Source organism: Rhizobium sp. CC1099 (assembly GCF_029714385.1).
Classification (GTDB): Bacteria; Pseudomonadota; Alphaproteobacteria; order Rhizobiales; family Rhizobiaceae; genus Rhizobium.
The window spans coordinates 1,606,283-1,833,211 of sequence record NZ_CP121642.1; the positions used below are offsets into that span (position 1 = coordinate 1,606,283).

The following is a 226,929-nucleotide window of genomic DNA, read 5'->3' on the forward strand; positions in this document are numbered from 1 at the left end:
GCTCCAGGACGACCAGCAGCCAAACCCTCACGGAACTGGCCTACCAAGTCCGTCCGATGCGGCGATACTGGAAATTGTCGGCGCTGGACGAAGGAGCGGAATTGGCTTGGCTGATCAGCATTGCCATACGGCTATGAAGGGGTGACTTGACGCAAGCGGGATCCGTCGCTGCGGCATCGCCCGCTATTGCCATTGCCTGGCATCTGCATCCGCCCCAATCGATGTCACGTCGCTCGCAGCTCCTGCAAGGTTCCAGCATCCACTCGTCGCCGCGAAATGCATTGAAAGCCGGAGAATTAAGCCAGATATCCGTCAGGCTCGATTCTCCGAACCGTTCGAACTGCAAGGACGAGATGGTTGCAGCCGCGTGGCAGGGAAGTGCCGTGCCATCCGGGGCGACCATGAACGCATCACGCGCCCAGCCGCCCATACAGGGCTTCGGATAGACCGCGAAATAATCGGGAGCGACGAAGTCGATCGCGAGAACTCCCTGCAGCCGCGACTGGGCTTCTTCGACAATCTCCACCTGGCGCTCCACCGCGGCGCGATCGGGCATAAGGGCATTGCGGTTAAGAAGAGCCCAGCCTCCATACTGCACATTGGCGATCTCCAATCTCTCTGCCCCAAGCGAAAGGGCAAGATCGATGAAAGCCGGCACTTCCTCTATGTTGTGGCGATGGATCGGAGCATTGATCGTCAGCGGCAGGCCGAGCTCCACGACCCGCCTTGCAGTCTCAAGCTTCTTCTCGTGCGCGCCACGGTGATTGCCGATTTTCTCGGTCGTCGGCGCGTTTGCACCCTGAATGCTTAACTGCACATGATCGAGACCCGCCCCCTGCAGCGCCTCGAGCCGCCCTTCCGGTATCCCGACCCCAGCCGTGATGAGATTGGTGTAGACCCCGCGTCTGGTCAGACAGCCTACAAGCTGCTCGAGATCCGGCCTAACGGTCGGCTCTCCACCGGACAGATGAACCTGTAGGACCCCAAGATCGGCTGCCTCTTCGAAGAGAGCCAGCCATGCGTCTGTCGAAAGCTCCCTGTCCGCCTTCAACAACTCGAGCGGGTTGGAGCAGTAGACGCATTGCAGGGGACAGCGATGCGTAAGCTCGGCCAGCATGCTGATTGGCGGAAGAAGTCTTTCATTCATAGCGTCACCAGAAATCTGTCGGACCATTCCTGCAGGAATTCTTCGACATCGGGAGCAATGTCGTGGCGAGGCGCATCGTATTGTCCGGCAAGCTCGTCGACGATTTGCGGCACCGTGTGCTGGCCATCACACAGTCTCAGGATATCAAGACTGACCTCATCCGGCCAGAAAACCTTTTCCGGCGACAGGACCGCCCAGGCGCTGCGCACCGGATCAAACTGCAGCCGGACGTGACGCCTCAGATGTGGCCTCGACTGTGCGGACAAAACGGCCCGCTGGCGGCGGGTCTGCATCATCTTGCCTCCGGCACGAAAGCGCCCGGCGGAATGTTGCCGCCGTCTCGATAGGCATAGTCGAGTGCATCCAGCATTGCCCACAAGATATCGCATTTGAAAATGAGGGCATTTATCACGTCCTGCTGCTTTTCCGGCTCCGTCGCATGCGCAAGGACATAGGCGAGCGCAAAGTCAGAATCGCGTGGCGCCTGCTTCAGCCTCGGTGTGAAATAGCCCAGGATATCTTCGCTCACAAAGCTGTATTTTGCCAGCATGGCCGGAACGCGCTCGCCGATGATCACAGGGGCGAACAATTCCGTCAGGGACGAGGCGATGGCTTCCAAAAGGCTGCGATTGGTGCAGAAAGACAGATAAGCTCCTACGGCAAAGCGGGTCGCGGGCAGAGCGCGGCGCTCGCTCTTCACCAGCTCCTCGTTAAGCCCCAGCCCGCTTGCGAGCTTGAGCCAGCGAGCGATGCCGCCGTCCCAACCGGTTACCCCATCATGATCTTCGATCCTTCGGCGCCATTCCGCGCGCAATTCCGGGTCCTCCGCGCGGCTGACGATCATCGCGTCCTTGCGCGGGATCATCGCCTGGTAACAGTACCGGTTGAGCGCCCATGCCTGAAGCTCCGCCTTGGTCAATGCGCCTGCCATCATTCGGTGATGGAAGGGATGCTTGTTGTGGTATCGCTCCTCTCCCACCTGACGCAGGGTTGCTTCGAGTGCGGCGGGCGTCAATCCGTTTCGCGCCGCGTCTGCAAATTCGCTCATATGCCGATCTCCATCCCGTCATAGCCGATCTCCCATCCCCCTGCCCTCACAGCTGCTGCTTCGGCAGAGCGCTCATCGAGGATCGGATTGGTATTATTGATATGAACATAGACGCGGCGCGCTGGCGCGATATCGGCAAGCAGGGCCATGGAGCCGTCAGAGCCGGCGATGTGCATGTGTCCCATGCGCCGGCCGGTCTTGGTCCCGACGCCGGCACTCAGCATCTCGTCATCCGTGTAGACCGTCCCGTCGAATAGCAGACACGACGCCGCGGCAATCTTCTTTTTCAGGTCGGCGTCGATGCTCGCACAACCAGGAATATAAAGCGTCGAGGAATGACAGCCCTCCTGAACAATACGCACCCCTACTGTATCGCCCTCTTCCGTGCCGAACCCCTCCTGCGCCCGGCCCGCATCTTCAAGAAACAGCGCAATCTTGCCCGGAACCGGAAAGGCTTCGACCACGATGGATGTCGGCTTGCCCTGCCAGTCCGCAATGGGGGTCGGCACGTTGAGCAAAAGTTCCCGGCGCTCGACCAGTTGCCTGTCGAGAACATTGAAAATGCTGTTTTCCTCGATCACTCGAAGCACCCGGGCGGTTGCATAAATGATAAAACGATGCCGCTCGCGCAGGCTCAATAGTCCGGCTATATGGTCGACATCGGCATTGGTCAGGACAACAGCCTGGATGGGCGAGGCCCGCAAGGGACCCTCCTCCAACGGCTGCAGCTCCGGAGCGGCGGCAATCTGTTCGCGAATGTCCGGGGATGCGTTGAAGAGAATCCAGTCCTTGCCGTCGGCGGATACGCCAAGACTCGATTGGGTCCGTCGCCGAAAGCCGCTTTCACCGTTGCGGACGGCGCGGCTCAGCCGATAGTTGCAGTTCCATTGTGGGAATCCGCCTCCTGCCGCGGAGCCGAGGATCTTCAGCCGCATGTGATGGTGCTTCCTTCCGACGGCAGCCGCCCCACGCGGACAAGCCGCATGGAGCGGTAGATGCGCTTATTTCTTAGCCTTGAGTTCGGCGGAACGGTAACGTGACATTTCCATTCCGACGCACACGACGCATGTCGTCGGCTTCTTCCAACTTTTCTTCATAAGCTTCTCCTCTTTACTCTGCCCGAGATCAACCATTGATCTCCTCCCGGCATCGTGCGCCTTCGGCGCAAGCTCTGAATCTCAACAACATTCGCATCTGCCATTGTGGAGAAAATCCGAATGCCGTCGCTGCTAGCCCTTGATCTGGTTACCGGCTTCGTCGATGAGCGGGACCTGATATTGCAGCAGAATCCGGTTTATTTCCGATTGGTTCTCCCGGATCACCTTGTTCAGCGTCCGTTTCCACTCCTGATCGGACGGACGCACGCCCATGGTGATGCGATAGGACATACGACCGGCCTTTTCTTTGAGAAGCGGCACCACGACAAGGTCCGGATTAATCTCCTTGACGTAATAGCCGGCCATCGGTCCCCAGAGGATAGCGACGTCGATGACGTCCTTTTCGAGGTCCTTCAACATGACCTCGGCCATGGACGGCGTCGAGCGCGTATCCACCATCAACGGGTAGGGCTTCGCGTTGCGCATCAGCTTGGCCCTCGCCAGGTTGGCGCTCGGCGGCGTTCCCGCGACGATCCCGATCCGCTTGTCGGCGATTTTGGGATCCTCGAGGCTTTCCAAGCCTTCCAGACCGCTACTCTTCTTGAAGATCATGACATAGGTGGATCGGTAATATGCGTTGGTGTTCTGCACCAGTTCGTCGCCTTGGGCATAACCCATGATGACATCGCACCGGTTGGCTCTCAGCGTATTGCGGACAAAGCCGGTCGCCATCGGATACCAGGTATAGGAGACCGATTTGCGTTGGGTTTTGGCAGCCACCAGTTCAGCCAGCTTGTTTTCGAAGCCTTCGCCGCTTTCATCCGTAAACGGCATGTTTGAGGGATCGGCACAAACGCGCAGCACCTCCGGATCGACCAGTTCGCCCGCCGCGCCGATCCCGGCACCTTGCGCAAATACCGCCGTCGGGATCGCGGCAATCACCGCGACCACAAACAGAACATGACGACCACACAATTTGCCTGGCGACATTAGATCAGCTCCCCATACAGGATTTTTCGTGGTCCTTCGCCGCTTGCGGCTTGTCAGCCTTCTTGGGCGGACGACCGCGCGGCGCGTCGCCGACGGCCCGCGCGCGCAGATAGACGTAGATGTCGTCGAGGTAGCAGTAGACGTTCTTGTTTTCGCCGAACGCCGGCATGACGTTTTCCTTGCCGCCGCCGACATTCTTGCGGCCTTCCGCGACGATCGACAGGAAGGTTCCGTAGTCCATGTTTTTCATGGTGTTGGCGAGCGCAGGCGCATAGCTCGAGCCGACGCCGTCCGGTCCATGGCAGACATGACAGTCGGAATGATAGCGCCGGTAGCCGCTGAAGGTATACCAGTCGACCGTCCCGTCATCCTGGATCTTGAATGTTGGATTGCCTTCCGCATCGACATATTTGCCATCCTGTTCGCTGACGGCTGCGGCTTTCTGCTTGTCGTCGGCGGCAAGGATGACGCTGAAACCAATAATAGACATCGCAAGCACTAACACTGTTTTGCGCACTGACATTCGGACCTCTTTCTCATTCGCCATCAATACAGCCTTGCTGTCGCGATGCGGCGTTGACAGGAGAGTTGTGGTTTGCGTGGCGAATTCGAGGGCCCGCCGGGGGAAATCCCGGTCTTCCGGGCCCTCGCTTTTCTACCAGCCGCCTCGACCAAGAGGTCGGCGTGTTATGGGTTCCCGCAGATCAATCCGGGAGACCGAAGACGGTGAGCTGACCGCCCAGCGTCGTGTAGTCGGCAAGAGCGGCATAGCCGCCGACAACGCCGAGACCTGCCGTCGAGATCGACTTTTCTTCGTCGGCCGGAGCCTTCTGACCGGCAACGGCCTGCTGCCAGGCTGCTGCACCTTCCGCACCCAAAAGACCACCGGCAAGTCCGATGCCGGCCCATCCGCCAATACCCGACAGCACGGCAACATACTGCTTGCCCTTGTGCTCGAAGGTGTTGATGTTGCCGATAATGCCGGACGGGGTCTTGAACTTGTAGAGTTCCTTACCGTCCTTATCGACAGCCTTGATGTAGCCTTCCAGCGTGCCGTAGAAGATGACGTCGCCATCGGTCGACAGTGCACCCGACCACACAGAGAACAGCTCGGGCTTCGACCAGACGATCTCACCCTTGGCGGCATCCCAGGCGATGAAGTTGCCCATGCCGCCATGACTGTTGGGAGCCGGGTACATCGATACCGTTGCCCCCACATAGGGCTGACCGGCGGTATAGCTGACCTGGTAAGGCTCGTAGTCCATGCAGACATGGTTGGTCGGCACGTAGAACAACCCGGTCTTCGGCGAGTAAGTGGCCGGCTGCTGGTCTTTTGTTCCAAGTGCGGCCGGGCAGACACCCGTCGTGTTGGTGTCCTCGCCGTTCTGCTGCGTCGAGTATTGGGCAACCACCTGCGGGCGGCCATACTCCTTGCTCTTCGGATCCATGACGACTTCCGTCGCCCAGTTGACGGCCGGATCGTATTTCTTGGCAACGAGCAACTCGCCGTTTCCGCGATCCATCGTATAGGCGAAGCCGTTGCGATCGAAGTGCACCAGCACGTCGCGTTTCTGGCCGCTGATGGCCATGCCGTCGACGAGGATCATCTCGTTGACGCCATCGAAGTCCCATTCGTCATGCGGGGTCATCTGGTAGACCCACTTGGCCATGCCTGTATCCGCATCACGTGCGAATATGGTCATCGACCATTTATTGTCGCCCGGTCGCTGAACCGGGTTCCAGGTCGACGGGTTGCCGGTCCCGTAGTAGACCAGGTTGAGCTTCGGATCGAAGGCATACCAGCCCCAGGTCGTTCCGCCACCCTGCTTCCACTGCTCGCCTTCCCAGCTGCTGACGCCCGAATCCTTGCCGACCGGCTTGCCGAGATGAGTGGTCTTTTCCCCATCCATCAAGGTTTCCGCGTCAGGACCGGTCGAATATGCCTTCCAGGCAACCGAACCGTCTTTCAGATTATAGGCGGTCACATGGCCACGCACACCGAACTCGCCGCCCGATATGCCGATCAGCACCTTGTCCTTGAAGACCATGGGTGCGGCCGTTCCGCTCTCTCCCTTGCCGCCGGCCGTATCCTCGCCGTTCTTCACCGACCACACGACCTTGCCGGTCTTGGCGTCGAGCGCAACGACTGTCGTGTCGGCCTGGTTGAGGATGACCTTGCCATCGCCATAGGCAACGCCACGATTGACCGTGTCGCAGCACATGATCGGGATGACGTTCGGATCCTGCTTGGGCTCATACTTCCAGAGGATCTTGCCGTCATTGTTGAGATCGAGAGCATAAACGGTATTTGGGAACGGCGCATGGACATACATCACGTCGCCGATCACCAGAGGTCCACCTTCATGACCGCGTAGCACGCCGGTCGAGAATGTCCATTTGACCTGGAGGTTCTTCACATTGTCCTTGTTGATCTGGTTCAATTTCGAAAACCGGGTATTGGCATAGTCACCCGTCGGAATCGCCCAGTTTTTGGAATCGGAGATCAATTTTTGGACCTCGTCGTTGGCAGTTACTCCTCCCGCCAATGACAAAGATACCGCAGTCGTCACCAATGCCGATTTTATGAAGTTTGCACGTACACGCATTTAGTCCTCCCTAAGTTCGCAAGGATGACGAGTTAAAACGGTGCCTGTTCAGCGACCCGCGTCATCGGTTCAGCGTGTGGGAAGTATTTCCGGCAGCGTGTCACGACCTAAGCCAGGCGCGCGGAGGGCACCGTTACCGCCCACCCGCTTGGCCTACGAAGACAGTCACCACTCCCTTGACGGTAACGTCCTTGAAGCCGGAAACAAATAAACCATAAGAGATAGATTTGCTTTCTGCAAGCGTGTTTGTTTAGCAATGTTCGCTGCGTTGCAGCATTATATTTGTGCGACGCAATATTAATATCGTCAGGTTACTGTAAAACTACTGCCAATGTATCGACGTCATTGAAATTATGCTATAATAACACTGCACATCATCTTTGTCAGGCAGAAAACTGCGCTGCATGAAAGGAACCGCCATGATTGCGCTTAAGACAGTTGGGATCGCGACCTTCGCAATCGCAGCAATCAGCTTCACGCTTCCGGCGGCTGCGGGAACACGTTATCCGACCAACGTCATTGCAGAATATGTCTATGCCTGCATGAAGGCGAACGGAGAAAATCGGGTGATCCTCGACCGTTGCTCGTGTTCGATCGACGTCATCGAATCCATTCTGCCCTATGAACGCTACGAGACGGCCTCCACCTTTAAGCAAATGGGGCTCCTCACCGGTGAAAACGGCGCGTTGTTCCGCGAAAGTGCCCCCGCAAAGGCTGCGACGGCGGAGCTGAGAAGAGCCCAGGCCGAAGCAGACATACGATGCTTCTGAATCGGGTTTCGGTTCCTGGACCGAGCCGGGAACCTTTCGCGGTCCGAGTGCAAGATATCGCCGCACACGCATATGTTTTTGAACTGCTGTGTGGGCGGTTCTGACGAACCTACGATAGCTGCTCGCTTTATTGATCTATCGGTAGCGTTCAAAGACGCCTAGCCGGAGACCCAAAGACGCTGCCGCTCAAAAACCGCCGGAGCTCTAGCTGCCGCTGGGTGATGGTGTAGCGGCAAGTCAAACCACCTCGAGTTTGCTGAACACTGCCCCGAGCGAAAACTTCAAGGGCGGGCTGCGTTAAGCCGCCTAAGAACCTTCGGGCTTGGAAAAAGTTTCGAGCCCTCTTCTTCTGCACGAACAATGCCGGACGGGTCGGTAGCTCCATCTCGGGCAAGCATGACCATCGAAGGAGAGCAGATTGATGCGGCTCCTGCATCCTGTGGACTTTATCAGCAATTGTTAAAATGCCGTAGTCTCGCCAAAGGGAATCGGACACTGTCGGTCTATGCGCGATATTTCACGGCCGTTCGCTACCGACGACAATCTCGAAAGGCACATACGCTGCCAGGAGGCCTTGCAGTTCGCCTTCCTCGACCTGATAGCGGCGGCCGTTGCCGTCGGCTGGAACGAGCGTGAGGCGATTGTCGCCGTCTTAGATCTTGCCGACAATCATATGCTGGCACTGGCGGCAAACGATGGCATGTCCGCCTTGCTCGATGCCTTGAAGAAGGCGCCTCGACGCTCATCTCCATAAGAACATATGGTCCGCGATGGAGTGGAAAACATCGCGTCCTTCTTTGTTGGGGCCAGAGTTTTAATGCCCAATTGCCCGCATCGCGCCACCCTATCATGACCGCGGATTGATGAGAAACAGAGGGTAGTCAAACCGATAGATCGCGTGAAGGGGGCATCGTTGTTGCACCTCCTGACTTTCTGGAACATCGCCTTTCGTGACCGCTCAGAGACCGTTTGAAAACGGGTGGCGGTTTGAGGCGGTCCATGATTCAAGCTTCTGATGTGGACAGCAGCGAATCAGGCCCGGATGGCCGCCGGTGTTGGGGGCACCTCAAGCGTCCGTTGTTAGACTAGGCGACACCTTGTAGATTGGAAAGACACCTTGGAGATTTGAAACATGGCGCTCAAGCGGATGGACAACGTAGGAATCGTCGTCGAAGACCTCGGAGGGACGATTGATTTCTTTCGCGAACTCGGCCTCGAGCTCGAAGGGCGGGCCACGATCGAAGGAGAATGGGCCGGACGTGTCACTGGACTGGGCGATCAGCATGTCGAGATTGCGATGATGCGCACACCGGACGGCCACAGCCGGCTCGAGCTCTCCCGCTTCCTCACGCCGCCTGTCGTCGCAGATCACCGGAACGCCCCGGTCAACGCCCTGGGCTACCTCCGCGTCATGTTCGCCGTGGACGACATTGACGAGACGCTGGGAAGGCTCCGCACGCGCGGCGCGCAGCTCGTAGGCGAAGTGGTCCAGTATAAAAACGCCTATCGGCTCTGCTACATCCGTGGGCCTGAAGGGCTTCTCATCGGACTCGCCCAAGAACTCAGCTGAGCGCAATACGAAGACAAATGGCGAAGAGTGACCAATGTCAGCGAGCGCGTCCGAGGCCGACCCGCCTGTTCGAGGTCCATCCCTCCACGGTCGGCCGCGTTCTCGCTAAGCACGATTAGGTCGTCAATCCGGGCCGGGTCGCCCGCGAAAGCGGCCGTCAGCAGCCTAAGAGACCGTTTGAACACCCGTTACCCGACGGATCTGACAGACGAGGAATGGTGGCAGGTTGAAGGGCTTCTGCCGAAGCCCCGGAAGACCGGCCGTCGCCGGGGTGTTGATTTGCGCGAGGTGTTGAATGGCATCCGATATCTGGCACCGACGGGGTTGGCTGGCGGATGCTGCCGGTGAACTTTCCCCCGTGGCAGACCGTGTACCGGTGGTTTCGCCGTTTCGTCCGATTGTTCCTGTTCCGCACGATCCACGATCTTGCGGAATTATGGAGCAAATGCCACCAACCGATAGCGATGCGGCGTTGGCAGCTTTGCCCCATGAAGCGGTCATTGTACATGTTGATCGCACTGGTCAAAATGGGGCCGATAGCGGTAACGGATGATGCGAGTTCGAATCTTGCCAGGGGCGCCAATCGGGATGTACATTCCAGAATCGTGTAGCGCGACGTCCGGTTTTGACCCCATTCCAGACCTTCCGGTGCATGCACAGCAAAGGGCCTTGCGGCGATACAATGCCTCCGACTTCTGCTACGGTGCATTCCTCGGGCATAGGTGGTCTTAAAGAGCGCCGTCGTGGATCGCAAGCTTGCTGCCATTCTTGCTGCCGATGTGGTGGGCTACTCCGCGCTGATGGAGCGTGACGGCCAAGCAGGCGGCCGACGCGCGCATGTGGGCCGGCGTCCATTTTCGCTCCGATGTGGTTGCGGGCCAAAAGATCGGTGAGGGTGTGGCCGAGCAGGTCATAGCGTTCGCGGTTCCACCGCCCCAGCGGTGGGCGCGACGCTCGCCTTGGGGGCTCCTTGGGGCTAAGGACTGCGGAACCCCAGGTTCCGTAGTCCTTAGCCCAGAGCTATCGGAAAAAAGTGGCCGAAGCGCACGGGGGAGAGTCGGATTGTCAACCGAGCATGTAGAGCGGCGACTTACGGCCATTCTAGCGGCCGACATCTCCGGCTACAGCCGGCTGATGGGCAACGACGAGGAAGGTACGCTCGCCCAGCTGAAGGCGCATCGGCGTGCTCTGGTCGACCGAAAGATCAACGAACACCGCGGGCGGATTGTCAAGACCACCGGCGATGGGATGCTGGTCGAGTTCGCGAGTGTGGTCGAGGCCGTGCGCTGCGCCGTCGAGATCCAGCGCGGCATGGCGGAACGCAATGTCGCGGTGCCGGCAGGACAACGTATCGAGTTCCGCGTCGGCATCAATGTCGGCGACATCATCATCGAGGATGACGACATTTTCGGGGATGGCGTCAACGTGGCGGCTCGCCTGGAGGGGCTCGCGGAGCCTGGCGGCATCTGCGTATCGGGCCGCGTGCAGGAAGACGCGCAAGGCAAGCTCGACATTGCCTTTGAGGATATCGGCGAACAGAAGCTCAAGAACATCGCTCGGCCGGTGCGCGCCTTTCGCGTGCGGCTCGACGCCACGGCCGCTCCGGCGCCCGCCGGCTGGCGCCGGGGATTGTTCGCCGCTCTGGCTCTGATGATTTTGCTTACTGCAGGCGCGCTGTGGGCCGGTCTTGGCTCTGAGTGGAAATTTCTCAGCATTCTGCGCTCTGGCGATCAATTCACAAAAAGTGCTGAAGTCGGCACAAAACCCGCGATCGCCATTCTCCCGTTCCTGAACCAGAGCGACGATTCGGCTCGTGAATATTTCGCGGATGGATTGACGCAGGATATCATCAACGCACTGGGTCGGTTCTCCGCGCTGACCGTGATGTCGTGGAACGCTGTCTTCCCCTACAAGGGAAATCCCGCAAGCCCGGAGGAGATCGGCCGCGGTCTCGCCGTCAGCTATCTGGTCGAAGGCAGCGTCCGCCAGACCGGCGACCGCGTGCGGGTCATCGCGCAACTCGTCGACACAAGGCAGGGACGGGTGATTTGGTCTGCACGCTTCGAGGAGGCGCTGGCGGACGTGTTCGCGCTGCAGGACAACATTGTCACTCGCATCGTCAGAGCCCTGGCGATTCGCGTGACGCAGATCGAACAAAATCGGGTGTTCGCAAAGCCAACCGAAAATCTCGCAGCCTATGATTACGTGCTGCGCGCCAGGCCGGCATTGCAGAGCCCGACGCATGCAAACAATGTGGAGGCGCGCGCCCTGCTCAGACGCGCCATCGAGCTTGACCCGAACTACGCTGCTGCCTATGCGGCACTTGCCGAAACCTATCACATTGCCAGCTCGATGGGCTGGGCGGAATCGCCAACCGCCTTCCTGAGCCGTGCCGAGGAACTGGCAATCAAGGCGCTGAGCCTTGATGATTCCGACGTGCGCGCGCGCATCACTCTCGGCCACATCCACCTCTTTCGTCAGAGATACAACCAGGCAGAGGTTGAGATCGAGCGCGCCATTGCGATCAATCCGAACGATGCTCACGGCCTCGCCGGGCGCGGCACCATCCTGTTGTGGCTGGGACAGACGGATGAGGCGATCGAGGCCTTGGAGCAGGCGCAGCGTATCGACCCCGATCTCAATGCGATCGATCGCTTTGCGCTGAGCCTGGCCTACTATCTGAAACGGCGTTACGACGCGGCGATCGAACAGGCGGAACTTAGTCTTCGAACAACTGCCGGCGCGAACTTCAGCCGTATCCTGCTGGCGGCCGCCTATGCACAAGACGATCGAGCGGAGGACGCCGCGCGTGTCGTGACTATGATACGCCGCATCGACCCAACCTTCGACCCGCAGGAGTTCGGAACCAAGTTTCTAAGCTCTGGCGATCTCGAACATCTGCGCGACGGACTCCGCAAGGCCCGCCTCTACCCCGTCACAGGCGACCTGCCACCGGCCGAGAGAATGAACCGCTAATGTCCTTGAAGTAGCGCGCGGTTCTGGTTGGCCTTCGCGATGTTCGCATCAAGGTCCTGCTGGAAGAGCGCGGGTCCCATCGGGGCCGGTTTGCCGAAAATATAAAGCTTTCCGTCACTGATCAGCCAGTTCTCCGGGTTGGCCTCGTCGAGCTCGCCCAGGGCCAGCGCCATTGCACAAAAATTTCCGAACTCTGGCGCGTAGCGAACAGGATCGGCCTTGAAAAGCTCGCGATGCTCGGCGTTCGCGAAGAGGTACCGGTGCTCGTCCCATTCGTACTCGATCTCCGGCAGCCCGCGCGTGGGGCTTCCGATGGTGAAATAGGCGACCGGGTCATAACCCTTGATCGCCAGCGGAACCGCTTCCGTGGCAAAAGAGGGCATCGAGGTCGCAAACAGGGCGGCTGCGACCGCCAGAACGAGGCGAATGGCATTTCGCCGAGAGACATTGTGCATGGCGAATTCCCTGATTTGCCCTTCCGGGGCCGCGAACGGCCCCACCTCCGCGGCAAACGAAGCCGTCTGCGTCATTTCGTTCGAGCACTAATTATCGCTCTTGTAGCGCTCGGCCGCAACACGTTTCGGAGATTTTCGGAGTTCGAGTGTGGTGAGGGCCGGCGCCCATTGCAGGGGCGCCGGGCTCCATTCTTCGTCCGCTTAGAGGCGCAAAACGGCTGCCTCGCTCTCAAGGACGAGTGTCCGGTTAGAGCCCCCGAAAGCGGTCGTTGGTGGCATTTGCTACATAATTCCGCGATCTTGGCCTCATGGTCGATCGCGAGCGCGCCGGACGGGAAGCGAGCCCGAGCGGCGGTATTCTCGATAGCCAGTCGGTCAAGGCACCGGCCCCTGGCGCCGAGCGGGCCTTTCGATGGCGCCAAGAAGATTGTCGGCCGAAAGCGCCATATCGCCGTCGACACCGACGGCCGCTTGTTGGCCGTTAACCTGACCACCGGCGATATCTCGGACAGCGCCGGGGCTCAGATGATCCTCACCGCCATTCGTAAGCGCTGGCCTTGGATCAAGCATCTGTACGCCGACACCGCCTACGACCGGGGCAAGCTCATGGACAAGGCCGCCTATCTTGATTTCGTCATCGAAGTCGTCCGACGCATCGAAGGCCAGCCTGGGTTCAATGTTCTGCCGCGACGCTGGGTCGTCGAGCGGACCTTCGGCTGGATGACACGATGGCGGCGCCTTGTCCGCGACTACGAGGCCCGCATCGACGTGTCAGAAGCCATGATCCATGTCGCCATGGGCGGTCTTCTGCTCCGACGTATCAGCCACTGACGTTCCCAAACGGACTCTCAGTGGAAGACTGGCGTCCGGGCGCTCATTCTCCTATCGCGTTCAGCTCTTATGTTTGCCGCCCTGTGGGTTGCTTTTCGTTGCGGCCTTGATCTGATTGGCGAACGTACTCTCCACCTTTATCGGAGACTTCTCCTGTTTCGGTTTCCGCGCTTCGCGGTTGCCTCTTACTTGTCCTTTAGCCATTGGTGCGATCCTTTTTGAAGTTAGAATTGATGTGTGAGGACAGATTCACAACATTCCGATACGACGATTTCGATGTCCTCGTTGAACGATCCCGCGACAAGTATTTGGAGGTCCCGCGTAGGAGCTACATGGCCGGCCAGCTTATTGGAGTGGTGCCCGAAGCATGTTGAGCTCGGACGAAGACATGTATGAAAGATCGAACACGGAAGACATTCTGTCCTCCTTTGAGAAGGCTAGGGTGTGGCGGCCTTCGATCAGCAGCCCCCTAATAAAGACCGCTGAAGAACGGACCATGCGCTCTTCCCTTTCTCAATACAACTGAATTCGGTGAAGGCGCGAAGCGGGGACATGAAACTGGCGGCGAGAAAACGACGATCCGATCGGTCAGCATCACTGCCTCGTGAAAACCTCGCCATCAGCACACGCGTCGGGAGCGACGGGTGAGGAAGTTGCTGTTCGCTCGCCTCAAGGGAGACGAGGCGAACAACTGATCGAGGATCTAGCATGCGAGGTTTTGAGTGAGGCCAGGCTCACATATTCTCAGCCGTCCTCCAGGAAGAGCCGAAAAACCACCGATGCGCAACCCTTCTCCTCCCGCAGCTGCAGGTTTCTATGCATGATCCAGGCCCGAAAGGAGCCCTCCTCTGCGCGGCGTTTGTTGCGCCTTTCCAGCGGATGCCCGCATCGCGGCCGATCGTCGGATTTCCCTCTTAGATCTCTGTACCCTTCGGTGGATATTCGCACCGCCATCGCACGACGCGCAAGTTCGGATGCTCCTCCGACCACCTGGCAATCTGAGGAGGCGCCTGGGCCATGCAGGCCATCAAGCTTCCCCTGTTTTCGAAATGAAGATGTTCATCCCGGCAGCTTGAAGGCCTGTCCGCAATACAAATTGTCAAGACGAGTTCGATAAATAACATGTCGCACCTTTCGACCAACGAGGCCGCGCCGCAGCAATTTTTTCTCTCAGGCGCCGCAGCCGCGACCGCCAACCAGCCGCGCCCCCGCGGTGCTGGAAGAGGTAAGGGTATGAAGAGGCTAAGAGCTTCGCCCCGGCCCGTCAATCGCGACGTTCGTCCCGCGCGATCGATGAGGGTTCAATGGCCAATCAAAGGGTTGACTTACATTCCCTGGCGGGTAACTTTTTTGCCGGATCGCAAGTCTGCCGTCACCGTACGGAAGGCCATACGATCCAAAATGGCTGGCGCCGGTGGAGGAACAGCAGCGCCTGCCTTCGTCAAAGGGCACCCTTGGCGAAATGAGGAAATATCATGAACTATCATATCCTTCTGATCGGTGTATCAGTTGCGATCTTTTCTGCCTGCGGGGTCAATGCTCAAGACGGAGATGCCAACGCAGGCGCAACGGTGTTCAACAAGTGCAAGATCTGTCACAGTGCCGACACTGACCAGAACAAGGTAGGCCCGTCTTTGAACGGAGTGATCGGCAGGGCTGCCGGCTCGCATCCCGGGTTCTCTTATTCCAAGGCAATGACCGATGCGGGCAAGGCCGGCCTGAAGTGGGACGAGGCATCGTTGCGCGACTACCTCCACAATCCGAAGGCGAAGGTGAAGGGCACCAAGATGGCTTTTGCTGGCCTGAAGGACGATGCCGACATCGCCAATCTCCTCGCCTATCTCGTGCAATTCCAGAAGAAGCAATAAAGGAGAAGACCGCCGGCAGTCGCCGGCGGTCTCATCATCCCTTGGCTTGCTCGGCTTACGCTGCCTGCTGCGCTAGCGCCTTGTCTGCCTGTCGGCGGATCGCTTGGATATTGCCCGCATAGGCCGACGCGTCATTGCCTGCGAATATGGCCGAGCCCGAAACCAGGACGTCGGCACCGGCAGCAGCGATCAGCGGCGCGGTTTCGGCCGTAATGCCGCCATCGACTTCGACATGGATCGGACGATAACCGATCAACGCGGCCACGCGGCGCACCTTTTCGGCGACCGCCGGAATGAAGGCCTGACCGCCGAAGCCGGGATTGACGGTCATCAGCAGGACGAGGTCCAGCCGGTCGAGCACGTATTCGATCACGCTTTCGGGCGTCGACGGATTGAGCGCGACGCCTGCCTTCTTGCCGAGATTGCGGATCGCCTGAAGCGTTCGGTCGAGGTGGGGCCCGGCCTCCGCATGGACCGTAATGTAATCGCAGCCGGCATCGGCGAAGGCGGCGAGATAGGGATCGACCGGCACAATCATGAGATGACAGTCGAACACTGCGTCCGTCCGGTTGCGGATCGATTTGACGACCGGCGGCCCGAAGGTGATGTTGGGCACGAAATGACCATCCATGACATCGAGATGGATCCAGTCTGCGCCCGCCTTGACGACCTCCTCCACCTCATCACCCAACCGGGAAAAATCTGCCGAAAGGATGGAGGGGGCAATGATCGATTTGCGGCTCATGACCTGGCCTCCTCTTGTCTTGCTGCGCTGTTGAAGACGCGACTGGCCTGGATGTCTTCGGCAACGATGGTGGACAGCACCTTGGCATCAATCGGGCCGGCGGAAGTCTCGAACAGCCGGTTTGCCTGACGCAGGCGCGCACGATCGAGGGCGTTGCGGATGGAGCGCGCATTGGCAAAATGCGGTTGGCGGCGCCGAAGGGCGATATATTCTTCCATGGCGGCCCGGGCCTTGACGTCGAAACGGTAGTTCTGCTTGGTAAGCGTCGCCTCGGCGATCCGCAGGAGTTCGTCGTCGGTGTAATCCGGAAAGTCTATATGATGAGCGATACGCGAACGAAAGCCTGGATTGCTTTCGAAGAAGCGCTCCATCCGGTCGGCATAACCGGCCAGTATGACGACGAAATCCTCACGCTGGTGCTCCATGACCTGCAGGAGGATCTCGATCGCTTCCTGGCCGTAGTCGCGCTCGTTTTCCTGCCTGTAGAGATAATAGGCCTCGTCGATGAAGAGGACACCACCCATCGCCTTTTTCAGGATCTCCTTCGTCTTCGGCGCCGTGTGGCCGATATATTGCCCCACCAAGTCGTCGCGCGTCACCGATACCAGATGCCCCTTTCGGATATAGCCCAGGCGATGGAGCAGATCGGCCATGCGCAATGCGACAGTCGTTTTCCCAGTCCCGGGATTGCCGCTGAAGCTCATGTGCAACGTTGGCGTTTCATGAGCGAGTCCGAGACGCTTGCGCGCGCGTTCGACCAATAGCAGGGCCGCGGTCTCCTTGATTCGCTGCTTGACCGGTGCAAGGCCGATGAGGGAATTGTCCAGCTCGTCGAGGAGCTCCTTGACGCCGGACTCGACATATTCCGCCCGCAGATCGATGGCTGATGGCTCCTCGCCATCGATCTTAGGCCTCATGGGGACCGCATCAGCCATAACGTTCTCCCGCCGGCCGGTCTGCCGCATAAGAACGTGTGGTGTATTGGAGCCGTCTGCCGGCCGCCTCCTGCCGCTCAAGCCGGAATCCCGGCTCTTCCGGGGGACGATTGACGATGAAGGAGAGGCGAACGGACTCCCATCCGTGGCTACTGTCGAAGGCGACGAGCCGGATATAGCGGTCGCCATAGACCTTCCGGCACTCGTTCAGCTCCATTATCAGCGCGGCTGCGTCCGCATTGTCGAACATCGGATGACCCCACATGTCCCAATAGGTGTTGCGGGGATGGGGATCATCGGTGAACTCGAGGCTCGTCGCCCAGCCCTTGTCGATGCAGTATTGCGCCTGCCGGGCGATCTGCTCGTCCGTCAGCGGCGGCAGGAACGAGAATGCTCCCTGGGTGATATGCATGTGAGGTCTCCTATTCTGCTGCTGTGGCCGTCGGCACGAAATCCGGCGTGTCGGTCGAGGTGTAGTTGAAGGTCACGTCCTTCCAGACGTCGAGGGCCTGCTGCAATGGCTGGCAGTGGCGCGCCGCCTCGCGCAGGATCTCCGGTCCCTCGTGCACGATGTCCCTCCCCTCGTTGCGGGCGAGCACCATGCATTCGAGCGCAACGCGGTTGGCCGTGGCGCCGGCGGCAATGCCCATCGGATGTCCAATGGTGCCGCCGCCGAACTGCAGCACGACATCTTCACCAAGAAGGTCCAGGAGCTGATGCATCTGCCCTGCGTGGATGCCGCCGGAAGCAACGGGCATCATGCGGTTGAGAGAGGCCCAATCCTGGTCGAAGAAGATGCCGTTCTCCAAACGCATCGGATTGAAGCCTTCGCGGCAGACGTCGTAGTAGCCGCGTGTCGTTGCGGGATCGCCTTCCAGCTTGCCGACAACGGTTCCGGCGTGAATGTGGTCGACGCCTGCAAGCCGCATCCACTTGGCGATCACCCGAAAGGACACGCCATGTGTCTTCTGGCGCGTATAGGTCGAGTGCCCGGCGCGATGAAGATGCAAGATCATGTCATTGCGACGCGCCCATTTTGCCATGGATTGGATCGCCGTGTAGCCGATGACGAGGTCGATCATGACGATGACCGATCCAAGCTCCCTGGCAAATTCAGCCCGCTCGTACATGTCCTCCATGGTGGCTGCCGTGACGTTCAAATATGTTCCCTTGATTTCGCCGGTCTCGGCCTGGGCCTTGTTGACCGCCTCCATGCAGTAGAGGAAACGTTCGCGCCAATGCATGAAAGGCTGCGAATTGATGTTCTCGTCATCCTTTGTGAAGTCCAACCCGCCCTTCAGCGCTTCATAGACCACGCGACCGTAGTTGCGCCCCGAAAGGCCAAGCTTCGGTTTCACGGTCGCGCCAAGCAGCGGGCGACCGAACTTGTCCAAGCGCTCGCGCTCGACGACGATGCCGGTCGCGGGCCCCTGGAAAGTCTTCACATAGGCGACCGGAAACCGCATGTCCTCCAATCGCAATGCTTTCAGCGGCTTGAAGCCGAAGACGTTGCCGATGATCGATGCGCTCATGTTGGCAATCGAGCCTGGCTCGAACAGGTCGAGGTCATAGGCGATATAGGCGAAATACTGGCCTTGCGCATTCGGCACCGGATCGAGCCTGTAGGCCTTTGCGCGATATTTCTCGGTTGCCGTCAGCCGGTCGGTCCACACGACCGTCCAGGTGGCGGTGGAGGATTCGCCCGCGACGGCCGCGGCAGCCTCGACTGGATCGACGCCGTCCTGCGGCGTGATGCGGAAGAGCGCGATGATATCGGTATCCTTCGGCTCGTAATCAGGCTCCCAGTAGCCCATTTTCTTGTATTCCATCACGCCAGCTCTGTAGCGTTCCGCACCTGTGACGGTTTGCGATTTATTGGCCATGACTTGGTCCTCTCGTTGTCTTCTGTATCGCCGATCAGGCGGCTTTGGCTGCTGTGGTTTTCGGATCGAGTTCGCCCGCGGCATAGCGTCTCGCCATCTCATCTAAGGCAATGACCTTGATCCTTGAGGCGTTGCCCGCCGTGCCGAAACGTTCGAAGCGGTCACGGCAGAGATTGCGCAAGGCATCCATTGCTGGTTTCAGGAATTTTCGCGGATCGAATTCCTCCGGATGCTCTGCGGCGATCTTACGAAACTGCCCCGCCATCGCCATGCGACAGTCGGTATCGATGTTGACCTTGCGGACCCCATGGCGAATGCCGCGCTCGATCTCCTCGACGGGCACGCCGTAGGTCTGCGGCATTCGTCCTCCGAAGCGGTTGATGACGTCCTGCATTTCCTGCGGGACCGAGGATGAGCCGTGCATGACGAGATGCGTGTTCGGCAGCTTGAGGTGAATTGCCTGGATGACGCTCATCGCCAGAATATCGCCGTCCGGCGCCCGGGTGAACTTGTAGGCGCCATGAGACGTGCCGCAGGCGATCGCCAGCGCATCGACACCGGTGCGCGCGACGAAATCGACGGCCTGGTCAGGGTCCGTCAGAAGCTGCTCATGTGATAGAGCACCTTCAGCGCCATGACCGTCCTCGGCAGCTCCGGTGCCGTTCTCCAGCGAACCGAGAACACCCAGCTCCCCTTCGACCGACACGCCCAGCCAATGGGCAATGCGCGTGACCCGTTCGGTGATTGCGACATTATACTCATAAGACGAAGGTGTTTTGGCATCCGCTTCGAGAGAACCATCCATCATCACCGAGGTGAAGCCGTGGCGTATCGCCGTCATGCAGGTCGCTTCGTCGCTGCCATGGTCCTGATGGACGCAGATGGGAATGGCCGGATAAATCTCCGAAAGCGCCTCGATCATGCGCGCCAGCATGATGTCCTTTGCATAGGCACGGGCACCCTTGGAGGCCTGAAGAATAACGGGAGCGTCACAGGCGGCAGCAGCCTCCATAACCGCAAGGCCCTGCTCCATATTGTTGATATTGAAGGCGGGAACGCCATAACCGTATTCCGCTGCATGATCGAGCAGCTGGCGTAATGCGATGCGGGCCATCAGCCTGCTCCTTTCACGTTGAACTGACCTCAGGCCGCAAGTCTCAGCGCCGCCTCCACGACGGCCCCGGGGGTGATGCCGAAATGGTCATAGAGTGCGGCGGCAGGAGCGCTGGCACCGAAGCCCTCCATGCCGATGAAAATGCCACCGTCTCCAAGGTATCGGTCCCAACCGAGACGCGCCGCCGCTTCGATGCCGATCCGCGGACGAGTTCCCAGCACTGCCTCGCGGTATTCGGACGGTTGTTGTTCGAATAGCTCCCAGCACGGCATGGACACCACCCTCGCCCCGATGCCGTGTGCAGCTGAAAGCATATCGGCAGCAACGCAGGCAATTTCGACCTCGGAACCGGTCGCGAGGAGCGTGACGGGTGATGGTTCCGAGGTCGCGCGCAGGATGTAGGCTCCGCGCGCAGAACGGTTTTCTTCGCTATTGGCCGGGCGACACATCGGCAGGTTCTGCCGCGACAGCACAATCAGGCTCGGACGGCTGCGGTCCTTGAGGGCCTGTTCCCAGCATTCGGCCGTCTCGACGATGTCGCACGGACGATAGACGTTCAGGTTGGGTGTCGCGCGCAGCATTGCCAGATGCTCGATCGGCTGATGGGTCGGCCCGTCTTCTCCAAGGCCGATCGAGTCATGCGTCATGACGTAGATAACCTGCTGCCCCATGAGTGCCGAGAGGCGGATGGCGCCGCGCGCGTAATCGGAGAAGGCGAGAAAGGTGCCGCCATAGGGAATGAACCCGCCATGCAGGGCAAGGCCGTTCATCGCAGCCGCCATTGCGTGTTCGCGGATGCCATAATGGATATAGCGGCCGGCGTAACTTCCCGGCTTGATCGGCTCCATTCCCGCGGTCAGTGTCAGGTTGGAATGGGTCAGGTCCGCCGAGCCGCCGATCGTCAAATCCGTCGCGGCGTTGATGATGCCAAGAACCATTTCGGAGGCCTTGCGCGTGGCGACCTTGGTCGCCTTGGCCTGATGCGTTCGACGAAACTCGGCAAGTTCATCGAAGAGTGATGTGTCGATCTCACGGTCTACGGTTCTCAGGAAGGCGGCGCCTTCGGGAGCTGAAGCAACGCGGTTGAGCCACTTGACCCGCTCGGCTGCCCCGCGTGCGGCAGCATCGCTCCAGCGCTCCAAAATAGCCTCAGGAACCTCAAAGGGCGCCGCTCTCCATTTCAAGGCGTGTCTTGCCGCGGCGACTTCGGCTTCGCCGAGCGGCGCGCCATGCGTCTTCTCCGACCCCTGAAGATTTGGCGCGCCCTTGCCGATGATGGTACGGCAGGAAATGAGCGACGGCTTGTTCGAAACCCTTGCCCGGGAAATCGCCCGGCCGATCGCATCGAAATCGTGCCCGTCGATCTCCTGAACGTCGAAGCCCGCCGCCTGGAAGCGTGCGAGCTGGTTCATCGAGGTCGAGAGGCTGGTGGGACCGTCGATCGAGATGGAATTGTTATCCCAGAACACGATCAGCCGCGACAGCTTCAAATGGCCGGCAAGGTCGATCGCTTCATGGCTGATGCCCTCCTGCAGGCATCCGTCACCGGCAATGACATAGGTATAGTGATCAACGAGCCCGTCGCCATAGCGCGCATTGGTCACGCGCTCGGCAAGCGCCATGCCGACCGCCGTTGCGATACCCTGGCCCAATGGACCCGTGGTCGTCTCGATGCCCAGGGCGTGACCGTACTCGGGATGCCCGGCAGTCCTGGCGCCAAGCCGGCGGAACCGCTGCAGCTCCTCAACCGTCATATCCTCATAGCCGATCAGGTAGTGAAGCGCATATTGCAGCATCGAACCGTGGCCGGCCGAAAGAACGAAGCGATCACGATCGGGCCAATCGGGGTGCGAGGGATCGATCTTGATGAAGCGGTTGAACAGCACCGTTGCGACGTCGGCCATGCCCATCGGCATGCCAGGATGGCCGGAATTGGCCTTTTGAACGCCATCCATGGCAAGCGCCCTGATGGCATCGGCCATGTCTTGTTCCGCTACGATAGCGGGTTCGATAATGCCCTGCGGCTGGAGTTGCGTGTTCATCGCTTTCATCCTCATGAGGCGCGGTTTTTGCGTTCGATCAGTTGCATGATCAGGGGTGTCAGGATCAGCTGCATGGCGAGATCGAGCTTGTTTCCCGGCACCACGATGGAATTGGCGCGCGACATGAACGAGTCGTGGATCATCGACAGCAGATAGGGGAAATCGATGCCGCGCGGTCTCGCGAAGCGGATGACGAGCATCGATTCGTCAGGCGTCGGGATCCAGCGCGCGATGAACGGGTTGGACGTGTCGACGATCGGCACCCGCTGGAAGTTGATATCGGTCAGTGTGAACTGCGGCGTGATGTAGCGTACATAGTCGGGCATGCGCCGCAAGATGACGTCCATGACCGCTTCCGTGGAATAGCCGCGCGCTTCGCGATCACGGTGGATCTTCTGGATCCATTCGAGATTGATGACGGGCACGACGCCGATCTTCAGGTCGGCGTGACGGGCGAGATTGACCTTGTCCGTCACCGCGCAGCCGTGCAGCCCTTCATAAAAGAGCAGGTCGCTTTTCGGAAAATCGCGCCATGGCGTGAAGCTGCCCGGCGGGACGTCAAAGCGCGCGGCCTCCTGTTCATCGTGGATATAGGTCCTTGTGTGGCCCGTGCCGCTGCGACCATATTCGTCGAAAACGGCTTCGAGCGTCTCTAGTTCGTTGGCATCTGCGTTGAAATGGGTGAAGTTTGGATTGCCGTTCCGTTCCTCCTCGGCCACCTTTTCCTTCATGGCCTGCCGGTCGTAGCGGTGAAATGCGTCTCCCTCGATGAAGGCCGCTTCGATTTTCTCGCGCCTGAAGATCTGCTCGAAAATCCGCTTGACCGACGTGGTTCCGGCGCCCGACGATCCGGTAATCGAAATGATGGGATGCCTTGCCGACATGTCTTGTTCTCCGATCAGGCCCTGAAGAGACCGCGATTGCTGAAGAGCGGCGCTCGCTCGGCAATATTGCTCGGCTCGGTGTGGTAGCGCCCAATGCGCATGACCTCCCGCGCCGAGCCGAAGACCAGCGGAACGCGCTGGTGCAGTGACGTGGGCGTGAGGTCCAGAATACGGCTGATCGTGTCGGTGGCGGCTCCGCCGGCCTGCTCAATAAGGAAAGCGATGGGATTGGCCTCGTAGACCAGCCGCAGCCGGCCCTCGCCATAGCCCCTGCGCGTGTCGCCGGGATAGAGATAAACGCCGCCGCGCATAAGGATGCGATAGGCATCGGCGGCAACGGCCGCGATCCACCGCATGTTGAATTCCTTTTCACGCGGCCCTTCCGTCCCCTTCAGGCAATCATCGACATAAAGCCTGACGGCCTCGTCCCAATGACGATAGTTGGAGGCATTGATCGCGAATTCCTGGGTCCGCGGTGGAACGACCACGCTTTCGTGGGCTTGTATGAATACGCCGCCACCCGAGAAAAAGACGAAGACGTGGGTGCCGCTGCCGAGGCTGAGAACCAGCGCAAGCTGCGGGCCGTAGATGAAAAAGCCGGCGGCGAGCTGGGCGTCTCCCCGTTGGAAGAAGGAGGCGTTAGGCTCGCCGACCGGATCACCAGCCGCTGGGAGGATGGAGAAGATCGTCCCGATGCAGACGTTTATGTCGATGTTCGAGGAGCCGTCCAACGGATCGATGGCGACTGCAAGCGGAGCTTTCGGATCGAGGAGCGCTGCGTCTTCGAGTTCCTCGGAGGCGTAGAGGCAGACAGGCGCCTCTCGCATCGCGTCGATGAAGAGGGCATCGGCCAGGACGTCGAGATCCTTTGTTATGTCGCCGCCTGGACCAACATGGCCGCGTTCTCTGGAAAAGGCCTTGCCGGGCGCACCTTGATTGATCGTGCTGTAGAGCGTGACCGCAGCGGCAGCCAGCTGCCGGATCGTGACGGCGGCAGCTTCGCAATGCGGGCGACCACTGCCGATATGGAAATTCAAAAAGGCGTCTAGCGTCGACGAAGTCATAGCCTACCTCCCCGCCCGCTCCTCACTGCCCGGGCATGGCAACATCGAAACAGGAATTTCGAGTTAAGTAAAATTTATTGTATTTACTAGTTAGCTAAAAAAAATTAAGCTAACCTGATGAAGAACCTGACGCTTCGACATTTGCGTGCAGCGCAGGAGATCGCGCGGCACGGAACGATCGTGCGGGCCGCCAATGCGCTCGGCCTCACCCCCTCGGCCGTCACCATCCAGCTCAAGCAGATTGAGGAGGATGCCGGCATCATCCTTTTCGACCGGACAAATGACGGAATTCGCCCAACGGCGGCGGGCCTTGCTTTCATCGATGCCGCCCAGATGATCGAGGAAAGGCTGCGCCAGCTGGACGACGAAGTCGATGCAATCAAGGGCGTGCGCACCGGCACCCTCGCCCTCGGCGTCGTCTCGACCGCAAAATACTTCGCGCCGAACATGATGGCGACCTTCCGCAAGAGCCATCCCGGGATCGCCGTTTCGCTCGCCATCGGCAACCGGGCAGAAATCATTACAAAGCTTAAAAACCATGACGTCGACATCGCCCTGATGGGCCGTCCGCCCAAGGACATGCCGTTGCACTCGGTGGGATTCGGCGACCATCCGCTGGTGATGGTCGCACCGCCCGACCATCCCTTGGCAGGGAAACGGGACATCACCAAAGAGGAGATCGCAAAGGAACATTTTCTCGTCCGAGAACCCGGTTCGGGCACGCGCATATCGCTGGAAATCTTCCTCGGCGAGATTCCTGGCAGGCTCGATGATCTGGGAACCGAGATGTCGTCGAACGAGACGATCAAACAGGCCGTCATGGCGGGCCTTGGCATCGCTTTCATTTCGGCCCATACCATCGCCATGGAACTGGAGTTCGGCAAACTCGTCACCCTCGACGTCATCGGCATGCCGATCCGCAGGCAATGGTTTTCGGTAACACGGACGGACAGAACCGTCTCCCCGGCGATGAGTGCCTTTCAGGTGTTCCTGCGTGAGCGGGGAGCCCAATGCCTGCCCTTCTTCGACAAGCTTTATCCGATGTTGCAGCAATCCGATTGAAGATCTTCGGCCGATCTTAAACCGGACGGCCACGGCTCAACCTCGCGGAAACATGATTTCGCCCTTGCCCAAGACCGCATTGTCGCCGCCGAAACGGAAAGGTTTTGCGCCGAGCAGCGGCCGGTCAAGGATCTTGTCTTCCATCAGATAGCGGTCGAACAGTGCCGGAAAGACGATTTCGACGCGGCCGCAATCGATGAACGTCGGCGAAAGCGCCGCTGGTCGCCGGTCGAACAGAAGCGAGCCGCGCTTCATCAAGTGGCCGGGATAAAGACCCACGCGTCCGATCGCAACGATCGTCCCGGCGGTCATGCCGAGACCGGCATAATCGCCGCATCCTTTCAAAAGCGCGATGATGCCTCGCCGCATCTTCTCGCCGGGGCGATGGCCGGCCTTGCCGCCAACAATCACGAGGCCGCCCGTCATGCCGTGGATCTCTCCCGCCATCGGCCCGCCAAGGCCATCGCCTGCATCACCGGCGATCTCGATGCGCCCGTTCCTCATCCCCGATCCCGCCTGCAAACCGGCCTTTCCTTCGATGTTCAGGAGGCCGCCAGCCATGCGGCGACCGGCGCGGGCGCCGACATCGCCCTCGACGCGGATCTGTCCCGTCGTCATCTCCGCTCCGACGAGGTCGAAGCGCCCGCTGCCGCCTGAAAACACGATGTTCGAGATATCCCTGCCCGCCACCTTGAAAACATCGCCCACCGTGGCGGGACGCCGGCTCGTTCCAATCGGCAATCTGGCGATGTCGGCAGGCTGCATGCCGTTGAGCTTTTGGGGCGTCAAGCCGGATAGATCGAGCCTTTCATCCGGTTCGGAGCGAAGGGTGAAGGTCAGCGGCTTCATGGCAGGAGATCCCTCAGATGATAATGGAACTTGCCGAGTTTGCCGCCATAGTTTCCCGCGCTGATGCGCAAAGCGCCGCGCCTCGGCCCGAAATTGATGACCGCCTTCAGCCCGGCTCGCATCGCCGCACCCACCGCCTCGCTCGTCTCCCCGTCGATGACGATTTCAAGGATTGCATTGATGTCGGGACCGAGCGCACTCTTGGTCACCCCCCGTAGTGTGGGCGCATAGGCATCGTTGGTCGAAGCCATCATGCCCTTGTACTTGCCGCCGATTTTCGAGCCGGAGCGCACGATGCCGCCGGGGAAAGGCATGATTGCGCCGGGAACCTTCTCAATCGCCGCCACGGCGCGCTCGGCGGCCGCCAGCGCCTTTCCGCCGTCTGTGGCGAGCAGGAAGAGGTTTCCGCCGCCAACCGCCTCTTTCGTCAAACCGGCCTTCGCCTCGCACAGAAATTCGCCATCCATGACCGGCACCCGCCAATAATGCTTGCCGCCGAACTTCTTGGAGATCTGCCATCCGTCGCCGAAATAGCGCAGGGATGATCCGAGATCGAGCGAGGCGCTGCCTTCGAGCCCGGAAAAACAGGCGCTGCCGGGCGAGGTCAGAACACATTGACCGAGCCTGGTTTTCAACTGCTTCTGCAGCTCGTCCGTCCCCATCGCAAAGATCATCACGCGGCAGCCCGGACGCCCATCCGGCGTCTCGGACGCCGGAATATCGATGTCGATCGCCGCCTCGCAACCACAGCCGATGACGGAGGTCGCAAAGCCGTCATGGTGGTCGCCGCCTGGCGCGCCCACTTCAGGCTCGGCGCGGTGATGATGATTGCGGTCGCACGCATGCCGAATGCCTCGGCAAACGTGTCGTCGATCTCAATGCCGTTGCGGATCAGCTCTTGCATGCGACCTCCGCAAAAGGGTTTTCGCGACAAATCGCTGAATCCGGAAAGGTGAACCAGTCGAGCGACAGCCCGTAGCGATCTTCGTGATAGGCTTGCATGCGCTTGGTGATGCTCTTGTCGGGCGGCAAATTGAGGTGCACCGTCTTTCCCCAACGATAGTGCGTGACGACGCCGTCCTCGACGACCAGGTCGCCGTTCTTGAACACCAGAGCCGCATCGCGGAACATCCTTTGGACATCCTGCCCTTTCCGGTAGACGGCGATATCCGCGATTGCGCCGGGGCCGAGGTGCCCACGGTCATCGAGGCCAAGCAGCCTCGCCGGCGCTGCTCGCGTCATGACCGCAACTTCCTCAAGCGTATATTCGCGGGAGATCGAGGCGAGTGTGGTAAGCTCCAGCGCGGAGCGGTCGAGCTCGTCCATCTTCGCATTGCGGACATCGCGGCGCATCAGCAACTCGAACAATTCGGGATAGGCCGTGAAGGGGGCGCCGTTCGGATGGTCGGTGGTGAAGAAAACCCGCCATGGGTCGTTGATCAGCAAGAACAGCTCGAGCCCCACCGCCCATTGCAGCGAACCATAGTAGTCCTTGCGATAGCGATAGGGGACAATGCCGCCGCCGTTTCCGTCGCCGTCGAAGAGAATGGACTTTTTCGGACTTGCCGTTCGCATTCCGGAATACTGCCTTATGACGTCGGATGAGATTGTCACCGTCTGGCCGAACATCACCTGGCCGACGTCGATCGTCACGTTTTCCGTGCTGTTGACCAGATCGGCAAGACGGGCAGCCTCGGAGGAAAAGCCGCGTTTGCCTTCGGTGCCGTAACCATAAAACTGCAGGTGCGCGAGATGGATTGGTTGGCCTTGCGCCGCGCGAATTGTCTCAGCAGCCGTTGCGGCGTTTCCGGCGATGCCAAGGTTATTGGCGTGGACATGGAGAGGGTGAGGAATTCCCAGACGGCCGACGGCGGACTGCAGCGTCTCGACGATCTTGCGGGAAGTGACGCCGTAGGATGGCACGACGTCGTCGAAGGCGAAGCTGCGGATGTTTTCCTTGAAGGCGGCTGCTGCGCCTGCATTGATCACCTTCACGCCGAGCGATCTTGCCGTCGACACGGTCCAACCCACGTAATCGTCGATCATCGCCGAGGAGGCGTTGTCCCTGATCATCGACAGAAGGAAATCGTCATTGCCGAGGATTGCAAGCGTTGCCTTGTCGATGATCGGGATGTCGGCAAGCTCCATATGGGTATGAAGCGCGTTCGAAGGCGACATGGCGGGCTCCACCACGGTGGTAAAACCCATCTGAGCGTAAAGGCATCCCGTGTTGAAGGTAGACCACCCGGCGTTTGCAAGCGGCGTGTGCAACGGCCGTTTGAGGTGCGCGGCATGTTGTTCGGGCAACAGAAGTCGGGCCGTATTGACGTTTCCCCCGCCGATATGCGAGTGGATGTCTATTGCACCGGCCATGACGAGGCAGCCGGAAACGTCATAGGTTTTGTCGGCCCTCTTTGAGACCGGCTTTTCGATGATGACGCCATCCTTGATCCAGACGTCGCGATTGCCGGTCGGACCATTGACCGGATCCACCACTTCCCCACCTGCAAGACGGATCATCATGATGGCAAACCCTCTCTCTGCAGGGCATGCTCGAGTTGCCCGACGATTGCATAAACGCTGGGGAGAGCGGAAGGCGCCGTTGCGGCAACGGATCTTAGGGTTCCGATGCGGCTCGAATAGACCACGCCGTCATGGTCAAGACCAGCCTTGCCGATACGAACGGTGACCAACGCGCCGGAGGCGGGCCGTTCACTTCTCACCAGCGCGACCGTGGGCACTTGGCTGCGTTTCGGCGGACGCGCCTCGTCACGCTCCGATACCCACAAATGCAGATCCGCCTCCTTATCTGCAATCATCCGCTCGATGTCGCAAAGCCACGGGTCATGGATGGGTGAGCCGGTCGAAAAGCCTGTACGCGGCGGAAAGCCCGTCATCCAGGTCGATGCCAAGACCATGCCCCAGGCGTCGTCGTCGGACGGCAGGAAAAGAGCCGTCGCCCGCCGGGCTCTGTTGATGTCTGCCAGCATGCCTTGCAGCATCGCCAGACTGGCCGGGTCGTTGAGATGGGAGAAGACGAAGACGGGAAAACGCGCGCTCGCCATTTCGCTTAAGAAAGTATCGATATTGGCGAGAGGGGCGGATGTTTTTCTTCCAGCCAACATCGCCCTGAGGCTTCCGAGCACGGCATCGATGGGAAAATCGGACGAGCCCACTTCGATCGCCTTCAAACGCCGCAGAGGCTCGCCGGCGGCGGCCGGCGCCTTGCCTTTGATCTGAAGCCAACGCCTTCGGCTTGACGACGAAAGATCCGCCGCCGTTGACGCAAGCGATAAAAGCAGATCGTGATGAGCCGCTGCAATGTCGCCCACGATGATGATGAGGTCGGCGCGGCGCCGCACTTCCGTCGCCGTTGCAAAAAAACCGCCGATATCCGTGTGAAGTGCCACTTCCTGAAGAAGGTTTCGGCCATTCACGTGGTCATAGGTCGCCCCGACCCGCTCCGCCAGCGCAATCAGGCTGCGGGAGCCATGGACATCCGATTCAATGGAAAATACCGGGCAGCGGCTCTTTGCCAGAAGCTTTGCCACCTGCTCAATTGCATCTGGCAAAGGAACTGTTTGGCTGCCGATCCATGCAACCATCACACTCCGAAACTTTCTGGTGCCCCCGTGAATTTATCTGTTCTTCGTCAAATGTGAAGTCCATCCGACGAAAAATGCAGCTCAGCTATCATATTTCAGGTAAGCAAATCGCTGATCGGCATTGGGCGTGCCTTCGAGAGCACCGTCCGCCTTGCCCGGCTGCCATTGGACGACGTCCTCAATTTTTTTGGCGAGTTCGAAATCCTTGTCGGTCACGCCTTTGGCGGCATGGTTCATCAACAACACCTCCACCCACGCATAGGATGCCTTGAGATCGGGATGGTGCCAGGCCGCCTCTGCCAGGTGTCCAACCGTGTTGATGACCATCAGGGTGGATTTCCAATTGTGCGTTTTGTATCTGCGGCGAATCCAGCCGTTTTCGTAGCGCCACTGCGGAAGCTCCGCCTGCAGCTTCGAAACGATTTCGTCCTCGGAATAAACGCGCTCCCGTTTCCGTTCCGTCTCCTCGCTCATCGCGGCTGCTCCTTTGGTTCTTTTCTCCCGGCTCCTCACCCAGACTTGCGCTGGTAGTAAAATACGATAACATAACTCAGGGCCCGATTATCAAAAAGTTCAGAAATAGAACCGATGTCGGACTCCGTCTCCATTCAAGTTCCTGGACGCTTGCACCTCGGATTCCTGGACATCCCTGGCAAGGACAGCTCGCGTTTTGGCAGTATCGGTTTGCCGCTGGACGGCATATCGACGCGGCTGGAGGTCTCGCGGGCAGCCGAGACCAGCGTCCATGGACCCGAGAGTGCCCGGCTTTTTGCTCACCTTACGGCCCTGCGGTCTCGTCTCAAGCTCTCAGGCCATCACCGGGTGATGGTTCGAGAGACAATCCCGGCCCATGCCGGGTTGGGGTCTGGAACCCAGCTGGCGCTCGCCGTTTCCGCAGCGCTTCGAAGCTTGCATGATTTGCCGTTCCACATCCGCGAAGATGCGGCCTTCCTGGGGCGCGGCGCACGATCGGGAATCGGCATTGCGGCCTTCGAGAAAGGCGGTCTAATCTTCGATGCGGGCAAGGCCAGGGACGATCTGACCCCGACCGTCATTTCCCGCATTCCGTTTCCGAGCGAGTGGCGCATCATTCTCGTTCTGGACAGCCTTGCCCACGGAATTCACGGAGACGCTGAAATCAAGGCATTCCGCGCGCTGGCGCCGTTTCCTGCAGCCGGCTCGGCTTCGATCTGCCGCCATGCGCTGATGGAGATCATGCCCGCCGCGTTCGAAAAGGACATGGCCACTTTCGGCAATGCGGTGACGGCAATCCAGCAAACGCTGGGCGATTATTTTGCACCGGCGCAAGGCGGCCGTTTTACCAGTCCGGCGGTCGAAAGGACGCTCGCAAGGCTTGCCGAATGCGGAGCCGTCGGCATCGGGCAAAGTTCCTGGGGACCGACCGGATTTGCCTTTGCTCCATCTCAGGCGGCTGCCGAGCGGATTGTCGCTTCTGCCGCGCTAATGGACACACAAACGACAATCCGCATCGTCGCCGGCAGAAATGAGGGGGCGCAGATCGCGCGAACGAGGGCACCGCAGCAATTCGAACTGGGTCGGGAAACATACTAGAGAAGGCGAGCCAAATGAGCCGGAAAACCATTCTCCATATGCTTACGCCATTGAGGCAGATGAGCCCGTTCGACGTCAATATGGCCCTTGATGCTGGCTATGACCATGTCGTTCCTTACACGGACGTGGCGCTCGCCGACATAGCCGGCCTTGTCCAGGATGCGGTCTTCTCACGTCCGCCGGATGCAGGCGTTGCCACCGGCATTTTTATTGCCGGGCGTGATACGATCCTGGCACTCGACATGATCGATGCCGCAAAGCAGGCAATGGTGCCCCCTTTTGAGGTTTCTGTCTTCGCCGATCCTGCCGGCTCGTTTACCACCGCCGCAGCGATGGTCGCCAGAGTCGAGAAAACACTTGGAAAACTGCACAATCGTGAGCTGGCGGGAACGAAAGTGAGCATTTTCGGCGCGACCGGCGTCGTCGGCTACTGCACCGCCGTGATCTCAGCCAAGGAGGGCGCAGACGTCACGCTGGTCGGTCACGACGGAATTGCGCGTGTCGAAGCCATCGCCGAGGCCATCAAGGCCCGCTTCGGCGTCACTGTGACAGCGGCGGACGGTTCGACGGAAGAAAGGAAGACGGAATTGTTGCGCCAGGCCGAAGTGGTGCTGGCCGCGGCCAAGGCTGGCGTCAAGGTGATCTCTGCCGAACAACTGCGCCAGGCGGCAAATCTGCTTGTTGCGGCAGATGTCAACGCCGTGCCGCCGGCAGGCATCGAGGGCCTGGCCGTCCATGCGAAAGTCGATACACTCGGGGAAACCGCCGCAGTCGGCATCGGTCCGCTTTCTATCGGCAATGTCAAGTACAAGACCCAATCGGGGCTGTTCAAACAGATGATCGGCGCTGAAAAACCGGTAATTTATGATTTTCAGGATGCTTTTACCCTTGCCCGCAGCATCGAAAAATAGTCCTGCGATTCTGATCGCGGCCATTTCCGGCCGGTCACTTGCCGCAGCAGCGCGCCGTGCCGGCTATCGGCCGTTGGTGGCCGATCTGTTCTGCGATTGCGATACGGTCGCCCTTTCGGAGAGGACGGCGCGCCTGTCGGGCAGTATAAGCGAGGGAATAGACCGCGAGAAAATCATCGGCATATTGTCAACCCTTATGGGCGACGAGAAACCGGCCGCATTGGTCTACGGCTCCGGCTTCGAACGTCAGCCCGACGTCATCGACGCACTCGGTCGAGTGTTTCCGCTTGCCGGCAACAGCGCCGACACCGTGCGGGCGATCAAGGACCCCGCCAACCTGTCCCAACTTTGTCGAAGCTTGGACATCCCGCATCCGGCGATCCAGTTCTCGTCACCAGAAAAACCGGAGGGCTGGCTCACGAAGCTTGGCGGCGGCGCCGGCGGGTCGCATGTCAGACCGGTCGCAACGATGCCTGCCGAGCCAGGCTACTATTATCAGCAGCGCATGTCCGGCCGCAGCATCTCGGCTCTTTTCCTGGCCCAAAATGGTGTCGCCCGCATCATCGGCGTCAGCCGGCAATGGTCTTCGCCTTCGCCAACGTCACCATTTCGTTATGGCGGGGCCGTCCGTCTCATGCGATTTGACCGGCAAAAGAAAATGCAAATCGGTTGCTGGCTCGACAAGCTGACGCGCCACTGCGGCCTTGTGGGTCTTTGCAGCGCCGATTTCATCGATGGGCCGGAGGGGCTTCATCTCATCGAAATCAACCCACGGCCTGGCGCAACGCTGGATATCTTCGACACCGACAGCGCACCCCTCCTCATTGAGCATTTGCGCGCCGTGCGCGGGGAAAGAATCGACGTGCCAGTCTATCGCGGGGCTGCGGCCGCGGCGATTGCCTACACGTCTCGTTCCATCTCCTGTTTCCCCGATGTCAAATGGCCGAACCTGACGGCCGACCATCAAAGGCCGGGTTCGGCGCTCAGCCCCGGCGATCCGGTTTGCACTGTCTTGGCGCATGCCCGATCCGCCTCCGCAGCAGAGCGCGCTGTCAAGCGCCGTGTCAACCAAGTAGCGCAGCATTGGAAGGAGGAATTCCAATGAAGAACGGAATGGCCCATCTCAACAGGAATGCGCAACGGATCATCGATCAGATCATTGCCGACGACGAAAGATTTGGCGTCGCATATGGCCGCGGCTCTCTTGGAGAACATCTCATCGACGCCGGCGCGGCAAGCCCCGGAGGCCTCGAAGTGGGTCTGCGGATGGCGGAAATCTGCATGGGTGGCCTGGGAACGGTCTCGATGGTGCTCGATCGTCATAACGAAAAGTGGCCGTTGAGCGTTACCGTCCATTCCTCCCAACCGGTTCTTGCCTGCCTCGGCAGCCAGTATGCGGGTTGGCGGCTTTCGCATGAGAAATATTTCGCCATGGGCTCGGGCCCTGCGCGTCTGCTGGCGCGCGTGGAGCCCCTTTTCGAGGAAATTACCTATAGCGAAACCGATGCTTCGACGTCAGTTCTTCTTCTTGAAACGGACAAGGCCCCGCCGCCAGCCGTTGTCGAAAAGGTATCAAAGGCGACAGGACTGGGCCCTGACGCTTTGACCTTCATCTACGCGCCGACGCAAAGTCTTGCAGGCTCCGTTCAGATTATCGGGCGCTCACTGGAGGTCGCTCTTCACAAGGCCCACAGCCTCAATTTTCCGTTGGATGCGATTGTCGACGGAACGGGATGCGCGCCGGTTCCAGCGCCTCATCCGGACTTCCTGCAGGCTATGGGGCGGACGAACGATGCCATCATCTATGGCGGATTGGTGCAGCTGTTCGTTCTAGGCAGCGCGGCAGACGCGCGCGCGCTCGCCGAAGAGCTGCCGAGCTGCAGGTCGCGCGACTACGGGCAGCCTTTTGCGGAAATCTTCGAGAAATTCAACGGCGACTTCTACGCGATTGATCCGCATCTCTTCAGCCCGGCCGAAGTGATCGTTACGGCTGTCGAGACAGGCGACACCTTCCGCGCCGGTGAATGGAACAGAGAGATGCTGGAGCAATCCCTTGGTTGAACAGACGGTGATTTCAGACAAAATTCTCATTCTTTCCGACAAACCAGACCGCCAGGTGAGACAGTTGCGTCGCGCCTTCGGAAAACTCGGCGCGGAGACGATCTTCTGCCCGCTTGCCGATATCGCGTTCGATACCCGGTATCCATCAGGCATTGCCATCCCGACGCTTGATGGAGCCCTTCCGGCCGGTGTGATCGTCCGCTCCATCTCCGGCGGCAGCTTCGAAGCGATCACACGCCGTCTCGGCATCTTGCACGCGCTGACCCAGCTTGGCGTGCCGGTCTGGAACTCCGCCAAAGCAATCGAGCGTTGTGTCGACAAATCGACGACGACGTTTCTTCTTGCGGCTGCCGGAGTGCCAACGCCGGAAACGTTCGCAGTGGAAGGTCCCGCCAATGCCAGGACCGTCGTTAAGCGCGAGGTGCCGCATGGCCTCCTGGTGCTGAAACCGCTCTTTGGATCGCAGGGACGCGGAATAAGGCTCATTCGTTCGATCGACGATCTGCCTGACCCGGACGAGGTCGACAATGTCTATTACCTGCAGCGCCTTGTACTGCGTGCCGGACCGCCCTATCGGGATTACCGGATATTCGTCAGCAATGGTGAAATTCTCGGCATGATGGGTCGTTGCGCCGACGGCTGGATCACCAATATCGCCCGCGGCGCGAAAGCCGAGCCGGTCGTCGGGCCGCTGCGCCCGAAGCTTGCCGAACTTGCGCTTGCCGCCGCCGCCGCTGTTGGAACCGACTTTGCGGGCATCGATATCGTACAGGGATGCGAAGGCAATCTTCTCGTACTGGAAGTCAACAGCATGCCGGCCTGGACCGGCTTGCAATCCGTTGTCCCCGTCCGCGTCGCCGATTGCATCGCTCAGGCAATGGTCGCGCTTCTCAGTCCGGACGTAAAGGAAAGGCCCGCAGCATGACGCTGACGCGGCAAGAGATCATGGCAGCCTACCTCGACGCCTGCCGTGCCGAGATCGATGCCTTGAAGCCGGGCAACGTGCACCGCTTCGCAGACGGCCACCGGATGACGGCGGATCAATTCCTCCAAAGTGCGGCCGTCAGTTCGCTATCGGTCACCGAACCGCTTCAATCGGTCGGTCAGCGTGTTCTTCGTGCGGTAACCGCCACCCGCGAAAGCGTGGGAACGAACACCAATCTCGGCATCCTCCTGCTTTGCGCGCCGCTTGCCAAGGCGGCCGAGAGCACGTCTTGGGATTTCCGCAAGGACCTCACGCAGACATTGGATGAAATGGATGCGGGCGATGCCCGCGACGTCTTCGCCGCAATCCGCCTCACCAACCCGGGAGGGCTCGGCAGCGCCGAAGAACATGACGTCAGAGACGAGCCGACGGTGTCTCTCGCCAACGCCATGGCCATGGCGGCCGACCGCGACATGATCGCGCGACAATATACGAACGGCTTTGAAGACATCTTCAACGGCGGCCTGTCGGCGTGGAGAGAAGCGGCCGCCCGCGGCGAAGAGGACATGTGGCCGACAATCTTCGTCTATCTTTACTTCCTGTCCTCGTTTCCCGACAGTCATATCGGGCGCAAACACGGGACCGATCTCTCTGCCGAAATTGCGAAAGAGGCAGACACAATACGCCGTCGGGTGATGGACGAGACGCGCTTGCCGAGACGGGAAGAGATTCTGCTGGACTTCGACAGGCGGCTGAAGGACAGGGATATCAACCCCGGGACCTCCGCCGATCTCACGGTTGCAACGCTTTTTGTCTGCAACATGAAGTTCGGCTTGCATAATCGCAGCTTAGATGTTTGAATTTGGCCGGCGAATAAATCTTACTCGCTGCTATCTGGCCAACCGACCCAGTCAAGGGTGCTGCGAACAAGGATAGCTGTCCATCGAGCGTCGTGTCTCGTGTGGTACGGCTTCTTTGGACGAAACTTTTTGACCATACGGTACAAGGGAGGAATTGGCCGTGGCAAAGATTAGCAAGGTAATGGTTGGTGAGTCACTCGTTGGCGAGGGAAATGAAGTCGCGCATATCGATCTTCTGATCGGACCGCGTGGAAGCGCAGTGGAAACGGCATTTTGCAATGCGCTCACGAACAACAAGGACGGGTTTACGTCACTTCTGGCGGTCATCGCCCCGAACCTGGCCTGCAAGCCGAATACGATATTGTTTAACAAGGTTACGATTAAGGGTGCCAAGCAAGCCGTGCAGATGTTCGGCCCGGCACAGCATGCGGTGGCAAAGGCAGTCCAAGACAGCGTAGCCGAAGGCATCATTCCCGCCGACGAAGCCGATGACGTCTTCATCTGCGTCGGCGTCTTCATCCACTGGGAAGCAGAAGACGACGCCAAGATCCAAGATTATAACTACAGGGCAACGAAGGAAGCGATTGAGCGCGCAGTCACCGGCAAGCCGACCGCGGCGGAGGCAACTGCTCAGCGGGACACCGTCAAGCATCCTTTCAGCGCCTAGACACGAAACAACCCCGCAAAGGGCGAGCCCGCCGTAGAAACAGGCGGCCTGTTGCGCCGGTTGTCGAAGCTTTTAGGCTTCAGCGGTACGCCATCTTCAAGCGCCAATGGTTGAAATGGCAGTGCTTCGGCTAAAGGATTGAGAGAAGAGGCAAAGCGCCTCTTCTCTTAAATTTCCCTAGCTCCCATAAAAGGCGGAGACGTCGGTTCCGGTAAGTTCGCCGCTATGCAGCGATGTTGCGACCAGTGCACCAGCAATGCCCATGTCGCTCAGCCGTTCCAGGTCATTGACGTTGCGGATCCCGCCTGCGGCGATGATGTCGCGGTTTCCGGCGATGTCCTTGATTGATCGCAAGCGATCGAAGTCGGGTCCGCAGCGCGCACCCACCTTGTCGAGTGTCATCACGATCACCCGTCTCGGCCACAGGTCAGGCGTTGACATGATGGCGGGCGGCCCGAGGAAGGCATCACCGCGAAAGTCGAGGGAAAGGATCAGTCTCTGATGCGCACCGAACGCGCTGAGAACGTCGGTACCGGCCTGGCTTTCGGAACCCAGGACGGCATAGATCTGCGCGTTGGCAAGCGCCTGCCCGACGTCCGTCGCACTTCGAAACCCTGCATCGAGCCAGACGTCCGGCCTCGGCTGCAAAAGAGATAGAGGCCCGGCGGCAGAACAATGGCTCGAACCGCTCTCGATGGCATCGAGGTCGGCCACATAAAAGATCGAAAACGGATGGATTCGGCGCAAGCCGTCGGCGACACTGCTGATCGCCGGTATCGCACTGAGCGGCGTCTCGATGGGTCTATAGGTATCGCGCATGCCCATCTGCGCGCGTACCACCTGGCCGTCTTTGACGTCGAGAACGGGAATGATAAGCAATGGTCAAACCTCGGCAGAAACGATCACTCACATGAAAGCCGGAATGGTAGCAGAAGAAAAGCAAACAGTTATCGGCTGGGACATCGGTGGCGCGCATTTGAAGATGGCGCGGACCGAGAATGGCCAAATTACCCATGCCAGGACCGTCAAGGCGCCGATGTGGCTCGGGCTCGATCAGGTGCGCGATGCGCTGGATCAGTTCCGCCCGCTTTTTCAAGGCAATCCCATCCATGTCTTCACGATGACGGGAGAGCTGTCGGATGGCTTCCCGTCACGAGACGCCGGCGTTCGCCATATCCTGGATTTCATCAAAGCGGAATTCGGCGGCGACGACCTGCAGGTTTATGGTGGCCGGTCCGGCTTCGTCGATCTTTCAGACGCCTACGATCTCGGCCCCGATATCGCCTCGGCCAATTGGCATGCCACGGCTGCGTTGAGCGCCAGGATCAAAGGAGAAGGTCTCTTCGTCGACATGGGTTCGACGACCACCGACATCCTCGCGTTTCAGAACGGACGGCTCTGCAACAATGGCTATTCCGATGCGGAGCGTCTGTTGACCGGCGAACTCGTCTACACGGGCTTTACGCGCTCGGCGCTGATCGGAATTGCCGAAAGAGTTCCGGTGCGCGGCACGATGACGCCGCTGATGAATGAGTATTTTGCCAATACCGCCGATCTCGGGCGCATTCTCGGAACATTGGACGAGGCCGACGACCAATACCCCGCCGCCGACCGAAGAGCCAAGTCGCGCGATGGATCGATCGGCCGTATCGCTCGCATGGTCGGACGTGACGGCACCGATCTTAGCGAAGGCGAATGGATCGATGTCGCGCGCTGGTTCAGCGAGCATCAATTGCGCATGATCCACGACGGTGCGTTCAGGGTTTCCGGCAATGCCGCACTAAGCCCGGTCGCACCGGTGGTGGGCGCGGGGATCGGTCGCCCGCAGATCATGCAGCTCGCCAAACGCCTGGAGCGGCCCTACGTCGACTTCGGCATGCTCATTCCAGCAGCATCGAACGAAATCCGCGATCAGGCAAGCAAGGCCGCGCCGGCCGCTGCCGTCGCGCTACTGTGGTCGAAATCGTAAAACCCCCTACGGACGAAATGCCGGACGGATCCCGTCAGTCTCCGGCCGAATGGGCGTTCACGCGCTCCATCAGCCAATCCCAGGCCTGCCGCTCGTCAGCACCGGCCGTCTTGTCGATGGCAATCGACAGATATGCAATCTCGGAATCGACCTTTTGCTTGGGCAGCATATGCAGTCTGCTCACCAGGATCGCGAGCTCGAGAACGGCTGCCTTGGCCCGGTTCATGCCTGTGAACGGGGCATGCGTGGCCTCAGCTGCGATCCGGCAGAAATAGCGGGGGCGGATCTCGTCCTGCGTGACGGAAAAGACCTGCAAAACGGAATGACTGAGCGCTGCCTCCAGACGCGGGACCGGGCAATCTTGCACCGCAACCAGCGGCCATTCCCGCCGTCCGGTGAGACAGCCCGCGAAAATCCGCATGTCGTCCGTATAATTGGCAATGGCAAACGGCACGGCGGTAAGATTTTCGAGGGTTGTGGAGGGGCGGAACGGCGCAATGACCCACCCGTCATCCTGAGCGATGATACCGAGGGGCGCGATATGCACCCGGCCCTTGGCATTCACCGTCGTTACGATCGTTTCGCGAATGAAGCTCATGGGCCGTCCTTCTTTGCGCGCAGCGTATGCCCGGCCCCGGCAAGCCGTGTGCGGTCCTCGCCTGCGCCCGGGCTCGCCACGCCCCAGGTAAGCGGCTCGTCCTGCGAATAGCGTTTGCCGAGCTTCCAGGCGATTTCCGCCTTCATCAATTCCGCTCCCAGATAAAAGGCATGCGGGCCATCCTGTTCGACATTGAGCACAGGAAAGAGGTCGAAGGCGTTGTCGCTCTTCCAGTGGCCGGCTTTGCTGAAGACATGGATGCCGTCAGGAGCGGTCATGATGCGGAAATTGGCGTCGCGCACGTCTTGCGCAAGCGCCTCGATATCGGCAATGGAGCTCGCAAAGGGCGCACGGTCGTGTATTTGCAGGAGGGCTGCGTCATAGCCGCGGGGCAGCGCATGATCGTGCTTGGCGGCATACATGATACGTCGCGCCCGGTCATGTTCCTCCACCGTGCGCACGGTATGCGGACTGACGTTGACGACCAGCACGTTGGCGATGGAAAGCTCCGAGCAAAGGCCCGCGAGGATGGCTGTTATTCCCGACGTGTCGGCGTCGGTCAGTTCGGTCAGGTTGCCGGTGCCCATCATCATCTCGACGTCCGGCCAGCGGCGGCGAGCCTCGATGAAGCGTCCAAGCGAGGCGGCGAAGCCGAAATGGATTGGGTCGAGGACCGGATCGGCGATGAAGGATATCCCGGCGTTCTGCGCCGCCTCGATGGCACGGCCGAGAGAGAAGAGGTCGCCCGGCACGGCTGGAATGAGAACCGGTTTGACCTTGTGGCGCGCGGCAATTCCGATTGTCTTTTCGTTGAGGCTCAGAAGATAATCGGCGCCGGAGCGGGCGGCGAGTTCCAGTTCATCGGCGTTTGCTGAGTCCACGCTGACGCAGAGCCCCTCGGCCTTGATCCGCCCGATGGCTTCTTCTAGATGGGCAAAGGGCGTATCTGGAAGGCAGCCCAGGTCGATCACATCGGCGCCGCCGTTTGCGAGCGCTCGCGCTCTCTTTAGCAGCGCCTCTAGCGACAGGGTCGATGCGTCGACGATTTCGGCGAAGATGCGCATCTCGTGGCGCGACAGATCCGGCGGCTTTCCCGCCCGGCCAAGGTAGACGGACAGATCCGCCACCTCGTCAGGTCCGCGCACGAAAGGGATGCCGAATTCGTCGCTTAACCGTTCCAGATGGCCTCTGAACCGACCGGGCAAGACAACTCGGTCCGCCTTCAACGGCCGAGGCAAGCGACGGCTGACGATTTCTTCCGTCATCAGGGCGGCAACCTTCACACCGATGTCGATGATCTCGTAGGTGAAGGGGGTTGTTCCCAGTCCGGTGAGAATGTTTTCAAGCCTGGCCTTTGCCAGGTGCCCGGTCAGGAAGACGAGATGCTCAGCCACGACCGTCGATCTCTCCTTTCCGCCGCGCCACCGCCAGCTCCAGATCAGCAAAGGATTCCACGACCTGCGTGCGTTCAAAGGTCTTAAGACGGGCCGTGTTCTCAAGATCGATCGGCCGCGGATAGACCTTCACCATTCCGTGGGGGGCCATTGTCTCCAGCTCGGGCGCGGTGTCGCAAGCAAAGACGATTGATGGAAGCCGGCATTTGCCGGCTTGTGCGTAGACATTCGTGGCGATCGTGTCGGAGATTCCCGCCACGCATTTGGCAACGGTATTGGACGTGGCAGGCGCAATCACGACGCTATGATAGACGCCGTGATAGAATTCGCCGACAGGGACTGCGCTTGCCGTCTTGTCGTGAAGAACGCGTGTCGTGTCCGAAAAATCGAGCTTCAGCCCATACATCCTGAGAACTTCGTCTGCGGCCTTCGTCACGAAGACGTCGCAATGGTCGAGTGAGCGGATTAATTCGAAGCATTCGACGAAGAAATGGCCTGACCCGGTCAGCACCCAGGCCCATCGCGGCGTTCGAAGCCGCGTCATCGGCACGTCTCTGTGCGGGCTTCATCGGGCAATCCCACGCGGCGCCCGGGTATGCGGGTCATGGGCAGCGCGAGCAGCTGCGAACGCAGCGACGATGGTCCGGCAACGTACAAGACTGTCTCCTTCCCGAGCAATTGCGGCAGCATGGCATCGACGACGCCATTGTCAACGAGCGCTTCCAGATCGTTCGGAAGGGATTCCGGATCGACCTGCTTGCACAACAGCAAGTGGCCGCTTCCGATCTGCCTGCACAGCCAGGCCGCAAGAGCATCCGACGTCACATCCCACGACTGTGCGATGTCGGCGTTGCGGGTCATCTGGGACGGCAGCCATACCGGTATCCCGTCTTCGGCAAGAATTGCGTCGAGCTCGCGCAGCGACCGGGCCGGTTGAAAACGCGGATGCCGCTCGGCGATCACGATGCCGAACTGATCCATCGCGAGAATGGCCATCTCATGTGCCGCGGCATTTGAGAAGTGCATGTTATTTTGCGAAACGCGCACCTGGTCGGCAAACGGTCCGCCGCCGGGAACGATCACCAATGGCAAGCGCGCCGATGCCAGCACCGCAATCCATTGGTCCATCTCGATACGGCCGGCCGTGCTTCCTCCAAGCTTGACGACCAGCGGCTTCATACCACTTTCCTTCCTCCATCGGCCTTTGCCGCTACGACGCGAAGCGGCTTTGACAATCGGGCGCTTTCCCTCTTGCGCTCGATCTGCACGCCGACGCCGCCCGGACCCAGTTCCAGTTTTTCTACTCGCACGACGACACGAGCCACACGCGGGTTCTCAAGGATGAACGCTGCAGCCTGCTCGGCAAGCGTTTCAACCAGATCGACATGACCACGGCTGACGATCGCGCGGATGCCGTCCATGATGAGGTCATAAGAAACGATATGATGCATGTCCTTCGGATCGCGGGTGAGACGAAGGACATCCGCCGTCACATCGAACCGGACCTTCTGCTTTTTGCCATGTTCAAAGCTGTAAGCGCCGATGTCGACCGGCAGGACGAAATCCCGCACGAAAATCTGGTCGGTGCCGAGATTGTCCTCAGCCGGATCGGGGAAATATCCCCGTGCCGCCAGGAGTTCGAGGTCAACGCTCGGCGTTTTTTCAGCTGGCCGCTCCCCGGGTATTAGAGCACGGATCTTTGCGGTGGCTTCAGCGTCCAGATCGGCGTTCCTGGACAGGCCCTCGCACAGCGATCCCCGGAAGCCCAAAAAATCCGGCTTGCCCGGCAGCAAGCGTGGGATGTCGGGTGCTTCCAGTGAGCCGGCAAGGCCTGTCATCAATCCGTGCCGTTGTCCCTGCGCCACAAAATCCGAAATGCGATCTGGAGGAATGTGATCCAGCAACCGTCCCTTCGATTTGTCATCCGTATCCAGCATGACGCCGTAAAAGCCTGCTTTTGCAAACGATGTCATGACGTTCTCCTCGTATCGATGGTCGGCAAAAACAACGGCGATCAACCTCTTGCGGCCGGCAATATCGGCCAAGGCTTGCGCATCCGCCCCGATGCGGGACGACGGCAAAAACCCGATCTTGATGAAATCAACGCCTGTCGCGGCCACCTCCTCGACCCTTGCCCTGAGGGCCTGCAGATCGCCGCCAAGTTCGCCGCAGGCGGCACTGACGGGCCGTCTGCCGGACACGAAATCGACAACGTCGATGATTTGCGGGATGTCTGCCGCCCCGAGCGCGCCGCGCAAAGGGTCCTTGAGATCGATAATGTCCGCACCTGCCTGCAGAACGATCTCCGCCTCCTTGCGATTTTGAACACTGGCCAACATCAATGTCATGGCATGTCTCCGCAGGCGCCGCATTTTTCCCAACCGTGGCGGGAAAAGTTGAGTGCAAGTATTGAGTTTATCGGGGATTGGACTACAAACATAGTGGGCACCTTATCGAGACAGCGCGTCCGCCTTCGTTGAAGCCGGCGCGGAGCGTGGCGTGGTATGACCATGAAGAGTATGGTGCCGAATACTCTTATCTTTTTATTCGCTTGTTTTTCGCTGCTCGTCAATGCGCCGCATCTGATGGCGCAGCAAAATCCCGCCGCTGAGCCTGCAACGGAAATCCGCATAGGATATCTGCGCGCCTATGAGCCGCAACTTGCGCTGTCGGTCCTGGATGTTCCCCCGCGCGATGAAGGCGTTGCTGGTGCCAACATCGCCATCAACGACAACAACACGACCGGCAGATTTCTCGGCCAGTCGTACAGCCTGGACGTGGTGGAGACGAAACGGGAGGCGGATGTCGTCCCGGTTTTCAGGCAGATGCTGGCGCGCGGCGAGAAATATGTGCTGACCGACATATCGGCCAAGCAGTTGCTCTCCATTGCCGATCTCGCCAAGGAGAACGGTGTGCTTCTCTTCAATGTCGGCTCGACGGATGACATTTTGCGCGAGCACGAATGCCGCTCCAACGTCTTCCACACCGCTCCGACGCGCACCATGCTTGCCGATGGCCTGGCGCAGTATCTGATCTGGAAGCAGTGGCGCAATTGGGTGCTGCTTTACGGTTCCCACGAACCGGACCAGCTTTTTGCGGATGCGATCCGGCGCTCTGCCAAGCGTTTCGGCGCGACGATCGTCGAGGAGCGGCTCTACAAGGATACAGGCACGGCCCGCAGAACCGACAGCGGCGTCGTTCAGGTGCAGCGACAGATGCCGGTCTTCACCCAGGGACTGCCCGACCATGATGTCGTCATTGTTGCGGACGAGAGCGAGGTCTTTGGAAGCTATGTTCCTTTCCGGACCTGGGACCCGCGGCCCGTCGCCGGCACGGCGGGCCTCATTGCCTCGTCCTGGCATCCGGCCAGCGAACAATGGGGCGGCTCTCAGATCCAGAACCGCTTCGTGAAGGTCACCGGACGGCGCATGCTCGGCAAGGACATGCAGGCATGGACGGCAGCCCGCATCCTCGGCGAGGCCGCAACGCGGACCAACGGCAACGATCCTGCTCAGATCGAAGCCTTCATAAAAGACGAAAATTTCTCACTGGCGGCCTTCAAGGGACAGAAGGTGAGCTTCCGTCGCTGGAACTGGCAGCTCCGCCAGCCAATTCTGCTCGGCGATGGGCGCGGTGTGATCTCCACCTCGCCCCAGGAGGGTTTTCTTCACCAGTTTTCCGAACTCGACACATTGGGGATCGATCAACCGGAGACAGCCTGCAAATTGAACTGAATACGCAATGGGAGGAGAGAATGCGCAGACATGTTTATCTGCTTGCGGGAATGATCGCCGCCGTCTTGTATGCGGGACCGTCTCTGGCCAACACCGTCTATGTTTCGAACGAGAAGGACAACACCGTCACCGTCGTCGACTCCAAGACGATGGAAGTCACCCAGACAATCAATGTTGGACAAAGGCCGCGCGGCATTACGATTTCCCATGACGGAAAGCACCTTTATGTCTGCGCAAGCGACGACGACACCGTCGAGATCATCGATACGGCAACGCATCAGATCATCGGGACACTGCCTTCCGGTCCGGATCCGGAGCTCTTCGTGCTCTCGCCTGACGGCAAGACGCTCTACGTCGCAAATGAGGACGACAATCTGGTCACCGTCATCGACGTCGACAAGAAAACCGTGATCACCGAAATACCGGTCGGCGTGGAGCCAGAAGGCATGGGCGTCAGCCCCGACGGAAAGACGATGGTGAACACCTCCGAAACGACGAACATGGCGCATTTTATCGATACCTCGACCCATGAGATCGTCGCCAACGTGCTCGTTGACTCGCGGCCGCGCTTTGCCGAATTCAAGCCGGACGGTTCACAGGTCTGGGTCTCTTCGGAGATCGGCGGAACCGTCTCCGTCATAGACAATGCCTCCAGACAAATCGTCAAAAAGATCACGTTTGAGATCCAGGGCTTGCGCTCGGAGGCGATTCAGCCAGTTGGCGTGCGGATTTCGGTGGACGGCAAGAAAGCCTATGTCGCCCTCGGCCCGGCCAACCGCGTGGCGGTCGTAGACACGCAAACCTATGAGGTCGAGAAATATATCCTTGTCGGTCAGCGTGTCTGGCAGTTGGCTTTCACGCCCGACGGCCAGCACCTGATCAGCACGAACGGTCTTTCCAACGATATCACCTTCATCGACACGGCGAGCGACGAGCCGGTCAAATCCGTCACCGTCGGAGCCATGCCGTGGGGAGTGACCGTAGCACCCAACTGATAGGCGTTCCGATTTCCAAAAGGAGGACAACATGAAACTCGCAGTCATGGCTTTTGCAAGTCTTATTGGCGCTCTTTCTACGCAACAACCGGCCCTTGCCCAGTCCGGTGATGACGACGACGGCGATCCCGCGCCCAAGGTTACGCGCGCAAGCCAAAACGTGCCGGAATTGATCCTCGGATCGAAGGACAACAGCTACGCAGTGAACCGGAAGGACTTCGAACTCGTTTCAGGACAGGGCTACCGGTGGAAGATCACGTCGGCGGCCGGCCTTGAATACAAGTTCGTGACCGATCTGTTTCGCAACGTGTGGATGAACCAGATCGTCATCAACGATCTCGAGGTTCACATGAATGGAGCCCCGGCATGGCTCGAATTCGATTCAGAAGGAACGATCAACGTGCAGTTTTCGACAGTGCGGCCGGGAGAATACACATGGTCGGTTCCCGACCTTGCCGACAAGGGCATGACAGGCAAGATCATCATCAAGTAGGCATCCCGGGCGTCTTGCTCGCCTGCGGCAACGCCGCTTGTGAAAGGCATATCCAATGAAGCTTGAATCCCGCTTGGACGAGACATCCAATAGGCAAGAGAGTGCGGCGGTCGCCGCACTCGAACTTACCTCGGTCAGCTATAGCTATGGGCAGCGAAAGGCGCTCGACAATGTGTCGTTTTCCATAGAGCCCTCGCGCTTCACCGTTCTTCTGGGGCTTAACGGTGCCGGCAAGACGACGCTCTTTTCACTCGTCAGCCATCTTTTTTCGCCGCCGGCGGGCCGCATTCGCGTTTTCGGCCAGGACATAGATCGCAATCCCGGCGCCGCACTCAGACATCTCGGCATCGTGTTTCAGGCCCGTACCCTCGATCTCGATTTGAGTGTCCGACAAAATCTCCTCTATCACGCCTCCCTGCACGGCATCGGATCGCGTGTGGCACGGCAACGGATCGACGAGCTTCTTCGGTCCATCGACATGAGCGACCGCATCGAGGAAAAGGTCCGCGGTCTGTCCGGCGGACAGATCAGGCGTGTCGAGATCGTTCGGGCCCTACTGCACCGGCCTTCCCTGCTGCTGCTCGACGAGGCGACGGTCGGGCTCGATATCAAGTCGCGTGCGACCATTGTGAAGGATATTCGTGCTCTCGTGGAACACGCCGGCATCAGCGTGCTGTGGGCAACCCACCTGATCGACGAGGTTGGCCAGGCGGATCAGATCCTGGTCCTGGACCAGGGAAAGCTCGTCGCCGATGGCCAGGTTTCGACCATTCTTTCCCACACCGGCACGGAGACCATCAATCAGGCATTCTCGAAGCTTACCGGTATCACAGACATGAATATCCGGGGAGGAAAGCCATGACCGGCGCGACCGGAACGTTGGGCGGTGCGACCGCCGAGAAATGGAAAGGCTTCACGGCGATCCAGTACCTCGTCTGCCTGAGGGGTATTCTGTTGCGCGAATGGCTGCGCTACCTCTCGCAGAAGGAACGCTTCATCTCCTCGTTGGTGCGGCCCCTGCTCTGGCTCTTCATATTCGCAGCCGGTTTCCGGCAGGTGCTGGGCGTTTCGATCATACCGCCGTATGAGACCTATGTTCTCTACGAGGTCTACATCACGCCTGGATTGTGCGGGATGATCCTCCTCTTCAGCGGCATGCAGTCCTCCCTGTCGATGGTCTATGACCGGGAGATGGGCAATATGCGTATCCTGCTCGTCAGTCCATTTCCGCGCTGGTATCTTCTCGTATCCAAGCTTTTGGCCGGCGTTGCCGTTTCGCTTCTCCAGGTCTATGCATTCCTGGCGATTGCCTGGTTTTGGGATGTCAAGGCGCCAATCGCCGGCTATTTCATGATCCTGCCTGCCCTGTTTTTCTCAGGGCTGATGCTGGGAGCGTTAGGGATGCTCTTGTCATCGCTTGTCAAGCAATTGGAGAATTTTGCAGGGATCATGAATTTCGTGATCTTTCCCATGTATTTCGCCTCCTCGGCGCTTTACCCGCTCTGGCGGGTTCAAGAAGCAAGCCCCCTGCTCTACAAGATATGCCTCCTCAACCCGTTCACCTATGCGGTCGAACTCATCCGCTTCGCCTTTTACGCGCGTATCGAATGGACATCGCTTGCCGTCGTTGTGGCCGTCACGCTTGCCCTGTTGGGGGGAGCCATCCTGGCCTATAATCCCGCACGTGGCCTGACCATCCGCAAGCAGGAGATGGGAGCAAGCCAGTGAGCCGACGCTTTTTCGTTTTCGTAATCCTTGCCGCGCTGTCTGCGGCACCGGCGGCACACCCCGCAACAAACACCGATCCCGACTGGCCTTGCGTTCAACGCAAGGTGCCTGAACTTTCGATCGGCCAGGTGTGGAACGCCGGCGAGCTTCCCGAAACGGCCAAGCAATGGGACAAGGACCCTCGATTGTCCGACCTCGCCGCCGAACTCGTCAAGCGCAGCAATCCGATCGATGATGCCCGCAAGCAAATTTCGGATTACATCGCATCGCTGCCCAAGGATCAGGCCCATGAAAAACTGGAGCAGCTTTTCATGGGCGTGTTCGACAAGATCAACATAGAACGCGGCCTGATCATCTCCGGCATTTCGCGCTATGCCGAAAGTCAAAGGCAGCTTGCCGCCGATCTCAGAAAAAAGGCCGCAGAGGTCGACAAGATGCGCACGGCATCTGATGCCGACCAGACCGAGCTTGCCAGGCAGACGGCGCAACTGACATGGGAGACGCGCATCTTCGAAGAGCGTGTCCAGTCGCTTTCTTATGTCTGCGAGGTTCCGACAATGATCGAGCAGCGCCTTTACAGCCTCTCGAAAATCATCAGCGAGATGATGCAAAGGAACTGATCTTGCCGCCGGCAGCGCCAGATTGGCTGCGAATGGGCCAGCTCTCGCGCCGTCGCGATCAAGCCGCCGGCGCGACCTCGACGCGTCGAGGTTCGTTCGCGTATCCGGATGCTCAACGCTGCGGGGCAAGCGGTTTCTAGACTAGCGCGACTGCCGGGGCGCTTCAGCGGCGAGCGCAGATGCCGCCGTGCGCAGGCCACCCAGCGGCGAGGGTTCCTGCGAGGTGAAATCGTAGAGACAGGGCGTCGCCAAGATTGCCCCGCTCAGAATAGAGATGATCAGCAGTCTCATTCGTCCTCCGCAGACATGGGGGACCCATGTATTCTTCCGTTCGCGTTGCGCCTTATGCGGCCGCCGCAGACCCTTGGGCTGCGGCGGCCGCTTGCATTACTCGACGATCTGCAGTTCCACATGGATGTTGTCGCGCGTCGCCTTGGAATACGGGCATGTCTGATGCGCTTCCTCGACGAGGGCCGTTGCCAATGCCGGCTCGATACCCGGCAGGCGAACGTTAAGGCGGGCCTGCAGAAAATAGGCGCCGTCGCTGATTCCAAGATCGACCTCGGCATCAACGGAAAGATCCTGAGGCAGCTTCACCTTTCGCTTGCCCGCGGCAATGCCGATTGCGCCGATGAAGCAGGCCGACCATCCGGCGGCAAAGAGCTGCTCGGGATTGGTGCCGTCCCGATTGCTGCCGGGAGGCGAGAGCTTTATGTCCAACTGACCATCGTCACTGCGAGACGCCCCCTCGCGGCCGCCGGTGGTCCGGGTCTTGCCAGTATAAAGAACCTTATCGATCTTCGTCATCTCCAAACACTCCTTTGCTTCGTCGCTGGCGACGTCGTTTTGGGAAGTGTCATTTGCCCGATTGACGTATCGGTCATGTTTTCAAAACGATCCGAAGTGTAACGAAACGTAGCGACTCCCTGGTCAGACATCTTGTTGTACAGTTAAGGTAGGCTGAGGCTCGGCGCGTTAGAACGTTTGCTTCCGGTTCCACGAACCGGCACGAGCAGAGCCCCATAAAACCGCCGTCAGAGGGATGGCGGAGTTTCAAGAGATAAGTCGGCCCGCGCATCTCGGGAAGGATGGAGACCTAGGCCTTGATCGAATGGCTCGCTGCCAACAGCATTGACGTTAATTCCCCGGCTCCGGTTGCCACGCCAAAGGCGCCCGAAGAGGCAAGCAATGCCTTCCTTGCCGGCCTCGGGTCGGCAGGATCAACGAAGCCTATGGCGATCATGCCGGCGGAGACGGCTGCCGCAACGCCGTGCGGGCTGTCGTCGACCATGACACAGCGTGCCGGTCTTGCCGCGAATTTCTCGGCGCAATGCAATAAAAGGTCCGGCGCAGGCTTTGGCCGCGCCACAGCCTCGGCGCTGAAGACCCCCGGGTGGAAGCACTGCCAGAGATCGAGCCTGCCGAGGCTCGCGCGAAGCCGGTGCATTGTACTGTTCGACGCAACACATTTCGGCCGGGATAGGCTGGCGACGATGTCGCCGATGCCAGCCATTGGCGTCAAGGACCGTGCGAATTCGGCGTAAAGCCGCCGATGCCAGGCTTGGAAGACGTTTGCAATGTCACCCAAGCCGTAGTCGCGGACGCACATGTCGCGGATCACCGTTTCGGAATTGCCCGTGAATTTTTCGTGGGCTTCGGAAGGGGTGATTGCCACACCCGCCTCCTGCAGGGCTTCCGCAAGTGTGCGGCTTGCGATCGGCTCACTGTCGATGAGCACGCCGTCGCAGTCGAAAATGACCAGGTCAATGTTCTGAAGGGGATCGGGGTTGGAGTGATTGGAGGAGCGCGTTTGGTCTGTCGCAGATAAGGACACGGTTCACGAACCCCGTATGCTAAGGGCAAGATCCGGCCTGTCGGTGGTGATCTGCCGGACGGGTTTGGCCAACCAATAGGCAAGGTCGGCACTGTGATTTGGCACCCATGCGCCGAGCCGGTCAAAGGGAATGAAGGACGCAATTTCGTCCCAATGCGTCGCAAGCAGAGACTTTTCGACGGCAATGATGTCGGCGAGCTCCTCCATTTTCTCAAGGCCGGATCTGAGCCCAAGTCGCTCGGCGGCTGCGCGGTCAAATGACGACAGCGTCCGGATATGCGGCGCAACCTCACGGACAGTTTGAAGAACGCTGGCGAGAAAGCTCGTCAGGAAAGAACGGTCGGCAAGCTTGAGGCCATCGACGAGGTTTGCAGCCCTCCTCTCAAGGCCCGGATAAGCATCCCCCTTCGCATCCGCCTTCAGCTCGATATGCAGCTCAAGGGCGCTGTCCTTGAATATCTCGAGAACCTCTTCAAGCGTCGGTATCGCCTCTCCGTCGCTGTCTTTCAGCGTGACGCTTCGGTGCTCGCCTGGAGCAAGGTCGAAGACCGGTCCGGAGTAATCGGTCGTGCGATCAAGCGTCGCGTCGTGAATGACGAGCAGTTCGCCTGAACGGGTCAAATGCACGTCGAATTCGACGCCTTCGACTGGCATTTCAGCCAGTTTGCGGAAGCCAGAAAGGCTATTTTCGGGCCAAAGATTGCGGCCACCGCGATGGCCGATGATGTAAACCATTTCGAAATTGTCCTTATTGTCTGGGCAAAGGCTTACTTGCCGGAATCTACCAGCCCCTTGGTGAACCAGCGTTGCATGAGGAGAATGATGACTGCCGGAGGCAACATGACGAAGAGAGCGGCGCTCATGGCAATGTTCCACGCAGGCACGGAATCCGACACCGGAACCAGCTCCTTAAGACCGAGAATTGCGGTAGCCATCGTCTTGTCGGTGGTAAAGAGCAGCGGCCAGAGATACTGATTCCAGCCATAGAGAAAGAGGATGATTGCAAGTGCCGCGATATTGGCGGTGGAAAGCGGCAGCAGCACATCCTTGAAGAATTTAAGGGGGCCGGCGCCATCGAGTTTCGCCGCCTCGCATAGCTCCTCAGGCACGGTCAGGAAGAACTGGCGGAAGAGAAATGTCGCCGACGCGGAGGCAATCAGCGGCAGGATCAGACCGCCATACGTGTTCACCATGTTCCACTTCAGGGATGTTTCTATGCTGTAGCCCGTCAAGTTTTCCATAAGGCCGGCAAATCCGGTGATGCCGGAAAGCCAGCGGATCGGGCCTGCAGCGTCGGCCACGGCCTCGTAAGTGGGGATAATGCGGACTTCCACGGGCAGCATCAAGGAAACGAAAATCAGCCAGAATGCGGTCATGCGGAACGGGAAGCGAAAATAGGTTACGGCAAAAGCCGCAATGAGCGAAATGGCGAGCTTGCCGATGACGATCCCACCCGTCACGATGATCGAGTTGAGGAAAAGCTGCGCGAAATCGCCTTGCCTCCAGGCGATTGCGACATTCTCGATAAAATGCGAGCCCGGCACGAGCGGGAAAGGAGCCTGCTGCACCTCTTCCAGCGTGAGCGAACCTGCCACGAAGGCAAAGTAAAGCGGCAAGCATACGAAAGCTGCGCCAACCAGCAGAACGGCGTGACAGAAGATCGAAAGGCCGAGATTGCGTTCACCCATGGCTACACCTGATAATTGACCTTGCGCTCAAGCGCACGGAACTGGAGGACGGTGAAAAGGACCGCGACGATCATCAAGATCACCGACTGGGCAGCTGACGACCCCAGATCGAGCTGCACGAAGCCGTCCTGATAGACCTTGTAGACTAGGCTGTTTGTGGCGCCTGCAGGCCCGCCACGTGTGACGGCATCGATGATGCCGAACGTTTCGAAGAGGCCGTAGACGAAGTTCATGACGACGAGGAAGAACACCGTCGGTGAGACGAGCGGCAGGGAAATCGTGAAGAACCGCCGAACGGGGCCTGCCCCATCAAGCTTGGCAGCTTCCAGCAGCGAGGCCGGAACCGCAAGCAATGCGGCAACCAGGAAGATGTAGTCATAGCAGACGTTCTTCCAGATGGAGGCAATCGTCACCAGAAGCTGTGCATCGAATGGCCGTCTGTTCGGATCCCAGGCGATGCCCAGCGAATGCAGGAACTGCGCGATCGGACCGACGGCCGGATTGAACAGAAAGGCCCAAAGCACGCCTGATATGACAGGCGCAATCGCATAGGGCATCAGGATGATGCTCTTGTAGATGCCGCGGCCGCGGATGACGAAATCCGTGGCGAATGCAAAGAGCCCCGCAAGGCCAAGCGTTGCAATGTTCTGGAGCAGCGTGAACCAGAGCGTAAAGAGGGCGCTGCTTCTATATTCAGGGCTTGCCAGCAGCGTCTGAAAATTCTTCAGGCCGACGAAGATCTGCAGGCCACCGAATGGGTCGACCTGTACGAAGGCGAGCGACAGTGCCTTGTAGGAAGGGATGAAGAAAAAAAACAGCAGGATCAGCAACTGAGGCGCAACGAGCAGGGCAGCGAGCCACGGCTTGTTGAAATGCGCAGCCTTGAGACCCGCCTGGGGGGAGCGCGCTGTTGCCAGGCCGGACAATGGCCTTCCCAGGATGCGGAGGCGCCGTGGAGCGCCTCCGATGACCTGCACTGGGCTATTTCCCTGCATGGAGCTGCTCATATTGGCGAAGGATCTGGTTTCCGCGGGCAGCCGCTGAATCAAGCGCCTCTTGGGGGGTCTTCTGACTGGTCCAGACCCCTTGGATCTCTTCGACAAGAAGCGCCATCGACTGATTGTGGTTGCCGAAACGGAAGCCGCGGGAATTATCGTCCGGCGTACCGCGGGAAAGCTGCAGAATGGCGATCTCACGCGTCGGATGCTCCTTGTAGTAGCCTTCCGCCTTGGCCTGCTCGTAGGCTGCGTTGGTGACCGGCACATATCCCGTCTGCTTGCTCCACCAGACCTGTGTCTTCGGCGAAGCGACGAAATTCAAAAAGGCGGCCGCGCCCTTGTATTCGTCCTCGGATTTCCCCTTGAGCACCCAGAGCGCACCGCCGCCGATCGTGCTGTTCTTCGGTTCGATGCCCTCCTCGTGCGGCAGGAAGGTCGCGCTCCATTTAAACTTTGCGCCCGCCTCCACAGCAGCATGGGCAGCCGTCGAGGCGACATAGGTCGAGCAGGTGCCCGAGATGAAGAGCTGATCGGGAGAAAGCCCCTGGCCGGCGATCTGCAAGACGCCGTCATCCATCCACTTTTTCAAGCGCTCCACCTGACCGACGATCAGCGGGCTCTTGTTGAAGACGAACTCGGTATCCAGCCCGCCAAAACCATTGGCTTTGGTGCCATAAGGCTGGTCCTGTATGGCCGCATAATTCTCGATCAGGCTCCAGTAGAAGTCGTTGGCGAGCGCCATCTGGCATTTCGAGATGCCTTTTTCCTTGATCGCATAAAGCTGCTTTTCGACTTCCTGCCAGGTCTCACCAGGCTTTTCGAAGCCGGCCGCCTTGAACTGTTCGGCATTGTACCAGAAGATAGGAGTCGAGCTGTTGAACGGCATCGCGGCGGGCTTGCCGTCGATGAGATAAAAGCCCGCAACGGGTGCAACAAAATCGTTCCAGTTGATTTTGTAGCCTTCCCGCTCCATGAGTTCAGGAACCGGAATGATCGCACCGGACCGGTGCATGGTCAGGAAGCCGCGTTCGGCAGCCTGAATCAAAACAGGCTGTTGGCCAACGCGATAGGCCGCAACCATTGCAGCCATCGTTTCCTCATAATTGCCCTTGCTGATACCGACGATCTCATACTTGTCCTGAAATGCGTTGAAATCGGAAATCAGCTGCTTGGTGATCTCGGCAAGCCGGCCGCTGGCGGCATTCCACCATTCGACCTTGACCCGGTCTGCGGCGAGCGCATTCCCTGCGATGTGTAAGCTTAAGACGAGTGCGGCGGCGCCAGCCGCAACGCTCTTGAAGACCCGCCCGAACGGGCCGTTTTCTGAAGCCTTGTCTATCATCTCGTTTTCCTCTCCATCGCCTGCTGTTTGTGCGTCGGCTTTGCCGGCTGCGGCTGACCCCTCCCAAGGTGGCGATGAAAACAGGTTAGGGGTGACTTGTTACAAATGTCAATAGCGTGTTACAAATGTATGACGGGCGCACGGGAGGAACGAATGGCAGCCATAGAACTAATCGACCTGAAGAAGAATTACGGTCAGGTTCCAGCGGTGAAGGGCGTCAACCTGACCGTCGCCGACGGCGAGATGATCGTGCTTGTCGGGCCTTCGGGCTGTGGCAAGTCGACGCTTCTAAGAATGATTGCCGGCCTTGAGAGCATCAGTTCAGGGCATCTGCATATTGCGGGAGCCGATGTGAGCAACGTCGAGCCCGCAAAGCGCGATATCGCGATGGTGTTCCAGAACTACGCGCTTTACCCACATATGACGGTTCGTCAGAACCTCGAATATGGACTGAAAAATCGCCGCGTCGCGCGCCCCGAAATCGACCGGCGCATTGCCGAAACCGCAGCCATTCTGGAAATCGGCCCATTCCTCGAGCGCCGTCCACGGCAGCTATCGGGCGGGCAGCGCCAGCGCGTCGCAATGGGTCGGGCAATCGTTCGCAATCCCGCCGCTTTCCTCTTTGACGAGCCGCTTTCGAACCTCGACGCCAAACTGCGCGTCCAGATGCGGGTGGAAATCCGGCGCCTACAGCGGCGGCTGAAGACGACAAGCCTTTACGTGACGCATGACCAACTGGAAGCCATGACACTTGCTGATCGTCTTGTTGTCATGAATAGCGGACGGATTGAACAGATCGGCACCCCGCTCGAAGTCTATCAGCGCCCGGAAACGATCTTCGTCGCTGGCTTCATCGGATCGCCGCCCATGAACTTCGTTGATCTTAAAACGAACGGCACTATTGCGGCGGAAGAACTAACTATGTCCGCGGACGCCGATATGATCGGCATTCGTCCAAATGCCATCAGGCTCGGCGAGACCACCTCGCCTGCCCTTCGTTTCAAGGGCAACGTCGAGCTCGTCGAAACCGTGGGCGAGGAAAACCATGTCCATCTGCGCCTTAACGATGCGAGGAACGAACTGATTGTGGCAAGCATTGCGGGCGACCAGAGACTTTCGGACGGTGAGACGGTCTCATGCTTTGCCCCGGCAGACAATCTTCACTTCTTCAACAGCGCGACGGGTCGGCGGGTCAACTAGCAAAAATGCATGCAAAAAACCCACCGGACCACGGCAATTGACAAAGGCGGCCAATCTGGTGCCCATAGCGGCGAAAGCAGAGGTTGCGAGAGCGGTCCAATGACACAGGCAAAGACGGCCGGCGCGCCAGTTGCACTTCCCGACGAGCAGATGCAGGTTCGTGTGGTATGGCTCTACTTCATGGAAGGCCGTACGCAAGGCGAGATTGCCGACGCGCTTTCGACCAACCGGCTTCGTGTCAACAAAATCATCGCCGAAGCCCGCCGATCCGGCCTTGTGACGATTACCTTGAATTCCAGGCTTACGTCCTGTGTCGAGCTGGAGCAGACGCTGGTCGCGGAGTTCTCGCTGAGCCGGGCGATCATCGTGCCAACACCTTCAGATCCCGATCTCATACCTGTTCTGCTCGGCCAAGCGACGGCGGACTACATCGCCCAGCTGCTCAGCAACGGCAAGCTGTCGGGTATTGGCGTCGGCTGGGGAGCCACGCTGCGCGAAATGGTACGTCATATGCCATCCATGCGCCGGCCCGACATTTGCGTGAATTCGGTGATGGGTGGACTGACGCATGGCATCGAGATCAACACATTCGACATCGCAAGCGACCTCGCCCGCCATTTGAATGCGGAGTGCGCCTATCTTGCAGCTCCCATTTATGCCGGCAGCCCGGAATCCAAAACGGCAATCGTAACGCAGGACGTATTCCAGGCGGCTTTCCGGCAGATTGCCTCAAACGATCTTGTCGTGCTCAGTATCGGCGATATGACCGAGCGATCGCTTCTGATGCGCTACGGGCTGCCGCAGGACGTCACGATCGACGAGCTTGTCGCTACCGGCGCTTGCGGCGATGTTCTGGCGCAATTCATTGACAGGAACGGAACCCCCATCGACCACCCGCTCAACCTACGGGCAATCGCGCCGCCGCTGGAAGCGTTGCGCAAGATCCCGAACGTCGTCTTCGCGTCAGGCGGGATCAACAAAGTCGAGGCCATTGCCGCGGTCCTCTTGTCGGGGCTTGGAACTGTCCTCGTCTGCGATGAAGACACGGCGCGCGCAGCTCTGTCGGTGGCAGCCCGCGCGCGATCGCCCGCGGAGTTGTCCTGAAATGCATCGGCCCTAAGGACCGCGGAGCCGAAGAGGCTGTTGCGATCCCAGCGGGCAGTTTGACAGGCCAGGCCTGTCACGCCTGCGTCCGGCATGCCCTCGGCGGCCCATCGCAAGCAAAGCGCCTCCCGGTCTGAAAGGATAAAGTCGGGTTTATGGGTCGGTGCGGTCGTGCTTTGGAGGCGCGCATGGATAAGTGCCGCCGCGGCGGCTGCGCCCACCGCGTCGATGTCGCCACTTCCCGATGCATCGAGAATTCTCGCTGACGCCAGCGTCAGGATGGCGAACTGGCCGAACCCTGTTCGAACGGGAATCGAGAGGCCTGACCGGATCCCGAACTCCGCGGCTGAATCATAGAAATCTTTGACCTCGTCGTCTGCGCGCCCGCGTTCAACGTCGGCCGCCATTTGAATGCCCGCCTGAGCCGCTTGGCAACTGTCACCACCGGATCGATGGTCATGTAAGAACGCGCAGAGATTGCCATTCCTTCTGGTAATTCGAGACAGCAAAGCTCTTTGCGGTATGAAGATTAAGGTAGGCATACCGCTCAAACCCGTGCGCAAGTGCAACGTCGCTCAACGCTGCCTTCAGGGATTGTTCGCTGGCCGCCGCTACCGTCGTGTCGGTCAATCTGTCGAAAAGGGAATTTCCACGCATAGGTTCACTTGCTCTCCCTGAAAGGCTTGGCTGGCGCATCGCGCTGGGAGCTCGAATAAGCTACCGGCGATGGCCGTTCAGCAATTGAAACAGTGCCCGCTGAAGGCTGGGAATTATCAATGTGGCTTTCGCATTGCACACACGGATTGAGATGCCTCGGAAATGTCCTGCAACCTTTTGGTGCCCTGCGCAACAAAACTTAATAAAGTGACCGAACAGGCATGCGTTGTCCGCGGTAACGACATCGAGATGAAAATCACGGCTTTGGGCAGCAAATGAGACATGCGGTAGAACGGAGATTGCTTTCAATTGGTCAACGCGAGAATTTCAAATGGTCGCAACTTGACTTTCAATTGGTCACGCCCTTGTTTTCAAACGGTCACCAGGGAGCGAAGCTGTGGCGATTTATCCAAGGCTCGTTGAGCAGCGCGTCAACGACGCTATGTCAGACACCCGTGTCGTATTGATCATTGGCCCCCGGCAATCCGGGAAAACAACACTTGCCAAGAAGATGGCCGGTGCGGAGATGGCGTACTACACGCTTGATAACGCAACGACCCTGGGAGCAGCTCAGCAGGACCCGGTGGGGTTTGTACGAGGTATGGATCGCGCCATCATCGATGAGGTTCAGCGCGCTCCCGAACTGCTGTTGGCGATCAAGGAAAGTGTTGATACCGACCAACGGCCCGGACGTTTCCTTCTTACGGGATCAGCTAATCTTATGACGCTGCCACGGGTGGCGGACTCGCTCGCCGGACGCATGGAAGTCGTTCGATTGCTTCCGCTTGCCCAAAGCGAAATCAGATCGGCGGAGGGTAACTTCCTTCTCGATGCCTTTCGAAACGAAGTCAAAACCGGCGATTCTGTCATCGGGGACGACTTAGTGATTACGGTTCTTGCAGGGGGATATCCCGAAGCATTGGGACGGAAAACTTGGTCCCGTCGGCAGGATTGGTACATGGACTACATCCAGGCGATCGTGCAACGGGATGTTCGTGATGTCGCGCAAATCGAGCAGATTGCTCAAATGCCGCGGCTACTACGCATTCTGGCGGAGCATTCGGGTCAGCTGGTGAACTATTCCGGGATTGGTGCCGCAATTGGGATGAACCACATCACAACGCAGAAATACGTTCGCATATTCGAGAACCTATTCCTCGCCCGGACTTTGCAACCTTGGTTCTCCAACAAGCTAAAACGTCTTACAAAGACACCCAAAGTACATTTCCTTGATTCTGGCCTCCTCGCGTCCCTTCGTGACCTCTCTCTCGACCGACTAAAGGCCGAACGCGGGCAATTTGGACCATTGCTGGAGACTTTTGTTTTTGCCGAAATCCTTAAACTGGCAAGTGGTATGGAAGAACGCTTCGAGTTTTCGCACTTTCGCGACAAACAGCAAAATGAAGTCGATATCGTCATCGAAGACAGAAGGGGACGAATAGTCGGTATCGAGGTAAAGGCGGCAGCGACCGTCTCGAACTCCGATTTTTCGGGATTGCGAATGTTGGCAGAAGCATCCGGAGATCTGTTTGTTTCAGGGTTTGTCTTGTATGACCATCAAAGCGTAATCCCGTTCGGAGAACGTCTATATGCCGTGCCTTTTTCGGCACTTTGGCGCTAGCTTTGCCAAATCGCTTTTGAAGTTCAGGCTCACGTCAGCGCCGGACAATCCTCAGATCGTGAATTGCACGGTTTCGCGGCGATGACGGAAATCGCTTCGGCATTTCTTCGCGGGAATGGATATCGCGGGCTGATGGCGCTCCGCAATTCGCTCGAACTCCAGCTTCGCGCGCGACGGGAGGCCTCAAGGCGCCTTTCCCAATCCGGATGCTGGAGCGCCTCCACCCTCAGCTCATCGACCGAGGGGTGTCGCAGTGGCTCTATGTAATGGATGGGCTTGCTACGATCGGCGAAGACAAACTCGGCAAAGGTGATGCAGCGGCGGATGCCGAGTTACCCCTACCTAAGATCAGAGCAGCGGGCTTCGCCTGAACTACGCTGATGGGGCAATGGCGATCCTGGCTGTGCGCTGCGCTCACGCCGAAAAGAAGGAGCGCGGTAAGGCGTTCGAACTCTAGGGCCGCGAGCGCTTGGCGGGATGTTTGGCTCGCTACGGTCAGACGGCAAATGAATCGCTTGACTCGCTTCCCCAATAGGAACATTTAAAGAACAAAATGAAAGGCAAAGCCATGTCAATCGCCGAGAAGTTCATCGTCCTGCCCTATAAGAAGAACCGCGGAAATCTTGTGCCGGGGGAGATGCGCCAGGCTTCAAACGGTCCATCGGCTGAGAAGATTGCTGCCTCGATGGCTGCTCGCTTCGTCGGGGTCGCTGCCTATGCCGTGATGGTCGACGATGAGACCGGCGACATGACGTCGCCCCGCTTACTTGCAAGGCATGGCGAAATCGCTGATCTAAACATTGGTTAGAGGCAGTGGATCCAGAATATCTTGCTGGGTTGCGAAAAATGCCCTTCGAAGGCGATTGGTAGCGCCGAGCTCCAAGTTGCCATGCGAGAGATGTGCCGCCTGTGCTCGCCGCGCGCTACCATTCGATGTCACTGGATCTATTTTCTCCAATCGCGGGTTTTCGCATCGAGCTGAGCAGCGTGCCGTTCAAAGCCCTGCCTGATAAGGATGGCGAGTTCTTCGTGAATATCGGCCCGCGATCTTCTTACACCCTGTTCGCAAATGGGATCGGGATCGCCTACCGACTTCAGGAAATTCGCTGCGCCTTGCTTGCAAATGGGCAGAAAACTGAAATGGTCGGAATCGTCGACCTGCGCATAAGCGGCATTCGGGACCTGTTTCGCCAACCGATCAGAAAGCACCGCAACCGGGATTTTGCCGATGCTGCCGAGATTGATGAAGGTCAGCGGGATATCAATGCTTTTCACGCTTTCGATGTTGAAGGCAGTCGCAAGGCCGGGATCGACCAGCACCGCGGAGGCGATGCGCGGATCGCGGTTCGATTGTTCGAAGCGCGCCCGATCGATGCTGCGCATGACCGTGCCCCCAAGTTTTATCCAGTTTTGAGTTCGCTCCTGCGGTTTTGGGTTGCTGTATTTGGGGCGGTAGCGGCGGGTTGCGGTGCGGAGCCATTTCGGGCCACCGTTTCACCGCAAATGGCCGCATTTGGGCCATTGCCTTGTGTGCTATGGACGGCGCAGGCCACGAAGCTTGCGCTCCTCTGGGTTGCAATGATATGAAGCACTCGGGTTTCGCCGAGCCGGGCAAAGACTTGGCGCGCTGTTCAGCTTGGAACTCCGAGAGGCGCTAAGAGGGTTCTCCCGCGACCAGCGCCACGATCAGCTGGCGGGCGAATGGGTACGAATGCAAATGGATACGCGCCATGGGACGGCCGGTACGAATCGTACCTAAGATAACGCGTGGCACTTGTCATTGCGGCGCTGTGCGTTGGGAGTATCGAGGAGACATACCCGATGCCACGATCTGCAATTGCACGGTCTGCCGCCGCTATGGAGTGCTCTGGACCTACGGATACGATGGTCAGGAAATCGCCGTGGAAGACCCAGGGAATGCTATGGCAGCGTATATTTGCGGGTCTCGCAGGATCTCATTCAATTTCTGCAAACTCTGCGGCAACCTTATCAGCTGGCGCAGCTTGAGGCCAAACGACGACGGCCGAACAAGAATAGCTGTCAATCTTCGCCTCGCTGATCCGCAGCAGGTGGCGGAAGTTCCACTACGCCGCTTTGACGGCCTCCACAGCTTTCACGACCTACCGCTTGATGGACGCACGGTCGCTGACGTCTGGTTCTGAAGACGTAATCGACGCTGTAACTTTTCACTGGTGCGGCAGCACCGAACGACCTGCGAATGGGCGAACGTCTTAGCTGCCGGCCGCGGGGTTGTCTCTCAGACAGCGTCGCTTCTTTCAGAGTGCGGAACCAATCAAACCAAATCCCGAAAGACGCCTTGGAAGGCCAGGATTCGCGCCAATCTCCCTGTCGTCACCGGGATCAACGCCACCGACTGCCATCTCTTCGGCGAGCCTGAAATTGCCTTCGAGCGCCCGCATGGAACTAACGGAGGCCGAAATGACCGTGCTCGTCCGGCAGCGGCCTAGTCGCGATAGCGTTCGAGATCGGCGAGATCGCTCAGTAGCCGTTGCTGCACCTCCTGCTCCTGTTGACTAATCGCGGTCAATAGCCGGCGCATGGTTCCGCGCAGCCCGTGAAGCTGGTCTACCAGGCATAACGACATCGACGCCAGCCTCGTTAAGTCCCATCTTCCGGGTAAGATCGAGGATCAATTGCGCGCGGGCGACGTCGCTGTCGCGGAACTGCAGCCGTTCCTCCACGGCATCAGGCACCAGCCAGCCCTCCTCGATCCAAAAATTCAACTCGGTGACGTCGATCCTCAGGAACCGCCGGAATTCAACATCATCCATGCTCAGACCTCCATACTCCTTCTTGGATCCTGCGCGCTCGTTTCGGCCCAATCCTTGACGAATGCGGTCAACCGGTCATCCGGCTTGTCGGGCAGGACGATCTTGAGAGTGACATAGACATCGCCCTGTTTACCGCCGCGCCTTACAACGCCTTTACCCTTGAGGCGCAGCACCTTGCCTGTATTCGAATACGGCGGCAGCGTCAGATTGACGGGACCCGAGGGTGTTGGCACGCGCACCTTGCCGCCGAGCACGGCTTCGCTGAGCGAGACCGGCAGTTCCAGGCGAATATCGTCACCATCACGGGTGAAGAAGCGATGCGGACGAACGCGGATATCGATCAGCGCATCGCCCGCCCGTCCGCCGCCAATTCCCGGCTCGCCCTTGCCGCGCAGTCGCAACATCTGTCCGTCTCGGGTGCCTGCCGGAATCTGCACGTCGAGGGGCGGGCCATCCGGCAATCTGACCTGCTTTTTGGCGCCGTTGACTGCATCGAGGAAGTCGACCTCCATCGAGAACTGACGATCCATGCCCTGGGCGCGAAATTGCGCGCCACCGCTGCGGCGCGAAAAGAAACTGGCAAAAGGATCGTCGGCGTCGCCGAAATCGGCAAAGCCGGAGGTATTCTGGTAGGGACCGCCAGGACTGCTCGCCGAGGCGTAGTCGCGATAATAGTTGCGCGGCGCCTGCTCGGCGCCTGTCATATCGATCTCGCCGCGATCGAAGCGGGCACGCTTTTCCTCATCGCTCAGAAGTTCGTAGGCAGCGGAAATATCCTTGAACCGCGTCTCGGCTCTCTTGTCACCCGGATTGAGATCGGGATGGAACTTCTTGGCGAGCTTGCGGAAAGCGCTTTGAATTTCCTTTTGGGTCGCATCCGGCTTCACGCCCAAAAGCTCATATGGGTTCTGGTTCATACATGTCTCCTGTCGAGGCACGAATACTGCAAAGTGAATTCAGCGCTGATATAGGTTGCCACCGTCTGCTAGAGGAGAGGTGAGCGGAGCATTCAGCCTAAGGAGCGGTTGTTTCACGGGCTGCAACACGACTCCATAAAAAGGCTCGATGCGGACGAGCTGGTCCTTCACTGACCATACGCCGGCAGTGTCCTCATCCGCGACCTTGGCTGCCAGACGCTCGCGTCATCAAAGATGGTGCCCGCAAGCGCCGCGACGCCATGGAGGAGATCGACGTGGATAATGCCATTCTTGCTCCAGCTTTGCTTTCTACGTCCGACCCAGCTTTGCGCAGATCGAGGTTACTCCGGCAGTCCCGCTTTCCGAAGAGCCTCTATATACCGAGTACGATCGTCCAGTCGTCGGAACGGTGGGAGTATATCGGCAAGATTCGAAAGGCGCAGCGCAGGGTCGAAGTCGCATAGGCGAGCGATCATTTCCTGGGCTTCCACAAACCGCCCCGCCATGGCATGACCCGCCGCCACGACACGCATCGCACTCGGGTAGTTCGGCTGGTGGCGCAACGACTTTCCCGCCCAATCGACGGCGTCATCGTAGCGGCCAGCACAAAAATGAGCGAGCCCGGAGTTGAACTGCCAAGCAAACAGGCGCGGATCAAATGGGCTCAGGCGCATGGCAAGCGCGGCGTGTTCGACGGCCTTGTCCGGTTCGCCCAAGCAAGCTTTCACCCAGCTGCTGACGCCCAAAGCAGCGGCCAGATTCGGGTTGAGAGCAAGCGCGCGATCGATGCAAGCCGCACTGTCATCGAGGTCACCACCAACGTAGCCGAGGACGTATCCGCCGTAGGAGAGCGCAATGGCATCGTCCCTTCCAAGTTCGACCGCTCTCCTGGCCAGTCGGGTAGCTTCGGCGATCTCTTGCGCGCGGTCGATCATCCAACCGTTGCTCTTTCGGGTCGCGTAACACCGCGCCGCCCGAGCATGGGCCATAGCAAACTCCGGGTCACGGTCGATCGCCTTCATGAACAGCCCCAAGGCATCGTCGATGGTGGATCTAACGGTGATCGTCCGGTCAAAGACCGCCAGCCCGCGGAGATAGTAGTCGTAAGCGTCGAGGCTCTCTGTCGGCTTGCGTTTGGCACGCTCGATCTCAGCCTCCTCCACTTTCGGTGTTATCGCGCCCACGATGCTTGAGGCGACCTGATCTTGAAGATCGAATACATCCGCCAGAGTTCCGTCAAAACGATCTGCCCAGAGGTGGGCACCCGTCGAAGTGTCGATGAGCTGCCCGGCAATGCGCAGGCGGTCACCCGTCCGCCGCACGCTTCCCTCGACCACATAGCGTACGTCCAATTCGCGTCCGACCTGCTTTATGTCTACGGCCTGACCCTTGTAGGTAAAGCTCGAATTCCGCGCGATGACGTACAGGTGACGGAAGTGAGCCAGGGCGATGATGATGTCCTCCACTATGCCGTCGGCAAAATATTCCTGCTCTGTATCGCCGCTTAGATTCTGAAATGGCAACACCGCCACCGATGCCCGATCGTGATGCTTCGTCGGGACTGAGAGGACCTGCGGCTGCGACACGACGTCAAGGCTCGGTGCGGTCCGCTGATATTCGGTTTCCTCCAGCGATCGCAGCGAAGCCGCCAGGAAGGCCGTCTGTGCCTCGGGCTCCGCGCGCAGATGCTTCTTCAAGAGAGCTCGACAGGACTCGAACTGGCGCAAGACCGCGTTTTCGTGCCCCCTGAGAGCGTGGATCCGCATCAACGCTCGATGGGCCGCCTCCACAGTCGGGTCCGAAGCAAGCAGCCTCTCCGCGAGCCCTTCGCAGGCTGTCTCTTCTGCGGAGCCGGGCCCAGAGAGCGCCAGGCTCAGCCGCTCCACCAGCTGCTGCGCCTTGCGTTGATATTTACTCTGATGAGGTCTGAACCATTCATCCAGTCCGTCCGGAATGGCGTCGCCTGCAAGCACCTCACCGCGATAGAGATCCGCAGCAAACGCGAGATCAGTGGTCCGGCCGCCTTCCAGTTTCAGGTCGAAGATCGAAATGTCCGCGTCATCCGGTCCGGCAACCAGCGCGACGGCCTCCTGGTCCCCATCGATGTAGACGGTGGCATCTTTGCTAGCCGGGAACGACCGCCTGATGTCGACCAGCGCCTGCCGCAAGCTATTGCGGGCCTGCCCATTCCTTCGTCCCGGCCAAAAGGCTTCAGAAAGCTGTTCCCGACGATAGCCGCGGCTGCCTCCGAGAACCAAGGCAGCAAAAAGAAGCGAAGTCTTGCGCGTGGTGAAGCGGACTTGCCGGTGTTCCGGAGAAGTAACTTCGAGGCCACCTAGCAACCTGATGCGCACAGATCGTCTCCAGATTTTGACCGCTGCCGCAGAGTAGCATTTCGGCAGATAGATTTAACATCGATTTAGCGGCGGCTTGTCGAACTTTTGCTTTTTCTTCACGCACAGCCGAACAGCCCGAAAACACCCGCGTGGCACGCTCCCACCTGCAAACCTCAAAATGGGAGACTGAAGATGGCTAATACGGAAACTCGCGCTGGCGGCAGCGCGTCGAAAACACAGTTGTTTGGATCCACGCTGAAGTGCGCCGCAACCATAATCGCTGCCTTGCAGGGGTGGCGGCGGACCGTCGCTAGACGGACGGCGCTGGCAGACTTGACGCCCGATCAGCTGAAGGACATAGGTCATCCGGAGGTCAATCGGCCCGTGCTCGTAATTAAAGCAGGTCTGATCACGAACTTAACGTCGATGCGGTAGTCAGCAAAATTCAGCCGCGCGGAAGCGTCAGTTGCTGGTCAAAAATGAGAGGACCCAAACAACCGGTGCGGCGCTAATGTGCGTTCCTGCTCAAGCGGCTGCTTGTCGAAGGCTTCGCGGCAGCCTCAGGGTCCAGACAAGACAAGGATCGAGTCGATCTTGCCGTCAGGAGCCCAAAGCACGCGCAGGACGCTCTCGAGAGATAGCATTTTCGCGCCTGGCAGCAGCCCCAAGACGATGATCAACAAAGTCGCGGCGACGACGAACCCAATGACTATTGAGGATTTCCGTGCGTCCATCGTCGTCGCGATCATCAGCCCTTTAGTTCTGGGCTTCACCCGGAATGATCTTCGTAGCTTCCGCCCTCACGTCGACGGCAGAAAACGCATCGGGATAGAGATAGTGGGCAGCCTCACGAAGGACGATCTCGCGGGCGATCGGACCGTTCGTCTCACCCACTGGTCGCCGACGTAGAAGACCCGCTTGTTCTTCACGGCGGTGAGCTCCTGCCAAATCGGGTTGTTCTCATGCGGCCGGTCTGGACCTGAGTCGTAGATGAAGAGAACTTCGGGATCCTTCTCGAGCATGGTCTCCGGGCTCAAATCGATGCCGAACTCCCCGCCCGGCGTCATGTTTCCGGCGATGTTGTCGCCGCCGACCGCAGTAACGATGGAGGCAGCCGTATTTTCGGTGTGAAACGCAAAGGGTGTTTCGCCACCCCACATGATCGCGAACCGGGGGCGCACGTCCTTGGGTGCCTTTGCCGCAAAATCGACAAGATGCGCGCGGAACTCCTTGTTGAGCTGGATGCCGCGCTCAGGGTTGCCGAGGATTTTTGAAAGCTCTGCGATCTCGCGGTCGCTCGCGTCCAGGAACTCCATGTTAAAGGCGACGAAGGGAGCAATCTTTTAGAGTTGCGGTGCGTTGCCGACCGTGTAGCGGCGGATCGCGACGATCAGGTCGGGCTTAGCCTCCGACAAAAGCTCGAGATTGGGCTTGGCGCGCTGGCCGACCTGCTTCATACCCGCAGTCGTGCCAAGAAGAAAGTCAGGTTCGCGGCCAGCTGTCATGTAGGGGCTGGCGACGGGCTTGATTCCCAATGCGAGCGCTACGTCATCCGCAAAATACGAGATCGAAGCAATTCGCTTCGGTTGAAATGGAACCTCGACTTTAACCCCGCGGCCATCGGTAACTGAAAGGGTCTTGCCGTCCTGGGCATAGACAGTGCTGCCCGTCATCATAGTCAGCAGACCAAGAAGTGTGACCGATTTTACGTGCGTTGTTCGTCATTGCGATATCCCCCCAGAATGTGCGACATCGCTTTAGCCGCTAAACTGCAATCCACTTTGATGCGATGCGCGCCGTGGCAGTAAAGTGTTTTGCCAGGAGCGGGAGCTCGGCGAGCTCAGCACATAATTCTGGTTCCTCTATGCGGTCGGACCTATTGCGGGCATAAGCGAGTGGCCGCAAGCAATCATCGCCATACGTGGCCTGGGCGTTTCCTGCACTGAAAGGACGATGCATTGACGACGTGCAAATTCCTGTCTAGCTGTATCGTCATGAAGATCGCAATGGTTCTCGTCGTGGTGATAGGGCGCATGGGCAGGATGGTATAGCCATCCGGCGAAAGCACCCATGCGCGGTAAGCAGGCTCCTGACGGGGCCTTTTTTTATGCCCGGAGATTGGGCCGCGCCTCGTCAGACTTCCGCAATCACTCCTGACAAGACGGACAAAACCATGACGAGCGAAAATCCCATTCAGACGTCGTGCGCCCAAGTCACCGGAAAAACGGACATGCCCCTGACGACTGCCCCGCCCCGGCTAGCGACCCTCATCTTGCTTTCGGCGCTTGCGGTGCTGCCGGTGAACATGATCTTGCCGTCGCTTCCGAACATTGCAGCCACGTTCCAAGCTGATTTCGCGCTCGTCAATCTTTCGGTTGCGGGCTATGCAACCGTATCGGCGCTGACAGCGGTCATCGCAGGGGCGATGACGGATCGATATGGGCGCAGGCCGGTCGTATTAATGGCTGTCTCCATCTTCATTGTCGCGTCCCTTGGCTGTGCACTGGCGACCAATATCGGCGTTTTCCTTCTGTTTCGAGCAATGCAGGCGTCCATTGCTGCGTGTTTTTCCGTGGCCCTCGTCCTGATCAAGGAGACATCGGGCGAGCGCGAAACCGCAAGCAAAATCGGTTACGCCGCCGTGGGATGGGCACTTGCGCCGATGCTCGGTCCGATGTTTGGCGGGACGTTGGACGAGTTGTTCGGATGGCGGGCGAGCTTTGTAGTCTTTGCGGTCCTTGGTGCAGCAATGCTCGCTTTGGCCCTTTGTGATTTAAGGGAAACGGCCGCGCGCTCACAGAGACCGCATGGGAACTATCTTGCCGCTTATCGACAGCTCCTGAGTTCGGCGCGGTTCTGGGCCTACACCCTGTGTATGGCCTGGTCCATGGGGACGCTTTACATCTTCTTGGGCGGATCACCATTGGCCGTTGGTCAGACGCTCGGCGGCTCAAGTGCGAAACTGGGCTTCTACATGGGGTTGGTCCCGGCGGGCTTCATCCTGGGTAGCTATTTGGCTGGCCGCTACGCCTCCAAGCACGCGCTGGGCGCTACCCTCATTGTCGGGCGCCTCATAACGTGCATGGGGCTGGTGGTTGGCCTGATCCTATCGATGTTGGCGACAGCCCACGTTCTTGCGTTCTTTGGGCCTTGCATGCTCATCGGCATCGGCAATGGACTGACCATGCCCGCCGCCAACACAGGCGTGCTGTCGGTGCGCGCCGATCTCGCCGGTACCGCGGCGGGGCTGGCCGCTGCAATGACAACCGCTGGCGGAGCGCTCATAGCCTCAATCGCCGGCTTGTTCCTTGTGAAGTCAGGTGCAACCCATGTACTGCTCGGTATGATGCTGATATCGGCATCACTCGCATTGCTGGCAGCACTTTTGGCCGCTTTTGTCGATTGGCGTGCCTCCAAGATGGTTTCCTAGGGAGTGGCTGATTTCTATCAACCCTTGCTCAGTCCACTTTAAGCCTTGGGGTTTCTTCTCGCAAAAACATGCTCGTCTTCTGGCTCGCGCGCACTCTTTCGCGAGCCCTGGTCGGCCATTCGTCTGGCGATCTGGCCCTGCAACTGGTCCTTTTTCCGACACCAGCGCGCGCCAAATGACCGCTAAGATCAGTGACGGCCGAATGCGGTGCCCGCGTGCCGGAGCAACCACCGACGATCAGATAGCGAGCATATTCCACCTGCCGGCGCGCATAGCCAATGCGCCCTCGCTCAACATGCGCTGTCCATCTAGCTCCTGAACCGGCCCAAAACGCATCTCCTCACATCAAAACCTGACCGGGCTTGGCTGTTCCATAAATTTCGCAGTCAAGGTCGCGAACCTCAAGTTTTCAAGATGATCAATCCGTCGGTGTTCAGGCAGGCTTTGTATCCTCGACATCAATGCCCGCCCGTCGAAGTGTTCGTGCCCTCCTGCAAATGCCTCGATGCCTCCCACCTTGATCAAGGTGAACGCCGATCTACCTTCTTCTCTAAGAGGCGAGAGCCCTGCAATCGGTAGATAATATGTGTCCGGAAACCTCCTGCAACCATCGACCAGTCGTCCCTCCATTGAAGGATCGTCCCGCCATCGTTGGTCCTGATTGTGATCCACTCTCTTTCAGATCGCCAAAAGGCAGAGGCAACCAAGGAGCGCCGGCGTGTCCGGCTGGCGGAAAAGCAATCCCGACAACTTTAGGCAAGGCTTAGTTCAGAAAGGTCGATCACTGACAAACCAAATCGAGGTTCCAAACAGCGCGTGTTCCGACACCGGTTCTTTATGGAGCGTCAGGAGGGGCCAATCTCCGGTCATCGCGACGGCAATCCATGACGGTCGGCTTATGCGGCAGGACTTGCTGCCGCTTTGTGCTTTGAGCGAGTCCGAGCGTCTTCGTGAGGAAGACCCCTTCACAGCCTTCCTGATCAGTGGCGTGCCGAACCAGGTCGTCTTTCATCGTTCTCGTTTTGAGATCGATCTCAACCGGAGTCGCGAACAGGCGGTCTATTTCCGTCCTGAGCAGGCTTGGGGGCTAACCGTCTGGAAAAATGGCCTTCCCGCCTCCGAACACTTGGCCTCGCTGATGGTTTACGATGACTACTATGAGATGCTTGGCTCCTTTCTAAGGGGTATCGAGCGAAACCACGGGGAGTTCGTCCTTCTCGACGTCCACAGCTATAACCATCGCCGCGCCGGTCCCGACATCCGGACCGATCCCGAGCAAGCCCCAGATATCAACATCGGTACCTTCTCGATGGACCGCGATCGCTGGGCGCATGTCGTTGATCCGTTGATGGAGCACTTCCGAGCCGTCAAGACCGGAGACAAGCCGCTGGCTGTGAGCGAGAATATCGCCTTCCAGGGCAAGGGAGAGCAAACCCGGTTTATCCATGAGCAGTTCCCCAAGACGGGATGTGCCATCGCCATCGAGTTCAAGAAGATATTCATGGACGAGTGGACCGGGCAGCCGGACAACGCCGTACTCGGCAAACTTCGCGACGCGGTAACGGCGGCGGTTCCGCTTCTGGAACGCATTGTGGGGCAGCCTCGATGATGCGACAGACGTCGGCAGTTCAGGAGAGTTGGCTGGAGGAGGTCACACAGTGTCTGCGTGATGATAAGCCGATCCGCAAGGAGCTGCCGGAAGGCGGGCGACTTCATATTGATCGACTGCTGCCCTTCCTCTTCATTTACGTTGAGACCCGCAAGACCGAAGAGGTTGCCCGGTCGGTAACACAGTCAAACGCTTCGTATCTTCTCGCATCGACTCCAAAGCAGGTCATGCCTGTCATCCAGGCTCTTAGCGCCATCGCGGTCGAACGATTTGGATCATTCCTGGTCATCAGAATCGGAGAGCTCGGGCGCGACAAGTTCCTTACCGATGACGCGCCCTATCTACCGCCCTTCGAGGTTTCGGTCTGGTCAACCGAGAATGCCGTTGTAGCCAAGGAGACATTCTCGCAGGCGGTCATGGCGAGCGAGGCTCGGTTTCGCACGCCAAGGGTCGAGGAACGAGGCGCTCCGCCATCGATAATCGACGAAGAAATTTCTGCTTTATCCGGTTGCGCCGTCCTATCGGCCGAGTTTGCTCCGATTTACCGCGCGCCCGAGTCCGCAGAGATATACCCAGAGCTTCGAGATCAGCTGATTGCAACCCTGTTCGATGCCGGGCTACGGGCATGTGCCGCATTCATTGGCTCTCGTGGCATCTTGAAACTGACATCGCATCGATCCTTGGGTCGACGCGCCTTTGTTGATGCCGTGAGCCGTGTTGACCGGGGCATCGATGAAATTGCGTCGGCCTTTGACGTGCTCCTTGCGGTTACGCCCATCAACGCTCAGCAGGCGTTTCAACAGTTCAAGTCGAACAGTTTCAGAGGCGAACCCGCCTTCCTCTACCGCCCTTTGACCATCCAGGTCGAAAGCGCAAAGCAGCACCTCTTTTCGGTTTCCTTTGATCATATGGAAGACCCGGTTCTCTACGATCTCTATCGGGAAAAGCAACGCGAAGTGGATTTGCAGCTTTCCTTGATCGCGTCGCGCCAGGCAGCCAGCTTCATAGAGTTCGGAAGAGCGCTATACGGGCCTGTCGAACCGTCTCTCCTTGCCGAAGCCGAAAGCATTCTCGGCACGCTTTCGAACGGCGGCCCGGCTGATTTTGACGACCGGGTTTCCGAGGCGCCGAATGCGGACGCCAACTATGTTTCGCGACGGGCACAGGCGATGATCGCTATGTATCGGCGGGCGTGGCCGGACTTCAAAGTCGATATCGAACTTCGCGATGATCTTCCATCAGGGTTGATGGTGACCAATCATCGCCTTCTGATATCAAAGACGACCAATATGGATCGACGGCGCGTGGAGCCACTTCTTTCCCATGAGATCGGCGTCCACCTGCTCACCTACTTCAACGGATCGTCGCAAGGCCTGCGGCTCTTTCGCTCTGGCCTTTCTGGCTATGAAGGGATGCAGGAAGGCCTTGCGGTTTTCGCCGAATACCTCTCGGGCGGTATGACCGTGGAACGGCTGAAGTTGATTGCTGCCCGCGTCGTCGCATGCGCCGACATGCTTGCGGGAGTGCCCTTTGAACATACGTTCTATCGTCTGGTCCAGGATTACAAATTCACCCACTTCGGGGCATTCAATCTTGCGCTGCGGATTTACCGAGGCGGCGGTCTCGCCAAAGATGCGATCTACCTGAGAGGACTGCTTCAGCTCCTGGATCACCTCAAGCGCGGCGGTGCGCTTGAACCCTTCTGGATGGGAAAGATCGCCTCTTCTCATTTTGGCGTCATGGAGGAGCTTGCAGCACGCGGGTTGCTGAAGCAACCGTCTGTCTATCCGCTGTTTCTCGCCACCGGTGAAGGGCGCGAAAGGCTCGACAGGGCCAGACAGGGAATGCGGCCCATCGACATGGTCCAACCAAAGGAAAGCTAGATGCGCATTGCGTTCTTCGTGAACTCCATCGAGGGCGAGGCTCCGTCCTATACGACGACCTCTCTGGCGATTGCGGCGATGGCCCGTGGCCATGATATCTGCTACGTCACGCCCGATGGTTTTGTGCTTCGACCGGATGACAGTCTCTCTATGCGGGCGATCATTCCGGGTGTTGGAAAACCCAAGAACGCCGAAGCATTCATCGCGATCCTTAATGAGAAAACCTCGACCGAAACGATTGACGTGGTGGATGTCGATGTTCTCTTCCTGCGCAACGACCCATCCCTGGACGCCGATGAACGGCCTTGGGCAGCGCATGTCGGGGCAATGTTCGGACGGCTTGCGGTTGAGCGCGGCGTGATCGCCGTCAATGATCCCGACGCCTTGGCGAAGGCGCAGAACAAGCTCTATTTTCAAGACTTCCCCGAGGTCATACGGCCGACTACTCTTATTTCCAAGAGCCTGGACGAGATCAGGGCCTTCATCGACAGCCAGAAGCGTGGCGTCGTCCTCAAGCCGCTTCAAGGATCGGGCGGCCGGCACGTGTTCAAGATCAAATCAAGCAAGGAATCCAATCTTAATCAGATATTCGAAGCAGTCAGCGGCGAGGGATACCTGATCGCCCAGGGCTATCTTCCCGATGCCGTCGAAGGCGATATTCGATTGTTTCTCATGAACGGCAGGCCGCTGGAAAAGGATGGTTCTTATGCGGCATTTCGCAGGGTCCCGGCAAAGGGCGAGGTCCGCTCCAACATCAGCGCGGCTGGAACTGCAGCCGCAGTGAAGATCACGCCAGAAATCCTTGAGGTCGCCGAAATCGTAAGACCGAAGCTCGTCGCCGATGGCATGTTCTTGGTCGGTCTCGATATCATTGGTTCCAAGATATTGGAGATCAACGTATTCACGCCGGGAGGGCTCCAAAACATTGAGCGGCTCTACGGCGTGGATTTCTCCTCCGTGGTGATCGAAGCGCTGGAAAAGAAGGTGAGCACGCGTGCGAATTACGGCAGCCGGTTGTCGAACGCAGTCCTGGCGACATTGTGATCGGCCAATCGTGCGAATGTCAAATGTCACGCCAAGACCGGTCGGCCCCAGAGCGTATAGATGACCTGCACGAGCCAGTCCGGTACAAGTGCTCGCGGCAACGATTGCCGCCGAGGCCGCCATCTAGGCACCGGACGTGATTTCGGCTACCTTTGAACGGTCATTCCAGTCGTTGGGGCCTATGGATCGATTTGATGCGATGCGGGTACTGCTTGCGGTCGTCGACGCCGGCAGCTTGTCGGCTGGCAGCCGCAGGCTGAATGCTCCCCTGCCCAGCGTCAGCCGCAAGGTCGCTGATCTTGAACGGCACCTCGGCGCAAGTCTCATCATCCGAACAAGTCGCAATCTGCAGCTTACCGACGCCGGGCGCGACTATGTCGAAGCCGCACGCAAGATTATGGCAGACCTCGAAGAGGTTGAACGCCGAGCCTCCGGCGAATATCAAACGCCGCGTGGAATGCTCACGATCACAATGCCAGTGGAGTTCGGAAGTCGGTACGTGTTGCCTATTGCGCTGGACTTCATGAAAGAGCACCCGGAAGTGACGTTGAACCTCCTGTCGCTCGACCGTTCAGTTCATCTTGTGAATGAGCAGGTGGATGTTGCCTTTCGGCTTGGCGAACTCGCCGACAGTTCCCTCTATGCGGTCAAGGCCGGCGAATTTCGCCTGCTGACATGTGCCAGCCCAGCCTATCTGGAGCGGCATGGCGTTCCTCAACATCCCACCGATTTGTCGAACCATGAGGGCATCATGTTCAACAACCGGTCATTCTTCTGGGGATTCGAAGTCGAAGGCAAACCAATCGAAGCGGTGCCGCGAAGCCGCATCGAGGTCAACACCGCGGCCAACTGTGTTGCCGCGGCGTTAAGCGGAGTCGGGATCGCCCGCCTCTTCGACTACCAGGTTCCCGACGAATTATCCTCTGGCGCGCTTGTGCCGATCCTGAAAGGCTACGGTAGCGAGCCGAGGCCGATCCATATCGTCTATTCGCGCCAAGGGCTTCTTGCCTTGAAGGTGCGCACATTCATCGACTGGGCTTTGCCACGGTTCCGCGCGACGTGCAGTAACTATGGTGGCATTGCGCACTGACCGCAATGACGCGCGGACGTCGTCGATTGTCCGCTCCGGGTCTTGAAGATGGGGGGAGTGCCCGATGCCGGGAAGGAGCGAGAATTCCGCATTGACCCTTTCGGCAAGCTCGATTCCCATTTCTTTCTTGATATAAGAGTCTTTCTTACCCCAGACCACCTTCACCGCTGTTTGTGAGCCGGCCGAGATTCGCCTCGACGTAATCCTGGTCCTTGTAAAATGCGCGTAGTCACTGGAGAAAGCATCTGCCGTGGTCATGTGGTCATGGCTCCATCCGCGGGGCATGTCTTGTTTGAACTCCCGGGAAACCTCGAATTGAGCTTGCCTGGCCAGTCCTCTCCGTGATGAGTCTTCTCAAAGACCATTGTCATGTCGGTGATCCTTTCCCCTCGACCGGATCATCGGACCAGTCGATCGACGTGCACCTGAAGTCGCGGTCCGATCAGCAGGACGGCGGGAATGACGATTAGATACCCGATGCTCCACGAGCGCAGCCATGTCAGGACAAATCCCTTTGAGAAGCCGAGGTTGAGCGCAAGAAGGACGAAGGAGATAATTCCGGTTGTGATGATGCCCATCGACAGGGCGAAGGCGATCTTCCGTTTCAATTGCGTGTTCATGTTCTTCTCCAATGAAGGTTCAAAGCCTCGATATGACCGCTTTGCACTGATCGAACCGGGCGGTCACGATCTGGTTGATGATCGGCGCCGAGAAATCGAGCATTGCCACCCGGGGCGGTAGAGCAAGAATGCGAGAGGCAGCCTCTTGAATCCGGCAAGTCCCAAACGGTGGGGAACGGACTACATCTGTCGCGAAAGGACCGAAACGTCATGTCGCGAACTCACCCCAAGGCTCTCGTCACCTACGCGTCCTGCGCGATCGGCTTGCTATATGCCAACCGCCTTGCTCGCCGCGGATATGATCTCGTGTTGCTCGCAAATAACCCTGACCGGCCAATTGCCCTTGCGCGCATTTTGCAAGCTGAGACCGATGTGGCGGTCGAGGTGGTCGCTGTCGACCTTTCGACGGACCAAGGCCTCCAAGACGTGGAGGCTAGGTTCGTGGAGGAGAAGGGCTTTGACCTTGTCGTCAACAATCTCGACTTGCCAGCCGGCAAACCGCTTCTGGAAGACCGGGCGCTCAACCTCGACCGCCTGATCGGAATGAACGTTAAGGCATATGCACGCCTCGCAGCAGTGGCCGCACATAGCATGGCTCGGCGACGTCAGGGTGCCATCATAAACGTGGCATCCGCAATTGCCTTTGCGCCAGAAGTTGCGACGGGTGTCTACGGCGCGAGCAAATCCTTCCTTGTCGCCCTGACCCGCACGATGCAGGCCGAACTGACGCATCAAAACGTCTATGTTCAGCTCGTTCTGACCGGCGCGGTGCGCACCGATGTCTGGCCGTTCCCCGCTTGCGTGCCTGAAGCAATACCCGGAATGATGACGGCTGCCGATCTCGTCAATGCCGCGATGGTGGGTTTCGACCGTCGCGAGGCCATAACCATCCCCTCGCTGGTAAAGACCGGCCGTTGGGCGAGTTATGAGCGCGCGCGCAAGGCGCTGCTTGACGACCTCATGAACAGTGAGCCGGCACCTCGGTATCTACGCCAACGCTGATCAAGTCTGTCAAACGAGAGGCTGGCTCTCATTTTTGCTCGCTACCGGGCCAACTTTACCGAGCTCATATTCTTACCCATCGCAGTCGACAAGTCGCAACTGACGCTTGGCTGTGTCCACGACAACCCGAAAGGAAATGCCATGCAGGAAACGTTAGGAATCGCCGTCGTTACCGGCGCATCGGGCGGCATCGGCGCCCTTTATGCAGATCGACTTGCCCGGCAGGGCTATGACTTGATGCTCGTTGCGCGAAACGGCGACCGGCTGCAACGAGTAGCAGCTGCTATCCGCGAACAGACGGGCCGCACCGTCTTGATCGTCACTGCCGACCTCACGACAACGGACGACGTAGCCCGGGTCGCAGCGCTGATCGCTGAGGACCCGCGGATCACGATGCTGGTCAACAATGCCGGTGTCGGGGCGACCGCGCCGCTCGTCCAGTCCGACGTCAACGCCATGAGCGCGATGATTGCGCTCAATGTCGATGCGCTGATGCGGCTCACTTACGCCGCCGTCCCTGCGTTTGTCGAGCGGGACCGGGGTACGATCATCAACATTGCTTCGATCGTGGCGGTCGCGCCGGAAAGATTGAACGGCGTCTACGCCGGCACGAAAGCCTTTGTTCTCGCCTTCAGCCAGAGCCTGCGCCAGGAACTGGCCGACAGCAACGTCCACGTACAGGTCGTTCTCCCAGGTGCCACCGCGACTGACTTCTGGGATGTCGCAGGGCTTCCGGTTCAGCACTTGCCGCAAGAAATGGTCATGCCGGCTCAAGACCTGGTCGACGCTGCCCTACTGGGGCTTTCGCGCAAGGAGTTCGTCACCATCCCGAGCCTTCACGATGCCGGCCAATGGGATGCCTTCGACGGCGCCCGGCAGGCGATGGCGGGAAATTTGTCCACCAACAAGCCAGCAGCCCGCTATCAGGCCGGCTGACATCCGATCAGGAGCAAATGAAATGTCGAAAGTCGTCTACACGGGTAAAACCCACACCACCGGCGGGCGCGACGGCGCCTCGCGCAGCTTAGACGGGCGTCTTGATATCAAGCTGTCGCCACCCGGATCGACGGGCGCTGGCACCAATCCCGAGCAGCTCTTTGCGGCGGGTTGGTCCGCATGTTTCCTCGGCGCGGTCGGAAAGGCCGCCGGCGAGCGCCACCTCCGCCTGCACGCCGATGCTTCAATCAATACCGAGGTCGACCTCGTCTTGGGTGATGATGGCTATTTGCTACGCGCGCGGCTGAGTGTGAGCCTGCCGGGCATCGCGCCTGAACTTGCGACCACCCTCGTCGAACGGGCGCACCAGCTTTGCCCTTACTCGAAGGCCACCCGCGGCAACATCGAAGTCGAGCTCAGCGTGGCTTGATCGGCATCTCGGTTATTTCCTTCAACCAGACATCGCGCCGGCGATCGGAAATCTCCCGGTCTCGACCGGCGCGGCTATCACGGGATGATATTTGTCATGATAACGACCATTAGAGCCCTCGGCTTTGCTGCAACCGCCCTTCTGACTGTAGCGACCGCGACTGCCCAAGCCCAAACGCCAGGCAGTGTCCAGACTCAGTTTTTACCTATCAAGGATGAGCCCGAGCCGAAACTTCTTGTCGATCAGCCCCTTGCAGAACCACTCACCACGCGAGGGGTGGCCATTATTCCATATCGGACGGAGAATTTTCGCATCCTGCCGATTTTCGGTCCCGGTGCAAGCGACGTATCGCCACGGGTGGGCCACCTGCACGTCAACGTCGACGATCTGCCGTGGCGCTGGGCGGACGCAGGCGGCACAGGTGCAATTGTTCTGACCGGACTGCCGGCTGGCAAACATAAAGTGCTGATCGAAATTGTCACGCCTGAACACCGTGTGATTGGCGGTCAGGCCGTTTCGTTCACTGTTCCGGCGATCCATGGCCAGCATCATTAGAAAGGCCATCGCTCCTGAGTTCGGATCAGATGAACGCGCAACGCCTTGTGGAATAGTCTGATCAATGTTGCCGGCCAGATCGCGCCATGGGTCGGTGTCCACACCTCCAACGTCATCCCGCAAGGCTGGGAGGCTCTCCCCCCGTTTGCAGGCAAAACGGTCCAGGGCAACTTGCGCATTTGCACCTTGCATGACCTGTCAGCCTGCATGCTTGAAGAACTCGATGAAGGCGCGCAGTGCTGGGCGCATCTGACGCCGGCTTGGGTAGTAAAGATAGACACCGGGAAACGGCGCGCACCAATCGGCAAGAACCCGGCGCAGCCGCCCTTCATCAATGGCGGCGTTCGCCATGTTTTCTAGCAGGAACGCGATACCGGCGCCGTCTAGCGCGGCCTCGATCACCAACCGGTCGTCGCCTAGAATAAGCGGTCCATCGACATCAAGGACCAGCTCTTCGCCATCTTTTTCGAATTCCCATCTATAGACCTGTCCGCTGGCAAATCGCCGCCGAATGCAAGCGTGATCCATCAGCTGACGCGGATGGACCGGCACGGTCTTTTGCTCGAAATAAGAGGGTGAAGCAACGACGCTTGCCCGTATAGGAGCGCTCATTGCGACGGCGATCATGTCCGGCTCCAGACTCTCTCCGAGGCGCATGCCGCCATCAAGGCCCGCAGCGACGATGTCGTTGAACGGCTCCTCGACCCGGATTTCCAGAACGACGCCCGGGTAAGCCCTGCTGAAAGCCGCAAGGCGTGGCGCCAGAAGCCAATGCGCCGCAAAGGGCGGCACGCTGAGTCGAAGATTGCCGGCTACACGATTGTTGATTTCCTTTACCGCATCAAGCGCCAGGTCGATCTCGCCCAGCGCCGGCCCCAGCCGTTTGAGAAGCAGTGCGCCCTCTTCCGTTACCGCGATGCTTCGGGTCGTACGAGAAAAGAGTCTAACTCCCAGACCAGCCTCCAGGCTCGAGACGGCGTGGCTTACAGCAGAAGGCGCTATGCCCAGCTCCTTGGCCGCCCCCCGAAATCCCCCGCATGCGGCCACGGTAGCGAAGATTGCAAGTTGAGGTAGGCGACTTCTGTCCATTGTTCCATTCTATAGAACAGCGTGTGAATTTCCAGGCGAATTAACGAACAACCTTCCTTGTCCTATCTTCCATTCATCACAGAAGGAGATCAGTGATGAAAAAACGGAAGCTCGGAAACGAACTCAACGTCTCGGCGGTAGGCCTCGGATGCATGGGCATGACGTTCGCCTATGGCGGTCAGGATGAGGCAGACGCCATTCGCACGCTGCACCGCGCTGTCGAGATCGGCGTAACCTTCTTCGATACCGCAGAGGTCTACGGTCCTTTCGATAATGAAATTCTGGTGGGCAAGGCTTTGAAGCCGCACCGGGATCGCGTCGTGATCGCAACCAAGTTCGGCTTCAAGATCACCGATGAGGGCGAAGGTCCGTCGCGCATGGTCGGCGTCAACAGCCGCCCTGAACATGTAAAGGCAGTAGCCGAAGCCTCTCTCGGACGGCTCGGAATCGAGCAGATCGACCTCTTCTACCAGCACCGCGTCGACCCCAACGTGCCGATTGAGGAAACTGTCGGAGCCATGGCGGACCTCGTCAAGGAAGGCAAAGTGAAAGCGCTCGGCCTTTCGGAGGCAAGCGCTGCCACGATAAGGCGCGCTCATAATGTGCACCCAATTGCGGCGGTGCAGAGCGAATACTCGCTGTGGAGCCGGGATCCGGAGCAGGAGGTCTTGGCGGTGTGCCGCGAGCTTGGCATCGGCTTTGTCCCTTACAGTCCGCTCGGTCGTGGTCTCTTGACCGGCACAATCAATAAGCCCGATGAACTTGGTGCCGATGACTGGCGCAAGAACCTGCCACGCTTTCAAGCTGATGCCATGGCCGCGAACGCTGCCCTTGTCGCAACGTTGAAGGACATGGCGCAGGCAAAGGAGGTAACGGCGGCGCAACTTGCACTGGCCTGGGTGCTGCATCAGGGCGACTTCATCGTGCCGATTCCCGGCGCGCGCAAGCTCAAGCATCTGGAAGAAAATGCTGCGGCAGCCGACATCACGTTGTCGGACAATGAGCTTAAACAGATCGGCGAGGCGCTCGCTCCGGCAAAGGTCACCGGCAGCCGTTACCGCGAGCAGGAGCTTGCCCTTGTGAACGGGTAGACTTTTTACGCCTCAGCGTTCGACAAGGCGTTCCTTCCACTACGTCTTGACATCCTCGGCCTCAGGCGACGGACCATCCACCGTCCACCAGCAGGTTCGCGCCGGTGATTAAGCTCGCAGCCGGTGATGCAAGGAAGACTACGGCACCCACCACATCATCGGTCTCACCGATCCGGCCAAGTGGAATGTGAGCGAGCGTCGCTTTGCGATTGTCGGCATCGGATAGAAAAGGTTCTGTACCATCCGTGTGGATGAACGTCGGCGATACGGTATTTACGGTGACATCATAGCGTGCCCATTCGGCTGCAAGGCAGCGCGTGAGGTGATTAATTGCCGCCTTGCTCATGCAATAGATTGCCTCGCCGCGCAGTGCCACGGTACCGGCCTGCGAGCTGATGTTGATGATCCGGCCCCCATTGCGCTTGATCATGTGACGGCCTACTTCCTGCGTCATCAGAAAGGTGCCCTTGATGTTGACATCGAGTATCTCGTCAAGGTCCTTCTCCTCAACGAGTTCCGCGAGATTGCCCGGAGCCACGCCGACGTTGTTGACAAGGACGTCGATCCGACCGAACGTAGTAAGCGCCGCGTCGACGGCTTGTGCGATATGGGCCTTATTGGGAATGTCCAGTTTAACAGGCAGAACTTTTCGTCCCGCGCCCTCGAGTTCGGCAACCAGGCCCGCCGACGCTGCGACATCGCGGACCCCCAAAACAATATCGGAGCCTGCTGCGGCACAGGCAAGTGCGCAAGCTCGCCCGATGCCACGGCTCGCGCCCGTCACCAAAGTCACCTTGCCCTCAAGGCTGAAGTCCGGCGCATTCTTCTGCATCATGATGCCTCCCTCGATGAAGCTCATTTATGGCAGCGTCGGCGTGCGGATGCCAGATGTTCTGTGCATGCCGAGGAGCGTCCCTTTGACCAATGGGCGATCCCGCAGCGTCTCTAGAGCCAGATTGATCGGGCAGCCCGAGCGTTGCGCGTTCACGCGCAGTCCAAAAACCAATTGCGACATAAAATCAGTCCAGCTATTTTAAAACTGATTGCATAACGCAATTAGAACGGCGGTGGCGCAGGCGCTTAGGAGGAGAAAGAGGGCATGGCCAAGCTCGTCTTCGCAATGATGCAATCGTTAGGCGTTTTGCGCCTTGCCCTGGCACTCTTGCGCCACTTCATCGAGGAAGTGCGCGGCCTGACCGGCTGCGTGTACGGTTGCCGCATGTCGGCAAGGCCTGGATGAAATCCGCGGCAGCGGACCTTGCTACCAACGATCGCGATGAATGCGGGCCGGAATCATCGAAACCGCGGGATTGCCTGGCGCATCCTGGCGGAGATGAAGCACCCATCGTCCGAGCACGATCGCGGCGAGTACCGCTACCCCCATGCGAAGCCACGGAAAGGCGCCGACACGGTTCCCCGCCACGGTTTTGAGCTGACCAGGGAACAGGGCCAGCTGCTCACACAGGTCGGCAACGTCCTTCCGGAGCCAGGCAACTTCCCGCAGGGCCGATTGCAGCTCATCCTCGCCGGGTATGTCTTCGGCCAGATCGTCGGCCGGGGCGCCTTCCTCCACGTCCGCAAGGTGTTCACGAAGCTGGGTTGGACTGTCAAAGCCCTTGAAACGGATGTTCGTCATTGCCTTTGCCTCAGTGCGTTTTCGCTGTCGTCGTCCTCTCCCTTGCATTTGCGGCGACTAGCGGCGGAGGGAGCGGAGGTTTTTGTCGCTTGGCACGTAGCGCTTGCCCGTACCGGTACCGGTGAATTCCCGCCTGGCCATGGTGCGTCTGCTTGCTGTGCGTGGGGAACGCTTCAGGCCGCAAAAAGATGCATCGGCGGCGATCGGAGGCGCAGGTCGATTGCGGTACTGACGTGCACTGAACGATAAGCCGCCTTCAACCCGAAACAGGCGCAGTCAGGCATCAGGTGCCGCCATCAACGTCGGTTGGGTGGGAAGCAGTCCTCTGCCTGACAATAACGCGGCGGCACGTCCTGCAGATTGAACCTTGACGAGAGACCGCCACAGGTGTGGCCGTCCTCGACAGTCGCGAGGATTTGTCCAATCCTGAAAAGTCCGATGACGACCCAGGCAAGCTGACGGCGCCCACGATGACCCAATCCGGTAACGGTATCCGTGCCGACGGTCGACATAGAACGCACCGGCCACACGCAAAATCGTGCCGGTTCGATTGTGTCCAGCCAATCTCATAACGCCAAAAGAACACGCGGAAGCCTTAGCCGGCGGCTAGCTTGCGTAGCTGGACCCGCTCCAGTTTTCTTTCACCGTTTCCATGGCGACATTCGTCGATGTGCTCGCCACAAACGGCAAGTTTGAAATCCGTTCGCCAAGTACATGTCTATAGCGGCGTATGTCACGCGTCCTGATCTTGAGCAAATAATCAAAGCGCCCGGCAATCATGTGACATTCCTCGACTTCCTTGATCTTCTTGACTGCCGCATTGAAGGCGCGAAGCGCATCTTCCTGCGTGTTTGTGAGTTTGACCTCCGCAAACGCAATATGCTCCAGATTTAGTTTCGAGGGATTGATGACGGCTTTGAACCCTTCAATGTAGCCGTCAGCAATGAGCCGTTTAAAGCGCAGCTGGCAGGGCGTTTTAGAAAGCCCGACGCGCGCCGCAAGATCGGTGATCGACATTCTTCCGTCGTCGGAGAGCGCTTCGAGAATTTTCCTGTCGAATAGGTCAAGTTCACTAAACTCATGCTCGTCTTTAGTCATTTCATACAGATCCGCTCGCAGCAATAAATCCATACAGACTATAAACCAGGAAAATCAAGTCTGAATGCCTTGATTGCGCGTGCTAGAGTGGGCTGCTTGCTGAGGAGGAACGCCACCCTGACCATCCCCGTTAAGATCCAGGATCCGCAACCACAGAGATTGTCGTTTCCGGAGAGTGTCGAGACTTACATGGACCGCGCGCGCCAGCTTTCCTCTGCCCGAAGGTTTGCCTGAACGCATCCAGGCGTACAATTCGACGTATTGGGCTTGTTTCGGCATCCGACTGGCCGGGCGGATTTTTGATTCGCGATTCCTTTCGTGAATGCAAGTGGCGTTATCTTGTCGTATTTTGAAGAGGTAGAGAACGTGATGCATATACGACTTCCTGACGGCAGCAGCGAGATCGTTCCCCTCCGCTCTCGCACGATTGACGTTATGCGCGGCGCTTACGACCGCATGGCGCCGCTGCACGCCTCTCCGGAGATCAAGGACTTCCGAACGGGCGGGTATCATACCCCTCCAACCGCATCACTGACGCTTAAAACGCAATCGGCATCCAACACAGGGAACTGAAAGGCACCAAAATGTCGAGCCAATCCAACAAAATCCACAAGGACAACACTTTGCCGGACCCGATGCCTTTTTCGCTGTTTGCACCACCAATCAGAGCACAGACGCCTTTGCGGCAGGCAATCACCGCAGCGTATCGTCGTCCCGAGCCCGAATGCCTTCCTCCCCTCGTCGAAGCGGCACGGGCGCCTTCCTCGGCGAAGGCCGATGCGGCTAAGACCGCGCGCAGGCTCATCGAAGCCCTGCGTGCCAAGCACAAGGGTACCGGGGTCGAGGGGCTTGTGCATGAATATTCTCTCTCAAGCCAGGAGGGTGTCGCCCTCATGTGCCTTGCCGAAGCCCTGCTGCGCATCCCCGACGCTGAAACCCGCGACGCGCTGATCCGCGACAAGATCGCCGAGGGAGACTGGAAGTCGCATCTGGGCGGCACGAAGTCGATGTTTGTGAATGCCGCGACCTGGGGCCTGGTGGTCACCGGTAAACTGACGTCCACGGTCAACGACCGCAGCCTGGCTGCAGCGCTTACCCGTCTCATCGCGCGTGCCGGCGAGCCTGTGATCCGGCGTGGCGTCGACATGGCGATGCGCATGATGGGCGAACAGTTCGTCACCGGCGAGACGATCGACGAGGCGCTGAAGCGCGCCCGGCCGCTCGAAGCCCGCGGCTTCCGCTACTCCTATGACATGCTCGGAGAAGCTGCCACAACTGCTGTAGATGCAGAACGCTATTATCGCGACTACGAGGCAGCGATCCATGCGATCGGCAAGGCCTCCAATGGCCGCGGCATATATGAAGGGCCTGGAATATCCATCAAACTCTCGGCGCTGCATCCACGTTACGCCCGCGCGCAGGCGGACCGCGTGATGGGCGAATTGCTGCCGCGGGTAAAGCAGCTCGCGCTCCTGGCAAAGAAGTACGACATCGGTCTCAACATCGACGCCGAGGAGGCCGACAGGCTCGAACTCTCTCTCGACCTGCTCGAAGAATTGAGCCTCGACCAGGATCTCAGCGGCTGGAACGGCCTCGGTTTCGTGGTGCAGGCCTATGGCAAGCGCTGCCCCTTCGTCCTCGACTACATCATTGATCTTGCCCGCCGTTCCGGTCGCCGGATAATGGTGCGGCTGGTCAAGGGCGCCTACTGGGATGCCGAAATCAAACGCGCTCAGCTCGACGGCCTTGAAGACTTTCCCGTCTTCACCCGCAAGGTTCATACCGACGTTTCCTACATTGCCTGTGCGCGCAAGCTGCTCGCTGCCGTCGATTTCGTCTTCCCGCAGTTTGCCACCCACAACGCGCAAACGCTTGCGACGATATATCATCTGGCCGGTCCGGAGTTTCAGGTTGGAAAATACGAGTTCCAATGCCTGCACGGCATGGGCGAGCCGCTCTATGACGAGGTCGTAGGCAAGGCCAAGCTTAATCGTCCGTGCCGCATCTATGCGCCAGTCGGCACGCATGAGACCTTGCTCGCCTATCTCGTCCGCCGCCTTCTCGAAAACGGCGCGAACTCATCGTTCGTAAACCGCATCTCTGATCCAAACGTCTCGGTCGATGAGCTTGTTGCAGACCCTGTGGACGTCGTCGAAGCCATGCCCGTCGTCGGTATGCCGCATGACCAGATCGCACTTCCGGCAGCGCTTTTCGGAAAGGACCGGCTCAATTCGAAGGGGATTGACCTTTCGAATGAAGCAGCCTTGGCGGAGCTTTCCACTAATCTCGCCGCCACCCTTTCCCGAAACTTCCATGCCGTGCCGTTACTCGCCGACGGCTCGCAGGACGGTGAGACACGGCCGATCGCCAATCCGGCCGATCACTCCGATATCGTGGGTCACGTTACGGAGCTCAAGGTTGACGATGCGCCCAGGGTTGCACGTATGGCTGCCGATGGCGTCGCAGAGTGGGCTTCGTTGTCGCCTCGTGAGCGAGCAGCCTGCCTTGATAGAGCAGCCGACATAATGCAGGCCCGCACCGAGATACTGATGGCCATCGCCATGCGAGAAGCAGGCAAGTCAGCCGCCAACGCGGTCGGCGAAGTCCGCGAAGCGATCGACTTCCTGCGCTATTATGCCGACCAGGCACGCAAGACGCTCGGTCCAGCGCATGCACCGCTCGGCGCGATCGTCTGCATCAGCCCCTGGAATTTCCCGCTGGCGATCTTCACGGGCCAGGTGGCGGCCGCCCTCGTTGCCGGCAATTCGGTGATGGCAAAACCCGCCGGCGTCACCCCGATCATCGCCTATGAAAGCGTGAAAATCCTGCATGAAGCCGGCGTGCCGCGCGGCGCGCTGCAGTTCGTGCCCGGCAGCGGCCGCCTCGGAGCTGCACTTGTGGCGGCCCCGGAAACGGCAGGGGTCATGTTCACCGGCTCGACCGAGGTCGCCCGTCAAATCCAGGCCCAGCTCAGTGAGCGCCTCTCGCCGGCCGGAAAACCAATACCGCTGATTGCGGAAACGGGCGGACAGAATGGGATGATCGTGGATTCGTCGGCGCTCGCCGAGCAGGTCGTTGCCGACGTGATTGCCTCCGCCTTCGACAGCGCCGGCCAGCGTTGCTCGGCTTTGCGCGTGCTTTGCCTCCAGGATGATGTCGCCGACAGGACGCTCGCCATGTTGAAGGGGGCGTTGAAGGAGCTCAGGATCGGGCGCACCGACCGGCTCAACATCGACGTCGGACCGGTGATTTCCGAGCAGGCAAAGGCCGAGATCGACCAACACATCGAACGGATGCGCTCGCTCGGCTGCAAGGTGGAGCAATTGCCGCTTCCCGACACTGCCGCTCTTGGCACCTTCGTTCCGCCGACGATCATCGAACTGAAGCAGATGTCGGACCTGACTCGCGAAGTGTTCGGACCTGTACTGCATGTCATCCGCTATCGCCGCGAAGATCTCGATCGCTTGATCGACGATATCAACAATTCCGGTTACGGCCTCACTTTCGGGCTCCATACGCGACTGGACGAGACAATCGAGCACGTTACGGGACGGGTGAAGGCGGGCAATCTCTACGTCAACCGCAACATCATCGGCGCGGTGGTCGGCGTCCAGCCCTTCGGCGGACGGGGCTTGTCCGGGACGGGACCCAAGGCAGGCGGGCCACTCTACATCGGCCGTCTCGTACAGCGTGCGCCCGTCCCGCCGCAACACAGTTCGGTCCATACCGACCCTGCGCTTCGCGATTTTGCATCCTGGCTGGGCCGGAAAGGCCACAACGCCGAAGCGGAAGCAGCGCGCGAGCTTGCCGCGATTTCCGCGCTCGGGCTCGAAAAGGAACTGGCGGGACCTGTGGGCGAACGAAACCTCTATGCCCTTCATCCAAGGGGGAGAATCCTCCTTGCGCCGGCAACGGCAACGGGCCTTTTCCGTCAGCTTGCGGCGGCATTGGCCACCGGAAACCAGATTGTGATCGATCGTGCGTCGAACCTTGAGATCGCCCTCACCGCGCTTCCAGCGTCCGTTTTGGCTAGGGTCTCCTGGAGTTCGAATTGGGAATCCGACGGACCATTCTCGGGCGCCCTGGTCGAAGGGGATACCGAACGCACAGGCTCGATCAACAAAAGGATTGCGGCCTTGAAGGGTCCTCTTGTCCTCGTTCAGTCGGCCACGACCGATGAACTCGCAAAAGATCACGAGGCATATTGCCTCAATTGGCTGCTGGAAGAGGTTTCGATTTCGATCAACACGGCTGCGGCCGGCGGCAATGCAAGCCTTATGACGATCGGCTGACACGGGGAAGTGCCGCGCGTGTCCGGATCAGACCGCGCGGCCGCTTCCGCCACCGCAACTTTGAAAGTTGAGAACGACCATGTCCACTGAACCGAAATCCGAAGAACGTTCTGACGAACTTCTGGAGCATTACCGCCCTATCGCACTGAGGGCGGTATTGGCAGCATGCGCGGTAAAAGGCGAGCACAAGAAGCCGGCGACGGTTCAAGATCTTGAAATATTCGGGGCCTTACCCGAAGGCTTTCACATGCCGCACGATCTCGAGAGCTGAGGGTCTTCCCGCTTTCTCCTGACGGCCAGCCAATGGCTCAAATTGCGCTGACCTGCGCGGTCCGAAAAGCGCCATTTAGCGGTGGCTCGTCTAGGTGCTACCGGTCCGGTTCGCAGTCGCGCGCTTCATGTTTCAGCCACTCGACAAACTGTGCGACGCGAGCATTCTTGGCGCTGCGCGACGGCTCGATGACGAAATAGCCGTTTCGCGTTGTGATCGAATCCTCGGTCAGCCTGACCAGAGCCTTCTGATCCAACAGGTTTTGGACAAGACGCTTCCACCCCAGCGCGATGCCCTGACCGTTCAAGGCTGCGTAGATGGCTTCCGTATAAAAGCTGCATCGCAGTCCCGACGGCCACCTTGGGGCCTGGATTGCAAAGGCGGCGAACCACTCGTCCCATCCGGTCCAGCTTGGATCTTCAGTATCAGAGCTGATGAGAGGATGCCGCGTTAGGTCGTGCAGGTCTGCAAACCCCTCCAGCTTCTCCTGGTAGTCCGGGCTGCAGACTGGGAAAATCTCGTCCTCGAAGAGAAGCTCGGCTCTACCGTCTGACCACATCCCATTTCCGTAGCGGATCGCCAAATCGACATCGCCTCCATCGAGGCTTACAGCATTGTCCTGAGAGATGATCCGTAGCGGGATCTCAGGGTGCTTTCTGGAAAATGAGGCGATCTTCGGCAATAGCCAGAAATGGGAGAAGGCGACGCTAGCCGAGATTGTAAGGCCTTCGTGGCTCTCGTCCTTTTTTATCTCCGCGATTGTGTCGGCCATGAGGTTAAAGGCCGTTGTTGCAGCCGCAGAAAGCGAGCGACCTTTGTCTGTGGCTTCGATCTTTCGATGCAAGCGCCGGAAGAGCGGAAAGCCAAGGCTTTCTTCCAGCAGATGGATCTGACGGCTGACGGCTGCTTGCGTGACGCCCAATTCGCGCGCCGCCTTCGTGAAGCCCCCTAACCGGGCAACAGCCTCAAATGCTGTCAATCCGGTCAAAGGCGGAAGCTTTCTTCGCAAACTCACCAAGACAGCCCGACCTCCGATGATCTTGTCCGCCAGCCTTGCTAGCATTACATTCGATTATGTCAAGTAGCGTTGAAAATGTCTCGGTAGAACCCGTTTTTCGGGGTTCACCACGATCAAAACATCACCCTTAATTATGGCACGGCGTAAGAGCTCAAAGCGCCGCAGCAGCTGTTGGAAAGCCTTTCCCGCACCTTTCGCCTAAGCAGCTCACATAAAAGCGCTGACCCTTGCCGTGCCGGGCGGCGGGTGCAAGCCTTAAACAAGGACGGCGTCGCCCACGCTCAAGGTGCCCCTATGACTGGGCCGGCAATAGACGCCCATGTTCCGGTTGCCATGCCGCATGACATTCCTGAGTATTTCGGGATCATTCTCAAGGCCTTCCTGAGCGATAATTGTAAATCCACATCGTTTTGTCGGGGCAACGACGGTGCTCGGGACGGCTCCCAGGTGGAGCGGCCGGCCGACCCAGTCCAGCTCGGCAAAGCCTTTGATGTCGGCGTCAGATTTCACGAATATATTAGGCCTGAATCGCCTTCGGTCCGGATCGCCGTCGGGATCGATGGACTTAAGGTGTTCCACAGAAGCGCTCGTCAGCAGATGGAGTGGCGCGACGTCATATCGATTGACGGCAAAATCCGTTTCGGCCGTGGCGGTTCCGGAACGTTGATACGGTCTTACAGCCACTGCGAAACCGAAGAATGCAGACAAAAGATGGGCGAGATACGGTGCACCGGTCGCAAGCCAATCTTCGTCCGGCACTTGGATTTCCACTTCGCCGGCAGCCGTCGTTCTGGATTTGACGAATGCGGCTTTATGCCAACGCTGATCGCGTTCGGGATGTGCAACAATTCCCGTCGCTACCTCCACAAGGGCAAAACGTCGATCACCGATCAATCCATCGATGGAAACCTCGGCATGATCCAGCCGCTCTCCTGCGAGAGAACTTACCGGATAGCGCCAAAGTTCATTGATCTTTCCTATTTGGCGCACGTTTAGTGAACTCCCACGGTCGTCGCGCGAAGCTGGGAGGGAGTCTGTCCGAATATGCGCTTGAACGTTCTGGTGAAATGCGACGCGTTTTCGAAACCGACGTCGAGGGCAATCTCGATCATCGGCAGTCTTGAATGGGCCAGCAATGACTTTGCACGCTCCATGCGCACACGGGTATAGGCCTGGGCCGGCGACATTCCCGTCTTCTCAAGAAATACGCGCTCGAGTTGGCGCCGCGATAGTCCCACCGACGCCGCCAGCGCCGGGATCGAGATCCCGTCTTCCAGATGCTGTTCCATCGTGATCATCGCGGCCCTCACGCGTGCATCGTCATAGTTCTCATGGAGCGGCCGGCGGGGCTGCACATCTGCAGGAGACCGAGCCCTTTCGATCTGCAGAACCTCCAAGGCGTTTCGCTCCGCCTCCCGGCTGATATAGCGCCGCACGAGCAAGGCGGCCATGTCGGCGGCGCTACTTCCGCCTACGCAAGATCCGCGCTGGCGATCGAGATTGAAAAGCCGATCCGACCGCACCGGAAGATCGGGAAAACTCTCCCGGAAACTCTTGGCATGCAGCCAGCTTACGCACGTCTCGTGACGTGTCATCAGTCCCGCGTCCGCAAGAATGAACGTACCGGTGCAAAGCCCAATCAGCGGTACCTTCTGGACGGAGGCCCGCTTCAGGAAGGCAACCGTGTCCTGGTCAACAGGCCGTTCCACGCGAAGCAGCCCGCCAACCACGACGATGTAGTCGAAACGGGACGGATCGACGAAGTCCGACGTGGGAGCGACCTGGACACCGCAGCTCGATGTAATCAGATGTCTGGTACTTCCCAGGACTTGCCAGTCGGCAAGGACCCTTCCGGAACGATCAGCTTCGTCACTCGCCAGGCGCAAGGTATCGACGAACAGCGTTCTCCAGGACCGTCCTGTGCGGCAGGAGCGCCACACTCTGAAAAACCATTCCGATATTGCGGGCGCGCATCTGCCTGAGATCAACAGGTGACAAGGCAGCCAAGTCCCGTCCCTTCACCAGGACCTTTCCCGCACTGGGCGTGATCAGCTTGTTGAGGAGACGGATGAGCGTCGACTTTCCGCTCCCCGACAGTCCCATGACGCAGAAGATTTCACCGCGCCGCACCTGGATGCTCGCATCGGATACGCCGACAACGCAGTTGAATTCCTTCAGGACCTGTTTTTTGTTGAGACCGCGCTCGGCGATGGACTTCATCGCGGCAGAGGACTTGTCTCCGAAGACCTTCCAGAGGGATTGGCAGTCAATCAGGACTTCATTGGTATCGACATTTGCGGTTTTCATAGCGATCCCCTTTGAGCCAATTGGCGCTGGCTTTTCTCGTTGGGCGTCGGGGTGGCCGCCCGACAAGATCGGACGGCCACGACGCGGTTAGTATTTCTTGATGTTTTCCCAGCGCTTGATCAGATCGGCATGGGCGCCGATCCAGTCCTGGACAGCCTGGTCCATCGTCTTGCCATCCTTGACCTCGCCATTGATGGTGGTGATGTCGGCGAGTGGAACGTAGACGCTGGCCATCACTTCACGTGCATGCGGGTTCTCTTCCGAAAAGCCCTTTTGACCGATCCAGTAGTAGCTCTGCGGTGGCGGGAAGACGCCCTTGGGGTCCTTCAGGTACTTCACCTCATACTTCTGGACCATCCACGACGGTTCCCAAATCGTCACCGCGACCCATTCCTTGCGGTCGTAGGCGGATTTCAGCGCCGCCGTCATCGCCGCCGTGCTGCCTTCGACAAGCTGCAGCTTGATATCGTAGTCCTTGACCGCGTTCGACGTGTCGCGCATGAGGCCGGAGCCCGGTTCGATCCCGATGATCTTGCCGCCGAACTTATCGGCGTTTTCGTTGAGCTGTTCGAGCGAATCGATCGGGACATATTTAGGAACGGCAACGCCCTGGTAGAGACCGTGCGAGACGGGCGAAATCTTTTCCAGACGGTTCTTGTTCTTGTCCCAGTAGTCCTGGGCGACGTAGTCCGTCTGAGAGGCGAGCACCTGGATGTCGCCCTTGGCAAGAGCGGCATAGGCAATGCCCCATTCGGAGAACTCGGTCACCTTCACGGTGTAGCCGGCGTCCTCAAGAACCTTCTTTGTTATTCCGGTGATGGGCGTCAGGTCTTCCCACGACAGCGTGCCCATGTTGATCGTCTTTTCTTCCGCATGCGCTGGAAGCATGCTCATTGCGATCATCGCAGCGGCGCAGAGCGCCTTCCACAAAGCCTTCATTGTTCTTACTCCTAGTTCTCGTTCCCATTCTCATTGAAGTCCTGCGGGCGGCGCAGTCTTCATATTGCGCGGCGACGGATCATCCCTCGCGGCCTGCACGCAATTCCTGAAAGCGGATGAGCGAGTTGACACCCAGCCACGCGACGGGCTCGGGGGGCAGTCTGCTCGGTTCCGGTTGATTCTTGTATTTGTCGAGTTCGGGGCTAGCAGCGCCGGTCGCCAGATCGGCCGCCATCATGCCCGCAAGCGTGCTCTTGACGGTGCCTAGACCATTCTCGCAGCACGCCGAAAAAAGGCCCTCTTCCACCTCGCCGAATGCCGGCACATGGTTCCGGCTGAGGCACAGCGCACCGGCCCAGCTATATTCCATCGGCAGGCTTTCCAGTGCGGGGAAACGGGCATCGAACGACCGGCGCTGCTCGGCAGCCACGCCGGCAACCCGCCTCTCCGACACCTTGAGACCTGGGTCGTATGTGAACCTCGTCCTGATGACGATCCTCGAACGGCCATCGGTGGTGATCTTGCGAACGGTCGCCCCCATGGGATCTGCCGGCAGCAGCGCCCATCGATCGGCGCCGGTAACGTCGCCTGCGAATTCGTTCTGGGAGAACGCGGCGGTCATCGACGCGTAGGTGAAGATATGCATCAGCCGTCCACGGAAGTGGCCGAAGCTTTCGACGTGGCCGTTCACCCCTAAAATGACCTTCGGCGCAGAGACGGATCCGTGGTTGGAAATCGCCTTCCAAGACTTGCCTTCGCGTGAAAGTTCCAGCACCGGCGAATGTTCGTAGATGGTAACCTTCGATCGAAGCCCGCGCGCCAGCCCGCGGATATAATCGGCGGGCTGGATCATCACGGCACCTGGCGTGTAAAGCCCTCCGCGATAATAGCGCGAGCCCGTCATTTCCCGCATCTGGTCGGCATCGAGAACGCGATGCTCTTCACCGATCTTCTCAAGAGATTTGCGGTAATTGTCGTTGAGGCCGAGCCCTCGGTCCGAGGCCGCGGCATTGACCTTGCCTGACGGATCGAACGTGTCCCTGGACAGGTCGTATTCGGCCGCGACGTCCGCCGCAAAAGCGATCGCCAAACGGTTCTGTCTGATCTCGTTTCTGGTTGCCTGCTCGTCTGCCACCGAGTACTCGCCTGCCGACAGGTTGTGGGGCACGTCGATCATGAAGCCGGAGTTCCTCCCAGCCGGTCCCTTCGCAAGTTCACGAGCCTCCAGGACGATAATCTTGTCTTGGGGGCGCAATCGCGAGAGGCGCCGCGCCGCCGACAGGCCGGCAAATCCAGCGCCGATGATAAGCCAGTCAGCCGTAGCGTCTCGATCAAGCGCCGTTGCGGGAAAGGCGCGTTCGCTGATCGCCTCCCATCCCGAAGTGCCGGTGTCGATCGGCAGACGCTTGATCACATGCCGGGTCATCGGATCGTCTCGTCGACAGATCGGTCCGAGACGTCGATCCAGATCGTCTTGAGTTCGCAATAGTTGTCGTGGGCAAAGACCGACTTGTCGCGGCCGCCGAATCCCGACTCCTTGTAGCCGCCGAACGGCGTGGTCGCGTCCCCTTCGCCAAAGCAGTTGACGGTGACGACCCCGGCACGGATTTCCCGCGAAAGCTTGATGGCGTTTCTCAGGCTTGCGGTATAGACGGACGCCGTAAGGCCGTAGTTGGTGTCATTGGCAAGAGCGATGGCTTCGCTGAGCGTATTGAAGGTCGTGACCGAGAGGACCGGCCCGAAGATCTCTTCCTGAAACAGACGGCTGGAAGGCGTTACACCCTCGACCACCGTCGGCTCGATGAAGATGCCGCCATGCGTGTCGCCGCCGTGGGCGACTGAGAGCTTCTCCTTCTTCGCGTCGTCGAGAAAGGATTTCACCTTCTCAAAGTGGGTTTTGCTGACGAGCGCGCCGATGCGGTTTTCGGGATCGAGCGGATCGCCCGTCTTCCATTCGCGCATGTAGGCTCCGATGCGCTGCAGCAGCTCGTCCTTGACCCTGGCATGGACGATAAGCCGCGATGTGGCCGAGCAGTTCTCACCCATGTTCCAGAAGGCGCCGTTGACCACCTGCTCGGCCACAAGGTCGAGGTCTTCGGCGTCATCGAGAACGACCGCGGGGTTCTTGCCGCCGCATTCGAGCACGACACGCTTGAGGTTGGAGTCGGCGGCATAGCGCAGGAAGCGGCGGCCGGTAGGCGTCGATCCGGTAAATGCCACCATGTCGACGTCCATGTGCATGCCGATCGGTTCGCCGACCTCCTTGCCGCCGCCGGTCACGACGTTGAAGACGCCCGCAGGGATCCCTGCTTCATGGGCAAGTTCGGCGACACGCAGTGTGGTGAGCGTCGTTTCCTGCGCGGGCTTCACGATCACCGAGCAGCCGGCTGCAAGGGCCGGACCGATCTTCCAGGCCAGCATCAGCAGCGGGAAGTTCCACGGAAGCACACATCCGACGACGCCGACAGGTTCGCGGACGATCATTGTCAGCGCACTTGCCCCGACAGGTGCAGTGTTGTCGTATAGCTTGTCGATCAGTTCGGCATGCCAGCGAATGGTATGGATGGTATCGGGAACGTCGACCGTCTGACATTCGCGGATCGGCTTGCCACTGTCCAGGCTTTCCATAACAGCGAGTTCATGACGATTGCGCTCGAGCAACTTGGCGAGCTTGAGGAGCACGGCCTTGCGCTTGCCGGGCGAACACAACCGCCAGCGGCCGTCGTCGAAGGCTTGCTTGGCCTTGATCGCGGCATAATCGACATCGGTGGCGTCGCACGCGGCGATTTCGGCAAGAACGTCGCCCGTGGCAGGGTTCGTAGACGTGAACGTCCGGCCGGAATGCGCCGGACGGAAGGCGCCGTCAATGAACGCATTCGTCGGGAACTGAAGGCCTGCGGCGATCGCCTTGTATTCGGCAGCGGTCAAGGGTTCATGCATGATTTGCTCCCGACGTGATCTGGGCAACCGTGCGCTTCAACGTGGCGACGACGGTCTGAAGGGTTCGCTTTTCTTCGGAATTCAGCGGACGCAGCGGTGCGCGGACCGGCCCGGCGCTCAGGCCGATCAACTCGCATCCATGCTTGATCGACTGGACGAACTTCCCGCATTCCAGGAAATCCATAAGCGGCAGCATCGCGGTCATGATCGCGCGGCCCTTGTCGAAGTTCTTTTCCAGCACACAGGCTTCGTAAAGCGCGACGTGCTCGCGCGGAAGGAAGTTGGAGCCGGCGCATACCCAGCTCTTTGCGCCCCATGCGAAAAATTCGAGAGCCTGGTCGTCCCAGCCGCAAGAGAGCGAGATATGCGGATACTTGCGCGCGAGACGATGAAGATTGCCCATGTCGCCGGAACTTTCCTTGATGGCGACCACATTTTTGGATTTACCGACCCGGGAAAAATACTCCTCGCCCATCATCACGCCCATGCGGGCCGGATAGTTGTAGAGCATGATCGGCAGGTTGGCCGCACGGTCCACCGTGAGCGCGTGGACCGCATTCTCCCGTTCCGTCGGCAATGCGTAGGGCGGCGAGGACACGAGGATCGCGTCCGCGCCGATTTCTTTTGCCGCCTTCGCGTACTCGACCGAGTCTTCGGTTCTCGTTGCGCCCGTTCCAATGACGAGCGGCAGCCGGGTGCCGATGACGTCCTTGGCATAGGCCGCAAGTTCGAAGCGCTCCTGGCTGCTGTGGGCATAGTACTCGCCCGTCGAGCCGCCGACGATGATGCCATGCACGCCCGCCTCGATGAGCTGTTCGATGACGGCGCAAAACGCCACGCGGTCTATCTGCCCATTCCGGTCGAGCGGCGTCACCGCCGGCGTATAGATCCCCTCAAACTTCACGGTGATTTCTCCAATGATTGCGTGGTTGGAGCGCCGATCAGGGCGTCCGCCTTAAGTCCGTGCGGCGCGATGAACATTTCCATGTTTTCGCGGGACAACTCCCAGTGCTCGAAGACAAGATCGACCACAGCGTCCTCGTCATGAATGCTGAGCGCCTCGATGAAGCTGTCGTGGTGCTCGACAGCCAACTGCAGCCGCCGCTTCATGTCCGCGTTCCTGGGTCGGAAGAAGGTGTGACCGATGCGTGCGTGGTCGATGAGGAGCCGGCCCAGGCTGGGTTGCAGGTAGACGTTGGCCGACATCTCCCCGAAGATCTCGTGGAAACGGTTATTCTCGAGCACCATCGCAAGCGCGTCCATGTTCTCGCTGGCGGCGCGGAAGCGCTCCTGGGTCTGCTTCAGGTCCGAGAGTTGCGAAGGCTTGAAGTTCTGCACTGCAAGGCGGCCAATCGCCGCGTAGATCATCGGCGCAACAAGAAAGAAGTTCCGCAGAGTCGCGTGGTTCATCGGGATGACCCGCGCCCCCCTGTTCTCGCGAATATCGACGTAGCCCTCACCCGCCAGGCGGCGGAAAATATCGCGTACCGGCGTTCGCGACAGGCCGTACCGCTCGCTGAGACTGGCCTCGTCCAGGTCGGCGTCGGGGTCCAGCTCCATCGTCAGGATCTGACGTTTCAGGTCATCGTAGAGATTGCTCTTGACGCTCTTCGCCATCGTATCTCAGCCCTCTTTTTCATCTGACAGCCCCATGATCGCATGGCTTGGCGCACGAGTCAAATTTTGTGTACTTTGTGTACACAATAGATATTGACAGAAAATACAATTCAGCCGCCGGCACGCTGTCCCGGCTGACCGGGCAGCTTCTATGTCGACGTTTCCGCATTGCATTACATCTGGTTATGTGATGACGGCCGATTTGTGCCGTTGAACCATGTGAAGATGAAGCGGATGATTGCCCATCCAATCATGAGGTAGAATTATGCTTCAGACCGTCGCTTCGTCGATTTCATCGCTTCTCGGTTCAAGGGCGGACGGCCATTCGCTTCCCGCCGGGCTCTACAGCCGCGCGGATGTTTTCGAGGCCGACGTCGACGTATTCTTTCGCAAACACTGGATCTGCATCGGTCTGGAATGCGATGTTCCAGAACCGGGAGACGCCAACGTTATCGATATTGGCAACAGCAGCCTCATCATTCTTCGCGACGACGACAATCAGATCCGCGTCGTGCACAACGTATGCCGTCATCGCGGCTCGCGGATCCTTGACGCGGGATCGAGCGTGGTCTCCAAGCTCGTCTGTCCATACCACCAGTGGACCTACGAGCTTGACGGCGAACTCGCCTACGCGCCTCACATGGGCGCCGATTTCGACAAGAGCTGCAAGAGCCTCAGGCCGGTCAATTTCAAATCGATCGGTGGTCTCATTTACGCCTGCCTCTCCGACAATCCACCGGCCGACATCGACCGCCTTGAAGAGGTCATGACGGAACGGCTCGCGCCCTACGATATCCGCAACACAAAGGTGGCTTTTCAGGCTGACGTGGTCGAACACGGCAACTGGAAGCTGACGATGGAAAACAATCGCGAATGCTACCACTGCTCTGCGAACCATCCGGAGCTCTGCGTATCGTTCGTCGATCTGGATTTCGGATTCGATCCGGGAAGCCTGAGCCCGGAAGACCGCGAGCAGGCAAAACAGCATGAAGCTCTCTACGCAGAGAAAACCAAGAGCTGGGAGGCCTTCGGCTATCCTTCCGCCGCCGTCGAACAGCTCGTCGATTGCGAGACAAACTTCAGAACACAGCGGCTGATCATTTCGGGTGCCGGTGAATCGCAGACGCCTGACGCGACCGCGGCTTCGTCGAAGCTTCTCGGCACCATGACCAGGAAAGACCTGGGTGACACGCATCTGTGGGGACACAATAGCTGGAACCACTTCATGGGCGACCATGCGGTCGTTGCAATCGTCATCCCGCTTTCGGCTGACAAGACCCTCGTGCGCACGAAGTGGCTTGTTCACAAGTATGCCGTGGAAGGCGTCGACTACGATCTCGAAAAGTTGACGAACGTTTGGGTTGCGACGACCGACCAGGACGCGGAGCTTGTCGCGCGATCTCACGCAGGCGTCCTCGACCCCGCCTATGTCCCGGGTCCCTACTCGCGCTTCTCCGAAACGAATCTCGACAAGTTCGCGACCTGGTACATCGACCGGATGCGAGCTCATGGATATTAAGACCTTGACGAGCGCTTCGAACGCGCCGACGGACGTCTGGGATCCAGAACTGGACGATACCCTTGTCTGTATCGACGTGCATCAAGAGACGCACGACGTGAAAAGCTTCACGTTCGCGTCTCCCCAGGGCAAACGGTTCGCCTTCCAGGCCGGTCAGTATTTTCTCTTCGACTTCCCGCTTGGCGCAGATGCCGAACCCCGTTGCTACAGCATATCCTCCTCACCGCAGAGACCGAATGCTTTCACGGTCACCGTGAAGCGGGTGCCGGACGGACGGGTCTCCAACTGGCTGCACGACAATCTGAAGTCCGGCGCGGCCGTGAAGGCGCAAGGTCCGCTTGGACATTTCATCCGTCCCTCCGGACGCGGCAAGAAGCTGCTGCTGTCAGGCGGATCTGGCATCACGCCTGTGATGTCGATTGTCCGTGATCTGGCCGACACCTGCGACCCGACAGACGTCGTGTTCATCCATGCTGCAAGGACGCCGCTCGACCTCATCTTCCGGGACGAGCTGTCCACGCTTACAACGAAGATGAAGGGGCTGAGGCTCCATTTTCTTCCGGAACATCTCACGGGTGAACGCTGGTGGCCTGGCATCACGGGACGAATAACGCCCGAGTACATAAAGATGGCGGTACCGGATATAGCCGAGAGGATCGTCATGTGCTGCGGCCCGGCGCCGTTCATGGCCGCGGCCAGGAAGATATCTGCCGACCTGGGGGTACCGACGTCGAACTACATTGAGGAAAGTTTCGACGCGGCCATGCTTGATGAAGCCGAACTGCCTATCGGCGAGGCGCCGGTCGTCGCGAAGACCTTCCAAGTGCAATTCCTGAAGCAGGCTCGTACCATCGAGGTTGCATCGGAACAGACGGTTCTCGGCTGTGCCAAGAAGGCTGGTCTGAGGCTTCCGTCATCGTGTGCCAATGGCGTCTGCGGAACGTGCAAGTCCAAGCTCGTCTCGGGATCAGTCGAGATGAAGCATAACGGCGGCATTCGCCAGAGGGAGGTCGATGCCGGTCTGTTCTTGCCTTGCTGTTCAAAGCCGCTGAGCGATCTGGTCATCGACCGCTGATCATCCCTGAATGACCGACACGCTCCTCGGGCTGACACGCGGCCGTTTTTGTACGAACTGTGTTCGAGAGGATCCCGACCCAATGAATGAGAACGTCATCGCCCCAGGAGGCCCAGCGGGGTCGACCGTTTTCAAAGACGAAAGGAAGAAGGCCTATCTCAATCCGGAGGGAGCGGATCGGCCGCTCAAAAGTCCCCTTCCCTCCGCCACTCTGGATAGGGCTCGCCGATATCGACTCGGCAGACTGCGGGCCACGATGCAGGAATGGGACTGCGGCGCACTCCTTCTCTATGATCCCGTTAACATTCGATATGCGTTCGACTCATCGAACATGAGCATCTGGACCATGCACAATGCGTCCCGCTATGCGCTCATCCTTGCCGATGGCCCGGCAATCCTGTTCGAGTTTGAAGGCGCAGAACATTTAACATCTTCCCCCGCTTGAAAGCGGGGGATTTCCGAGGGGGCGCGAAGCTCCGCCGATCGTTATCGCTTCAACGGAGAGCGGCTGCCCTTCCTCCACGATCATAGACGCCGTGTTCCGACGCAGGATGTTGATTGCAGCATTGTGGTCGGCATGGGCGCGCAAGCCGCATTAAAGACGCTTGGCTTTCGCGGCTTTCCCTGTCCACGGCTGCGCAGGCCGAACAGGTCTGCGAGGTGTGGCGGGGATCGACCTTGCACAGGTATCCGCCCCGTTCTTCGAGCTTGTCGGCCAACACGGTTTCAAAGCCGTGCCAGCCTTGTTCGAGGATCGCCCGGTTCAGGCCCGCCTTCTGGCAGACGTTGGTTCCGGGCGCGTCCACGGTTCCCCTGGCGCTGCGCGTCATGTTGCGCGTGGCGAGGTCTTCCAGCACGACCGTTGCGAAGCGACGGGCGATATCAAGACTGGCCTTGTGCCGCCAATCCTGCCGGATGCGGGCAGCACGGGCCTGCAAGGCTGCAACGCGGCGGCGGGCCTTCGCGTGGCGGCGCGACCCGCGCTTGCGCCGCGCCAGAACGCGCTGGGCCCGGCGCTTCCTGGGCTCGATCTCCGCAAGGCCGGCAGGCATCCACCAATGCTCCCCGGTCGAAAGCGTCAGCGTGTTCGCCACGCCCCGGTCGATCCCCACGGCGGGCAAATCGTTTTGCGGGACGGCATGGTCGATTTCGCAGGCGAAGGCGATGTGCCAGCCGTTCGCCGCCAGGCTCACCGTCACATTCATGGTCTTGCCACGCAGCAGCCGCGTGTCGCGGAACTTCACCCAGCCGATCTTGGGAAGGCGCGCGGCGGACCACTTGCCGTTCAGGCGCTTGACCTCGGATCTCCCGCCCCTGAAAGCGGAAGGCGCCGTTCACGCCCTTCTTGCGGGGTGAGGGATATCCTGCGCGCCCGGCGAAGAAGTTGGCATACGCCTTATCCAGATCGCGCAGGGCCTGCTGCTGGGGCGTCACATGCACGGCGGCAATCCAGTCGAACGCGGCCCGCAGTGCGGTCAATTCCCGCGCCTGGGCGAGTCGTTCAAGCGGTTCCCGGTCTGCCGCCGGTAATGCCGCCACCAGTCCCTGCGCTGCTCCAGCGCCAGATTCTAGACCAGCCGCACAACCCCCGCGAACTGCCGCAACAGGACTTCCTGTTCGCCGGTCGGAGCGAGCTTGTAGCGGAAAGCGCGGTGGATCATGTTACGATTCTATCAATTGCTCCAAGGAGCGCAACCGTGGATCGCACCGGCAGGCATGTCGTCTACATGCTCCATGGTCATTTGGTCTTTGTCACGAAATACCGCCATGACGTTCTGTCAGAACCGGCAATCCGAACCTGCGGCGCATCTTCGCCAAGCTGTGTCGCGACTTCGAGGCCGGATTGATCGAATGCGACGGCGAGGACGATCATGTTCACCTGCTGGTGCATTACCCTCCGAAGATCGCCCTGTCGAAGCTGGTCAACAGCCGCAACGGCGTATCCAGCCGACGTCTGCGCGAGAGCCGCCCGGAAATCACTCCGCAAACGCAATTCCCGGTCTTAGAACTGCGAGGTTGTGGTCGATCTGATCTCTGGCTGCGGCATAAAGCTCCCGCTGTTTTTCGTTCATGGCACGATGACCGCAGGTCCAAGAGCGGGAGCGATCGGCACAGTAGCCATAAGGGCCGATCATGTCCGTATCGAAGGAAATCATCTCCCCAGCCTTGATCTCGTAGTCGGAACACTCCTGGTACCTGAGGGAAGATGCAGGTCGCGACGTCGGAACGCCTCGATCAAGAACCCGCTTGCGTTTTGCGACCCGCGATATTCTGCGGAACGAACCGATAGTGGATCAAATCCATGACAACAGTCTCACTTTGCGTCCGATTGCGGTAGCCATGGCGGCGGTCGGCAGGAAACCTCAGCGACTGCCCGTGCTCGACCCGTCTCCACTCTTCCTCCACGAGCAATTCGATCTCCCCGCGCAGGACGGTCACATGCTCCACAACCCCGATGTCATGCGGCTCTGAGATACTCTCGAAGTCGGGCGCGAAGGTCAGTTCATAGAGTTCGAAGCCGAACCGGGTCTCATAAGGGAACAACAATGCGCGTTGCATGCCTTCCTCCGACGGGCGCACCCGGAGACGACTGGCGTCACGCAAAAGCAACACATCGCCTACTTCGCGATCTGGCTCAAGCAGGGTGGTCATCGGAACCCGCAAGCCCGTCGCGATCTTCCAAAGCGTCGCAACCGTCGGCGTGGATTCGCCACGCTCGATCTGGCCCAGCATCGCCTTGCTCACTCCAGTACGCTCTGCAGTCTTGTCGAGGCTCCATCCAAGGTCGTGCCTGATCGATTTCAGTAGATTCCCCGTGTCAACGGGACTGATGGACTTCATTTCTGACTGACCTCGCATTTGTGCGTTATAGCGCACACTTCGAACGTGCGCTATAACGCACAAATGCGCAACTGCAACAACCGCGTCGGAGGATGTCACATGCAGCCTGTCAGTGAAAGACCCGCAGCATCCCGGGAAACCCGGCAACCAGACACCAGGCTCGACCTCGGGCGCATCTTTGAGGCGAGGGAACATATCTCACGGATGTTTCGCGACACGCCCCAATTCGGCTGTCCATCTCTTGGCGATCGTCTGGGCTGCGAACTCGTCATCAAACTTGAGACCGCAAACCCGATCCGATGCTTCAAGGGACGTGGGACCGAGGTCGTAATGTCCCGCCTCGCAAGAAGCGCTGATCGGAAGGCCGCGGTCTGCGCCAGCGCCGGCAATCTCGGGCAGGCGCTCGCATATAGTGGGCGGGAACGCGGTATTGGCGTGACAGTGGTCGCCGCCACAAGCGCCAATGCCGCGAAGATCGATCACATTCGCCGGCTCGGAGCCGCCGTCGAACTTGTCGAGGGCGACATCGAGGACGCGCGAAAGCGCGCTCGCGAAATCGCGGCCAGCTGCAACGCTTTACTCGTGGAGGACAGCGAAAACCTCGACACCTGCGAAGGCGCGGGCACGATCGGGCTGGAGCTTGTCGAAGGGTTCGACCGCATCGACACGATGCTGCTTGCGCTCGGCGGCGGTGCGCTCGCCACCGGCGTTGGCCACGTTTTCAAGTGCCTGTCGCCCGCAACGGAGGTGGTGTGCATCCAGCCGAGCGGCGCGCCCGCCATGGCCCTGTCCTGGCGGGCGCGATCGGTCGTCACCACCGATCGCACCGATACCATCGCCGACGGTGTCGCCGGCCGGTTCCCAATCGCGGCGGTCCTTCAGGACCTGCTCGCCGTCGCCAATCACGTGCCGCTGGTTGAGGAGGCAAGCATCAAGGCGGGCATGCGCCTGCTCCATCGGCACTCCGGCCTCGTGGTCGAGCCATCGGCCGCCCTTGGCGTTGCCGCGATCCTGGAAGATCCCTCGCGATACCGCGGCAAGCGTGTGGTCACGGTGATCTGCGGGTCGAACGTACTGCCCGAGGCGTTTTCGGCGTGGACACAGGACTAGGGTAAAGCGCAACCGCTTCCAGTGGAGGATCGCGATGACGATCGGGTTGAGCGCCGATGTCCGGACCGACAGGTGTCCGTTACGCGCAATCACCACATCTTGCATTCATCGGCGGCTGCCATCGTCCGATCGGCCAAATCGCTCGAACGCAAGCCTCTCCTTTTCGCTGAAGCTCTTGTCGTCAGGTGTATTCGTCCTTGAGGAACGTCAGACCCTCGCCTACCTGGGCAGGTGTGAGCGACGAGGTGCTGTCTGAGGTCGACGGGTCGCGAAGAACGCGGACGTCATCAGGAAGCAGAGGAGGCGATGAGATTTCTCCCGGCTTACATCTGAATCGCCTTCATATCGCACCTGGTCAGCGACGGCGCTCAATGCTGAGAGTGAGTTTCTTATGCTGGCGCGACATCGAGATCACGAGGTTGCTTTATCGCTCGGGCCTGCCTCTATACTCATGACAAGCTTGCGCAGCAGGGCGGCCAGAGCCGCGCGCTCTTCGACATCCAAACCTTCCAGGAACAAGAGTTCACTGGCCATATCCGCGCGAAACGCCTTTTCGGCTAGCGCGATGCCCGTTGCGGTCAGGCAAACGACAACACTTCGCCCGTCGTGGGCCGATTTCTCGCGCACAATCAGACCAGCCTTTTCCAGCCGATCAAGGCGGTGCGTCAGTCCGCCGGAAGACAGCATAAGCGTCGTATACATTGCCGTCGGCGTCAGCTGGTAGGGTGGTCCAGATCTGCGCAGGGTCGCGATGACGTCGAACTCGCCGCGATCGAGACCGAACTTGGCAAAGGTCTCCTCGATGGAGGGCGCCACCAGATTTGTTAGCCGTTTCGCGCGTCCCAAAATCGCCATCGGCTCGGTGTCGAGGTCCGGCAATTCGCAGGCCCATTGCGCGCGGAGCCGGTCGGCATGGTCTTCGACAGCGCCCTCCTTTGAGCCGCGGTTGTTGTCTGGCGCCACCCGCATGATCCTCGTTTGCTTCGTCGTGCCCCACATTTGCGTGGTGCTGTTCCATACACCATGGCGCCTCAGTCGCAAAGATATCTTTGTGAGAAGATATTTATCTTGACGAGAAGATAGTTTCCAAATATGTCTTCTTGTGAAGATAACTGCGAACGGTTGGAGGAGATCAGGATGTTTTCGGTTTATCGCTATCAGCATCCCGAGCCCGGCACGAGCCGTACTGTCCGCTTCGAAGGTCGTCACTTCGGCAGCGAGGTATCGGTTTTTATCGTGGACGCGGATCCGGGCCGCGGCCCGGCGCTGCATGTTCATCCCTATGCCGAGACCTGGGTGGTTCGAAAGGGGGAGGCCGAGTTCACGGTTGGCAATGATAAGACGCGCGGCTCTGCCGGCGACATCATTGTTGGCCCGGCCAACGTTCCTCATCGTTTCGAAAATGTCGGCACCGGCCGGCTGGAGATCGTCTGCATCCATCCGAGCCAGACGTTCGAGCAGACCTTTGTTTAAGCCATCTCTGAGAGGAGCAAGATAATGACTAAAATGATCTTTCTGAACCTGCCGGTGAAGGATCTGGCAACCGCGACGGCTTTCTACGAGGCCATCGGCTGCGTCAAGAACGAGCAGTTCTCCAATGAAAATGCGAGCTCGATGGTGTGGTCAGAAACGATCACGTTCCAGCTTCTGCAACATGGTTATTATCAGACGTTCACAGCAAAGCCGATCGCTGACGCGCACGCGACGAGCGGTATGCTGATCGCTCTGTCTCGCGACAGCCGCGAGGAGGTCGATGCCATGGTGGAGGCCGCCGCCAGATCAGGCGGCCAGGCGGATGTCCGCGAGCCGCAGGATTTGGGATTCATGTACCTGCGCAGCTTTGCTGATCCGGACGGACACGTTTTCGAACCGGCTTACATGGATATGGGCAGCGCCAGTTGAAATCGGAGGGTTACCTGAGCTTCAACAGCCATCGGCAGACCTAGATTTTCTTATGCCTAAGGCGAGATTTTGTCGTTTGCTCAAGGCGCGGACGACGGCCTATACAGTGTCGCGCCTGCGGGCGGCCGCGTGTGCCTTGGCAGTACTGCGTGTGACCGCAGCTGCAGGCCCGTCACACCGCGCAGGCCCGCTTCCGGGAGTGCGGGCGGCCCCATTGAAGCGAGGATACCAGGAGCTATGAGGACAATATCCAGCAGGACATATGCGGTTTGCGCCGGTGCCTGTTTTTCCCTTTTCGGCGCCTTTCTTGCCTGCCGTGCAGAGGCAGACGTTATTGAAGGCAGGATCAGGCCCGTGGTCGACCGGACCGTCAAGGCGTTGATGACCGAAAACGGCGTAGCCGGCATGGCGGTGGGCATCTCTGTTGATGGCCGCCGGTTTATTTTCAACTATGGTCTCGCCGACAAGGAAAAGGCAACCCCCGTCACCGCTGACACGCTGTTCGAGATCGGCTCCGTCAGCAAAACCTTTACCGCCACGCTCGGCGCCTATGCTGAGGCCAAAGGAGCGCTCGCCTTCTCCGATGCTGCGAGCGAGCATATGCGGGAGCTGGCAGGCAGCGCCTTCGATCATATCACCGTGCTCGAACTGGGTACCTATACGGCGGGAGGTCTGCCGCTGCAGTTTCCCGACGAGGTCGTCAACAATAGCACGCTCACGCGTTATTTCCGCGGATGGCGCCCTGGCTATGAACCCGGCACGTATCGCGTTTACTCCAATCCCAGCATTGGTCTGTTCGGAACCCTCGCAGCTGCGAGCCTCAGAAAGCCCTTCCCTGAGCTCATGGAGGGCACCCTCTTTCCTGCACTTGGTCTCACCAACAGCTATATCCGCGTCCCAGAGGCGGAAATGGGAGATTACGCCTTCGGCTACAACAAGCAAAACAATCCCGTGCGAGTGAGCCCGGGAGCGCTCGATGCACAGGCCTACGGGGTCAAGACGACTGCGGCCGACCTGTTGCGCTTCGTCGAGGCGAATATAGATCCCTCTGGGCTTGAACCTTCGCTGCAGAAAGCGATTGGCGCAACCCAGACCGGCTACTATCGGATAGGCGATACGTTCCAGTCCCTGGGGTGGGAGCTCTATGCCTGGCCGGCAGCACTGGATATACTCCTCGCTGGCAACTCATCCGACATGGCGATGAAGCCTCACGCGGTGGCCCCGCTCGTGCCGCCACAAAAGCCAGCCCAGGACGTGTTTTTCAATAAGACGGGTTCCACCGGTGGCTTTGGAGCCTATGCCGCGTTCGTGCCAACGCGCCGGATCGGCGTAGTACTGCTTGCCAACCGTAACTATCCCATCCCTGAGCGGGTTAAGGCCGCCTACTCGATCCTCGGGATGCTCGAAGCCGTATCGCAGGACGAGAGGCATCGGTGAGTTGACCGATGCCTCGCGAAGAGAAAGGAGTGGCGGGCGGCCGGCTGCCTCGAACCGAGTGCCGGTGTTCAGGCGCCGCCCCGTCGGCAGGATCAGTAGACAACCACGCCGCGGATGCTTTGACCGGAATGCATGAGTTCGAAGCCCTTGTTGATGTCTTCGAGCGGCATCGTATGGGTGATCATCGGATCGATCTCAATTTTGCCTTCCATGTACCAGTCGACGATCTTCGGCACGTCGGTGCGGCCACGCGCGCCGCCAAAGGCGGTGCCCATCCAGCTGCGGCCGGTGACCAGCTGGAACGGGCGGGTGGAGATTTCCTGGCCGGCACCGGCAACCCCGATGACGACCGACTTGCCCCAGCCGCGATGGCTGGCTTCCAGCGCCTGGCGCATCACCTTGGTGTTGCCGGTGCAGTCGAAGGTGTAGTCGGCACCGCCGATCTGGTCGGCGCCGCGCTTCGTCATGTTGACGAGATAGGGCACGATGTCGTCGCCGACCTCCTTCGGATTGACGAAATGCGTCATGCCAAACTTTTCGCCCCACACCTTGCGGTCATTGTTGATGTCGACACCGATGATCATGTCGGCGCCGGCAAGCTTCAGGCCCTGGATGACGTTGAGGCCGATGCCGCCGAGGCCGAAGACGATCGCCGTTGCGCCGATCTCCACCTTGGCGGTGTTGATGACGGCGCCGATGCCGGTGGTGACGCCGCAGCCGATGTAGCAGATCTTGTCGAAGGGGGCGTCCGCATTGACCTTGGCAACGGCGATCTCGGGCAGCACCGTGTAATTGGCAAAGGTCGAGCAGCCCATGTAGTGATGGATCTTGTCCTTGCCGATCGAAAAGCGCGACGTGCCGTCCGGCATCAGGCCCTGGCCCTGGGTGGCGCGGATCGCCGTGCAGAGATTGGTCTTGCGCGACAGGCAGGACGGACATTCACGGCATTCCGGCGTATAGAGCGGAATGACGTGGTCGCCCTTCTTGACCGAAGTGACGCCCGGTCCGACATCGACGACGATGCCGGCACCCTCATGGCCGAGGATTGCCGGAAACAGGCCCTCCGGATCGGCGCCAGACAGCGTGAAATCGTCCGTGTGGCAGATGCCGGTCGCCTTGACCTCGACCAGAACCTCGCCGGCCCGCGGGCCTTCCAGCTGCACGGTCATGACTTCCAGCGGTTTTCCAGCCTGAACGGCAACGGCGGCGCGAACATCCATGGGTTTGCTTCCTTCCTGATTTCGTTTCGCAATTCACATATTCGGTAAATCATCGCGTCGATCAAAGAGACGTGTCTTCGACGTGGCACCAGACTGCCAATAAGGGCTCAGCAGTGCATCGCATCGCGAACTTCTTGCCAGCTTCATTGAAGAAGACGGTCCCTGCAGTGGCACGGAACCAATTGCTGTCGTCGAGGCAAACTTCGCCACCGGACAGAAGCAAGAATACACGTGAATGGAATTGCACGTGATCTGGAAAACGGCTGTAAGGGGCCATCAAGGTCAGTCCGAGGCGCACGTCACTGCGTTCCTCAAGGCCGTGAGGTCCGACGACGATCGCATGAGCGTGAGATTGCTCGAACCTGAGGCTTGCAAATGGGCCGGTCCGGCCGCTTCGCCAGGACAGTTGCTCGTTCAATTCCGCCAAGCCTGTTGCGCCGCCAGCAAACCGGGGCAGAGAGGCATGCAGATTAGAGAGAGCGCGGTCAAAATGCTCAGGTTTCAACGGTGTGGCGGTATCGATGCGTCTGGCCACACCCCGTTTTTCGAGCCTCTGGTATATTTTGCCCGCAATGTAACTTGCCATGACAGGAGCCTGGGACGACAAGAGGGCGTCGCCAATTGCGTTGAGAACCTCCTGCAAAGCTCGGGGACGAAAACCTCCGCCAAGCACGGAGACCTGTCGTCGTATTGGCGCGCTGTCGTCATTGAGTAGCAGGTCCGCGCTCCGCTTGAGTGGTGTCGAGACTTGCGACATGTTTTTCTCCGCCGTGGATGAAACCGGACTGCGACTGAGGCAGCACGTTCATGGATTAGATCGGCGCGCCTGTTAACACGGAAATAACAGCGATCAAATTGAACTCTGCAGTTCCGGCAGGGCCTCGAAGAGATCGGCGACGAGGCCGTAGTCTGCGACCTGGAAGATCGGGGCCTCCTCGTCCTTGTTGATGGCGACGATGACCTTCGAGTCCTTCATGCCGGCAAGGTGCTGGATGGCACCGGAAATGCCGCAGGCGATGTAGAGTTCCGGGGCGACGACCTTGCCGGTCTGGCCGACCTGCCAGTCGTTCGGCGCATAGCCGGCATCGACGGCCGCACGGCTTGCACCGACGGCGGCTCCCAGCTTGTCGGCGAGCGGCAGGATGACTTGCCTGAACTTCTCGGCCGAGCCGAGTGCGCGGCCGCCGGAGATGATAATCTTTGCCGACGTCAGCTCCGGGCGGTCGGAAGCCGACAGCGCGTCCTTGACGAAGGTCGAAAGACCCGGATCGGAAACGGCCGGGATTGCCTCGACCGGAGCCGAACCGCTGGTCTCGGCAACAGCGAAGGAGGCGGTGCGCACGGTGATGACTTGTCTGGCGTCGGTTGCCTGCACCGTCTGGATGGCGTTGCCGGCATAGATCGGCCGCTGAAGGTGTCGGGCGCGACGACTTCGATGATTTCCGACACCTGCGCGACGTCGAGAAGGGCTGCAACGCGCGGAGCGACGTTCTTGCCGGTCGAGGTCGCAGCCGCAATGATCGTGTCGTAGCTGCCGGCGAGCGAAACGATCAGGTCGGCCAGCGGCTCGGCCAGATTGTTGGCAAGCGTGTCGCTTTCGGCCAGCAGCACCTTGGAAACGCCGGAAAGCTTGGCAGCGGCATCGGCGGCAGCCTTGGCACCCTTGCCGGCAACCAGCACGGTGACATCGCCGCCGATCTGGCGAGCAGCGGTCAGCGCCTTGGCGGTCTGGTCGGAAAGGCTTGCATTGTCGTGGTCAGCCAGAAGCAGAATGGCCATGGTCGTATTTCCTTTCTCGCCTTAGAGGACGCCGGCTTCGTTCTTGAGTTTCTCGACGAGCTCGGCGACCGACTTGACCTTGACGCCCGCCTTGCGGCCACTTGGCTCTTCGGTCTTCAGCACCTTCAGGCGCGGAGCGGTGGAAACGCCGAAGTCGGAAGGCGCTTGTCTGTCGAGCGGCTTCTTCTTCGCCTTCATGATGTTCGGCAGCGAGGCATAGCGTGGTTCGTTCAAGCGCAGGTCGGTGGTGACGACGGCCGGCAGCTTGATGTCGATCGTCTGCAGGCCACCATCGACTTCGCGGGTGACGGTCGCTTTACCTTCGGCAATCTCGATCTTCGAGGCGAAGGTTGCCTGGGCAGAGCCCAAGAGCGCGGCGAGCATCTGGCCGGTCTGATTGCTGTCGTCGTCGATCGCCTGCTTGCCGACGATGATCAGGCCCGGCTGTTCGGCGTCTGCCACGCCCTTGAGGATCTTGGCAACGGCAAGCGGCTCGAGCGTCTCGTCGGTCTCGACCAGGATGGCGCGATCGGCACCCATGGCAAGCGCCGTCCTCAGCGTCTCTTCGGCTTTGGCCGGACCGATCGACACGACGACCACTTCCGCAGCCTTGCCGGCTTCCTTCAGCCGCAGCGCCTCTTCCACCGAGATCTCGTCGAACGGGTTCATCGACATCTTGACGTTGGCAAGCTCGACGCCCGTGCCATCCGGCTTGACGCGGATCTTCACATTGTAATCAACCACCCGCTTCACGGGGACGAGAATTTTCATGGGGTCCTTCCTTTTTCACGTCATCTCCGGCCGCTTGAGCGCGGAGAATATTTGAAGAATTGAGCCGTGCGAGCATGGCGCATGGGTGACTGATCAGATGCTGCAAACGCCGTATCCACAAACCATCCAGGCTTCGACTGCCCCTGCCCGACGTCACTGCGTGAAGGTTGGCTGTCCGACATGTCGGACCGCCTTTTCGTCAGATATCCTTGGCGATCCGCAACCCATCGTAGATGGCAGCATGGGTGTTGCGAGCGGCCACAGCATCACCGATCCGGAAGAGCTGGAATTTCCCTTCAGGATTGCGCACGACAGTCTGGGGTTCGCCGGCGACCAATTGCTGCTGCGAAATTTCGCCGAGATTGGTGGAAAAGGGTTTCAGCTCGAAATAGAGTTCATCGAGCGGGATTGTCCCATGGTTGATGATGACCTGGTCGACCGTGCGCTGCTTCGCAACACCGCCGTAATCGCTGCCGACATGGGCAATGAGCTGATTGCCGTTCTTTTCGACCGCTTCAAGCCTGAAGGTCACGGTGAAGGTGACGTCGAGGTTCTGCAGCGAACGCATATAGGGCACGAGGTTCATCGCCATGACTTCCGGGGCGAAGGAACGGTCAGGTGTCATGATTTCCACCTTGGCGCCCGCCGTGGCAATGAACTCGGCAGCCTGCAGCCCTGCGTGGTCGCCCGCGTCATCGAAGATAAGAACGTTCGTTCCTGGTTTCACGTCACCTGAAATGATGTCCCAGGCCGAGACGACCAGTTCATTACCCGTGGAGAGGACGTCTGTATGCGGTATGCCACCGGTGGCAATGATCACCACGTCGGGCCTTTCCGCCTCCACCGTGTCGGCTTCCGCCCAGGTGTTGAAACGGAAGACCACACCGTACTTCTCGCACTGGTTCATCCGCCAGTCGATGATGCTGATCATTTCCCTGCGGCGCTCGCTTTGGGCCGTCAAGCGGATTTGGCCGCCGGGATCGTTGGCCGCCTCGAATACGACGACGTCATGGCCGCGCTCGGCTGCAACCCTTGCGGCTTCAAGCCCCCCGGGGCCTGCGCCGACAACGACAACTTTCTTACGAACGTCCGCCTTTTTGACCACATGCGGCATCGTCAGCTCGCGGCCGGTCGCGGCATTGTGGATGCAATAGGCCGCCCCACCCTGGTAAATGCGGTCCAAACAGTAGTTAGCGCCGACGCAGGGACGGATGTCCTCTTCGCGCTTCTCCATGATTTTGCGAACGATGTGCGGGTCCGTCATATGAGCGCGGGTCATACCGATCATATCGACCTTGCCCGACGCAATCGCATGGCGGGCAGTTGCAACATCCGGGATTTTGGCCGCGTGGAAGGTGGGGAAATCCGTCGCGGCGCGAATCTCACCCGCAAAATCGAGATGCGGGGAGTTCGCCATACCCTGGATCGGGATGACATCTGTAAGGCCGGCGTCGGTGTCGATATGACCGCGGATCACATTCAAGTAGTCAACAAGGCCGCTTTCTTTGAGGCGCTTGGAAATTTCGAGGCCGTCAGCCTTGCCGGTGCCGCCGGGAAGACATTCATCAGCGGTGTAGCGTATTCCCAGAATGAAGTCCTCTCCGACCCGTTTCCGGATCGCCTTCAGAACATCCAGACAGAAACGCATGCGATTGTCGAGCGAACCACCGTAAGGACCTTCGAGTTCGTTTGTCAGCGGGGACGCGAACTGGTCAAGCAGGTGTCCATAGGCCTCCAGTTCGACGCCATCCATGCCCCCGGCCTTCATGCGTTCTGCAGCGTCGGCAAAGTCCTTTATGATGCGCTCGATGTCCCAATCTTCGATCTTCTTGGGGAAAGCCCGGTGTGAGGCCTCGCGCTGATGCGACGGTGCGACAACGGGAAGCCAGTCGCCCTTGTCCCAGCGCGTGCGACGGCCGAGGTGCGTGAGCTGGATCATGATCGCCGCCCCTTCCTCATGGACCGCATCGGTCATTGCCTTCAGCCACGGCACGATCTCGTCCTTGTAGGCGAGCAGGTTGTTGAAGACGGGCGGGCTGTCTTTCGAAACAGCCGCAGAGCCGGCCGTCATCGTCATGGCGACACCGCCCTTTGCCCTTTCAACGGTGTAGGCGAGATACCGCTCCTTGGGCATACCATCGTCAGGGTATGCCGGCTCGTGCGACGTTACGATGATGCGGTTGCGAAGCTTCAGGTGCTTGAGCTGATAAGGCTGAAGGAGAGGATCGTTCGACATCTGTCGGGCTCCGGACTAGGACAGTTGTGCTAGACGCTATGCGGAAATGTACATACGTGTCAACAGACAAAACACTAAAGTCGCTTTTGTCGACATAGGTGTACATTTTTCTTGTGTCGGGTTTCGTTTTTTGTTAGGAGGTCAATCATGGAGCAGGCTTTGAACGATACCGGTTGGCGCGGATCGCAGGAGGGATGGCTGGAAGCGGCCTACGAATCTCTGCTGGAGTCGGGCGTTGATTCAGTGAAAATTCTCCCCTTGGCCAAGAAACTCAACCTTTCTCGGACGAGCTTCTATTGGTTCTTCAAGGATCGCGAAGAATTCGCTTGCCGGCCTGATTGCGCGCTGGCGAGAGAAAAACACAGGAAACATAATAAAGCAGAGCGAAGCCTACGCGGAATCACTTGCCGAGGCCATGCTTAACGTTTTTGATTGCTGGCTCGATCAGAACTTGTTTGACTCCAAGTTCGAATTTGCAGTGCGCAGTTGGGCGCTGCAATCGGAAGAGATTCTTTTCGAGGTCCAAAAGGCAGATCAAGTTCGGCTTGAGGCTCTCAAGCGAATGTTCGTGCGCTTTGGATACGAGGAAACACCAGCCGACGTCCGAGCCCGGACGACCTATCTCGTTCAGATCGGCTACATCTCGATGCAGTCCCGCGAAGAGATCGCGGTGCGAATGAAGCGTATTCCCGAATATATCGCGATCTACACCGGCCAAATACCCCAGCAAAGAGAGCTTGACCGCTTCTTTGCCAGGCATGGCCATAAACCGAAATGAGAAGAAGCGGATGCAGGACTCAATAAGGATCGGCGTGATCGGTGGCGGAGGGTGGCTTGGGAAAGCCCTTGCCAGCGCGATACTCAACAAGGGCGTTGTTGAGCACGAAGGACTGACACTCTCCTATCGGCATGAGAGGCCCGCGTCTTTTCCGAACGTTCACTGCACGCAAGACAACCAGGAGCTTGCGGATCGATCGGACGTGATCATCGTTTCTGTCCGTCCGGCCGATTGGCCGTCTCTGTCGGTCGACGCCCACGGCAAACTCGTCATCTCTGTCATGGCGGGCATCCGCCTGGACCAGCTTGCGGCACATCATAAAACGGGCCGCGTTGTCCGCGCCCTACCCAACGCCGCGGCTGAAGTTGGCAGATCCTATACGCCCTGGATTGCATCAGGCGACATGGACGAGGCCGATCGAAGCATCGCACGTCGTATCTTTCGTGCTTTTGGCGTCGAAGACGAAGTGAATGGCGAAAGCGATATTGACTATTTGACCGGCTTGTCCGGGTCGGGGCCCGCGTTTCCGGCGCTGTTCGCCGCCGCGATGATGAAAGATGCCGTCGACCACGGCCTTCCTACAGATATCGCACGGCGCGCCGTGAACACCGTGCTGATAGGGGCCGGGGCCCTGCTTGAGCATCAAGATGACTGTCCGAACAACGTCGTCAATTCGTTTCTCGATTATCGGGGTACGACCGCAGCGGCGATCGAGGCGATGCGCGCTTTTGGCCTGGAAGCCACCGTTTCGGAAGGACTTTCGGCAGCATTCAAAAAATCGGTGAGTATGGGAGACGCCTCCTGACGACCGCATGAGCGGGCTAACGCAGCGCCCCGCTTCAAAAAGCGCCGCTCAACAAAGGGAACGATAATGAACAAACTCCTTGCATCAACATGCCTGATGTTCGGCCTTCTCGGCGGAACATCGCTTGTCAGCGCCGCAGAATGTGGAAGCGTGACGATCGCCAGCATGAACTGGCAAAGCGCAGAGGTTCTTTCAAACCTCGACAAGATTATTCTGAATGAAGGCTATGGATGTAGTGCCGACATCACCGTTGGTGACACGGTTCCGACCATCACTTCGATGGCGGAGAAGGGCCAGCCGGATATCGCGCCCGAAGCTTGGATCGACCTTCTGCCGGATGTCGTGAAGAAAGGAACGGAAGAAGGTCAGATCATTCAAGTGGGCTCCCCTCTTCCCGATGGCGGCGTTCAAGGCTGGTGGATTCCCAAGTATCTTGCCGAGGCTCATCCCGACCTCAAGACGATCCCCGACATGCTGAAACACCCCGAACTTGTCCCCGATGCGGAGGATAAGAAGAAGGGCGCGATTTTCAACGGCCCCCAGGGTTGGGGAGGAACGATCGTCACTTCGCAGCTCTACAAGGCTTTCGACGCTGACAAGGCGGGCTTCACCCTTGTTGACACTGGTTCGGCTGCCGGCCTCGATGGGGCGATTGCAAAAGCCTATGAGCGCCAGCAGGGCTTTGCGACATATTACTGGGCTCCCACTGCGCTTCTGGGCAAGTATGAGATGGTAAAGCTGGATGCCGGTGTGCCCCATGATGCGGCCGAGTGGAAGCGCTGCAACACCGTGGCCGATTGCCCTGATCCGAAGCCGAACGCCTGGCCTGTCGACAAGGTCGTAACCCTGGTGGCGAAACCATTCTCGGAAAAGGTCGGTCCTGAGGTCATGAGCTATCTCGAAAAGCGCTCCTGGAGCAACGACACGGTCGGCAAGCTGATGGCCTGGATGACTGAAAATCAAGCGTCCGGCGAAGATGGTGCGAAACACTTCCTGAAAGAAAACAAGGGCCTCTGGACCAAGTGGGTCTCGCCTGAAGCAGCAGAGAAAATCGAAGCTTCTCTGTAAATCCTTTGTGCGGTGCGTATCCATGCGCACCGCACACGTAAACGCCGAAAATAAGAAGAATTTGGCCGGCTCTTTTTAAGAAAAGGGGAACCGCATGGAATGGTTTTACAAATTCCCGCACATGGATGATGACGCTCTTCGCAATCTCAAGAAGGCGATAGACGACGGATTTAGATCGTTCACCCGCGCTTACGGTGAAGGTATCGAAACCATGTTCTCGCCGCTGCAGCACTTCCTGATGGCCGCAGAGCGTTTCATGACGCAGACGCCATGGCCGATTATTACGCTGATGATTTTAGCCATCGCGTGGGCCGGCAGCCGAAGCGTCAAGGTGGTCTTGGGCTGTCTTCTGACATTGCTGGCAATCGGCTACCTCGACATGTGGGACGACACCATGCGGACCATCTCGATGATCCTCGTCTGCACCATCTTGTCCATCGCGATCGGAATTCCGATTGGAATCCTCATGTCGCGGTCGGACCGGGTCCAGAGAGTGATCAATCCACTCCTTGACGTGATGCAGACGATGCCCAGCTTCGTATACCTGATACCTGTGGTCATGCTGCTTGGCATCGGACGCGTGCCAGGACTTATCGCAGTCGTTATCTATGCGATACCTCCGATGATCCGATTGACCAACCTTGGCATCCGCCTCGTTGACAAGGATGTCCTGGAGGCGGCCGATGCTTTTGGCTCCTCAAGCTGGCAAAAGCTGAGAAATGTTCAACTCCCTCTGGCGCTCCCGACGATCATGGCCGGAATCAACCAGACGATCATGATGGCGCTTGCCATGGTGGTTATCGCCTCGATGATCGGGGTGCAGGGCCTAGGTCAGCCTGTTCTCAAGGCCATCGCCAATCAGTATTTTACATTGGGGATCTTCAATGGACTCGCCATCGTGGGCATCGCAATCATCTTCGACCGGGTCAGCCAGGCATACGGACACCGCCTGCAGAAGCACCGGGAGGTGGTCCATGGTTGATAAAAAACGCTTCGAAGGGATAAAAATACGCAACCTTTACAAGATCTTCGGGCCTAACGGCGCTGCCTATGTCGACGCCGTCCGGAACGGTCTGAGCAAAGCCGAACTGAACGAAAAGCACGGGCACGTGCTTGGTCTGAAAGATATCAACATCGAGATGCCGGCTGGTTGCATTCAGGTGATCATGGGCCTGTCGGGCTCCGGGAAATCCACGCTGATCAGGCATATCAACCGTTTGATCGATCCGACCGCAGGCGAGGTCCTGGTGAAGGGTGTCGACGTAGTCAAGATGAACCCCGCAGAACTGCAGGAGTTTCGTCGCCACCAGACGGCAATGGTGTTTCAGAAATTTGCGCTGCTTCCGCATCGCAACGTGCTTGAAAACGCGATCTACGGATTGGAAGTCCAAGGTGTCCCTCGCGCCAAAGGCGTCGAGACCGCCATGCAATGGATCGAGCGCGTCGGACTGAAGGGATTCGAACAGAAATATCCCAATCAGCTTTCAGGTGGCATGCAGCAACGCGTTGGCCTTGCCCGCGCGCTCGCCAACGACGCGCCGGTCCTGCTGATGGACGAAGCTTACTCGGCACTCGATCCGCTGATCAGGATGGACATGCAGACCGTCCTGCTGGACCTGCAAAAGGAGATCAAAAAGACGATCGTATTCATCACTCACGATCTCGATGAGGCCCTCCGCCTGGGTGACCAGATAGCCATTCTGCGGGACGGCGAGGTCATTCAGCAAGGCACCAGCCAGGACATCGTCCTTAGACCGGCCGACGAATACATCGCCAACTTCGTGAAGGAGGTCAATCGGGGACGGGTCATCCACGTGGATGCGGTTATGACGCCGGCCGAACCCGGACACCGGCTGAACGGCACGAACATAGCATCGGGAACGACAATCGAAGATGCAATGAGGATATTGACCGATCGACGCGCGGATGAGGACGCCGCCGTGACGGATTCGACGGGAGCGGCCATCGGCACCCTTAACCTTCGACAACTGGCCTTGGCGATCGTCACTCCTCATTGAACTGGCCGCGCCGGACGGCGCGGCCCCAAATAGCGCAGATTGAAGGCCTTGAACAAAGACGCCTACCTCGGAACGGACCATCATCTTCGTCGCGAATTGCACGACGAGTTGCATGCTCGACCTTCGCTCTACTTCGATAGCGATACCAACGTTTGGTACGTCGCGATCGCTGGCGGAAAGCCGCCTTCTCCGACGGCCATCGAATCCATGAACGATCTGACGCGAAGTCCTGACGGCAGGCGTGGCATCAGAAAAACAGCACCGGTCGTCTGAAATGTGAAATCACGCTGAATTCGTAACCTTGACCTACGCAGAGAGCGTGTACCGCCTCTGGACGATATGGATCAGGTGACGCCACGGATGTGGACGCGGGAGAATTCGTCGCCGGCTTCATTCACGATCTCAGCCATCAGCATCGTAATATTGATTTATAGAACTGGCGGCCACAGCGGCATGGCTACTGCGCCGCCTGCATCTCCCACTGCGGCCATCGCTTCAGTGCTTCCCGTCCGTCATCCGTCAAGCCGTAGACGCCTCTGTCGAGCCGCTCAAACCACCCGTAGACATTGGAAAGCAGGATCTTCCCGGCCTCCGGTACACCACGCCTGATATCCCGCACACGCAGGGGGCCGGATGCCAATGCGGCTGCGCAGCCGAGCGCCTGCTGGCGATATGCCGTCATGACCGGCGTGCGCGTGCTGCCGCCGAGGGCTGGATCGCCGCGCCGTTCCTGATGCTCGCGCATCAGTCTTGAACGTCGCTTCGGATTGGTCCGCGGCATCGATGATACTGAGCCGACGATGATGCTGACGTCGCCGGCATCTGAAATGCCGAGCATGCCGATGCCGAGCCTGCGGCAGAGATCGCGAAAGCGCTTATCTGCCTCGCGGCCTTTGCCCTTGCGCGAAACTCGGGCCGCGATCCAGACCTCGTCCGAAACGGCGGCCCGGTCGACGGCCTGCAGGATGAGCTCGAGATTGAAGCTCATCTTTAGTTCGCAGACCACGACAACAGGCGGATCGTCATCGCTCACGCCCACGAGATCGCAGCCGCCGACTTCACCCTTGACGACGTATCCTGCCTTTTCCAGAAAGCCTTTGACCGGCTGATAAAGCGAAGTTTCCATTGGCCTGCGGATCAAAACGGAGAATCGTTCGATAAGCTACATCGATTTGCCAGCGCGGACACCACATCTAATGCCAGCGCTCCGATTGGTTAGGCAAAGGACTATGCACCTCGACGAGCTCCGCTGATCGCATCGATAAAAGCAGCGGCGAGCAGTTCAGCAGCACAGAATCGCCGAATTCATGCGCGCGGTAGCCGCACGCGGTGAGCGCTGCGGAGGCCTTGGCGAGCAAGTTATCATCGGCGAAGGCGCGCAGGAGCTCGAAGTGGCTTTCGCCGGGCTGGTGGACGCCCGTGAGAATCGCATCGACCACGCGAAGCGCAGTGTCCCGCGCTATGCGCCCTGTCGCAATGCCATTTCCGGCACGCACGCTGCCATCGGGATTAACGGTTGCCTCGAGCGCGCGCACGACGCTCGTGCCGATCGCGATGATGCGGCTGCCGCGGAGCTTTGCCCGCGCGACCTGCGCTGCGGTGCGCTCAGAGATGCAATATGGCTCATCGAAGGGAAGGCGCGAGTCGAGCGCCGGATCGCCGGTGGAAGAAACGCCCGCGGCATGCGTGAGTGTTGCGAAGCCAACGTCGCGCCGGCGCCAGGCGTTGAGCGTGCGCCAGTCGAGCGCGAAGCCTGCCGACGGCGCCTCGAACGCGAACGGCCGGGCGGCAATCTTCGTCCAAACATCCCACAATGCCAACGGCTCAGGAACATTCGCGTATTGGATTGGCCGGCCGTGCTGCGCCATTCCTGCAAGCACCGCTGCGCGGTTGCCTGAAAAGCACAGCTCGAGTAGTCGAGGATGGTCGAGAAGACGCTCGACGACCCCTTCAAGTGGGCCGAGCCGGAGGCGGTGGCCTGCTGCCAGCGTCGGCGGAGGCAACCGGTCTTCCGTGCGCGTGCGGTGATCGCCCGAGCCGAAGGCAATCGCCACGAAGCGGGTGGGACCGGGAAGTGATAGCCAGCCTGCCAGGCGGATCTCGATCGCCTCGCCCGTTGGGACATGCGTGCCGTGCAAGCTAGCAGGCAAGGTTGCGGCGTCATTGGCGACGACCAGATCGCCGGGATTGAAAAGCGTCGCGAGCCCGACGCGCGGCAAATCCCGCATCGTGCCGTCCGCCTCGACGACGAGCAGCCTGGCGGAGTGCCGATCGGGGCGGTCGGCGGCGATCATGCATGTTCTCCGGCGTGAAGCCCAGCCCAGACCGGCAACGCGTCGAGCATCTTTTCAATGATCTCGGCAGCGGCCAGTTCGGGACGCTTCAATGCCGATGGATCGGCGTCAGGAACCGCCAGCGCGTGTAGCGTGGTGTCCATATCGCCGGGGTCGAGCGCGAGGATCCTTATACCATCGTCTTTCGCCTCCTCGTCCCAGATCGCCGTCAAATGGGCAAGAGCGGCCTTGCTCGCACCATACGCGCCCCAGCCGGGATAGGCAGTCACCGCCGCGTCGCTGGAGATGTTGACCACCACCGCGCCGCGGCCCTCGCGAGCGGACGCGGCAAGCGCGCCGAACAGGGCTTTCGTCAGCCGGAACGCGCCGAGGAGGTTGACTGCAAGCGCTGCTTCCAGCTCCTCACACTCTGTATCGGCCAGAAGCGCCAGAGGGACAGGACCGAGGTTCGACGCATTGTTGATCAGGACGTCGACTCCGCCAAGGATGGCGTTGACCTGCATGGCCATCGGGTAAATGTCGTCCTTCTTGCCGATATCGGCGACAATGCCGTGCGCGCCAGTCTCGTCTGCTATGCGTTCGACATTCGCTGCGGTGCGGGCGACGAAGGCGACGCGCGCACCCCTTTCGGCAAGCTGCCGCACAAGCGCCAGTCCGAGGCCAGACGTGCCGCCGGTGACGGCCACACGCAGTCCCTGAAGATCGATATTCGTCTGCATAGCCGGTGCTCCTTCAATCCGCAAAGGTATTTGCTACAAGTTCAAGTTAGCTTGAAGTCAAGCGAGAATCGTGCTCTCGTTTATGCATGGATTCGATGCTGACCATCACAGAAGTGTCGCGTCGTAGCGGCGTCGCCTCGTCAGCCCTGCGTTTTTACGAGGAGCGTGGGCTGATAGCGTCCGAGCGGGCCGGGTCGGGGCATAGGCGCTATCACCGGTCCGTGTTGCGCCGGATCGCCTTCGTCATTTTCGCGCAGCGCATTGGGTTGACGCTTGAGGAGATCGGCGCCGAGCTCGCCAAGTTGCCAGCCGAACGCGTGCCCTCGCGTCGGGATTGGTCGCGATTGTCGGGGGAGTGGGCAAAGCGCATCGACCAGCGCATAGCCGAGTTGCAGCGCCTGCGGACCGGGCTTACCGAGTGCATCGGCTGTGGCTGCCTGTCGATCGACCGCTGTAGCCTGGCCAACCCTGCTGATGTAGCAGGACGCAAGGGGCCGGGGCCGAGGTATTGGACAGGATGAACTGCTCTCCGGCAGGAGGATGACGATCTCAGCGCCTTCGACCGCTCTTATATTGCGCGTCGCCCTGACCAAGCATGGTGGCAGGCATTGTTTCGGCTCCCCTCCGCGATTCAGCACAAAAAGGTTGACCCCGCCGATATCCGGCGACGGTCTGGAAGTACTGCAGAAACAGAAAAAACAGCGGGGTCGCGATCGGCGCACCGGTCGCGGCCCCGCTTTAGGTCGAGGGTTTAGGGAGATTGCACGTCGCATCCAGGTATCGACTCGGTCCTGATTCACAGCGAGGCATCCAACGGCTTCAGCGGTCGTGGGCATCATTCCGTCACGAGCCCAATGCGCTGTTTACGTGCAACGAGTCGAACCTCCGGGCGTTCGTCGGGGAAATTCATGACGTCGAGGAGCAGCGCAGTGTCGATAGGCTTTAGCCAAACCTTGTAGATTGCGGCCGGCGCAGGCAACTCCTCATCATCATTCCCCACCTAGCAAACGGTATGGCTAGGAACGTCACCAGCTTTCTTTCAAATAGCTCAAATATTCCAGAGCAGCAGTCGAAAGGCGATCGATACTTCCACACCGCAGGGCATGTTTTCCTTGCAAGTGCTCGGCGCTGTCGCCCAGCTCGAGCGCGCCCTTATTGCGGAGCGCACGAAGGCCGATATGAAGGCCGCCAAGGCAGGCTGGCCGACTTGCCGGCAACCCCGGCCCTCGCGAACGTCGCCCGGAGGCAATCCGTGCCGTTTCAGCGGCTCGCGAACGAGCCTACCTGAACGAACTGATCTCGTCGGCGCAGACATGACTGCCCACCGTACGGCCGCAGCACAGTTGGGACAATGTCATGCGAATCCTCAATAGCCGAGGTCACGACTGGACGGCCGAACGACTTCACCGGGCGATCCATCGGATGGTACGCGAAAAGCTTGTGGAACCAGAACTGCTTGCCCGGTCGCCGCGGCGGCCCCCTGAGGCTCATCTGATGAAACTGGTCGCCGGGATCGCAATTGCCGATCCTGATCTTTCGTTGCGCGACATTGCAGCTCAGTTGGACCAGATGCGTGGGCCGCCGGCGCGTGGGGGCCGTAAATGGCAACCGTCCTCCGTCAGGGCCCTCCTGGACGAGGCCCGTCTGCCTGAAGCTTGTCAGCCCGTGGCTTCAACGAAGGAGCCCTTCGATAGTGAAATTCGATTGGACCCACCACCCTAAGAGCATCCCGTCGCCTCAGCGCCAGGACAGCTGGTCTTTCGGCATCCGACCGCTTGGATCGACCACCGTTACCTTGTGCGGAAGCGCCGCGCCCCAGTCCCAGAGCACGAGATTCTTGTCATCGCCCTCGGCCCCGGGTGCGAAGCTCGGAACAAGAATACCTGAAACGCCTTGAGGTCGCAGGCGATCGTAAATCGCCCACGACGCCGGCCGATCTCCAATACTAAGAGCCGTAGCCCATGCGCAGGCCATATCCACCAATGCGACGGAAAATCCTCCCCTTCCCTCTTCTACCGTCAGATCCACGATATGGTCGCAATCGACCTCGTAGGAGCAGAGCACACACGGATCGATCCGATGAGCAAAGCCTTGATTGGCCTCCTTCACTGCCGTCATGATGCTCAGGCCCAGATAGAGCGCTGGCACACCCTTGGGATTGAAACGCGCACCCCTGATCGCCGCTCCATCACCGGAGACCGGCTTGAAGGCCCAACGAGGATCATGCGCCCGATAGCAGGTTCCGACGAACCTCAAGCAAAACCGCCGAGGGCCATATGATCGAGGTATTCGCGAACGGCAGCTGCCTTGCCGTCTTTCACGAGCGATTCGGCGGTGCGCCCGCCGAATGCCGGAAGCGGCTGGGCCCGATACCAGGCCATGGCCTGCTCTTTACCGCCCGCCCAATCTGTAACGCGGCTGATGATCTCGAGCATTTCACGCAGGCGACCTTGCGTTTTGGCCGTGCCGCTGCGCTCCACCCGATACAGCGTCTCTCGTGCAAGCCCTGCGGTTTCTGCGAGCTGGGTCTTGGACATGCCGAACCCGTCCACGAGCCGATCGACTACGATCCTGCCAGACCTATCCATATACGATAGAACCAGCGGCCCATTCTGCCTTGCAATCTTCATGGCCTCAGCCATCGCTATCACCTCGCCACATCTGATGCCTTATATTTCGTACAGAATATATGACCTCTCCGTGCGCAATGCAATCTCCAAAACCATTGCCGGCAGAGCATCTGCTTCTGAAAGCATGCTTGAAGGATTATCTCCATCTGAGTGCAAAGATGAATTCGATCACTAGCGCCAAATCCGACACTAGGACGCCCGACCCATGCCAGGCGAAATGGCCGACGAACCTGCGCTCATATCCTTTTCAGGTTACGCTGGGATTCCAGAACGCACAGAAATGCCGGTGGCGCCAGCTTGCTACCTTCGACCTGCGCTCACCTTGTCGTCATGCTGGCGACCAGATCGCTGAACCTCTCGCCTTGTATTCCGACATGTACCCGCAACAGGCGGCGAGCCTCCTCGCCGTTTCCGGCGAAAATTGCATCGACAATGGTGCAATGTTCGGAAAAGGACGTCGACAGGCGGTTACGCACACGCAGCTGAAGTCGCCGATAAGGGCGCAAGCGCCGATGCAGTTGCAGGCACTGCTCCTCAAGGAACTCGCTGCGGCTTGCTGCGTAGATGGCCTTATGGAATTCCTCGTTGTCGTAATAATAGGCATCGCTGTCGCCGGCCCCGGCTGACAGCTCACAGCGCCTGTGGGCAGCCGTGATTGCCGCGCGAGATTCGTCGTCCAGCCGGCGGGCGGCGAGCGATCCGGCCAGGCCTTCGAGCTCCGCCATGACCTCAAACATCTCGAAAATTCTGTGCGGCGCCGGATCGATGACGATAGCCCCCCGGCGCGGGCGAATTTCGATAAGCCCAATCGCATTGAGTTGCATCAGCGCCTCGCGGACGGGTGTCCGCGATACACCGAACCGGGTGGCGAGCACCATCTCGTCCAACCGTTCGCCGGGCGCGAACTCATTGGAAAGAATAGCATTTTCAATCTCGTCTCGAAGCCACCTGCCAACATTTTCAGACATGCGTTCCACCTTCATAATACTCAAATCAGTTTCTTGTATACACAATCATTGACATTGTACGCGATATGCGCCAATTTAAATACTATACCGCGAAGCCTTAGAAATGAGAACGGTGGCGACGGGGACGCCTTTATCGCCGCGAAGCAGGGAGGAGAATGGCATGCCTGGAACCTCATTTTTCAGCGACATGCTGCAAAACATCACGGATCGCGGACGCAAGCTTTTGTTTGCGGATTCGCGTACGCCGGCGGATGCGACAAAAGTCGATTTCGAAACCCTCTGTGAAATGCTGATGTCGAGCCGCGGCGAGGCGTCCGGGATGGCCATCGCTGCCGAGATCCTCGATCGGTGGAGCAAACTCGAAGCAGACGGCGTGCAACAGTTTCTGAAAATGCTCTATGACAGGTTCGGGCCAGACACGGCCAAACTCGATCAGGCGATCGAAACGTATCGTGCTCAAAAGAACTCCGCGACGATCACGGCGCTCCATCAGGCAGCTGAACCACGGCGCCAGGAACTCCTGCGCCGATTGAACCAAGCGCCCAATGGTACGGCCAAGCTGGTCCAGATGCGTCAGCAACTTCTCGCTTTAGCCGCGCAAGCGGACGAATATCGCGCCATCGACACTGACTTTGCCCACCTCTTCGGCTCCTGGTTCAATCGCGGCTTTCTCACACTTCGGCCAATCGACTGGTCGACGCCGGCTCACATTCTCGAAAAGATCATCAAATACGAAGCCGTGCACGAGATCGCCAGTTGGGAGGAGTTGCGCCGCCGCCTGGCGCCAGCCGACCGTCGCTGCTTTGCCTTTTTCCATCCTCGCCTCGCAGACGAACCGCTTGTCTTCGTCGAGGTGGCACTCACGCGGTCGGTACCAAACACCATCGCGGACGTGCTCGACGAAGGCAGAGAGCAGATCAACGCCGACGAGGCGACGACGGCTGTCTTCTATTCGATCTCCAATTGCCAGGACGGCCTCCGCGGAATCTCCTTCGGCAACTTTCTGATCAAGCAGGTCGTCGAGGACCTGCGGCGAGACCTGCCCGGATTGAAGAATTTTGTGACGCTCTCACCCGTTCCAGGCTTTGCCCGCTGGCTTGCCAAAGCGCGTGCCTCGGCAGCCAGCCCGGTGCCGTCGGATGCCGATCGCAAAACCCTGGCGCTACTTGACGACCCGAGATGGGCAGACGACAGGGCCAAGGCGGTTGAGGTGGAGCGCGTGTTGCTGCCGCTTGCGGCGCGGTATTTTTTGATCGAACGCACGCCGCAGGGTCGCCCGCTTGATCCTGTCGCCCGTTTCCATCTGGGCAACGGGGCGCGACTGGAAAGATTGAATTTTCTGGCCGACCACTCGGCCAGGGCGATGACGCAGGCGCACGGCCTGATGGTCAACTATCTCTACAAGCTCGACGACATTGTAGCCAACCACGAGGCCCTTGCGCAGCGTGGCGAAGTTGCAGCCTCACCGGCTGTCAAAAATCTCCTCGGCCGCAACGGGGACGCCACAAAAGTCGTCAGGCTTCGCGGACTTTCGCGCGAGTCGTAAAACAGCAATTGGAGGAGGGCGACATGAGCAACCATCTTTTCGACGCCATACGGGCTGCCGCACCCGGCAATGCGCCATTCATCCGCATCAATGGCGGACGGATCTGGACCTACGACGAGGCGCTGGACCTTTCAGGCCGTATCGCCAGTGCGATCGACGCCCTCGGTATTCGTCCCGGCGATCGGGTTGCCGTGCAGGTGGAAAAGAGCGCCGAAGCCCTGATCCTCTACCTGGCCTGCCTTCGCTGTGGCGCTGTCTATCTGCCACTGAATACAGCCTACACGCTCGCCGAACTCGACTACTTCATTGGCGATGCCGAGCCGCGCCTGGTTGTGGTCTCGCCAGTTCAGCGTGAGGCGGTCGCAACAATTGCGAAGGCTCATGGCGCAATCGTCGAAACGCTCGACGCAGACGGTACGGGCTCGTTGCTCGATCTTGCGAGGGACGAACCACTTGATTTCGTGGATGCGTCATGTTCGGCAGATGATCTGGCAGCGATCCTTTACACCTCAGGAACCACGGGCCGCTCCAAGGGGGCGATGCTCACGCATGGAAATCTTCTTTCAAACGCCACGACCTTGCGCGATTGCTGGCGCGTTACATCCGGCGATCGTCTGATCCACGCATTGCCCATCTTCCACACGCACGGGCTGTTCGTTGCCACCAACGTCACTTTACTTGCCGGTGCCTCGATGTTCCTGCTGTCGAAGTTCGATGCAGACGAGGTCGTGGCGCTGATGCCGCAGGCGACCATGCTGATGGGTGTCCCGACCTTTTACGTGCGCCTCCTGCAGAGCCGCCGCCTCGACAAGCAGGCGGTCGCGAATATGCGCCTCTTCGTTTCTGGTTCGGCGCCCCTGCTTGCCGAAACGCATGTCGAGTTCGAAAAGCGCACCGGTCATGCCATCCTTGAGCGCTACGGGATGACCGAAACCAACATGAATACGTCCAATCCCTACGACGGAGCGCGGATCGCCGGAACAGTCGGCTTGCCCCTTCCTGGAGTGACGGTGCGCGTTACGGATCCGGCCACCGGCGCCGTGCTGCCGCCCGATGAAACCGGGATGATCGAAATCAAGGGGCCGAACGTCTTCAAGGGCTACTGGCGTATGCCGGAAAAGACGGCAGCCGAATTCACCTGTGACGGGTTCTTCATCAGCGGCGACCTCGGCAAGATCGACACGGACGGCTATGTCCACATTGTCGGTCGTAGCAAGGACCTGGTGATTTCCGGCGGATACAACATCTACCCCAAGGAGGTCGAAGGCGAGATCGACCAACTCGATGGCGTCGCCGAAAGTGCCGTCATCGGAGTTCCTCATCCCGATTTCGGAGAGGGCGTCACGGCCATCGTGGTGCGCAAACCCAATACGGTGCTTGACGAAGGCGCCATTCTTCATGCGCTCCACGACCGGCTCGCACGGTACAAGCAGCCGAAGCGCATCATCTTCGCCGAGGACTTGCCGCGCAATGCCATGGGCAAGGTGCAAAAGAACGTTCTTCGGCAGAAATACGCCGACCTTTACGCAAGGACCTGATCCGCCTGTGCGCCCTCTGGGAGGACGGCGCGCAGACATATTCAATTGTTGCAAACGAAAAGCTGCCGGCGCGAGAGCGCCGGAGGGAGGGGAATCATGAGCATCGAAATACTGTCCATACTCTTGTTGATCGGCATGTTTGTCGTCGCAACGATCCAGCCAATCAACATGGGCGCACTTGCTTTCGCCTGCACGTTCCTGCTCGGCACGCTGATCATCGGTATGAAAGCCAACGATATCTTCGCAGGTTTTCCGAGCGATCTATTCCTCACTCTGGTCGCCGTGACCTACCTTTTTGCGATCGCGCAGATCAACGGCACCATCGACTGGCTTGTTGAATGCGCCGTCCGCCTGGTCCGAGGGCATGTCGCATGGATTCCCTGGGTGATGTTCCTGGTCGCTGCGGTCATCACCGGCTTTGGAGCGCTGGGGCCGGCAGCCGTAGCCATTCTTGCGCCGGTGGCGCTGAGCTTTGCCGTGCAATACAGGATCCACCCGGTGATGATGGGCCTGATGGTCATCCATGGCGCACAGGCCGGCGGCTTTTCGCCGATCAGTGTCTATGGCGGCATTACCAATCAGATCGTCGCAAAGGCAGGGCTGCCTTTGGCTCCGACATCGCTGTTCCTTTCCAGCTTCTTCTTCAATCTGGCGATTGCCGTACTGGTGTTCTTCGTTTTTGGCGGTGCGCGAGTAATGAAGCAGCAATCGGTATTGTTCGGCCCCTTGCCCGATCTGCACCCTGAAGGCGTATCGGCATCGATCAGAGGCCATGGGGGTACACCCGCAAAGCCGATCAGAGAGCATGCTTACGGCACGGCCGCCGACACTGCTGCAACATTCCGCCTCACCAGCGAGCGGATATCCACCTTGATCGGCTTGACGGCTCTCGGCATCGGTGCCCTGGTCTTCAAGTTCAATGTGGGTCTGGTCGCCATGACTGTCGCAGTCGCTCTCGCGCTGCTGTCACCGAAAACTCAAAAGGCGGCAATCGACAAGGTAAGCTGGTCGACCGTGCTGCTGATTGCAGGCATCATTACCTATGTCGGCGTCATGGAAAAGGCCGGCACGGTCGACTATGTCGCGCACGGCATTTCAAGTCTCGGCATGCCGCTCTTGGTTGCGCTGCTGCTCTGCTTCACGGGCGCCATCGTCTCGGCCTTTGCATCCTCGACAGCGCTCCTTGGCGCCATCATTCCCTTGGCGGTGCCATTCCTGCTGCAAGGTCATATCAGCGCCGTCGGCGTGGTAGCGGCAATCGCGATCTCGACAACGATCGTCGATACCAGCCCGTTTTCCACCAATGGCGCACTCGTCGTTGCCAACGCCCCGGATGACAAACGCGAGAAAGTGCTGCGTCAACTGCTGATTTATAGCGCCCTGATCGCGATCATCGGGCCGCTGGTTGCCTGGTTGGTCTTCGTCGTGCCTGGGCTCGTCTGACGCAGCGTGCCGCAGCCGAACGCAACCGCCTGCCGACGATGAAATTAACGGCGCCCGTCAGATCCCATGGGCGCCGGCGCAAGCAGATGGGCACCCGCTCCAGTGCAGCGATCGGCAGCCCACCCTCGATGCGCGATATCACCCGAACGGCGACCGAAGAGCCGCCTCCTTGGCAGGAAGGCCGAGTACGTTCGCAAGGTCTTCAAAGGCCAACATAATTCAATCCTCGCTCCAGATGAGGCTAAATGTAGCCTCAGATGACGCACCACAAGACCACTCTTGCGGATATTGGCACACCGCCCGCGGAGGCGTAACGCCACCTTGGCCAGGTCTCAAATGCGCCCATGTGGGGTTAGATATAGATACGATCGAGTGCGTCTTTCACTCTTGGCATGTCGGCTGGCGGCAAGGGAAGTATTGGCCGTGGAGGCGCGGTTCGGCAAACGCCAAGGACGTCAGCTATCGCGTACATTACGCGGAAGCTGCCAAACTCCTTGAACAGCCTCCACAAGGGTTGAAGGGCCTGATCGAGGCCCTCGACCTCGCAGGCGTCTCCAGCTTGGGCTGCTCGCGTGAGAGCAACGGCTTCGGAAGGCAACAGGCCAGCGATCACGCTGTACCAGGCGTCGCAGCCCGCCAGCAGTGCGTCGGCCGCGCCCCAATCGCCACTGTAGCCGATTGCGAAGCCGTCCGGCGTGCGCCTTCGCAAACGCGTAAGTTCAGCCTTGACATCCCCGTGGGTGGGAAGCGGCATTTTCACGGCGACTATGTTCGGTGCGCTCGCCAGACGGACGATCAGATCGTCGGTGAAGGTGAAGCGGGTGGTGCTCGGGTTGTTGTAGATACACAAGGGCAGCTCACCCGCTTCCGCAACGGCCAAAATATGCTGAAACACCTCCTCTTCCGTCAGGGGAGTATAGGACATGGGAGCCAACAGAAGACCATTCGCTCCCGCCTTCCTCGCATCACGGGCATGCGCCTGAGCCTCGTCGGTTCTCAGCGCGCCGACACCGACGATGACAGGTATCTTCCCGCCAACGCACGCCATTGCCGCCTCGACGGCACGCTGTCGCTCGTGTCTCGAAAGAAAAGCGTAACCGCCGGTGCTTCCCAGCAGTCCGATCGAGTCGGCGCGGGCCGCAGAAATGCGTTCGAGGAGGCGCGCAAGCGCGGCCGTGTCGACACATCCGGAGGCATCCGTGGGCGTGATGGAAAAGGCCGAGAGGCCCGCGAAGAGCTTCATGATGCTTCTCCCATACCTTACGCGCGCGCCAGTAGCAGCCGGAGACCGGCAACGCCGAAAAACAGGGCCAGTACTCCTTCGATCCAGCGCCTCGCGCGACGGTACAGGCGCACCATGGGTGCGGTCGAGAAAATGACCGCATAGCCGCAAAAGATGGTCACGCTCAACACCGCGCAACCGCCAAGGATCGCCGCAAGCGTGTGCCATGACGAGTTCGGGCCAAGGCCCAGCGTCACCAAGGCGATCCACGCAAGGATCGATTTCGGATTGCTGAGGTGCATGAGTAAGCCGCGCCGGTAGAGATCTGTTCCCGACACTGCGGCGCCATTCGGCCCCGTATGCGACACAGCCTGATCGCCCGAAGCAAGTGCGGCTTTGCCCGCCTTGAAGGCGAGATAAAGAAGATAAAGACCACCGAAGATTTTGAGTACGATCAGCGCTTCCGCATAGCGGGTCAGGATTGCTGAGACACCTGTTGCAGCCATCGCACCCCAGAAGATCGAACCGCTGACCACGCCGGCAGCGAGTATGAGGGCTGCACGCCGCCCGTTATGCATCGCCACCCCCATGATCCGCATATTGCTGGGGCCGGGGCTTCCGGCTGCGATCACATAGGCGGTGTAGACAATCAGGAGATGGTGGAGTTCGGCAGACAATCTGAGGCCCAATCATGCTGTTGGCTATTACGGTAGGTCGGTCGAAACGTAACGTAACGTGCAAACCGGGCGCCTGTCTCTATCTTTGGGCGCCACGATCGACTTTTTATGACGTCGCCGAAAGCGGGATAGCGGGCGGTGCTCCCGACCCATGCGGACATCCCGGCAGATCGGCGGCTACATTTCCCTCAATAGGTTAAAGGCAATCATCCACATCGTAAAAGTAATGAGCGTTTCCAGAATTCGCCACGATGCCGGCTTCGAGAAGATCGGCCGTAGCCAGGTCGCACCGTAGCCAAGCGAAAAGAAGAACAGAAACGAGCCGGTTGCGGCTCCCGCCGCGAACGATACCTCGTATCCCGGAAACCGGGTCGAGATGGTGCCAAGCAGCACGACCGTATCGAGGTAGACGTGCGGGTTGAGCCAGGTAAGAGCAAGACAGGTGGTAAGGGTCGCTCGAAAATTCGATAGACCCGCCTCCTGCACCGCCAGCGCTCCCGTCGAGCGGAAGGCGGAATAAAGGCTTTTTGCGCCGTACCAGATCAAGAACGCCGCTCCTCCATAGCGCATTGCCGGATCGAGCCAGGGCAGCAACGCGCTGATCTGCCGGAAACTGGTCACGCCCAGCGTGATGAGCACAGCGTCCGACAAACCACATGCGAGGCAGACGGCCAATACATGCTCGTTGCGCAGGCCCTGGCGCAGCACGAACGCGTTCTGCGCGCCAATCGCAACAATCAGGCTGAGCCCCATCATGAGGCCGGTCCCAAAAACCGGAAAATTCACCATAAACCGCTCCCCGAAATATCGAGACTTTCCGCTATCGCATCCCGTCGACTTAGGATAGTTAATGTTGCTAACCCTGATTAAGCAAAACTAACTCATGATCGACTATTCCGCTCTCCGCGCCGTATCGGCGGTCGTTCAAGCAGGTAGCTTCGAAAAGGCCGCCGGCATTCTCAACGTGACGCCCTCGGCTGTCTCGCAGCGGGTGAAACAGCTTGAGGAACGTCTTGGCATCGTTCTGGTCGCGCGGGGCACTCCCTGCACTGCAACGGAGAAGGGAGAATGGCTCTGCCGGCACATGGAGAATGTCGGCATGCTCGAAGCCGATCTGTTCGAGCATCTGCCCGCCCTTGTCGATCCGGCCAAACCCGAGCCGAGGGTGACGCTGCACATTGCGACGAATGCCGACAGTCTTGGAACATGGTTCCTGACGGCCATGTCAACCTTCGCCAGACGCTCTGCGTATCTGCTCAACATTGCGATCGATGACGAGGATCATACCGCCGAATGGCTGCGGCGTGGGCAGGTGGTCGCTGCCGTCTCCAGCCTGGAAAAGCCGGTTCAGGGCTGCCGGCGCATGTTTCTCGGCGCGCTCCGCTATCATGCAACGGCGAGCCCCGATTTCGTTACCCGGCATTTCCCGCAGGGCGTAACGGCAGAGGCTATCGGCAATGCGCCCGCCTTGACCTTCAATCAAAAGGACAGGCTCCAGAGCCGGTGGATACGTCAGGTGCTCGGAGAAGACCTCAGCCCTCCGACCCATTGGCTGCCTTCGACGCAGGCTTTCATCGAGGCCAGCCTTTCCGGCATGGGATGGGGCATGAACCCGGCCCCCCTCGTGCGCGAGCACTTGGACTCCGGGCGTCTGGTGGAACTGATCCCGGAAACGCCACTGGACGTTCCTCTGTACTGGCAAATGAACCGTCTAGCGGCGGAACGGCTGGTTGACCTGACGCGCGAGGTCATGGCCGTAGCCAAGCATCACCTGTTGGGCTGAAAGAAGCGCAACTGTCATCCCTGATCGAAGACGACTATATATATTTCGTTATCTATGGGTCGACGCCTTACAGATCATCCTTGCCAGGGAAGCAAGTTGCCGACGTTCGCCGCGAATCACGCCTACCCGCTTCGTCGAGAAGGAATGACAGAAAGTATGGTGGCTCTGGTGTATGTCATGCAAATGCATTACACTTTCAACATCCAAAAGGGAGATTAGCGTATGGCTTCAAACGCGCTGGTTCAGACTCGGATTGACGCCGCCGTCAAGGAGCGCGCAACGGCGGTGCTGGAGAACATGGGACTGACGGTTTCAGATGCTGTCCGCATCCTATTGACCCGAACCGCAAACGAAGGCGCCTTGCCATTGGAGCTTGTCAGCAATAGCGACGTCCACGATGCCTGGTTCCGTGCTAAAGTACTGGAAGCGCTCGAGGATACGCACGCCGACATCGAAGACGCCGACGCCGATAAGCATTTCAGTGCACGCCGGTCAGCAGCACTGCTTAAGGCAAGCGACTGATGAGACTAGTCTGGTCGCAATACGCTCTTGATGATCGCGACAGTATCTTCAGCGATATCGAAGCAGAAAACCCGCGCGCGGCGGTTCATGTCGATGAAGAGGTCGTTCGCGCGCCGCGCGTCGTCTCCTTGAGTTTCCTGAAAGCGGACGTCCCGGCCGGATTGCTGGAACACGCGAACTTGTTATCCCGCGCACACCTTATATTGCGGCCTATGCGGTGATGCAGGATTCGTATCCTGCGTATCTTGCATGGCGCCCAAATATGGCCTGCTGAGATAGAAGATAAGTAGGCTTTTAACCGACTTCGATCGCGCCGTTGTCATGCGAAAATATGCGGTCTTGCTCCTGTCGCAGCCTCAACAGCTCGGAACTTCCATCGATTTCGACGTCACCACATAGGATCGGATTTCCCGCCGATACCGGCCGAACCAGCCTGCGGTTGGCGGCGAGATAAAAAGGCACCGGACTTTCGGCCGACATCGCCTGCGCAGGCACCATTCTGCCCGAAACATTGGTGATCGAATGATGATGACCGCTTGCCGCAAGTAGCGTTCCCGCCGACAGGTCGGCATCGGCATGGGCGACGAGGTCAATGACCGGCTTCGGCGCCTCGGCCCCGCTCGACACGCCCTTGAGGCCGACTTCCAGGATGCTGCTTGCCGCTTCGACTCCCAGGAGGTGGCGCGGTAGATAGAGCATTGCGGTACGGCCCGACCGGCTGACCACGTGGCCCTTTTCAGCAAGCATGGCCCATGTTTCCGCATCGTTGCATTCGACTGTAACGAAGACGCCACCGGCGAAGCTGACTTCGCCAGGGAGACGGAGGCAATGAAACACGTCTAGAGTTGATTTGCGAGTGAGCAGACCACCCTCCTCCACCGCAGAGAAGAAGTCTGCCACTTCGCCGATCCGTGCGATGGGGGCGTGCAGATCCAACCGATCCACCGTGAAGCCGGTTGCATTGGCAACAAGGGTCAGCTCGCAAAGATCGGGCACCGTCCTCTGAGGCAGCGCCGCAGCCGCCTGCGCCCTGCCCGCGGCGACATCCGGGGCAGCCAGGCTGCCCAGCTCGAGCCATGCGGCAAACTCCGGAGCATAGAGCGACGTGCCGTTGCAGGTCAGCATGTTTTCGGCCGGATCAAAGACGAAGTCGTATTCGCTGGATTTGCCGGCAGCGATGATATTTAGACCGAGAACCTGGGCCCAGCTGATGAGCCCCATGAGAAGGCTTGGCTGGTCGCCATCGACAGGTGTTACCAGCACATTGTTGCGGCGTGCCCGCGCAGCGAGACCAGGGCCCACCACGCTGTCGACCTCCTTTGACACGAGCGCCACATGCTTGCTGGCATCGATGGCGAGGCGCGCATGCCGCGCGCCGGCTTCGGGATGGCCAGTCGCCTCTACGACCACGGTAAACGGTAGAGCGAGCACTGTCTCAAGGTTGTCCGTTGCGATGAACCGATGCTCGACCCAGGCAGCCGCGGCCTCCTCTTTTGTCCGGCAAAGAGCGATTTCATCGGCAGGTACCCCGATCGAACGCAGTGCGGCCACTGCAGTTTTCGCGGAAAGATCGACCGCGACACGCGTGCTGACGAGCGGCGTTCTGCGGCTCTGACCGAGGAAGCTGCGCCCGAACGCACCGGTGCCGACGATGCAGCATTCAACGGGGGCGGCGCCTTTGGGGAAGTAGCTATGGTAGTTCATGATGACTCCAACCTCGTAAGAAAAAGCGGCGGCCGGCCCTAGTGGGCCGAGCCTGCCGCACCCCGCCGCCGCAACCGGGAGAGCAGTTTGACGGCCTGGGGAACGACGACGAGCGCCAGCGCCAGCGTGGTGATGGTCCCGACAAGCGGATTAGAGAAGAAGACGCCAAGGGAGCCGTCCGAGATGATCATCGATTGATGGAAGGCATTTTCAGCCTTATGGCCAAGCACCATAGCAAGCACCAGCGGGGCAATCGGGAATTCAAGCTTGTTGAAGACGAAGCCTAGGACGCCGAAGACGAGCACCAGCCAGAGGTCGAACGTCTCGCTGGAGACAGTATAAGCGCCGACGAAGCAGATCGCGACGATGACTGGCCCGATGATCGAAAACGGAATGCGCAGGAGCGCTGCGAACATCGGCACCGTGGCAAGGACTAAAATTACGCCGACGATGTTCGACACATACATGCTGGCGATCAAGCCCCAGACGAAATCGGGCTTGGTTGTGAAGAGCATCGGTCCGGGCGTGAGGCCCCAGATCATCAGTCCTCCCATCATTACGGCAGCTGTCGCCGAACTCGGCAAGCCGAGCGCCAGCATCGGCAGCATCGCGCACGTTCCCGCCGAATGATCGGCCGTTTCTGGTGCGACGATACCTTCCGCACGCCCGCTGCCAAAGGCCTGGCCCGGCTTGGAGCATTGCCGTGCGATGCCATAGCTCATGAATGACGCCGCAGTTGGACCACCCGGAGTGATGCCCATCCAGATCCCGACCGCGCAGGAGCGGATGACTGTGGTGAGGTATCTGGGCAGTTCAGCGATCGTGCGGAGCACGTCGCGCAGATCGATCCTTGACGAGAGGCCGCGAAATTTGTGGCCGTCCTGGACCGTCGCGAGGATTTCTCCAATTCCGAAAAGTCCGATGACGACCACAAGGAAGCTGATGCCACCAATGAGCACGTCAAGCCCGAATGTCAGACGAAGCGATCCGGTGACGGTATCCATGCCAACTGTCGAGAAGAGAAGCCCAAGTCCCAACGAAACCACCGTTTTCAACGGAGCAGCGCTGCCCATCCCGACGAAAGCGCAGAAGGCAAGGAAATAGACGGCGAAATATTCCGGTGCGCCGAAACGCAAGGCGAAGCTTGCTGCCCACGAAGATAGAAGCGTAATGACAACGACCCCGGCAAGCGCACCGATGCCCGCCGACATGAAGGCAAGTGTCAGCGCGCGCGTGGGCTGGCCTGCGCGGGCCATCGGATAGCCATCAAACGTCGTGGCGACCGAACTCGGCTCACCGGGAATGTTGAAGAGGATGGAGGTAGTCGATCCCCCGAACAGGGCACCCCAGTACATCGACGCGAGCAGGATGATGGCCGACACCGGATCCATCGAGAACGTCAGCGGAATGAGCAACGACACGCCATTCGGCGCGCCAAGGCCCGGCAGTACGCCGACGATCAAGCCAAGCATCACGCCCACCACCATGAGCATGATGTGGTAGGGCGTCAAAGCGATCTGGAATCCGTCCAGCAGCAGCCCAAAATTTCCCATCGAAGCCTCCCTGTCGTTCAGTAAACGCCGAACATGTTTTCGAGCGGACCCTTGTGCAGCGGGATCTGGAAGACGATCTCGAAAATCAGATAAAGTGCCACGGCAAATCCGAGACCAAGGGAAACGGCTGCAAGGGGATGATATTTGCCCTGTCTCCACGAGACGTAGAAGAGATAGAGCGCGCTGCCGACGTAAAGGCCAAGCTGGATGGCAACGACCACGAAAACCGCCATCGGCAAGAAAAAGGAGGCCAGACGGCTGACCTGTTCGGCCTCCAAGAAGATCTCACGGCGCTTTTCTCCGTGCCGTCGAAGTGCAAAAAGCGTCTGCGCGGCGGAGGCAACGCTCGCCAGGAGCACAATCAGCCCGACATAAAAGGGAAAATAACCAGGTTGCGGGCCAGAGCTTTCCCAACCGACTCCAAGATCGAGCGAGCCCGTCGCAGCAAGAAGTCCGATCCCTGCGGTCAGTGTCGCGGCGACCAGCTCCATGTGGATGCGTTTAATGTGCATTTGCTATCCTCCCTATGAGAAAGAACCGGTCCGGCGGCGCCCGCCGGACCGATCATCTCACTGGACGAGCCAGCCTTCGGTCTTGAAGACCTTGACGGCATTCGTCTCGCTGGTCGCGATGAATTCGCCGAGCGCCTTGCCGGTCAGGAAATCACCGGTCTGCGACGTCTTGCGCACATACTCTTTCCATTCGGAGGTTTCGCTCACCTTGCGAAGAACCTCGGTGTAGTAGGCGAGTGCATCCTCCGGAACATCGGCTGCAGTCCAGACAGTGCGCGGCATCTTGTAGGATTCGATCGGAATCCCGGCCTCGATGCAGGTCGGAATATCCTGCCAGCCCTTGCCGTCATGGATCGGCTCGCTTTTTGCCATTTGCGTGGACGAGAAGACACAGAGAGGTTTCACGGCGCCAGCTTGCCACTGGCCGATATTCTCGTTCGGGTTGTTGACGTTTGCAGCCACGTGACCACCGGCCAGCTGCACGCCGACTTCGCCGCCGCCGTTGAACGGCACGTACTTGAAGCTCGCGCCAGTCTGCTGTTCAATCAGGGCGACAAGCGTCTCGTCCGTATCCTTGGACTGGCTGCCGGCAAAGGCAACCGTTCCAGGCTTTGCCTTGGCGGCATCAACAAGGTCCGTAGGCTTCCCATATGGGGAATCGGACTTTACCCAGATCAGGAATTCGTCAAACGCAAGAGCTGCAACGGGCGTCAGATCCTCGGTCGAGTAGGCCATCTTCGCCACATGGGGCAGTAGATAGGCGTTGTTCGTTCCGAAATAGAGCTTGTTCGCGTCGCCCTTGTTCTGCCTTGCATAGAGAAACGCTTCCGCGCCGCTGCCGCCACCCTTGTTCAGGACGACCATCGACTGATCCATCAACTTGTACTTCGTAATGATGGACTGGATGGTGCGAGCGAAGTTGTCGGTGCCGCCGCCGGCGCCCGAGGCGACGACGAACTCGACCGGGCGGTTCGGCTCGAATGCGAATGCCTGGGTAGCCGCGCTTAGCGCCGCCAGGATAGTGCATGCAATGGAAAAAGGCTTCTTCATCGTTACTCCTCCTTTGAACTCATCCGGCACGAACCCTCCTCCATGCCGGGCGATGCTGCAGATTTCTGAAGTCAGGCCGCAGCAGACAGTGCTGCAGCCCTCCTGGCCATGCGCGCCGCCAGAAGCAGCGCCTCGCGGCTGGCGCCTACATCGGCGATGCCCTTTCCAGCGATGTCATAAGCCGTGCCGTGGGCCGGCGTGCACAGCGGGAACGGCAGGCCACCTATCATGGTCACCCCTTTGTCGAAACCGATCAGTTTCATCGCGATCTGACCCTGATCGTGATACATGGTCAGGACGGCGTGAAACTCTTCCTTGAGTGCGCGCAGAAAGACGGTATCGGCAGGGAACGGGCCTGCGACGTCGAGGCCGGCCTTTTGCGCGGCTGCCACGGCCGGTTCGATGATCTCAATCTCTTCCGTCCCGAAGTTGCCGCCATCACCAGCATGCGGGTTGAGGCCCGCGACGATGATCCTCGGATTTTCGTGACCGGCGCTCTTCAGGCATGCCTGCGTCAGAGCGAGCTCGGCGACAATCCCCTCCACCGACAGAGCCGACGCAACCTCCGCCAGTGGTATGTGCGAAGTCACACGTGCGTTCCAGACGCGTTCGAGAACATTGAATTCGCGCGCCTTGCCAGTGAAACCGATGACGTCGGCAACAAAACGGATTTCGTCGTCGTAGCCCGAATAAGCGTAACGCATCGCCTTCTTGTTGAAGGGGGTAAAGCACACGGCATGCGCTCGGCCACTGTCAGCAAGCTTCAGCGCAGTGCGGAAGTTCGTCGTGGCGAAAGTGCCGCCTGCAAGTGTCGCCTCGCCGCGTACCACGTCGGCAGGATTGAGATGCGCAAGGTCGATGAAGACGTGGCGATCCTTACCCGCCTGCTCGAAATTGTCGAGCGGCGCGCTGGCAAGGTTCAAGTCGAGGCCCGCTTCCTTGGCTCCGCCCTCGAGAATACGACGGTCGCCGATCACGACAAGATGCGCCGCCGCGCGGATTTCCGGAAGGGCGATGATGCGCGCGGTAAGTTCGGGACTGATGCCGGCCGGATCACCCATCGCAAGGGCGATTACTGGACGCGTTTCGGTTGCGCCATCTTTGATCATGAACCTCTCCACATGTTTCTCCTCGAAGAAGCAGATACACCGGTTTGGCATTCAATATCAAGAGCACTGCATGCTGTATGCAGAATATTTCATTGACTTGATCGCTGCGGAGTTTCATTAGGTGACCTCAGCGAGCGCCCTCATATGGAGAATCAGCGTGGTCCGGATGAACTCAGTCAACGTGGGTACGGGTGATGTCAGCAGCGTTGCGCCACTGCAACGGACAGCCTTGCACGACACGCTTGTGAACCACCTGCGCGACATGATCATCGAGGGTAATCTCGCGCCGGGAAGCCGTATCCATGAAGGCCAGCTCGGTGAGCAGCTTGGCGTTTCAAGGACCCCGTTGCGTGAGGCAATCAAGTATCTGGCGAGCGAAGGGCTCGTCGAGCTCGTCCCCAGTCGCGGAGCAGTCGTGAAGCGCTTCAGTCCGAAGGATGTGGAGGACATGCTGACGGTGTTGCAATCAATGGAGGAGCTAGCCGGACGGCTCGCATGCGAGGTCGGCTCCGCCGAGGAAATCGCCCATGTTCGCGCTCTTCACGATGAGATGCTGGACAAATACAGGTCGGGCGACCGGCTGAACTACTACAAGCTCAACCAGGCCATCCATACGGCAATCGTCCAGATGGCGCACAACGCAACGCTCTCGAACATGCATACGACGTTGCAAACGAGGCTGAAGCGCATCCGTTTCGTCGGTCATGAAGGCCCTGAGAAATGGGCTGCCGCAGTTGCCGAGCATGAAGAGATGATCGTCGCCCTGGAACAGCGCAATACGCCGGCATTGTCGGAGGCGCTTGGACGGCATCTGAGAAACGCGTGGGAGCGCGTCAAGGACGGTGTGTGAGCCACGTTATGCCGCCGCTTCTTGGATCGTCATGACGCACCGTGAGAGCCAGAAGTGAGATAAAGATCGCCGCGAAGCATGCTTGAGAAGTAAGCAAGGTCGCAGCGGTCGTATCGAGTGAGCTGCCCCCGTTGCGTTGCAGACGCGCAGTCGCTGCGAACCGAAAATCTCGATCTCAGATGGTTTCGCAATCGCCGGTATCAAGTTCGCTGCCGCGGCGCCACGCGGCTTTGCGGACACATCAGTTGATCTTTCGGGCGGCCCGATGCGCTGGAAGTGTCACGACGAAGCAGGCGCCGCCACCCGACGGGGATTCGTAACGGACTGCACCGCCATGGCGCTCGGCGATCTGGCGCACCAGCGCCAATCCCAAGCCCCAGCCGCCCGTGGCCTCGCTTCGCCCCGAGGGCCGGTAAAACGGCTCGAAAACGCGGACGCTCTCGCTATCCGGTATGCCCGGGCCCTGGTCACGGATTTTGAGTTCCACCGCACTGTCTACCTGCTGAACACTGGCCGTGACGGGAGGGACGCCGTGGCGCAACGCGTTCTGCATGAGATTGCGCACGAGCCTGCCGAGCAGGCGTGCATCGCCTATGACAGTCGCGGGCGTGCCAACGACCTCGACGCCGTGGCGCGCCCCTTCTTCCGAGACAAGAGCCAAGAGGTCGATCGACTCGGGCGCATCGAGCTTTTCGACATGGTCGAGCCTGCTCGCCAGCAGAATCTCCTCGACGAGCGTGTCCAGTTCGGCGAGGTTGCGCACGATCTCCTCCTTGCGGTTCTCGTCCGGCGCCTGGTCATAGAGATCGATCGCCATGCGAAGGCGCGCAAGCGGCGAGCGCAATTCGTGGCTGGCATTGGCGAGCAGAGCGCGGTTTGACTTGATCAATCGCTCGACATGATCGGCGGCCTTGTTGAAGCTCTTCGCGACCGCCGCGACCTCATCGCTGCCGTCCGCTGGTACACGCGCCACGAAGTCGCCCCTCCCCCAGGCATCCACGCCCCTGCGTAACCGCTCCAATCGGCTGGTCAGGTGGCGCACCACCGGATAGGCGGCAAGCCCAATGACGCCGGCGATCAACGCCAGATAGGTTAGCGGATTGCGTCCGGACGGACGGAAGGGCCGCGCCATGCGCGCCGCCACCGCGCGCCCGTCGGGCAACTCCGTCACCATGGTGTGAAAGCTGCCTCTGCCGTGGCGCCAGCGCCTCTCGAGAACGTCGCGCGGAAGCGGCTGGCCGGCGCTCGCGATCAGCCTACCGCGCGGATCGTAAACTGCAATGTCAGCGTCGAATGCGCGTGAAAACCGCTCCAGCGTCGCCTCGATCGACTGCAGGTCCATGTCGGGCGGAATCAGTGCGGCGACGAACCGCGCGCGTTGGCTCTGCCAGCTGGACTCCTCCTCTCCCTGCCCCAGCCACACGAAGGCCGCACTGGCGAGCGCGACCGCTGCAAGGCTCGCCAGCAGCGTCAGGTAGATTTTTAGGAACAGCCGGCTGCGCATCGCTATCTCTCTTCGTCCTGGAAACGGGCGAAGACATAGCCGGCGCCGCGCACGGTGATGATGCGCCTCGGATGCTTGGGATCGCTTTCGATGGCCGCCCTGATGCGCGATACATGGACGTCGATCGAGCGGTCGAACGCATCCAACTCCTCGCCCTTGACCGTGTCCATCAACCGTTCGCGCGACAGCGTGCGCCCGGCATTTTCGGCAAGCGCCACAAGCAGGTCGAACTGGTAGCTGGTCAGGACACATTCATCGCCGTCGATCCTGACCGAGCGGGATCCCGGATCGATCTCCAACCGTCCGAAGCGCAGGACGCGCGAGACCGCTGCGCTCCCGTTGCGGCGACGCAGGATCGCCTTCAGACGCGCCAGCAATTCGCGCGGATTGAAAGGCTTGGGCAGATAGTCGTCGGCTCCAAGCTCCAGCCCGACGATACGGTCTGTCTCTTCACCTTTGGCCGTGAGCATCAAGATCGGCACGTCCGATACTGCGCGCATGCGCCGGCAGGTCTCGAAGCCGTCAAGGTCCGGCAGCATGACATCGAGGATCACGACATCCGGCATAAGGCGGCCAAGGTCGGTAAGGCCCGCCGCGGCCGTTGCCGCGGCGTGGACGGTGTAACCGTTGCCGGAGAGATAGTCAGCGAGCATGGCGGAGAGGCGCGTATCGTCGTCAACAATCAAGACCCGTTGCGCCATTACTTTCCCTCCGTTCAGTCGCTCGGCCCACTTAGCCTTACCACCGGCCGCGACCTCTGCGCTCTTTCAAATGCTCGACGAGCTTAACGCGCTGCTCCGGCGTCAAAACTGCGGCGGCGTCGAGCAGAGCAGTCGTCATCTTGCGCGAGGCCGCGTCGATGGCCGCGACGCGCTCACTGCGCAGCTTTTCGGCGGCCGCCCGGTCTATAGAAGGAGCACCGAGGAGTTCGATAACCTGCTCACGCGTCTCGCGGAAGTCCCGGAAAGTCGGCCCGATCTCATCGCGCGCCTTGTCGATGATCTCCCAAATCTTGTCTTCCTGCTCGGACGTCACATCGATTTCGTCAAGCACGGAGCCGATTCGGTGTTCCATAAAGCCGCCACCTCCCATATGTGCGTGCATCATGTGGCCGCCCATCCCGAAGTTGAAAACATCGCTCCGCGCGGCTGCAAAACCAGCCGCGCCGACTAAAGCGACGGCTACCACGCCGCCAATCGCGGCGCGCCGCCCCCATCCTTTCGAGGCTGGTTCGCCGAAAGTCGGGCTCGCCAAGTTCTTGTCCTCGTTTTCCATCGTTAGTCTCCTTCACTGCGCAGCACCTGCTGCAATGAAGGTACGCTAACAGGGCAACGTTTCGAGTGTTCTGGGCAAATGTAAAGGAATGTAAAGCCGGAGCGCGCCGTCGCGGACAGGCTGGGCCGCAGCGATGAGATTACGTCGGCCGTCATGCCACTCGGTAAAAAATTCCTGCGCCCAAACAGACAGTTACAGCGTCAAAACGTTAAAGTATGCCGAAGTGTATTTTCGAGAAAGAAACATTAGACTAAAGTCATACGCGCTGGGGTCAACAGCAGGTAAAAGTACTATTTTTTGGGAGGAAATAGAATGTCACACAGAGTGGCCTTGAAGAAACGCGTGCTGTCTTCAAACGATCTAGACATGCTGGACGGTTTGCTCAAGGAATGGTGCGACAGTCGCCACTACGACATTTTGAACTTGGAGTCCCAAGAGGCTGCAAGGGAGTTGGTGATGTGGTTTGAGTTCGGCGTCGATAAACCCCATCAACTTCGGGAGTTGCTTGCGACGCGTTAATCAAGATGCCCGTCTGGCATTAAGCGCCAGATGGGCACATCAATCCGGCGCATGGCGTAATTTCAGTTTCCGCCCCGCAGATACTGACTGAATGAATGTCGTCGGCGGATCCGTGAGCCGTCGGCCTGTAATGGATCCAACAGGCGTCTTCCATGCTGCTCGCCAATTGAGCGAAGGGAGTTTGCGGCAGCTATCGGTTCAAACAAACGTTCGGCTTCATCGAGCCGGATGATCCTGCAAGATCAGCGGACGAGATCGTCGTCTTCCGGGAACCTACGCGTCCTGTGCGGCATTAGAAGCAGGTTGTCGCAATTGTTTCAAGGGAGGCCGAGACGTCAGGAAAGAAGAAGAGCGTCCGCTCCAGCGCCGCTCCCGTTCGGCCACATCGCCTTCGCCCGAAGCGAGGGGCACGATTCCGCGTGTTCGAAAAAGCCAATCGCCAAGCCATGAAGATTGCCTGGCTTGTCGTTATCACTTTTGTTGCCGCCATCGCATTGCATGCCTTGTTGACATGATCAACATTGGTTGCACATGCCATCGAGCCGTTAGCTGGTTGGCAACACGTCCATCCCAGATCAAAGAAATGCCCCGATGCAGGTGGATGCGGGTGGAATAGCGTCTCACGCAAGTGCCTCGGCTAAAGTCCTAACTTTCCCAGATAAGTGATTGAGATCAGAATATTTTGTCGGATCAGGTCGATGCAAGAAGCGCGGCCAACTTCCCCAATTCCGACGGTTCGGGTCTCATTGTACAAAAGAAGGTCAGACTCCTCCCATTGGCGATTTTATGGCAGTATTAGCGATGCCTTAAATGAAAGGGAGGAAACACTCGTGTCTCTGATAACAAAACTGCCAGCAGGCCAAACTGTCCTTGAGTTCGAGGGGCACAAGTTCTGGGTTGATATTACGGAGAAACCGAAATTTGAAATGAGAGTTGGGATGGTGCCAGAAGGTGATGATCCAGAACTGGTAGTGAAACTCATGGCCGCTCTGGAGGAAGGGAGTAAATGGAAGAAGAATAAAGACGGTTCTTGGAAGTGCGTCGATGAAAGTGGGTCGGCAACTGACGGCATGCACAGAACGAAGCACTGAAAAAAGGCAACCGCCCGCCTTGGCGAGATGGGCGTCCGAAAGTACGTCCTCGGCCAGAAAATCAGCAGCATCAGGGTGATGATATCGGCGAATTATTGGCATTCCCTATTGCATCAGAACCACTGCATGGCGTCCGTTCCTTCGATTGATACCGAAGGACGAGCCCGTTGTGATCCAAGACATACGTTTTCCTTCTGGCGAACCGTCGCGAGGCATTCGAATGTCGCCTATTCGTAGCATTCTCTCCCGGGGCAGCAGGTTTAACCGACCATGGTCCCGGTGGTTGGTGCAGATTGAAGTCCGTGTCGGGGTCGGACAACCCATGTCACGAGACAAGTCGAAGAGCTGCTGCGCGATCAGGTGCGCGACCGCCCCTTCCCTCTGGGCCGTTGCGTGGGCGCTCCACCTTGAAGTGCGCGAGGCTCCATGAATGTGGAACTTCCGGACCTTCTTCTCATTTGATCGAGATGAGCATCCGAGAACGAGATTCCATGCGAGGCGACCAGCAGCAGGAAATGGCCTCCTGGTTGCGGTCACTGGAGCCTGTCCAACCGAAGGACATGATCGGACTTTGGAAAGGCGTCGGCCTTCCGTCGGGACATCCGCTGGACGGCGTCCTCGAGAACTTGCACTGGTTCGGAAAGCGCTTCCATGCCGACATGCGGGCGGACGCTTTGCTCTTCCAACGGCCGCCCGGACGGCTTGTGTCGATTGATCCCCGCTATATCCCCATCGGGCTCGCGATCAAGGCGGCACCGTTGGGACGAACGGCTGTTGCTCGGAAGCTGTTTTTGCACCTTCAGCAGGCGTTGCGCGCAAAAGGTACGACAGCTTCGATAACGCTCCAAATATTCGAACAAGTCGAAAGCGCGGCAATGATCTACGACAAGCAGCCCATCGTGGACCACTTCCGGCTTGTAAGACATGATGAACTAGTCGGGATGATGTGCGTGCGCGGCGACTCGTGCCGGTATTTCTTCAGGCTTCGGAAAGTGAACGAGGCAGGCATGTAACGCACGGCTTGGACTGCGCCGTCTGGAACATTGTCGGGCTCGGACCGTTCGCAGGAAGAGCAGCAATCGGAGGATCACATGAGCAATCTTTACAATGAAAGCGACCCCGCGGTCTCGGGCGAACCGGCAAAAACCATGCTGACTGCGTTCTTTGACTCTCGAAGCGAAGCGGAGGATGCCGTCGAGCGCCTCAAAGAGGCAGGCGTCGCCCACGTCCGGCTGATGCCGGGATACGAAGCCGATGCCGAGAAGGCTAAAGTCGAAAGCGACGATCGCGGAGGTTTCTGGCCTCAACTCGGAGACTGGCTCCTTCCGGACGAGGACCGTGCCGTCTATGCCGAAGGACTTCGACGCGGTGGCTTCCTGGTGTCCGCTTCGGTGGACGAGGCCACCTACGACACCGCCCACGACATACTCGACGATGAAGGAGCAATCGACATGGACGAGCGCGCCGACCTTTGGCGCAGCGAAGGCTGGAACGTCCTGAAGCCGAACGAGACATATGTCGAGGCGAGATATGATCGGAACCGTCTCGGAGAAGCGAATCGCGACCAGCAGATCTCCGGCTCTCGCGACGATGTGTTCGAAGCCGACGCCGCCGCGGGGTCTGCTACGGTCGCAGGTCACTACATGAGAAGCGGCGAACCTACGCCTTCGCGCGTGCGCGCCTATGGGCTCGATGAGGAAGTTCGCGTGGACGAACATATGCGCGACGACATCCTTCCGACCGGTCATCAGCGAACGGTCGCCGAGGGACAGGATCCAGCCGACCGCGAACCTCGTCAGAGCCAGGACATGGACGGCCTGCGTCAGGAGCAAAGCTTCCCACGCAGCCGATAAGCGCGGACGAGATGATCGACGCTGGTCGGCGCAGGTCGGTGCCGTCGGAGACGCCACAGGGGCCGGACGTTTGTGCCGTCCCTCCTTCATTTTATGAGTTATGAGCTGGTCACTGGCGTTCATATGGCGTCGACGGCTACGGGCATCGCGACCCCCTGACGCTATCACATGTGCAGCGGATAGAAGATGCTTCAGCCACTGCCGAGACCTCGACATCTTGAGGCATTGGTCACTATGCAGCTCGTTAAGGAGCGCGACGCGGAGCGTGTCCGTGACCGACATTGACGAAAACCTCATTCTTCAAAGGAGAATCCCAATGAAGAGCAAGGAACTTGACGAAAGTGATCCGTGGCGCGAGCGCAACTTCGTGCTGGTCCTGGACGACGGCGAAGAGGCGTTCGAAGCAATCACGCGCTTCGCCGAGGAGCAAAAGGTCGGCGGCGCGTCGCTAACCGCCATCGGGGCCTTCCGTAGCGCCACGCTCGGCTTCTTCGAGTTCGCGACGAAGAACTACAAGGAGATCCCGGTTGAGGAACAGACCGAGGTCCTAAGTGCTATTGGAGACATTGCTATCGGCGACGACGGCAAGGCCAGCCTCCACATGCATGTGGTCCTCGGCCGGTCAGACGGAGCCACCCGGGGCGGCCATTTTATCAAGGGCACCGTTCATCCTACCCTCGAGATCATCATCCGCGAAAGCGCAGTCGGCTTCCGCCGCCGAAAGCGCGAAGACCTCGGTATCGCGCTGATCGACCTGTAGACGGTGGTCTGGAGCAGCCGATCACGAGCAGGGGCTTTTTCTTTGTCTCGGAACTTTATCTTCGCCTGGATGTTTATGGCGGTCACGCTTTTCATATACCCACCAGTCGCTGAATCTGCGTGATCTGCAGTGCTGCGGGCATGACCCTTGGCACTCAGCTGATGGCTTGGACTCGCCTTCGACCTCTCATTAGACGAGCCCTTGTCAGACGAGCCCTTGTCGCAATATGTTTCGTGAAATGCTTGCCCACGCTTCGGCGGGTTTTTTGTTGAGTCTCAGGGTGTTGGAGAACCAACCATGCTGAGCTTGCTTAGCCCCGCCGCAATACACCCGAAAGCCGTCGCTCAAACACCTTGATGGAACCCTCGCCATGAAGATTGTGGTTGCTCTCAAAAATACATCTCCCTGGCATCAATACCGCTAAACTTGATCGCAGGTGATGGAGACCTGCGGATTTCGGATTAACGGGACATCGATTCCGGTAAATCCCGGACAGTCGTTTCACTAAATCGCGGACAGTCTCGGGGGATCGACTTTCGTTCGCCTGGTTGATGTCATGGGTTATTGATTTCGGCGTTTCGCGCTTCGGTCAAGAGCGGTCGTGGTTTTTGCTTCCTCATGCTGTCTTTTTCGAGTGCAATTCGATGGGCGTTATGGACGATGCGGTCGAGGATGGCGTCAGCGATCGTCGGCTCCCCGATCATCTCGTGCCACTGCGCCACGGGGAGTTGGGCGGTGATCAGAGTGGATTTCCGGCGGTAGCGCTCTTCGAAGATTTCCAGGAGATCGAGCCGCTGCTGATCGCTGAGCGCATGGGTTCCCCAGTCATCGAGGATGAGCAATTGAACACGCGCGAGCTTGTCGACCAATCGAGGGAACCGACCGTCGAGGCGCGCCAGCGCCAAATCCTCGAAGAGACGGGGCATCCGGACATAGAGAACGGAATAATCGAGGCGGGCCGCCTGCCGTCCGATGGCGCAGGCAAGCCAGGTTTTGCCCGTTCCCGTTTGTCCGGTCAGGATCAAGTGCTCATGGGCTTTGAGCCATTCGCCTTGGGCCAGGGTGAGAAGCTGTCGGCGGTCAAGGCCGCGATGGGCGGCGAAGTCGATGTTCTCGATGCAAGCGTCGGGGAAGCGCAGTTTGGCGATTGCAAGCCGGCTGGTCAGGCGCTTGTCGCCGCGCACGGCCATCTCCCGGTCGAGCATCAGGCCCAGCCATTCATCGCGGTTGAGATCGCTGCCCTCGGGCTGATTGGCCAGTTCGCGATAAGCTGCCGCCATGCCGGATAGACCGAGTGCGTGCATCTGGTCGAGGGTTGGATGTGTGAGCATGTGAGTGTCTTCCTTTCTTCACTGGTAATAGGAGCTGCCGCGGATGTTGCCGTGCGCTGGGGCGGGCTTGACCGGCTCGGCGACGGGCGGAGCCTGATCGAGGCCGGATTTGAGGATGGTGCTGACGGAGGAATAGCTGAGCGCATTGATCGTCAGTGCCCGATCGCACGCCGCCTCAAGACGCTCAGGCCCGTACCGGCGCGCGAGCGATAGAACGCCTTGAGCGGCGCGGTATCCCTGCTGGGGATGGGGCCTGTCGCGCATCAGCCGCTCGATCAGGATCGCCGTGCTGCGACCAATCTTTGCGGCCTGCTTCACAAGGCTTGCCGGTGTGGTGTTGGCATAATGCTGATGCGTTTTGGGCATGTGCTCGTTGACGGTGACATGACCAGCTCGCTGCGACGTCCGGCGGTGGCTGGCGACACGTTGGTGATCGTGGAATATCTCGACGATCCGGCTTGTGAGCCGGACATCGACCTGGCGGCCGATCAGACGATGGGGAACGGAATAGAAGCACTTGTCGACCTCGACATGATAGTCGGGATGAACCTTTGCCGATTTCCATTCGGAATATTCGAATGGAGTTGCCGGCAAGGGTGCGAGCGCGTCTTCCTCGATTTCCTCGAAGAGCTGACGTCGGGATTTGCCAACCCGTCGCATCGGCCGGTTGTTGAGATCGTTGAGAAGCTGGCTGATCCGCACGTTGAGATCGACGAGGCTGAAGAAGCGGTCGTTTCTCAGCCGCGCCAGGATCCAGCGCTCAACGATGAGAACGCTGCCTTCGACCTTTGCCTTGTCCTTCGGCCGTTTTGGACGGGTCGGCAGGATCGTCGTGTCGTAATGCTCGGCGAACGCTGCAAAAGTGGCGTTGATGTCGGCTCAAACCACAAGGGCTTGGCAACGCCGGCCTTGAGGTTGTCGCAGACGATCGCTTTCGTCACGCCACCGAAGAAGCTCAGTGCCCGTTGCTGACCCTCGATCCAGTCCGGCAGCCGTTGAGTGAAGCTTGCATAGGCGAAGGTGTACAAGGAGGCGGGCAGAACGGCGACGAAGATCTGCGCCAGCCGGATCTCGCCCGTCGCCGGATCGATCACCGGCACGGTGTGGCCGGCGTAGTCGGTCTGCATCGCCGCGCCGGCAATGTGGCGATTGCGGAAGGTGGCGCTGGCGCGCTGTTCGAAAGCGGCGAAACGCTCACAGAACCATGTATATCCATAACCGTTGGGGTGCCGTCCGCGATATTCCTGCCACAACAGCGTCAGCGTCACGCCCTTTCGCTTCAGTTCGCTGGCGATCTTGCCCCAGTCGGGCTCGTGCATGTCCTGGGGCGGGCGGCCGCGACGATGGAACAGGCGGCGCTGCAAAACAGCGTCCTCGTCAAGCCCAGGCGGCAACGGCCAGCCCGTCAGCCCGGCCTCACGCGCCCGCAGTAGGTAGGTTGAAATGGTCGTTTTGCTGATCTTCAGCCGTTCCGATATCGCACGAACGGAAAGGCCCTGTTCGTGCGTCAGTCTCAATATCGATCGAATGTCCTTCACACTCGTAAGCCTCGCCTGCTTCCGTCTCGCCATTCACCGCACCCCTTTCAAATCGGGGTCCAGAATGGCAAGACGGCGCGTGCGAAAGTCGATCTCTTTATCGCCGAAAGACTGTCCGGGATTTACCGGAATCGCTGTCCGGGAATTAGCGGAAATGCTGTCCCGGATTTAGTGAAATCGCTGTCCGGGATTTAATGGGATCCCTGTCCGCGAATTACCGAAACCCGCAGGAGACCAACCAGCTTCCGCAAATGAACTCAATCAGACCAAAGTCTTGAGTGCTTCAGGCCAATGGTCTGATGGAGGGAACTGCTGCGTTGTGCTGTCGTTTGCTCACCTGTGAGGCTGCCAAGACAGCCACGGAAATGGAGAAGAAAATGTATAGCAAGATTCTCGTCTCTACCACTGCGATCGCCCTCATGTCGGGTGCTGCCTTTGCAGGATCCTCGACGGTTAACGGCGCGGTTGGCGGTGCAGCCACAGGCGCAATCGTCGGCGGTCCCGCCGGCGCCGCAATCGGTGGCGCAGCAGGTGCGGTCGTCGGGACTCTACTCGATCCGCCGCCGCCGAAGGTTGTGACCTATGTGCGCGAAGCGCCTCCTCAGTCAGGCACCGTCGTCATAAAGGAGAAGGTTGTCGTCGGACAGCCGCTGCCTGAAGCCGTCGTAGTCACTCCGGTGCCCGATGACCCGACATACGCCTACGCTGTGGTCAACGACCAGCGTGTGATCGTGGAGCCTTCCTCGCGCAAGGTCATCCAGATCGTCAACTGACGACAAGGTTGGACCCGGCATGCCGGGTCCAACCTGCTAACTCAAACCAAATCGACACCACAAGGACGTCGTGCTGCGACGCCCTCTGGCGCGGCACGTCCTCGGCCAGGGAGTTAAAGCTATGAACCGCAAGATCCTACCTGTCCTGATCGCCTCGCTCGCGCTCGGCGCGTCGCCAGTTGGTCTGCTTTCCGCAGCCGCGCAGGATGCAACTCCGATATTGCCCAAGAAGGGCACGACGCAAGGCGAGCAGCCGCAATCCGGCACATCGCAGCAGCCGTCTGGCGCAGAAGCGCCAAGCAACGGTTCGGGTCAAGAAGCCCCGTCCGGAGGAACGGGCGACGCCTCAACCGTCCAACCCGATAGCGGAGGAACGGGAACATCCGGCTCATCTTCGCAAGGTACTGGTCAGCCTACCACTCAACAGCAAGACACAACGAAACCTGCCGACGGATCCACTTCGCAGCAGGCGCCTGCATCCGGCAGCGAGAGCGGAAAGAGTTCGACGAAGAGCTCCGGCGAAACAACTTCGCCTGATGGAAAAGCCACATCCGATAAGCCGTCTGACGCCACAGGATCGGGCGACGCTGGCACGACGGGTGGGGGCACGTCGACGGGAACGTCCGGTCAATCCACTTCCACTAAGACTGAAACCGATGTCAACATCTCTGTCGAACAGAAGACTGAGATCCAGAAGGTCGTGAAGGAAGTCAATGTCGAGCCGGTTCGCGAAGTCGACTTCACGGTTGAAGTTGGCACAGCCATACCAAAGACGATCCGACTTGAGCCGCTGCCGCCGCGGATCGTCAAGATCGTCCCGCAATATGAAGGCTATCGCTTCTTCATCCTGGCAGATGGCAGGATCATCATCGTCGAACCCTCGACGTTCAAGATCGTCTACATCATTGTCTGAATGGCCCCGACTTCCCCCGGCGGCAAGTCCGCCGGGGGGCAAGAGAAGACCATCTTATGCGACGAAGCAAAGGCTAGTGATATGGGATTTCCACTCGCGGTGATCGCAGCGGCCATCGTAGCTATCGTTCTTGCACTAATGGTGCTCGGTGATCCGGCAGAGAAGGCGCCGAGCCGTGTCTTTGTGCAACAGGCTCTGCATCATCAAGTGACGCGCTCTCCGTGACGCTTAGGGGCTTGGACGCCTCAGCTTCTGCTGCTCGCCAGGCCGTCCAGAACTCGCGAGGTCGGCCATAGCCCTAAAATGGAGATCGCGTCGCTTGGTTTGAGTCCGCGTCCGCCAGCTCGGCTTCGGCATCAATGGCGAAAGGGCGAACCGTCCTCAGCGGCAACATCAGGATAAAGTTGGCGCCGGAGCGTCTCCAGTGCTCTGACCTTTCGAAGCTCGCGCTGCACAGTCTCGGCCGTAACATCGCGCCAGGCTGCGCCATCCGGTTGGTCCCATACCCTTCCGCCGGATGCCAGAAATTCGCAAAAGGCCTGCGCCGAGCGAAGGCGGCTGCTAAGTTCGACATAGTGGTTAGTGTAGGCGTCCATGAGAACTCCGTCAGCATAACGCGCGCGCCTGTAAAAACGACGTCCCCGTCATTCGCTGCGCTGACACTTCGCCTTAGTGCAGCACAGTCGGCGGCAGGCGAACGATGCTCGTAATCGTCTCGAGCAGCTCAACGAACTGGTCGAGGACCATTCCAAAATTCTTGTCATCCATCCGCGCTATCTCCGGGATCGTGTCGTAAGTGCGCGCAACAAGGCAGTCGAGGCCCGTGCTGCTGGCAAACGGGCTTTCGGAAAAGTCGCTCGTTCGAACCGCGTGCAGTTCATCCACAATCCGGCGAACAAGACGCTCGCGATCCTTAATTGAAAGGCTCAACAGTTCTTTCCGCGCATCGCGAATTTCGGTGATGATACCGTGGGACATGAGCCTCCCCGATCTAAACGTGGCGGCAGCGCGCCTTGCGTGTAGCCGCACTGTAGCAGCTCCTTCGCGACTAGACGTCGGACCTTGGTCTGATCGCACCCTTCGCTTAAGAGCTAGCCCCGCCTTGTCCGCAGGCCAGCTGCTTTGGAAGCCATGTGAGCCCGAGGGACTGATCGCCGCTCTCTCGCGCTGCTATCCGCTCGTTTGAACGTTCATCCAGCGCGGCACGACACGTACAGACCAGTGCTTCATAATGGTGGCGAGACCTTCGGTCGCAGAGGAGAAACGATCGTTTCTTTCGCCTCAGCGACCGAGAGGCCCTACCCACGCGTCACGCCAGCGCCTCTTGGAGGTAAGAATTATCAAAGAACCAACGGCCGACATCCGTGTGCCTTCGTCTAGCAATCCCGCTTGGATCATCAGGTCGATCGTGGTTGCAATTGCCCTTTCGGGAATGGCCAGGCCGTTCGGCCACATGCCCATGTCACGCATGTAGCGCAGCCCGCGACGGGCAAGATCGGCGTCATCCGGCACCGTGATGCGCTGGAAGATCGGCAACGCAATTTCTTCCTCCTGCGAGGGATCGTTGGTAATCAGATAGGCTTCGGCCAAAGCCTTCAAGAGCTTCCCGACAGTCTCGCTATTCAATTCGAGCCAACTTTTCTTCGCGATAAGCGCGGCAAACAGGATTTCCGGTATGACGTCGTTGATCTCTCCGATCAGATTGTACCCGGCGCTTTCAGCGATGAAGTTCCAGGGGGCGGGTTGCGGTGCGCAATCAATGTCGCCAGCCTGAAGCGCCGCCCAGCGCGTCGTATGAACGCCGGCAAGAACAAATTCATAGTCACCTGGGTACTTGAGTCCTTCGCGGGAAAGCAGCATCTGCGTGTAGATCGCTGTGCCCTCGGTTAGTGTCTTCGAAGCCCGCTGCTGCAAAAACCTCGGCTTCGGAGATCTTCTGGCAATTGATGCCTTTGGCTCCGGCGGCGACCTGCGCTGCGGCAAGCGCCGGGATCTTGTGGGTCTTGATATGCGGACGGAAACGCAGGCCGTGCGCATCCATGTAGGATTGCACCCGGCTGATGTTTGCCGCCATCCGGTCTTCATCGACGATCGGTCGCGGCGTAGAAAGATCCGCAATCCTGTCGCCTACCTCGGCGACAACGGCAAACCGGTTTTCCTGCATCTACGCAGCTCCACGTTCATTTCCATGAGGATCGGCGATCATCGGCCAGATATTTCTCGGTGCCCGGCGATAGGGCGTCTTGGCCGGATTGTTCGGATAAGGCGTCCCCGCGGAACAATAGAGGATCTCGGCGGCGATCTTCGAAAACGACGCGAAGAAGTGGTTCGTAGATTTGATGACCAGGATCCTCTTCTTCGTCGGATCAATGCCCATGACCGTAAAGAGGCTGGCATCAAAGCTCTGGGCACGCGTTGAGTTCAAGATGATGTCGATGCCGTTGAGAACCACATGAGCGGCATCGCCGAAGGGTGCCAGGCTCTCGCCGAACTGCATCTCGGCATCCTTCACAAGCTTGACGACCGTCACGGTACCATCGATCGGATTTCCGGTGCCGGGCGCCGATTTCGCGCCGAAGCGAAGCGGAATTTCCGCGCCCTCGCCTGCCGCAAAACAGATCTGCACCGCCATCGGGTCCCAGATCGTGCCGATCGCCGTATCCGTCGCCCCATGGCTCATCAGTTCTTCGAGGATGACCGTAGCATCGCCCGCGGTACCGCCGCCCGGATTGTCCCAGACATCGGCGATGACAACCGGCCAGGCGGTGGCGGCCAGAGCACGCGCGACCGCCTCCTTCTCGTTTATCTGAGGTGCCATGAAGGTTCCGCGCTTGGAGAACAGCTCAAGCCCGAGGTCGCGGGCCAGCGCTGCCCCCTTTTCCGGCTTGCCATCCGTCACCACCAGCATTTTCGTTCCCATTTCGGGAACGTCGCCGACCATGAAGCCATGGATCACGGAAATCGACAGGACATCCGGGTCGTCCCTTTCGATCTCGATGATCTTGTCGACGAAGGAGCGCATGGGTTCGCGCGACGTGGGGAAGACGTCGATCATGCGGCAATCGAAGACGGAAACGGCAGGCTTTACCCTGCCTTCAAGCGTATCGACGGCAATGCGCCACAGATCTTCGGCGCGGTCGACGAAATCCGTGTGCGGGAATTCCTTGAAGTAGACGGCGAAGTCGAGGGCCGCCACGCGTTTGGCGGTCAGATGGCTGTGCGGGTCGAGTTCGGCGCAGACGAGAATATCGGGTCCCACGATCTCGCGGATGCGCGCAAGGATGTCGCCTTCGGTATCTTCGTAGCCCGCCGCCACCATGGCTCCGTGCAGCCCGAGGACCACCGCGTCAACTGGCATTGCAGCGGCAAGCTGAGCCAGTATCTCGTCGCGCAAATCTTCATAGGTGGAACGGTTGACGAGCCCGGCCGGATCCGCCCAGGTTGCCGTTCCTTCAATCAGCTCCCAGCCCTTTGCAGCAGCGATCCGCCTGCCGACGGTGATCGGCGCGGTGCAAAGTGTCGGCGTTTCAGGATGCTGTCCCGGCGGTGCGTAAAGCGAAGCCTCGAAAGCCCGCCGGTCGACACAAATCGGTGAGAAGGTGTTGGTCTCGGTCGCCAGAGCCGCCGTGAAAATGCGCAAATGATTGGCCTTTTATGTTGTCGACACCGCTTCAACCCATCGGATTCGGCAGATAGCCGGTGAACCCGCAGATCTTCCAGCGCCCCTCGTGAAGCCGGCAGTAATAGAGCGTCTGCCACTGCATGACATCGCGGCTGCCGTCGGTCTTGGCGATGCCGCCATCAAATTTCTTGCGCACCAGGGCCGTGTCGCCTTCGATCTCGATATCTTCCAGCGTGGTCGTCGAAAAGATCGCGGTGCGCGCGTCCTCCGCCAGGCTTTCCTTGCCAAATTCCTTGGCCTGCCGCAGCCATTCGTCGCGATAGGCGGCAAGCGTCGGAAAGGCAAGACGCCATTTGTCCGGGCTCACCTGCTTGCGACCATCGATCCCGATGAAACCATCTTCCACGAAGTCGTTTTCAACCATGGACCAATCGGCAGCCAAAAACGCGTCGATATCGCGCGGAACGAGCATCTCCCAGATGGAATGCCGGGCTGTGTCGGACGAAGGGAAGGGATTCTTGAAAGGATCGCGCATGTTCGCCCTTTATTTAAATTCTTTTCATAAATTGCGTTTTTCACTGGCCAAATTCTGCTTTCTATGGTCACTTGTCAACTTATCAAGAAAATAATTTGCAAGGATCCGGAATGTCCATCAAGCGCTATGGCACTGTTCAAACCGGCGCCGGCGGCAAGTCTCTGCCGTTTGCGCGCGCCGTCGAAGCCGATGGCTGGCTTTATGTTTCCGGTCAGGTTGCAATGGAAAGCGGCGAGATCGTCGAGGGCAACATCATCGCCCAGACGCATAAGACAATTGCCAATGTGCTGGCGATCCTCAAAGAGTCCGGTTACGGCGTCGAGGATGTCGTGCGCGTCGGCGTCTGGCTCGACGACCCACGCGATTTCTGGACGTTCAACAAGATCTATCAGGAATATTTCGGCGAGCACCCCCCGGCACGCGCCTGCGTGCAATCTTCAATGATGGTGGATTGCAAGGTGGAGATCGACTGCGTCGCCTATAAGAAAAAAGACCAGTAAGGACGCCATCACCGGGAGGATCGCTTGGATATCTTTTCCACATTGCAGGAAGACAAGGGCCGCCTCTCTCCCTCGGAGAACCGGATTGCCGAAATCATCGTCAACGATTTCGAATTTGCCGTGAACGCCTCCATCATCGAGCTTGCGGAGAAGGCCGAGGTCTCGCCGCCGACCGTCACGCGCTTCTGCCGCCGTCTCGGCTGCGAAAGCTTCTCTGACTTCAAGGTCCAACTCGCCCGCACGGCGCATATCGGCGTCCGTTATCTGAAGCCCGAGTCCAAAAGCAGCGATCCCGCCGACGTTGCGCAGGACATCATCACCAAGGCCCAGAACGCGCTGTTCCTCCTGCACCGTTCGCTTGACATCGCCGCAATCGAACGCGCCGCCGACCGGATCGCCAAGGCGGATATGATCTATGCCTTCGGTTCGGGTGGCAACTCCTCGATGATCGCCGACGAATTCCAGAACCGCCTCTTTCGCCTAGGACTGCGCATCACGGCAAGTTCGGACCACAGCATGCAGCTGATGATGGCGGCGGCAGCGCGCGCGGGCGACGTGCTGATCGGCTCGTCCTTTTCGGGGCGCAATGCCGAGCTCGTTCGCGCTTTCGGGCTGGCGCGCGAAGCCAAAGTCACGACGATTGCACTGACGCAGACCGGAAGCCCGGTGGCAGCGGCGGCCGAGATCGTGGTGCCGATCGACCTGCCGGAAGGAAACAATATATTCCGCCCTACCTCGACCCGCATCGCCTATATCGCAACCGTCGACATCATCGCGAGCCTTGTCGCCTATGCCATCCAGCCGAAGGCGGCGGTAACGCTAAGACGTATCAAGCAACAATTGGTCGCGCACCGCGACGGCGACGACCGTCAGCTCCTCGGAGACTGAGGACGTGCAAAAGGAAGGATGAAGCATGACGCAATCGGTCGCTATCGTGACGGGAGCTGCTGGAGACATCGGCGCTGCAATCGCCGCGAGGCTCGCCGATGACCATGACATCGTCCTGCTTGCCGACATCGACCTGGAGGCGGCCGCAGCCGTTGCCGCCGCGCTTGGTCCGCAAAGCCGTTTCGTTGCCGCCGGATGCGACGTCACCAGCGAGGAGAACGTTTCTCGTCTTGCAAGGCGCTGCGCCGAGCTCGGACAGTTGCAGACGCTCGTCAACAATGCCGGCGCGGCACGTGCTGTCAGCCTTCATGATACCACGCCTGCCATCTGGCGCATGGACAATGCCCTCAACCTCGAAGCTGCATTCTTATGCTTTCGCGCCGTCGAGGACATGCTGAAGGCCTCGAAAGGCTCGGTCATCAACATCGCCTCCGTCAACGGCATGAACGTTTTCGGGCATCCGGCCTATAGCGCGGCGAAGGCGGGGCTTCTCCACTTCACGCGGTTGGTGGCCGTCGAATACGGCAAGTTCGGCATCCGCTCCAATGCGGTCGCCCCCGGCACGGTCAGAACCCGGGCCTGGGAAGCGCGCGCGGCTGCCAATCCCAACGTCTTCGAGGAGGCACGGCGATGGTATCCGCTCCAGCGGGTCGTCGACCCGAAGGATGTGGCCAATGCCGTTGCCTTTTTAGCCGGACCGCAGGCGGCAGCCATCAGCGGGGTTTGTTTGCCTGTGGATTGCGGCCTGACGGCGGGCCAGGCGGAGCTCGCCCGCACCTTCTCGCAATCCGACCATTACTGAAATCCATAATCAAAAGAGAGGAACAGGACATGAAACCGGTTTACTATCGCTTGGAAAACAGCTGGACCCCAAAGGGCGGGCCAAACGGCCAGTTCACCTTCACGCTCTTAAACCTCTCCGAAAGCCCGCTTTCCGGCTTCAAGCTCGTCTATACGTCCTTGACGCGGGTGAGCGACCCTGAAGCCTGCGAGAACGCCCAGTTCCTGCGCCGGAACGCGAACTTCCACGAATTCTCGCCGCCCCCGGGGTTCTTTCTTGCGCCCGGCCAGAGCTGGATCTTCACGGTTGCCGGCGTTCATCGCAAGGCGCAGCATTGCACGGATGGGGCAAAATCCGCCTATCTTACACTGGCCGACGGCACGCATACCGAGGTGGCCGTCTCCGATCTGCTTCTTGAAGGCAGTCTGAGCGAGCCGCCGCCGGCGCTGCTGCCGGAGGGCCGCCTTGATCTTCCCTTCGCGCTCCAGCCCTGGCCGGCAGAGATCGATGCCAAGCCGGGCGACAGCTTTCCGGTCGTGCTTTATCCGCAGGGCGCAAGCTCCGACGAGCTTCTTTCGATCTCGACGGTGATTTCCCTTTCGCGCCGGCTCTTTGAGAGCGACCATTCCGTTTTCAGCCTGGCGCCATCGCCGCAGGGCCGGGCACTGGCCTTCGACCGCCAGGCCTCGCTCGATGCGGAGAGTTACCGGCTAACCTTTGCCTCTGACAAGGTCACGCTTTCCTATTGCGATGCGGCAGGGCGCCAGTATGGCCTGACCTCGCTTGCGCAATTGCTCAACGGGGCGCGCACGACAAAAGGCAGGTTCCGCTTTCCGGTCTCCGGCAGCATCTCCGACAAGCCGCGTTACGGCTGGCGCGGCTGCCATCTCGACGTGTCGCGTCAGTTTTATCCAGTTGCCGACGTCAAGCGGCTGATCGATATCCTTGCCTGGTTCAAGCTCAATATCTTTCATTGGCATCTGACCGACGACGAGGCATGGCGGTTGGAGATCAGGGCCTATCCGCAGCTGACCACCACCGGCGTCCTGCGCGGTCCGAACGAGCCGCTGCTGCCGCAGCTCGGCAATGGCGCTGAGCCCGTCGGCGGCTTCTATTCGCAGGACGATATCCGCGACATCGTCGCCCATGCCCAGGCATTGAATGTCGAAGTCGTGCCGGAGATCGATATTCCGGGTCACAATGCCGCAACGCTGGCCGCTCTGCCGCAACTCACCGATGGCCAGGAGGCACCGGACAGCTATCATTCCGTTCAGGGCTATCCGAACAACGCCTTGAACCCGGCCGTGCCCCTCACCTACGAATTCCTGGAAAAGGTCTTCGACGAGATGGTCGAGCTCTTCCCCTCCTCCTACATTCATGTGGGCGGTGATGAAGTGGCGAACGGTTCATGGCTTGCCTCTCCGCTGGCAAAGAAGCTGATGGCCGAGGAAGGCATTTCCGGCACGTTCGGCCTGCAGTCCTATTTCCTGAAACGGATCAAGGACATGCTGACGGCGCGCGGACGCAAGCTTGCCGGCTGGAACGAGGTGGCGCATGGCGGCGGGGTCGCGGCGAAAGACACGCTGCTGATGGCCTGGGAAAATCCGCAGGTCGGCATCGATCTCGCAAGGGAGGGCTACGACGTCGTCATGACGCCGGGACAGGCCTATTATCTGGACATGGTGCAGGCAGAGGCCTTCCAGGAGCCGGGGGCGAGCTGGGCAGGCACGGTGCCGCCGGCACATACCTATGCCTATGAAGCGGAAGGAGAGTTCCCCGAGGATCTCAAGGACAAGATGAAGGGCGTACAGGCCTGCATCTGGTCCGAACACTTCCTGTCGCGCGGCTACTTCAACCGCCTGGTCTTTCCGCGCCTTCCGGCGATCGCCGAAGCGGCATGGACCCCGAAGGCCAAGAAGGACTGGAACCGCTTTGCGGCCATCGTCCCCCTGAGCCCGGCACTCTAGGCGCGAAACTCCAGGACGGTAGCGATGCGGATTGCGGTCGGCGGAATTCACACGGAATGCAGCACATACTCGCCGGTGCTGATGGCGATCGAGGATTTTCGCGTCATGCGCGGGGCAGATCTCCTCGGTTCCGACTATTTCAACTTTCTGAACGCGGAAGGGGTCGACCACCTCCCGCTTCTCCATGCGCGTGCCATTCCCGGCGGACCGGTGTCGCGTGCCGCCTACGAGGAGTTCAAGACGGAGTTCCTCGACCGGCTGCAGGCGTCCACGCCGCTTGATGGTCTCTATCTCGCCATGCACGGCGCAATGAACGTCGAGGGCATGGATGACGCCGAAGGCGACTGGATATCGGCGGCCCGGGCTGTCGTCGGTTCGGACTGCATCGTCGCTGCGAGCTACGATCTGCATGGCAATGTCAGCCAGAAGATTGTCGACCAGCTCGATATTTTCGCGGCCTACCGCACGGCGCCGCATATCGATGTGCGCGAGACCATGGTGCGAGCCTGGTCGATGCTCGTCGACGCGCTTACGAGCGGGAACCGGCCGGGCGTGGCCTGGGCGCAGGTGCCTGTCCTGTGGCCAGGCGAGCGGACTTCGACTGAGGATGAGCCGGCAAAGAGCCTCTACCTACGGCTTGCGGACTTCGAGCGCCGCGACGGCGTTCTCGATGCCAATCTGATGATCGGTTATGTCTGGGCCGACGAGCCGCGGGCGACGGCCTGCGCCGTGGTGACGGCCTCGGACAAAGCTGCTGCCGCAAAAGCCGCGGAGGAGATCGCACTTTCCTATTGGAATGCCCGAAAGGATTTTCGTTTCGGACCGGTCACCGGTCCGCTCGACGACATGCTCGATATCGCAGCAGATACGAAGACTGTGCCGATCGTGCTTGCGGATTCGGCGGACAATCCGACCGGCGGCGGTGTGGGCGACCGGGCCGATGTCCTAAGCGCGGTTCTTTCCCGCAAGTTCGAAAACACGCTCTTTGCCGGCATCACCGACCGGCCGGCCGTCGAGGCCTGCTTTGCCGCCGGCAGGGGAGCGGTCGTGCCTCTATCAATCGGCGGTAGTCTCGATCCGGCGAGCTTTCCCGTTCGCATCGAGGCCGAGGTGATCCTACTCGACGATCCAGGTTCCGAGGCCGAACGCCAGGCGGTGATCCGCACCAGCGGCGTGACGGTGGTTCTTGCCGCCCGCAGGCGCCCCTATCACAACATCGCGGATTTCGCGCGCCTTGGGCTCGATCCCAGATCGGTTCGGCTGCTTGTCGTAAAATCGGGCTATCTTTCGCCCGAGCTTGCGCCGATTGCCAATCCGAATCTCATGGCACTGACAGAGGGCGTCGTGAACCAGGACATCGAAAGCCTGGCGAGCCATCGCCGAACCCGGCCGATCTTCCCGTTCGACCGCAAATTCGTATACCAACCGCAGGCGCGTCTTTCGGCGCGCTGGCAGGACTGATTATGTTTTATTTTCAGGCCCGGGACGAAGGCCACCATCCGGTAGGGATCTGCACCTTGCGGAACGAGGATATGAGGCGGACGAACGGCTGCTGCGGGTGATCGCCGAGCGTGCGTCAAATGAGATCGCAAACTCGTGCGTTTCGTTGACAACCATCCAGAGCGGCGCACGTTGAATCATGCGAGCATAACTGGACAATGCAGCGCAAGGCGAACTGTTCGGAGGAGCTCATGTGCGATGATTATCCTCTGATCGTGGGCACCGCGTCCATCGCCGAGAATTTCGCGGAATTCAGATCAAGGTTCGTTTTGTCGATGTTTGCCGGGCGCGGGCGATCTTCCCGTTCGACCGCAATTTCGATTACCAGCCGCAGGCGCACTTTTCGGCGCGCCGGCGGGATTGACATTTTGCATCATCAAATCGCGTGGCGGGCGGCGCATTGCCAGAACGCGCGCCGTGTGACCACCAGATCGTTCCTTTCGTTGATATCCGCATGAACCGCCTTCTTCCCGATGTCTTTCGCAATCCGGCAATCCGCGTCAGCATGATTGCCATTTTTTTGTTCGGGTTTGCGGGGGCGACAACATCGCCCTATCAATCCGTCGTCGGCATTCGCGAGCTGGGATTGAGCAACGGTCTTTATTCAGCCCTGATCTTTGTGGCCGCGGCGGTCAATGTCCTCGTGAGCATCCTCCTCGGCAACCTTGCCGACCGTCTCGGCGAATATCGTTCGATGATGCTGGTGGCTGCCAGTTTCGGCATTTTCGGCTATGGCGCGATATATTTCGTTCCGACCCAAACGAGCTTCATCGCCTGCTCGCTTCTGTTGCTACCGATCTATGGTTCGCTCAACTCCCTGCTTTTTGCCAATGTCCGGGCCGCCACCGCGGGAATGCCCAAAAACGAGGTCAACACCGTCAACTCAGGCGTCCGGGCAATGATCTCGCTGTCGTGGGTGCTGGTACCTGGCATGACAGGTGCGCTGCTTTCCGCGTCGACGAGCATGCTGCCCGCCTATCTTTTCGCCTGTCTCTCTTGCATATTCTGTTTTGCCCTGATCAGCGCGTTCCTGCCGCGCCAGAAGGGCACGGACAAAGCAGCAACGCATCATCTCTCTCATCTTGCAGCTCTCGCCGAAGTGGTTTCGCCGAGAATCTTCACGCCCTTGATTGCCGTTGCGCTCATTACGAGCACGCTCCATGTCAACGGGGCGATCCTGCCCTTGATCGTCACCGGAGCGGTTCACGGGACGGTGGCCGATGTCGGCATTCTCGTCGGCATCGTTGCTTTCTTCGAGATCATCTTCATCATCGTCTGGGCGCGACTTCTCAGGCAGATGGGTCAGGTCGCAGCACTGGTGACCGGCACCATCATTTATGCCGCCTACCTGTTGCTGCTCGGCCTTGCTTCAGAGCCCTGGCACGCTTACGCCCTGACAATCATCAGCGGCATTGGCGCTGCAGCGTTGATCAGCATCCCCATCACCTACCTCCAGGACCTCATTGCAGAGCGGCCAGGTCTTGGCAGCGCCCTGATATCCGTCAACATTTTTCTCAGCGCAGGCGTGAGCGCACTCGTCTTCGCCATCGGCAGTTCCATCACAACCTATTCGGGGACCTCAATTATTGGCGCGCTGTTCGGGCTCGGCGGCATTGGGCTCCTGATATACTGCAGCACCAGACGTCGAGCTGTTTGATAGAGGACTACCTAACGCTCCGCAGGTCAGGAAATCCCAACTCATATGCATCCCGCAATCATCCGGCCTCCGGATGGCTGGCGATCAGATCATAAGCAGCTTGAAGAGCGTCGACAAAGCCGAGAGCAACCTCGGTTCCAGCTTCGTGTGCAAGCCGCGACCACGGGCCATGTCGGCCTCCTCCAGCCGGGTACAGGATATCGGGGTTTTGGTGCTGGCTCCTACTGAATTGCGGAACTGTCGGCCTTTTCAAGAACAATGTAAGTCGCTGCCGTCCATGAGAATCCGAGCCCACCGCATCCTTCGCCGGTTTTCGGATCGAAATATTCGGCAAAGCCTTCGGTCTCGATCGCGCTGATCGTCGATTGGCGCAGTTCCTCTGCAAATCCTGCGTGGCCGTTGCGGTGTAATCCGTTGATCAGGAGCCAGTTGATGATCGCCCAGGCCGGACCGCGCCAATAGCGCTTGGCCTCAAAACTCGCGGAAGTAGGCTCGGTCGTCGGGAAGACGACTTTCATACCCTTGCACCATCTTCGCATTTCGGCGGCTGCAGCGTCGGCTGTCGCCTCATCAAGGTCGAGCGCAAGAAGAGGAATGAAGCCGGCCTGCGTGGCTGCGGCGACATCCTCGCCGGCCAGCAGATCCCGCGAGACGAAACGCGAAAGATGAGAACGCCATTGCGCCTTCAGGGCCTGCCGCGTGCGCTCATTCAGCGTTGCAATCTCATCGGCTTCGCCTCCGCGCCCGAAGACACCTGCAAGATAATGCAGATCTTCGCCGGCCTTCAGCAGGATCGCGCTGGTCTGGATATCCGCGATCTTGAACTCGGCCTTTTGCCATTGCTCGACGGGGTCCCAGCCGCATGCCGCATAGGTATCCAGGAGATGGATGAAGCGGCCATAGTCCTCGTCACGCGGGCGCATTTGCGGGTTCACATGCCCTATGTCTTTTCGCACGACCGGCGTTTCGGTCGTCGTTGGAACACGCGCAAGGGCGATGTCCCAGGCAGGCGAGTTGTCGCTGCCGCTTTCCCAAGGATGCAGCAAGGCGACGAGACCGGTGCCTTCCGGATCACGCGCGCGGTACCACCACCGGTGCCACTTCAAGGCGGCTTCGTAGAGCGTAAGGGTTCGCTCGTTTGCGACAGAGCCGGTGGCGACCGCCGTTTCGTAAATCTTGCGAAGAGCCATCGCGAAGATCGGCGGCTGCGTGATACCGGAGGTCGGAATGACATGGTTCGTGCGCCAGACGTCGGGGCCGGGGAAATAGCTGTCGCTCGGCTGATGGAACACGATATGGGGGATCATGCCATCGGCCCATTGTCCCTCGGCCAGGCGTTCGAGTTCACGATAGGCGCGATCGATGTCGTAGGCGGCAAACCCCATGGCGACGAAGGCCGAATCCCAGTTCCACTGAAAGGGATAAAGCCTGTCGGTCGGTACCGTGTAGCCGCCGCGGTCATTCGCCGCCAAGATCGCCTTGGCTTCATCGATGTATTTCGTCATGCCATTTACTCCAGATATTCGTCAGGCAGCGGCCGCCAGGTAGGCCTTGCCGCTATCGGGTGCGAGCCAAGAAATGCGCGCGGGATCAGGTTTCAGGCCGATGACGTCGCCGCTTGCGACCTTTTCGGCGGCCGGCAGGATGACGCGAACGGGCTGGTTTTCGATCGATCCCGTCAAAAGAAGATGCGAACCCATCGGCTCGGCGACGCGAACGCGCATTTGAAATCCCTCTGACGGCGGCGCAAGCACCACGGCTTCGCCGCGCAGCCCGAGGATGATCTCGGGCCCGGATTCCGGCGGCACCGAAAAGCGCTCGCTGCCCGCGATCACGTGCCCGTCGGTCACGGGCATGCGGATGAAATTCATCGGCGGATTGCCGATGAAGCCGCCGACGAACCGCGTGGCGGGATGGTTGTAGATGTCGACGGGATGGCCAACCTGCTCGATCTGGCCGTCGTGCATGACGGCGATCCTGTCCGAAAGGCCCATCGCCTCGGTCTGGTCGTGCGTCACATAGATCGTCGTCGTGCCGGAAGACTGCAGGACCGTCTTCAGTTCCGTGCGCATTTCCAGGCGCAGCAGCGCATCGAGATTGGAAAGCGGCTCATCCATCAACAGGACCTTCGGCTCGACAGCGAGCGCCCGAGCAACGGCTACGCGCTGGCGCTGGCCGCCCGACAGCTTGTTCGGATAGCGGTCGAGATAGGGCTCGATATGCAGAAGAGCTGCCGCTTTTTCCACCTGCTGCCTGACGCGCGCCTCATCGGCCTTTTGCATCCTGAGGCCGAAGGCGACATTTTCAAAGACGGTCATATGCGGGAAGACGGCGTAGTTCTGGAAGACCATGGCAAGGCCGCGGTCCTTCGGCTGAAGCCCGACGACTGAGCGGTCTCCGATCCGAATGTCGCCGGCACTTTCGGTTTCAAGACCGGCGATGATGCGCAGCAGCGTCGTCTTTCCGCAGCCAGAGGGGCCGAGAAGTGAAACGAATTCCCCGTCGTTGACTGTCAGCGAGACCTCCTTCAGCGCCTGGAAGGTCCCGAAGTTCTTCCGGATGCGGTCGATGACGATGTTGGCCATGAAACTGTTCCCGTTACTTGGATGACCCGTTACTTGGATGAAATGCCCCAGATCGCGAAAAGGTAGCGCCTGACCGCGAAGATGAAGACCACGGATGGCAGGATGAGCATGAGGCCGCCCGCAAAGCGGTAATGCATCGGGCTTTCCGCCAGCACGGTCAGCAGATAGGCCGTCAACGTCCGATTTCTGACGGTGAGCACGGACGCGGCGAAAACCTCGTTCCAGGAGATGACGAAGGCAAAGACGGCGGTCGCGGCGATACCTGGAAGGGCGAGCGGAGCGACGATCTTGAAGAATGCCTGGATACGCGAGCACCCGAAGACCCATGCCGCTTCCTCGAGTTCTCTCGGAACGCCAAGAAAGATGCCTTGCGTCACCAGCACGGCGAAAGGCAGAGCAAGGACGGTATGGACGAGCCCGACGCCCGTTACCGTATCGTAGAGGCCGAGACGGATGAAGGAAACAGTGAGCGGCAGAGCAAGGATTGCCAAAGGAAAGGCGCGGGTCAAAAGGACCATGAGCCGGAAGGAATCCTTGCCGTGAAAATTATAGCGTGCCAGCGCATAGCCGGCGGGCGCTCCGAGAAGCAGGGACAGGGCAACCGTGATGGCTGCGGCTCCGAGTGAGTTCAGGAAGGAGCCGAGAACGCCTTCCGTCCGCAGGAAAAGCAGGAAGGGCTCGAAGGAAAGGCCCGTCGGCAGACCGGTCTTCGGCCAGAGGTAGACGGCGCTGCGTCCGCCGAAGGCGCCGAGCGCGATCAGATAGATCGGCACCAGGACCCAGGCGCAAAGGACGGCGATCCCGCTCCAGAGCAGAATGCGGCGGGACGAGACGAAGTTTGCGGCGCGGGTCGTGCTCATGGAAGACGCTCCGGATCGACCTTGATGGCCTTCAGATAGAACATGGTGGCCGCAAGCGAGATGAGCATGATGAGAACCGCGTAGGCTGCGGCAACGCCATAGTTCTGGTTCTGGTTCTGCCAAGTGTAGGCCTCGCCGACGAGCACCGGGAAATTGCGGCCGCCGAGGGCATAGACGACGGCAAAAACCTCGAAGGCCAAAACGGTGCGCAGGATGAGCGCCGACTGCAGCGCCGGCCGGATGAGCGGCAAGGTGATGCGGAAGAAGCGCGTCCACGGACCTGCGCCGAAGATTTCTGCCGCTTCCCGGTATTCCTTCGGCACCTGGTTGAGGCCGGCAACGATGACGACCATGACGATCGCCGTTCCCCGCCATATCTCGGCGGCGGCTATGCCGAGAAAAAGTGCGAACGGCGTCTGGTAGGAAAGCCAGCTCGCCTGCCGTTCGATGATGCCGAGGCCGTAAAGGAAGGAATTGAGATAACCGCTGTTCTGCAGGATCGACAACCAGACGAGACCGGCTGCGAGATCCGAAATGCCGAGCGGAATGGTCCAGATCCACAGGATCGTTTCCCGGCCGGCTGCCACTTTCGCGACCATCGTTCCCATGGCGAGCGCAATGACGATCTGCACCGGCACAACGGCAAGCGTCAAAAGAAACGTGTTTTGTACCGAGCGCGTAAAATTGAGATCACCCACCATACGCTGGACATTGGCAAGCGAGGGCGTGCCATTGTCGGAGACGGCAAGCCAGATCGTCTGCACAAGCGGCACGACGAAGAGCAACGCCAGGAACGCCACCGAGGGCAAGATCAGCAGATAGGGGATCCAGGTGCGGTTGTTCGGCATTGGCTTTCGCTTCGTGGCATTTCGAAAAGCGGTCCGGACGCTAGGCGCCCGGGCCGAAAGGCTTATTCGACAGGGCAGGCTCCGTCGCTCTTGGCGTCCGGCGCCCAGCACGGGGCCTTGGTATCGGCCATCAGCTTTGCAAGCGTTGCGCCTTGCGCCTTCAGGACGTCGCCGACGGCTTCGTTCTGCAGGATGATCCGCTGGAAGCTGTCCATATAGACCTTGTTGAACTCGCCGCCCTTGTCGCCGAGGCCGACGGGAAGCAGCGAAATCAGCGCGTCCGGCGCGGTCTGGGTTGCGTTGACGGCAGCCGCGAGCAAGCCTACTCCAGGATCGATATCGGAAGGCAGCTTGGCGTCAAGCGTCGGAAAGAACCCCACCTTCTGCGCTGTCAGCAATTGCGTGCCGAGCATCGTCAGGTGTTCGATGACGGCGATCGCGCCTGCCTTGTCAGGTGCCCCCTTCGGAACGGCGAGGCCGGCGACAACGGGCATGTAACCGCGGCCTTTCGGCCCGGCGGGAGCCGGGAAGACGACATATTGATCAGGCTCGGAGGAGATCGCCTCCTTGAGGCGGGCGACGTGATCCCAGGCGACCATGACTTCGCCGGCAAGCAGCGGCTCCTGCATGAAGTCGTAGTTGGTGGAGTTCGGATTGACGACCGCCCAGAGCTCCTTCAGCTTCTCCCATCCGGCTGCAGCATCAGCACTTTGGAACGGCCGCACGACGCCGCCTGTGAAGGAGGGATAGAAGTAGCCCTGGAAGAAGCGGGACATCAGCCCCTTCGGCCCGGCCGGAAAGCCGATCTGCGGCTGGCCGGTCGCTTCCTGCATCTTCTTTCCCCATTCGATCAGCTGATCGTAGGTAAGCTTGTTCACATCCGCGCCCTGGGGAAGATATTGCAGGGCGTCCTTCCTGGCGGCCATGACATAGGTCGCCTGCATCCAGGGGATATATTGCTGGCTGGACTTGCCGAGCTTGCCGAGATCAAGCAGAGGCTGCGGCATGCCTTTCGAGGCGAGCGTCTTGGCGACGTCGTCGAGCGGCTCAAGGCCGTCCTTGTCGGCAAGCGGCGACAGTTCGCCGTGCAAAGCGCCGACAAGGCTGATCGTGTGCGTTCCGGCCTGGCGCTCGGCCTCCATGCGGACCGCAAATTGCGGCGGCTCTTCGACCACGTAGTCGACCGGGTTCTGGACGCCCTTGAGCAGTTCTTCGCGAACCACGGTCGCTTCTGCGATCGGACGAAGTTGCGTGGACAGGAACACCGTGTCGGCAAGCACCGGCGTTGCGGCCAAAAGGACGGTCGATGCCAGAATTCCAAGTGACGCTAGATGTTTCATTTTCTCCTCCTCTTTGGTTCTTCTCTATGCATTTGGCGGCGCACGCCGATGGCTCTCGCGGTCGACGAATTCGATCGGGTGCAGTTCCTGAAGTTCTTCCGAAGGCTCGCCGGCAATGGCGCGAAGCAGCAGCGAGGCAAAGCTGCGACCCAGGTTCTCGCCCGCCATGCGCATGGTCGAAAGCGGTGGGCTGGTATAGGCACCGGTTGGAAGATCGTCATGGCCGACGATGCTGATCGTCTCGCCGCCCTCAATTTCACGGAGCGCCCGCAAGGCACCGATCGCCATTTCGTCCGTCGCGCAGACGATCGCAGTTGGCCGACGTGGATGGCGCAGCAATTCCAGCGCCGCCAGGTATCCACCCTGCTCGGTCGGTGCGCCTTCGGCGCAAAGTTCGCTCGAAAGGCCGCTTTCTTCCATGGCTGCCTGCCAGCCCATGCAGCGGACATGGGCAAAATAATAGTCCTGGGGGCCGGCAATATGAGCGATCCGGCGATGACCGTCGGCATGAAAGCGAAGGCTTGCCGCTTGAAACCCGGCAAAGCCGTCGCCGTCGAGATAGGGATGCGGCAACACCGACTCGGTCCGGCCGTTGGTGACGAACGGAATGCCCCGCGCCTGCAGGAATTCCACGCGCTCGTCCCTGCGTTTCGTGCGAACGAGCAGCATGGCGTCGACCCTTTGCCCGTCGACGAAACGGCGGCACATGTCGAGTTCGCTCTCGCCGCGCGGCACAGGGGCAATCACGAGATTGAGGCCGGCGGTCGCAAGATGTTCGGCGCAGCCGGAGAGCATATCGAGAAAGTGCGGAGGGCCGATATGGCCCGGATCGCTCGGGAGTGTCACGGCGACAAGTTCGGCACGCTGTTTGCGAAGGCGTCGTGCAGAAGCATTGGGGCGATAACCGGTGAGCGCTGCCGCTTCCCGTACGCGTTCGCGGGTTGCCGGCGAGACGTCCGGATAGCCGTCGAGGGCGCGCGATACCGTGGTGATCGACAGGCCGAGCGACTGGGCCAATTGTTTCAGATTGGACACTGCGTACCCTCCCAGATACAGCGCCAGTATGAACCAAAACGTTTTGGAGATCAAGCCAAAACGTTTTGGAAATGGACAGCTATAAGGACCGCTGGGAGGGCTCGTCGACCGTCAAGCGATGCGGCGCAGTAACGAGTGTCGACATCGCTGCATTCGCAACAGACTTGAAGACCAGCTGGCTGCCGGAAGGCGTCGATGAAGAGGTTGATGTCGAAGCAAACGCTCTCTTTCTCAGTCCGCAAGTGGCTTGCTACCCTTTTGCAAATTGCTAGCTCGCACCTTTAGGAAGTGGCGGGGGAAGCGACATATCCGGTCGGTCACTCAGAAATTTGCAACAAACGCTCCGGGTCGGCGTTAGGTGTATTAAAGGCAACCCCCAGGCGACCCATGGTCTACAAGCGGTACGGTTTAGAGGAGAATTCTGACGGCACGTGGCATGTCATCGACTACCACGAAGGTAGTACGGCAGAGATGCACGGAACGGTTCTCAATCGGTTGCCCCACGATGTCGCGACTGACCTTATGATCATCCTTAATGCCGAAGAAAAGAGAAGGGCCGAGGCCGAGCCTCAGCACCCAAAGGAACACCTCATGGCAACTGGGCGTTATAGCCGTCGCAAGAACCTGAACAACTACTGGGCGGTAGTCGATGCAGTGACCGGACAGGCGGTCGTTATCGATGGGGTGGTCATGGATATGCTCACTGAAGAGGATGCCGAGAAGTTGGTCGAGCGTCTGAACCTTAAGGATGAGGAAGGGAAACCGTTTAGTCGTCCCTGACATTGCCGCTGAATAGCCAATCATGAAACGCTCAGATGGGGACTCCTAATCCCGCTAGCTCAATGACACAAACGTGTAGGTCTTGTCGCCGTTGTTTGCTTTCGAAATGGGGCCAGAAATCCGCGAAGGCCAATTCGTTGCGATGTTTCAAAACAACCTGTCCAAGAAGCTTCATCCCCACCGCAAGAACGCTTGCTTCGTCGTCACCAGCGCTAAAGCCAGCATCGTCGGACAAAAGGCGTCGTCAGCTCGATGAAATCGAATTCGAGCCGATCTTCGGCAAGGCGCGCGAGTGCTCGGCAAGTCTTCTGTTGATCGAGTGACGCCGGAGTGATCCGACCAGCACGGCGATTCTTTTCATGTTATTTCTCTGCGTTGAATTGGGATGACGGTACGTCGCCGTCCCAACGACGATAATTCATCTTAGACGGTCTTTAAAAGAGTGTGATATGCCGAGAACGACAAACAACTACGACTCCCAAGCCGCGAGCAGTCCTCGAAGGATGCTCGATGGCGATGAGCTGGGGTTCCTTCTCCTGCTGCTCCTCGACGATGGCGACGCGCGGCACGGCTACGATCTCATCCGAGAAATCAAAACACGGTCTGGGGGCAACTACGCGCCAAGCTCCGGCATCGTCTACCCGCGCCTGGCGCTGATGTCAGACCTTGGCCAGATTGAATCGAGGCAAGCCCAGGAAAAAAGGCGTGCCTATTCGTTGACCCAGACAGGGCGCAGTTTCCTTCATGAGCATCTTGACGAAGCCCAGGGTGTCCTTGCTCGCATCGAGGCGCTGCGCTTCCGAGGCAGCTCCGTCGCCGCAGGACCTGTCTGCAGGGCGGCAATCAAGGTGAGACGAAGCGTCAATCAAGATGAGACTCGGCAGCAGCAGTGGAACGTCGTGAGGGCGTAGCCCGAGTGGAGTTTCACTGCTGCTGAGCGCCGATTTTGCGTCTGGTGATCACGGTTGGCCGGTACTTTGGGTTCTTCGAAGAACGGGGAACCACTCTGTGCCAGGTCGTCACGTAACCGATCATCAGATGAGGCTTTTCATGAAGTTACGACAGGAGCACACGACTGAAGTCGCCGCCGCAAAGGCTTCGATCAGTAGAGCGACCGCTTACCGCATCGAGAAGAAGCCGCAGCTTCCATCACAAACCAAGAAGACGCGGGAACGTCGTCGTCCCGATCCACTCGCTCATATCTTCGACGCCGAGGTCGTTCCGCTTTTGAAGGCGGCACCCGGAATTCGCGCCGTCGCTGTCTTTGAGGAGATGCTGCGCCGGCATCCAGAGCTGAGCGAAGGCGTTCGCCGCACAATGGAGCGCCGTATTCGTTCATGGCGCGCTGTTCACGGCGAGGAACAAGAAGTGATCTTCCGGCAAATTCACGAGCCAGGTCGATTAGGATTGTCCGACTTCACAGACATGAATGAGATTGGGATCACGATCGCAGGCCAGCCGCTCGATCATCTGCTTTATCACTTCCGCTTGGCATATTCCGGCTTCGAGCACGCGCATGTCGTCCTTGGCGGCGAAAGCTTCGTGGCTCTGGCAGAAGGATTGCAGAATGCTTTGTGGTTCCTCGGAGGCGCTCCGCTTTATCATCGCAGCGATAGCCTGTCGGCGGCCTTCCGCAATCTGGATGCCGATGCAAAGGATGACCTGACCCGGCGATACGCCGAGCTTTGCGCTCACTATCAGATGACCCCAACGCGCAACAACAAAGGGATAGCTCACGAGAATGGCTCGATCGAGAGCTCGCATGGTCATCTCAAGAATTCGATCCGCGATGCGCTGTTGATGCGTGGCACGAGAGACTTCGACGATCTCGATGCCTATCGGGGCTTCATTGATGAGATCGTCAGCCGACGCAATGCCCGATATGGCAAGCGCATTGATGCTGAGCGTGCCGCGCTTCAGCCGTTGCCCGGAACACGGTCCAGCGATTTTGAGGAAGTTGTCGTTCGCGTTTCTCGCAGCGGCGGCTTTACATTGCGAAAGGTCTTTTACACGGTGCCATCACGCTTGATTGGGCACCGGCTACGGGTGCGCATGTTCGATGATCGTCTCGACGTCTTTATAGGCGGCACGCATCTGATGACGCTTCGAAGAGGTCGTGGTCACGCCAGCGGCAAACATGACCAGGTCGTCGATTACCGGCATGTCATCCATTCCCTTCGCAAAAAGCCGATGGCGCTTCTCCAGCTTGTTTACCGCGACAAGCTCTTCCCTCGACAGGAATATCGAAGAGCCTTCGAGATCCTGCTCGACCGGCTTTCCCACAAGCAGGCATGCAAGATCACCGTCGAACTCTTGGCCTTGGCACACGATCGCGGCTGTGAACATGAGCTTGCCGGAAGGCTGCGCAAAATACTCGACGCGGGTGATCTGCCGGACATCGTCAAACTGCGAACCTTCTTCGCTCCCGACCCCGCGCGGTTGCCGACCGTCAACGTCCATCTTGCCTCTCTCAATGGCTACGAGGCCCTGATCGATACTCGCCACACCGGAGACGCCGCATGAAGAACGCCCACGCTATTGATGCAGCCAGGCTCGGCATCATGCTGAATGAACTTAGGTTGCCGGCAATAAAGGTACTTTGGCCTGACTTTGCCGAGCAGTCCGACAAGGAAGGGTGGCCGGCGGCGAGGTTCTTATCCGCCATTGCCGAGCACGAACTGTCGGAACGCGATCGCCGCCGCATTGAACGTCATCTCGCCGAAGCGCGATTGCCGCCAGGAAAGACCCTCGATAGCTTCGACTTCGACGCCGTCCCAATGGTCTCGAAGGCGCAGGTTATGGCCATCACTGCTGGCGATAGCTGGCTCGCAAAGGGTGCCAACATTCTCTTGTTTGGACCACCAGGTGGTGGAAAGAGCCATCTCGCTGCAGCAATCGGGCTGGCGCTCATCGAGAATGGTTGGCGTGTGCTGTTCACGCGCACGACGGAACTCGTTCAGAAACTGCAAGTAGCTCGTCGCGAACTCCAGCTCGAATCCGCCATCGCCAAGCTCGACAAGTCCGATCTGCTGATCCTCGATGACCTCGCTTATGTCACCAAGGACCAGGCGGAGACGAGTGTGCTCTTCGAGCTCATCTCTGCGCGTTACGAGCGACGATCAATTATGATCACCGCCAATCAGCCCTTCGGAGAATGGAACAGGGTCTTCCCAGATCCCGCCATGACCCTCGCAGCCGTTGATCGTCTCGTCCATCATGCAACCATCTTTGAGATGAACGTCGAAAGCTATCGTCGCCGAGCAGCGATGGAGGCAAAACGACAGCGCGGCAGGCCAGCCTCCTATGCGACAATCAGGAATACCGCTGAGATTGACGCTGCGCGACAATCAGAGACCGACGAAGTTGTTGCCCGCGACAATCATGATGATACGCTCACCGACAACCGCGACACCAGAGTCTCATCCAGATTGTCGCGCTGATCTCATCCAGATTGTCGCTCTATACCTGTCGGACGCGCAATGCAGAATCTCAAGACAGCACTCGGCCAGAGGCTAGCGGGGACACCGGATAAGGAATTGCTTCTCAGCGTTGCGGAGATCATTGACGAGGCGGTGCACAAAATTGAAAGGCTGTGACGCCCGATGGACAAGTCGGTCGCTAACATCTAGCGATGCTGCCCGCGCAAGGCCGAAGGCTGCGTTCGCACGACACGCTCATCGACAAGCCAGATTTCGATCAGGTCATCGTCGGCGCGGGTGGTTCACACGATCGTGGTCACGATCAGTCCCGTTGAGCAGAAACATCAAGGCGCCGTCTAGCCTCTGCTTAACATCCGCCATCGCGGTCCGCGAGCTCAGTGCGGTGCTGTGTCCCGCGCGAATGAGTTCGCGCAAATTCTTCGACCGTATAGCCGAACAGGTCACGGCGCTGCTTGCTCGTTTGAACTGCCGAGGAAGACGTCCTGCTCCAGCGTGATTAAAAACTGCTTATGACGATCGTGTGGAACAAGTTGATCGGTCGGATGTTCGTCATTTTCAACCATCAGGATTCTGCGTCATGCGAGTATTGCCCGCCATCGCCCTAACTTGCGCCACCTGTCTGACTTCGAACGCGTCCGCTTCCGAAGAAGACTTCTTGAAGTCGATCGAAGGGCAGTGGACGGGCGGCGGAGCGGTCCTGACAAAGCTCGGCGGAAGCAAGGTTGATGTCTCGTGCAAAATGCAATCCGATGCCCAATCGTCCAGCTTTTCGATGAACGGCTCATGCCGAGCGTTTGCCGTTGTCACGCGCAGCTTTACCGCGAACGTCAAGGCGTCTGGAGAAGCATATTCCGGCATTTATGTCGGAATATCCGGTAAGCCGTCGAAACTCGTGGGCAGCCGAGACGGGAATACGATTAAACTCGATGTTACCTGGGCCAATACAATCTATGGGGATCGCCAAGCGAAAATGACGATCGAGAAGGTCGGCGAGGACGGTCTTCGAATTCGAACGATCGATCAAGATCCGGCTTCTGGGAAGTCGATTGTCACCACTCAATTAGATTTGCGGCGACGTTGAACGGCTATCGTCCGTCTTTTCCGAGAGGCCCTGTGACGAGAGGCCCTGTGACGGCGGCGTCGCTCCTTGGGCCGTCTACGGTGAGCAAACGCCGGCCATTGGTTCAAAGCTCCGCACTGCCTGGCCGGAGTGTTGATCGAGAGCAGCCGGGTCAAGGCGCGCCGCATGGTCTCAGGCGGCAGGCTCGTAATATGACGTTAAAGGTCAGCGCTGGTCCGCCGATGCCTTGATGAAATCGATGAATGCGCGCAGCGGCGCCGGCACGAGGCGCCGTCCGGGATAATAGAGAAACGGCCCGGAGAAGGCCTGCCACCAGGGTTTAAGGACGGGTTCGAGGGCGCCGCTATTGAAATAAGGCCGCAGCCAGTCCTCGAACAGTCCCACGATGCCGACGCCGGTAATCGCGGCATCAACGGCAAGATCGACGGCGCCGCCAATCCCCACGGTCAACGGACCTTCCGGATCGACCCGCACGACTTCGCCTTCGCGCTCGAACTCCCACGGCGTCATCATCGCACCGCTCGGAAAGCGACCGCGTATACAGGCATGGCTGAGCAGATCGCGAGGATGATCGGGCCGCCCATGGCGATCAAGGTAAGCCGGAGAAGCAGCGGTGGCGAACCGCTGGACACGAGGCCCGATCGGCACCGCGATCATATCCTGCTCCAGCCGCTCCTCGTAGCGAATACCGGCATCGCATCCGGCCGCCAATACGTCGACGAAGCTCTCCTCGGCGATCACCTCCAGGCGGATGCCAGGATAGGCTGCGAGGAATGGCGGAACGATGCTGGGTAGCACCAGCCGCGCTGCGCTGACCGGCACGTTCAGGCGCAACGAACCCGCCGGCCGATCGCGAAAGCCGTTCACCACGTCGAGGGCCGACTCCACCTCGGTCAACGCCGGGCCGAGCCGCTCCAGCAGGCCATGACCAGCTTCGGTCAAGACGACGCTGCGTGTCGTACGGTTGAGCAGCCTGACGCCGAGCTGCGCCTCAAGGCGGCGGACCGCCTCGCTCAAGCCCGACGCGCTTGCGCCGCTTGCGCGCGCTGCGTCGCGAAAGCCCTTGGCGCGCGCCACCGCCACGAAAGCACTCAGATCACCTAGATCGACACTCACTGTTCGCCTCTCCGCACAGCCTGTGCAGATTGTATCCGGTTATCGCGCGGATGGCCAACGCCTATCTACGCCTTGATCAGATAAGGGGAAAGATCATGACCAGCACCGAAAACCAATCCGAAACCTTCGTCCTCGGCGACCGCACCGTGAAGCGGCTCGGCTACGGCGCCATGCAACTTGCAGGGCCTGGCGTGTTCGGTCCGCCCAAGGACCGTGACGCGGCATTGGCCGTATTGCGCGAAGCAGTGGGGCGCGGGGTCAATCACATCGACACCAGCGACTTTTACGGCCCGCACGTGACCAACCAGTTGATCCGCGAGGCACTCGCGCCCTATGGCGACGATCTCGTCATCGTCACCAAGATCGGGGCCTGGCGCGGCGAGAATGGATCCTGGCTCCCGGCCCTCTCACCGGAAGAACTGACCCAGGCCGTGCATGACAATTTGCGAAATCTCGGTCTCGACGTGTTGGATGTGGTCAACCTTCGGATCATGTTCGACGCCCATGGCCCGGCCGAGGGATCAATCGAGGCGCCGCTCACCGCCCTGGCCGAGCTCCAGCGGCGGGGTCTGGTGCGACATATCGGATTGAGCAACGTCACCCCCACGCAAGTCGCAGAAGGACGCCGGATCGCCAAGATCGTTTGCGTGCAGAACCAGTACAATTTAGCGCATCGGAGGGACGATGCCCTGATTGACGATCTTGCCCGCGACGGGATCGCCTATGTGCCGTTCTTTCCGCTCGGCGGGTTCAATCCGCTGCAGTCGTCTATCTTGTCCGACGCCGCTCAACGCCTCGGCGCCACGCCATTGCAGGTCGCTCTCGCCTGGCTGCTTCGTCGGGCGCCGAACATCCTACTGATCCCCGGCACGTCCTCGGTCGCGCATCTGCGCGAGAACCTCGCCACGGCGGAACTTGATCTGCCGAATGATACGCTTGATGCATTGGACGGCATTGCAGCGAGCGTCAGTTCCGCCTGAAGAGCCGGCGATTCCCTTGCTTCGGGGCGCAGCCGGCGGTCGGCAATCGGGTGGAAAGCTGGCAGCGTGATCGTGCTCGGCAAAGTCCGTTTTCACTCATGAACTCGGTTCGGCCGCACTGCGCTGCAGCAATTGCTTTCGTTGGACGCCACAGCTCCCGCCGTCCCGTTATCACACGGGACCCACCAACCTTGGATCAGAACAGGTCGCTTATGGAGAAGCGCGTCAGTCCGGCTCCACTGGTCGGATCGTTTCGACCGAGACGTCGCCATCAAGGATCCCGCGCGAAACGTCGGTACGATCACGGTCGATCTCGATTACGGTGTAAAGCTTGTCGTCCCGGAAAGCGCTCGCATTAGCTGTCGTCACGTCTTCGGCAGGCGCTGCATCGACCTCCATGAAGTCCAGCTCGCGACTCGCCGCCATGATCCGTGCGTCGCCTGGCGTCCTCGCCGCCACTACGACAACTCCATGTCCTGGAGAGTTGGCCCATCTTGGATCGTTCGGTGCGGCGATCGGCTCGAGCCGATAGATGCTGAGTGGTTCCCCAGCGCTGCCGGGCGCGCCCTGCGCGGCCGCGTCAGCGATCTGCGCCTGGCTTTCGACCGAACGCCCGAACGTAGTCGGGCTGCTTGCATTGTTGATCGCGTCGGTACCTGTCTTCGAAACGTTCGACATAACGTCCTCCATGACAAACAATAACGATAGCGGCACCCAACTGTTCCTAACCCCAGAACTCGCAGGGACCGGGCCGGTACGGCGCTCAAGGCGAAGCTGATCCTTAAGTCCCAGGCGCAGGCCAAGTTCGCAAGGCAATAGGAGCGTTAAGGGTCCCGGCCCGCCATGACCGTTTTATTGACCCACGTAAGAGCGCGCTTTCAAATGGGCAGCCCGGTTGAGCGGTCTGTCTACATGGGCCTGGAATGTTTAGCGCGTCACGTAGACGTCTTCGTCCCGCACGACGTGGGTCGTGCCGACGGCGCCGCCGATCCAAGCCGCGATAGCCCCTACGGCTAGCGCGATGAATGCCAGGATCGCTCCCGCCGAGAACGCTGTCGCTGCGGTTTCGGCGGCCTCGGTCGCCTGCTGCTTTGCCTGGGCAACGGCGTCCTTGTACTGCTGCTCGTACTGGGCGACCTGCTGCTTGGCCTGATCGACAGGAATGTTCTGAGCTCGGGCGATGGCGTCGGCAGCGCGATTGCGTGCCTCTTCTGCCTTGGTTTCGTCGCCTGTCAGAACTGCGCGCACGGAGGCGACTGCGGCATCGCGCAGCGCTGCTGGATCGTTGCCGCCACTTGCGTCGCGGATGCTCTGCTCGACGCCGGCCATTGGATCGGTGGCCGTCGCAAGTGCCGGAGCTGCAGTCGTGGCGGCTGTGGCCACCGTGGATCCGGCGCTAGAGACGATGCCGCCCACACCAGAGAAGACGCCACCGACGAGCGCGCCGACGGATGTGGTCAGAAGATAGACGACGACCAGCGTGGTGACAGCCCACGACGTGACGCCATGAAGAGATCCCGTCGAACGAAGGGGGCGTCCGGACAACCGGCTGGCAATGTAGCCGCCGACGAAGGATGCGATGAGGCCGCTGACGACGAACCAGATTGCCGTGCTGACCGAGAGCGTTGTCGCACTCGGATTATCACTCGAAGCGGGATCGATGACGGCGGCGCCGAGGCCGGCACCCAGGAGGTTGAGCAGGAGCTGAACCACAAGTGCCACTGCGACGCCGGCGAATACGGCGCCCCAGGAGACCTTGTTGAAGGCTGCGTTGAGGTAGGGGTTATCGTCGCGCGTATGAATGTGCGCCACGGATGAAACGGGTTCGGTCATGAGAGCTTCCTTTTCTCACGAGTTCGTGAAGTGGCAATCAAACTCGCAGATGTGCCCATTGTTCCAGGTGGCTGAACTTCTTTGGAAAAAAGTGGATGCGAAATCCCAGGTCCTTTTCCTGTAGCATCCGCAAGCACATACGGCTCGAACCGCACCGGTGCCTTCTTAAACCCTCTCCAGCGGAAAGAAGGGGGGCTGAGGCAGCACCGCGGTGATGGCGTCGCCCGTGCGCACGATGCCACCTTTAAGCACGACCGTCATGATACCAGCCCTAAGAGTGATCTTTCCGTTCGCTCGCTTGTCCAAAACGGCCTTGAGAAGGCCCGGCTGAAACTTATCGATCTGCGAGCACGGATTGCGAAGACCTGTCACCTCCAGCTCGACGTCTGTCCCGAGCTTGAGAACAGCTCCGCGGGGGAGCGCCAGAAGATCGAGGCCGCGGGTAGTGATGTTCTCGCCAAGATCGGCTGGTCCGACTGTGAAACCTTTCTCACGAAGCTCGTCGAACAGTTCGGCGTGCATCACATGAACCTGGCGTAGGTTCGGCTGGCTAGGATCGACTGCGACGCGGGATCGGTGCTTTACAGTTACGCCGAGATGCGCGTCGCCCTCGATACCCAGGCCAGTAAGAACGCGGATTTCTGCTGTCTGCTTTTTCGAAAAGCGATGCTGGTCGTCCGCCGCAACTGCGATGACTTGTCCGTCGGCCATGGGTATCTCTTCAGTTTCTACTCGGCAGTATCTTTGATAGCGCTTTCGAAACGTCTGTAAACCCGACAGACAGCTCCGATTTCGATTGGAAGCCCCGAAGGTCAAACGATGGCGATATCCCAGCAGAACTGTTGCGCAGGGCGGTAAGTTTGGTTCGACCACAAGTACACCGACCTGTACGGCGTCAGACGCAGCGCGCCCGCGAGGTGCTTGTCGACCTTCTTATTTCACGATCGTTTTTATCTTCGCCATAGCTTCGAGCGTGCGATGGACCGGGCATTTGTCGGCAATTTCAGCAATCTTGCTGCGAAGCTCCCCGGAGACCTCGCCATCGATGGAAATGACGCGCTCGAAACGATCAATCCTGCCGCTGCCGCGGCGTTCCGCTTCGGTGCAGTCCTCGCAGTCCTTGACATGAATTTTGGCATGCGAGACGTCAACGCCGATACGCCCCAGCGTCAGCTTCTTGTGATCGGCATAGATACGCAGCGTCATCGAGGTGCAGGCGCCAAGTGCGATCGACAGGAAATCATAGGGCGATGGCCCGGAATCGAGCCCGCCCAAGTTTCCGGGTTCATCTGCGAAAAGCCGGTGGCTGCCCGCCTGAACCGAATTCTGGAACTTGCCTTCGCCCGTTTCCGTCACGCGGACATGTTCGATCACCCCCGTGCCCTGCGGCGTGTCGGCGGCGAGATAACGGGTCAGCCATCCCGATATGACCCGTCCGGCGAAGGCTGCGTCCTCAATGTCAGTGAGCAGGTGATCGGCCTTGTCCAGCGAGATGAAGCTCTTGGGATGTCTGGCCGCGAGGAAGATTTCGTTGGCGTTTTCTATTCCGACCGTCTCATCCAGCGGCGCGTGAAGGATGAGGAGCGGCTTTTTTAGGCTCGCAACCGCATCCTTGATACGGTGTGCACGCGCGTCCTCGACAAATTGCTTTCTAAGAACGAACGTACGCCCGGCAAGATCGACTTCGGCCGCGCCACTTTTTTCGATTTCCTCGAGGCTCGTCCCGAAATTCTTCAACACGTGGCCGACATCGGCCGGCGCACCGATCGTGGCAACGGCGCGCACTTCAGGTATGTTCCTGGCGACGGCCAGCACCGCTGCGCCGCCGAGCGAGTGGCCGATCAGCACTGACGGTGCCCGATAATGCTGACGAAGATAGTCGACCGCCGAAAGCAGGTCGGCAACATTGGAGGAGAAATTTGTCGAAGCAAATTCGCCTTCGCTCGATCCCAAACCCGTGAAATCAAAACGCATGACAGCGATACCTTCGCGCGCAAGCTCTGTTGCAATGCGGCGAGCTGCGGCCAAATCCTTGGAGCAGGTGAAGCAATGGGCAAAAAGTGCGTAGGCGCGTAAAGGCTCGTTCGGCATGTCGAGGCGGGCAGCCAGGGTTGCGCCGGAATGGCCGGCAAATTGAAGCCGTTGCGTGTTGAAGGCCATGGGAATGCTCCGTCGCTGTGAGGAAATAAGCATTCTACATCAGCGACGGAGACCGACTACCTAGATGTTCGATCAGAGCCCAATCTTTGCCTGGATGTTTGTGACAGCGGAGCGCCGGCACTGCCGGCCTCCTTGGTGGCGGCGTCCAAACTGCACGACGTGCTCCTGTTATGGCCCGGCGTATCCGCCGCACTTTTCAGGATTGGTTCGAAGGGGCCGCCAATCTGCCTGGCAGGAGAAAGGCGGCCGGTTACTCGGCCGCCGACCGCCGTGGCAGCACCCAGTTGGCGCGCGGGAAGTGGCAGGTGTAGCCGTTTGGATAGTGCTCCAGGTAATCCTGATGCTCGGGCTCCGCCTGCCAGAAATCTCCCGCCGGCTCGACCTCGGTCACCACCTTGCCGGGCCACAGACCCGAAGCGTCGACGTCTGCGATGGTGTCCTCGGCTATTTTCTTCTGCTCGTCGTCAGCGTAATAGATCGCCGACCGGTAGGAGGCGCCGACATCGTTGCCCTGCCGGTTTCTTGTCGTCGGATCATGGATCTGGAAGAAAAACTCCAGAATCCGCCTGTAGCTGATCGTCTCGGGATCGAAGATGATCTCGATGCCTTCGGCGTGGGTACCGTGATTTCGGTAGGTCGCGTTCGGCACATCGCCGCCGGTGTAGCCCACGCGGGTCTGAATGACCCCGGGCAGCTTGCGGATCAAGTCCTGCATTCCCCAGAAGCAACCACCAGCCAGAACAGCTTTCTCGGTCATTTAGATATCCTCCACCTGGTTGAGATACGCACCGTAGCCCTCGGCGTCCATTTCGTCGCGCGGAATGAAGCGCAGGGCTGCGGAATTGATGCAGTAACGTAGGCCGCCCTGGTCTTGAGGACCGTCGGGAAACACGTGTCCGAGGTGGCTGTCGCCATGCGCGGAGCGCACCTCGGTACGGGTCATGCCGTGGGAGCCATCCCGCAGTTCCTTGACGTTTGCCGACACGATCGGCTTGGTGAAGCTCGGCCAGCCGCAGCCGGAATCGAACTTGTCGGCCGAGGCAAACAGCGGCTCGCCGGAAACGATGTCGACATAGATCCCCGACCTCTTGTTGTCATGATACTCCCCTGTAAAGGGGCGTTCGGTGCCGTTTTGCTGGGTCACCCGATATTGCTCGGACGTAAGTTTGCTAACCGCTTCGCCGGTCTTTGCGTAGGTCATTGCCTATCTCCGTTCTCGGATTTGTTGCCTGAATATGGCGAAGGCCCACGGGGATTCCCAATATCAGGTGTGTATAGATTCAATAGCCGTACCATAAGGACAGTTCTGCCCGCTTACGCCCAGTTGTGCCGAGCTGCCATCTGCGCGATCTTGCGGATCTCGAGCGGCGTACCGGAACCGGAGACCGTCACGAATACCAGTTCGCGTTTCAATGATATCCCTTCAACCGGGCGTGTCGCTATGCCCTGCACGACGACGGACCGCTCGGGCATGATGCAGATCGCGCGGCCTTCGGCTACCATTTGCTGGACCCAGTCCTCGCGCTCGGCACTGAAGCGCGGTTGCATGACCGCATCATGGTCCATCAGGTGCTCGGTGATCTCGGTGTGGAACTCGCAGGCCAGCCGGTCGACGTAAGGATAGGCGGCAATTGCCTCGGTACTGACGACATCTTTGCCCGCCAGCGGATGGCTCTCCGCGCAGGCAAGGAGGAATCGCTCGGAAAACAGCGGCACGACGTTGAGCTTGGGGTTGGGACGCGGCGCCCGCGGCAGGATGCAGGCGTGGTACTTGCCCGAGAGCACTTCGTCCGCACTCTCTCCAGCCAACAGCTGATGCATGTTGATCTTTATAGAAGGAAGCTTTCCAAGCGCGTCGTCGAAGAATGCGGCAAAGGCAGCGGGGCCAATGGTTGGGGCAACGGCGATGTCGAGAATACGGCGTCGGCCGAGCACCGTGCTCTCGGAATGCTCGAGCACGTTTCGAAGCGCGAGTTCAATCCGCATGAACTCGGCCTGGACGTCGCGGCCAAGCGCGGTAAGGCGGCTGTCCTTGCCATCGCGATAGATCAGTGGACTGCCCAATTCTTCCTCTAGACGCTGGATTGCTCGAGTGAGACTTGGCTGCGAGACACCACTTCGACGTGCGGCTTCGGTGAAATTCAAGGTTTCCGCCAAATTGAGAAAGTACCTGACCTGATTGATGTCCATGGATCACTTCTTGCGTGGGTTTGACGGGGATTGCCATCAAGGTGGAAGCGAGATGCGCGGGTTTCGAGCTTGCCTAGGAGTGAATACAGATCAGCAATGGTTTGTGCCACTCCTGGAGAGCGCCTGCCCCCGATGAGGTACCCGGTGCAGGCGATTATTTTCCGCGGGGGCAGTGCGATCAGAGCTCTCTTCTATCGGACCAAGAAAGCCATTGCGATGGTCATAATCGGCCCGCGCTTAGGTGCAACGGCGCAAAGCGCAGTCCGAATTCGTGGGGCGGAAATGCATCAAGCACCCTTGGAGCAGCCGCGGCGCGAAGCCGAGTTGCGCCTTCGCACGGCTGTTGGAGGCTGCAGTCAGGCGGGTGTGGTAGTAGACCGCTTCCTCGCCCGCCGATTTCAGCGCGCCCTCGACGCTCACGTGCGGAGGCTCCGCCGCGCCGACCCACCGGGCGAGGGCCGGCAGGCATTCGGCCACGGACAGGGGATCGTGATCGACGACATTGTAGCCCCCGGCTCGGCCGTAAGCGAGGCGATCGTCGCGGCGATCGCGTCATCGATGTGGACGAACGACCAGACGGCATTTCCTTCGCCGATGGTCGCCGCTTGGCCCGTGCGCACCTGATCCGCGATGGGCTCCGTCCGGTCGGTACAGTAACCAGGAATGCACGCACCTGTAGCTCTAGGATTCATCGGTGGTGAATTTGTGCACCGTAGTCGACTTTAGCGTCTCCTGCGGTTTCAGCACCGTCGTCGGAAAGGACGGCTTGTTCGGCGAATCCGGGAAGTGCTGCGTCTCGAGGCAGAAGCCGTCAGTCTGGCGGTATTGCTGACCGGCCGCGCCGACGAGCGTCGAATCGAGGAAGTTGCCGCTGTAGAACTGGATGCCGGGCTCGGTGGTCGATATCTCCATGATCCGGCCCGAGCGAGTCTCGTAGACTCGCGCGGCAAGCGAAAGCCCGCTTTCTGACTTGTTCAGCACGAAGTTGTGATCGTATCCGCGGCCATAGACCATCTGTGGGTCGTTTGCGCGGATGCGTGCGCCGATCGGCATCCCTTCGCGGAAGTCGAACGGCGTGCCGGTCACAGAGGCGAGCTCCCCGGTCGGGATCAAGGTCGCATCGACCGGCGTGTAGCGATCGGCGTTGATCGTGAGGATGTGATCGCCGATCCCGCCCACACCGTCGCCGGCGAGATTGAAGTAGGAGTGACTCGTGAGATTAACCACGGTTGGTTTATCCGTTGTCGCCTCGTAATCGATGCGCAGCTCGTTGTCGTCGGTGAGGGTATAGACGACCTCGACCGCAAGCGTGCCGGGATAGCCTTCCTCACCATCCTTGCTCGTATAGCTGAGCCGCGCCGCGGCGCCGCTCTCGCTGGTCAACGGCTCGACCGCCCAGACGACCTTGTCGAAGCCTTTCATGCCGCCATGCAGGCTGTTCGGCCCGTTATTGGCGGCGAGCTGGTACTGCGTGCCGTCGAGCGTGAACTTGGCGGCGCCGATGCGATTGCCATAGCGCCCGATCAAGGCGCCGAAATAGGGATTCTTGGACTCGTAGTCGGCGAGTTCCTTGAAGCCGAGCACGATGTTACCGAGCTTGCCCCAGCGGTCGGGCACGTTGATCGCCGTGACGATGCCGCCATAAGCGATGAACCTGACGGACGCGCCCCTGTCGTTGGTCAGCGTGTAGAGATCGACGGCTTTGCCGTCCTGCGTGTTTCCGAACGGGGTCTTGTCCACAGAGCCGGCTGCGGCGCTCGTTCCCGTCAGCAGCACGCCCATGCCAAACAAGGCCGCGCCGAGTACTGATCCGTGCCAAGTACGCGATATGTTGTGATCGACCCACATCATGGTTTCCTCCCCTAATAGGCCTCTTCGCGGCCGACCTCGGGCGAGCCGCCTGAAGAACCAATTGTAAACTCATCCGACTATGAGCGTAAGCGAATACATGCTGTGCGGGCGACCGGAAGCCGCCGCACGTCGCGAAATTCGGGGCGGCAGCGACTGAAACGTCTCCTTCGAGCCGCCATGACCGGTCATTCGGGCCGCCCCAGACGAATGGCAGCTCGTGCGCGAAGCAGACGTTTGCGGATCGCGCCTAGCCTCCATCCATGGTACAATCGCCTTTCGGCATACGAACGGGGTTCCGGGGGGCTATCTGGCGAAGGAGACCCCAATGCTAGTCCTTGACAGGCGCAGCTTCCTGACATCAGCAGCCCTCGGCACGGCGGCCGCCGGCTTAGGGAGATCGGAGCATGCTTCTGCTGCCGACTCGGAACTGCCCGCTGAGGCCCCCGGCTTCTACAGCCTGAAGGTCGGTGAATTCCGGATCGCGCCAGTCTGCGACGGCGTGTTCCATCTGCCGATGAACAGCATCGCGACGAACGCAGAACCGGCCGCCCGAAAGGCCTACTTCGACGCGCAGTATATGACTGCCGATGTTTTCCAGCTCCAGGTGAATCCTCTGCTAATCGACACCGCCGAGAAACTCGTTCTGGTCGACACCGGCGTCGGACCGGGTCAGGATTGGGCGCCGACCGCCGGGCGTCTGGCGAAGTCGCTCCAGAATGCTGGCGTCGCACCGGCCGACATTGATGTGATCGTTCTCACCCATTGCCATGTGGACCACGTCGGAGGGCTTGAGGCTGCCGTCAGCGAAGGCTTCTCCAAGGCCGAGGTGGTACTTTCAGAGACCGAGCTCGATCTCTGGAATTCGCCCGATGCCGCCTCGAAGGTTCCGGATTGGGCCGCACCCGGCGTGCCGGCGTTACAGAAGACGTTCGCGACCCTCGGCGACCGGCTTCGCCCAGTGAAGGGTGGGACCGAAATTGTTTCAGGAGTGATGGCGCTTGACACGCCCGGCCACACACCGGGGCATATGTCGGTGTTGGTGGCGTCGGGCGACGTCACGATGTTGGTCACCGGCGATGCCCTCGCCAATATCCACTTCGCGTTCGATCACCCGGATTGGCAGATGATTTGGGACCATGATCGCGAACTCGGCGTCCAGACGCGCAAATCCCTGCTGGACCGCGCGACGCACGATCGGCTTCTCGTTACCGGCTACCACTACCCATTCCCGGGCGTCGGCCATGTCGTGAAGGACGGAGACGGCTTCCGCTGGCTGCCGGCCAACTGGGTCTGGGACAGCGCGACCTGACCTGTTTGCGCCATTTGGGGAGCTTGAAAAGGCTTATATTAGGTGGCCCGCGCGTTTCACCCGTGCAGGCCCATTACGTTCTTGCCTGCTCGACTGCGGCGTGTCCTGATCACCTATGGCCGACCGATAGATCGAATTTTCCACCTTTTTGCGCCAGCAACCGTGTCTTTGGCCTCGCCTCGTGTGAATGACGGCTCCTTAGGACGAAGCGGACAGAGATGGGGGCCGACGCAATGACAACGTTGGGCCGACACCGGACGAGTTTTTCATTTTTGGGATGGGCCATTTCCGGGCATCAATTTCGCGTCAAAGCAATCCCCAAGAGCGTGCTGGCTGGCGAGAAAGACAAACAGCACGAAAACGGACATGACCGGAAAGATTGTTTTCGATAGCCGAGATGCTATATCCGGCACCATGTCACTACCGCCGCGAATCTTCCCCCACTGCTGCGATACAGAATGTAATCCCAGCAGCGTTGGGAAACAAATCGCTGGTTATTGATCGTCGATCCTTCGGCTTCCAAGCAAGAAGCCGGTAGTATGACCGAGAGCCCCGCCCATGGAGAGAATGACGATCAGCGCGAACACTTTCGTCCATTGAGCAACGGCGAAAATGACGAGCCAAAAGAAAAGCACAAGCGGAACCGTGAAGCTTGAGAAGACAGCGAACAGGATCAGCAACACGATAAACGTCCCTCCGACACCTTCTAAGAATTCCACCTTGGTGACTGTTAGGGCTAGAATGCCGAGTGCCGAAAGAAAGATTGGTGTCACCAGTCTGGCTTGAAATGCGCGAGGGCCTATGCGGCCCCGCGTGCGGCGGCATCCCGTCGAGGTGGCGGTCAAAATAAAGACGACGATTCCCAATAGACAGACAGTGACCGTAGGAAACATGATCATCCACCCTCCACTCCTGTACTAGACTTCACAACTCTCGACGCACGAGTTGGAACTGCCAGACGCGATTGATACCGCAAGCTGACGGCCAGTGCGCGAGTATGTTGTTTGAGGCTTAACTTTCGGTTGCTTGCCGAAAGTTGATTTGCAGGCTGCAAATGGACGCGCGGAAGTCTGCTCAGGGCCGAAGGCTGTCATGACGCAAATGCGCCATTTGCGGTCAATAATCGTGGATTAATTTTATTACAGCAGTATCTGCTGGCCGAGATCGAATCATTGCGGGACCAGGAGACGCGGAGTGGTCGAAAGCTTTGACGAAGCTACCCCGTTTCTCATAATATTCGCAATGTGGGGTCTCTTATGGCCCGCCCTCTCTCGATACAAATCGATCCACGAAGTCCCACGCAAACAATTGGTTTGGCTTTCTTTCGGGATGGGGACACTCGGTCTTTTATTTACACATCGACCAGATGACCGCTTCGGGCCGACAGCGGCAGATTAGCCTCGGTTTGGGTGCGCCATTAGCGGACGTCAGGGCTTTGCCAACGACTATAAATATCGGGTATGCCAGTCCTTGAACTCAGCAACGGTGCGAACGCGATGGTCCATAACGGCCTCATAGACCAGCGCACTCGAAATTTTGTTCGTCCCCTCTGGCAATTCCGCCAAGGCGCTTTTGATCTGAAGGATGGTTTCCCGGTCTGTCTCGGTGAGGCGAGGCATCAGCGTCTTCAGATGTGCGAGGTCGGGCTGCCTTTCCGGCTCATCGACCAACCAAATGTCGATGGTCCACATCTCTTGGTCCGGTGCTCGGACCGACACCCAAAGATAAAGCCCATCTGGATATTTCTCAGGTTCTATGTTCCATTTTCCGGTGTCGTTGCGAAAGCGCACCCCAACAACGCTCTCGGTCATCTGCATGAGGCGAGCGCCAATACCAGCAAATGCTTCGAGGGCGTGGATATCTAACTTAGGACAGGCAACTGTAATATCGATATCGCGCCGGACCATAAGACCCATGGCGGAGCTGCCAACACGGGTAGAATGCCCTACCTGAGAAAGAAGTTCGTCAAGGCGAAGCGCACGTACGATTTCATCCGCTTCAATTTGTAATCGTCGCTGGGCTACCAACAGGTCGGACATAGTCTTCCTCTAATCGTCGTTATTCCAACCTATTGGGCCAAGGTGACATCGCAGTTGTCAAACTCAAAGGGCTTTGGCCGCTTTTTAGGCGCGAATCTGCCGCGCCCTTACAACCTGAAAGTCCGCAACGGGTAGAAAGGGCCCCATATTTTCGATACTCTGGCCCCCCACACCGGAGGATCAGAATGGGAATTTCAGAACGCCCACCTTTCATCGCCCGCTGGAGCGAAGTTGAGCGACCGGACGACTCGCACTACGACGAAGACGATGAGCTGATGAGTATCGGCGCACCTTTCGGCAGGCATTTCGGCCTGACGAAGCTAGGCATTCATCATGAGAGACTGCCACCCGGTCGCCGCACGTCCTTTCCACATGCCGAAAGTGCAGACGAGGAGTTTGTGTACGTCCTGGAAGGCGAGCCTGATGTTTGGCTCGACGGCCATATCCATCGACTGACGCCAGGCGATGCCGTTGGATTTCCAGCAGGCACGGGGATCGCGCATACCTTCCTTAACAACACTGAAGCCGAGGTCCGCCTGCTCGTTGTGGGCGAACGGAGCAAACCTGAGAACCGCATCTTCTACCCGCTCAATGCTGACCGCAGAGCGTTACACGAGGATTGGTGGGACGATCATCCGGAGCACACCTTAGGTCCTCACGATGGGATGCCGGATTTGGTACGGGCCGCTAAGGCTGGGAAAGATGATGTTCAAACAGAATATAAGCGTAAGGGCGACGAGAGGAGGTAGTATTGCTGAATAATCCACGACTCATTTCCTCCCCGACGATACATTCCGCTCAGCCTTCAATGGTAGACAATCCAGAGGTGGAGACGAACTTGCACCATGTCAACTGGCTGTCCCGAGTAGCAGCAAAGGTTACACTAGCGCTAGCGATAGTCAGTGCGGTTTGTGGCACCATCATTTTTCTTTTCTCCGGCTTCGCAGGCTTGGCTGCGTGGACTGACTCGTTCAATGTTTGCCCTGACGGAAGTCAATGCAGCGACGCTGAATCTACGATGCGGGTCGGCGTGTTCATCTCCGCGATTAGCTTCTCCATCACAGCATTCTCAGTTTGGATGACTATCCGAATCCGAGAACATTGCCGCATCAAGTATGCCAATCGTAGAAACGCAGTTTGACAAGCAGGCGCGATTGGGCACGCCCGCATCTCTCCACTGGAAAGTTGACCGCCGCAGGTTCGCCTCCGCTTCGGGACAAAGGAACCGCGAGCCGAGTGACCTTCACAAAGCTTGATGAGCATCCCGACTGGGCCGGTGGGGATGTGACAGTAACGGCCATTTGGCGGAAGGCGATCCGCTTCAAGTTTCCACGCTATCAGGAGCTGCTACGCCAAATAGGTGTGTTTACACCCCCGCCTCTCGAAGCTTACGGTTCGCAGCGGGATTTGCCGTCTATACCCCGATATTTGTTGGGAGGATGCCATGGTTAAACTTCTGACTTCCATGTTTGCCGTCCTGTGCATTTGCCTTTTCGCGTTCGCCCCGGCCAAGGCTGACCCGATCGACGACGAAGTGAAGGCTGCCTACTCGGCGTGGGATGCAGCATTCAACAAGGCGGACGCAAAAGCCGTTGCGGCTTTCTACACAGACAACGCTATTTTCTTGCCCGCCACCCATGACGTGATTAAGGGGCCGGGCGGCGTTGAGAAATTCTTTGGCGGAATCTTCGGCATGGGCGTGACAGGCCACAAGCTCGAACTGATCGAGGCGCAAGGCGACGGCAAGTTGCTGGTTGGCACAGCGAAATGGTCGGCCAAGGGCAAAGACGCTAAAGGCGCTGACCAGCCATGGGCTGGGGTGGCAACCCATGTCTTTGAGAAACAGGCCGACGGCAGCCTGAAACTCAGGGTGCACACCTTCAACTGAACCAACAGATTTCGAAGACCCTCTCTGAAAATTGTCACTGCACTCGCCGGAAGCGTCTGTGGACGACGAAGGCGCAGCTTCCTTTTATGAGAAATCTGCTATTCTTCGGTATCGCGCACACTCACTCGTTGGCCATCGGGGTCAACGAGACTCGCGTCCAGCCAGTCCTATTCTGGCGACCTGGCCCTGCAACCGACCGCCGTGTTCCATTCAATCGCCGCAGGTTTTGAAGGTCCTGCGGCATGAGGTGCGATAGGGGCTCGCTGACCTAACCCATCCGAAGCGAGCCTCGTCGTACATCTCATTGCAGCCCAACGGTGGCGCTAGTCATCGACGGTCTTACCGCCGGTCCGACGATTAAGGCATTTCCCGAATTCCACCCGAAGGCTTTCGAGGATTGCCTTCTGGGAGTGGCCCTGTGAGTGAAGGTCGACGACCCGCACGACAAAGCCCCGATGATCTGGAGAAATCTTCAGCTCATTGCATGCGTCGGTGATGATCGCCTGGAGTAATTCGAGGTCGTCAACGTCAATCGCGAAATCAGAAAGGAAACCCAATTCCCACCCCCGCAGACGAAGGCAGAGAGCGCGAGTATCTCCCAATTGGTCTCCACGCGACCAACCGAGCCATGATAGCGCGAATGCGTCCGCGATCCAGCGAAATTGTAATCGTCCAGAACGACAGACAGCGGATTGAAAACGCTTGAACATGAGGCTTGGTCATATGACGCCGGAACCCGAATATGGTGGGGAAGGATCATCGCAGTTTGACGGCATCCGCTTCGAATCCGTAAGCTCTTTGAACGAGCGCTACGCGGATTTCATAACGCGTATACCAGTCTGTCCGGCCTCGGCGTTGCGCTTCGACGTGATCGACAACCGCTTTCCATGCCCGGATGCTTTCCTCGTCCCTCCAATAAGAGTTGATGATACCAAAACCGTCAGCACGGCGGGCGCTTTCGAAACCCAGAAAACCAGGCTGCTGCTTTGCCAGTTCCACCATCGCAGCGCCGATATCACCATAGCCGTCTTCGACCTCCGTTCGTTGCGATGAGAAGCAGACGACGTAATAGGGTGGTGCAGGCAAGGTAGCGATAGACATGTCAACCTCTCGTTGCTGCAGAAATTATCATCGCAATACGTGTCGCGCGAGGTCAATGCACGCCAGCACCACCTCATTGCCGACCGCTGCTCCAGCTCAAGCGGTCACGGTCCAGGCAGAAGCGAAAAGCTGCACGCTGGGTGGCCAAAAGCAGCTAGCGCCTCACGCAATGATCGCTCGGCAGTTCCTCGGCGGGCGGGGTATCGTTGGAGCTGATGGCGACGTCGCATGTCTTACGGAAATTTCACGCCGACACATCGCGATTAATGAGCCTAATGCGCGGTTTTTCTTGATCGCCATTTCACCGACAATATCGGCAAAGCGTTGTGTTGCTTTGTGAGCTTCCTCTTGCGTTCCGCCAGCAGCTATGACGTTCGCGATCCCTTGCTCATACAAAATCTGGAATTTTTTCATATATCGATCTGCGTTGACCGTATCGTTCACGTCTTCATACCCCTGCGCCGCACCTCGATATAAAGCGGCGCATATCATGGGCTTGTCATCATAGACGGAGCGCTGCTTCACTTCTGCTGTGACAGGGAGGGTCGGTGAGTAAAAGGCCATGAGACAGGTTATGAACCGCACCCTCTTCAAGGCCACCCCCACTGCCCAGCCAAGCTTGCGCCAGTGGCCAAGGCGGCACACATCAGCATCAGCGGAAAAATCCGCTTTGCATACCAGCCGTATTCGGCGGGGGTCATTTTCATCAAGTCGCGACGGCTCCCGATGGCCGGAAGCATCAGCCAGAGCACAACAGATAACGTCACAGCGGCTGCGGCGAAGAGCAGGTTGCTAATCATGACACGAGACTACAACTTCCGCGTAATACATCAATTTGGAAGCTGCTTTGCAACCGGTTGGCCTGCGCTGCTCGAAGCGCCGCCAGACACTCCGGAAGCAACACCACGCCCGCGATGACGATCCCGACTACGGCTTTTGGCATGCCGAGCCAGTTTATTCCTGCCTCCACCGACGGCGTGAGCGCTTTCGCGAGCCCCACTACCACCACGAGCGCGACAAGCAGCAAGGCTGCGCTGGTGGCTGCCGTCCTGTTTGACGGCAACGGAGCATGCGCATCCTCGCTATCAGCCTCGAGCGGCAGGAAGTAGTCGCGGTGCCGCGCGGTCTGGATGAAGATGAACGAGCCATAGAGGACCAACGAAACTGTACCGGCGAAGACAAGCTGCGGTGTGCTGAACATCGGCCCGGCGGCGGTCGCGACGACGTTTGGTACCACCAGCGTCAGGACGGTGAGCGCGGCCAGAACGGCCAAGGCGGCACTCGCCCCCTGGAGCTGAAATCCCTGTTCATGGTGGCGCATGCCCCCCGAAAGCAGGCACAGGCCGACGATGCCGTTCATCACGATCATGACCGCGGCGAACACGGTGTCTCGTGCCAGCCCCGCTTTTTCCGCCGGAGCTGCGATCATCACCGAGACGATCAGGGCCACCTCGATCACCGTGACGGCGATGGCCAGCACCAGAGTGCCAAGCGGCTCGCCGACCCGGTGTGCGACGACCTCGGCGTGGAACACGGCGGCAAAGACGGTGGCGATCAATGCTACTCCAGCAGCCGCAGCAACAAAGCCCCCGAGGCCCGTAAATGGCGTCGCCAACAGGATCGCCAATGCCACTGCAGGCGACACCCATGCCCACCACGGTGTTTGTTCTGTTGCCAAGACGGTGAGGACCCATTGTTCCACCGATAAAGCATACGCATGGAAGGACTCCATAGGCAACCTCACGTCGCACTCCGAACGCCAGAGTCTGGCTCCGGAGCGAGACATATGGTTCTATAGACGTTCGATGCAGTGCGGTGTGCGCCGAGCCGAAAGGCTCTCTTCGCTCATTTAGAAGTATTGACAGTGGTCCGCCTTTATTGCCTTCTCAGTCAGGAACCAGCCTGGGTCAACGATGCCGTCCGCCTCCGCGATAAGGTCTGAGTCATGCACCTCGAACGTTTGTGCCGCATAGCGGCAGCCGTAGAGATGCACGTTGCCGGTCCCGGCGAGAAGTTTCAGGAAATCCTCGATCTCGGTCGGCTCGCCGTCCGCGGCCATTCGGGCGCGCAACCATTCTGTCTCATCCCTGTGTCTGTCGTCCACCGAGAGGGAGGCCGCTCCCTTGCTGGTCAGCGCCTTCACCGCCCAGAGCAGAAAGAGCATGTCAACCTTCACGCCGTTGCGGGCCTGAGTGTAGGCAAAGGTCAGCGGCGTGAGGATTTTGTCGTAGGCGTCGTCGCGCACGATGATTGCGAGATGCTTCATGGTGAAATCTCCAATGGTTGCGGGCCCTTGTCTCGCCCATGACGCGTCCCACCGCCGAATGCAGGACGCAGCCGGACGTGGGACAAAGGTCAGGCGGCCTTCAGACCCGGCGTTGCGCTACTCCGGCTCGGGCCAGGAAAGTCCGATTGACTGGGCTGTGGGGCTTCAGTGCTAGGCGCTCATTGGCAAGGGCTTCCGCCAGACCGGTGAGCCCGCCGCGGATGGCCGCCTCGGTCAACGTCCAGTCGATGATGTCACGTTGCGCGTGGCTGCCGCCGAAGCTGTTGGAGATGTAGCGGGCGCCATAGAGGTGGTCGGCCGCGGCCTGGTAATCCCCGCGCCAGAACGCCACGAAGCCTTCGATCAGAGGCACGGCCGTGCGCCGCCCCCATTCGGCGGCGTCAGACCCGTCCGCGCGGTTCTCCCGATAGGCCCGCACGATGCGCTCAACGTCGCTTTCCCGGCCTGTTCCGAGATAGGCCATCACGGCGTGCCAATCGTTGAATGGATAAGTGCGGCCGTCGGCATGGTTTTCCCAGGTGGTCGCCAGTTCCCGCCAGCGCTCGCCCACGTCATGGCCTGAGAGATGCAGGCGCCAGAGGAGCGCCGAGGCATCGACCATGTCGATCGCCAGGGTGCTGCGGCTCTCCCGGATCGGCCCATCGTAGAGCGCGAACACCTCGTCGACCTGCCCGAGATCCAGGTGATAGAGCGAGCGGTGCCACCAATTGTGAACCTTGAAGAAATTGTCATCGCCGGACCAGTGCGGTTCGCGCGCGATCATCCAACCGATGCCGTCCTCGGCGCGCCCCTGCATCTCCATCACGTGGGCGACCGCATGGTGGGCCCAGCAGTCGAGCGGTTGCAGGTCCACGGCGCGCCGGCCCATCTCCTCTGCCCGGGCGTAGTCACCCGCCTCCTCAAGCCCGAAGGCATGCATGCCGAGCAGGATCGAGTAGCCCGGCATGCCGGGCGACCATTTCGGCAAGACTCGTGCGATGCGGTCGCGCAGACCCCGCGCGCTCGCGCGGAAGAAATCCATAAGATGGCCGGACTGGAGCGCCACAAGGTCGTGCGGATAGCGTGCGTTGTGGCGGTCGAGCGCGGTCGCGGCGGCGGTCCAGTGCCCCTCGGTCACCAAGTCCAGCGCGGCGACGTGGGAGACCTCCCGGTCGGAGAGGCGGAGCGTCTTGGCCTTGCAGAGGATGGCCTTCGCCTCACTGGTGGCGTCCGGCTCCGTCGCCAGGCCAAACAAGTGAGCCTTCAGAATATGTGCCATTGCGAAGTCGGGGGCGGCCTTGATGGCATTGTCCAGCAATGCGACGGGATCGCCGCGATAGATGTTAAACGCCTCGACAGCCTCGTCAAAGAATTCCGCGGCCTCAACGGTTGCGCCTGAGAGCGAATTGCCCTGCTTATCCGTAGTCATGTTGGATCTCTCCTCGTTGTGGCACACCGCAAGATGTCTGTTCCGGCAGATGGTCCCGGCCAGCGGCATTGCTTTCGACTTTGTGGCCCGGGTGTTACATTAGCCTCGCCGAAAGGCAGGTTATATGAGCGAGGCGCCGGTCCGCTTTGCCGATCCGCCGAATCTGCATTGGGTGTGAGTGATGGATTCGATCCTGGACATGTTCCGCACCATGCGGCTCACGGGCGGCATCTTTCTCGATGCCGATTTTACCGCGCCATGGTGCGTAACAGCGAAGGTGGGGCCTGAGGATTGTGCCCCATTCACACCCGAGCCTCGCCAGATCATTGCCTATCATTACGTGACCGCCGGGCACCTGCTGCTCAAGGTCAGCGGGCAGAAACCGATCCCGGTCGAGGGCGGCGAGATCGTCGTCCTGCCGCGCAATGATGACCATGTGATCGGCAGTTCCCTGACGATCCGCCCCATCTCCGCCGAACGCCTGATCCAGCCGAGCCCGGATGGCGGGCTGGCGCGCATCGTTCACGGAGGTGGGGGAGAGCGGACGCACATCTACTGCGGATTCCTAGGCAATGACATGCCGCACAACACTGTCATTGCAATGCTACCGAGCGTCCTCAAGCTCAACGTCGCCGATGGCGCATCCGGAAATTGGATAGAAAGCTCCTTCCGGTTCGCCGCGCAGGAACTTGCCGCGGGTCATGTCAATTCACCAGCGATCCTCGCCAAACTTGCCGAACTTCTGTTCATGGAGGCAGTGCGCCGGTACTTTGCCTCGCAGCCTCCCGGCCGCAACGCCTGGGCAGCGGGAATACACGATCCCATCATCGGACATGCATTGGGGCTCCTGCATGGTCAGATGACCCGACACTGGACCACAGAAGATCTTGCCCGGGAGATCGGCCTGTCCCGCTCTGCATTTGCAGAGCGCTTCACCCGCATCATCGGCGAACCGCCCATGCGCTACCTTGCCCAGCAGAGGCTGGTACAGGCCTCTGTACTGCTCAAGGAAACATCCGATGCCGTCGCGCGCATTGCCTATGCGGTGGGCTACGAGTCCGAGGCCTCGTTCAATCGGGCATTCCGACGGGAATATGGCGTTCCACCCGCAGCTTGGCGTGGCTAACCCCTTGAAGAAAAGAGGCTGGATCGCGCAAAACGGTCGTGTGGTGCCTTCAAACAACAAAATCATGCTATCGTCCATCCGTTCGACAGAAAGGCACCAATCATGAGCGCTCGGCGAGACTTCACTTACGAGGAATGGAGCAGCCTTTTGCAGCTCTACCGGCATGAGAACGCTGCGTTGGCGGACGAAATTGATCAGAGGTTCGTCGAGCTTGGCGTTATTGAAAAAACGGTCGGCGGAACAAGTCTCAGTGCCGCAGGTAAGCGACTGGTTGAGCACGAGCTTCTGATGGAGCGAAGGAACCGGCTTCAGCGATGACGTGTCAAGCAAGCGTTGGCCGCTTGGTCCGACGATAGTGGCTTGGAGGCATTGCTCTCAACACCTTCCGTTCGATAAGCTGAAGGTGTTCTTCGACCAGCATCTCGGAGCCTGATTGGTGACACCTGCTAGGCCCGGGAAGACCGGATCACTCCGGGCTGGCAGGGCATCTCCAGAAACCACGTCTGGTGGGAGCGCGCAGCATGTCCCGAATGGCCCATTTCGACAAAGAGCCAATCACGAAATGCTTTAACCTTTCGCTGAAGAAATCGCGCGGGGCGGATAGACCACGAAGTACTGGGACGAGGTTTTGAGCGCGTGTTTGAACAAGATGTCCAAGATAATCGTCGCCGACCTGGAAGCGGCTTACGCCGGCAAGGTCAGCGCTTTTGGGTAAGAAGATTGTCGTCATCGGAGCCAGTGCCGGCATAAGTCTCGGCGTGGCAGCACCTCGTGCACGAATGGTTGGAGCCTCCAATCTCGGACACTTATTCAATTCCAGGATCAGCCGGTCGTGCAGGCCAGCGCGATGCCGTCGGCGACCTCGCTGCTACGATCCGAAAGATTGCCCGTTGCGACCCTGATATGATTGCTGGGTAGGATCGAGAACTTTGCGCCGGGGTGAACTGCGATCCCTCGCGCCGCCAAGGTGACCATCGCAAAAGGCTCTGACGAGACCGGAACCCAGGCGCAAAGGCCTGCTCCATCATCCACCTCTACGCCGCGCTCGCGCAGCGCATTCGTCAGCTCATCGTGGCGCTGCTGATAGATTTTGCGCGCGCGGGCAAGGATTTCGTCGGTCCTTTGATCGCGGAGCAGCCACGCTGCCGCCGCTTGCAGAATCCGGCTGGTCCAGCCGGCGCTGAAGCTCCGATAGGATTGAATCTGCTCCACGATCGCCCGGGAACTCGACAGCACGGCAAGACGCAGGTCCGGACCCAGCGTCTTCGAATAAGACAGGATGTGTATGACCCGGTCCGGATAGCGCCCTCCCAAGGAATGCTTGGGTGCGCCGGAAATGTCGGCCACGCCATCGTCTTCGATGATCAGCGTGTCGCTCCCCGCCAAAATATTTCCCAGAGCTTCCAGGCGGGCCTTGCTGACGCTTTGGCCGGTCACCGAGTGAAGCCGCGGCTGAAACAGAAATGCAACGGGGCGATATTTCATGGCCGCTTCGAGCGACGACGGCAGGGGGCCGTCCTTGTCGCACTGAACGGGCAGGATGCGCACGCCCAGATCCTCGAGTATATCGAGAAGGCGCATGGCCGTCGGATTCTCGATTGCGACCGAAGCGCCAGGCATCACTAACGCATGCAACAGCGTATAGACGGCGTTGTATCCGCCGTTTGTTGCAAGAAAGGCCTCCGACTCGTAGGGCCAGTCGCGCCGCACGGCCGCTTCGAGCTCCGGCAGGATATGGCTGCGTTCGTAGCTGTTGAGGTTTTCCGCCGAGGCGCCGTACGTCAGGGCGTCTGCCAGGGGCGGCAGCAGGCTTACATCCGGGACCGCCGCCGTGAGGTCGAGTACGCCCTCGCCGTAGTTGCCGGAACTTGCAAGCCTCTCGGGCTTGGCAACGAACCGATCGCCGCTGATCCAGGTGCCGTTGCGGCCGCGCCCGCTGATGATCTTCTGGCGGCGCAGCTCGCTCCAGGCCTCAGAGATCGTCGCGGGGCTGACGCCAAGCGCGAAGGCAAGGTCGCGGATTGCAGGCAGCTTGGTTCCGACGGGAAGCGCGCCTGCCCTGATCAAGGCGCTGGTTTCCAAAGCAATTCCGCGAATGGACTTGTCGCTTAACTTTTCGGCAAACCAATCGGCATTTCGTGTTTCGTTCATATTTTGCACCAAGATTAAATGTTCAATAACGTAATAACATTTGATCGAGGCAAATTGAACATTTATTTACAAGCAGGAATGACCATTCTTTGCGAGCGAAATGCATGACTGTAACGATACGGCTGGCCCTGCGCGACTGGGACTACATGACCCCGCTGGTGTTGGGAGAGGTCTCGTCACCCCGCCTCGACGTGAAGGTCGAAAGGGTTGGCACGCTCATCTCCCATATTGGAAAGGACGACGCTCACGACGCGGCGGAAATGTCCTTCAGCCGATATACCCAGCTTCGCGCCGACGGCGACGAGACTGTGATCGGCATCCCGAACTTCATCATGCGAGGCTTTCGCCATCGCTGCATCATCACGACGAAGGAGAGCCCGATCACGCAACTGCGTCAGCTTGCCGGAAAGCGGATCGGTGTGACCGGATGGCGCGATTCCGGAAACACCTGGACGCGCGCAGCTTTGCGCCGCGAAGGTGTCGGCGTCGAGGATGCGATGTGGTTTGCCGGCCGGTTGACGGAAGCCCACCCTGTCACCGATCGTCTCGACGGCTTTGGCCGCCCGGGACGCATCGAGGCAGCGCCCGGCGAGCGGCCGATGGTCGAACTCCTGAAAGAGGGTGGGCTGGATGCGGTTTTCACACCCTTCATGCCCGAGGGCTTTTTCGATAAAGATTCGCCGTTCCGCCAGGTGCTTGCAGATTTTCGTAGTGCCGAACGCCAATATTTCGACGACGTCGGCTACGTGCCGGGCATGCATCTCATCGGCGTCAAGGCGACGGTGGCGGCGGAACATCCATGGCTCCTCGAAGAACTCAGCACCTTGATCGATGAATCCAAGCGCGTCTGGACGACGAAGCGCCGCAAATATGCCGACACCACGCCGTGGATGCTCGAGGAGCTCTTGAGGGTCTCGGCAGATCTGCCAGCGGACTGGGACGAAAGCGGCCTTGGTGCCAACCGTGCGATGATTGCCGATTTCGCGCGCGAGCTGCACGCGCAGGGCATCCTGCCGCGAGCGCTCACGCCGGCAGAGCTTTTTCCGCTACAGACGTCTTCAGATCGCCCGCAGCTTGCCGCAGCCGAATCCTGAACCTTCATCCATACAAACCAAAAAGGGGAATAAGAAATGCCATTGAAATCCATCACCTCCTTCGCTCTTGCGAGCGCCCTGCTCTCTGGAATGGCCATGGCCGAGGATGCAACGCTTCCGAAGCTCACCGTCAACGAGGAACTGCGGGCAAAGCTTCCCGAGGAGATCAAGACCGCCGGCAAGATGATCTCGGTCAACAACGGCTCCTTTCCGCCCTACGAGATCGTCACCGGAACGAAGATGGAAGGAGCGAGCGCCGACCTCACGGACGCGCTCGGCCAGGTGCTCGGCGTTACGATCGAGCACGCAACCGTCGGTGGCCTGCCGGCACTCCTCGCCGGCGTCAATTCCGGCCGCTATCAATTCGCCTTCGGTCCTGTCGGCGATTTCAAGAGCCGCGAAGAGGCCAACGACTTCGTCGACTGGGTGCAGGAATTCGTCGTCTTTGCCGTGCACAAGGGCAATCCGAACGGGATAACCTCGCTGGAGACTGCCTGCGGACAGCGCATTGCCGTCATGGCTGGCGGATCGGCGGAGAAGGTCATCAAGGTCCAGGCCGAAAAGTGCAAGACCGACGGCAAGGAGGCAATCGAGGTTCAATCCTTCACCGACCAGCCGAGCTCGATCCTTGCCGTCAGGTCCAAGCGCTCAGATGCATTCTTCTCCTCCCAGGCTCCCCTCACCTATTTCGTGTCGCAGTCCAATGGCCAGCTCGAGCTGACCGGCGTCGGCCAGAAAAACGGCTTTGAAAATCTCTATCAGGGCGCAGTCGTGCCGAAGGGATCGCCGCTTGGACCCGTGCTGCACGACGGCATGAAAGTTCTGATGGACAACGGCACCTATGCGGCAATCATGAAGAAATGGGGTCTTGAGAACAACATGATCAAAGAGCCGGGCATCAATCTCGGCGGGACATTGCCAAAATGAGCGCCAACAACGACAAAAGCGCATCGCCTTCGGGCGGTGCGGATCCCCGTGACGTCGTCAACGCGCACAAGCCGTTTCCCATCGATCGCCTGGTCCTTTGGACGCTGACACTGGGCATTGCGGCCGATTTTGGCTGGATCGTTGCAAACAACGAGAATTTCGGCTGGCCGGTCGTCGCACAATATTTCTTTGACCCGACGGTCATCAGCGGCCTTTACGTCTCGCTGGGACTGACAGTCGTTGCCATGCTGATCGGCATAGCGCTCGGTCTGCTGCTTGCGATCGCGCGGCTGTCGACGGACCGGCTCGCCCATTCCCTTGCCGGTCTCTACATCTGGTTCTTCCGCGGCACGCCGCTCCTGGTGCAGCTGATTTTCTGGTACAACCTGTCGACGCTCTTTCCGTCGATTTCGATCACCGTTCCCTTCGGACCGACATTGGCGAGTTGGGACACCAATTCCGTCATCACGCCGATGACGGCGGCAATCGTCGGCCTGGCGCTCAACGAGGCGGCCTACATGGCCGAGATCATCCGCGGCGGGCTTCTTTCCGTCGACAGGGGTCAGGCGGAAACGGCGGAAGCCTTCGGCATGACGCGGGCACGCGCACTGCGCAGGATCATCATCCCGCAGGCGATGCGCTCCATCGTTCCGCCAACCGGCAACCAGCTCATCAGCATGATCAAGGCGACCTCTCTCGTCAGCGTGATCGCCATGGCGGACCTGCTCTATTCGGTCCAGTCGATCTATAACCGCACGTTCGAGATCATTCCGATGCTGCTCGTCGCCGTGGTCTGGTACCTGCTGATCACCTCGATCCTCAACATCGGCCAGGGCTATATCGAGCGTTACTACAGCAGAGGCGACAGACGCTCCGGCAGCGCGGCGAAGCCTGCCGGACAGGCGGGCACGCCGATCGTACCCGATACCCCCTCACCCGTCATCGCACAGGAGGCGAGCCATTGAATGCCCTTGCAACTGTCGAACCGCTCGTCCATGCACGCAATGTTCACAAATCCTTCGACCAGCTTGAAGTCTTGAAAGGGATCGATCTTGACGTCGCCCCTGGCGAGGTCGTGGTTATCCTCGGGCCTTCCGGCTCCGGCAAATCGACCTTCCTGCGCTGCATCAACCATCTGGAGTCCATCAATCAGGGCTCGATCATGGTCGATGGAGAGCAGATCGGTTATCGATTGCGAAAGGGCCGGCTTGAGAAGCTCTCCAACAATGCAATCGCTGCACAGCGGCGCAAGATCGGCATGGTCTTCCAGCAGTTCAACCTCTATCCGCACATGACCGCGCTCGAAAACATCATCGAGGCGCCGGTTGGCATCCACGGCGAAAGCCGCAAGGCCGCAACGGAAAATGCGCTGATGCTTCTGGAGCGCGTCGGCCTCTCGGAAAAAGCCGGCAGTTATCCGCGCCAGCTTTCCGGCGGCCAGCAGCAGCGCGTGGCGATCGCACGGGCTCTGGCGATCAAGCCGAAGCTGATGCTGTTCGACGAGCCGACCTCCGCACTCGATCCCGAACTCGTCGGTGAGGTCCTTTCCACCATGCGGGACCTGGCAAGCCAGGGATTGACCATGATCGTCGTCACTCACGAGATTGGTTTTGCGCGCGAAGCGGCCGACCGGGTCATCTTCATGGATGGCGGCAAAGTCGTCGAACACGGCAAGCCCGAAGATGTCCTCGGCAATCCGCAGCATCAACGTACGAGAAGCTTTCTCGCGCGCTTCATCTAGCCGGGCAATCTGTACGCTCCGCATTCTGCCCGTGCCGCCAAACCGCGGCGCGGCCATCCCGTTCATTCTAGCTATCGGAACTGACTGATGACACGCGACAACGCTTTTGCCCGCATCTCCGACTTCGAGCCGCTCAAGGAAGAGCTTGTGGCGACCCGCCGGCATCTTCACGCCAATCCGGAACTGTCGTTCGAAGAGGTCGAGACGGCACGCTTCGTCGCCGAAAAACTGGAATCCTGGGGCTACGAGGTTTTCCGCAATGTCGGCGGCCACGGTGTCGTCGCTCGTCTCAAGGTGGGCAGCAGCCCGCGCAGTATTGCGATCCGCGCCGACATGGATGCCCTTCCGATCCAGGAAGAAACGTACCTGCCTTATGCGAGCCGGGCAGCCGGCAAGATGCATGCATGCGGTCACGACGGCCACACGACGATGCTGCTTGGGGCTGCGGAATATCTGGCGCGCACCCGCCGTTTTGACGGAACGGTCAACCTGATCTTTCAGCCCGCCGAGGAAGCCGGCACCGCAAGCGGTGCTGAAGCGATGATCGCCGACGGATTGTTCGAACGCTTTCCGTGCGATGCGATTTTCGGGCTGCACAATCATCCCGGCGCGCCGGAAGGCACCTGGCTTTTGCGTTCCGGTCCATTGATGGCCGCTGCCGACACGGTAAAAATCACCATCAAGGGAAAGGGCGGCCACGCCTCCAGGCCGCATCTGACGGTGGACCCGGTCGTCATTGCCTGCAATCTCGTCGTCTCTCTGCAGTCCATCGTGTCGCGCAGCATCGATCCAACACAAACGGCAGTCGTTACCGTCGGCTCCATCCATGCCGGCGAGGCCTCGAATGTCATTCCGGACATCGCTACGCTTTTGCTCAGTGTCCGGTCATTCGAACCGGCGATCAGGGACATTCTGGAGGCGAGAATTCGCAAACTCACCGCGACCGTGGCTGAAGGCTATGGCGCCAGGGCCGAGGTCGACTATGTGCGCGGCCACCCGGTCGTCATCAACTCCGAGAAGGAAACCGAGTTTGCCCGAGGCATTGCGGAGGAACTGGTCGGTCCGGACAAGGTCTTAACGTGCCCGCTGATCCCGGGAAGCGAGGACTTTTCCCATTTTCTCGAGCATAAGCCGGGCTGCTTCCTGCGTCTCGGCAACGGTCTGAACTCGGAGATTCTTCACAGCTCGAAATTCAACTTTGCAGACGAGAACCTCACGGTTGGTGCCGCCATGTGGGCGCGGCTGACAGAGAAATTCTTGGGCTAGAATTCCCGTGACGCACTCGCAAGCATGCGGCGCGCCGTTAACCTTGGCAATAAAGATTGTATTCAGTCTTTTTTGGTAATTTTCCGTTAGCCATTCAAGCCAGCCGGTCCCGGCGGCATGGGATTGGCGTCGGCGGCAGTTGTTTTGCGTACGGGTTCTTATGCGTCTATCGAATGTGACAGCAATCTTTTTTGCGTGCCTGACATTGGCCGGTTGCGCCGCCAATTCTCGTCCTGCGACCGTTCAGGCCGGGCGGCCATCTGAGGAGACCACGGGCTCGGTTGCCCAATCAACCGTGCCCGTCCCTGCCGCCAATGTCGGCGACGTCGCCGTGCAGGCTGATCCGCCGCAGCAAACGTTGGCCTGGGCGGGATCGGTGCCGCAGCCGCAGGCGTTCGCGCCGGCTTCAAGAACCGTTGGCGCGCCCATCCCGTCAGACCGGCCGATTGCCATGCTGGCGCCGGACAAACCTGAAATGAGGGCAGCTCCGCAGACGCGCTCGCAGATTTACAGCTACGGGTTCCGCGACGCCAAGCCGATCAATTTCGGGTCCATCTCACCCAGAAAGCTTGCCGTGCATGGCGTCGACGTTTCGCGCTGGCAGGCGGAGATCGATTGGGAGAGGCTGAGAAGGCAGGGGGCGAACTTCGCCTATATCAAGGCGACGGACGGCGGCGATCATCTCGATCCGATGTTCAAGAAGAACTGGCGCCGAGCCAAGGAGGCCGGCTTGAAGCGCGGCGCCTATCATTTCTTCTACTGGTGCCGCACGGCCGGCGAACAGGCCGACTGGTTCATCCGCAACGTTCCCAAGGAAGCGGGCGCTCTTCCGCCGGTCATCGACGTCGAGTGGAATGGTGAATCGAGCTGCAAGCGGCGCCCTTCGCGCGAACGGGTGCTTGAAAAAATGCAGGTCTTCATGGACAAGCTGGAGCGGCAATATGGCCAGCGCCCGATCATCTATACGGCCCCGGACTTTTATCGCGACAATCTGAAGGGCGCGTTTCTCGATTATCCCTTCTGGCTGCGTTCGGTCGCGGCTCACCCGTCCAAGGTCTACCCAAAGCGCAAGTGGGTCTTCTGGCAGTATTCGGGTTCCGGCCTGTCGCATGGCGTCGATGGCCGGATCGACCTCAACGTCTTCCATGGTGATGAAGCCGATTGGCACAACTGGGTGGTGTCACGGTAGCGCCGAGCGAGCGGGCCAGCCTCAGCTTGCTTCTTGGAAAGCAAGGGATTCTCCCGCCCCCACCGTAGCCGTGGGAGATTGCGTCGGCTCGCGAGCCGCTGCGATTCCTACAGTTTCCAGTAGTAGACGGCGAATCGTCTTTAGCCTATCGATGGATCCATGCGATCGTCCTTGGAACATCTGCCGGAAGAAAAGCAGCGCGAGCTTGCCCGCGTCGTTGCGATCATCCATGAGGAGTTTGCCGATGCGCTTGCCGGCACGTCTGCTGCCTTCAAGAAGCGCGGCCGGATCTTAAAGATCATCCTGTTCGGCTCCTATGCCCGCGGCACCTGGGTCGACGAGCCGCACACGATGAAGGGCTACCGCTCCGACTACGACATCCTGGTGCTGGTCAATTCCAAGGCACTGGCAGAACCGCAATACTGGGACAAGGCCACCGACCGGCTGCTATGGGACAAGGACGTGAAGACGCCGGTCGGACTGATCGTCCATGGCGCCCGGGAGGTGAACAACTTCCTGGCCGACGGCCAGTATTTCTTCGTCGACATCCTGCGCGAGGGCATCGTGCTCTACGAGCTCGACGACCGGCCGCTTGCCGAACCGAGAAAACTCTCCGCGGTCGATGCTTATAGGGTGGCGAAGGAGCATTTCGAAAACCGGTTTCCCGCGTCCACGGGGTTACTCGATACGTCCCGCTATGCATTAAGTAAAGCGCGCGGGAAAGAGGCAGCATTCCTTCTGCACCAGTCAGTCGAGTCCGCATACGCCGCATTGCTCCTGACCCTCTCCAACTACAGTCCGCCATCGCACAATCTGAAATTCCTGCGGGGGCTGGCTGAGGACCAGGACCGCCGGCTCATCGACGCCTGGCCGCGCGATCAGCACCGCTATACAGCCTGGTACAACATCCTCAACGAAGCCTATGTGAAAGCGCGCTATTCGAAACACTTCGAGATCAGCGAAGAAGCGCTTGGCTGGCTGTTTGAGCGGACGGAGAATCTGCACCAAATTGTCGCGGCGATTTGTAAGGCGCACCTGGCCGAACTGGAAAGCAGTGCCGGCTGAAGGCCGTCCCGGACAACGAGCGTCGAAATACTGAATACCGGTGAGGGCATCGGCTTCGATTTCGTCCACTTAATGCCTTCGGTGGTGAGTTGAACGACGTGACCAACGGCTTTGACATCGCTCCACTTCGAGGGCCGCGCATCAGGTCGATACCTTTCGTATTCCTTATTCTGCTTCACTGGCCTGAAAAATAAAGGCGTCGAAGGGCGCGGTCGAAGCCTTGAACGAAGTAGCCTGAATTGCCTCCATCTCCGTCAATCCAGGAGGGATCTCCCTTCAGATGCTTTCGTCGCAGAATGTCGGTCGGCTTGTTCGATTTCTTGAAGGTAAGAGACTCGCGGAACGCGTAGTGTGAAAAGAGCCTCATAAACTCACCGAGGTAAATGTCGGAGACGGCGTCGTTGTTTTCGATGATCAGCATATTCTCATCATTCGTGTCGGTCGAGGCCCGCGAAAAATTCGCCGAGCCGACGATCACGATCGGCTTGGCGCCAAGCGGGTCGATCAGCATGTATTTCGTATGAACGAACCGAACGTTTACATCCTCCTGGATCCGATCGATTTCTTTTAACCAGCGATCGAAAGCGTTGGTTGTGATGTAGTTGCCGACGGCAACGGTTGTGTTCGGTCGCTTTCGGATTCGATCGACCTCGGCCGCTTGGACCTTATAGTTTCTGCCATTGCCTTTCTTCTCCATGAGGGCGAAGCGTAATACCTCGTCCGTCTGGTCATAAACTGTCACGAACCGATTGTTCATGCCGAATGCGAAGGTAGTGAAGAGAGCCCGCTCCGCTTTTCCTGCAAGCTGTGCATACCAGTCGAGAGCGGCGAGGTTTGTCCGTGGGGAGAAGACGGCAACGGCGTCGCCTGACGTGTTTATCTGCTGCGGTGGGGTTGGCGAAATCGCCGTGGCGGCTGTTGCGGTCGGCCGAACCGTCTTGTCCTTATTTAGGACTTCCCAATAGGCGAAATAGGCCTCTGCAATCTTCTGGTCTCGAATGATGTGGGCATTGTTCGAATGACCAAAAATTCCATTGTCACTGAGGTTGGTCGAGCCGGTCCACACTTCGGAGAATGTTCCCGCTCTTCTGAGGATGAAGAACTTGTTGTGCGCGAACTGCCCAGACCGAGTGCGAGCTTTGGTGAGCCCTGTGATACCTGACCCTTTCAGCGCATCTTCATTGCCCTCGCGTTGGCTGTCGCCGTCATAAAGGACCTTGATCTTGGCGCCCCGATCATGTGCTGCTCTGATCGCCGCGTGAATTCGCTTGTTCTCGAATTCAAAGATGGCACCATATAGCTCGTCTCCCTGACCTGCTTGACTCAGGAATGTCTCGAGCCCCTCGACCAAGCCGCGCGACAACCAGTCGTAGGCTGCCTGGCCCACCTCGTTCGGCGGGAGGTTCTGAAAGCGCCGGGCATATTCCTGCGAAGCGATTGCGCCGCGGTTGAAGAAGATCGCATGCTTCCCTTGATCAATACGCTCCGTCGTCACCGCGAGGGAGACGTCTGCGTCCTCGTCCAAGGCACCAGGCTGTCCGCCCATTGCAACGATCCTGTATGTATATTTTTTCCCGGGTGACGGGGTGTAGTCGGACCACTGAAACGTCTGCAACGGATGCCGGAACGACGACACCGGAACGCCCGGATCCGGATGCGGGTCTACGCTCTCAAACGTCTTCAGACCTGGCAGCCATATTTTCTCGTCATCCTCATGTCGGGTGCGTTGGATGGCAAAACCAAGGATACCGCGTGTGCGGATATCATCTTCGTTCATGTCCCAACCGAGAACGACGACATTGGTGCCCGCCACCGCGAGCGCCGTGAGACCGTTGCGACTACCCTTCTTCCTCATCCTTATCTCCTCCGAGGAACAACGCCGACGGGAGCTTCTCACCATGCGGGTAATCCTGCAAGGGAATGTTCGCGCTTTGCTTGTAGATTATGCGACAGTCTAGTGGGGAATTGGTGCGTACGTTGTGGAACGCGTCTCGGCGGATCTTCGGCGCCACTTTTACTCTTCTAACGGCCGCTTGGATTGCTCGAACCGCATGTAGTGGCTGAGGGCCTCGGTGAGGGCTCGAGGCGAGTGTTCGCCCTCGAGTACAAGGCCCAACTGCAGTCGTCATCGTCACACGGCCGCGGCCGCTCTCCAGCGAAACAGAAAAAGAAACGCTTTTCGCAGCTTTTTCATTTCAACAATGCCATTGCATTGCGAGAGCCAAACGGAGAGCCGCTCGCCGATCCGCCGAATGTATTCGGCAGCGGATGGCAATCACCAGACGAACCCCGCCTTACCGGTGAGGTGTTCGTAATGAGCGAACAGAAACGCTTCACAAAGCGGTGGGCGGAGCTTCGAATTCAATTCGACGGAGACTTCATAGAGCACCCGAACTTCCCGGATGCGTACCGGCAGAGCGGTTACGACCTCGGACCGAATTCGCGCGCTGGCGTCTTGCTCCTTGAGGGCTGTGTCTCCGGCAAACCGGAGGACCTCAAGCTCATTGCGTCTCCAAGAGCTGTGGTGTCGGATATCAAGCTGCCGGACGGGCGTTCCATTCCGTCCGGCGATAAGGACACGGTCATCGGAGCCTGGCAGGGCGAACAATTGATCTCACTGCCGACTGCGCCCTTCGAAGAGCTGTGGCCCATCGACTCCGAGCTTGCGGCTGCGGAATTCGAAGTGAAGGGATTTAGCGACATGTGAGGTGGAATGTAGCCGGACGCACCGAAGTCAACCCTCTTGGCATCGAAGCTTGCCCCGCCATAGGGTGATAAGCGCGGTCCCTGGTTTGCCGGGTCGGGGGTGGCAGAGCTCGATGCATGTGGGCCGAACGCGTACCAATTATATCAAATAGCCCTCGTCATCGACTGCGACGAAAAACAACCCAAACGTTAGTCTCGCTAGTTTTCCTCTTGCTAAAGAACAATCTCCGCTGCATGATCCCGTTGGGTGCATTTCTATGGCAATTCACTATCTTGCAGATTCCGGGGGGCGACGGGGATCATGCGAAAGCTCGATGCACGTGAATACAAATTGCTTCTCAATCCCGCAAAGTTCGGCACTCTGCTCACAAAAGCGCATGCGAACGCATTTTGGGATGGCGAAATCGCGCCCATCGTCGGCAGGAGTTGGGGCGGGAGCCTTTGTGTTTTAAACACGTTCGACGAGTTGCTCGAGCGGATATTGCGTTTCTGGGATACGCGGGACTGTGCCCTGACCGCAGCCGAATTCATACTTCGCTCTCGCGTGGACGCAGCTGATGGAATCGCCGATTCCAGTCAACAGGAAATAGCGCTTAAGTTGCGCATGGCAGACTTTTTCGTGGTGGCGAATGCACATCTGCCAGCTTCCGATGGGGCGACGACGAAGTTCGAGGAAGATATAGCGCCATTAGAAGTGAAGCCACAGAAACCCGCGTCGTCGGTCGTATTCCCGGCGAAGCCTTCGATCCGCAGCCGTTATTCCCTGACGACAAAGCTAGAGCGCCGCTGGGACGAATCCAACCGCACCGAAGCCCGCTTAGGAAAACTCTTCCCGACGCTTGAAGGAATGCTAAGCCGGCCGCTGGTGGGGGATGAGGCCCTGGTGGGCGGACCAGTGATCCATGAGCTTGCGGCAAAGGGACCTCAAGTACGGATTGCCAAGAACATCCTGGGTGAGTTCACACTGACTTGCTGGTACTTCGAGACAGCAGCAGGGCCGCCGGCTGTCGCGGAAATGTCATTCAAATGCGACACGATTGACGGCGAACTACCGGGCAAGGCGGCTCGCAGAGCACTTGAACTGTTCAATGCTCTTCAGACCGGTCTCGGCGACTACGTGAATACCGATCATTCCAGTAAGACTGCAATGGGCCTGCCGAAGGGCTGTGCGCGCATCGCTTAGATGCTCGCAAGAGCCTCCACGTACCTGAATGAACATAGGGCAAATTGGCCGCAAGTTCAGTCCGAAACGAACCGACATGGAGGGATGTCAGGCCGCTCAACAACTACGCTGTTCTCAAAGGAAGGCCGATCAACAACCGCCTGGCCTCCGGTGCGAGCCCGCACTACCAGGTGCTCGTCTCCGAAAATGGCACGCTGCATCGGATCGCGATCAATGTCCGCTCGCAGGACGGCAGTGAGGTCGAATTTCTCGTCCGATCGCAATTCGAGCATCCGATCACCGACCTCCTGGCTGAGTTGCCTGAAGGGCTCCATAAGACCCCTAGCGAACCAGGCGGTGTGGCGCTCGATTTCATACGCGGCAATCTCATGCAGCCCTGGGAGCTTACGCCGCTGCCGATATAGGCTGCCGGACCCGATAACGATCTAAACGAGAAGATCGATGCCTACATCCAGCGCGCCATGTCGGATGAGGAGGCTATGATCTACGCCTTCGGGGAAACATGGGGCCCGGAAAATGACAAGGCCGACAAATATTTCGGCTTCAAGCCGGGCCGCGGCATCCACGACATTCATTTCAATCAGGGCAATCCGCCGGGCCGCTTCGCTGCGCAAAACGGGCCGTGGCAAGATGGCGGGCTGATCATCGAGTTTCCGCGTGAGAAGCAGTGGGTGGCGATCTTTCTGAAGTTTCAGACACAGGCCTGGCACTCGGACGATGGCGACGGATCGATCATCGTGCCGCAGGATCGTGAGCATCCGGGCCGGCCCCATACGCCGGTGGATCGCGACCGGATCCCAACGTTCGAGGTACCGGATGGTCTCGTTCGCATCATTGCCGCCTATGTCAACGACGTCAGAACACCCGAGCGTGAGACGGTCACGCTGCTTAACACCGCCGATGTTCCCGTCAAACTCGCCGGCTGGCAGGTCAAGGACAAGCAGAAAAATGCCATGTCCCTTTCTGGCTCGATCTTGGCCGGCGCGACGCAGGTGATCGAGATCAAAGCGCCGGTGACACTCTCCAATAAGGGCGGGATCATCACGCTGCTAAACGCCCAGGGCGTCAAGGTTCACGGTGTCTTCTACACGAAGGAGCAGGCCAGCCAGCCGGGGCGGACGATTCCGTTCCAACCCTGATGCATGACCTAACAGGTCAACCCAACGCCGAATTCCACGTCGTCATGTTGTGACTGACATCAGTAAAATTGCTGCGAGAGGATCCTATGAGATCACTGCAAATCATTGCTTGCTCGGCGTCCCTTGCGCTGCTTGCATCCGACAACGCCTGCGCCTGGGGTGATGGCGGGCATTCGATCGTCGCAGAGCTGGCGCAGCGCCGTCTATCGGCTAAGGCCCTGGCCGCGGTGTCCGATCTTATCGGACCAGGCACGTCATTGGCGTCGCTGTCGACCTGGGCGGACGATTTCAAGTTCACCGCCGCCGGCACAAAAACGAAACGCTGGCACTTCATTGATATCAACATCGACCATCCCAATCAGATTGACGCCTGCGTGCTGAATGATGAGGGCGATTGCATCGTTGCGGCGCTTAAGCGCGAAATTTCGGTCCTTTCGGACGAACACGCCAGCAGAAGTGCGCGCGCAGATGCCCTGAAGTTTGTCGCTCATCTGATGGGCGATATCCACCAGCCGCTACATTGCTCCGAACGTGGCAATGACGGCGGCGGCAACGGCCTTGCTGTGACCTTCCAGGGCAAGGGACCTGACGGTAAGCTGCGAAGTGCTGATGTCAGCTTCCACCAGCTTTGGGACGAAACGCTGATTGGCGCCCACAGTTTCAGCTGGGGCGCATATGCGGCAGAGCTTGAAACCTCGGTCATGCCGGGACTTTTCGGCGGCGAGCTCAAGGGCGATTATGTCGTGGGGTGGGCGAATGAGTGCTTTCAGGCTGGCGTCCAGGTCTACCAGCTACTCCCCGCTGCGCCCTCCTCCGGGGGTCGCATCTCAATTGACGAATCCTACCAGAAACATGTTCAGCCGATCCTGGACCGTGAGCTTGCGCTCGGCGGCTTGCGGCTCTCGGCAGTTTTGAACGAAGCGCTTGATGATCAGACAGGCGAGGGAACGGGAGAGTAACCCCATGGCACGCATTGCCGCACCGCTCGGAACAGTAACCTTGGATGGGCTGCTGTCGGCGACCAAGGCCGCGATCGCAGAACAGAAGCCGCTCCAAGAGGCCGATAAGGTATTGACGACCGTTGCCGCGTCTGAACCAAAAACGATCGCGGCTGAGCCTAACGACCGCATTGCGGTCCGCATGAACCTCATAAACCACAAGGATCCAAATGCGTTGGAGCGTCTTGTCGGCAGCCGCGACATTGTTAGCATCAACTTCTTTGAACGCAGCCTGGAAGCCGCCAGAGCGGTTTGCCGCATCAAGATCCTCGGCCGTCCGGCGAGCCCTCCCGACTATGCAACCGGTTTCCTGATCACCTCCGGGTTGCTTTTGACCAACAATCATGTCCTGCCCGATGCCGAAACCGCCGCTAACAGCCTGGCGGAGTTCGGCTATGAATTCGATCGAAATTTCGTCGAGCGGCGCGGCCACATTTTCCCTTTTGCGCCGTCTGAGGCTTTCTACACGAATGCCGAGCTCGACGTTACGGTGGTCGCCGTTCAGCCGATGGGCCATGACGGCACTCCGCTCACGGATTTCGGCGCGCTTCCGCTGATCCCGATGAGTGGCAAGGGGGTCGCCGGCGAACACGTTTCCTTGATCCAGCACCCGAGTGGCGGCACAAAGCAGGTCGTGGTGCGCGAGAACCGCATCATCACGCTTGATCGTCAGAAATTCCCCAATATTAGCCCCTATGCGATCCACTACGAGGCCGACACGGAGCGCGGCTCCTCGGGAGCGGCGGTGTTCAACGATCAATGGGATCTCGTTGCGATCCATCATCTTGCTATCGCCGATCGCAACAGCGACGGCCATACTCTGAACAGACGCGGTGAGATCTGGATTGCCGCAGAGGGCGAGGACGCCAAACGCTGGATCGCCAACGAGGGTGTGCGCATCAGTGCGATCTGGAAACATCTGCAGCAGGCCTCGGCGTTCGAGACGGATGCAGCAAAGATCATGGCAATGCTCGCCTATGATCCGCGTACAAACTATCGGCCACTGCCCGTTACGGAAGCGGAGGCCGAGCCGAAAAAATGGCAGACACTCCCCAAGGTCGGGGAGGCACCGGCCTTCGAAAGCACCCGCTTTACCGATCCGGCCTTTTTGGATTCTACTGGTTACAAGCCGGACTTCCTCGGCGCTGACCTCGTGATCGACCTGCCGAAGACCACGGCCGACTTCAAGGGTACGCTTGCAGTCAATTCCACGACGAATAATCATGTGTTCGACTACGTCCATTTCTCGCTTGCCTTGGATGCCGAGCGCCGATTGGCGCTATGGACGGCCGTCAATATCGACGGCAGCCAGCTGAAATCGACGAAATCGCCAAGCTGGCGGCGCGACGATCGCCTCCCAGCGAGTCAGCAGACGCTCGCCGAGGTCTATGGCAAGGTTCCGGGAAAGGGCATTCAGGTCGACCGCGGGCATCTCGTGCGCCGTCTCGATCCTGTTTGGGGGCAGCAAAATATCGCCGACCGTGCCGGAGACGACACCTTTCACTATACGAATTCCGCACCGCAGGAACATATCTATAACAGCGAGATCTGGGGAAACCTCGAGGACTTCGTTCTGGCGCGCGCCGACCGGCGTACCCAAAAAGTCAGCGTGATGACCGGCCCAATCCTCAGACCAGACGACGACTTTTACGGCGAAGGGCTCAGAGGCGGTCCGTGGCAAATTCCCTGGTCGTTCTGGAAGATTGCAGTCTTCAAAAGGGACGTCGGTTCGGTCTCGGTGACCGGCTTCATTGTCGAACAGACCTCGAATATCGCCCCGCTGTTCGAGAGCACGCGGTACAATCCTTACACCATCGAGGAAGCGCGGGTCTATCAGCGGCCGATCACGTTGATCGAACAGCTAACGAACCTTGATTTCGGCAAACTTCGCAGGATGGACAAGATGGGGACGGTCGAGGCGACATCAATCGCTTCGGCACGGCCGATCCGCGGTGCGCAAGATATCATCTTCTGAGGAGGAAAGATGGCGGAGAATGGAAACGGTAACGACAGGCTTGGAATAACACTCTGGTCTAACATTCAACCCTATTTTTTTCCGGCCCTTATATTTCTAGCGCCGATCCTGGTGATCATCCTTGCCCGGTGGATATTCAACGACATCATCGAGGTCGGCCGGATTGATATGACATTCCTGCCGGGCGCAACGTCTGCCAAACCGTATCCGATAACCTTCATCTCATCGCAGGTGGTGTCGTCGCTATATAATTTCGGCTTTGCCTTGTGTGCGGCGATGGTGTTTGCCGTCGCCCTGACCGCCTATGGATCGGTGATCATCTGGCAGGCCGCCGCCAACAAGTGGCTGAAAGTGGGTTTTGTTCTGATCTTAGTGACAAGCTTTGCGATCGCAGCGTTTGATCTCTCATCGCGCCGCGTGGCAAGCGATCACATCCCTGCTAAGATTGCCAGAAATCTAATCGATAAGACGCTGTACTATCTACCGAGCTGTGACAAGGAGGAGTCACTCACGCTGGTGCCCTGCACCGAAGCCGGAATTGGTAACACCGGCAACAGCCTTAAGCGAGTTGCCGCCCTCGGAATTGGGATCGTGCTGGTGGCAGGCCTCACTTACACCATGGCGACCGCCGTGGTAGCCGGTTCGCTCAGTCTCCCTATGGAGGACCGGATGGCGAGAATTCGAAGCATTACCTTGCTTGCCGCGGTCACTTTCCTTCTGACGATTGTCGCCGTCCATTTACTGTTCCAACCTGGTGCCGACATGATTGCCGGCGCTCACGCGCCGACCAAAGCAGCCGATATCGTACAATTGCAAAACTACGGCAACTTGCGCAGCGCTATGACGCTCTACTGGGCGACGATCTTCTCCTTGGCGTTGGGTACCGCTTATTTTTGTGCCGCGACCTTCGTGCAAGGACAGGCCAACGCGCCGATCGATTTCGGCGGCGTTTGGAATGTCGTGAAGGTTCTCCTCGCGGTGCTTTCCCCGGTGATCGCCGATTGGGTCTTAAAGTTTGGAGAATCATTTATTGGTTCCCTGAGCTGATGATCCGCCCAGCGGTCGTGAAGGTTCCCGGACAAATCGAATGTTCAGGGTTGGAGACGGGCATCACGACGATGTCGAGGATGCAAAAAAGGCTCTGGCGTTGAATGGGGAAAAAGGGAGCCGTCTCATTCCTCCCAGATATGGGGCTATGAGCGAATGCTTTGTCCCTTGGTGCTGGAGGATCACAGTGTCGAGTTCAAATACGGATTTGCTTCACGAGGCACCGAAGCGGATGCGGCCTTCTTCTTCAGCTTCCGCAGAACCGGGCTCTTTTCGGCTGGATCTTCCTCATCATCGGGGTCACTCGCCGACCCGACCTCATCCATTCCGTGTGCTATCGCAAGCGCGTAAATGGTATGCAGAACATTCCTATCCTTCACTGACTGGGCCGCCAGGCTGGCGTATGTTTGAGCATCCAGTTGGTTGAAGCGGCGAAGCCCGACGCCTTTATTGTTTAGGCTTGAGTTCGGCTCCTTTCGGCTGCGTTGGCGGCATCCCACGTGGGATGCTGTTTATTTGAAAGAGCGTCCTCAGGTATTCTGATTTGCCTGAGCTGAAGTGGCCGGTAAAAAGACGCTCCACGGTTCCATCAGTAAACATCCCATAGAGTGCGTGTTCAAATTTCTTGGGAAACTCCGGAAAATTGCGTGATGACGTCACGTACGCGTAGGGTTCATAGGTGCCGTCGGCGGAGAAGTTTACGCCGGATGTGCAGGATCCTCCTGGACGCTCCGACCTTGATTTGATCGTTGCCTTAATGATGTCAGCATCGCCAAAATAACGGGCAAGGCGATCCGTGCAGAACCAATCCGCAGCTTCCTCGTGCGAGGCAAAATCCTTCAGACATACCAAAGGGCGGTCGCCGGTAGAATCAGCCTGTCTGAGTGAGTTATCATGCTCGAGTTTGGCACCGATGGTTGATCCTTTAACGTAACCCCAGATCTCGAAGCGTAAGCTGCCGTTATTGGTCGGGGGAACCATCGTTATCCATGGCGAGGTTTGTTCAACTTTTCCCTCTTCGGCCTGATTTAATAGATCCGTACAGCGCTTCGGATGTTGTTGGCTGTCGGAAGCTTCGCCCCAACCTGGCCGGGCTGCTGTCGAACTGTGACTGGCATAAGCTCCATTCGCGACGAAAATGATGGGAGAGAAAGAAAGATGCGAGAGCTCGCCCTTCTCCATGAAATTTTTCATTCGGTAGAGCGTGATCGTCGTCGGGTCACAAAGTAGATCGTAGTTCATTGAACCGTGGTTGAGGAATTTCTCTTTGTCTTCTGAGAGTAGAGGTGTAGCGCGAAAGCTGTATCCGGCACGTTGAGTGGCCTTCGTACAAATGTCCCACAAAAACCCAAGGTATTCATCTGTGTCGCCATCTCGCCAGACGAAAGGCCGCGCATCCTCGCGAGCACCTATAGTAATTTCTTGGCAAAAGATTTTTTCGGGTGCCAACATCGCGGCCAAGGCGAACGCTAGGAAGCCGATGCGTGAGGCTGCTTGCATTTCTAGCCCGCCTTTGCTTCAGGTATTGTTAAACTTAGGCGAAAACGCTGAGTGCGTACGACTTCCGCGACCGAGAATACGACACAGAAAGCCAAGAGCGCTGTGTATATAGCCGCATACGCGATCAATCCTCGGTCGATGTGATCAATAACAGTACCACCCGGCCGTGGCACGGAAGCTCCAAGCGTTCCTGCCTGAGTTGAGAGAAACCTTGTCCCACCGCCGACGAGCGCCATGAAAAGCGCTGCTCCGAATGCCAGAATGAGGCTCCTGCGGCTGCTTTTTCGTAACCATGCGTACCACTTCGACCGTCGAGCATCGAGTATCAGGACCACGATGAGAGAGAGAAAAGCCCCGCGTACTGCCGTCGGAGCGTTGTAAGCGAAAGTGAACTTTAACGTTGACCAAAAGCGTTCCGCACTAACATCCCACCCAAACGTCACCCCAGCTTGCCAGAGTGCAACACCAAGAACTAAGATCGTTGCCACACCCCACGAGGCGAGGAGAACAAAGGCCGCTTGCGGGAAAACAGTCGTCCACTTCGAATTTGAGTCAAAAAAATTGCGCCACCTTCGCAACTGCTTCGAACCATCGCGAATAGCCAGTGCGGTGAACATCGGAATGCAGTACGCGGTGAGAGATGTCGAAAGATATACCATGATCCGCCAGTAGGGATCACTGGCCTGTCCAAGCTGCAAGTGTAACTCGAGAGGGCCAAAGAAAAGGCTCCAGAGAATCGCAACAAGCGCGACGACTGAAAATACCCACAGCCCCGTCACCGCGGTGCAAGAGCTCAAACGAGTGTCGCCCCCTTGGTCGGAAAGATGCTCTTTAAGGAATAGATCAAGTTTTTCCCTGGCGAGTTTCCTCTGTATCGGAATGCTACCTTGTGAGGTCTTTGAAGGGGCCTCGGAAACAATGATGTCATGTTCGATGTAGATTGCCAAAAGCAGGCACACATCGTCGGCAAGATATTCGACGTCGCTAACCAGACGATCCCAGCTCTCTGGACTGCTTGTTCCCGACTCTACCCCAGGAACGGCGGGCGATGAAAGCTCGTCACCGTGCTTCTCTCGGGATTGCCCACGCGTGCCGAATTCAGTCTTTTCGTCCAAGGCCGCAATCAATAGGCCTTTCCGGTTCTTTAACTCCTCCTCCAGATGACTAAAACGCTCGCGGGCATGCGGGTTCGACAGCTTAAGCCTGTGATCAATCACCCAAGCGGAAACGGCAAAGATGAGGGCAAGATCGCTGTGAAAATCTTCAGTGATCTCCCTTCGACCTTTCGCGAGTGACCTGTAGTACGACAACCGCGCCCAGTCGCTTCGTGGAATAAGCAACGTGTCAGGAGGGATGGCGCCATCGGAACCATTGAGATTTATGGTCTGCGTACGCAGCTCATCGCGAACGCTTAACACGCGCGTTGGAATTCCAGCGAGCCGATGGGCGGCACCCCTCATCCAGGCCTCAAATCTTTGGAGAATTGGAAATGCAGGCGCTAGTCCAACAATCATCAGTGCGACCGCCATTGATGTTGACGAGTCAATTCCGATACTTGATTGGTCGGCGCTTGTTGAAGCGCTTGTTGGCGTCAAAGACTGGTGCAGGATTGCGTCAATGAGGTTGCCACCGGTTTGAACAAGGAGAGGTCCAACTGATGTTTGTGTATTCTCCTCACTAGCCAATGACGGGAGCTTACTCGCGCCAACGGTGAGATCGGGTCCTCCGAGTGCGGGAATGAGCTCGGCGTAGGCACACAAGAAGAAATATATGACAAGGAACGTCAGCGCGTAGAATGTGTATGCGTTGAAGACTACACGTCCTGACCGCAATTTGTCGGGCGATAACAGATTGACCAGGCGCTGCAACTGCTGGCCCGCCTCGTCTGTTGTTCGGTTAAAGCGGTCGTAGGAAAAAACCACGACGATCGCTGCGCCGAAGAGCAACGCCAGAAGATCCTTCATGGGCGTAGGTCAAATTTGAGCAATTACCGCAATTAGCGGCATTGCTGAACCGCTGGGTTGCAAGCCGTCTGAGCGGACGATGTGAACGTAGATGCGCTCAAGATGGCCAATGCGAGAAGCAATACTCTCATAACTCCCCTCCTCACAAATATCGTTCAACATCACTACAGGAAACTCGGTTAAGTTACAATCGAAAAAGCTAATATATACCTACGTGTGCGCCTTACCCGGCATGAAGGTCTGGTATTCGACGCCATTGGCAGCCAAAATACCCCGTTTCCTCAAAAGGATAAGCTGCCTCAGCCGCCGGCCGGGCAAACTTCGCTTTGCACCAAACCTCGTGTATTACCGATTGATTAGTTCGCACCCAATCCGGCTAGGCCCCAAAAACAGCGCCCTCCAAAGGTCTCTCGGCTCGAACTTCGTTGTAACCAGGTCATTGCAGTCATTTGGCGATTTTTCATGGACAAAGTTCGGTTTTATAAGAAGGCATCGCTATTGCACCGCAGTATATATTGCTGCACAGAGTTTTCTCGGGCAAAAATAACGAGAAAATACAATAGGAAAGACATGCAGAGTACATATGACCTGAAAGGCTAATGAAGCACTGAGAATGCGAGCTAGAATTTTTCTTGCTAATTCAACAAGAGGATGTATATTTGCCACCGAGATTTCGGCTAGGGGAACTACATCCCGAAATCGATCTACAAGGTACAATTTATTCTGTTTGTTTGCCGAACCCTCAATAGTTCGGTCGGCGAAGCTTTGTGTTCTCGCGGCAAGTCAGCGGAGAATAACATCCAATCAATCCGCTCGGATCTGCCTGCAAGAGTCCCGAATTCGAGTGTCGGCTCGATTAACGAATTACCGCGTCCAGACAGACCGATTGCACGTAGCCTATTGAGGAGGATTGACAATGGCAAAGGCATCAAGGATCGCAAGCCTTCCGAGGGCCGTCAGGGCTCCTCGTCCAGACGGCGCCAGAGCGCTTTTGACGATATATACGAGGGCTGACGAAACATTCGCGACCCTTGCAAAGCGTAGCGGAAGCCCAACAGGTCTGATCCGAGAACTAAACCCCCATGTGCGCGCGCTGAAAGAACTCGAAGCCGGAATACCGCTCGATCTTCCGTATTTCGAAGATCAGGTCATTGCTCGGCGGGCGGGCGGGCAAAGCCCTTATGACATCGCAAAGCGTGAAAAATCTCTGGGAGTGAACGAATTCCCCGCACCTGGAGCCGATAATCCGCGCATCTTGCTCTACCATGCAAGCACGCAGGGCGGTGCCATGCCGGATGAAGTTTCATGGTGCTCCTCATTCGTAAACTACTGCGTGGAGCAATCCGGAACCGAAGGTACGAACAGCAAGGCGGCACGTTCTTGGCTGGAGTGGGGTCGGCCGGTCGATCACGGCGACTGGCGCGAGGGCGACATTGTCGTCTTTTGGCGGGAGGCACCATCCTCCTGGAAGGGCCACGTTGCGTTTCTGGTAACGTGGGACGGCTCCCGGCCTTTCGTTCTTGGGGGCAACCAGGGAAACAAGATCTGCGTGGACGATCCCTACCCCTTCAGCCAGATCCTTTCTGTGCGCAGAGCCGGATGAAGTACCAGATCGTGTGACCGAGGATAGCTGAGGGTCTGCGTGCCCCGACAGCTGCAGCATCAGCATCTTCTGTTCTTCTGACGAGGTTCTTTCGGAGGAGGTAAACCGTCCAAATGGCGGCCGTCCAACATCTCACGGAGATACGAAACGTCCCGAAGGATGCAATCGATCTGCGGGACCAGCCGTACCTGCCGACGCTGCGACCGCTGCTCCCAAGACTTTCGCCATCAAGGAAAGTCATGCGCGCCTTGAAACAGGACAAGCCACTTGAGTGGCTTCCGCGCAACCAGGGCACCGAAGGTACGTGCGCGGCACATGCGGCCGCGGCTCTGATAGATATCCAACGGATGCTGGACTCGCAGACGCCGTTGGACATCAAACCCGTTAGCGCACGCATGCTTTATGAGATGGCGACATTGCAGGCTGAACAGCCACGGGGCATCTCCCTGCGTGACGTGATCAAGGGCTTTTATCACAACGGTGTTTGCGCAGACGCACTCTGGCCGTACCAACCGGGCATCTCTTGCGGTGGCCTTAATGTGCGCAGGTCCAAGGACGCAAGGCGGGTGTCGCTCGGAGCATATTACCGCCTGCGCGCGAGTCTCAACGACTATCATGCTGCGCTGAACGAGGTCGGCCCGATCCTCGTTTCGGCGGCCACGCATTCGGGATGGGACCCGGAACCTGTGCGCCAGAATAAAGGGCGGATTATTCCGTCTGCCACACCTGCTGGCGGCCATGCCTTCGTTGTTGTTGGGTATGACAGTAGCGGCTTCATTGTCCTGAACTCATGGGGTAGGGGCTGGGGCGGGTATCTTGGCTGCAACGGCCTGGGGCATTGGACCTACGAGGACTGGGCTGACAATATCTATGACGGCTGGGTTCTTCGCCTCGGGGTGTCTACGCCCTCTGCCTTTACATTCACCGTTGGTGAACAAGGAATTTTCTTTAACAGAAATACTCCGGCTTCACGCTCCGTGCCTGCCTATGAAGTACAAGGTCATTTGATCCATCTAGACGACGGAGACCCGGTCTCGCGTTCGCGATATCCCTACGACAACGGCAGCATTGAGGAAACCTGCCGTTACCTTCGGCGTGACAAGGGCGACCCTCAGCCCGTTGCTCGAAAATGGAAAGGCACGAGGGCTGCAGGATCCGTGGAAGGCTACCGCGGCGTATTGCTAAAATTAGGCGGAAGTCTTCTCGGACTAAACGAAATGGCAAGCCAGGTCAGCTGCGAGAAACGGCTCATCAAGGATCACGGACTTTATCCCCTCACGATCGCATGGTGCAACGATTTCGTGGAGCAAACCACGATCGTTCTCAGCACGCTTTTCGAAGAAGCGACCAAACAGACGAAGACCCGTGGGGACGAACTGGATCGTCTCATCGAGGAACATACACATGGCATCGGTCGCGCTTTCTGGAGGGACGTTGAATTGGCGAGCCGAAAGGCGGCAGCACCTACCGGACCGATACACAAGCTTGCAACAGAGCTGGTGAATCTTCCAAGCTACACGTTGCACATCATCTGCGACGGCGCAGGAGTCATGGTGATGCGCGATCTCCTCGAGACTCTAAAGACGCGTGATACGGCGCTCTACAGCCGGTTGATCGAGCGGGTGACCTCGGTCGATTTTATTACTCCCCTGATCGAGGCTGAGGACTTCGAGGCCGCGTTCTCTGATTTGCTCGATAGGCAACGCACGGGCGCCGCCGTCGATGCCACATTACACATGCCTTCGAAAGACACGGACATGCGGTTGAGTGTGGGCATGTATTCGAAGTCGATCGTCGATCTTATCGAGAGAGCTTTTTGCGCACGCCCGGGAGCGACAACGCATCCCAACTTCATTGGGAAATCGCTTATGAAGTCACGATTCTGCGATCGGCTTCAGCAGCACGACGCGATCGCGGCATTGAGCATCAGTGAAATTACCATCGACGCGGCACCCGGCGAACTCCTGCGCCAGGAGGACCTCTACAATCGGAGCCGTATGTTGAGAGCAATACTTGAGCGGGTTGCTCCGATCGGCGGATGCAGCCACCAGGGAGGAAATAATGACATCCAATGAGAAGATCACGATCGAAGAACTTAATAGACGTCTCGCCGACCCAGCGATTATCGACGACGAGTTGCAGGGATACTTCCTTGTTGACGAGGCGAAGTCCGGCCCATTCAATCCGGTTCTCGCAATAAACCCGCAGACAGTCAGCGTACCGTCCACCCCCGATGCTCGCGCTCGCAGCGCCGCGCTTCTAAACAGCGCGAATTTCATAGCACGGCTCAGACGGCGGATCGCCTTCAACGGCCGCGTAGGAAGCGGCACTTACAAGGGCCCGATACTCGTCTCTGAGGGCGACAGCTGGTTTCAGTATCCCTTTAAGCTCACCGACATAATCGATGAGCTTATGCAGAAATACGCAGTCTTCAGCTTGGATGCAGCGGGAGATACCCTCTCGAACATGTATCGGCAGGCTGAGTATGTGCAGGCTATCGAAAGTACCGGCGCTTCGATTTTTCTCTTCAGCGGAGGAGGCAACGATGTCGTTGCGGGAGGCAATCTCGCAGCACATCTATTCGACTTCGATCCCTCTCGTCCACCCGCCGCCCATCTGCGTCCATCGTTCAGCACGGTGCTCGATGAGGCAATAGGTATCTATTCAAAGCTGGTCCGTCAGGTTGCGAAGGCTTTTCCTGACGTGCAGATCATCTGTCATGGATACGATTACACGGTGCCTGCCAACGGGCCGTGGCTTGGAAAGCCGATGGCGTCCCGAGGTATAACCGACAATAAGTTTCAACGTTCAATCGCACGCGTGATGATCGACCGTTTCAATGAGAAGCTGTCGCTGCTTGCGGTGTCCTCGGCTAGACTGAATTACCTAGACTGCCGGAATTCAGTTGCCGAGACGGAATGGTTCGACGAATTGCATCCGACTGACGCCGGTTACCGCAAAGTCGCGGATAAGTTCGCGAAAATGATCGAGGCTTTGTCAAAGAAGCCGAGAGACGTTGCCCACAAGACAGACACGGCACGCGCCGCACGTTCGAAGGCAGCCACCGGAAAGACTGCCGAGCAGGCGCTCCCCGCATCTCGCGTACCGACCAGCGCGCGCCTCAAAGATGGCCCCATCGGCAGGTCGTTGCATATCGGCATCAATTCCGTTGATCCTGCACACTACGCGGGGTGGTCCGGCCCCTTGGCAGCTTGCGAGTTCGACGCACAGGACATGGAGGAAATAGCTGCCGGCCTCGGCTACGACACGACGTTGCTGCTGACCAAGAACGCAACCAGGGACAAAGTGATCGCCCAAATCAGGAAAGCTGCTGATGATCTTCAGCCTGGGGACATCTTTTTCATGAGCTGTTCATCGCATGGCGGTCGAGTTCCGGACTTCAACGGCGATGAAGCCGACGACGCGACCGATGAGACACTTTGCTTGTACGATGGACAACTTCTGGATGATGAACTCTATGAGCTTTGGGCAAAGTTTAGGGCGGGGGTTAGGGTTATGGTGATTTCGGACAGCTGCCATAGCGGCACCGTTGTTAAGGCGGTTTTGCCTGGAGCAGTGGTTCCGGCAGTTGAAACCATGGTGAGAGCGATGCCAAACGCAGTCGCGGCGAGAACCTTCAGACAAAATCGAAGCTTTTACACGGGGCTTGGCAGATCAATGACCGGCGCGGAGGCACAGAGCGTCACGAGAGCGAAGGACTCTCCCATATCATGTTCCGTGCGGTTGATATCCGGATGCCAGGACAATCAGGAATCATTGGACGGTGTCGGAAATGGCGCGTTCACAGCGGCGCTGATTAACGTCTGGAACCACGGACAGTTCGATCGGGATTATGCAGCGTTTCACAAGGCCATACAGAAGCAGCTGCCCAACACGCAGTCGCCCAACCACTTTTGCATCGGCCCAAGAAATCCCATTTTCGACGCACAAACGCCGTTCGCGATTTGACCTGGCCAGTCGCGCATTTCTCAGATGGCATTAGGACGACCGATGGAACAGTTAGATGCAGGCGCATATCAATATCTTTCTGACATAGCTCTCTATTCAACAATCGTCGTTGGAATGGTCATCGCTGGCGTTACGGTGGTGATGAGTTTCGCCTTCTACAGGACGACTAGTGGTGGCGCCGCTTCCATGGTGCACCTGATCGAGCGCGCGGGCGTCCTGCAGATGATAACCGTACTCGTGATTGTTGTTGGAGCCGGAATCTTGGCCACCATCGGCAAGGTCTCCGCAGAAGGCATCATTTCGATTTTGAGTGGGATCGCGGGTTATGTTTTGGGCAATTCTCAACGGTCGAGAGAAAGAGCAAAGCGTGAGACAGATCCCGGCGAATAATTAACGCGCCGCTTCTTGGGATCGCAATTGTCGCCCGTGGCCTTTTCGACATTTAAAACGTCCAAAATCCAGAACCCAACAGCAACAGGGATTTTTGATTGTCCAACCAGGCTGCGAACAACTGCTAAATTTCGATGCGGAGGAATTGGCATGCGTCTCTTATTCATCCTGATCGGTCTCATTGGACTGGCGTTTCTGGTGGTAGTGGAGATGCCATCGTACGAACTCACCGCCTACCCCTCGGATTTTCAAGGGGCAGCTGGGATTCAACTCTCGGAAGAGGCCACCAGCCTCCTGACTAAAACAAAAGCGACAGCGCTTTCTCTTGTCGAGCGCCAACGTCGATGGCAAACAATTGCAGTCTGGCTTGGGTTCATAGGGCTTGCCCTAACTGCAGTTGCTACACTCGTAGCTGGTTGGAAAAGGCGCCAGAGCCAACTGGAAAAAGAAGAGTTCTTGAATAAGAAGATCATGGCAATTGGGGCACTTACAGCCATCGCGACACTCGCAACGGGAATGGGGGACTTTGTCGAGAAGACGGGCGAGAAGGCCCTTGATGGCAAAATTTCAGCTCTGAAGAGGGCCCTGATTGAAGTGCCTGCAGAGATCGCAGCCGACCCCGCCGCTGAGCGCGGGATTCTAGCCTCACTTGAAATTACGCTGAAGGAAAATAGTCCATGAGCTTAGCTTGTTTGGTCTTCGCCGCGTTTCTTTCCGCAAATACCTGTCCGCCGAATCCGCCAGATGTTGTCATCCAACTAGGAGAGGCAACACTCCTTCGGCCGCACATTGAGAAATCAATTGCAGTTGCCAACGAAGTACTGCAAGCGGCGGATGAGTCGTTCCGCGTAGTGGCATCCTGGCAGCTGAACGGCCGCGGGTTGTCTGATGATGAGATCGTAATCTACCTCATCAAATCGCCCGCTAGCGCGCGATTGCTTGTGCAAGAGCGCCAAGAGCTCGAAGAAATTATTAGCACGATTAGCACAGATTTCGAGGGCATCGCAGAGGGATCAGACGAATGTAGCGATATTCATGAATGCGTCGAGGCACTCTATCCGGAGACGACGGTCAATCTCGTAATGAAGGCGCTGAACCGGCAGAATCGATGGGAACTGGCCAAGACCTCGCCGGAGTGCCGCTGCATCATCCTCATTGAGCAAGACCTGCTACTCTATCGTATCGTCTTTGGCGCGAATTGGGACAAATACATACTTTTAACCCGCTTTGATAGCGCCGAGGAATTTCGAACGGCACTTGCGGCTAATCGGATTCCCCACGACCTTCTCGACGGTGAGAGCGTACCGCTCGAGGCCATGGTTGCATTTCTGCTGCTGCACGAGATTGGCCACCTCACGAAGGAATCGTTGCAGATACTTACGAGCGAAAACGCTGATATGAAGGCATTTTTTAGCGGTATGGACGCCGAGCAACTTGAAGAGCTTCGTGCCGATGCCTTCGTAGCGCGGGCGCTTGCTGCCCGCTGTTTCGAGAAGAAACCCACCGGATTGTCAATGCTTACCTGTACCACGCCACCTGCACTGTCGACGCTGACCTTCGTTGTCGGGATGAAAGGCAAATCCAAGGACGCACGATGCCTGCGGTACTTGGACACGGTGGCTGGCTATCCGAACTGGGAGGCGAGGCTGTTACTGCTAAATTATCAATACTTACCCGACTCGCATGGCGGCCAGTCCGGATTGATCACTTATCTTTCGGCCCGCCAGGAGCTTCTCAAACAGCCATGGATCAGAGAAAGCGAAATCTGCCGTAGGGCAGTTCCACTTTCTCTAAGGAAGTAGCTTCCCTACCGCTCTGTCAACCCAACGCGCATGCAGTTGGGGGCCGTTTCGCGGACGAAAGCAGGCAAATCCACCGTGCAGCAGGTCGTCATTACCCCACAAACCGTACCTATTCAAACTTGATACTTGCTCCTTGAAGTCGTCCGGCCAATGCCGCCGCACTTGCCGCGGAGCTCCTTCCAATAGGCCGCGACGGCCTCAATCATATGGAAGGTTGTCCAATCGCGTGGCCTTGGTCAAGAAGGCTGAGGCGTTCGGCAATCTTCGCCGTGTTGCAGGACAAGCAACGCGGCGTGAGTTTACTGGTTAAATCGGCCGCCCTCAGCGGCGATGTTCTGCAGAAGCTGTCCAGTGCCGAGAGCAGGGTTGTCACCGCGGTCGACATATGGTCGCCGCACAATGGTCTTCGCAGGTAGGACCTTCCTAAGTTCTACGCGCAGTCCCTAACGAGCTGCAGCCTTCGCCGAGCTTCAAGTCGATTGGGCCGATGTCTCGCCTTCGCCGTCCCGGGTTTGCGCAATCCGCGCTGAGCAGCCGACCCGGTGGAAGGAGAAGCGCGATGGCGTACGTCGCAGCAACCCAGACTAACTTTGAAAATGTGATACATCGTGACGGCAACGTGCAGTCCGTCAATGCCTTTGTCGATCAATGAAAATTCCGGCTCTTGATCTTCAGCGTGTCGATGTGCCGATCGGGTTCGTAGAGATCTCGCGGCGGGGCCAAGAGCTTTGGTTGATCCCGCGGATCCGGTGAACCGCTTCCGTGGACGACCCCGTCACCGCGACCATGTTGCAGCGGAAACGCCCCGTCACGCTCGCCGAGACCTCCGAGTTCGGACGACAGGTCGAACAGCCGCTGAGCGACCAGATGGACGACGTCGCCCTCGCGCTGGATCTTGCCATTGATGGCCAGCATCGTGGCCGACAATACGACCCGCCTCTGTTTCTCAAACAGGCTCGGCCAGATGACGGCGTTGACGATGCCGGTCTCATCCTCCAGCGTCATGAACATCACCCCCTTGGCCGATCCGGGCCTTTGGCGCACGAGGACCAGTCCCGCCGTCATCAGCCAGCGCCCATCGCGTTCGGCCGTCGCCTCGCCACAGGTGACAATGCTCCGTTTCCTGAGGTCATTACGAAGGAAGGATACGGGGTGCTGACGCAGGGTCAGACCCGTGTGGCTGTAGTCTTCCACGACCTCCATGCCCTGTGTCATCGATCTCAATGTGACGTCAGGTTCCTGCATTTCCGGGATCGCCTTCGCCTGCCGCTCCGCTGCGGCGACCCATAGTTCGAGCGGTTCGTCGCGCAGCGCCTTGATCGCCCAGAGCGCCTCGCGCCGTTCAAGGCCCATAGACGGGAGGAAAGCGTCCGCTTCGGCAAGCTTGACCAGAGAGGCCGTAGGCACGCCTGATCGCCGCCATATGTCGTCGGCCGAGACGAAAAACTGTCCGGCGCGGGACGTGACGATCCGCGCGGCGTCTGCCGTCGCCAAACCCCGCACCATCCGGAATCCAAGGCGAACAGCGCGGTGGCCCGAACCCGCCCCGTCTTCCAGGGTGCAATCCCAGCGGGACCGATTTACGCAAACGGGCCGGATCTCGATCCCGTGAGCCCTGGCGTCGGCAACGATCTGAGCCGGAGCATAAAAACCCATCGGCTGAGAGTTCAGGAGAGCCGCGCAGAAGGCGTCCGGATGGTGGCATTTCACCCAGCTCGAGGCGTAGGCGATTAGTGCAAAAGACGCCGCATGGCTCTCGGGAAAGCCATAACTTCCGAAACCTTCGAGCTGACTAAAGGTCTTTTCAGCGAATTCCGGCGAATAGCCGTTTTTCACCATGCCGGACACCAGCTTGTTCTTGAACTTCGAAACCCCTCCCGTGTGCTTGAAGGTCGCCATCGCGCGCCGCAGCTGGTCCGCCTCTCCCGCGCTAAAGCCGGCGCAGACCATTGCGACCTTCATCGCGCTCTCCTGAAAAAGCGGCACGCCAAGCGTCTTGCTCAGCACCGCCTCCAGTTCCGGGGTCGGATACTCCACCTTCTCCCGGCCTTCCCGCCGCCTGAGATACGGATGCACCATGTCACCCTGGATCGGCCCGGGTCTCACGATCGCCACCTGGATCACCAGGTCGTAGAACGTCCTCGGTTTCAGCCTCGGGAGCATAGACATCTGGGCGCGCGATTCGATCTGGAACGTCCCAAGCGTGTCGGCCTTGCGGATCATCGCGTAGGTCGCCTGGTCCTCCTGCGGAATTGACGCAAGGTCCTTGTTATCACCCTTGTGTTCGGCCATCAGCGCGAAGGCCTTGGACATGCAGGTCAGCATTCCAAGCGCCAGGACGTCGACCTTCATGAAGCGCAGCGCATCGATGTCGTCCTTGTCCCATTCGACGACCTGACGGTCGTCCATCGCCGCTGGCTCGATCGGCACGAGGTCGTCCAGCCTGTCATGGGTCAGTACGAAGCCGCCAGGATGCTGTCCAAGGTGACGGGGCGCACCCATCAGCTGCCGGGCAAGATCGAGGGTCAGCCGCAGGCGGTAGTCCGAGGCGTTGAGATTGTTCTCCTTGAGATGCTTCTCGCTGACGCCCTCCGACCAGCCCCAAACACCGGATGAAAGCTGGGCGATCATGTCCTCGGGAAGCGAAAGCGCCTTGCCGACGTCGCGCAGCGCACCCTTCGTGCGGTATCGCGTGACCGTCGAGCAGAGTGCGGCCTTGCTCCGGCCGTAGGTCTCGTAAATCCACTGGATGACCTCTTCGCGCCGCTCGTGCTCGAAGTCCACGTCGATGTCCGGCGGCTCGTTGCGCTCCTGGCTCACAAA

The 226,929-nt window shown here is 59.1% G+C and carries 204 protein-coding genes and 26 pseudogenes (2 of these 230 only partly in view); 108 read left to right on the forward strand and 122 right to left on the reverse strand.

Translation table 11 applies throughout. From position 1 onward, the window contains the following. A protein-coding gene (locus QA644_RS28860) for a glycosyltransferase (protein WP_283072664.1) crosses the window boundary here: on the forward strand, position 1 shows a 1-nt sliver of it. 1,064 nt of this gene lie to the left of the window's left edge; just 1 of its 1,065 coding nucleotides falls inside the window; its start codon lies beyond the left edge, outside the window; only part of the stop codon is in view: it crosses the left edge, with 1 base visible at position 1. A 39-nt stretch (positions 2–40) separates the two neighbouring features. Here the strand turns inward: QA644_RS28860 and pqqE are convergent, their stop codons facing one another. From pqqE to QA644_RS28895, 7 genes are all read right to left on the reverse strand, one after another. Then, entirely contained in the window at positions 41–1,147 is a 1,107-nt protein-coding gene (gene pqqE / locus QA644_RS28865; RefSeq protein ID WP_283072665.1) for a pyrroloquinoline quinone biosynthesis protein PqqE, read from the reverse strand. Then, complete coding sequence (pqqD, locus tag QA644_RS28870) at positions 1,144–1,443, reverse strand: pyrroloquinoline quinone biosynthesis peptide chaperone PqqD (RefSeq protein WP_349254123.1); 300 nt, start codon at positions 1,441–1,443, stop codon at positions 1,144–1,146. The genes pqqE and pqqD overlap by 4 nt, the downstream gene beginning before the upstream one ends. Continuing rightward, positions 1,440–2,195: a pyrroloquinoline-quinone synthase PqqC gene (pqqC, locus tag QA644_RS28875; RefSeq protein WP_283072666.1), complete on the reverse strand. Its 756-nt coding sequence runs from the start codon at positions 2,193–2,195 to the stop codon at positions 1,440–1,442. The genes pqqD and pqqC overlap by 4 nt, the downstream gene beginning before the upstream one ends. After that, positions 2,192–3,130: a pyrroloquinoline quinone biosynthesis protein PqqB gene (pqqB, locus tag QA644_RS28880; RefSeq protein WP_283072667.1), complete on the reverse strand. Its 939-nt coding sequence runs from the start codon at positions 3,128–3,130 to the stop codon at positions 2,192–2,194. The genes pqqC and pqqB overlap by 4 nt, the downstream gene beginning before the upstream one ends. A 294-nt stretch (positions 3,131–3,424) precedes the next feature. Further along, the gene (locus tag QA644_RS28885) at positions 3,425–4,282 is read right to left on the reverse strand and encodes a substrate-binding domain-containing protein (protein WP_283072668.1); all 858 of its coding nucleotides are present in this window, start codon (positions 4,280–4,282) and stop codon (positions 3,425–3,427) included. 4 nt (positions 4,283–4,286) lie between these two features. Continuing rightward, positions 4,287–4,805, reverse strand: coding sequence for a c-type cytochrome, methanol metabolism-related (locus QA644_RS28890; protein ID WP_283072669.1), 519 nt, complete (start codon positions 4,803–4,805; stop codon positions 4,287–4,289). Between the two features lie 181 nt (positions 4,806–4,986). Continuing rightward, positions 4,987–6,888: a methanol/ethanol family PQQ-dependent dehydrogenase gene (locus QA644_RS28895; protein ID WP_283072670.1), complete on the reverse strand. Its 1,902-nt coding sequence runs from the start codon at positions 6,886–6,888 to the stop codon at positions 4,987–4,989. 404 nt (positions 6,889–7,292) lie between these two features. Here QA644_RS28895 and QA644_RS28900 point away from each other — a divergent pair, with 404 nt between their 5' ends. The 5 genes and pseudogenes from QA644_RS28900 to QA644_RS28920 all read left to right on the forward strand — a co-directional run bounded on the left by QA644_RS28900 (position 7,293) and on the right by QA644_RS28920 (position 12,204). Continuing rightward, positions 7,293–7,658: a hypothetical protein gene (locus QA644_RS28900; protein WP_283072671.1), complete on the forward strand. Its 366-nt coding sequence runs from the start codon at positions 7,293–7,295 to the stop codon at positions 7,656–7,658. A 505-nt stretch (positions 7,659–8,163) separates the two neighbouring features. Beyond that, positions 8,164–8,412 (forward strand): hypothetical protein, encoded by a 249-nt coding sequence (locus QA644_RS28905; protein WP_074072219.1) that lies wholly within the window; start codon positions 8,164–8,166, stop codon positions 8,410–8,412. 378 nt (positions 8,413–8,790) lie between these two features. Then, positions 8,791–9,228 (forward strand): VOC family protein, encoded by a 438-nt coding sequence (locus QA644_RS28910; RefSeq protein WP_283072672.1) that lies wholly within the window; start codon positions 8,791–8,793, stop codon positions 9,226–9,228. Between the two features lie 177 nt (positions 9,229–9,405). Next, positions 9,406–9,656: pseudogene (locus tag QA644_RS28915) on the forward strand (transposase); the annotation flags it as partial. A 634-nt stretch (positions 9,657–10,290) separates the two neighbouring features. Continuing rightward, positions 10,291–12,204: an adenylate/guanylate cyclase domain-containing protein gene (locus QA644_RS28920; RefSeq protein ID WP_283072673.1), complete on the forward strand. Its 1,914-nt coding sequence runs from the start codon at positions 10,291–10,293 to the stop codon at positions 12,202–12,204. Here the strand turns inward: QA644_RS28920 and QA644_RS28925 are convergent. After that, positions 12,201–12,659 carry a YHS domain-containing (seleno)protein gene (locus QA644_RS28925; RefSeq protein WP_283072674.1) on the reverse strand — a complete coding sequence of 153 codons (459 nt, stop codon included), beginning with the start codon at positions 12,657–12,659 and terminating at the stop codon, positions 12,201–12,203. The two genes, QA644_RS28920 and QA644_RS28925, sit on opposite strands and share 4 nt — an antisense overlap. A gap of 296 nt (positions 12,660–12,955) precedes the next feature. Between QA644_RS28925 and QA644_RS28930 the strand changes: the two are divergent. Next, positions 12,956–13,490: pseudogene (locus QA644_RS28930) on the forward strand (IS5 family transposase); the annotation flags it as partial. Positions 13,491–14,965: 1,475 nt separating this feature from the next. Beyond that, positions 14,966–15,358 (forward strand): cytochrome c family protein, encoded by a 393-nt coding sequence (locus tag QA644_RS28935; RefSeq protein ID WP_074072222.1) that lies wholly within the window; start codon positions 14,966–14,968, stop codon positions 15,356–15,358. A 55-nt stretch (positions 15,359–15,413) separates the two neighbouring features. Here the strand turns inward: QA644_RS28935 and rpe are convergent, their stop codons facing one another. The 8 genes from rpe to QA644_RS28975 are packed head-to-tail and all read right to left on the reverse strand — an operon-like array spanning position 15,414 to position 24,025. Next, positions 15,414–16,103: a ribulose-phosphate 3-epimerase gene (rpe, locus tag QA644_RS28940; protein ID WP_283072675.1), complete on the reverse strand. Its 690-nt coding sequence runs from the start codon at positions 16,101–16,103 to the stop codon at positions 15,414–15,416. Further along, the gene (cbbX, locus tag QA644_RS28945) at positions 16,100–17,038 is read right to left on the reverse strand and encodes a CbbX protein (protein WP_246763426.1); all 939 of its coding nucleotides are present in this window, start codon (positions 17,036–17,038) and stop codon (positions 16,100–16,102) included. Before cbbX ends, rpe begins: the two co-directional genes overlap by 4 nt. Further along, entirely contained in the window at positions 17,031–17,450 is a 420-nt protein-coding gene (locus QA644_RS28950) for a ribulose bisphosphate carboxylase small subunit (protein ID WP_194730907.1), read from the reverse strand. Before QA644_RS28950 ends, cbbX begins: the two co-directional genes overlap by 8 nt. Positions 17,451–17,460: 10 nt before the next feature. After that, the gene (locus tag QA644_RS28955; RefSeq protein ID WP_022716099.1) at positions 17,461–18,921 is read right to left on the reverse strand and encodes a form I ribulose bisphosphate carboxylase large subunit; all 1,461 of its coding nucleotides are present in this window, start codon (positions 18,919–18,921) and stop codon (positions 17,461–17,463) included. 34 nt (positions 18,922–18,955) lie between these two features. After that, positions 18,956–20,035 (reverse strand): class II fructose-bisphosphate aldolase, encoded by a 1,080-nt coding sequence (gene fba / locus QA644_RS28960; protein WP_283072676.1) that lies wholly within the window; start codon positions 20,033–20,035, stop codon positions 18,956–18,958. 29 nt (positions 20,036–20,064) lie between these two features. After that, a complete protein-coding gene (gene tkt / locus QA644_RS28965; protein ID WP_283072677.1) occupies positions 20,065–22,077 on the reverse strand; it encodes a transketolase in 2,013 nt (670 codons plus the stop codon). Positions 22,078–22,088: 11 nt separating this feature from the next. Continuing rightward, positions 22,089–22,961 carry a phosphoribulokinase gene (locus tag QA644_RS28970; protein ID WP_194730904.1) on the reverse strand — a complete coding sequence of 291 codons (873 nt, stop codon included), beginning with the start codon at positions 22,959–22,961 and terminating at the stop codon, positions 22,089–22,091. A 14-nt stretch (positions 22,962–22,975) separates the two neighbouring features. Further along, entirely contained in the window at positions 22,976–24,025 is a 1,050-nt protein-coding gene (locus QA644_RS28975; protein ID WP_283072678.1) for a class 1 fructose-bisphosphatase, read from the reverse strand. Between the two features lie 117 nt (positions 24,026–24,142). Between QA644_RS28975 and QA644_RS28980 the strand changes: the two genes are divergently transcribed. Then, complete coding sequence (locus tag QA644_RS28980; protein ID WP_239600397.1) at positions 24,143–25,087, forward strand: LysR family transcriptional regulator; 945 nt, start codon at positions 24,143–24,145, stop codon at positions 25,085–25,087. Between the two features lie 36 nt (positions 25,088–25,123). Here QA644_RS28980 and QA644_RS28985 read toward each other — a convergent pair whose 3' ends face one another. The 5 genes and pseudogenes from QA644_RS28985 to QA644_RS29005 all read right to left on the reverse strand — a co-directional run bounded on the left by QA644_RS28985 (position 25,124) and on the right by QA644_RS29005 (position 30,015). Next, positions 25,124–25,936 carry a formylmethanofuran dehydrogenase subunit C gene (locus QA644_RS28985; RefSeq protein ID WP_194730901.1) on the reverse strand — a complete coding sequence of 271 codons (813 nt, stop codon included), beginning with the start codon at positions 25,934–25,936 and terminating at the stop codon, positions 25,124–25,126. After that, positions 25,933–26,840 (reverse strand): annotated as a pseudogene (gene fhcD / locus QA644_RS28990) (formylmethanofuran--tetrahydromethanopterin N-formyltransferase). Before fhcD ends, QA644_RS28985 begins: the two are co-directional and overlap by 4 nt. Further along, positions 26,828–28,459, reverse strand: coding sequence for a formylmethanofuran dehydrogenase subunit A (locus tag QA644_RS28995; protein ID WP_283072679.1), 1,632 nt, complete (start codon positions 28,457–28,459; stop codon positions 26,828–26,830). Before QA644_RS28995 ends, fhcD begins: the two are co-directional and overlap by 13 nt. Further along, entirely contained in the window at positions 28,456–29,487 is a 1,032-nt protein-coding gene (locus QA644_RS29000; RefSeq protein ID WP_283072680.1) for a tungsten formylmethanofuran dehydrogenase, read from the reverse strand. Before QA644_RS29000 ends, QA644_RS28995 begins: the two co-directional genes overlap by 4 nt. 135 nt (positions 29,488–29,622) lie before the next feature. Next, a complete protein-coding gene (locus QA644_RS29005; RefSeq protein WP_239600390.1) occupies positions 29,623–30,015 on the reverse strand; it encodes a 4a-hydroxytetrahydrobiopterin dehydratase in 393 nt (130 codons plus the stop codon). A gap of 114 nt (positions 30,016–30,129) precedes the next feature. On the opposite strand from QA644_RS29005, the gene QA644_RS29010 reads away from it, so the two are divergent. From QA644_RS29010 to fae, 7 genes are all read left to right on the forward strand, one after another. After that, the gene (locus QA644_RS29010; protein WP_283072681.1) at positions 30,130–31,113 is read left to right on the forward strand and encodes a beta-ribofuranosylaminobenzene 5'-phosphate synthase family protein; all 984 of its coding nucleotides are present in this window, start codon (positions 30,130–30,132) and stop codon (positions 31,111–31,113) included. Positions 31,114–31,127: 14 nt separating this feature from the next. Beyond that, the gene (locus tag QA644_RS29015; protein ID WP_283072682.1) at positions 31,128–32,024 is read left to right on the forward strand and encodes an NAD(P)-dependent methylenetetrahydromethanopterin dehydrogenase; all 897 of its coding nucleotides are present in this window, start codon (positions 31,128–31,130) and stop codon (positions 32,022–32,024) included. After that, the gene (locus QA644_RS29020) at positions 32,002–33,129 is read left to right on the forward strand and encodes an ATP-grasp domain-containing protein (RefSeq protein ID WP_283072683.1); all 1,128 of its coding nucleotides are present in this window, start codon (positions 32,002–32,004) and stop codon (positions 33,127–33,129) included. The genes QA644_RS29015 and QA644_RS29020 overlap by 23 nt, the downstream gene beginning before the upstream one ends. Next, positions 33,126–34,085 (forward strand): methenyltetrahydromethanopterin cyclohydrolase, encoded by a 960-nt coding sequence (gene mch, locus QA644_RS29025; protein WP_283072684.1) that lies wholly within the window; start codon positions 33,126–33,128, stop codon positions 34,083–34,085. Before QA644_RS29020 ends, mch begins: the two co-directional genes overlap by 4 nt. Continuing rightward, complete coding sequence (locus QA644_RS29030; RefSeq protein ID WP_246763424.1) at positions 34,078–35,010, forward strand: RimK family alpha-L-glutamate ligase; 933 nt, start codon at positions 34,078–34,080, stop codon at positions 35,008–35,010. Before mch ends, QA644_RS29030 begins: the two co-directional genes overlap by 8 nt. Next, on the forward strand, positions 35,007–35,870 hold the full coding sequence (locus QA644_RS29035; RefSeq protein WP_283072685.1) for a triphosphoribosyl-dephospho-CoA synthase: 864 nt from the start codon (positions 35,007–35,009) through the stop codon (positions 35,868–35,870). Before QA644_RS29030 ends, QA644_RS29035 begins: the two co-directional genes overlap by 4 nt. 160 nt (positions 35,871–36,030) lie before the next feature. Beyond that, entirely contained in the window at positions 36,031–36,537 is a 507-nt protein-coding gene (fae, locus tag QA644_RS29040) for a formaldehyde-activating enzyme (RefSeq protein ID WP_074072240.1), read from the forward strand. A gap of 177 nt (positions 36,538–36,714) precedes the next feature. Here the strand turns inward: fae and QA644_RS29045 are convergent, their stop codons facing one another. After that, positions 36,715–37,416 (reverse strand): HisA/HisF-related TIM barrel protein, encoded by a 702-nt coding sequence (locus QA644_RS29045; protein WP_074072241.1) that lies wholly within the window; start codon positions 37,414–37,416, stop codon positions 36,715–36,717. Between the two features lie 43 nt (positions 37,417–37,459). Here QA644_RS29045 and QA644_RS29050 point away from each other — a divergent pair, with 43 nt between their 5' ends. Beyond that, positions 37,460–38,506, forward strand: coding sequence for a hydantoinase/oxoprolinase family protein (locus tag QA644_RS29050; RefSeq protein WP_239600383.1), 1,047 nt, complete (start codon positions 37,460–37,462; stop codon positions 38,504–38,506). Between the two features lie 34 nt (positions 38,507–38,540). Here QA644_RS29050 and QA644_RS29055 read toward each other — a convergent pair whose 3' ends face one another. Genes QA644_RS29055 through QA644_RS29075 form a run of 5 tightly spaced genes read right to left on the reverse strand, consistent with a single transcriptional unit; the run spans position 38,541 to position 42,846 of the window. Beyond that, positions 38,541–39,104, reverse strand: a complete 564-nt coding sequence (locus QA644_RS29055; RefSeq protein ID WP_283072686.1) for a DUF447 domain-containing protein — start codon at positions 39,102–39,104, stop codon at positions 38,541–38,543. Continuing rightward, positions 39,101–40,498, reverse strand: coding sequence for a DUF6513 domain-containing protein (locus tag QA644_RS29060; protein ID WP_283072687.1), 1,398 nt, complete (start codon positions 40,496–40,498; stop codon positions 39,101–39,103). Before QA644_RS29060 ends, QA644_RS29055 begins: the two co-directional genes overlap by 4 nt. Continuing rightward, a complete protein-coding gene (locus QA644_RS29065) occupies positions 40,491–41,042 on the reverse strand; it encodes a flavoprotein (RefSeq protein ID WP_040115778.1) in 552 nt (183 codons plus the stop codon). The genes QA644_RS29060 and QA644_RS29065 overlap by 8 nt, the downstream gene beginning before the upstream one ends. Continuing rightward, positions 41,039–41,677, reverse strand: coding sequence for a dihydroneopterin aldolase (locus QA644_RS29070; protein ID WP_239600380.1), 639 nt, complete (start codon positions 41,675–41,677; stop codon positions 41,039–41,041). The genes QA644_RS29065 and QA644_RS29070 overlap by 4 nt, the downstream gene beginning before the upstream one ends. Further along, a complete protein-coding gene (locus tag QA644_RS29075) occupies positions 41,674–42,846 on the reverse strand; it encodes a (5-formylfuran-3-yl)methyl phosphate synthase (protein ID WP_283072688.1) in 1,173 nt (390 codons plus the stop codon). Before QA644_RS29075 ends, QA644_RS29070 begins: the two co-directional genes overlap by 4 nt. Before the next feature lie 237 nt (positions 42,847–43,083). Between QA644_RS29075 and QA644_RS29080 the strand changes: the two genes are divergently transcribed. From QA644_RS29080 to QA644_RS29105, 6 genes are read left to right on the forward strand one after another with little or no spacing between them, the layout of a single operon-like run. Beyond that, the gene (locus tag QA644_RS29080) at positions 43,084–44,232 is read left to right on the forward strand and encodes an ABC transporter substrate-binding protein (RefSeq protein WP_283074046.1); all 1,149 of its coding nucleotides are present in this window, start codon (positions 43,084–43,086) and stop codon (positions 44,230–44,232) included. 20 nt (positions 44,233–44,252) lie between these two features. Further along, entirely contained in the window at positions 44,253–45,227 is a 975-nt protein-coding gene (locus QA644_RS29085) for a YVTN family beta-propeller repeat protein (protein WP_283072689.1), read from the forward strand. Between the two features lie 31 nt (positions 45,228–45,258). Further along, positions 45,259–45,720, forward strand: a complete 462-nt coding sequence (locus QA644_RS29090) for a hypothetical protein (RefSeq protein WP_283072690.1) — start codon at positions 45,259–45,261, stop codon at positions 45,718–45,720. A gap of 55 nt (positions 45,721–45,775) precedes the next feature. Beyond that, entirely contained in the window at positions 45,776–46,582 is an 807-nt protein-coding gene (locus QA644_RS29095) for an ABC transporter ATP-binding protein (protein ID WP_074072248.1), read from the forward strand. After that, entirely contained in the window at positions 46,579–47,448 is an 870-nt protein-coding gene (locus tag QA644_RS29100; RefSeq protein WP_194730887.1) for an ABC transporter permease, read from the forward strand. Before QA644_RS29095 ends, QA644_RS29100 begins: the two co-directional genes overlap by 4 nt. Then, positions 47,445–48,068 (forward strand): hypothetical protein, encoded by a 624-nt coding sequence (locus QA644_RS29105; protein WP_194730886.1) that lies wholly within the window; start codon positions 47,445–47,447, stop codon positions 48,066–48,068. Before QA644_RS29100 ends, QA644_RS29105 begins: the two co-directional genes overlap by 4 nt. A 141-nt stretch (positions 48,069–48,209) precedes the next feature. On the opposite strand, the gene QA644_RS29110 is transcribed toward QA644_RS29105, so the two are convergent. From QA644_RS29110 to QA644_RS29140, 7 genes are all read right to left on the reverse strand, one after another. After that, positions 48,210–48,359, reverse strand: coding sequence for a hypothetical protein (locus QA644_RS29110; RefSeq protein WP_283072691.1), 150 nt, complete (start codon positions 48,357–48,359; stop codon positions 48,210–48,212). Between the two features lie 96 nt (positions 48,360–48,455). Next, a complete protein-coding gene (locus QA644_RS29115) occupies positions 48,456–48,875 on the reverse strand; it encodes an organic hydroperoxide resistance protein (protein WP_194730884.1) in 420 nt (139 codons plus the stop codon). Between the two features lie 289 nt (positions 48,876–49,164). Continuing rightward, positions 49,165–49,836 carry an HAD family hydrolase gene (locus tag QA644_RS29120; RefSeq protein ID WP_283074047.1) on the reverse strand — a complete coding sequence of 224 codons (672 nt, stop codon included), beginning with the start codon at positions 49,834–49,836 and terminating at the stop codon, positions 49,165–49,167. A 69-nt stretch (positions 49,837–49,905) separates the two neighbouring features. Beyond that, the gene (locus QA644_RS29125; RefSeq protein WP_283072692.1) at positions 49,906–50,637 is read right to left on the reverse strand and encodes a glycerophosphodiester phosphodiesterase family protein; all 732 of its coding nucleotides are present in this window, start codon (positions 50,635–50,637) and stop codon (positions 49,906–49,908) included. 32 nt (positions 50,638–50,669) lie between these two features. After that, entirely contained in the window at positions 50,670–51,590 is a 921-nt protein-coding gene (locus QA644_RS29130) for an ABC transporter permease subunit (RefSeq protein WP_074072253.1), read from the reverse strand. A 2-nt stretch (positions 51,591–51,592) separates the two neighbouring features. Next, entirely contained in the window at positions 51,593–52,585 is a 993-nt protein-coding gene (locus QA644_RS29135) for an ABC transporter permease subunit (protein ID WP_074072254.1), read from the reverse strand. After that, positions 52,572–53,930 (reverse strand): extracellular solute-binding protein, encoded by a 1,359-nt coding sequence (locus tag QA644_RS29140; protein ID WP_283072693.1) that lies wholly within the window; start codon positions 53,928–53,930, stop codon positions 52,572–52,574. The genes QA644_RS29135 and QA644_RS29140 overlap by 14 nt, the downstream gene beginning before the upstream one ends. A gap of 153 nt (positions 53,931–54,083) precedes the next feature. Between QA644_RS29140 and QA644_RS29145 the strand changes: the two genes are divergently transcribed. After that, on the forward strand, positions 54,084–55,130 hold the full coding sequence (locus tag QA644_RS29145; RefSeq protein WP_283072694.1) for a sn-glycerol-3-phosphate import ATP-binding protein UgpC: 1,047 nt from the start codon (positions 54,084–54,086) through the stop codon (positions 55,128–55,130). Positions 55,131–55,229: 99 nt separating this feature from the next. Continuing rightward, positions 55,230–56,234: a sugar-binding transcriptional regulator gene (locus QA644_RS29150; protein ID WP_074072257.1), complete on the forward strand. Its 1,005-nt coding sequence runs from the start codon at positions 55,230–55,232 to the stop codon at positions 56,232–56,234. 287 nt (positions 56,235–56,521) lie between these two features. On the opposite strand, the pseudogene QA644_RS35245 reads toward QA644_RS29150, so the two are convergent. Continuing rightward, positions 56,522–56,776, reverse strand: a pseudogene (locus QA644_RS35245) (hypothetical protein); the annotation flags it as partial. After that, complete coding sequence (locus QA644_RS29160) at positions 56,691–56,891, reverse strand: hypothetical protein (protein WP_283072695.1); 201 nt, start codon at positions 56,889–56,891, stop codon at positions 56,691–56,693. The gene QA644_RS29160 and the pseudogene QA644_RS35245, both read right to left, overlap by 86 nt. A 397-nt stretch (positions 56,892–57,288) precedes the next feature. Between QA644_RS29160 and QA644_RS29165 the strand changes: the two genes are divergently transcribed. Next, positions 57,289–58,512: an ATP-binding protein gene (locus QA644_RS29165; RefSeq protein ID WP_283072696.1), complete on the forward strand. Its 1,224-nt coding sequence runs from the start codon at positions 57,289–57,291 to the stop codon at positions 58,510–58,512. 568 nt (positions 58,513–59,080) lie between these two features. Then, positions 59,081–59,320: a hypothetical protein gene (locus QA644_RS29170; RefSeq protein WP_074073113.1), complete on the forward strand. Its 240-nt coding sequence runs from the start codon at positions 59,081–59,083 to the stop codon at positions 59,318–59,320. Between the two features lie 137 nt (positions 59,321–59,457). Here the strand turns inward: QA644_RS29170 and QA644_RS29175 are convergent. After that, positions 59,458–59,895: pseudogene (locus tag QA644_RS29175) on the reverse strand (dienelactone hydrolase); the annotation flags it as partial. Between the two features lie 947 nt (positions 59,896–60,842). Between QA644_RS29175 and QA644_RS35250 the strand changes: the two are divergent. Continuing rightward, positions 60,843–60,963, forward strand: a pseudogene (locus QA644_RS35250) (ABC transporter ATP-binding protein); the annotation flags it as partial. A 13-nt stretch (positions 60,964–60,976) separates the two neighbouring features. Here the strand turns inward: QA644_RS35250 and QA644_RS29185 are convergent. From QA644_RS29185 to QA644_RS29210, 6 genes and pseudogenes are all read right to left on the reverse strand, one after another. Further along, positions 60,977–61,304, reverse strand: a pseudogene (locus QA644_RS29185) (chaperone modulator CbpM). Between the two features lie 2 nt (positions 61,305–61,306). Continuing rightward, positions 61,307–62,221 carry a J domain-containing protein gene (locus tag QA644_RS29190; RefSeq protein ID WP_283072697.1) on the reverse strand — a complete coding sequence of 305 codons (915 nt, stop codon included), beginning with the start codon at positions 62,219–62,221 and terminating at the stop codon, positions 61,307–61,309. Positions 62,222–62,562: 341 nt separating this feature from the next. Next, positions 62,563–63,918, reverse strand: coding sequence for a CadC-family transcriptional regulator (locus QA644_RS29195; RefSeq protein ID WP_283074048.1), 1,356 nt, complete (start codon positions 63,916–63,918; stop codon positions 62,563–62,565). After that, a pseudogene (locus tag QA644_RS35255) lies at positions 63,919–64,575 on the reverse strand (BTAD domain-containing putative transcriptional regulator); the annotation flags it as partial. It lies immediately after the preceding gene. Between the two features lie 525 nt (positions 64,576–65,100). After that, a pseudogene (locus tag QA644_RS29205) lies at positions 65,101–65,291 on the reverse strand (iron ABC transporter permease); the annotation flags it as partial. 22 nt (positions 65,292–65,313) lie between these two features. Further along, a pseudogene (locus QA644_RS29210) lies at positions 65,314–66,233 on the reverse strand (ABC transporter substrate-binding protein). Positions 66,234–66,730: 497 nt separating this feature from the next. On the opposite strand from QA644_RS29210, the gene QA644_RS29215 reads away from it, so the two are divergent. The 5 genes from QA644_RS29215 to QA644_RS29235 all read left to right on the forward strand — a co-directional run bounded on the left by QA644_RS29215 (position 66,731) and on the right by QA644_RS29235 (position 73,613). Next, complete coding sequence (locus QA644_RS29215) at positions 66,731–67,987, forward strand: MFS transporter (protein WP_283072698.1); 1,257 nt, start codon at positions 66,731–66,733, stop codon at positions 67,985–67,987. Positions 67,988–68,771: 784 nt separating this feature from the next. Then, positions 68,772–69,596, forward strand: a complete 825-nt coding sequence (locus QA644_RS29220; RefSeq protein WP_246763501.1) for an N-formylglutamate amidohydrolase — start codon at positions 68,772–68,774, stop codon at positions 69,594–69,596. After that, entirely contained in the window at positions 69,593–71,479 is a 1,887-nt protein-coding gene (locus QA644_RS29225; RefSeq protein WP_194730872.1) for a flavohemoglobin expression-modulating QEGLA motif protein, read from the forward strand. Before QA644_RS29220 ends, QA644_RS29225 begins: the two co-directional genes overlap by 4 nt. Beyond that, entirely contained in the window at positions 71,480–72,523 is a 1,044-nt protein-coding gene (locus QA644_RS29230) for a glutathione synthetase (RefSeq protein WP_283072699.1), read from the forward strand. 181 nt (positions 72,524–72,704) lie between these two features. Continuing rightward, positions 72,705–73,613: a LysR family transcriptional regulator gene (locus QA644_RS29235; RefSeq protein WP_283072700.1), complete on the forward strand. Its 909-nt coding sequence runs from the start codon at positions 72,705–72,707 to the stop codon at positions 73,611–73,613. A gap of 398 nt (positions 73,614–74,011) precedes the next feature. Here QA644_RS29235 and QA644_RS29240 read toward each other — a convergent pair whose 3' ends face one another. Next, on the reverse strand, positions 74,012–74,233 hold the full coding sequence (locus QA644_RS29240) for a DUF2798 domain-containing protein (protein ID WP_283072701.1): 222 nt from the start codon (positions 74,231–74,233) through the stop codon (positions 74,012–74,014). A 210-nt stretch (positions 74,234–74,443) separates the two neighbouring features. Between QA644_RS29240 and QA644_RS29245 the strand changes: the two genes are divergently transcribed. The 4 genes from QA644_RS29245 to QA644_RS29260 all read left to right on the forward strand — a co-directional run bounded on the left by QA644_RS29245 (position 74,444) and on the right by QA644_RS29260 (position 77,156). Continuing rightward, positions 74,444–75,235 (forward strand): SDR family NAD(P)-dependent oxidoreductase, encoded by a 792-nt coding sequence (locus QA644_RS29245; RefSeq protein ID WP_283072702.1) that lies wholly within the window; start codon positions 74,444–74,446, stop codon positions 75,233–75,235. 141 nt (positions 75,236–75,376) lie between these two features. Beyond that, positions 75,377–76,171, forward strand: a complete 795-nt coding sequence (locus QA644_RS29250) for an SDR family oxidoreductase (RefSeq protein ID WP_283072703.1) — start codon at positions 75,377–75,379, stop codon at positions 76,169–76,171. 22 nt (positions 76,172–76,193) lie between these two features. Continuing rightward, positions 76,194–76,601, forward strand: coding sequence for an organic hydroperoxide resistance protein (locus QA644_RS29255; protein WP_283072704.1), 408 nt, complete (start codon positions 76,194–76,196; stop codon positions 76,599–76,601). Between the two features lie 96 nt (positions 76,602–76,697). Continuing rightward, positions 76,698–77,156 (forward strand): DUF6130 family protein, encoded by a 459-nt coding sequence (locus QA644_RS29260; protein WP_283072705.1) that lies wholly within the window; start codon positions 76,698–76,700, stop codon positions 77,154–77,156. A gap of 198 nt (positions 77,157–77,354) precedes the next feature. On the opposite strand, the gene QA644_RS29265 is transcribed toward QA644_RS29260, so the two are convergent. Beyond that, positions 77,355–78,245: a LysR family transcriptional regulator gene (locus QA644_RS29265; RefSeq protein WP_194730867.1), complete on the reverse strand. Its 891-nt coding sequence runs from the start codon at positions 78,243–78,245 to the stop codon at positions 77,355–77,357. Between the two features lie 95 nt (positions 78,246–78,340). Between QA644_RS29265 and QA644_RS29270 the strand changes: the two genes are divergently transcribed. After that, a complete protein-coding gene (locus QA644_RS29270; protein WP_283072706.1) occupies positions 78,341–79,336 on the forward strand; it encodes an aldo/keto reductase in 996 nt (331 codons plus the stop codon). A 61-nt stretch (positions 79,337–79,397) separates the two neighbouring features. On the opposite strand, the gene QA644_RS29275 is transcribed toward QA644_RS29270, so the two are convergent. Beyond that, a complete protein-coding gene (locus tag QA644_RS29275; protein ID WP_283074049.1) occupies positions 79,398–80,168 on the reverse strand; it encodes a glucose 1-dehydrogenase in 771 nt (256 codons plus the stop codon). 267 nt (positions 80,169–80,435) lie between these two features. Here QA644_RS29275 and QA644_RS29280 point away from each other — a divergent pair, with 267 nt between their 5' ends. Continuing rightward, complete coding sequence (locus tag QA644_RS29280; RefSeq protein WP_349254124.1) at positions 80,436–80,576, forward strand: hypothetical protein; 141 nt, start codon at positions 80,436–80,438, stop codon at positions 80,574–80,576. Between the two features lie 21 nt (positions 80,577–80,597). Here the strand turns inward: QA644_RS29280 and QA644_RS29285 are convergent, their stop codons facing one another. Next, positions 80,598–80,972 carry a hypothetical protein gene (locus QA644_RS29285; RefSeq protein ID WP_194730865.1) on the reverse strand — a complete coding sequence of 125 codons (375 nt, stop codon included), beginning with the start codon at positions 80,970–80,972 and terminating at the stop codon, positions 80,598–80,600. A gap of 606 nt (positions 80,973–81,578) precedes the next feature. Further along, positions 81,579–82,070 carry an Lrp/AsnC ligand binding domain-containing protein gene (locus QA644_RS29290; RefSeq protein WP_283072707.1) on the reverse strand — a complete coding sequence of 164 codons (492 nt, stop codon included), beginning with the start codon at positions 82,068–82,070 and terminating at the stop codon, positions 81,579–81,581. Between the two features lie 584 nt (positions 82,071–82,654). On the opposite strand from QA644_RS29290, the gene putA reads away from it, so the two are divergent. Together putA and QA644_RS29300 are read left to right on the forward strand one after the other, a co-directional pair. Next, positions 82,655–86,362 carry a trifunctional transcriptional regulator/proline dehydrogenase/L-glutamate gamma-semialdehyde dehydrogenase gene (gene putA / locus QA644_RS29295; protein ID WP_283072708.1) on the forward strand — a complete coding sequence of 1,236 codons (3,708 nt, stop codon included), beginning with the start codon at positions 82,655–82,657 and terminating at the stop codon, positions 86,360–86,362. Positions 86,363–86,441: 79 nt separating this feature from the next. Next, complete coding sequence (locus tag QA644_RS29300; RefSeq protein ID WP_074072279.1) at positions 86,442–86,633, forward strand: hypothetical protein; 192 nt, start codon at positions 86,442–86,444, stop codon at positions 86,631–86,633. Positions 86,634–86,730: 97 nt separating this feature from the next. Here the strand turns inward: QA644_RS29300 and QA644_RS29305 are convergent, their stop codons facing one another. Next, complete coding sequence (locus QA644_RS29305; RefSeq protein WP_283072709.1) at positions 86,731–87,621, reverse strand: LysR substrate-binding domain-containing protein; 891 nt, start codon at positions 87,619–87,621, stop codon at positions 86,731–86,733. Positions 87,622–87,945: 324 nt separating this feature from the next. Here QA644_RS29305 and QA644_RS29310 point away from each other — a divergent pair, with 324 nt between their 5' ends. Next, complete coding sequence (locus QA644_RS29310) at positions 87,946–88,647, forward strand: hypothetical protein (protein WP_283072710.1); 702 nt, start codon at positions 87,946–87,948, stop codon at positions 88,645–88,647. Here QA644_RS29310 and QA644_RS29315 read toward each other — a convergent pair. The 7 genes and pseudogenes from QA644_RS29315 to QA644_RS29345 form a co-directional block, all read right to left on the reverse strand. After that, positions 88,644–89,552, reverse strand: a pseudogene (locus QA644_RS29315) (GlxA family transcriptional regulator); the annotation flags it as partial. The gene QA644_RS29310 and the pseudogene QA644_RS29315 sit on opposite strands and share 4 nt — an antisense overlap. After that, a pseudogene (locus QA644_RS29320) lies at positions 89,551–89,958 on the reverse strand (ATP-binding cassette domain-containing protein); the annotation flags it as partial. The pseudogenes QA644_RS29320 and QA644_RS29315, both read right to left, overlap by 2 nt. 87 nt (positions 89,959–90,045) lie before the next feature. Continuing rightward, complete coding sequence (locus tag QA644_RS29325; RefSeq protein WP_283072711.1) at positions 90,046–90,897, reverse strand: glycine betaine ABC transporter substrate-binding protein; 852 nt, start codon at positions 90,895–90,897, stop codon at positions 90,046–90,048. A gap of 79 nt (positions 90,898–90,976) precedes the next feature. Then, positions 90,977–92,323: an FAD-binding oxidoreductase gene (locus QA644_RS29330; protein ID WP_283072712.1), complete on the reverse strand. Its 1,347-nt coding sequence runs from the start codon at positions 92,321–92,323 to the stop codon at positions 90,977–90,979. After that, a complete protein-coding gene (locus tag QA644_RS29335) occupies positions 92,320–93,837 on the reverse strand; it encodes an aldehyde dehydrogenase (RefSeq protein ID WP_283072713.1) in 1,518 nt (505 codons plus the stop codon). The genes QA644_RS29330 and QA644_RS29335 overlap by 4 nt, the downstream gene beginning before the upstream one ends. Next, a complete protein-coding gene (locus tag QA644_RS29340) occupies positions 93,830–94,741 on the reverse strand; it encodes a dihydrodipicolinate synthase family protein (RefSeq protein ID WP_283072714.1) in 912 nt (303 codons plus the stop codon). The genes QA644_RS29335 and QA644_RS29340 overlap by 8 nt, the downstream gene beginning before the upstream one ends. Then, the gene (locus tag QA644_RS29345; protein WP_183926676.1) at positions 94,738–95,454 is read right to left on the reverse strand and encodes a GntR family transcriptional regulator; all 717 of its coding nucleotides are present in this window, start codon (positions 95,452–95,454) and stop codon (positions 94,738–94,740) included. The genes QA644_RS29340 and QA644_RS29345 overlap by 4 nt, the downstream gene beginning before the upstream one ends. 265 nt (positions 95,455–95,719) lie before the next feature. Between QA644_RS29345 and QA644_RS29350 the strand changes: the two genes are divergently transcribed. From QA644_RS29350 to QA644_RS29360, 3 genes and pseudogenes are all read left to right on the forward strand, one after another. Next, entirely contained in the window at positions 95,720–96,973 is a 1,254-nt protein-coding gene (locus QA644_RS29350) for an aromatic ring-hydroxylating dioxygenase subunit alpha (RefSeq protein WP_283072716.1), read from the forward strand. Further along, positions 96,963–98,048 (forward strand): hybrid-cluster NAD(P)-dependent oxidoreductase, encoded by a 1,086-nt coding sequence (locus tag QA644_RS29355; RefSeq protein ID WP_283072717.1) that lies wholly within the window; start codon positions 96,963–96,965, stop codon positions 98,046–98,048. Before QA644_RS29350 ends, QA644_RS29355 begins: the two co-directional genes overlap by 11 nt. Before the next feature lie 82 nt (positions 98,049–98,130). Next, positions 98,131–98,475: pseudogene (locus tag QA644_RS29360) on the forward strand (aminopeptidase P family protein); the annotation flags it as partial. A gap of 67 nt (positions 98,476–98,542) precedes the next feature. On the opposite strand, the gene QA644_RS29365 reads toward QA644_RS29360, so the two are convergent. Both QA644_RS29365 and QA644_RS29370 read right to left on the reverse strand, forming a co-directional pair. Continuing rightward, positions 98,543–99,292 (reverse strand): transposase, encoded by a 750-nt coding sequence (locus tag QA644_RS29365; protein ID WP_283072718.1) that lies wholly within the window; start codon positions 99,290–99,292, stop codon positions 98,543–98,545. A 324-nt stretch (positions 99,293–99,616) separates the two neighbouring features. After that, entirely contained in the window at positions 99,617–99,709 is a 93-nt protein-coding gene (locus tag QA644_RS29370) for a helix-turn-helix domain-containing protein (protein WP_283072720.1), read from the reverse strand. Positions 99,710–99,775: 66 nt separating this feature from the next. On the opposite strand from QA644_RS29370, the pseudogene tnpA reads away from it, so the two are divergent. Next, positions 99,776–100,011: pseudogene (gene tnpA / locus QA644_RS29375) on the forward strand (IS200/IS605 family transposase); the annotation flags it as partial. Between the two features lie 28 nt (positions 100,012–100,039). Here the strand turns inward: tnpA and QA644_RS29380 are convergent. After that, positions 100,040–100,288 (reverse strand): annotated as a pseudogene (locus QA644_RS29380) (M24 family metallopeptidase); the annotation flags it as partial. Next, positions 100,284–100,907 (reverse strand): XRE family transcriptional regulator, encoded by a 624-nt coding sequence (locus QA644_RS29385; RefSeq protein ID WP_283074050.1) that lies wholly within the window; start codon positions 100,905–100,907, stop codon positions 100,284–100,286. The gene QA644_RS29385 and the pseudogene QA644_RS29380, both read right to left, overlap by 5 nt. Positions 100,908–101,093: 186 nt before the next feature. Between QA644_RS29385 and QA644_RS29390 the strand changes: the two genes are divergently transcribed. Then, entirely contained in the window at positions 101,094–101,999 is a 906-nt protein-coding gene (locus QA644_RS29390; RefSeq protein WP_283074051.1) for a pyridoxal-phosphate dependent enzyme, read from the forward strand. A 411-nt stretch (positions 102,000–102,410) separates the two neighbouring features. Here QA644_RS29390 and QA644_RS29395 read toward each other — a convergent pair whose 3' ends face one another. Continuing rightward, complete coding sequence (locus tag QA644_RS29395; protein WP_283072721.1) at positions 102,411–102,962, reverse strand: MarR family transcriptional regulator; 552 nt, start codon at positions 102,960–102,962, stop codon at positions 102,411–102,413. A 174-nt stretch (positions 102,963–103,136) separates the two neighbouring features. On the opposite strand from QA644_RS29395, the gene QA644_RS29400 reads away from it, so the two are divergent. The 3 genes from QA644_RS29400 to ampC all read left to right on the forward strand — a co-directional run bounded on the left by QA644_RS29400 (position 103,137) and on the right by ampC (position 105,338). Then, positions 103,137–103,472: a cupin domain-containing protein gene (locus tag QA644_RS29400; protein ID WP_194730849.1), complete on the forward strand. Its 336-nt coding sequence runs from the start codon at positions 103,137–103,139 to the stop codon at positions 103,470–103,472. A gap of 24 nt (positions 103,473–103,496) precedes the next feature. Then, entirely contained in the window at positions 103,497–103,901 is a 405-nt protein-coding gene (locus QA644_RS29405) for a VOC family protein (RefSeq protein ID WP_194730848.1), read from the forward strand. 381 nt (positions 103,902–104,282) lie between these two features. After that, on the forward strand, positions 104,283–105,338 hold the full coding sequence (gene ampC, locus QA644_RS29410; RefSeq protein ID WP_283072723.1) for a class C beta-lactamase: 1,056 nt from the start codon (positions 104,283–104,285) through the stop codon (positions 105,336–105,338). 92 nt (positions 105,339–105,430) lie between these two features. Here the strand turns inward: ampC and QA644_RS29415 are convergent, their stop codons facing one another. The 5 genes and pseudogenes from QA644_RS29415 to QA644_RS29435 form a co-directional block, all read right to left on the reverse strand. Further along, positions 105,431–106,558, reverse strand: a complete 1,128-nt coding sequence (locus tag QA644_RS29415; protein ID WP_283072724.1) for an S-(hydroxymethyl)glutathione dehydrogenase/class III alcohol dehydrogenase — start codon at positions 106,556–106,558, stop codon at positions 105,431–105,433. 61 nt (positions 106,559–106,619) lie between these two features. Next, positions 106,620–107,315 (reverse strand): dimethylsulfonioproprionate lyase family protein, encoded by a 696-nt coding sequence (locus QA644_RS29420; protein WP_074072299.1) that lies wholly within the window; start codon positions 107,313–107,315, stop codon positions 106,620–106,622. A 93-nt stretch (positions 107,316–107,408) separates the two neighbouring features. Continuing rightward, positions 107,409–108,337: pseudogene (locus tag QA644_RS29425) on the reverse strand (electron transfer flavoprotein subunit alpha/FixB family protein). A gap of 21 nt (positions 108,338–108,358) precedes the next feature. Further along, positions 108,359–109,108 carry an electron transfer flavoprotein subunit beta/FixA family protein gene (locus QA644_RS29430; RefSeq protein WP_283072725.1) on the reverse strand — a complete coding sequence of 250 codons (750 nt, stop codon included), beginning with the start codon at positions 109,106–109,108 and terminating at the stop codon, positions 108,359–108,361. 199 nt (positions 109,109–109,307) lie between these two features. Beyond that, entirely contained in the window at positions 109,308–111,344 is a 2,037-nt protein-coding gene (locus QA644_RS29435; RefSeq protein WP_283072726.1) for an NADH:flavin oxidoreductase, read from the reverse strand. A gap of 147 nt (positions 111,345–111,491) precedes the next feature. Between QA644_RS29435 and QA644_RS29440 the strand changes: the two are divergent. The 6 genes and pseudogenes from QA644_RS29440 (at position 111,492) to QA644_RS29465 (ending at position 116,286) form a co-directional block, all read left to right on the forward strand. Continuing rightward, positions 111,492–112,122: pseudogene (locus QA644_RS29440) on the forward strand (TetR/AcrR family transcriptional regulator). Between the two features lie 10 nt (positions 112,123–112,132). Continuing rightward, positions 112,133–112,927, forward strand: coding sequence for a pyrroline-5-carboxylate reductase dimerization domain-containing protein (locus QA644_RS29445; protein ID WP_283072727.1), 795 nt, complete (start codon positions 112,133–112,135; stop codon positions 112,925–112,927). 66 nt (positions 112,928–112,993) lie between these two features. After that, positions 112,994–113,995 carry an ABC transporter substrate-binding protein gene (locus tag QA644_RS29450; protein ID WP_283072728.1) on the forward strand — a complete coding sequence of 334 codons (1,002 nt, stop codon included), beginning with the start codon at positions 112,994–112,996 and terminating at the stop codon, positions 113,993–113,995. Between the two features lie 94 nt (positions 113,996–114,089). Then, the gene (locus QA644_RS29455; protein ID WP_194730840.1) at positions 114,090–114,977 is read left to right on the forward strand and encodes a proline/glycine betaine ABC transporter permease; all 888 of its coding nucleotides are present in this window, start codon (positions 114,090–114,092) and stop codon (positions 114,975–114,977) included. Then, entirely contained in the window at positions 114,970–116,013 is a 1,044-nt protein-coding gene (locus QA644_RS29460; protein ID WP_283072729.1) for a glycine betaine/L-proline ABC transporter ATP-binding protein, read from the forward strand. Before QA644_RS29455 ends, QA644_RS29460 begins: the two co-directional genes overlap by 8 nt. A 108-nt stretch (positions 116,014–116,121) precedes the next feature. After that, on the forward strand, positions 116,122–116,286 hold the full coding sequence (locus QA644_RS29465) for a hypothetical protein (protein WP_246763499.1): 165 nt from the start codon (positions 116,122–116,124) through the stop codon (positions 116,284–116,286). A gap of 184 nt (positions 116,287–116,470) precedes the next feature. On the opposite strand, the gene QA644_RS29470 is transcribed toward QA644_RS29465, so the two are convergent. The 3 genes from QA644_RS29470 to QA644_RS29480 form a co-directional block, all read right to left on the reverse strand. Continuing rightward, complete coding sequence (locus tag QA644_RS29470; protein ID WP_283072730.1) at positions 116,471–117,139, reverse strand: DUF2161 domain-containing phosphodiesterase; 669 nt, start codon at positions 117,137–117,139, stop codon at positions 116,471–116,473. A gap of 67 nt (positions 117,140–117,206) precedes the next feature. After that, on the reverse strand, positions 117,207–118,307 hold the full coding sequence (locus tag QA644_RS29475; RefSeq protein WP_283072731.1) for an S-adenosylmethionine:tRNA ribosyltransferase-isomerase: 1,101 nt from the start codon (positions 118,305–118,307) through the stop codon (positions 117,207–117,209). Then, positions 118,304–119,026, reverse strand: a complete 723-nt coding sequence (locus tag QA644_RS29480) for an SDR family oxidoreductase (protein ID WP_194730836.1) — start codon at positions 119,024–119,026, stop codon at positions 118,304–118,306. Before QA644_RS29480 ends, QA644_RS29475 begins: the two co-directional genes overlap by 4 nt. Positions 119,027–119,112: 86 nt before the next feature. On the opposite strand from QA644_RS29480, the gene soxR reads away from it, so the two are divergent. Both soxR and QA644_RS29490 read left to right on the forward strand, forming a co-directional pair. Beyond that, on the forward strand, positions 119,113–119,547 hold the full coding sequence (soxR, locus tag QA644_RS29485; RefSeq protein ID WP_194730835.1) for a redox-sensitive transcriptional activator SoxR: 435 nt from the start codon (positions 119,113–119,115) through the stop codon (positions 119,545–119,547). A 558-nt stretch (positions 119,548–120,105) separates the two neighbouring features. Then, a pseudogene (locus tag QA644_RS29490) lies at positions 120,106–120,748 on the forward strand (recombinase family protein); the annotation flags it as partial. Between the two features lie 15 nt (positions 120,749–120,763). Here QA644_RS29490 and QA644_RS29495 read toward each other — a convergent pair. From QA644_RS29495 to QA644_RS29505, 3 genes are all read right to left on the reverse strand, one after another. Beyond that, the gene (locus QA644_RS29495) at positions 120,764–121,282 is read right to left on the reverse strand and encodes an RES family NAD+ phosphorylase (protein ID WP_194730834.1); all 519 of its coding nucleotides are present in this window, start codon (positions 121,280–121,282) and stop codon (positions 120,764–120,766) included. Beyond that, positions 121,279–121,668 (reverse strand): antitoxin Xre/MbcA/ParS toxin-binding domain-containing protein, encoded by a 390-nt coding sequence (locus tag QA644_RS29500; RefSeq protein ID WP_194730833.1) that lies wholly within the window; start codon positions 121,666–121,668, stop codon positions 121,279–121,281. Before QA644_RS29500 ends, QA644_RS29495 begins: the two co-directional genes overlap by 4 nt. Before the next feature lie 305 nt (positions 121,669–121,973). Beyond that, on the reverse strand, positions 121,974–122,624 hold the full coding sequence (locus QA644_RS29505; protein WP_194731908.1) for a GntR family transcriptional regulator: 651 nt from the start codon (positions 122,622–122,624) through the stop codon (positions 121,974–121,976). 160 nt (positions 122,625–122,784) lie between these two features. Between QA644_RS29505 and QA644_RS29510 the strand changes: the two are divergent. The 3 genes and pseudogenes from QA644_RS29510 to QA644_RS29520 form a co-directional block, all read left to right on the forward strand. Then, positions 122,785–124,169: pseudogene (locus QA644_RS29510) on the forward strand (malonyl-CoA decarboxylase); the annotation flags it as partial. Between the two features lie 24 nt (positions 124,170–124,193). Continuing rightward, positions 124,194–125,708 (forward strand): malonyl-CoA synthase, encoded by a 1,515-nt coding sequence (locus QA644_RS29515; protein WP_283074052.1) that lies wholly within the window; start codon positions 124,194–124,196, stop codon positions 125,706–125,708. Between the two features lie 96 nt (positions 125,709–125,804). Beyond that, positions 125,805–127,151 (forward strand): SLC13 family permease, encoded by a 1,347-nt coding sequence (locus tag QA644_RS29520; protein ID WP_283072734.1) that lies wholly within the window; start codon positions 125,805–125,807, stop codon positions 127,149–127,151. Between the two features lie 74 nt (positions 127,152–127,225). Here QA644_RS29520 and QA644_RS35260 read toward each other — a convergent pair. The 4 genes and pseudogenes from QA644_RS35260 to QA644_RS29535 form a co-directional block, all read right to left on the reverse strand. Beyond that, positions 127,226–127,367: pseudogene (locus QA644_RS35260) on the reverse strand (antitoxin); the annotation flags it as partial. Between the two features lie 136 nt (positions 127,368–127,503). Then, positions 127,504–128,394, reverse strand: a complete 891-nt coding sequence (locus tag QA644_RS29525) for a dihydrodipicolinate synthase family protein (RefSeq protein WP_283072735.1) — start codon at positions 128,392–128,394, stop codon at positions 127,504–127,506. 17 nt (positions 128,395–128,411) lie between these two features. After that, a complete protein-coding gene (locus QA644_RS29530) occupies positions 128,412–129,050 on the reverse strand; it encodes a LysE family translocator (RefSeq protein ID WP_194730828.1) in 639 nt (212 codons plus the stop codon). 177 nt (positions 129,051–129,227) lie between these two features. Then, positions 129,228–129,836 (reverse strand): LysE/ArgO family amino acid transporter, encoded by a 609-nt coding sequence (locus QA644_RS29535; protein ID WP_194731907.1) that lies wholly within the window; start codon positions 129,834–129,836, stop codon positions 129,228–129,230. A gap of 97 nt (positions 129,837–129,933) precedes the next feature. Here QA644_RS29535 and QA644_RS29540 point away from each other — a divergent pair, with 97 nt between their 5' ends. The 3 genes and pseudogenes from QA644_RS29540 to QA644_RS29550 all read left to right on the forward strand — a co-directional run bounded on the left by QA644_RS29540 (position 129,934) and on the right by QA644_RS29550 (position 131,645). Then, positions 129,934–130,833 carry a LysR family transcriptional regulator ArgP gene (locus QA644_RS29540; RefSeq protein WP_283072736.1) on the forward strand — a complete coding sequence of 300 codons (900 nt, stop codon included), beginning with the start codon at positions 129,934–129,936 and terminating at the stop codon, positions 130,831–130,833. Positions 130,834–131,055: 222 nt separating this feature from the next. Beyond that, positions 131,056–131,355: a type II toxin-antitoxin system RelB/DinJ family antitoxin gene (locus tag QA644_RS29545; protein ID WP_283072737.1), complete on the forward strand. Its 300-nt coding sequence runs from the start codon at positions 131,056–131,058 to the stop codon at positions 131,353–131,355. Next, positions 131,355–131,645 (forward strand): annotated as a pseudogene (locus tag QA644_RS29550) (type II toxin-antitoxin system RelE/ParE family toxin). Before QA644_RS29545 ends, QA644_RS29550 begins: the two are co-directional and overlap by 1 nt. 4 nt (positions 131,646–131,649) lie before the next feature. On the opposite strand, the gene QA644_RS29555 reads toward QA644_RS29550, so the two are convergent. The 5 genes from QA644_RS29555 to QA644_RS29575 form a co-directional block, all read right to left on the reverse strand. After that, entirely contained in the window at positions 131,650–133,059 is a 1,410-nt protein-coding gene (locus tag QA644_RS29555) for a flagellar biosynthesis protein FlgA (protein ID WP_283072738.1), read from the reverse strand. Between the two features lie 38 nt (positions 133,060–133,097). Further along, a complete protein-coding gene (locus QA644_RS29560) occupies positions 133,098–134,612 on the reverse strand; it encodes a tripartite tricarboxylate transporter permease (RefSeq protein ID WP_074072324.1) in 1,515 nt (504 codons plus the stop codon). Positions 134,613–134,629: 17 nt separating this feature from the next. Then, positions 134,630–135,124, reverse strand: coding sequence for a tripartite tricarboxylate transporter TctB family protein (locus QA644_RS29565; RefSeq protein ID WP_194730824.1), 495 nt, complete (start codon positions 135,122–135,124; stop codon positions 134,630–134,632). Between the two features lie 57 nt (positions 135,125–135,181). Next, positions 135,182–136,174 (reverse strand): tripartite tricarboxylate transporter substrate-binding protein, encoded by a 993-nt coding sequence (locus QA644_RS29570; RefSeq protein ID WP_239600317.1) that lies wholly within the window; start codon positions 136,172–136,174, stop codon positions 135,182–135,184. A gap of 71 nt (positions 136,175–136,245) precedes the next feature. Next, on the reverse strand, positions 136,246–137,283 hold the full coding sequence (locus QA644_RS29575) for a 4-hydroxythreonine-4-phosphate dehydrogenase PdxA (RefSeq protein ID WP_194730823.1): 1,038 nt from the start codon (positions 137,281–137,283) through the stop codon (positions 136,246–136,248). Positions 137,284–137,449: 166 nt separating this feature from the next. On the opposite strand from QA644_RS29575, the gene QA644_RS29580 reads away from it, so the two are divergent. Then, the gene (locus tag QA644_RS29580) at positions 137,450–138,133 is read left to right on the forward strand and encodes a GntR family transcriptional regulator (RefSeq protein WP_283074053.1); all 684 of its coding nucleotides are present in this window, start codon (positions 137,450–137,452) and stop codon (positions 138,131–138,133) included. A gap of 241 nt (positions 138,134–138,374) precedes the next feature. On the opposite strand, the gene QA644_RS29585 is transcribed toward QA644_RS29580, so the two are convergent. Genes QA644_RS29585 through QA644_RS29595 form a run of 3 tightly spaced genes read right to left on the reverse strand, consistent with a single transcriptional unit; the run spans position 138,375 to position 140,912 of the window. Next, the gene (locus QA644_RS29585) at positions 138,375–139,637 is read right to left on the reverse strand and encodes a HAMP domain-containing sensor histidine kinase (RefSeq protein ID WP_283072739.1); all 1,263 of its coding nucleotides are present in this window, start codon (positions 139,635–139,637) and stop codon (positions 138,375–138,377) included. Positions 139,638–139,639: 2 nt separating this feature from the next. After that, the gene (locus QA644_RS29590; protein WP_283072740.1) at positions 139,640–140,338 is read right to left on the reverse strand and encodes a response regulator transcription factor; all 699 of its coding nucleotides are present in this window, start codon (positions 140,336–140,338) and stop codon (positions 139,640–139,642) included. Positions 140,339–140,375: 37 nt separating this feature from the next. Beyond that, positions 140,376–140,912: a Spy/CpxP family protein refolding chaperone gene (locus tag QA644_RS29595; RefSeq protein ID WP_283072741.1), complete on the reverse strand. Its 537-nt coding sequence runs from the start codon at positions 140,910–140,912 to the stop codon at positions 140,376–140,378. Positions 140,913–141,224: 312 nt separating this feature from the next. On the opposite strand from QA644_RS29595, the gene QA644_RS29600 reads away from it, so the two are divergent. The 5 genes from QA644_RS29600 to QA644_RS29620 all read left to right on the forward strand — a co-directional run bounded on the left by QA644_RS29600 (position 141,225) and on the right by QA644_RS29620 (position 145,135). Next, the gene (locus tag QA644_RS29600) at positions 141,225–141,431 is read left to right on the forward strand and encodes a hypothetical protein (protein WP_283072742.1); all 207 of its coding nucleotides are present in this window, start codon (positions 141,225–141,227) and stop codon (positions 141,429–141,431) included. Positions 141,432–142,261: 830 nt separating this feature from the next. Further along, the gene (locus tag QA644_RS29605) at positions 142,262–142,522 is read left to right on the forward strand and encodes a hypothetical protein (RefSeq protein ID WP_040115879.1); all 261 of its coding nucleotides are present in this window, start codon (positions 142,262–142,264) and stop codon (positions 142,520–142,522) included. Positions 142,523–142,989: 467 nt separating this feature from the next. Then, positions 142,990–143,535 carry a GXWXG domain-containing protein gene (locus QA644_RS29610; protein WP_283072743.1) on the forward strand — a complete coding sequence of 182 codons (546 nt, stop codon included), beginning with the start codon at positions 142,990–142,992 and terminating at the stop codon, positions 143,533–143,535. Between the two features lie 78 nt (positions 143,536–143,613). Beyond that, positions 143,614–144,375 (forward strand): hypothetical protein, encoded by a 762-nt coding sequence (locus tag QA644_RS29615; RefSeq protein WP_283072744.1) that lies wholly within the window; start codon positions 143,614–143,616, stop codon positions 144,373–144,375. A 316-nt stretch (positions 144,376–144,691) separates the two neighbouring features. Then, complete coding sequence (locus tag QA644_RS29620; protein ID WP_074072335.1) at positions 144,692–145,135, forward strand: PPC domain-containing DNA-binding protein; 444 nt, start codon at positions 144,692–144,694, stop codon at positions 145,133–145,135. Positions 145,136–145,689: 554 nt separating this feature from the next. Here the strand turns inward: QA644_RS29620 and istB (QA644_RS29625) are convergent. Together istB (QA644_RS29625) and istA (QA644_RS29630) are read right to left on the reverse strand one after the other, a co-directional pair. After that, the gene (istB, locus tag QA644_RS29625) at positions 145,690–146,466 is read right to left on the reverse strand and encodes an IS21-like element helper ATPase IstB (protein ID WP_283072745.1); all 777 of its coding nucleotides are present in this window, start codon (positions 146,464–146,466) and stop codon (positions 145,690–145,692) included. A gap of 18 nt (positions 146,467–146,484) precedes the next feature. Further along, positions 146,485–148,037, reverse strand: a pseudogene (istA, locus tag QA644_RS29630) (IS21 family transposase). 344 nt (positions 148,038–148,381) lie between these two features. On the opposite strand from istA (QA644_RS29630), the gene QA644_RS29635 reads away from it, so the two are divergent. Then, positions 148,382–148,777 (forward strand): DUF1236 domain-containing protein, encoded by a 396-nt coding sequence (locus QA644_RS29635; protein WP_283072746.1) that lies wholly within the window; start codon positions 148,382–148,384, stop codon positions 148,775–148,777. Positions 148,778–148,898: 121 nt separating this feature from the next. After that, positions 148,899–149,690, forward strand: a complete 792-nt coding sequence (locus QA644_RS29640; protein ID WP_283072747.1) for a DUF1236 domain-containing protein — start codon at positions 148,899–148,901, stop codon at positions 149,688–149,690. Between the two features lie 356 nt (positions 149,691–150,046). Here the strand turns inward: QA644_RS29640 and QA644_RS29645 are convergent, their stop codons facing one another. The 6 genes and pseudogenes from QA644_RS29645 to QA644_RS29670 form a co-directional block, all read right to left on the reverse strand. Next, positions 150,047–150,286: a hypothetical protein gene (locus QA644_RS29645; RefSeq protein WP_283072748.1), complete on the reverse strand. Its 240-nt coding sequence runs from the start codon at positions 150,284–150,286 to the stop codon at positions 150,047–150,049. Between the two features lie 73 nt (positions 150,287–150,359). Continuing rightward, positions 150,360–150,668: a hypothetical protein gene (locus QA644_RS29650; RefSeq protein WP_283072749.1), complete on the reverse strand. Its 309-nt coding sequence runs from the start codon at positions 150,666–150,668 to the stop codon at positions 150,360–150,362. Positions 150,669–150,971: 303 nt separating this feature from the next. Then, positions 150,972–151,550, reverse strand: coding sequence for an ABC transporter substrate-binding protein (locus tag QA644_RS29655; RefSeq protein WP_349254125.1), 579 nt, complete (start codon positions 151,548–151,550; stop codon positions 150,972–150,974). Positions 151,551–151,581: 31 nt separating this feature from the next. Continuing rightward, positions 151,582–151,854, reverse strand: a pseudogene (locus QA644_RS29660) (alanine racemase); the annotation flags it as partial. Further along, a complete protein-coding gene (locus QA644_RS29665) occupies positions 151,855–153,330 on the reverse strand; it encodes a M81 family metallopeptidase (RefSeq protein ID WP_239603443.1) in 1,476 nt (491 codons plus the stop codon). A 31-nt stretch (positions 153,331–153,361) separates the two neighbouring features. Next, entirely contained in the window at positions 153,362–153,847 is a 486-nt protein-coding gene (locus tag QA644_RS29670; RefSeq protein ID WP_194730791.1) for a hypothetical protein, read from the reverse strand. Between the two features lie 110 nt (positions 153,848–153,957). Between QA644_RS29670 and QA644_RS29675 the strand changes: the two genes are divergently transcribed. The 6 genes from QA644_RS29675 (at position 153,958) to QA644_RS29700 (ending at position 161,140) form a co-directional block, all read left to right on the forward strand. Further along, entirely contained in the window at positions 153,958–154,347 is a 390-nt protein-coding gene (locus tag QA644_RS29675) for a RidA family protein (protein ID WP_074072347.1), read from the forward strand. 24 nt (positions 154,348–154,371) lie between these two features. Further along, positions 154,372–155,235 (forward strand): MurR/RpiR family transcriptional regulator, encoded by an 864-nt coding sequence (locus QA644_RS29680; protein WP_074072348.1) that lies wholly within the window; start codon positions 154,372–154,374, stop codon positions 155,233–155,235. A gap of 25 nt (positions 155,236–155,260) precedes the next feature. Then, positions 155,261–156,037, forward strand: coding sequence for an SDR family oxidoreductase (locus QA644_RS29685; RefSeq protein WP_239603436.1), 777 nt, complete (start codon positions 155,261–155,263; stop codon positions 156,035–156,037). Positions 156,038–156,066: 29 nt separating this feature from the next. Then, entirely contained in the window at positions 156,067–157,983 is a 1,917-nt protein-coding gene (locus QA644_RS29690; RefSeq protein ID WP_283072750.1) for a beta-N-acetylhexosaminidase, read from the forward strand. Between the two features lie 24 nt (positions 157,984–158,007). Beyond that, positions 158,008–159,444 (forward strand): M81 family metallopeptidase, encoded by a 1,437-nt coding sequence (locus tag QA644_RS29695; RefSeq protein WP_283072751.1) that lies wholly within the window; start codon positions 158,008–158,010, stop codon positions 159,442–159,444. Positions 159,445–159,937: 493 nt separating this feature from the next. Then, positions 159,938–161,140, forward strand: a complete 1,203-nt coding sequence (locus QA644_RS29700; protein ID WP_239603416.1) for an MFS transporter — start codon at positions 159,938–159,940, stop codon at positions 161,138–161,140. Between the two features lie 221 nt (positions 161,141–161,361). Here the strand turns inward: QA644_RS29700 and QA644_RS29705 are convergent, their stop codons facing one another. From QA644_RS29705 to QA644_RS29730, 6 genes are all read right to left on the reverse strand, one after another. Then, entirely contained in the window at positions 161,362–162,645 is a 1,284-nt protein-coding gene (locus QA644_RS29705) for a trehalase family glycosidase (protein ID WP_283072752.1), read from the reverse strand. Positions 162,646–162,666: 21 nt separating this feature from the next. Continuing rightward, positions 162,667–163,725: an ABC transporter ATP-binding protein gene (locus QA644_RS29710; protein WP_283072754.1), complete on the reverse strand. Its 1,059-nt coding sequence runs from the start codon at positions 163,723–163,725 to the stop codon at positions 162,667–162,669. A 29-nt stretch (positions 163,726–163,754) separates the two neighbouring features. Then, on the reverse strand, positions 163,755–164,585 hold the full coding sequence (locus QA644_RS29715) for a carbohydrate ABC transporter permease (RefSeq protein ID WP_022718149.1): 831 nt from the start codon (positions 164,583–164,585) through the stop codon (positions 163,755–163,757). After that, the gene (locus QA644_RS29720) at positions 164,582–165,433 is read right to left on the reverse strand and encodes a sugar ABC transporter permease (protein ID WP_074072358.1); all 852 of its coding nucleotides are present in this window, start codon (positions 165,431–165,433) and stop codon (positions 164,582–164,584) included. Before QA644_RS29720 ends, QA644_RS29715 begins: the two co-directional genes overlap by 4 nt. Positions 165,434–165,495: 62 nt before the next feature. Next, positions 165,496–166,773, reverse strand: coding sequence for an ABC transporter substrate-binding protein (locus QA644_RS29725; RefSeq protein ID WP_283072755.1), 1,278 nt, complete (start codon positions 166,771–166,773; stop codon positions 165,496–165,498). A gap of 24 nt (positions 166,774–166,797) precedes the next feature. Then, entirely contained in the window at positions 166,798–167,808 is a 1,011-nt protein-coding gene (locus QA644_RS29730; RefSeq protein WP_074072360.1) for a substrate-binding domain-containing protein, read from the reverse strand. A gap of 387 nt (positions 167,809–168,195) precedes the next feature. On the opposite strand from QA644_RS29730, the gene QA644_RS35265 reads away from it, so the two are divergent. From QA644_RS35265 to istB (QA644_RS29750), 4 genes are all read left to right on the forward strand, one after another. Then, a complete protein-coding gene (locus QA644_RS35265; protein WP_349254126.1) occupies positions 168,196–168,588 on the forward strand; it encodes a hypothetical protein in 393 nt (130 codons plus the stop codon). Positions 168,589–169,037: 449 nt separating this feature from the next. Next, positions 169,038–169,499 (forward strand): PadR family transcriptional regulator, encoded by a 462-nt coding sequence (locus tag QA644_RS29740; RefSeq protein WP_283072756.1) that lies wholly within the window; start codon positions 169,038–169,040, stop codon positions 169,497–169,499. Positions 169,500–169,626: 127 nt separating this feature from the next. Continuing rightward, positions 169,627–171,111: an IS21 family transposase gene (istA, locus tag QA644_RS29745; protein ID WP_283072757.1), complete on the forward strand. Its 1,485-nt coding sequence runs from the start codon at positions 169,627–169,629 to the stop codon at positions 171,109–171,111. Further along, on the forward strand, positions 171,108–172,028 hold the full coding sequence (istB, locus tag QA644_RS29750) for an IS21-like element helper ATPase IstB (RefSeq protein ID WP_283072758.1): 921 nt from the start codon (positions 171,108–171,110) through the stop codon (positions 172,026–172,028). The genes istA (QA644_RS29745) and istB (QA644_RS29750) overlap by 4 nt, the downstream gene beginning before the upstream one ends. Positions 172,029–172,468: 440 nt before the next feature. Here istB (QA644_RS29750) and QA644_RS29755 read toward each other — a convergent pair whose 3' ends face one another. After that, entirely contained in the window at positions 172,469–172,591 is a 123-nt protein-coding gene (locus QA644_RS29755) for a hypothetical protein (protein ID WP_275593319.1), read from the reverse strand. A 92-nt stretch (positions 172,592–172,683) separates the two neighbouring features. Between QA644_RS29755 and QA644_RS29760 the strand changes: the two genes are divergently transcribed. Next, positions 172,684–173,109: a hypothetical protein gene (locus QA644_RS29760; RefSeq protein WP_349254127.1), complete on the forward strand. Its 426-nt coding sequence runs from the start codon at positions 172,684–172,686 to the stop codon at positions 173,107–173,109. A gap of 204 nt (positions 173,110–173,313) precedes the next feature. Here QA644_RS29760 and QA644_RS29765 read toward each other — a convergent pair whose 3' ends face one another. Beyond that, entirely contained in the window at positions 173,314–174,225 is a 912-nt protein-coding gene (locus tag QA644_RS29765) for a LysR family transcriptional regulator (RefSeq protein WP_283072760.1), read from the reverse strand. 95 nt (positions 174,226–174,320) lie between these two features. Between QA644_RS29765 and QA644_RS29770 the strand changes: the two genes are divergently transcribed. Beyond that, positions 174,321–175,205: an aldo/keto reductase family oxidoreductase gene (locus tag QA644_RS29770; protein WP_283072762.1), complete on the forward strand. Its 885-nt coding sequence runs from the start codon at positions 174,321–174,323 to the stop codon at positions 175,203–175,205. 225 nt (positions 175,206–175,430) lie between these two features. Here QA644_RS29770 and QA644_RS29775 read toward each other — a convergent pair whose 3' ends face one another. From QA644_RS29775 to QA644_RS29815, 9 genes and pseudogenes are all read right to left on the reverse strand, one after another. Further along, positions 175,431–175,883, reverse strand: a complete 453-nt coding sequence (locus QA644_RS29775) for a hypothetical protein (protein ID WP_074072373.1) — start codon at positions 175,881–175,883, stop codon at positions 175,431–175,433. A gap of 249 nt (positions 175,884–176,132) precedes the next feature. Further along, positions 176,133–177,038 (reverse strand): PhnA-like protein, encoded by a 906-nt coding sequence (locus QA644_RS29780; protein ID WP_283072763.1) that lies wholly within the window; start codon positions 177,036–177,038, stop codon positions 176,133–176,135. A 165-nt stretch (positions 177,039–177,203) separates the two neighbouring features. Next, positions 177,204–177,749 carry an MOSC domain-containing protein gene (locus QA644_RS29785; protein ID WP_283072764.1) on the reverse strand — a complete coding sequence of 182 codons (546 nt, stop codon included), beginning with the start codon at positions 177,747–177,749 and terminating at the stop codon, positions 177,204–177,206. A gap of 222 nt (positions 177,750–177,971) precedes the next feature. Further along, entirely contained in the window at positions 177,972–179,198 is a 1,227-nt protein-coding gene (locus tag QA644_RS29790; RefSeq protein ID WP_283072765.1) for a bifunctional alpha/beta hydrolase/OsmC family protein, read from the reverse strand. A 250-nt stretch (positions 179,199–179,448) separates the two neighbouring features. Then, complete coding sequence (gene msrA, locus QA644_RS29795; protein WP_239603378.1) at positions 179,449–179,955, reverse strand: peptide-methionine (S)-S-oxide reductase MsrA; 507 nt, start codon at positions 179,953–179,955, stop codon at positions 179,449–179,451. Beyond that, complete coding sequence (gene msrB / locus QA644_RS29800) at positions 179,956–180,399, reverse strand: peptide-methionine (R)-S-oxide reductase MsrB (protein ID WP_283072766.1); 444 nt, start codon at positions 180,397–180,399, stop codon at positions 179,956–179,958. A 113-nt stretch (positions 180,400–180,512) separates the two neighbouring features. Beyond that, positions 180,513–181,388 carry a LysR family transcriptional regulator gene (locus QA644_RS29805; RefSeq protein WP_283072767.1) on the reverse strand — a complete coding sequence of 292 codons (876 nt, stop codon included), beginning with the start codon at positions 181,386–181,388 and terminating at the stop codon, positions 180,513–180,515. Between the two features lie 237 nt (positions 181,389–181,625). Beyond that, positions 181,626–182,051 (reverse strand): annotated as a pseudogene (locus QA644_RS29810) (hypothetical protein); the annotation flags it as partial. Between the two features lie 18 nt (positions 182,052–182,069). Next, complete coding sequence (locus QA644_RS29815) at positions 182,070–183,239, reverse strand: aldose epimerase family protein (protein WP_283072768.1); 1,170 nt, start codon at positions 183,237–183,239, stop codon at positions 182,070–182,072. A 325-nt stretch (positions 183,240–183,564) separates the two neighbouring features. On the opposite strand from QA644_RS29815, the gene QA644_RS29820 reads away from it, so the two are divergent. Then, positions 183,565–184,548 carry an MBL fold metallo-hydrolase gene (locus tag QA644_RS29820; protein ID WP_283072770.1) on the forward strand — a complete coding sequence of 328 codons (984 nt, stop codon included), beginning with the start codon at positions 183,565–183,567 and terminating at the stop codon, positions 184,546–184,548. A gap of 494 nt (positions 184,549–185,042) precedes the next feature. Here QA644_RS29820 and QA644_RS29825 read toward each other — a convergent pair whose 3' ends face one another. After that, the gene (locus tag QA644_RS29825) at positions 185,043–185,321 is read right to left on the reverse strand and encodes a hypothetical protein (RefSeq protein WP_283072772.1); all 279 of its coding nucleotides are present in this window, start codon (positions 185,319–185,321) and stop codon (positions 185,043–185,045) included. 672 nt (positions 185,322–185,993) lie between these two features. Next, on the reverse strand, positions 185,994–186,587 hold the full coding sequence (locus QA644_RS29830) for a hypothetical protein (RefSeq protein WP_283072773.1): 594 nt from the start codon (positions 186,585–186,587) through the stop codon (positions 185,994–185,996). Between the two features lie 185 nt (positions 186,588–186,772). On the opposite strand from QA644_RS29830, the gene QA644_RS29835 reads away from it, so the two are divergent. Both QA644_RS29835 and QA644_RS29840 read left to right on the forward strand, forming a co-directional pair. Then, positions 186,773–187,336, forward strand: a complete 564-nt coding sequence (locus tag QA644_RS29835) for a cupin domain-containing protein (RefSeq protein WP_283072774.1) — start codon at positions 186,773–186,775, stop codon at positions 187,334–187,336. A 695-nt stretch (positions 187,337–188,031) separates the two neighbouring features. Next, positions 188,032–188,475, forward strand: coding sequence for a DUF4440 domain-containing protein (locus QA644_RS29840; protein ID WP_239603542.1), 444 nt, complete (start codon positions 188,032–188,034; stop codon positions 188,473–188,475). 323 nt (positions 188,476–188,798) lie between these two features. Here QA644_RS29840 and QA644_RS29845 read toward each other — a convergent pair whose 3' ends face one another. From QA644_RS29845 to QA644_RS29870, 6 genes and pseudogenes are all read right to left on the reverse strand, one after another. Further along, positions 188,799–189,032 carry a hypothetical protein gene (locus QA644_RS29845; protein WP_283072775.1) on the reverse strand — a complete coding sequence of 78 codons (234 nt, stop codon included), beginning with the start codon at positions 189,030–189,032 and terminating at the stop codon, positions 188,799–188,801. A gap of 199 nt (positions 189,033–189,231) precedes the next feature. After that, on the reverse strand, positions 189,232–189,576 hold the full coding sequence (locus QA644_RS29850) for an antibiotic biosynthesis monooxygenase (RefSeq protein WP_239603356.1): 345 nt from the start codon (positions 189,574–189,576) through the stop codon (positions 189,232–189,234). A gap of 162 nt (positions 189,577–189,738) precedes the next feature. Continuing rightward, complete coding sequence (locus QA644_RS29855; RefSeq protein ID WP_283072776.1) at positions 189,739–190,140, reverse strand: hypothetical protein; 402 nt, start codon at positions 190,138–190,140, stop codon at positions 189,739–189,741. A gap of 277 nt (positions 190,141–190,417) precedes the next feature. After that, a pseudogene (locus QA644_RS29860) lies at positions 190,418–191,197 on the reverse strand (ionic transporter y4hA); the annotation flags it as partial. A 228-nt stretch (positions 191,198–191,425) separates the two neighbouring features. Then, positions 191,426–191,842: a DsrE family protein gene (locus tag QA644_RS29865; protein ID WP_194730761.1), complete on the reverse strand. Its 417-nt coding sequence runs from the start codon at positions 191,840–191,842 to the stop codon at positions 191,426–191,428. Between the two features lie 100 nt (positions 191,843–191,942). After that, positions 191,943–193,271, reverse strand: coding sequence for a tetratricopeptide repeat protein (locus QA644_RS29870; RefSeq protein WP_283072777.1), 1,329 nt, complete (start codon positions 193,269–193,271; stop codon positions 191,943–191,945). Between the two features lie 178 nt (positions 193,272–193,449). Between QA644_RS29870 and QA644_RS29875 the strand changes: the two genes are divergently transcribed. Further along, positions 193,450–194,397 (forward strand): AraC family transcriptional regulator, encoded by a 948-nt coding sequence (locus tag QA644_RS29875; protein ID WP_239603320.1) that lies wholly within the window; start codon positions 193,450–193,452, stop codon positions 194,395–194,397. A gap of 102 nt (positions 194,398–194,499) precedes the next feature. Next, positions 194,500–194,715: a hypothetical protein gene (locus QA644_RS29880; protein WP_283072778.1), complete on the forward strand. Its 216-nt coding sequence runs from the start codon at positions 194,500–194,502 to the stop codon at positions 194,713–194,715. A 504-nt stretch (positions 194,716–195,219) separates the two neighbouring features. Here QA644_RS29880 and QA644_RS29885 read toward each other — a convergent pair. Next, positions 195,220–196,548 (reverse strand): PLP-dependent aminotransferase family protein, encoded by a 1,329-nt coding sequence (locus QA644_RS29885; RefSeq protein ID WP_283072779.1) that lies wholly within the window; start codon positions 196,546–196,548, stop codon positions 195,220–195,222. Positions 196,549–196,652: 104 nt separating this feature from the next. Here QA644_RS29885 and QA644_RS29890 point away from each other — a divergent pair, with 104 nt between their 5' ends. The 7 genes from QA644_RS29890 (at position 196,653) to QA644_RS29920 (ending at position 203,830) form a co-directional block, all read left to right on the forward strand. Then, positions 196,653–197,642, forward strand: coding sequence for a nitrate ABC transporter substrate-binding protein (locus QA644_RS29890; protein WP_283072780.1), 990 nt, complete (start codon positions 196,653–196,655; stop codon positions 197,640–197,642). 36 nt (positions 197,643–197,678) lie between these two features. Next, positions 197,679–198,569: an ABC transporter substrate-binding protein gene (locus QA644_RS29895; RefSeq protein ID WP_074072386.1), complete on the forward strand. Its 891-nt coding sequence runs from the start codon at positions 197,679–197,681 to the stop codon at positions 198,567–198,569. Beyond that, a complete protein-coding gene (locus QA644_RS29900; RefSeq protein ID WP_283072781.1) occupies positions 198,566–199,534 on the forward strand; it encodes an amino acid ABC transporter permease in 969 nt (322 codons plus the stop codon). Before QA644_RS29895 ends, QA644_RS29900 begins: the two co-directional genes overlap by 4 nt. Further along, complete coding sequence (locus tag QA644_RS29905; RefSeq protein ID WP_092585972.1) at positions 199,531–200,310, forward strand: amino acid ABC transporter ATP-binding protein; 780 nt, start codon at positions 199,531–199,533, stop codon at positions 200,308–200,310. Before QA644_RS29900 ends, QA644_RS29905 begins: the two co-directional genes overlap by 4 nt. An 87-nt stretch (positions 200,311–200,397) precedes the next feature. Then, entirely contained in the window at positions 200,398–201,576 is a 1,179-nt protein-coding gene (locus QA644_RS29910) for a M20 aminoacylase family protein (protein ID WP_283072783.1), read from the forward strand. Between the two features lie 160 nt (positions 201,577–201,736). Then, entirely contained in the window at positions 201,737–202,765 is a 1,029-nt protein-coding gene (locus QA644_RS29915; RefSeq protein ID WP_283072784.1) for a GH25 family lysozyme, read from the forward strand. Positions 202,766–202,924: 159 nt separating this feature from the next. After that, on the forward strand, positions 202,925–203,830 hold the full coding sequence (locus QA644_RS29920) for a nucleotidyltransferase and HEPN domain-containing protein (protein ID WP_283072786.1): 906 nt from the start codon (positions 202,925–202,927) through the stop codon (positions 203,828–203,830). A 175-nt stretch (positions 203,831–204,005) separates the two neighbouring features. Here QA644_RS29920 and QA644_RS29925 read toward each other — a convergent pair whose 3' ends face one another. Then, entirely contained in the window at positions 204,006–205,685 is a 1,680-nt protein-coding gene (locus QA644_RS29925) for a phospholipase D-like domain-containing protein (protein ID WP_283072787.1), read from the reverse strand. A gap of 459 nt (positions 205,686–206,144) precedes the next feature. Here QA644_RS29925 and QA644_RS29930 point away from each other — a divergent pair, with 459 nt between their 5' ends. The 6 genes and pseudogenes from QA644_RS29930 to QA644_RS29955 all read left to right on the forward strand — a co-directional run bounded on the left by QA644_RS29930 (position 206,145) and on the right by QA644_RS29955 (position 212,878). Then, entirely contained in the window at positions 206,145–206,537 is a 393-nt protein-coding gene (locus QA644_RS29930; protein WP_283072788.1) for a hypothetical protein, read from the forward strand. Positions 206,538–206,837: 300 nt separating this feature from the next. Next, a complete protein-coding gene (locus tag QA644_RS29935; protein ID WP_283072789.1) occupies positions 206,838–207,719 on the forward strand; it encodes a hypothetical protein in 882 nt (293 codons plus the stop codon). Between the two features lie 44 nt (positions 207,720–207,763). Then, positions 207,764–208,858: pseudogene (locus QA644_RS29940) on the forward strand (DUF2278 family protein). 86 nt (positions 208,859–208,944) lie between these two features. Then, on the forward strand, positions 208,945–209,817 hold the full coding sequence (locus tag QA644_RS29945; RefSeq protein WP_283072790.1) for a S1/P1 nuclease: 873 nt from the start codon (positions 208,945–208,947) through the stop codon (positions 209,815–209,817). 4 nt (positions 209,818–209,821) lie between these two features. Continuing rightward, positions 209,822–211,831, forward strand: coding sequence for a DNA/RNA non-specific endonuclease (locus tag QA644_RS29950; RefSeq protein ID WP_283072791.1), 2,010 nt, complete (start codon positions 209,822–209,824; stop codon positions 211,829–211,831). 9 nt (positions 211,832–211,840) lie between these two features. Beyond that, positions 211,841–212,878, forward strand: coding sequence for a hypothetical protein (locus tag QA644_RS29955; protein WP_283072792.1), 1,038 nt, complete (start codon positions 211,841–211,843; stop codon positions 212,876–212,878). Between the two features lie 447 nt (positions 212,879–213,325). On the opposite strand, the gene QA644_RS29960 is transcribed toward QA644_RS29955, so the two are convergent. Further along, positions 213,326–214,378: a transporter substrate-binding domain-containing protein gene (locus tag QA644_RS29960; protein ID WP_283072793.1), complete on the reverse strand. Its 1,053-nt coding sequence runs from the start codon at positions 214,376–214,378 to the stop codon at positions 213,326–213,328. A gap of 2 nt (positions 214,379–214,380) precedes the next feature. Then, a complete protein-coding gene (locus QA644_RS29965; protein WP_283072794.1) occupies positions 214,381–216,342 on the reverse strand; it encodes a hypothetical protein in 1,962 nt (653 codons plus the stop codon). Positions 216,343–217,258: 916 nt separating this feature from the next. On the opposite strand from QA644_RS29965, the gene QA644_RS29970 reads away from it, so the two are divergent. The 6 genes from QA644_RS29970 (at position 217,259) to QA644_RS29995 (ending at position 224,106) form a co-directional block, all read left to right on the forward strand. Further along, entirely contained in the window at positions 217,259–217,945 is a 687-nt protein-coding gene (locus QA644_RS29970) for a TIGR02594 family protein (RefSeq protein WP_283072795.1), read from the forward strand. 113 nt (positions 217,946–218,058) lie between these two features. Further along, a complete protein-coding gene (locus QA644_RS29975) occupies positions 218,059–220,020 on the forward strand; it encodes a C1 family peptidase (RefSeq protein ID WP_283072796.1) in 1,962 nt (653 codons plus the stop codon). Further along, the gene (locus QA644_RS29980) at positions 220,007–221,914 is read left to right on the forward strand and encodes a caspase family protein (protein WP_283072797.1); all 1,908 of its coding nucleotides are present in this window, start codon (positions 220,007–220,009) and stop codon (positions 221,912–221,914) included. Before QA644_RS29975 ends, QA644_RS29980 begins: the two co-directional genes overlap by 14 nt. 42 nt (positions 221,915–221,956) lie before the next feature. Beyond that, positions 221,957–222,304: a hypothetical protein gene (locus tag QA644_RS29985; protein ID WP_283072798.1), complete on the forward strand. Its 348-nt coding sequence runs from the start codon at positions 221,957–221,959 to the stop codon at positions 222,302–222,304. A gap of 150 nt (positions 222,305–222,454) precedes the next feature. Beyond that, positions 222,455–222,985: a hypothetical protein gene (locus QA644_RS29990; protein WP_283072799.1), complete on the forward strand. Its 531-nt coding sequence runs from the start codon at positions 222,455–222,457 to the stop codon at positions 222,983–222,985. Continuing rightward, positions 222,982–224,106, forward strand: a complete 1,125-nt coding sequence (locus QA644_RS29995; protein WP_283072800.1) for a hypothetical protein — start codon at positions 222,982–222,984, stop codon at positions 224,104–224,106. The genes QA644_RS29990 and QA644_RS29995 overlap by 4 nt, the downstream gene beginning before the upstream one ends. A 645-nt stretch (positions 224,107–224,751) precedes the next feature. Here QA644_RS29995 and QA644_RS30000 read toward each other — a convergent pair. Continuing rightward, on the reverse strand, positions 224,752–226,929 hold the 3' portion of the coding sequence (locus QA644_RS30000) for an error-prone DNA polymerase (protein ID WP_283072801.1). The gene runs 1,083 nt beyond the window's last position; 2,178 of the gene's 3,261 nt are visible here — the last part of the coding sequence; the start codon falls outside the window, past its right edge; it ends in the stop codon at positions 224,752–224,754.

What these genes read in the sequence shown, in the direction of transcription:
- QA644_RS29335 (WP_283072713.1), bottom strand. Translation starts at nt 93,837, where the DNA reads ATGCATGAACCCTTGACCGCTGCCGAATACAAGGCGATCGCCGCAGGC.
- QA644_RS29435 (WP_283072726.1), bottom strand. Translation starts at nt 111,344, where the DNA reads ATGTCGAACGATCCTCTCCTTCAGCCTTATCAGCTCAAGCACCTGAAG.
- pqqD (WP_349254123.1), bottom strand. Translation starts at nt 1,443, where the DNA reads ATGATGCAGACCCGCCGCCAGCGGGCCGTTTTGTCCGCACAGTCGAGG.
- QA644_RS29790 (WP_283072765.1), bottom strand. Translation starts at nt 179,198, where the DNA reads ATGGCCTTCAACACGCAACGGCTTCAATTTGCCGGCCATTCCGGCGCA.
- QA644_RS29285 (WP_194730865.1), bottom strand. Translation starts at nt 80,972, where the DNA reads ATGACGAACATCCGTTTCAAGGGCTTTGACAGTCCAACCCAGCTTCGT.
- QA644_RS29100 (WP_194730887.1), top strand. Translation starts at nt 46,579, where the DNA reads ATGACCGGCGCGACCGGAACGTTGGGCGGTGCGACCGCCGAGAAATGG.
- QA644_RS29085 (WP_283072689.1), top strand. Translation starts at nt 44,253, where the DNA reads ATGCGCAGACATGTTTATCTGCTTGCGGGAATGATCGCCGCCGTCTTG.
- QA644_RS29840 (WP_239603542.1), top strand. Translation starts at nt 188,032, where the DNA reads ATGGTTAAACTTCTGACTTCCATGTTTGCCGTCCTGTGCATTTGCCTT.
- ampC (WP_283072723.1), top strand. Translation starts at nt 104,283, where the DNA reads ATGACCGAAAACGGCGTAGCCGGCATGGCGGTGGGCATCTCTGTTGAT.
- QA644_RS28975 (WP_283072678.1), bottom strand. Translation starts at nt 24,025, where the DNA reads ATGACTTCGTCGACGCTAGACGCCTTTTTGAATTTCCATATCGGCAGT.
- QA644_RS29805 (WP_283072767.1), bottom strand. Translation starts at nt 181,388, where the DNA reads ATGGACATCAATCAGGTCAGGTACTTTCTCAATTTGGCGGAAACCTTG.
- QA644_RS29560 (WP_074072324.1), bottom strand. Translation starts at nt 134,612, where the DNA reads ATGGGAAATTTTGGGCTGCTGCTGGACGGATTCCAGATCGCTTTGACG.
- pqqB (WP_283072667.1), bottom strand. Translation starts at nt 3,130, where the DNA reads ATGCGGCTGAAGATCCTCGGCTCCGCGGCAGGAGGCGGATTCCCACAA.
- QA644_RS29865 (WP_194730761.1), bottom strand. Translation starts at nt 191,842, where the DNA reads ATGAAGCATCTCGCAATCATCGTGCGCGACGACGCCTACGACAAAATC.
- QA644_RS28995 (WP_283072679.1), bottom strand. Translation starts at nt 28,459, where the DNA reads ATGATGATCCGTCTTGCAGGTGGGGAAGTGGTGGATCCGGTCAATGGT.
- QA644_RS29920 (WP_283072786.1), top strand. Translation starts at nt 202,925, where the DNA reads ATGCGATCGTCCTTGGAACATCTGCCGGAAGAAAAGCAGCGCGAGCTT.
- QA644_RS29645 (WP_283072748.1), bottom strand. Translation starts at nt 150,286, where the DNA reads ATGGACGCCTACACTAACCACTATGTCGAACTTAGCAGCCGCCTTCGC.
- QA644_RS29950 (WP_283072791.1), top strand. Translation starts at nt 209,822, where the DNA reads ATGGCACGCATTGCCGCACCGCTCGGAACAGTAACCTTGGATGGGCTG.
- rpe (WP_283072675.1), bottom strand. Translation starts at nt 16,103, where the DNA reads ATGAGCCGCAAATCGATCATTGCCCCCTCCATCCTTTCGGCAGATTTT.
- istA (WP_283072757.1), top strand. Translation starts at nt 169,627, where the DNA reads ATGAGGCTTTTCATGAAGTTACGACAGGAGCACACGACTGAAGTCGCC.
- QA644_RS29350 (WP_283072716.1), top strand. Translation starts at nt 95,720, where the DNA reads ATGCTTCAGACCGTCGCTTCGTCGATTTCATCGCTTCTCGGTTCAAGG.
- QA644_RS29240 (WP_283072701.1), bottom strand. Translation starts at nt 74,233, where the DNA reads ATGAACACGCAATTGAAACGGAAGATCGCCTTCGCCCTGTCGATGGGC.
- QA644_RS29150 (WP_074072257.1), top strand. Translation starts at nt 55,230, where the DNA reads ATGACACAGGCAAAGACGGCCGGCGCGCCAGTTGCACTTCCCGACGAG.
- QA644_RS29385 (WP_283074050.1), bottom strand. Translation starts at nt 100,907, where the DNA reads ATGCGAGGTCAGTCAGAAATGAAGTCCATCAGTCCCGTTGACACGGGG.
- QA644_RS29270 (WP_283072706.1), top strand. Translation starts at nt 78,341, where the DNA reads ATGAAAAAACGGAAGCTCGGAAACGAACTCAACGTCTCGGCGGTAGGC.
- QA644_RS28900 (WP_283072671.1), top strand. Translation starts at nt 7,293, where the DNA reads ATGAAAGGAACCGCCATGATTGCGCTTAAGACAGTTGGGATCGCGACC.
- QA644_RS28895 (WP_283072670.1), bottom strand. Translation starts at nt 6,888, where the DNA reads ATGCGTGTACGTGCAAACTTCATAAAATCGGCATTGGTGACGACTGCG.
- QA644_RS29070 (WP_239600380.1), bottom strand. Translation starts at nt 41,677, where the DNA reads ATGAAGCCGCTGGTCGTCAAGCTTGGAGGAAGCACGGCCGGCCGTATC.
- QA644_RS29910 (WP_283072783.1), top strand. Translation starts at nt 200,398, where the DNA reads ATGACACGCGACAACGCTTTTGCCCGCATCTCCGACTTCGAGCCGCTC.
- QA644_RS29065 (WP_040115778.1), bottom strand. Translation starts at nt 41,042, where the DNA reads ATGACGCGGCTTCGAACGCCGCGATGGGCCTGGGTGCTGACCGGGTCA.
- QA644_RS29370 (WP_283072720.1), bottom strand. Translation starts at nt 99,709, where the DNA reads ATGATCCACCGCGCTTTCCGCTACAAGCTCGCTCCGACCGGCGAACAG.
- QA644_RS29960 (WP_283072793.1), bottom strand. Translation starts at nt 214,378, where the DNA reads ATGCAAGCAGCCTCACGCATCGGCTTCCTAGCGTTCGCCTTGGCCGCG.
- QA644_RS29885 (WP_283072779.1), bottom strand. Translation starts at nt 196,548, where the DNA reads ATGAACGAAACACGAAATGCCGATTGGTTTGCCGAAAAGTTAAGCGAC.
- QA644_RS29620 (WP_074072335.1), top strand. Translation starts at nt 144,692, where the DNA reads ATGAAGAGCAAGGAACTTGACGAAAGTGATCCGTGGCGCGAGCGCAAC.
- QA644_RS29420 (WP_074072299.1), bottom strand. Translation starts at nt 107,315, where the DNA reads ATGTCGCAAGTCTCGACACCACTCAAGCGGAGCGCGGACCTGCTACTC.
- QA644_RS29785 (WP_283072764.1), bottom strand. Translation starts at nt 177,749, where the DNA reads ATGGCCGACGGACAAGTCATCGCAGTTGCGGCGGACGACCAGCATCGC.
- QA644_RS29935 (WP_283072789.1), top strand. Translation starts at nt 206,838, where the DNA reads ATGCGAAAGCTCGATGCACGTGAATACAAATTGCTTCTCAATCCCGCA.
- QA644_RS29170 (WP_074073113.1), top strand. Translation starts at nt 59,081, where the DNA reads ATGTCAATCGCCGAGAAGTTCATCGTCCTGCCCTATAAGAAGAACCGC.
- QA644_RS29995 (WP_283072800.1), top strand. Translation starts at nt 222,982, where the DNA reads ATGAGCTTAGCTTGTTTGGTCTTCGCCGCGTTTCTTTCCGCAAATACC.
- QA644_RS29010 (WP_283072681.1), top strand. Translation starts at nt 30,130, where the DNA reads ATGTCGGACTCCGTCTCCATTCAAGTTCCTGGACGCTTGCACCTCGGA.
- QA644_RS29925 (WP_283072787.1), bottom strand. Translation starts at nt 205,685, where the DNA reads ATGAGGAAGAAGGGTAGTCGCAACGGTCTCACGGCGCTCGCGGTGGCG.
- QA644_RS29055 (WP_283072686.1), bottom strand. Translation starts at nt 39,104, where the DNA reads ATGAGCTTCATTCGCGAAACGATCGTAACGACGGTGAATGCCAAGGGC.
- tkt (WP_283072677.1), bottom strand. Translation starts at nt 22,077, where the DNA reads ATGAACACGCAACTCCAGCCGCAGGGCATTATCGAACCCGCTATCGTA.
- QA644_RS29445 (WP_283072727.1), top strand. Translation starts at nt 112,133, where the DNA reads ATGCAGGACTCAATAAGGATCGGCGTGATCGGTGGCGGAGGGTGGCTT.
- QA644_RS29250 (WP_283072703.1), top strand. Translation starts at nt 75,377, where the DNA reads ATGCAGGAAACGTTAGGAATCGCCGTCGTTACCGGCGCATCGGGCGGC.
- QA644_RS29675 (WP_074072347.1), top strand. Translation starts at nt 153,958, where the DNA reads ATGTCCATCAAGCGCTATGGCACTGTTCAAACCGGCGCCGGCGGCAAG.
- QA644_RS29525 (WP_283072735.1), bottom strand. Translation starts at nt 128,394, where the DNA reads ATGAAGCTCTTCGCGGGCCTCTCGGCCTTTTCCATCACGCCCACGGAT.
- QA644_RS29145 (WP_283072694.1), top strand. Translation starts at nt 54,084, where the DNA reads ATGGCAGCCATAGAACTAATCGACCTGAAGAAGAATTACGGTCAGGTT.
- QA644_RS29930 (WP_283072788.1), top strand. Translation starts at nt 206,145, where the DNA reads ATGAGCGAACAGAAACGCTTCACAAAGCGGTGGGCGGAGCTTCGAATT.
- QA644_RS29390 (WP_283074051.1), top strand. Translation starts at nt 101,094, where the DNA reads ATGTTTCGCGACACGCCCCAATTCGGCTGTCCATCTCTTGGCGATCGT.
- QA644_RS29650 (WP_283072749.1), bottom strand. Translation starts at nt 150,668, where the DNA reads ATGTCCCACGGTATCATCACCGAAATTCGCGATGCGCGGAAAGAACTG.
- QA644_RS29545 (WP_283072737.1), top strand. Translation starts at nt 131,056, where the DNA reads ATGGCTTCAAACGCGCTGGTTCAGACTCGGATTGACGCCGCCGTCAAG.
- QA644_RS29820 (WP_283072770.1), top strand. Translation starts at nt 183,565, where the DNA reads ATGCTAGTCCTTGACAGGCGCAGCTTCCTGACATCAGCAGCCCTCGGC.
- QA644_RS29880 (WP_283072778.1), top strand. Translation starts at nt 194,500, where the DNA reads ATGAGCGCTCGGCGAGACTTCACTTACGAGGAATGGAGCAGCCTTTTG.
- QA644_RS29080 (WP_283074046.1), top strand. Translation starts at nt 43,084, where the DNA reads ATGGCGCAGCAAAATCCCGCCGCTGAGCCTGCAACGGAAATCCGCATA.
- QA644_RS29830 (WP_283072773.1), bottom strand. Translation starts at nt 186,587, where the DNA reads ATGTCCGACCTGTTGGTAGCCCAGCGACGATTACAAATTGAAGCGGAT.
- QA644_RS29640 (WP_283072747.1), top strand. Translation starts at nt 148,899, where the DNA reads ATGAACCGCAAGATCCTACCTGTCCTGATCGCCTCGCTCGCGCTCGGC.
- QA644_RS29870 (WP_283072777.1), bottom strand. Translation starts at nt 193,271, where the DNA reads ATGACTACGGATAAGCAGGGCAATTCGCTCTCAGGCGCAACCGTTGAG.
- QA644_RS29980 (WP_283072797.1), top strand. Translation starts at nt 220,007, where the DNA reads ATGACATCCAATGAGAAGATCACGATCGAAGAACTTAATAGACGTCTC.
- QA644_RS29400 (WP_194730849.1), top strand. Translation starts at nt 103,137, where the DNA reads ATGTTTTCGGTTTATCGCTATCAGCATCCCGAGCCCGGCACGAGCCGT.
- msrB (WP_283072766.1), bottom strand. Translation starts at nt 180,399, where the DNA reads ATGACCTACGCAAAGACCGGCGAAGCGGTTAGCAAACTTACGTCCGAG.
- QA644_RS28885 (WP_283072668.1), bottom strand. Translation starts at nt 4,282, where the DNA reads ATGTCGCCAGGCAAATTGTGTGGTCGTCATGTTCTGTTTGTGGTCGCG.
- QA644_RS29895 (WP_074072386.1), top strand. Translation starts at nt 197,679, where the DNA reads ATGCCATTGAAATCCATCACCTCCTTCGCTCTTGCGAGCGCCCTGCTC.
- QA644_RS35265 (WP_349254126.1), top strand. Translation starts at nt 168,196, where the DNA reads ATGGTCTACAAGCGGTACGGTTTAGAGGAGAATTCTGACGGCACGTGG.
- QA644_RS29505 (WP_194731908.1), bottom strand. Translation starts at nt 122,624, where the DNA reads ATGTCTGAAAATGTTGGCAGGTGGCTTCGAGACGAGATTGAAAATGCT.
- QA644_RS29585 (WP_283072739.1), bottom strand. Translation starts at nt 139,637, where the DNA reads ATGCGCAGCCGGCTGTTCCTAAAAATCTACCTGACGCTGCTGGCGAGC.
- putA (WP_283072708.1), top strand. Translation starts at nt 82,655, where the DNA reads ATGTCGAGCCAATCCAACAAAATCCACAAGGACAACACTTTGCCGGAC.
- QA644_RS29090 (WP_283072690.1), top strand. Translation starts at nt 45,259, where the DNA reads ATGAAACTCGCAGTCATGGCTTTTGCAAGTCTTATTGGCGCTCTTTCT.
- QA644_RS29580 (WP_283074053.1), top strand. Translation starts at nt 137,450, where the DNA reads ATGAACTCAGTCAACGTGGGTACGGGTGATGTCAGCAGCGTTGCGCCA.
- QA644_RS29695 (WP_283072751.1), top strand. Translation starts at nt 158,008, where the DNA reads ATGCGGATTGCGGTCGGCGGAATTCACACGGAATGCAGCACATACTCG.
- QA644_RS29775 (WP_074072373.1), bottom strand. Translation starts at nt 175,883, where the DNA reads ATGTCGAACGTTTCGAAGACAGGTACCGACGCGATCAACAATGCAAGC.
- QA644_RS29815 (WP_283072768.1), bottom strand. Translation starts at nt 183,239, where the DNA reads ATGATGTGGGTCGATCACAACATATCGCGTACTTGGCACGGATCAGTA.
- QA644_RS29635 (WP_283072746.1), top strand. Translation starts at nt 148,382, where the DNA reads ATGTATAGCAAGATTCTCGTCTCTACCACTGCGATCGCCCTCATGTCG.
- QA644_RS29290 (WP_283072707.1), bottom strand. Translation starts at nt 82,070, where the DNA reads ATGACTAAAGACGAGCATGAGTTTAGTGAACTTGACCTATTCGACAGG.
- cbbX (WP_246763426.1), bottom strand. Translation starts at nt 17,038, where the DNA reads ATGGCTGATGCGGTCCCCATGAGGCCTAAGATCGATGGCGAGGAGCCA.
- QA644_RS29325 (WP_283072711.1), bottom strand. Translation starts at nt 90,897, where the DNA reads ATGAAGGCTTTGTGGAAGGCGCTCTGCGCCGCTGCGATGATCGCAATG.
- QA644_RS29565 (WP_194730824.1), bottom strand. Translation starts at nt 135,124, where the DNA reads ATGCACATTAAACGCATCCACATGGAGCTGGTCGCCGCGACACTGACC.
- QA644_RS29160 (WP_283072695.1), bottom strand. Translation starts at nt 56,891, where the DNA reads ATGCGTGGAAATTCCCTTTTCGACAGATTGACCGACACGACGGTAGCG.
- QA644_RS29670 (WP_194730791.1), bottom strand. Translation starts at nt 153,847, where the DNA reads ATGCGCGATCCTTTCAAGAATCCCTTCCCTTCGTCCGACACAGCCCGG.
- QA644_RS29265 (WP_194730867.1), bottom strand. Translation starts at nt 78,245, where the DNA reads ATGGACAGAAGTCGCCTACCTCAACTTGCAATCTTCGCTACCGTGGCC.
- QA644_RS29135 (WP_074072254.1), bottom strand. Translation starts at nt 52,585, where the DNA reads ATGCAGGGAAATAGCCCAGTGCAGGTCATCGGAGGCGCTCCACGGCGC.
- fba (WP_283072676.1), bottom strand. Translation starts at nt 20,035, where the DNA reads ATGGCCCGCATCGCATTACGCCAGCTGCTCGATCATGCAGCGGAATAC.
- QA644_RS29610 (WP_283072743.1), top strand. Translation starts at nt 142,990, where the DNA reads ATGAGCATCCGAGAACGAGATTCCATGCGAGGCGACCAGCAGCAGGAA.
- QA644_RS29685 (WP_239603436.1), top strand. Translation starts at nt 155,261, where the DNA reads ATGACGCAATCGGTCGCTATCGTGACGGGAGCTGCTGGAGACATCGGC.
- QA644_RS29655 (WP_349254125.1), bottom strand. Translation starts at nt 151,550, where the DNA reads ATGCTGCTTTCCCGCGAAGGACTCAAGTACCCAGGTGACTATGAATTT.
- QA644_RS28925 (WP_283072674.1), bottom strand. Translation starts at nt 12,659, where the DNA reads ATGCACAATGTCTCTCGGCGAAATGCCATTCGCCTCGTTCTGGCGGTC.
- QA644_RS29900 (WP_283072781.1), top strand. Translation starts at nt 198,566, where the DNA reads ATGAGCGCCAACAACGACAAAAGCGCATCGCCTTCGGGCGGTGCGGAT.
- pqqC (WP_283072666.1), bottom strand. Translation starts at nt 2,195, where the DNA reads ATGAGCGAATTTGCAGACGCGGCGCGAAACGGATTGACGCCCGCCGCA.
- QA644_RS29945 (WP_283072790.1), top strand. Translation starts at nt 208,945, where the DNA reads ATGAGATCACTGCAAATCATTGCTTGCTCGGCGTCCCTTGCGCTGCTT.
- QA644_RS29720 (WP_074072358.1), bottom strand. Translation starts at nt 165,433, where the DNA reads ATGCCGAACAACCGCACCTGGATCCCCTATCTGCTGATCTTGCCCTCG.
- QA644_RS28950 (WP_194730907.1), bottom strand. Translation starts at nt 17,450, where the DNA reads ATGCATATCACCCAGGGAGCATTCTCGTTCCTGCCGCCGCTGACGGAC.
- QA644_RS28955 (WP_022716099.1), bottom strand. Translation starts at nt 18,921, where the DNA reads ATGGCCAATAAATCGCAAACCGTCACAGGTGCGGAACGCTACAGAGCT.
- QA644_RS29835 (WP_283072774.1), top strand. Translation starts at nt 186,773, where the DNA reads ATGGGAATTTCAGAACGCCCACCTTTCATCGCCCGCTGGAGCGAAGTT.
- QA644_RS29615 (WP_283072744.1), top strand. Translation starts at nt 143,614, where the DNA reads ATGAGCAATCTTTACAATGAAAGCGACCCCGCGGTCTCGGGCGAACCG.
- QA644_RS29110 (WP_283072691.1), bottom strand. Translation starts at nt 48,359, where the DNA reads ATGAGACTGCTGATCATCTCTATTCTGAGCGGGGCAATCTTGGCGACG.
- QA644_RS29310 (WP_283072710.1), top strand. Translation starts at nt 87,946, where the DNA reads ATGACTGGGCCGGCAATAGACGCCCATGTTCCGGTTGCCATGCCGCAT.
- QA644_RS29470 (WP_283072730.1), bottom strand. Translation starts at nt 117,139, where the DNA reads ATGGAAACTTCGCTTTATCAGCCGGTCAAAGGCTTTCTGGAAAAGGCA.
- QA644_RS29015 (WP_283072682.1), top strand. Translation starts at nt 31,128, where the DNA reads ATGAGCCGGAAAACCATTCTCCATATGCTTACGCCATTGAGGCAGATG.
- QA644_RS29480 (WP_194730836.1), bottom strand. Translation starts at nt 119,026, where the DNA reads ATGCAGACGAATATCGATCTTCAGGGACTGCGTGTGGCCGTCACCGGC.
- QA644_RS29915 (WP_283072784.1), top strand. Translation starts at nt 201,737, where the DNA reads ATGCGTCTATCGAATGTGACAGCAATCTTTTTTGCGTGCCTGACATTG.
- QA644_RS29955 (WP_283072792.1), top strand. Translation starts at nt 211,841, where the DNA reads ATGGCGGAGAATGGAAACGGTAACGACAGGCTTGGAATAACACTCTGG.
- QA644_RS28935 (WP_074072222.1), top strand. Translation starts at nt 14,966, where the DNA reads ATGAACTATCATATCCTTCTGATCGGTGTATCAGTTGCGATCTTTTCT.
- QA644_RS29710 (WP_283072754.1), bottom strand. Translation starts at nt 163,725, where the DNA reads ATGGCCAACATCGTCATCGACCGCATCCGGAAGAACTTCGGGACCTTC.
- QA644_RS29515 (WP_283074052.1), top strand. Translation starts at nt 124,194, where the DNA reads ATGAGCAACCATCTTTTCGACGCCATACGGGCTGCCGCACCCGGCAAT.
- QA644_RS29450 (WP_283072728.1), top strand. Translation starts at nt 112,994, where the DNA reads ATGAACAAACTCCTTGCATCAACATGCCTGATGTTCGGCCTTCTCGGC.
- QA644_RS29705 (WP_283072752.1), bottom strand. Translation starts at nt 162,645, where the DNA reads ATGACGAAATACATCGATGAAGCCAAGGCGATCTTGGCGGCGAATGAC.
- QA644_RS29330 (WP_283072712.1), bottom strand. Translation starts at nt 92,323, where the DNA reads ATGACCCGGCATGTGATCAAGCGTCTGCCGATCGACACCGGCACTTCG.
- QA644_RS29570 (WP_239600317.1), bottom strand. Translation starts at nt 136,174, where the DNA reads ATGAAGAAGCCTTTTTCCATTGCATGCACTATCCTGGCGGCGCTAAGC.
- QA644_RS29520 (WP_283072734.1), top strand. Translation starts at nt 125,805, where the DNA reads ATGAGCATCGAAATACTGTCCATACTCTTGTTGATCGGCATGTTTGTC.
- QA644_RS29355 (WP_283072717.1), top strand. Translation starts at nt 96,963, where the DNA reads ATGGATATTAAGACCTTGACGAGCGCTTCGAACGCGCCGACGGACGTC.
- QA644_RS29050 (WP_239600383.1), top strand. Translation starts at nt 37,460, where the DNA reads ATGGTAGCAGAAGAAAAGCAAACAGTTATCGGCTGGGACATCGGTGGC.
- QA644_RS29300 (WP_074072279.1), top strand. Translation starts at nt 86,442, where the DNA reads ATGTCCACTGAACCGAAATCCGAAGAACGTTCTGACGAACTTCTGGAG.
- pqqE (WP_283072665.1), bottom strand. Translation starts at nt 1,147, where the DNA reads ATGAATGAAAGACTTCTTCCGCCAATCAGCATGCTGGCCGAGCTTACG.
- QA644_RS29095 (WP_074072248.1), top strand. Translation starts at nt 45,776, where the DNA reads ATGAAGCTTGAATCCCGCTTGGACGAGACATCCAATAGGCAAGAGAGT.
- QA644_RS28910 (WP_283072672.1), top strand. Translation starts at nt 8,791, where the DNA reads ATGGCGCTCAAGCGGATGGACAACGTAGGAATCGTCGTCGAAGACCTC.
- msrA (WP_239603378.1), bottom strand. Translation starts at nt 179,955, where the DNA reads ATGACCGAGAAAGCTGTTCTGGCTGGTGGTTGCTTCTGGGGAATGCAG.
- QA644_RS28890 (WP_283072669.1), bottom strand. Translation starts at nt 4,805, where the DNA reads ATGTCAGTGCGCAAAACAGTGTTAGTGCTTGCGATGTCTATTATTGGT.
- QA644_RS28980 (WP_239600397.1), top strand. Translation starts at nt 24,143, where the DNA reads ATGAAGAACCTGACGCTTCGACATTTGCGTGCAGCGCAGGAGATCGCG.
- QA644_RS29965 (WP_283072794.1), bottom strand. Translation starts at nt 216,342, where the DNA reads ATGAAGGATCTTCTGGCGTTGCTCTTCGGCGCAGCGATCGTCGTGGTT.
- QA644_RS28905 (WP_074072219.1), top strand. Translation starts at nt 8,164, where the DNA reads ATGCGCGATATTTCACGGCCGTTCGCTACCGACGACAATCTCGAAAGG.
- QA644_RS29035 (WP_283072685.1), top strand. Translation starts at nt 35,007, where the DNA reads ATGACGCTGACGCGGCAAGAGATCATGGCAGCCTACCTCGACGCCTGC.
- QA644_RS29275 (WP_283074049.1), bottom strand. Translation starts at nt 80,168, where the DNA reads ATGCAGAAGAATGCGCCGGACTTCAGCCTTGAGGGCAAGGTGACTTTG.
- QA644_RS29595 (WP_283072741.1), bottom strand. Translation starts at nt 140,912, where the DNA reads ATGGAAAACGAGGACAAGAACTTGGCGAGCCCGACTTTCGGCGAACCA.
- QA644_RS29255 (WP_283072704.1), top strand. Translation starts at nt 76,194, where the DNA reads ATGTCGAAAGTCGTCTACACGGGTAAAACCCACACCACCGGCGGGCGC.
- QA644_RS29430 (WP_283072725.1), bottom strand. Translation starts at nt 109,108, where the DNA reads ATGAAAATTCTCGTCCCCGTGAAGCGGGTGGTTGATTACAATGTGAAG.
- QA644_RS29230 (WP_283072699.1), top strand. Translation starts at nt 71,480, where the DNA reads ATGCGCATTGCGTTCTTCGTGAACTCCATCGAGGGCGAGGCTCCGTCC.
- QA644_RS29130 (WP_074072253.1), bottom strand. Translation starts at nt 51,590, where the DNA reads ATGGGTGAACGCAATCTCGGCCTTTCGATCTTCTGTCACGCCGTTCTG.
- QA644_RS29985 (WP_283072798.1), top strand. Translation starts at nt 221,957, where the DNA reads ATGGAACAGTTAGATGCAGGCGCATATCAATATCTTTCTGACATAGCT.
- QA644_RS29005 (WP_239600390.1), bottom strand. Translation starts at nt 30,015, where the DNA reads ATGAGCGAGGAGACGGAACGGAAACGGGAGCGCGTTTATTCCGAGGAC.
- QA644_RS29345 (WP_183926676.1), bottom strand. Translation starts at nt 95,454, where the DNA reads ATGGCGAAGAGCGTCAAGAGCAATCTCTACGATGACCTGAAACGTCAG.
- QA644_RS29700 (WP_239603416.1), top strand. Translation starts at nt 159,938, where the DNA reads ATGAACCGCCTTCTTCCCGATGTCTTTCGCAATCCGGCAATCCGCGTC.
- QA644_RS28970 (WP_194730904.1), bottom strand. Translation starts at nt 22,961, where the DNA reads ATGTCGGCAAGGCATCCCATCATTTCGATTACCGGATCGTCGGGCGCC.
- soxR (WP_194730835.1), top strand. Translation starts at nt 119,113, where the DNA reads ATGGATTCGATGCTGACCATCACAGAAGTGTCGCGTCGTAGCGGCGTC.
- QA644_RS28985 (WP_194730901.1), bottom strand. Translation starts at nt 25,936, where the DNA reads ATGAAGCCGCTGACCTTCACCCTTCGCTCCGAACCGGATGAAAGGCTC.
- QA644_RS29740 (WP_283072756.1), top strand. Translation starts at nt 169,038, where the DNA reads ATGCCGAGAACGACAAACAACTACGACTCCCAAGCCGCGAGCAGTCCT.
- QA644_RS29475 (WP_283072731.1), bottom strand. Translation starts at nt 118,307, where the DNA reads ATGATCGCCGCCGACCGCCCCGATCGGCACTCCGCCAGGCTGCTCGTC.
- QA644_RS29590 (WP_283072740.1), bottom strand. Translation starts at nt 140,338, where the DNA reads ATGGCGCAACGGGTCTTGATTGTTGACGACGATACGCGCCTCTCCGCC.
- QA644_RS29855 (WP_283072776.1), bottom strand. Translation starts at nt 190,140, where the DNA reads ATGGCCTTTTACTCACCGACCCTCCCTGTCACAGCAGAAGTGAAGCAG.
- QA644_RS29770 (WP_283072762.1), top strand. Translation starts at nt 174,321, where the DNA reads ATGACCAGCACCGAAAACCAATCCGAAACCTTCGTCCTCGGCGACCGC.
- QA644_RS29075 (WP_283072688.1), bottom strand. Translation starts at nt 42,846, where the DNA reads ATGACATTGATGTTGGCCAGTGTTCAAAATCGCAAGGAGGCGGAGATC.
- QA644_RS29970 (WP_283072795.1), top strand. Translation starts at nt 217,259, where the DNA reads ATGGCAAAGGCATCAAGGATCGCAAGCCTTCCGAGGGCCGTCAGGGCT.
- QA644_RS29890 (WP_283072780.1), top strand. Translation starts at nt 196,653, where the DNA reads ATGACTGTAACGATACGGCTGGCCCTGCGCGACTGGGACTACATGACC.
- QA644_RS29575 (WP_194730823.1), bottom strand. Translation starts at nt 137,283, where the DNA reads ATGATCAAAGATGGCGCAACCGAAACGCGTCCAGTAATCGCCCTTGCG.
- QA644_RS29125 (WP_283072692.1), bottom strand. Translation starts at nt 50,637, where the DNA reads ATGGTTTACATCATCGGCCATCGCGGTGGCCGCAATCTTTGGCCCGAA.
- QA644_RS29500 (WP_194730833.1), bottom strand. Translation starts at nt 121,668, where the DNA reads ATGGCTGAGGCCATGAAGATTGCAAGGCAGAATGGGCCGCTGGTTCTA.
- QA644_RS29600 (WP_283072742.1), top strand. Translation starts at nt 141,225, where the DNA reads ATGTCACACAGAGTGGCCTTGAAGAAACGCGTGCTGTCTTCAAACGAT.
- QA644_RS29215 (WP_283072698.1), top strand. Translation starts at nt 66,731, where the DNA reads ATGACGAGCGAAAATCCCATTCAGACGTCGTGCGCCCAAGTCACCGGA.
- QA644_RS29260 (WP_283072705.1), top strand. Translation starts at nt 76,698, where the DNA reads ATGATAACGACCATTAGAGCCCTCGGCTTTGCTGCAACCGCCCTTCTG.
- QA644_RS29245 (WP_283072702.1), top strand. Translation starts at nt 74,444, where the DNA reads ATGTCGCGAACTCACCCCAAGGCTCTCGTCACCTACGCGTCCTGCGCG.
- QA644_RS29990 (WP_283072799.1), top strand. Translation starts at nt 222,455, where the DNA reads ATGCGTCTCTTATTCATCCTGATCGGTCTCATTGGACTGGCGTTTCTG.
- mch (WP_283072684.1), top strand. Translation starts at nt 33,126, where the DNA reads ATGAAGAACGGAATGGCCCATCTCAACAGGAATGCGCAACGGATCATC.
- QA644_RS29190 (WP_283072697.1), bottom strand. Translation starts at nt 62,221, where the DNA reads ATGAACCAGAACCCATATGAGCTTTTGGGCGTGAAGCCGGATGCGACC.
- QA644_RS29405 (WP_194730848.1), top strand. Translation starts at nt 103,497, where the DNA reads ATGACTAAAATGATCTTTCTGAACCTGCCGGTGAAGGATCTGGCAACC.
- QA644_RS29115 (WP_194730884.1), bottom strand. Translation starts at nt 48,875, where the DNA reads ATGACGAAGATCGATAAGGTTCTTTATACTGGCAAGACCCGGACCACC.
- QA644_RS29555 (WP_283072738.1), bottom strand. Translation starts at nt 133,059, where the DNA reads ATGAACTACCATAGCTACTTCCCCAAAGGCGCCGCCCCCGTTGAATGC.
- QA644_RS29415 (WP_283072724.1), bottom strand. Translation starts at nt 106,558, where the DNA reads ATGGATGTTCGCGCCGCCGTTGCCGTTCAGGCTGGAAAACCGCTGGAA.
- QA644_RS29780 (WP_283072763.1), bottom strand. Translation starts at nt 177,038, where the DNA reads ATGACCGAACCCGTTTCATCCGTGGCGCACATTCATACGCGCGACGAT.
- QA644_RS29975 (WP_283072796.1), top strand. Translation starts at nt 218,059, where the DNA reads ATGGCGGCCGTCCAACATCTCACGGAGATACGAAACGTCCCGAAGGAT.
- istB (WP_283072758.1), top strand. Translation starts at nt 171,108, where the DNA reads ATGAAGAACGCCCACGCTATTGATGCAGCCAGGCTCGGCATCATGCTG.
- QA644_RS29755 (WP_275593319.1), bottom strand. Translation starts at nt 172,591, where the DNA reads ATGGTTGAAAATGACGAACATCCGACCGATCAACTTGTTCCACACGAT.
- QA644_RS29280 (WP_349254124.1), top strand. Translation starts at nt 80,436, where the DNA reads ATGGCCAAGCTCGTCTTCGCAATGATGCAATCGTTAGGCGTTTTGCGC.
- QA644_RS29850 (WP_239603356.1), bottom strand. Translation starts at nt 189,576, where the DNA reads ATGTCTATCGCTACCTTGCCTGCACCACCCTATTACGTCGTCTGCTTC.
- QA644_RS29455 (WP_194730840.1), top strand. Translation starts at nt 114,090, where the DNA reads ATGGAATGGTTTTACAAATTCCCGCACATGGATGATGACGCTCTTCGC.
- QA644_RS29725 (WP_283072755.1), bottom strand. Translation starts at nt 166,773, where the DNA reads ATGAAACATCTAGCGTCACTTGGAATTCTGGCATCGACCGTCCTTTTG.
- QA644_RS29140 (WP_283072693.1), bottom strand. Translation starts at nt 53,930, where the DNA reads ATGATAGACAAGGCTTCAGAAAACGGCCCGTTCGGGCGGGTCTTCAAG.
- QA644_RS29715 (WP_022718149.1), bottom strand. Translation starts at nt 164,585, where the DNA reads ATGAGCACGACCCGCGCCGCAAACTTCGTCTCGTCCCGCCGCATTCTG.
- QA644_RS29235 (WP_283072700.1), top strand. Translation starts at nt 72,705, where the DNA reads ATGGATCGATTTGATGCGATGCGGGTACTGCTTGCGGTCGTCGACGCC.
- istB (WP_283072745.1), bottom strand. Translation starts at nt 146,466, where the DNA reads ATGCTCACACATCCAACCCTCGACCAGATGCACGCACTCGGTCTATCC.
- QA644_RS29690 (WP_283072750.1), top strand. Translation starts at nt 156,067, where the DNA reads ATGAAACCGGTTTACTATCGCTTGGAAAACAGCTGGACCCCAAAGGGC.
- QA644_RS29225 (WP_194730872.1), top strand. Translation starts at nt 69,593, where the DNA reads ATGATGCGACAGACGTCGGCAGTTCAGGAGAGTTGGCTGGAGGAGGTC.
- QA644_RS29540 (WP_283072736.1), top strand. Translation starts at nt 129,934, where the DNA reads ATGATCGACTATTCCGCTCTCCGCGCCGTATCGGCGGTCGTTCAAGCA.
- QA644_RS29460 (WP_283072729.1), top strand. Translation starts at nt 114,970, where the DNA reads ATGGTTGATAAAAAACGCTTCGAAGGGATAAAAATACGCAACCTTTAC.